198 protein-coding genes and 2 tRNA genes are annotated in these 230,686 nt (G+C 66.2%); 87 read left to right on the top strand and 113 right to left on the bottom strand.

Annotated elements, in window-relative coordinates:
- The 5 genes from DXK94_RS06330 to DXK94_RS06350 all read right to left on the bottom strand — a co-directional run.
- A partial coding sequence (locus DXK94_RS06330) for a hypothetical protein (RefSeq protein WP_258868457.1) occupies window positions 1–497 on the bottom strand: 497 nt, incomplete at its 3' end.
- A 114-nt stretch (window positions 498–611) separates the two neighbouring features.
- Window positions 612–1,736, bottom strand: coding sequence for an adenylate/guanylate cyclase domain-containing protein (locus DXK94_RS06335; protein ID WP_079595610.1), 1,125 nt, complete (start codon window positions 1,734–1,736; stop codon window positions 612–614).
- Entirely contained in the window at window positions 1,726–2,325 is a 600-nt protein-coding gene (locus DXK94_RS06340; protein ID WP_115524307.1) for a PH domain-containing protein, read from the bottom strand. Before DXK94_RS06340 ends, DXK94_RS06335 begins: the two co-directional genes overlap by 11 nt.
- The gene (locus DXK94_RS06345; RefSeq protein WP_115524308.1) at window positions 2,318–3,226 is read right to left on the bottom strand and encodes a biotin--[acetyl-CoA-carboxylase] ligase; all 909 of its coding nucleotides are present in this window, start codon (window positions 3,224–3,226) and stop codon (window positions 2,318–2,320) included. Before DXK94_RS06345 ends, DXK94_RS06340 begins: the two co-directional genes overlap by 8 nt.
- Before the next feature lie 81 nt (window positions 3,227–3,307).
- On the bottom strand, window positions 3,308–4,195 hold the full coding sequence (locus tag DXK94_RS06350; RefSeq protein ID WP_115524309.1) for an NAD(P)-dependent oxidoreductase: 888 nt from the start codon (window positions 4,193–4,195) through the stop codon (window positions 3,308–3,310).
- Window positions 4,196–4,421: 226 nt separating this feature from the next.
- Here DXK94_RS06350 and DXK94_RS06355 point away from each other — a divergent pair, with 226 nt between their 5' ends.
- The 4 genes from DXK94_RS06355 (at window position 4,422) to DXK94_RS06370 (ending at window position 9,712) form a co-directional block, all read left to right on the top strand.
- A complete protein-coding gene (locus tag DXK94_RS06355) occupies window positions 4,422–6,005 on the top strand; it encodes an acyl-CoA carboxylase subunit beta (protein WP_079595614.1) in 1,584 nt (527 codons plus the stop codon).
- Complete coding sequence (locus tag DXK94_RS06360) at window positions 6,002–6,250, top strand: acyl-CoA carboxylase subunit epsilon (protein WP_115524310.1); 249 nt, start codon at window positions 6,002–6,004, stop codon at window positions 6,248–6,250. Before DXK94_RS06355 ends, DXK94_RS06360 begins: the two co-directional genes overlap by 4 nt.
- Before the next feature lie 69 nt (window positions 6,251–6,319).
- The gene (locus DXK94_RS06365) at window positions 6,320–8,005 is read left to right on the top strand and encodes a DUF885 domain-containing protein (protein ID WP_115524311.1); all 1,686 of its coding nucleotides are present in this window, start codon (window positions 6,320–6,322) and stop codon (window positions 8,003–8,005) included.
- A gap of 270 nt (window positions 8,006–8,275) precedes the next feature.
- Window positions 8,276–9,712 (top strand): dicarboxylate/amino acid:cation symporter, encoded by a 1,437-nt coding sequence (locus DXK94_RS06370; RefSeq protein WP_115524312.1) that lies wholly within the window; start codon window positions 8,276–8,278, stop codon window positions 9,710–9,712.
- A gap of 87 nt (window positions 9,713–9,799) precedes the next feature.
- Here the strand turns inward: DXK94_RS06370 and DXK94_RS06375 are convergent, their stop codons facing one another.
- Window positions 9,800–10,357 (bottom strand): hypothetical protein, encoded by a 558-nt coding sequence (locus DXK94_RS06375; RefSeq protein WP_115524313.1) that lies wholly within the window; start codon window positions 10,355–10,357, stop codon window positions 9,800–9,802.
- Window positions 10,358–10,521: 164 nt separating this feature from the next.
- Between DXK94_RS06375 and DXK94_RS06380 the strand changes: the two genes are divergently transcribed.
- The 6 genes from DXK94_RS06380 to DXK94_RS06405 all read left to right on the top strand — a co-directional run bounded on the left by DXK94_RS06380 (window position 10,522) and on the right by DXK94_RS06405 (window position 17,666).
- On the top strand, window positions 10,522–11,238 hold the full coding sequence (locus tag DXK94_RS06380) for a TetR/AcrR family transcriptional regulator (RefSeq protein ID WP_115524314.1): 717 nt from the start codon (window positions 10,522–10,524) through the stop codon (window positions 11,236–11,238).
- A 17-nt stretch (window positions 11,239–11,255) separates the two neighbouring features.
- Window positions 11,256–13,778 (top strand): MMPL family transporter, encoded by a 2,523-nt coding sequence (locus DXK94_RS06385; RefSeq protein WP_115524315.1) that lies wholly within the window; start codon window positions 11,256–11,258, stop codon window positions 13,776–13,778.
- Window positions 13,779–13,806: 28 nt separating this feature from the next.
- On the top strand, window positions 13,807–14,454 hold the full coding sequence (locus tag DXK94_RS06390) for a nucleoside triphosphate pyrophosphatase (RefSeq protein ID WP_115524316.1): 648 nt from the start codon (window positions 13,807–13,809) through the stop codon (window positions 14,452–14,454).
- 130 nt (window positions 14,455–14,584) lie between these two features.
- The gene (locus DXK94_RS06395) at window positions 14,585–16,396 is read left to right on the top strand and encodes a biotin carboxylase N-terminal domain-containing protein (RefSeq protein WP_115524317.1); all 1,812 of its coding nucleotides are present in this window, start codon (window positions 14,585–14,587) and stop codon (window positions 16,394–16,396) included.
- An 18-nt stretch (window positions 16,397–16,414) separates the two neighbouring features.
- The gene (locus tag DXK94_RS06400; protein WP_079595623.1) at window positions 16,415–16,852 is read left to right on the top strand and encodes a nuclear transport factor 2 family protein; all 438 of its coding nucleotides are present in this window, start codon (window positions 16,415–16,417) and stop codon (window positions 16,850–16,852) included.
- Between the two features lie 82 nt (window positions 16,853–16,934).
- Window positions 16,935–17,666, top strand: a complete 732-nt coding sequence (locus DXK94_RS06405) for a glutamine amidotransferase (protein ID WP_115524318.1) — start codon at window positions 16,935–16,937, stop codon at window positions 17,664–17,666.
- 136 nt (window positions 17,667–17,802) lie between these two features.
- Here DXK94_RS06405 and DXK94_RS06410 read toward each other — a convergent pair whose 3' ends face one another.
- Entirely contained in the window at window positions 17,803–19,215 is a 1,413-nt protein-coding gene (locus DXK94_RS06410) for an MFS transporter (RefSeq protein ID WP_079595625.1), read from the bottom strand.
- A gap of 276 nt (window positions 19,216–19,491) precedes the next feature.
- On the opposite strand from DXK94_RS06410, the gene DXK94_RS06415 reads away from it, so the two are divergent.
- The 3 genes from DXK94_RS06415 to DXK94_RS06425 are packed head-to-tail and all read left to right on the top strand — an operon-like array spanning window position 19,492 to window position 24,756.
- On the top strand, window positions 19,492–20,967 hold the full coding sequence (locus tag DXK94_RS06415; RefSeq protein ID WP_079595626.1) for an MFS transporter: 1,476 nt from the start codon (window positions 19,492–19,494) through the stop codon (window positions 20,965–20,967).
- A 1-nt stretch (window position 20,968) separates the two neighbouring features.
- Window positions 20,969–23,197: a molybdopterin oxidoreductase family protein gene (locus DXK94_RS06420; protein WP_115524319.1), complete on the top strand. Its 2,229-nt coding sequence runs from the start codon at window positions 20,969–20,971 to the stop codon at window positions 23,195–23,197.
- Window positions 23,194–24,756: an FAD-dependent oxidoreductase gene (locus DXK94_RS06425; protein ID WP_115524320.1), complete on the top strand. Its 1,563-nt coding sequence runs from the start codon at window positions 23,194–23,196 to the stop codon at window positions 24,754–24,756. The genes DXK94_RS06420 and DXK94_RS06425 overlap by 4 nt, the downstream gene beginning before the upstream one ends.
- A 61-nt stretch (window positions 24,757–24,817) precedes the next feature.
- On the opposite strand, the gene DXK94_RS06430 is transcribed toward DXK94_RS06425, so the two are convergent.
- The 8 genes from DXK94_RS06430 to DXK94_RS06465 form a co-directional block, all read right to left on the bottom strand.
- The gene (locus DXK94_RS06430) at window positions 24,818–24,997 is read right to left on the bottom strand and encodes a PspC domain-containing protein (RefSeq protein WP_115524321.1); all 180 of its coding nucleotides are present in this window, start codon (window positions 24,995–24,997) and stop codon (window positions 24,818–24,820) included.
- Window positions 24,998–25,012: 15 nt separating this feature from the next.
- Window positions 25,013–25,270, bottom strand: a complete 258-nt coding sequence (locus DXK94_RS06435; protein ID WP_115524322.1) for a hypothetical protein — start codon at window positions 25,268–25,270, stop codon at window positions 25,013–25,015.
- A 116-nt stretch (window positions 25,271–25,386) separates the two neighbouring features.
- On the bottom strand, window positions 25,387–25,761 hold the full coding sequence (locus tag DXK94_RS06440; protein ID WP_258868458.1) for a hypothetical protein: 375 nt from the start codon (window positions 25,759–25,761) through the stop codon (window positions 25,387–25,389).
- A gap of 6 nt (window positions 25,762–25,767) precedes the next feature.
- Window positions 25,768–27,372, bottom strand: coding sequence for a radical SAM protein (locus tag DXK94_RS06445; protein ID WP_115524324.1), 1,605 nt, complete (start codon window positions 27,370–27,372; stop codon window positions 25,768–25,770).
- 1 nt (window position 27,373) lies between these two features.
- Window positions 27,374–27,505, bottom strand: a complete 132-nt coding sequence (locus tag DXK94_RS21605) for a hypothetical protein (protein ID WP_258868459.1) — start codon at window positions 27,503–27,505, stop codon at window positions 27,374–27,376.
- A gap of 348 nt (window positions 27,506–27,853) precedes the next feature.
- Complete coding sequence (locus tag DXK94_RS06455; RefSeq protein WP_115524326.1) at window positions 27,854–28,189, bottom strand: hypothetical protein; 336 nt, start codon at window positions 28,187–28,189, stop codon at window positions 27,854–27,856.
- A complete protein-coding gene (locus DXK94_RS06460) occupies window positions 28,186–28,944 on the bottom strand; it encodes a prolipoprotein diacylglyceryl transferase (RefSeq protein ID WP_115524327.1) in 759 nt (252 codons plus the stop codon). The genes DXK94_RS06455 and DXK94_RS06460 overlap by 4 nt, the downstream gene beginning before the upstream one ends.
- A gap of 38 nt (window positions 28,945–28,982) precedes the next feature.
- Window positions 28,983–30,398 carry an NAD(P)H-quinone dehydrogenase gene (locus DXK94_RS06465; protein ID WP_115524328.1) on the bottom strand — a complete coding sequence of 472 codons (1,416 nt, stop codon included), beginning with the start codon at window positions 30,396–30,398 and terminating at the stop codon, window positions 28,983–28,985.
- A gap of 103 nt (window positions 30,399–30,501) precedes the next feature.
- On the opposite strand from DXK94_RS06465, the gene DXK94_RS06470 reads away from it, so the two are divergent.
- Complete coding sequence (locus tag DXK94_RS06470) at window positions 30,502–31,320, top strand: purine-nucleoside phosphorylase (protein ID WP_115524329.1); 819 nt, start codon at window positions 30,502–30,504, stop codon at window positions 31,318–31,320.
- A gap of 100 nt (window positions 31,321–31,420) precedes the next feature.
- Entirely contained in the window at window positions 31,421–33,175 is a 1,755-nt protein-coding gene (locus DXK94_RS06475; protein WP_181884752.1) for a phospho-sugar mutase, read from the top strand.
- A 60-nt stretch (window positions 33,176–33,235) separates the two neighbouring features.
- Here DXK94_RS06475 and nirD read toward each other — a convergent pair whose 3' ends face one another.
- Complete coding sequence (gene nirD / locus DXK94_RS06480) at window positions 33,236–33,607, bottom strand: nitrite reductase small subunit NirD (RefSeq protein ID WP_115524331.1); 372 nt, start codon at window positions 33,605–33,607, stop codon at window positions 33,236–33,238.
- A 270-nt stretch (window positions 33,608–33,877) separates the two neighbouring features.
- Between nirD and nirB the strand changes: the two genes are divergently transcribed.
- The 6 genes from nirB (at window position 33,878) to DXK94_RS06510 (ending at window position 40,927) form a co-directional block, all read left to right on the top strand.
- Entirely contained in the window at window positions 33,878–36,508 is a 2,631-nt protein-coding gene (nirB, locus tag DXK94_RS06485) for a nitrite reductase large subunit NirB (RefSeq protein WP_115524332.1), read from the top strand.
- A 2-nt stretch (window positions 36,509–36,510) separates the two neighbouring features.
- Window positions 36,511–37,545, top strand: coding sequence for a uroporphyrinogen-III C-methyltransferase (gene cobA / locus DXK94_RS06490; protein WP_115524333.1), 1,035 nt, complete (start codon window positions 36,511–36,513; stop codon window positions 37,543–37,545).
- A gap of 14 nt (window positions 37,546–37,559) precedes the next feature.
- Window positions 37,560–38,708: a uroporphyrinogen-III synthase gene (locus DXK94_RS06495; RefSeq protein WP_079595637.1), complete on the top strand. Its 1,149-nt coding sequence runs from the start codon at window positions 37,560–37,562 to the stop codon at window positions 38,706–38,708.
- A gap of 213 nt (window positions 38,709–38,921) precedes the next feature.
- Window positions 38,922–39,782 (top strand): FAD-dependent oxidoreductase, encoded by an 861-nt coding sequence (locus DXK94_RS06500; RefSeq protein ID WP_115524334.1) that lies wholly within the window; start codon window positions 38,922–38,924, stop codon window positions 39,780–39,782.
- 111 nt (window positions 39,783–39,893) lie between these two features.
- Window positions 39,894–40,610 carry a deoxyribose-phosphate aldolase gene (deoC, locus tag DXK94_RS06505; RefSeq protein WP_115524335.1) on the top strand — a complete coding sequence of 239 codons (717 nt, stop codon included), beginning with the start codon at window positions 39,894–39,896 and terminating at the stop codon, window positions 40,608–40,610.
- A 53-nt stretch (window positions 40,611–40,663) separates the two neighbouring features.
- Complete coding sequence (locus DXK94_RS06510) at window positions 40,664–40,927, top strand: hypothetical protein (protein WP_079595640.1); 264 nt, start codon at window positions 40,664–40,666, stop codon at window positions 40,925–40,927.
- Window positions 40,928–41,041: 114 nt separating this feature from the next.
- Here the strand turns inward: DXK94_RS06510 and DXK94_RS06515 are convergent, their stop codons facing one another.
- Both DXK94_RS06515 and mfd read right to left on the bottom strand, forming a co-directional pair.
- Window positions 41,042–41,857, bottom strand: coding sequence for a metal-dependent hydrolase (locus tag DXK94_RS06515; protein ID WP_181884753.1), 816 nt, complete (start codon window positions 41,855–41,857; stop codon window positions 41,042–41,044).
- 3 nt (window positions 41,858–41,860) lie between these two features.
- Window positions 41,861–45,538, bottom strand: coding sequence for a transcription-repair coupling factor (mfd, locus tag DXK94_RS06520; RefSeq protein WP_115524337.1), 3,678 nt, complete (start codon window positions 45,536–45,538; stop codon window positions 41,861–41,863).
- A gap of 227 nt (window positions 45,539–45,765) precedes the next feature.
- Between mfd and DXK94_RS06525 the strand changes: the two genes are divergently transcribed.
- Genes DXK94_RS06525 through DXK94_RS06535 form a run of 3 tightly spaced genes read left to right on the top strand, consistent with a single transcriptional unit; the run spans window position 45,766 to window position 48,042 of the window.
- Entirely contained in the window at window positions 45,766–47,274 is a 1,509-nt protein-coding gene (locus tag DXK94_RS06525) for an SDR family oxidoreductase (RefSeq protein ID WP_079595643.1), read from the top strand.
- 44 nt (window positions 47,275–47,318) lie between these two features.
- Entirely contained in the window at window positions 47,319–47,816 is a 498-nt protein-coding gene (locus DXK94_RS06530) for a DUF2505 domain-containing protein (RefSeq protein ID WP_079595644.1), read from the top strand.
- Between the two features lie 4 nt (window positions 47,817–47,820).
- Complete coding sequence (locus tag DXK94_RS06535; protein WP_079595645.1) at window positions 47,821–48,042, top strand: SCO4848 family membrane protein; 222 nt, start codon at window positions 47,821–47,823, stop codon at window positions 48,040–48,042.
- 73 nt (window positions 48,043–48,115) lie between these two features.
- Here the strand turns inward: DXK94_RS06535 and sufU are convergent, their stop codons facing one another.
- The 9 genes from sufU to DXK94_RS06580 all read right to left on the bottom strand — a co-directional run bounded on the left by sufU (window position 48,116) and on the right by DXK94_RS06580 (window position 60,100).
- A complete protein-coding gene (gene sufU / locus DXK94_RS06540; protein WP_115524338.1) occupies window positions 48,116–48,565 on the bottom strand; it encodes a Fe-S cluster assembly sulfur transfer protein SufU in 450 nt (149 codons plus the stop codon).
- Between the two features lie 21 nt (window positions 48,566–48,586).
- On the bottom strand, window positions 48,587–49,915 hold the full coding sequence (locus DXK94_RS06545; RefSeq protein WP_115524339.1) for a SufS family cysteine desulfurase: 1,329 nt from the start codon (window positions 49,913–49,915) through the stop codon (window positions 48,587–48,589).
- Between the two features lie 495 nt (window positions 49,916–50,410).
- Complete coding sequence (locus DXK94_RS06550) at window positions 50,411–53,071, bottom strand: LuxR C-terminal-related transcriptional regulator (protein ID WP_395928543.1); 2,661 nt, start codon at window positions 53,069–53,071, stop codon at window positions 50,411–50,413.
- Window positions 53,058–55,790: a LuxR C-terminal-related transcriptional regulator gene (locus tag DXK94_RS06555; RefSeq protein WP_115524341.1), complete on the bottom strand. Its 2,733-nt coding sequence runs from the start codon at window positions 55,788–55,790 to the stop codon at window positions 53,058–53,060. The genes DXK94_RS06550 and DXK94_RS06555 overlap by 14 nt, the downstream gene beginning before the upstream one ends.
- A gap of 122 nt (window positions 55,791–55,912) precedes the next feature.
- Window positions 55,913–56,503, bottom strand: a complete 591-nt coding sequence (gene pth, locus DXK94_RS06560) for an aminoacyl-tRNA hydrolase (RefSeq protein WP_115524342.1) — start codon at window positions 56,501–56,503, stop codon at window positions 55,913–55,915.
- Window positions 56,504–56,615: 112 nt separating this feature from the next.
- A complete protein-coding gene (locus tag DXK94_RS06565; RefSeq protein WP_115524343.1) occupies window positions 56,616–57,224 on the bottom strand; it encodes a 50S ribosomal protein L25/general stress protein Ctc in 609 nt (202 codons plus the stop codon).
- Window positions 57,225–57,468: 244 nt separating this feature from the next.
- A complete protein-coding gene (locus DXK94_RS06570) occupies window positions 57,469–58,449 on the bottom strand; it encodes a ribose-phosphate diphosphokinase (protein ID WP_079595652.1) in 981 nt (326 codons plus the stop codon).
- 2 nt (window positions 58,450–58,451) lie between these two features.
- Window positions 58,452–59,927: a bifunctional UDP-N-acetylglucosamine diphosphorylase/glucosamine-1-phosphate N-acetyltransferase GlmU gene (glmU, locus tag DXK94_RS06575; RefSeq protein WP_115524344.1), complete on the bottom strand. Its 1,476-nt coding sequence runs from the start codon at window positions 59,925–59,927 to the stop codon at window positions 58,452–58,454.
- 101 nt (window positions 59,928–60,028) lie between these two features.
- Window positions 60,029–60,100 (bottom strand) — tRNA-Gln (locus DXK94_RS06580).
- 134 nt (window positions 60,101–60,234) lie between these two features.
- Here DXK94_RS06580 and DXK94_RS06585 point away from each other — a divergent pair.
- Window positions 60,235–60,861, top strand: a complete 627-nt coding sequence (locus DXK94_RS06585; RefSeq protein ID WP_115524345.1) for a TetR/AcrR family transcriptional regulator — start codon at window positions 60,235–60,237, stop codon at window positions 60,859–60,861.
- Between the two features lie 562 nt (window positions 60,862–61,423).
- Here the strand turns inward: DXK94_RS06585 and DXK94_RS06590 are convergent.
- From DXK94_RS06590 to DXK94_RS06610, 5 genes are all read right to left on the bottom strand, one after another.
- Window positions 61,424–63,250, bottom strand: coding sequence for an ABC-F family ATP-binding cassette domain-containing protein (locus DXK94_RS06590; RefSeq protein ID WP_115524346.1), 1,827 nt, complete (start codon window positions 63,248–63,250; stop codon window positions 61,424–61,426).
- Window positions 63,251–63,296: 46 nt separating this feature from the next.
- Window positions 63,297–64,259, bottom strand: a complete 963-nt coding sequence (locus DXK94_RS06595) for a 4-(cytidine 5'-diphospho)-2-C-methyl-D-erythritol kinase (protein ID WP_115524347.1) — start codon at window positions 64,257–64,259, stop codon at window positions 63,297–63,299.
- Window positions 64,256–65,128, bottom strand: coding sequence for a 16S rRNA (adenine(1518)-N(6)/adenine(1519)-N(6))-dimethyltransferase RsmA (gene rsmA, locus DXK94_RS06600; RefSeq protein WP_115524348.1), 873 nt, complete (start codon window positions 65,126–65,128; stop codon window positions 64,256–64,258). Before rsmA ends, DXK94_RS06595 begins: the two co-directional genes overlap by 4 nt.
- A gap of 135 nt (window positions 65,129–65,263) precedes the next feature.
- The gene (locus DXK94_RS06605; protein ID WP_115524349.1) at window positions 65,264–66,433 is read right to left on the bottom strand and encodes a resuscitation-promoting factor; all 1,170 of its coding nucleotides are present in this window, start codon (window positions 66,431–66,433) and stop codon (window positions 65,264–65,266) included.
- Window positions 66,434–66,713: 280 nt separating this feature from the next.
- Complete coding sequence (locus DXK94_RS06610; RefSeq protein WP_079595659.1) at window positions 66,714–67,619, bottom strand: TatD family hydrolase; 906 nt, start codon at window positions 67,617–67,619, stop codon at window positions 66,714–66,716.
- A 165-nt stretch (window positions 67,620–67,784) separates the two neighbouring features.
- On the opposite strand from DXK94_RS06610, the gene DXK94_RS06615 reads away from it, so the two are divergent.
- Genes DXK94_RS06615 through DXK94_RS06625 form a run of 3 tightly spaced genes read left to right on the top strand, consistent with a single transcriptional unit; the run spans window position 67,785 to window position 72,858 of the window.
- Complete coding sequence (locus DXK94_RS06615; protein ID WP_115524350.1) at window positions 67,785–68,909, top strand: MoxR family ATPase; 1,125 nt, start codon at window positions 67,785–67,787, stop codon at window positions 68,907–68,909.
- 8 nt (window positions 68,910–68,917) lie between these two features.
- On the top strand, window positions 68,918–70,381 hold the full coding sequence (locus tag DXK94_RS06620; protein WP_115524351.1) for a DUF58 domain-containing protein: 1,464 nt from the start codon (window positions 68,918–68,920) through the stop codon (window positions 70,379–70,381).
- The gene (locus tag DXK94_RS06625; protein WP_115524352.1) at window positions 70,378–72,858 is read left to right on the top strand and encodes a DUF3488 and transglutaminase-like domain-containing protein; all 2,481 of its coding nucleotides are present in this window, start codon (window positions 70,378–70,380) and stop codon (window positions 72,856–72,858) included. Before DXK94_RS06620 ends, DXK94_RS06625 begins: the two co-directional genes overlap by 4 nt.
- A gap of 35 nt (window positions 72,859–72,893) precedes the next feature.
- Here the strand turns inward: DXK94_RS06625 and DXK94_RS06630 are convergent, their stop codons facing one another.
- Both DXK94_RS06630 and rsmI read right to left on the bottom strand, forming a co-directional pair.
- Window positions 72,894–74,393, bottom strand: a complete 1,500-nt coding sequence (locus tag DXK94_RS06630; protein ID WP_079595663.1) for an NAD-dependent succinate-semialdehyde dehydrogenase — start codon at window positions 74,391–74,393, stop codon at window positions 72,894–72,896.
- A gap of 182 nt (window positions 74,394–74,575) precedes the next feature.
- Window positions 74,576–75,451, bottom strand: coding sequence for a 16S rRNA (cytidine(1402)-2'-O)-methyltransferase (rsmI, locus tag DXK94_RS06635; protein WP_079595664.1), 876 nt, complete (start codon window positions 75,449–75,451; stop codon window positions 74,576–74,578).
- 45 nt (window positions 75,452–75,496) lie between these two features.
- Here rsmI and DXK94_RS06640 point away from each other — a divergent pair, with 45 nt between their 5' ends.
- Window positions 75,497–77,239 (top strand): dolichyl-phosphate-mannose--protein mannosyltransferase, encoded by a 1,743-nt coding sequence (locus tag DXK94_RS06640; RefSeq protein ID WP_115524353.1) that lies wholly within the window; start codon window positions 75,497–75,499, stop codon window positions 77,237–77,239.
- A gap of 67 nt (window positions 77,240–77,306) precedes the next feature.
- Window positions 77,307–79,136: a long-chain fatty acid--CoA ligase gene (locus DXK94_RS06645; RefSeq protein ID WP_115524354.1), complete on the top strand. Its 1,830-nt coding sequence runs from the start codon at window positions 77,307–77,309 to the stop codon at window positions 79,134–79,136.
- On the opposite strand, the gene DXK94_RS06650 is transcribed toward DXK94_RS06645, so the two are convergent.
- Window positions 79,127–80,302: a TIGR01906 family membrane protein gene (locus DXK94_RS06650; protein WP_115524355.1), complete on the bottom strand. Its 1,176-nt coding sequence runs from the start codon at window positions 80,300–80,302 to the stop codon at window positions 79,127–79,129. The two genes, DXK94_RS06645 and DXK94_RS06650, sit on opposite strands and share 10 nt — an antisense overlap.
- 129 nt (window positions 80,303–80,431) lie before the next feature.
- Window positions 80,432–81,424 (bottom strand): stage II sporulation protein M, encoded by a 993-nt coding sequence (locus tag DXK94_RS06655; RefSeq protein WP_181039483.1) that lies wholly within the window; start codon window positions 81,422–81,424, stop codon window positions 80,432–80,434.
- A 70-nt stretch (window positions 81,425–81,494) separates the two neighbouring features.
- Here DXK94_RS06655 and DXK94_RS06660 point away from each other — a divergent pair, with 70 nt between their 5' ends.
- The gene (locus DXK94_RS06660) at window positions 81,495–82,295 is read left to right on the top strand and encodes an RDD family protein (protein WP_079595669.1); all 801 of its coding nucleotides are present in this window, start codon (window positions 81,495–81,497) and stop codon (window positions 82,293–82,295) included.
- 2 nt (window positions 82,296–82,297) lie between these two features.
- Here the strand turns inward: DXK94_RS06660 and DXK94_RS06665 are convergent, their stop codons facing one another.
- The 4 genes from DXK94_RS06665 to DXK94_RS06680 form a co-directional block, all read right to left on the bottom strand.
- Window positions 82,298–83,533 carry an Ig-like domain-containing protein gene (locus DXK94_RS06665; protein ID WP_079595670.1) on the bottom strand — a complete coding sequence of 412 codons (1,236 nt, stop codon included), beginning with the start codon at window positions 83,531–83,533 and terminating at the stop codon, window positions 82,298–82,300.
- 63 nt (window positions 83,534–83,596) lie between these two features.
- Window positions 83,597–85,075 carry an adenosylhomocysteinase gene (gene ahcY / locus DXK94_RS06670; RefSeq protein WP_115524356.1) on the bottom strand — a complete coding sequence of 493 codons (1,479 nt, stop codon included), beginning with the start codon at window positions 85,073–85,075 and terminating at the stop codon, window positions 83,597–83,599.
- A gap of 99 nt (window positions 85,076–85,174) precedes the next feature.
- Window positions 85,175–85,411: a Trm112 family protein gene (locus DXK94_RS06675; RefSeq protein WP_115524357.1), complete on the bottom strand. Its 237-nt coding sequence runs from the start codon at window positions 85,409–85,411 to the stop codon at window positions 85,175–85,177.
- A 79-nt stretch (window positions 85,412–85,490) separates the two neighbouring features.
- A complete protein-coding gene (locus DXK94_RS06680) occupies window positions 85,491–85,880 on the bottom strand; it encodes a DUF3499 domain-containing protein (protein ID WP_079595673.1) in 390 nt (129 codons plus the stop codon).
- 119 nt (window positions 85,881–85,999) lie between these two features.
- On the opposite strand from DXK94_RS06680, the gene DXK94_RS06685 reads away from it, so the two are divergent.
- On the top strand, window positions 86,000–86,512 hold the full coding sequence (locus tag DXK94_RS06685; protein WP_115524358.1) for a metallopeptidase family protein: 513 nt from the start codon (window positions 86,000–86,002) through the stop codon (window positions 86,510–86,512).
- A 48-nt stretch (window positions 86,513–86,560) separates the two neighbouring features.
- Here DXK94_RS06685 and DXK94_RS06690 read toward each other — a convergent pair whose 3' ends face one another.
- The 3 genes from DXK94_RS06690 to DXK94_RS06700 are packed head-to-tail and all read right to left on the bottom strand — an operon-like array spanning window position 86,561 to window position 92,128.
- Complete coding sequence (locus tag DXK94_RS06690; RefSeq protein ID WP_115524359.1) at window positions 86,561–88,222, bottom strand: DUF5719 family protein; 1,662 nt, start codon at window positions 88,220–88,222, stop codon at window positions 86,561–86,563.
- Window positions 88,215–91,565: a glycosyltransferase gene (locus DXK94_RS06695; RefSeq protein WP_115524360.1), complete on the bottom strand. Its 3,351-nt coding sequence runs from the start codon at window positions 91,563–91,565 to the stop codon at window positions 88,215–88,217. Before DXK94_RS06695 ends, DXK94_RS06690 begins: the two co-directional genes overlap by 8 nt.
- Before the next feature lie 29 nt (window positions 91,566–91,594).
- Window positions 91,595–92,128: a WhiB family transcriptional regulator gene (locus DXK94_RS06700; RefSeq protein WP_079595677.1), complete on the bottom strand. Its 534-nt coding sequence runs from the start codon at window positions 92,126–92,128 to the stop codon at window positions 91,595–91,597.
- Window positions 92,129–92,518: 390 nt separating this feature from the next.
- Between DXK94_RS06700 and DXK94_RS06705 the strand changes: the two genes are divergently transcribed.
- Window positions 92,519–93,217 (top strand): TIGR03089 family protein, encoded by a 699-nt coding sequence (locus DXK94_RS06705; RefSeq protein WP_115524361.1) that lies wholly within the window; start codon window positions 92,519–92,521, stop codon window positions 93,215–93,217.
- 55 nt (window positions 93,218–93,272) lie between these two features.
- Here the strand turns inward: DXK94_RS06705 and DXK94_RS06710 are convergent, their stop codons facing one another.
- The gene (locus DXK94_RS06710) at window positions 93,273–93,833 is read right to left on the bottom strand and encodes a GtrA family protein (RefSeq protein ID WP_115524362.1); all 561 of its coding nucleotides are present in this window, start codon (window positions 93,831–93,833) and stop codon (window positions 93,273–93,275) included.
- Between the two features lie 174 nt (window positions 93,834–94,007).
- On the opposite strand from DXK94_RS06710, the gene DXK94_RS06715 reads away from it, so the two are divergent.
- From DXK94_RS06715 to manA, 4 genes are read left to right on the top strand one after another with little or no spacing between them, the layout of a single operon-like run.
- Entirely contained in the window at window positions 94,008–95,204 is a 1,197-nt protein-coding gene (locus tag DXK94_RS06715; protein ID WP_079595680.1) for a 5-(carboxyamino)imidazole ribonucleotide synthase, read from the top strand.
- Window positions 95,201–95,785, top strand: coding sequence for a 5-(carboxyamino)imidazole ribonucleotide mutase (gene purE / locus DXK94_RS06720; protein WP_079595681.1), 585 nt, complete (start codon window positions 95,201–95,203; stop codon window positions 95,783–95,785). Before DXK94_RS06715 ends, purE begins: the two co-directional genes overlap by 4 nt.
- Before the next feature lie 10 nt (window positions 95,786–95,795).
- Window positions 95,796–97,442: an LCP family protein gene (locus DXK94_RS06725; protein ID WP_115524363.1), complete on the top strand. Its 1,647-nt coding sequence runs from the start codon at window positions 95,796–95,798 to the stop codon at window positions 97,440–97,442.
- 32 nt (window positions 97,443–97,474) lie between these two features.
- Window positions 97,475–98,722: a mannose-6-phosphate isomerase, class I gene (gene manA, locus DXK94_RS06730; protein ID WP_115524364.1), complete on the top strand. Its 1,248-nt coding sequence runs from the start codon at window positions 97,475–97,477 to the stop codon at window positions 98,720–98,722.
- Here the strand turns inward: manA and DXK94_RS06735 are convergent.
- Window positions 98,719–99,762 (bottom strand): peptidoglycan bridge formation glycyltransferase FemA/FemB family protein, encoded by a 1,044-nt coding sequence (locus tag DXK94_RS06735; RefSeq protein ID WP_115524365.1) that lies wholly within the window; start codon window positions 99,760–99,762, stop codon window positions 98,719–98,721. The genes manA and DXK94_RS06735 overlap by 4 nt on opposite strands.
- 87 nt (window positions 99,763–99,849) lie before the next feature.
- Window positions 99,850–100,872, bottom strand: a complete 1,023-nt coding sequence (gene glpX, locus DXK94_RS06740) for a class II fructose-bisphosphatase (protein ID WP_176156781.1) — start codon at window positions 100,870–100,872, stop codon at window positions 99,850–99,852.
- Window positions 100,873–101,098: 226 nt separating this feature from the next.
- Here glpX and DXK94_RS06745 point away from each other — a divergent pair, with 226 nt between their 5' ends.
- The 5 genes from DXK94_RS06745 to DXK94_RS06765 all read left to right on the top strand — a co-directional run bounded on the left by DXK94_RS06745 (window position 101,099) and on the right by DXK94_RS06765 (window position 106,401).
- Window positions 101,099–101,779, top strand: coding sequence for a DUF4245 domain-containing protein (locus DXK94_RS06745; protein ID WP_115524366.1), 681 nt, complete (start codon window positions 101,099–101,101; stop codon window positions 101,777–101,779).
- A gap of 10 nt (window positions 101,780–101,789) precedes the next feature.
- Entirely contained in the window at window positions 101,790–102,404 is a 615-nt protein-coding gene (locus DXK94_RS06750; RefSeq protein ID WP_115524367.1) for a carbonic anhydrase, read from the top strand.
- An 86-nt stretch (window positions 102,405–102,490) separates the two neighbouring features.
- Window positions 102,491–103,918, top strand: coding sequence for a class II fumarate hydratase (locus DXK94_RS06755; RefSeq protein ID WP_079595687.1), 1,428 nt, complete (start codon window positions 102,491–102,493; stop codon window positions 103,916–103,918).
- Window positions 103,919–104,077: 159 nt separating this feature from the next.
- Window positions 104,078–104,749 carry a TetR/AcrR family transcriptional regulator gene (locus DXK94_RS06760; protein ID WP_115524484.1) on the top strand — a complete coding sequence of 224 codons (672 nt, stop codon included), beginning with the start codon at window positions 104,078–104,080 and terminating at the stop codon, window positions 104,747–104,749.
- Window positions 104,746–106,401 carry an MDR family MFS transporter gene (locus DXK94_RS06765; RefSeq protein WP_115524368.1) on the top strand — a complete coding sequence of 552 codons (1,656 nt, stop codon included), beginning with the start codon at window positions 104,746–104,748 and terminating at the stop codon, window positions 106,399–106,401. Before DXK94_RS06760 ends, DXK94_RS06765 begins: the two co-directional genes overlap by 4 nt.
- 105 nt (window positions 106,402–106,506) lie before the next feature.
- Here DXK94_RS06765 and DXK94_RS06770 read toward each other — a convergent pair whose 3' ends face one another.
- Window positions 106,507–106,977: an NUDIX domain-containing protein gene (locus tag DXK94_RS06770; protein WP_115524369.1), complete on the bottom strand. Its 471-nt coding sequence runs from the start codon at window positions 106,975–106,977 to the stop codon at window positions 106,507–106,509.
- 26 nt (window positions 106,978–107,003) lie between these two features.
- A complete protein-coding gene (locus DXK94_RS06775) occupies window positions 107,004–107,540 on the bottom strand; it encodes an A24 family peptidase (protein WP_115524370.1) in 537 nt (178 codons plus the stop codon).
- A 59-nt stretch (window positions 107,541–107,599) separates the two neighbouring features.
- On the opposite strand from DXK94_RS06775, the gene DXK94_RS06780 reads away from it, so the two are divergent.
- Together DXK94_RS06780 and DXK94_RS06785 are read left to right on the top strand one after the other, a co-directional pair.
- The gene (locus tag DXK94_RS06780) at window positions 107,600–108,394 is read left to right on the top strand and encodes a hypothetical protein (RefSeq protein ID WP_181884755.1); all 795 of its coding nucleotides are present in this window, start codon (window positions 107,600–107,602) and stop codon (window positions 108,392–108,394) included.
- A gap of 32 nt (window positions 108,395–108,426) precedes the next feature.
- A complete protein-coding gene (locus DXK94_RS06785) occupies window positions 108,427–109,074 on the top strand; it encodes a GNAT family N-acetyltransferase (protein ID WP_115524371.1) in 648 nt (215 codons plus the stop codon).
- A 499-nt stretch (window positions 109,075–109,573) separates the two neighbouring features.
- Here DXK94_RS06785 and DXK94_RS06795 read toward each other — a convergent pair whose 3' ends face one another.
- Window positions 109,574–110,992, bottom strand: coding sequence for a PhoH family protein (locus tag DXK94_RS06795; RefSeq protein ID WP_115524372.1), 1,419 nt, complete (start codon window positions 110,990–110,992; stop codon window positions 109,574–109,576).
- A 239-nt stretch (window positions 110,993–111,231) separates the two neighbouring features.
- Window positions 111,232–111,993, bottom strand: a complete 762-nt coding sequence (locus DXK94_RS06800; RefSeq protein ID WP_079595694.1) for an isoprenyl transferase — start codon at window positions 111,991–111,993, stop codon at window positions 111,232–111,234.
- A 151-nt stretch (window positions 111,994–112,144) separates the two neighbouring features.
- Here DXK94_RS06800 and DXK94_RS06805 point away from each other — a divergent pair, with 151 nt between their 5' ends.
- Complete coding sequence (locus DXK94_RS06805) at window positions 112,145–112,888, top strand: hemolysin III family protein (protein WP_395928456.1); 744 nt, start codon at window positions 112,145–112,147, stop codon at window positions 112,886–112,888.
- A gap of 35 nt (window positions 112,889–112,923) precedes the next feature.
- On the opposite strand, the gene DXK94_RS06810 is transcribed toward DXK94_RS06805, so the two are convergent.
- Window positions 112,924–113,262 carry a hypothetical protein gene (locus DXK94_RS06810; protein ID WP_079595695.1) on the bottom strand — a complete coding sequence of 113 codons (339 nt, stop codon included), beginning with the start codon at window positions 113,260–113,262 and terminating at the stop codon, window positions 112,924–112,926.
- Window positions 113,263–113,361: 99 nt separating this feature from the next.
- Window positions 113,362–114,267, bottom strand: coding sequence for a mycothiol conjugate amidase Mca (mca, locus tag DXK94_RS06815; RefSeq protein WP_115524373.1), 906 nt, complete (start codon window positions 114,265–114,267; stop codon window positions 113,362–113,364).
- 120 nt (window positions 114,268–114,387) lie between these two features.
- On the opposite strand from mca, the gene DXK94_RS06820 reads away from it, so the two are divergent.
- Entirely contained in the window at window positions 114,388–114,846 is a 459-nt protein-coding gene (locus DXK94_RS06820; RefSeq protein WP_115524374.1) for a DUF4307 domain-containing protein, read from the top strand.
- A gap of 151 nt (window positions 114,847–114,997) precedes the next feature.
- Window positions 114,998–115,492 carry a transcription elongation factor GreA gene (gene greA, locus DXK94_RS06825; RefSeq protein ID WP_079595698.1) on the top strand — a complete coding sequence of 165 codons (495 nt, stop codon included), beginning with the start codon at window positions 114,998–115,000 and terminating at the stop codon, window positions 115,490–115,492.
- An 81-nt stretch (window positions 115,493–115,573) separates the two neighbouring features.
- Here greA and DXK94_RS06830 read toward each other — a convergent pair whose 3' ends face one another.
- Genes DXK94_RS06830 through DXK94_RS06845 form a run of 4 tightly spaced genes read right to left on the bottom strand, consistent with a single transcriptional unit; the run spans window position 115,574 to window position 119,751 of the window.
- The gene (locus DXK94_RS06830) at window positions 115,574–116,176 is read right to left on the bottom strand and encodes a rhomboid family intramembrane serine protease (RefSeq protein ID WP_079595699.1); all 603 of its coding nucleotides are present in this window, start codon (window positions 116,174–116,176) and stop codon (window positions 115,574–115,576) included.
- Window positions 116,177–116,184: 8 nt separating this feature from the next.
- Entirely contained in the window at window positions 116,185–117,423 is a 1,239-nt protein-coding gene (ilvA, locus tag DXK94_RS06835; protein WP_079595700.1) for a threonine ammonia-lyase, read from the bottom strand.
- Between the two features lie 3 nt (window positions 117,424–117,426).
- Complete coding sequence (locus DXK94_RS06840; protein ID WP_115524375.1) at window positions 117,427–118,752, bottom strand: AI-2E family transporter; 1,326 nt, start codon at window positions 118,750–118,752, stop codon at window positions 117,427–117,429.
- A gap of 39 nt (window positions 118,753–118,791) precedes the next feature.
- Window positions 118,792–119,751 carry an aldose 1-epimerase family protein gene (locus DXK94_RS06845; protein ID WP_115524487.1) on the bottom strand — a complete coding sequence of 320 codons (960 nt, stop codon included), beginning with the start codon at window positions 119,749–119,751 and terminating at the stop codon, window positions 118,792–118,794.
- A gap of 100 nt (window positions 119,752–119,851) precedes the next feature.
- On the opposite strand from DXK94_RS06845, the gene galT reads away from it, so the two are divergent.
- On the top strand, window positions 119,852–121,009 hold the full coding sequence (galT, locus tag DXK94_RS06850; protein ID WP_115524376.1) for a galactose-1-phosphate uridylyltransferase: 1,158 nt from the start codon (window positions 119,852–119,854) through the stop codon (window positions 121,007–121,009).
- Entirely contained in the window at window positions 121,006–122,187 is a 1,182-nt protein-coding gene (gene galK, locus DXK94_RS06855; protein WP_115524377.1) for a galactokinase, read from the top strand. The genes galT and galK overlap by 4 nt, the downstream gene beginning before the upstream one ends.
- 98 nt (window positions 122,188–122,285) lie before the next feature.
- On the opposite strand, the gene DXK94_RS06860 is transcribed toward galK, so the two are convergent.
- On the bottom strand, window positions 122,286–123,215 hold the full coding sequence (locus tag DXK94_RS06860) for a Bax inhibitor-1/YccA family protein (protein WP_115524378.1): 930 nt from the start codon (window positions 123,213–123,215) through the stop codon (window positions 122,286–122,288).
- A gap of 481 nt (window positions 123,216–123,696) precedes the next feature.
- On the opposite strand from DXK94_RS06860, the gene DXK94_RS06865 reads away from it, so the two are divergent.
- The 4 genes from DXK94_RS06865 to DXK94_RS06880 are packed head-to-tail and all read left to right on the top strand — an operon-like array spanning window position 123,697 to window position 127,843.
- The gene (locus DXK94_RS06865) at window positions 123,697–124,992 is read left to right on the top strand and encodes a branched-chain amino acid ABC transporter permease (RefSeq protein WP_258868468.1); all 1,296 of its coding nucleotides are present in this window, start codon (window positions 123,697–123,699) and stop codon (window positions 124,990–124,992) included.
- A gap of 9 nt (window positions 124,993–125,001) precedes the next feature.
- Window positions 125,002–125,970, top strand: coding sequence for a branched-chain amino acid ABC transporter permease (locus DXK94_RS06870; RefSeq protein ID WP_079595706.1), 969 nt, complete (start codon window positions 125,002–125,004; stop codon window positions 125,968–125,970).
- Window positions 125,967–127,070 carry an ABC transporter ATP-binding protein gene (locus DXK94_RS06875; protein WP_115524380.1) on the top strand — a complete coding sequence of 368 codons (1,104 nt, stop codon included), beginning with the start codon at window positions 125,967–125,969 and terminating at the stop codon, window positions 127,068–127,070. Before DXK94_RS06870 ends, DXK94_RS06875 begins: the two co-directional genes overlap by 4 nt.
- On the top strand, window positions 127,067–127,843 hold the full coding sequence (locus DXK94_RS06880) for an ABC transporter ATP-binding protein (protein ID WP_115524381.1): 777 nt from the start codon (window positions 127,067–127,069) through the stop codon (window positions 127,841–127,843). The genes DXK94_RS06875 and DXK94_RS06880 overlap by 4 nt, the downstream gene beginning before the upstream one ends.
- A 72-nt stretch (window positions 127,844–127,915) precedes the next feature.
- Here the strand turns inward: DXK94_RS06880 and DXK94_RS06885 are convergent, their stop codons facing one another.
- The 24 genes from DXK94_RS06885 to DXK94_RS07000 form a co-directional block, all read right to left on the bottom strand.
- Entirely contained in the window at window positions 127,916–129,268 is a 1,353-nt protein-coding gene (locus DXK94_RS06885) for an ABC transporter substrate-binding protein (RefSeq protein ID WP_115524382.1), read from the bottom strand.
- Window positions 129,269–129,485: 217 nt separating this feature from the next.
- Window positions 129,486–129,559: transfer RNA gene (locus DXK94_RS06890), tRNA-Leu, on the bottom strand.
- Window positions 129,560–129,579: 20 nt separating this feature from the next.
- A complete protein-coding gene (locus tag DXK94_RS06895) occupies window positions 129,580–130,524 on the bottom strand; it encodes an N-acetyltransferase (protein ID WP_115524383.1) in 945 nt (314 codons plus the stop codon).
- 106 nt (window positions 130,525–130,630) lie between these two features.
- Entirely contained in the window at window positions 130,631–132,103 is a 1,473-nt protein-coding gene (locus DXK94_RS06900; RefSeq protein ID WP_115524384.1) for an NAD(P)/FAD-dependent oxidoreductase, read from the bottom strand.
- Window positions 132,104–132,156: 53 nt separating this feature from the next.
- Window positions 132,157–133,527 (bottom strand): S8 family serine peptidase, encoded by a 1,371-nt coding sequence (locus tag DXK94_RS06905; protein ID WP_395928470.1) that lies wholly within the window; start codon window positions 133,525–133,527, stop codon window positions 132,157–132,159.
- A gap of 27 nt (window positions 133,528–133,554) precedes the next feature.
- On the bottom strand, window positions 133,555–134,517 hold the full coding sequence (locus DXK94_RS06910; RefSeq protein WP_115524386.1) for a Ppx/GppA phosphatase family protein: 963 nt from the start codon (window positions 134,515–134,517) through the stop codon (window positions 133,555–133,557).
- Entirely contained in the window at window positions 134,514–135,185 is a 672-nt protein-coding gene (locus DXK94_RS06915; protein WP_115524387.1) for a DUF501 domain-containing protein, read from the bottom strand. Before DXK94_RS06915 ends, DXK94_RS06910 begins: the two co-directional genes overlap by 4 nt.
- A gap of 28 nt (window positions 135,186–135,213) precedes the next feature.
- A complete protein-coding gene (locus DXK94_RS06920) occupies window positions 135,214–135,891 on the bottom strand; it encodes a septum formation initiator family protein (protein WP_115524388.1) in 678 nt (225 codons plus the stop codon).
- A 71-nt stretch (window positions 135,892–135,962) separates the two neighbouring features.
- Window positions 135,963–137,243, bottom strand: coding sequence for a phosphopyruvate hydratase (eno, locus tag DXK94_RS06925; RefSeq protein ID WP_079595716.1), 1,281 nt, complete (start codon window positions 137,241–137,243; stop codon window positions 135,963–135,965).
- Window positions 137,244–137,382: 139 nt separating this feature from the next.
- On the bottom strand, window positions 137,383–137,949 hold the full coding sequence (locus DXK94_RS06930) for a MazG nucleotide pyrophosphohydrolase domain-containing protein (protein ID WP_115524488.1): 567 nt from the start codon (window positions 137,947–137,949) through the stop codon (window positions 137,383–137,385).
- A gap of 100 nt (window positions 137,950–138,049) precedes the next feature.
- Complete coding sequence (locus DXK94_RS06935) at window positions 138,050–139,180, bottom strand: adenosine deaminase (protein WP_115524389.1); 1,131 nt, start codon at window positions 139,178–139,180, stop codon at window positions 138,050–138,052.
- Window positions 139,181–139,222: 42 nt separating this feature from the next.
- The gene (locus DXK94_RS06940) at window positions 139,223–139,942 is read right to left on the bottom strand and encodes a DedA family protein (protein ID WP_115524390.1); all 720 of its coding nucleotides are present in this window, start codon (window positions 139,940–139,942) and stop codon (window positions 139,223–139,225) included.
- Window positions 139,943–140,154: 212 nt separating this feature from the next.
- Window positions 140,155–140,784, bottom strand: coding sequence for a DedA family protein (locus DXK94_RS06945; RefSeq protein ID WP_115524391.1), 630 nt, complete (start codon window positions 140,782–140,784; stop codon window positions 140,155–140,157).
- 6 nt (window positions 140,785–140,790) lie between these two features.
- Complete coding sequence (locus tag DXK94_RS06950) at window positions 140,791–142,107, bottom strand: thymidine phosphorylase (RefSeq protein ID WP_115524392.1); 1,317 nt, start codon at window positions 142,105–142,107, stop codon at window positions 140,791–140,793.
- Complete coding sequence (locus tag DXK94_RS06955) at window positions 142,104–142,511, bottom strand: cytidine deaminase (RefSeq protein WP_176156756.1); 408 nt, start codon at window positions 142,509–142,511, stop codon at window positions 142,104–142,106. Before DXK94_RS06955 ends, DXK94_RS06950 begins: the two co-directional genes overlap by 4 nt.
- A 5-nt stretch (window positions 142,512–142,516) precedes the next feature.
- Window positions 142,517–143,836, bottom strand: coding sequence for an ABC transporter permease (locus DXK94_RS06960; RefSeq protein ID WP_115524393.1), 1,320 nt, complete (start codon window positions 143,834–143,836; stop codon window positions 142,517–142,519).
- Entirely contained in the window at window positions 143,833–145,215 is a 1,383-nt protein-coding gene (locus DXK94_RS06965; RefSeq protein WP_115524394.1) for an ABC transporter permease, read from the bottom strand. Before DXK94_RS06965 ends, DXK94_RS06960 begins: the two co-directional genes overlap by 4 nt.
- Window positions 145,208–146,794, bottom strand: a complete 1,587-nt coding sequence (locus DXK94_RS06970; protein ID WP_115524395.1) for an ABC transporter ATP-binding protein — start codon at window positions 146,792–146,794, stop codon at window positions 145,208–145,210. The genes DXK94_RS06965 and DXK94_RS06970 overlap by 8 nt, the downstream gene beginning before the upstream one ends.
- A 178-nt stretch (window positions 146,795–146,972) precedes the next feature.
- Window positions 146,973–148,079 carry a BMP family protein gene (locus DXK94_RS06975; RefSeq protein WP_079595725.1) on the bottom strand — a complete coding sequence of 369 codons (1,107 nt, stop codon included), beginning with the start codon at window positions 148,077–148,079 and terminating at the stop codon, window positions 146,973–146,975.
- Between the two features lie 256 nt (window positions 148,080–148,335).
- Window positions 148,336–149,355: an NADP-dependent oxidoreductase gene (locus DXK94_RS06980; protein WP_115524396.1), complete on the bottom strand. Its 1,020-nt coding sequence runs from the start codon at window positions 149,353–149,355 to the stop codon at window positions 148,336–148,338.
- Window positions 149,352–149,783, bottom strand: a complete 432-nt coding sequence (locus tag DXK94_RS06985) for an organic hydroperoxide resistance protein (RefSeq protein WP_115524397.1) — start codon at window positions 149,781–149,783, stop codon at window positions 149,352–149,354. The genes DXK94_RS06980 and DXK94_RS06985 overlap by 4 nt, the downstream gene beginning before the upstream one ends.
- A gap of 43 nt (window positions 149,784–149,826) precedes the next feature.
- The gene (locus tag DXK94_RS06990) at window positions 149,827–150,261 is read right to left on the bottom strand and encodes a MarR family winged helix-turn-helix transcriptional regulator (RefSeq protein ID WP_115524398.1); all 435 of its coding nucleotides are present in this window, start codon (window positions 150,259–150,261) and stop codon (window positions 149,827–149,829) included.
- Window positions 150,262–150,337: 76 nt separating this feature from the next.
- The gene (locus DXK94_RS06995) at window positions 150,338–151,537 is read right to left on the bottom strand and encodes an amidohydrolase (RefSeq protein WP_115524399.1); all 1,200 of its coding nucleotides are present in this window, start codon (window positions 151,535–151,537) and stop codon (window positions 150,338–150,340) included.
- 104 nt (window positions 151,538–151,641) lie between these two features.
- Entirely contained in the window at window positions 151,642–152,775 is a 1,134-nt protein-coding gene (locus DXK94_RS07000; protein WP_079595730.1) for a mannose-1-phosphate guanylyltransferase, read from the bottom strand.
- A 267-nt stretch (window positions 152,776–153,042) separates the two neighbouring features.
- Here DXK94_RS07000 and sdhC point away from each other — a divergent pair, with 267 nt between their 5' ends.
- The 5 genes from sdhC to DXK94_RS07025 all read left to right on the top strand — a co-directional run bounded on the left by sdhC (window position 153,043) and on the right by DXK94_RS07025 (window position 157,504).
- Complete coding sequence (gene sdhC, locus DXK94_RS07005; RefSeq protein WP_079595731.1) at window positions 153,043–153,423, top strand: succinate dehydrogenase, cytochrome b556 subunit; 381 nt, start codon at window positions 153,043–153,045, stop codon at window positions 153,421–153,423.
- A gap of 3 nt (window positions 153,424–153,426) precedes the next feature.
- Entirely contained in the window at window positions 153,427–153,888 is a 462-nt protein-coding gene (locus tag DXK94_RS07010) for a succinate dehydrogenase hydrophobic membrane anchor subunit (protein ID WP_079595732.1), read from the top strand.
- 108 nt (window positions 153,889–153,996) lie between these two features.
- The gene (gene sdhA, locus DXK94_RS07015; protein WP_079595733.1) at window positions 153,997–155,796 is read left to right on the top strand and encodes a succinate dehydrogenase flavoprotein subunit; all 1,800 of its coding nucleotides are present in this window, start codon (window positions 153,997–153,999) and stop codon (window positions 155,794–155,796) included.
- A gap of 1 nt (window position 155,797) precedes the next feature.
- Window positions 155,798–156,580 carry a succinate dehydrogenase iron-sulfur subunit gene (locus tag DXK94_RS07020; protein ID WP_079595734.1) on the top strand — a complete coding sequence of 261 codons (783 nt, stop codon included), beginning with the start codon at window positions 155,798–155,800 and terminating at the stop codon, window positions 156,578–156,580.
- Between the two features lie 153 nt (window positions 156,581–156,733).
- The gene (locus DXK94_RS07025) at window positions 156,734–157,504 is read left to right on the top strand and encodes a S9 family peptidase (protein ID WP_079595735.1); all 771 of its coding nucleotides are present in this window, start codon (window positions 156,734–156,736) and stop codon (window positions 157,502–157,504) included.
- On the opposite strand, the gene DXK94_RS07030 is transcribed toward DXK94_RS07025, so the two are convergent.
- The 10 genes from DXK94_RS07030 to glyA form a co-directional block, all read right to left on the bottom strand.
- Window positions 157,461–158,567, bottom strand: coding sequence for a YihY/virulence factor BrkB family protein (locus DXK94_RS07030; protein ID WP_079595736.1), 1,107 nt, complete (start codon window positions 158,565–158,567; stop codon window positions 157,461–157,463). The genes DXK94_RS07025 and DXK94_RS07030 overlap by 44 nt on opposite strands.
- Window positions 158,568–158,625: 58 nt before the next feature.
- Window positions 158,626–159,201, bottom strand: coding sequence for a 2'-5' RNA ligase family protein (locus DXK94_RS07035; RefSeq protein WP_079595737.1), 576 nt, complete (start codon window positions 159,199–159,201; stop codon window positions 158,626–158,628).
- A gap of 4 nt (window positions 159,202–159,205) precedes the next feature.
- Window positions 159,206–160,249: a tryptophan--tRNA ligase gene (gene trpS / locus DXK94_RS07040; RefSeq protein ID WP_079595738.1), complete on the bottom strand. Its 1,044-nt coding sequence runs from the start codon at window positions 160,247–160,249 to the stop codon at window positions 159,206–159,208.
- A 22-nt stretch (window positions 160,250–160,271) separates the two neighbouring features.
- Window positions 160,272–161,105: an exodeoxyribonuclease III gene (locus tag DXK94_RS07045; protein ID WP_115524489.1), complete on the bottom strand. Its 834-nt coding sequence runs from the start codon at window positions 161,103–161,105 to the stop codon at window positions 160,272–160,274.
- Window positions 161,106–161,115: 10 nt separating this feature from the next.
- Window positions 161,116–161,676 (bottom strand): hypothetical protein, encoded by a 561-nt coding sequence (locus DXK94_RS07050; RefSeq protein WP_079595739.1) that lies wholly within the window; start codon window positions 161,674–161,676, stop codon window positions 161,116–161,118.
- A gap of 129 nt (window positions 161,677–161,805) precedes the next feature.
- Window positions 161,806–162,636, bottom strand: coding sequence for an ABC transporter permease (locus DXK94_RS07055; RefSeq protein WP_115524400.1), 831 nt, complete (start codon window positions 162,634–162,636; stop codon window positions 161,806–161,808).
- A complete protein-coding gene (locus tag DXK94_RS07060; protein WP_115524401.1) occupies window positions 162,633–163,487 on the bottom strand; it encodes an ABC transporter permease in 855 nt (284 codons plus the stop codon). Before DXK94_RS07060 ends, DXK94_RS07055 begins: the two co-directional genes overlap by 4 nt.
- Window positions 163,480–164,457, bottom strand: coding sequence for an ABC transporter ATP-binding protein (locus tag DXK94_RS07065; protein WP_079595742.1), 978 nt, complete (start codon window positions 164,455–164,457; stop codon window positions 163,480–163,482). The genes DXK94_RS07060 and DXK94_RS07065 overlap by 8 nt, the downstream gene beginning before the upstream one ends.
- Window positions 164,458–164,580: 123 nt before the next feature.
- Window positions 164,581–165,486, bottom strand: coding sequence for a bifunctional methylenetetrahydrofolate dehydrogenase/methenyltetrahydrofolate cyclohydrolase (locus DXK94_RS07070; RefSeq protein ID WP_115524402.1), 906 nt, complete (start codon window positions 165,484–165,486; stop codon window positions 164,581–164,583).
- A 3-nt stretch (window positions 165,487–165,489) separates the two neighbouring features.
- Window positions 165,490–166,788 (bottom strand): serine hydroxymethyltransferase, encoded by a 1,299-nt coding sequence (gene glyA, locus DXK94_RS07075; protein WP_115524403.1) that lies wholly within the window; start codon window positions 166,786–166,788, stop codon window positions 165,490–165,492.
- A 276-nt stretch (window positions 166,789–167,064) separates the two neighbouring features.
- On the opposite strand from glyA, the gene purU reads away from it, so the two are divergent.
- From purU to DXK94_RS07090, 3 genes are all read left to right on the top strand, one after another.
- Window positions 167,065–167,925 (top strand): formyltetrahydrofolate deformylase, encoded by an 861-nt coding sequence (purU, locus tag DXK94_RS07080; RefSeq protein WP_115524404.1) that lies wholly within the window; start codon window positions 167,065–167,067, stop codon window positions 167,923–167,925.
- Window positions 167,926–167,958: 33 nt separating this feature from the next.
- Window positions 167,959–168,627 carry a class I SAM-dependent methyltransferase gene (locus DXK94_RS07085; RefSeq protein WP_115524405.1) on the top strand — a complete coding sequence of 223 codons (669 nt, stop codon included), beginning with the start codon at window positions 167,959–167,961 and terminating at the stop codon, window positions 168,625–168,627.
- Between the two features lie 85 nt (window positions 168,628–168,712).
- Complete coding sequence (locus tag DXK94_RS07090; protein ID WP_115524406.1) at window positions 168,713–169,231, top strand: gamma carbonic anhydrase family protein; 519 nt, start codon at window positions 168,713–168,715, stop codon at window positions 169,229–169,231.
- Here DXK94_RS07090 and DXK94_RS07095 read toward each other — a convergent pair.
- Window positions 169,228–170,964: an NAD(P)/FAD-dependent oxidoreductase gene (locus DXK94_RS07095; protein WP_181884756.1), complete on the bottom strand. Its 1,737-nt coding sequence runs from the start codon at window positions 170,962–170,964 to the stop codon at window positions 169,228–169,230. The two genes, DXK94_RS07090 and DXK94_RS07095, sit on opposite strands and share 4 nt — an antisense overlap.
- 51 nt (window positions 170,965–171,015) lie before the next feature.
- On the bottom strand, window positions 171,016–172,548 hold the full coding sequence (locus DXK94_RS07100; protein ID WP_115524407.1) for an amino acid permease: 1,533 nt from the start codon (window positions 172,546–172,548) through the stop codon (window positions 171,016–171,018).
- Window positions 172,549–172,657: 109 nt separating this feature from the next.
- Between DXK94_RS07100 and DXK94_RS07105 the strand changes: the two genes are divergently transcribed.
- The gene (locus DXK94_RS07105) at window positions 172,658–174,349 is read left to right on the top strand and encodes a PucR family transcriptional regulator (protein WP_115524408.1); all 1,692 of its coding nucleotides are present in this window, start codon (window positions 172,658–172,660) and stop codon (window positions 174,347–174,349) included.
- Here DXK94_RS07105 and DXK94_RS07110 read toward each other — a convergent pair.
- Window positions 174,328–175,122, bottom strand: a complete 795-nt coding sequence (locus DXK94_RS07110; protein ID WP_115524409.1) for a nitrilase-related carbon-nitrogen hydrolase — start codon at window positions 175,120–175,122, stop codon at window positions 174,328–174,330. The genes DXK94_RS07105 and DXK94_RS07110 overlap by 22 nt on opposite strands.
- Before the next feature lie 203 nt (window positions 175,123–175,325).
- Between DXK94_RS07110 and DXK94_RS07115 the strand changes: the two genes are divergently transcribed.
- The 11 genes from DXK94_RS07115 (at window position 175,326) to DXK94_RS07165 (ending at window position 188,932) form a co-directional block, all read left to right on the top strand.
- The gene (locus DXK94_RS07115) at window positions 175,326–176,516 is read left to right on the top strand and encodes an ROK family transcriptional regulator (RefSeq protein ID WP_115524410.1); all 1,191 of its coding nucleotides are present in this window, start codon (window positions 175,326–175,328) and stop codon (window positions 176,514–176,516) included.
- A gap of 131 nt (window positions 176,517–176,647) precedes the next feature.
- The gene (mmsA, locus tag DXK94_RS07120; RefSeq protein ID WP_115524411.1) at window positions 176,648–178,210 is read left to right on the top strand and encodes a multiple monosaccharide ABC transporter ATP-binding protein; all 1,563 of its coding nucleotides are present in this window, start codon (window positions 176,648–176,650) and stop codon (window positions 178,208–178,210) included.
- Between the two features lie 45 nt (window positions 178,211–178,255).
- Entirely contained in the window at window positions 178,256–179,545 is a 1,290-nt protein-coding gene (mmsB, locus tag DXK94_RS07125; RefSeq protein ID WP_115524412.1) for a multiple monosaccharide ABC transporter permease, read from the top strand.
- A 50-nt stretch (window positions 179,546–179,595) separates the two neighbouring features.
- A complete protein-coding gene (locus DXK94_RS07130) occupies window positions 179,596–180,693 on the top strand; it encodes a sugar-binding protein (protein ID WP_115524413.1) in 1,098 nt (365 codons plus the stop codon).
- A gap of 172 nt (window positions 180,694–180,865) precedes the next feature.
- Window positions 180,866–182,320, top strand: a complete 1,455-nt coding sequence (locus DXK94_RS07135) for an ABC transporter permease (protein ID WP_115524414.1) — start codon at window positions 180,866–180,868, stop codon at window positions 182,318–182,320.
- 2 nt (window positions 182,321–182,322) lie between these two features.
- Window positions 182,323–183,030, top strand: coding sequence for an ABC transporter ATP-binding protein (locus DXK94_RS07140; RefSeq protein WP_079595757.1), 708 nt, complete (start codon window positions 182,323–182,325; stop codon window positions 183,028–183,030).
- Window positions 183,031–183,070: 40 nt separating this feature from the next.
- Window positions 183,071–184,147, top strand: a complete 1,077-nt coding sequence (locus tag DXK94_RS07145; protein WP_115524415.1) for a Gfo/Idh/MocA family protein — start codon at window positions 183,071–183,073, stop codon at window positions 184,145–184,147.
- A gap of 342 nt (window positions 184,148–184,489) precedes the next feature.
- Window positions 184,490–185,311, top strand: a complete 822-nt coding sequence (locus DXK94_RS07150) for a hypothetical protein (protein ID WP_258868469.1) — start codon at window positions 184,490–184,492, stop codon at window positions 185,309–185,311.
- An 88-nt stretch (window positions 185,312–185,399) separates the two neighbouring features.
- Window positions 185,400–186,902, top strand: a complete 1,503-nt coding sequence (locus tag DXK94_RS07155; protein WP_115524417.1) for a hypothetical protein — start codon at window positions 185,400–185,402, stop codon at window positions 186,900–186,902.
- Window positions 186,903–187,190: 288 nt separating this feature from the next.
- On the top strand, window positions 187,191–188,414 hold the full coding sequence (locus tag DXK94_RS07160) for a serine/threonine-protein kinase (protein ID WP_115524418.1): 1,224 nt from the start codon (window positions 187,191–187,193) through the stop codon (window positions 188,412–188,414).
- Window positions 188,411–188,932: a hypothetical protein gene (locus DXK94_RS07165; RefSeq protein ID WP_115524419.1), complete on the top strand. Its 522-nt coding sequence runs from the start codon at window positions 188,411–188,413 to the stop codon at window positions 188,930–188,932. The genes DXK94_RS07160 and DXK94_RS07165 overlap by 4 nt, the downstream gene beginning before the upstream one ends.
- Before the next feature lie 49 nt (window positions 188,933–188,981).
- On the opposite strand, the gene DXK94_RS07170 is transcribed toward DXK94_RS07165, so the two are convergent.
- Complete coding sequence (locus DXK94_RS07170) at window positions 188,982–189,881, bottom strand: LysR family transcriptional regulator (protein WP_115524420.1); 900 nt, start codon at window positions 189,879–189,881, stop codon at window positions 188,982–188,984.
- Between the two features lie 83 nt (window positions 189,882–189,964).
- Between DXK94_RS07170 and DXK94_RS07175 the strand changes: the two genes are divergently transcribed.
- A complete protein-coding gene (locus DXK94_RS07175) occupies window positions 189,965–190,888 on the top strand; it encodes a DMT family transporter (protein WP_258868470.1) in 924 nt (307 codons plus the stop codon).
- Window positions 190,889–191,033: 145 nt separating this feature from the next.
- Here the strand turns inward: DXK94_RS07175 and DXK94_RS07180 are convergent, their stop codons facing one another.
- Window positions 191,034–193,253, bottom strand: a complete 2,220-nt coding sequence (locus tag DXK94_RS07180; RefSeq protein ID WP_115524421.1) for an NADP-dependent isocitrate dehydrogenase — start codon at window positions 193,251–193,253, stop codon at window positions 191,034–191,036.
- 332 nt (window positions 193,254–193,585) lie between these two features.
- Between DXK94_RS07180 and DXK94_RS07185 the strand changes: the two genes are divergently transcribed.
- Window positions 193,586–194,536 carry a serine protease gene (locus DXK94_RS07185; RefSeq protein ID WP_115524422.1) on the top strand — a complete coding sequence of 317 codons (951 nt, stop codon included), beginning with the start codon at window positions 193,586–193,588 and terminating at the stop codon, window positions 194,534–194,536.
- A 306-nt stretch (window positions 194,537–194,842) separates the two neighbouring features.
- Here the strand turns inward: DXK94_RS07185 and purH are convergent, their stop codons facing one another.
- On the bottom strand, window positions 194,843–196,528 hold the full coding sequence (gene purH, locus DXK94_RS07190; protein WP_079595767.1) for a bifunctional phosphoribosylaminoimidazolecarboxamide formyltransferase/IMP cyclohydrolase: 1,686 nt from the start codon (window positions 196,526–196,528) through the stop codon (window positions 194,843–194,845).
- A 142-nt stretch (window positions 196,529–196,670) separates the two neighbouring features.
- Here purH and DXK94_RS07195 point away from each other — a divergent pair, with 142 nt between their 5' ends.
- Window positions 196,671–198,023: an MFS transporter gene (locus tag DXK94_RS07195; RefSeq protein ID WP_115524423.1), complete on the top strand. Its 1,353-nt coding sequence runs from the start codon at window positions 196,671–196,673 to the stop codon at window positions 198,021–198,023.
- Between the two features lie 64 nt (window positions 198,024–198,087).
- Here the strand turns inward: DXK94_RS07195 and DXK94_RS07200 are convergent, their stop codons facing one another.
- Together DXK94_RS07200 and purN are read right to left on the bottom strand one after the other, a co-directional pair.
- Window positions 198,088–199,026: a hypothetical protein gene (locus DXK94_RS07200; RefSeq protein WP_115524424.1), complete on the bottom strand. Its 939-nt coding sequence runs from the start codon at window positions 199,024–199,026 to the stop codon at window positions 198,088–198,090.
- Between the two features lie 132 nt (window positions 199,027–199,158).
- Window positions 199,159–199,731 (bottom strand): phosphoribosylglycinamide formyltransferase, encoded by a 573-nt coding sequence (gene purN, locus DXK94_RS07205; protein ID WP_115524425.1) that lies wholly within the window; start codon window positions 199,729–199,731, stop codon window positions 199,159–199,161.
- 39 nt (window positions 199,732–199,770) lie between these two features.
- Between purN and DXK94_RS07210 the strand changes: the two genes are divergently transcribed.
- Window positions 199,771–200,202, top strand: coding sequence for a hypothetical protein (locus tag DXK94_RS07210; RefSeq protein ID WP_115524426.1), 432 nt, complete (start codon window positions 199,771–199,773; stop codon window positions 200,200–200,202).
- Window positions 200,203–200,228: 26 nt separating this feature from the next.
- On the opposite strand, the gene DXK94_RS07215 is transcribed toward DXK94_RS07210, so the two are convergent.
- The 7 genes from DXK94_RS07215 to DXK94_RS07245 all read right to left on the bottom strand — a co-directional run bounded on the left by DXK94_RS07215 (window position 200,229) and on the right by DXK94_RS07245 (window position 209,388).
- Window positions 200,229–201,545, bottom strand: coding sequence for a DUF6350 family protein (locus DXK94_RS07215; protein WP_115524427.1), 1,317 nt, complete (start codon window positions 201,543–201,545; stop codon window positions 200,229–200,231).
- Between the two features lie 455 nt (window positions 201,546–202,000).
- Window positions 202,001–202,876: a PRC and DUF2382 domain-containing protein gene (locus tag DXK94_RS07220; RefSeq protein ID WP_115524428.1), complete on the bottom strand. Its 876-nt coding sequence runs from the start codon at window positions 202,874–202,876 to the stop codon at window positions 202,001–202,003.
- A gap of 157 nt (window positions 202,877–203,033) precedes the next feature.
- The gene (locus DXK94_RS07225) at window positions 203,034–204,497 is read right to left on the bottom strand and encodes an L-fucose/L-arabinose isomerase family protein (RefSeq protein ID WP_115524429.1); all 1,464 of its coding nucleotides are present in this window, start codon (window positions 204,495–204,497) and stop codon (window positions 203,034–203,036) included.
- A gap of 102 nt (window positions 204,498–204,599) precedes the next feature.
- Complete coding sequence (gene rhaS / locus DXK94_RS07230) at window positions 204,600–205,658, bottom strand: rhamnose ABC transporter substrate-binding protein (RefSeq protein WP_079595774.1); 1,059 nt, start codon at window positions 205,656–205,658, stop codon at window positions 204,600–204,602.
- Entirely contained in the window at window positions 205,648–206,805 is a 1,158-nt protein-coding gene (locus tag DXK94_RS07235; protein WP_258868471.1) for an ABC transporter permease, read from the bottom strand. The genes rhaS and DXK94_RS07235 overlap by 11 nt, the downstream gene beginning before the upstream one ends.
- The gene (locus DXK94_RS07240) at window positions 206,798–207,841 is read right to left on the bottom strand and encodes an ABC transporter permease (protein ID WP_115524430.1); all 1,044 of its coding nucleotides are present in this window, start codon (window positions 207,839–207,841) and stop codon (window positions 206,798–206,800) included. The genes DXK94_RS07235 and DXK94_RS07240 overlap by 8 nt, the downstream gene beginning before the upstream one ends.
- On the bottom strand, window positions 207,838–209,388 hold the full coding sequence (locus DXK94_RS07245) for a sugar ABC transporter ATP-binding protein (RefSeq protein WP_115524431.1): 1,551 nt from the start codon (window positions 209,386–209,388) through the stop codon (window positions 207,838–207,840). Before DXK94_RS07245 ends, DXK94_RS07240 begins: the two co-directional genes overlap by 4 nt.
- 278 nt (window positions 209,389–209,666) lie before the next feature.
- On the opposite strand from DXK94_RS07245, the gene DXK94_RS07250 reads away from it, so the two are divergent.
- Both DXK94_RS07250 and DXK94_RS07255 read left to right on the top strand, forming a co-directional pair.
- Window positions 209,667–210,824 (top strand): glycosyltransferase family 1 protein, encoded by a 1,158-nt coding sequence (locus DXK94_RS07250; RefSeq protein WP_181884757.1) that lies wholly within the window; start codon window positions 209,667–209,669, stop codon window positions 210,822–210,824.
- Window positions 210,821–212,200, top strand: a complete 1,380-nt coding sequence (locus DXK94_RS07255) for a UDP-glucose/GDP-mannose dehydrogenase family protein (protein WP_115524432.1) — start codon at window positions 210,821–210,823, stop codon at window positions 212,198–212,200. Before DXK94_RS07250 ends, DXK94_RS07255 begins: the two co-directional genes overlap by 4 nt.
- Before the next feature lie 10 nt (window positions 212,201–212,210).
- On the opposite strand, the gene DXK94_RS07260 is transcribed toward DXK94_RS07255, so the two are convergent.
- The gene (locus tag DXK94_RS07260; protein ID WP_115524433.1) at window positions 212,211–213,077 is read right to left on the bottom strand and encodes an HAD family hydrolase; all 867 of its coding nucleotides are present in this window, start codon (window positions 213,075–213,077) and stop codon (window positions 212,211–212,213) included.
- Window positions 213,078–213,286: 209 nt separating this feature from the next.
- Between DXK94_RS07260 and DXK94_RS07265 the strand changes: the two genes are divergently transcribed.
- The 4 genes from DXK94_RS07265 to DXK94_RS07280 all read left to right on the top strand — a co-directional run bounded on the left by DXK94_RS07265 (window position 213,287) and on the right by DXK94_RS07280 (window position 220,004).
- Window positions 213,287–213,556, top strand: coding sequence for a GlsB/YeaQ/YmgE family stress response membrane protein (locus DXK94_RS07265; RefSeq protein WP_079595779.1), 270 nt, complete (start codon window positions 213,287–213,289; stop codon window positions 213,554–213,556).
- Window positions 213,557–213,730: 174 nt separating this feature from the next.
- Window positions 213,731–215,932: an EAL domain-containing protein gene (locus DXK94_RS07270; protein ID WP_115524434.1), complete on the top strand. Its 2,202-nt coding sequence runs from the start codon at window positions 213,731–213,733 to the stop codon at window positions 215,930–215,932.
- Window positions 215,933–216,072: 140 nt separating this feature from the next.
- Window positions 216,073–219,099 (top strand): response regulator, encoded by a 3,027-nt coding sequence (locus DXK94_RS07275; protein WP_258868472.1) that lies wholly within the window; start codon window positions 216,073–216,075, stop codon window positions 219,097–219,099.
- On the top strand, window positions 219,096–220,004 hold the full coding sequence (locus DXK94_RS07280) for a diguanylate cyclase (protein WP_115524435.1): 909 nt from the start codon (window positions 219,096–219,098) through the stop codon (window positions 220,002–220,004). The genes DXK94_RS07275 and DXK94_RS07280 overlap by 4 nt, the downstream gene beginning before the upstream one ends.
- 31 nt (window positions 220,005–220,035) lie before the next feature.
- Here DXK94_RS07280 and DXK94_RS07285 read toward each other — a convergent pair whose 3' ends face one another.
- A complete protein-coding gene (locus tag DXK94_RS07285; RefSeq protein ID WP_115524436.1) occupies window positions 220,036–220,521 on the bottom strand; it encodes a hypothetical protein in 486 nt (161 codons plus the stop codon).
- A gap of 226 nt (window positions 220,522–220,747) precedes the next feature.
- Between DXK94_RS07285 and DXK94_RS07290 the strand changes: the two genes are divergently transcribed.
- Window positions 220,748–221,299, top strand: coding sequence for a dihydrofolate reductase family protein (locus DXK94_RS07290; protein ID WP_115524437.1), 552 nt, complete (start codon window positions 220,748–220,750; stop codon window positions 221,297–221,299).
- Between the two features lie 24 nt (window positions 221,300–221,323).
- On the opposite strand, the gene DXK94_RS07295 is transcribed toward DXK94_RS07290, so the two are convergent.
- Together DXK94_RS07295 and mmuM are read right to left on the bottom strand one after the other, a co-directional pair.
- A complete protein-coding gene (locus tag DXK94_RS07295; protein WP_115524438.1) occupies window positions 221,324–221,818 on the bottom strand; it encodes a hypothetical protein in 495 nt (164 codons plus the stop codon).
- 117 nt (window positions 221,819–221,935) lie between these two features.
- Window positions 221,936–222,901 carry a homocysteine S-methyltransferase gene (gene mmuM / locus DXK94_RS07300; RefSeq protein ID WP_181884763.1) on the bottom strand — a complete coding sequence of 322 codons (966 nt, stop codon included), beginning with the start codon at window positions 222,899–222,901 and terminating at the stop codon, window positions 221,936–221,938.
- A gap of 55 nt (window positions 222,902–222,956) precedes the next feature.
- Here mmuM and DXK94_RS07305 point away from each other — a divergent pair, with 55 nt between their 5' ends.
- The 3 genes from DXK94_RS07305 (at window position 222,957) to DXK94_RS07315 (ending at window position 225,172) form a co-directional block, all read left to right on the top strand.
- Window positions 222,957–223,451, top strand: a complete 495-nt coding sequence (locus DXK94_RS07305; RefSeq protein ID WP_115524439.1) for a hypothetical protein — start codon at window positions 222,957–222,959, stop codon at window positions 223,449–223,451.
- Entirely contained in the window at window positions 223,448–224,203 is a 756-nt protein-coding gene (locus tag DXK94_RS07310) for a cyclase family protein (protein WP_115524440.1), read from the top strand. Before DXK94_RS07305 ends, DXK94_RS07310 begins: the two co-directional genes overlap by 4 nt.
- 201 nt (window positions 224,204–224,404) lie before the next feature.
- Window positions 224,405–225,172, top strand: coding sequence for an IclR family transcriptional regulator (locus DXK94_RS07315; protein WP_115524441.1), 768 nt, complete (start codon window positions 224,405–224,407; stop codon window positions 225,170–225,172).
- On the opposite strand, the gene DXK94_RS07320 is transcribed toward DXK94_RS07315, so the two are convergent.
- From DXK94_RS07320 to DXK94_RS07330, 3 genes are all read right to left on the bottom strand, one after another.
- On the bottom strand, window positions 225,169–225,933 hold the full coding sequence (locus DXK94_RS07320) for an IclR family transcriptional regulator (RefSeq protein ID WP_115524495.1): 765 nt from the start codon (window positions 225,931–225,933) through the stop codon (window positions 225,169–225,171). The genes DXK94_RS07315 and DXK94_RS07320 overlap by 4 nt on opposite strands.
- A gap of 169 nt (window positions 225,934–226,102) precedes the next feature.
- Window positions 226,103–227,551 carry an amino acid permease gene (locus tag DXK94_RS07325; RefSeq protein WP_115524496.1) on the bottom strand — a complete coding sequence of 483 codons (1,449 nt, stop codon included), beginning with the start codon at window positions 227,549–227,551 and terminating at the stop codon, window positions 226,103–226,105.
- A gap of 198 nt (window positions 227,552–227,749) precedes the next feature.
- On the bottom strand, window positions 227,750–230,518 hold the full coding sequence (locus DXK94_RS07330) for a BTAD domain-containing putative transcriptional regulator (RefSeq protein ID WP_181884758.1): 2,769 nt from the start codon (window positions 230,516–230,518) through the stop codon (window positions 227,750–227,752).
- Between the last annotated feature and the right edge of the window lie 168 nt (window positions 230,519–230,686).

Here is a 230,686-nt window from a genome sequence, read left to right on the forward strand (position 1 = left end):
GCCTCCTCATCAAAACCATTCACCGTGGACGGCGACACCGCCCACACCTTGCCCGAAGCCGCATCCGTCACCGAGATCACCTCGGAGCCGAAACTCACATCAGCAGCCCCCGGCAACTGCTTATCCCCACCCAGGCGCATGTTCGCCGGCGACACCTGATTCAACGTCGAACCAGACTCATCATCCACAAACACCTCCCCCGCGTCCTGCAAAATGTCGAACGTCGTGGACGCCGGCGTCACCGCACCATCGAGCACCCGCGACGGGTAGTTCAACCGCCCCACCGCATTCTTGGACTTCGAGACCACCCACACACCGCCGTCGTTCAACTCCACCTCAGTGGTCTTAAACCCCGGATAGACGATGGCGCCAACCACCAGGACAATGAGCGCGAGGCCGAAAATTGCTGAGGTAAGGAGCCGGGACCGCAGGAACGAGGTGCGGAACGGTGCGGCTGGCGCGGCGTTTTGCGCGCGACTTTGTCCGCGAAGTTTCATGGAAAAGCTTCCCCCAAGTATTTTCCGGCGCCGGCTTCCGGCCGTGCGGCGGGCGGGCACACCTAATATAGCCCGTAAAACCAACAAATGGATAAACTGCGCGGAAACACGGTCCTAATCCAGGACGAGCCCCTTGCCCAGGCCGCGCGCGAGCCTGACCGGCCGGATTTCGCCGAAGCCGCGGACGTTTTCCGGAGGCTGGGGCACCAGAACGAACCGCTCGTCCTGCTCAAGGGCGGAGGCAGTCATGGAATCCACCAGCACCGTCCCGGGATCAGCAAGGGTGGTAAGCCGGGCCGCGAGGTTCACGGTGGGGCCGTAGATGTCCCCCAGCCGGGACAGGATCCTGCCCCACACCATTGCCACCCGGGCTTCCGGCAGGATTTCATCCTCCGTGAATGCCTGGGCCAGGGCGAGGGAGATTTCGGCACCGGCAGCCGGAGTTTCGGCAATGTAAAGGACTTCGTCACCGACCGTCTTGACCAGGCGCCCGCCGCCGACGGAAATGATTTCGGCGCACTTGTTTTCGAAGCGCTGGACCAGGCGCGCCAGCGTCTTTTCGTTCATGCGGCGGGACAGGCTGGTGTAGGACACCAGGTCGGCGAAGCCCACGGCGCGCGCCAGCGGCAGCGGCGCGTCATCCTCATCGCCCTCACGGCCCTCTTCGCTGGCCTGCAGGCCCGCTTCGGCACGGACGGCGAGCCGCTGGACTCCGGCGTTGAGTTGCCGCCGCCAGGAGTAGACAAGAACCTCTTCGAGGGCATCAACCAGGGCGGGCAGTTCGTTGACCAGGCGCTTGCGCGCCACGGCGTCCGTGACGCCCTGCTCGTGGACCATGTCCTCCACGAGGGCCTCGATCTGCCAGACCACCATGCGGTCCGTCATCTGGCCGATGGAGCGCGTGACGGAGATCGCTGCTTCCTCCGTGAGCTTGCCGGACCGGACCAGGTCCACCACGGTGGAAAGGGCCGCCTGGTCGCGTTCGGTAAAGGCGACATCCTCATCGCCAAAGTTGGGGAAGCCCAGGGCACGCCACAGCTTGCGTGCGGACAGGAGCGACAGCCCGGCGCCGGCGGCCACCTCACGACGGCGGAGCTTGCGTTCCCCGCCGAGCAGCCGGCTTTCCAGCGCCTTCATCGCCAGCCGCTCCGCGGACATGGTGCCGGTGGCAGGGTGGGGGTCCGCCGCGGGTGCGGGCGCGATGGATTCGACGCGTTCCTGCTGGTCCTCATCGTTCATCCCGTCCACCTTCTCTCATTTCCCACGGCAAAGCTTTGGCGGGGTAGTGCGTTGTGCCGCCCGGCTGGACATCACGTTCCTCCGGCAATTCCTCGATGGCATCGAGGATGAAATCCCGGAATGTGGCAACCTCGGGCACGTCCTGGAATGTCACCACGCCCTGGTGCCCGGTTTCCAAGGATATATTCCCGGAGCGCAGGAGGCGTTGCAGTACCGACTCGTGGACGGTCAGGTTGCGCACCGACGCCAGGTTGACCTGCTGGTCCCGCCGTTTCAACCTGCCGTATCTGGCCACCATCCTTCGGCTGGTGAGGGTGTACCGCGTGCCGTGCCAGCGCAGCAGCTTGGGCAGGCAGAAGCCGAGCCAGACCCAGGCAGCCGCGGCAATGCAGGCAGCCACCAGCCACGGCGTCCATTGTGCTGTGAGGAAAGGTACATGGCGGCGCGCCTCTCCCCGAAGGATCCAGGCCGAAGCGTACGCCGCCAGCGCGGGCGACACGATGAAGGCGAGCGCGGCTCCTGCCAGCTTCCTCGGCTGCGGGCGTGTGGTGACAATCACCTGTTCGCCCGGAACGAGGTCTTTACGCATAACCGCCTTGGCCGGGGTCGTCGGGGGACGTCCAGGGGCGCAGGTGCACGACGTCCCCGGCGGTCACCACGTGCTCCCGGGAGTCCCTGTCCATCACCAGCAGCGACCCGTACTCGTCAAGCCTGGAGGCGTGGCCGATGATTTCGTGGTCGCCGGGAAGCTGGGCCCGGACCTGCTTGCCGAGTGTCACCATGACCGCTTCCACCCGTTTGTGCAGGGAGGGTCCACCGGCCATTCCCGCCGCCGGATCGCCGTCGGCGTTGCAGAAGCTGCGGTAGAGCACAGCGAAGCGTGAAAGGTAGCTTTTCAGCAGCAGGGTGCGGTCTGCGGTGCGCGCACCCTCCAGCACCACGGAGGTGGCGGTGGGGACCGGCAGTTCGCCTTCGCGCAGCGTGACGTTCAGGCCGGTGCCCAGGATGACCGGGGGCACGGTGCCGTCCACCATGGGGCCAAGCTGCGCCAGGATGCCGGCGATCTTCCTGCCGCGCACCAGGACGTCATTGGGCCATTTGAGTTCGGCCGGAAGGCCGGCGGTCTCCAGGAGGGTTTCGCGCAGCGCCAGGGCAGCAATCAGTGAAAGCCAGGAGTAGCTCTGGGTGGGCAGCGGCCTGCCTTCGGCATTCACGGGCCGCAGGACCACCGAGACGGAAACCGAGCTCAGCGGCGGCGCTTCCCAGTGCCTGTCCAGGCGGCCGCGCGCGGCCGTCTGGTACTCGGCGGTAAGGACCGACAGGTCCGGCCAGGCCTGCGGCTCCACCGTGACGGCGCGGAGGAGGTCCGCGTTGGTGGATCCGGTGGAATCCACCACCTCGAGCCGGGAAATGCCTGCCGAGGCCAGGAAACGCTGGTCGTCCAGGTCCCCTCGGTCCAGAGGGGTGCCGGGGGTGCGTGCGTCATCCATGCCTAAATCCTAGCGAGCTAATCCTTCCCCGGCGGAGTTGACCTGCCCCCGATTGCCCCGCGCGGCGTGCCGCCCGCCGCCCTACAGGAAGATGTCCGGAACCAGCCCGTCCTCGGGCGCGCCCAGGCTGTAAGGACGGAAATCCGTCACTCCTGCTGCCGCCAGGACCTGCTCATCCGTGTAGAAATTCCCGGTCGCTGCCCCGCCGGGCACAAGGTTGCTGCCGGTGAGGATGGCGTGGGCGGCATCGGCCATGATCTGCGGCCCGCGGGCCGCCTGGACCATTACCTCGCCATGGGGCATATTGCGGATGGCCGCCGTGTCGATCAGGGTGCACGGCCACAGCGAGTTGACGCTGATCCCGTCCGCCTTCAGTTCCTCGGCGAGTCCAAGGGTGGTCAGGCTCATGCCGTACTTGGCCATGGTGTAGGCAAGGTGCTTGCCTGCCCAGTATGGGTCGAGGTTCAAGGGCGGTGAGAGGGTGAGGATGTGCCCCCGCCCGGAGGCGCGGAGCGCGGGCAGCGCAAGCTTGGACAGCAGGAAGGTGCCGCGCACGTTGATGTCCTGCATGAGGTCGTACTTTTTCATGTCCACGTCGTCGGTCCGGGACAGGTCAATGGCGGACGCATTGTTGATCACGGCGTCGATGCCGCCAAACTGTTCCACCGCGGCTGCCACAGCGCGGGCCACGTCCTCGTCCCGGCGCACGTCACCCACCAGGGGCAGGGCCTGGCCGCCGGCATCCACAAGCTCCCGGGCAGCCGTATGGACAGTGCCGGCGAGCTTGGGGTGCGGCTCCCCCGTCTTGGCCATCAGGACGATGTTTGCGCCGTCCCGGGCGGCGCGCCGGGCAATGGCCAGTCCGATGCCGCGGCTTCCACCGGAGATAAGGATGGTCTTCCCGTGCAGCGAACCTGCGGCCCGGTACGGGCTCAAGGGGGCGTGCAAAGCGTCATTGCTTGAAGTCATGCAATCACTGTAACCCAAGTAAGTTACTGATGAGTAACATAGCGGGTGCGGGTGGCGGCACGGCAGAAAATTGTAGGTTCCCTACAGCTGCGGGCGCCCAAACCGTCACTAGACTTGCCAACAGGGTTCGTCCTTTGTGTGGAAGCTACTTAAGCTCCGGCATGACTCAGCCCGCCAGCAACCAGAGCGCCACAGAACCAATCTGCAACAGAGCCGGAGACACTTGATGAGCCACGATCTGACCACGACCGCGGGAAAGATTGCCGATTTCCGTGACCGCCAGGCCCGTGCCGAGCAGCCCTCCGGCCCCGAAGCGATCGAAAAGCAGCACGCGCGCGGCAAGAACACCGCACGGGAACGCATTGGCCTCCTGCTGGATGAAGACTCGTTTGTGGAATTCGACGCCCTCGCGGTACACCGCTCCACCGCGTTCGGCATGGACAAAAAGAAGCCCCTCGGTGACGGCCTGGTATCCGGCTACGGAACGGTGGACGGCCGGCTGGTGGCTGTCTACAGCCAGGACTTTTCGGTCTACGGCGGCTCCCTCAGCCAGGTCAACGGGGAAAAGATCGTCAAGGTCCAGGAATTCGCACTGCGCAACGGCTGCCCGGTGGTGGGAATCCTGGACGGCGGCGGCGCCCGCATCCAGGAAGGCGTCGCATCGCTGGCAATGTTCGCGGACATCTTCCGCAACAACGTCCACGCTTCCGGCGTGGTCCCCCAGATTTCCCTGATCATGGGGCCTTCCGCGGGCGGCGCGGCCTACTCCCCCGCACTCACGGACTACGTGGTGATGGTGGACAAGACCTCGCACATGTTCATTACCGGCCCCGACGTGATCAAGACCGTCACAGGCGAGGACGTGGACATGGAGACCCTGGGCGGAGCGCGCCAGCACAACGCCACCACCGGCACATCCACCTACCTTGCACAGGACGAAGCGGACGCCATCGAATTCGTGCGCGAGCTGCTGGACTTCCTGCCCTCCAACAATCTCTCCGAAGCCCCCGTGCAGGAGCACCAGCAGGAGCTGGAGATCGACGACGACGACCTCGCCCTGGACACGCTGGTCCCCGACTCCGCCAACCAGCCCTACGACATGCGCAGCGTTGTTGAGCAGATCGTGGATGACGGGCACTTCCTGGAGATGCAGGCGCTGTACGCGCCCAACGTCATGATCGGCTACGGCCGGGTTGAAGGCCACACGGTGGGCATCGTGGCAAACCAGCCGCTGCAGTTCGCCGGCACGCTGGACATCGCGGCCTCGGAGAAGGCTGCCCGTTTCGTCCGCCACTGCGACGCCTTCAACATCCCCATCATCACCCTCGTGGACGTCCCGGGCTTCCTGCCCGGCAAGGACCAGGAGTTCCAGGGCATCATCCGCCGCGGAGCGAAACTCCTCTACGCCTATGCCGAGGCCACCGTTCCCAAGCTGACGGTGATCACCCGCAAGGCCTACGGCGGCGCCTACATCGTGATGGGTTCCAAGAAGCTTGGTGCCGACCTGAACCTGGCCTGGCCAACGGCCCAGATCGGCGTCATGGGCGCCCAGGGTGCCGTCAACATTCTGTATCGCCGCGACCTCGCGGCCGTGGCGGAAGCGGGGGGTGACGTCGAGGCCCGGCGCGCCGAGGTTATCCGCCAGTACGAAGAGGAACTCCTCAACCCCTACCAGGCGGCCGAGCTCGGCTACGTTGACGCCGTCATCGCACCCTCGGACACGAGGATCCAGATCATCAAGGGGCTGCGCGCACTCCGCGACAAGCGGGCCAGCCTCCCCACCAAGAAGCACGGAAACATCCCGCTGTGAACAGGGAGAACCCGGTGGTTGAGCCTGTCGAAACCCCTGAACCGCCTGCCGCTCCGCTGCTCTCTGTTGTCAAAGGACAGCCGAGCGCCGAGGAACTGGCGGCCCTGACCGCCGTCGTACTGTCCCTGGGCGGCTCCGAACCTGCCCCGGCCAGCACCCCGACGGTCCGCCACTGGGTGCGCCGGCAGCAGCTGCGGCTCGCTCCCACACCCGGCCCCGGCGCCTGGAAGCGCAGCCGGGGCTGATCCCCACCGCCTCCGAGACGTAGCCCGCGCCTCCTTTCGGAACCTGCAGAGCGCGGCTAGTCTCGGGAGGTGACTACCGACACCGCTCCTGCCGCCCGCCCGAAGACCCGCATTGACGCCGTCGCTGACAAGTACACCGATACCCTCATCCGGCTGAACCCGTCATTCGCCACCACCCTGGGCGTGCCGGGACACGAAACCGAGTACCAGGATTTCTCGCCGGCAGGCATCGCAGAGTTCGCCGAGGCCGCCCGGAAGGCACTCACCGACCTTGAGGGCCTGGCGCCCGAGGACGACGTGGACGCCGTCACCCTGGACGCGATGCAGGAACGGCTGGGCCTGCAACTGCTGATCCATGCCTCCGGCTGGGAATATGCCGACCTGAACAACATCGCCTCCCCCGCCCAGGACATCCGGGCGATCTTCGACCTCATGCCCACGGCCACCGAACAGGACTGGGCACACATCGCAGGCAGGGCGCACAACGTCCCCGGTGCCGTGGCCGGCTACATCGAGTCCCTCCGGCAGGCCCGTGACTCCGGCCGGGTGGCAGCCGCGCGCCAGGTCAACATCGTCATCGAGCAGGCCACGAAGTATGCAGCCGGAGACGGCTTTTTCGCGAAGCTGGCCGCCGGAGCCGCCACCCCGGAGGGGCCGTTGTCCCGAGGCGTCCGGCAAAAACTCGACGCCGGAACTGTCGCCGCCCGCCGCGCCTACACCGACCTTGCTGAGTTCCTCCGGACAGAACTCCTCCCCGCCGCCCCCGAAAAGGACGCCGTCGGACGCGCCCGCTACGCCCTCGCCTCCCGTGCCTTCCTCGGTGCCACGGTGGACCTGGAGGAGACCTACGCCTGGGGCGTGGAAGAGCTGGAACGCCTCATCGCCGAACAGGAGAAGGTGGCCTCCACCATCAAAGCCGGCGCCAGCATCGCCGAGGCAAAGGACATCCTCAACAACGATCCGGCCCGGCAGCTGAAGGGGACCGGGGCGCTGCGGGAATGGATGCAGGAACTTTCCGACAAAGCTGTGTCCGAACTCGCCGGCGTGCATTTCGACATCCCGGACGTCATGAAGAAGCTGGAATGCCTGATCGCCCCCACCGACGAGGGCGGCATCTACTACACGGGACCGTCGGATGACTTCAGCCGGCCGGGCCGCATGTGGTGGTCCGTTCCCGCAGGCGAGGATACGTTCACCACCTGGGCTGAAACCACCACCGTCTACCACGAGGGCGTCCCGGGCCACCACCTCCAGGTAGCCACGGCCACCTACCGGCGGGAACTGCTCAACAAGTGGCGGCGGAACGTGTGCTGGACCTCCGGCCATGGCGAAGGCTGGGCACTCTACGCCGAGAAACTGATGCAGGAACTGGGCTACCTGAACGACCCCGGAGACCATATGGGCATGCTGGACATGCAGCGGATGCGGGCAGCACGCGTGGTGTTCGATATCGGCGTCCACCTGGAACTCACGGTTCCGGCACGCTGGGGTTCCGGAACCTGGACCCCGGACAAGGGCTACGGGTTCCTGAAAGAAAACCTCCCTATCAGCGAAGGACAGCTCAACTTCGAGTTCACCCGCTACCTTGGCTGGCCCGGCCAGGCACCCTCCTACAAAGTAGGGCAGCGCCTGTGGGAACAGATCCGTGCCGAACTCGAAGCCCGGCCCGGCTTCGACCTCAAGGAGTTCCACACCAAGGCACTGAACATCGGCTCTGTTGGACTCGATACCCTGAGGCGCGCCCTGCTCTCCTGAACAGTCCGTGGTCGCCTCGGCCCGTCGAGGCTGCCTTCCTCTGCTTGCTGCTCCTTCGTCGCTTTGACGCAAGCTGCCGGAAGGCACCCACGCCGGGCCTTTTGCCTTGCCGGCAGGAGAGATATGCCACATCCTTGGCAGGAATAAGTAACAAAGCGGGCCGAAACCCTTGATTTTGCGCGGATCTTCTGCGGGTATCAGAATTTGGGGCGCGTAATATTTCTCAATGTTCGTTCGTCGTGATATGTGGGACGGCCCTAACGTATTCGGGTGAGCACTCAGACAAGCACCCCCTCCCCCGCAGGAAAGACCGGCTTCCAGCTGCCCAAATGGGCCGGCTCGTTCGGCTTCCAGATCATCGCCGCCCTCATCGTCGGCCTCGGACTCGGCCTGCTGGCCAAGTACACCGGCAGTACCAAGGCCAGCCCTAACGGCCTCGGCGCAACGCTGCAGACCATCGGCTCCAGCTACGTGTCCCTGCTGCAGACCGCCGTCGTTCCCCTGATCTTCACGGCCGTCGTCAGCTCCATCTCCAACCTCCGCCAGGTATCCAACGCCGCGAAGCTGGCGTGGAACACCCTGCTCTGGTTCGCCATCACCTCGCTGATCGCCGTGCTGATCGGCATCGGCCTGGGCGTCCTCCTGCAGCCCGGCGCCAACACCGGCATCACCGGCGAAGGCGAAGCGCCCAGCAAAGTGGGCGACTGGTGGGCCTTCCTGATCGGACTGTTCCCCAAGAACTTCCTGGGGCTGGGTGCGAGCTCCACAGTGGCTGAGTCCGGTGCCGTCACCACGTCGGTCAGCTTCAATGTCCTGCAGATCCTGGTGATCGCCATTGCCGTTGGCGTCGCCGCCCTTAAGGTCGGCAAGGCCGCGGAGCCGTTCCTGACCCTCAACGCCTCTGCCCTGGCCGTCATCCAGAAGGTGCTCTGGTGGATCATCCGCATCGCTCCGCTGGGCACTGTTGGCCTCATCGGCAACGCGGTTGCCGTCTACGGCTGGGACACCATCGGCTCGTTGGGCAAGTTCACCTTCGCCATCTACGTTGGACTCGCCCTGGTGATCTTCGCGGTCTACCCCATCCTGGTCCGGACCCACGGCCTCTCCGTCAAGCAGTACTTCTCCGGCGTCTGGCCCGCAGTCCAGCTGGCCTTCGTCTCCCGTTCCTCCATTGGCACGCTGCCGCTCACGCAGCGCGTCACCGAACGCAGCCTGGGCGTCCCCCGCGCCTACGCCTCCTTCGCCGTGCCGCTGGGCGCCACCACCAAGATGGACGGCTGCGCAGCCATCTACCCGGCCATCTCCGCCATCTTCGTGGCCCAGTTCTTCGGCATCCAGCTCGACTTCAGCCAGTACCTGCTGATCGCCCTGGTTTCCGTCCTTGGCTCCGCGGCCACTGCGGGAACCACCGGCGCGGTGGTGATGCTCACGCTGACGCTCTCCACGCTGGGACTGCCGCTGGCCGGCGTCGGACTCCTGCTGGCCATCGACCCGATCCTGGACATGGGCCGCACCGCGGTCAATGTCGCAGGCCAGGCACTGGTCCCCACAATTGTGGCCAAGCGCCAGGGCATCCTGGACGAGTCGCTGTACAACGCACCCCGCAACGGCACCCCGTTCGTGGACGACAGCGACGCTGCCGGCGCACCGTCGGACGGCACGTCCACTGACACCGCACCCCGCGAACTGCAGGATGTAAAGGCCTAGCCGCCAGTCTTGGCTGCAGAAAGTCCCCGGGAACCTGACGGTTCCCGGGGACTTTTTTGTGCCTGCGGCTTTACCGGCCCGGAAGAATCAGCGTTCGGCTCCGCCGATCACACCGTTCTCCACCGCCTTGGTGACGGCATCAGCTTCGGCCCGGGTCAGCTTCCCGTCCGCGACGGCCTGGTCCAGGCGCGTCTTCAAAGCGGCAGCCTTCTCTGCCTGCTTTTCACTGCGAAGCTCCTCCAGCGCAGCGGTGACCTTGGATTCCTCAATACCCAGCGCATCGGCCAGAGACTTCGCCAGTGCGGCGTCCCTGGTGGCTGCGTCCGGCTTTTCGCCGTCAGCCGGCGCCGTGGTGGGCTTGTTGGCCTCCCGGAACGCCTGCAGCGCCTCGGTAACCTTTGCTTCCTCCACCCCAAGCTTCGCCGCGAGCGCGGACGCCTGGGCCGCACCCCGCTCGCCGCCGCGGCCACCGTGCTTTCCCATCCCGCCGGGCGTGGTGGTGCCGTCCGTCGAGGCGCTGGAACTGGCACTCGGGGCGGGAGTGGGGGTAGTGGTTGCGGAGGCCATGCCGGCGACTCCGATTCCGGCGCCAAGGGCCAGCGCGGTGGCTGACAGGCCGAGGGTCATTTTCTTTGAGCGTGACATTGTCTTGTCTCCTGGATCCGCCGTCGGTGACGGCTGCTGTTGGTGCGCCTCCTTCGAGGCATTCCAAGCTTCCGGGAGCAGGTTCTGGACAGGCTGTCGGGAACCTTTCATTCTCCTGTGAATCAAACTTGCCCAGAGTGCAAACTTGCACGTAGTGTAAAAGCGTGACGACGTCCCCTCCATCAGCCGAAGCTGCCGCGGTCCCTTCCCGCCGGGAGCTGAACAAAGCCGCCACGCGCCAGGCCATTACCGACGCCGCTTTGGGGCTGCTGCGCGCAAAGGGCCCCGGGAACTTCACTGCTGAGGACATCGCCGAGGCCGCAGGGATATCGCGCAGGACCTTCTTCAACTACTTCAGCAGCACCGATGCCGCACTGGCCTCCATCGTCCACGGCTTCCTCGACATTGCCATCCAGCAGCTGCGGCTCCGGCCGGCGGATGAACCCATGCTTGAGTCGGCGCAGGCGGCCCTGATGGCCCTCGCCGACCCCAAGGCCGTGGCGCCGCTGGCGGAACTGTTCACCCTGACCCAGCAGAGTCCGCTCATGTCACACACCGAACTTGAAGCGTGGGACCACTGCAGGGCGCAGGTCTTTGCCGTGGCCCGCGAGCGCGTTGCCGGCAACCGCGGCGAACAGGATGACCTGTATATCCATGCCCTGGCCGGGTCGGTCATCTCCTGCGGCAAGGCCGCAATGGAGGTCTGGTTCAGCCGCCGCGGACCAGACCTCTCACCGGCATCCCTCGCGGACCTGCGGCAGCTGCTCATCGACGCCATGGCGCTGCTGGGTGCCGGCTTCAATGGCCCGCAGCTCAAATCCACGCCACGCTCCCCGGTATCCACTGGATCCGCCACCCCAACAGACTCCCGTTCCTCCTGACCAGATCGGCTCCCCACATGGCACTGCTCCTTTACCGCCTTGGCAAGTTCTCCTACCGCCGGCGCTGGCTGGTCATCTCGCTCTGGCTCGCGGCGCTTGTGGCCGTGGGCGGCTCCGCCGCGGCCTTCCACGGCACTTTGTCCAATAACTTCCAGATCCCAGGCACGGAGACGCAGCGGATCGCGGACAAGCTGAAGGAGGAGCTGCCCTCGGCATCCGGCGGCACCGCAACGATCGTCTTCGAGGCGCCCGAAGGCGGCTTCACCGAGGAGAGCCGCACCGCCGTCACCGATGCGCTCAAGAAGCTTGAGACCCTGCCGGACGTCCGGGGCACGGTGGATCCGTTTGCCACCCAAGCCCAGGTGGACCAGGCAGCGCAGGCCATCACCGACGGCGGACAGCAGCTCGCCGCCGGCGAGGCCCAGCTGGCCGCCTCCCGGGCAGAGCTGGAGGCCGGCGCGGCGCAGCTCGCCGCCGCCGAGCAGCAGCTGGTTGCGGCCGGCGCCCCTGCTGCACTCATCGAGGCACAGTTGGGGCAGCAAAAAGCCGGGCTGGCGGAAGGCCAGGCAAGGCTCGACGCCGGCGCCCGGGAACTGGAGGCCAACAAAGCCAGGCTTGAGCTGGGCAAGCGCCAGGCGGAGGCGTCGTCGGCCATCCGGTTCGTTTCCGAAGACGGCCGCGCGGCAGTCGCGCAGGTGCAGTTCAACACCTCCATCAACGGGCTCAGCCCGGAGGTCCGGCACCAGGTCCAGGACATCGCCCACGAAACGTCCGCCGCGGGCGTCACGGCGCTGGCCAGCAAGGAAATCACCGAGGACATTTCCGAGCTCTTCGGTGCCGCCGAGATCATCGGCATCGCTGTGGCGGCCCTGGTCCTGATCATTATGCTGGGCACCCTGATCGCCGCCGGGCTCCCGCTGCTGATGGCGGTGGTCGGCGTGGGTGTGGGCGTCGGAATCACGTTCGCCCTGTCCGGCGTTTTCGACATGAGCTCCATTTCCCCCATGCTGGCCCTGATGCTCGGCCTCGCCGTGGGAATCGACTACTCCCTGTTCATCGTGAACCGGCACCGGACTCAGCTCCTTGCAGGAATGGATCCGGAGGAGTCGGTAGCGCGTGCCACCGGCACCTCAGGCAATGCCGTGGTCTTCGCCGGCCTCACCGTCATCATCGCCCTGGCGGCACTGGTGGTCCCCGGCCTTCCCTTCCTTGCCGTCATGGGCCTCGCAGCAGCCGGAACCGTGGCGGTAGCGGTCCTGGTGGCCATCACGCTGACCCCGGCCATGCTGTCCCTGATCGGCAGGCGCATCATCTCCCGGCGGGTCTGGGCGAAAGCCGAAGCGCATAACGCCGAGCCCGGCCACGAGGCAGCAGACGAGGCCACGGACCGCGAGCGCAGCACGCACGGCTGGGGCGGCCTGGTCACGCGGCACCCCGTGATGGCGCTGATCGCGGGCATTGTGCTGCTGGGCACCCTGGCCCTGCCGGCCACCCAACTGCAGCTCGCATTGCCCGACGGCGGATCGGAACCCGTGGAGTCCGAGGCCTACCAGGCCTATGACCTGACAGCCCGCAGCTTTGGTGAAGGCGTTACCGGGCCCATCGTTGCCGTAGGCGAATTTCCCGCCAACCTGGACGAGGCACAGGCGCAGAGCCTGCAGTACGACGTCGCGGACAAGCTGCGCGCGGTGGACAACGTGGTGGCTGCCGTCCCGGTCGCGCTCAGTGAGGACCGCCGGACCGCCGTTTTCCAGGTCATCCCCAAGGAAGGCCCGGCCAGCGCCAGCACCGTCCAGGTGGTCTCGGAACTGCGCGGGCTCAATGATGAGATCCAGTCTGAATACGGTGTTGCCATGGGCCTGACGGGGCAGACGGCCGGCAACGTGGACGTCTCCACGAAACTTGGTGACGCCCTGCCGCCGTACCTGGCGATCGTCGTCGGCCTTTCCCTGATCCTGCTGCTGCTCGTGTTCCGCTCCATCGTGGTGCCGCTGCTCGCCACGGGCGGGTTCCTGCTCTCCCTCGCCGCCGCGTTCGGTGCCGTGGTGGCCGTGTACCAGTGGGGCTGGCTGGGGAACGTCTTTGACGTCGCGAACCCCGGCGCTGTGCTGAGCTTCCTGCCCATCATCCTGATCGGCGTGCTGTTCGGCCTGGCCATGGACTACCAGGTGTTCATCGCCTCCGGCATGCGTGAGGCCTACATGCACGGCTCGTCCGCCAAGGAGGCGGTCCGAGTGGGCTTCCGCCACGCCGCCGCCGTGGTGACGGCCGCCGCGATCATCATGGTGAGCGTGTTCGCCGGCTTCATCTTCAGCCACCTGACCATGGTCCGGCCGCTGGGCTTCGCGATGGCGTTCGGCGTGCTGCTCGACGCCTTCGTGGTGCGCATGACCATCGTCCCGGCCGTGATGTACCTGCTGGGCGAAAAGTCCTGGTGGCTGCCGCGCTGGCTGGACCGGATCCTGCCGGACGTGGATGTGGAGGGCGCCAAGCTCAACCGCGCCGAGTCCGCTCCCGCGTCCGGGGCACTGGTCCACTAGGCCGGCGCCCGTCAATTAGGCTGGAACCGTGCTCCGCCTGATTCTCGCTTCCCAGTCCCCCGCCCGCACCAAGCTCCTGGCCGAGGCCGGCATCCGGCATTCGGTCCTGGTGTCGGACGTGGACGAGGACGCCGTGCAGGCACGCTACGGCGTCACCGATCCGCACGACACCACGCTGCTGCTGGCCCGGGCGAAGGCTGAGGCGGTGGCCGCGCTGCCGGAGGCCGAGGGGGCGCTGGTGCTGGGCTGCGACTCCGTCTTCGAGTTCGACGGCGAGGCGCACGGCAAGCCGTACACGGCCGCCGTCGCCCGCGAGCGCATGCTCCGGATGAGCGGCAACGCCGGGGTCCTGCACACGGGGCACTGGCTGGTGGACTGCCGGGACACGGATCCCGACGACGACGGCGGGGAGCCGGGCTCCGGTGCCACGCTGGGAACGGTCGCCTCCGCCGAAGTCTCCTTCCTGGAGATGGAACCGGCGGAGATCGACGCCTACATTGCCACCGGCGAACCGCTGCACTGCGCCGGATCCTTCACCATCGACGGCCTGGGCGGGGCCTTCATCCGGAAGGTCGACGGCGACCCGCACGCCGTCGTCGGACTTTCCGTCTCCACCCTCCGCGGCCTCCTCGCCTCCGCGAACGTGCGCATCACGGACCTGTGGGCCGCGCAGTAAAACGTCCCCTTTTCGGCTCGTCTTGTAGCTTCCCTACAAAGCATTGGCGCTTTACACGCGGATTCCGCAAGTAATATCGGCGGAACCCTCAAAACCGCGCTAGGCTCCCTGAAGGAAAGAAGGAGACGCCTTGTCAGCAAATTTTGAGCAGTCCGCAGGTCCCACGCAGTCGACCCTCACAAAGGTGCTGATCGCCAACCGCGGAGAAATCGCCGTCCGCATCATCCGGGCGGCACGCGATGAAGGCATCGCCTCCGTGGCTGTCTACGCCGACCCGGACCGCGACGCCCTGCACGTCCGCCTTGCTGACGAGGCTTACGCCCTGGGCGGCAACACCGCCGCCGAGTCGTACCTGGTGATGGACAAGATCATCGACGCCGCCCGCCAGTCAGGTGCGGACGCCATCCACCCCGGCTACGGCTTCCTGGCAGAAAATGCCCAGTTCGCCGCCCGGGTGATCGAGGCCGGCATCACGTGGATCGGACCGTCCCCCGAAGCCATCTCGGCCCTGGGCGACAAGGTCCAGGCGCGCCACATCGCCGAAAAAGTGGGCGCTCCCCTAGTTCCCGGCACCGCCGACCCCGTCGAGACGGCCGACGAAATCCTGGCCTTCGTGGACCGGCACGGACTGCCCGTCGCCATCAAGGCAGCCTTCGGCGGCGGCGGCCGCGGCATCAAGGTGGCCCGCACCCGGGAGGAAATCCCTGAACTTTACGAATCGGCCGTCCGTGAAGCCACTGCCGCCTTCGGCCGCGGCGAATGCTTCATCGAGCGCTTCCTGGACGCACCGCGCCACGTGGAAACGCAGTGCCTGGCCGATGCCTACGGCAACGTGGTGGTGGTCTCAACGCGTGACTGCTCGCTGCAGCGCCGCAACCAGAAATTGGTGGAGGAAGCCCCAGCCCCGTTCCTCACCGAGGACCAGAACCGCCGGCTCTACGAATCCTCCAAGGCCATCCTGAAGGAAGCCGGCTACCTGGGCGCCGGCACCTGCGAATTCCTGGTGGGCCAGGACGGCACCATCTCCTTCCTCGAAGTGAACACCCGCCTCCAGGTGGAGCACTGCGTCTCCGAGGAAGTCACCGGCATCGACCTGGTCCGCGAGCAGTTCCGGCTGGCGCGCGGCGAGGAACTCGGCTACGGCGACCCCGAGGTGCGCGGCCACTCCTTCGAATTCCGCATCACCGGCGAGGACCCGGGCCGGAACTTCATGCCCGCACCGGGCACCATCCGCGTCCTCAAGAACCCCACCGGCCCCGGCATCCGCATCGATTCCGGCATCGAGCAGGGTGACGTGATCAGCGGCAACTTCGACTCCATGCTGTCCAAGCTCATCGTGACCGGCGCCAGCCGGAAACAGGCGTTGGAGCGGTCCCGCCGGGCATTGGATGAGATGGTGGTCGAAGGGATTCCCACCGTCATCCCGTTCGACCTTGCCGTCGTGTCCGATCCGGCGTTTGCCCCCGCCGAGGGTCCCTTCAAGGTCCACACCCGCTGGATCGAAACCGAATTCGTGAACAACCTGGCCCCCTGGGCCCCCGACGCCGGCACCGGCGCGGAGGATGCCGCCGAGGACCGCCAGCGCGTGGTGGTCGAAGTTGGCGGCAAACGCCTCGAAGTGGTGCTGCCCGCTTCGCTGGGATCGGTTGGAAGCGGTGCTCCCGCTGCCGCCAAGCCCGGCAAATCCAAGAAGCGTATCCGCTCGGGCGGCACGGCAGCCGCCACCGGCAACGCCCTCACATCCCCCATGCAGGGCACCATCGTGAAGGTGGCAGTGGCTGAGGGAGACACCGTGGCCGAGGGAGACCTGGTAGTGGTCCTGGAAGCCATGAAGATGGAACAGCCGCTGACGGCCCACCGTTCCGGCACCATCACCGGCCTCACGGCAACTGCCGGTGAAACCGTGTCCGCCGGTGCCGTCATCGCCACCATCGAAGACTAGACAGGCCCGGAGGCTCCCATGCTCGCACCCAGCTTTCAGGAAGAAGTGGACCGCTACCACCTGGCGGTCCCCGAAATCACCCGCGGCAACCCCGCGCCCATCAAGGAACTGTATTCACAGCTCGACGACGTCACCCTCGCGAACCCGTTCGGCGGCATCGCACGGGGCTGGGCTCAGGTGGAGGCCCGGCTGGACCAGGCAGCCCGCCAGTTCCAGGACGGTGAAATGCTCGGGTTCGACACCATCACCTCCTACACCGCACGGGACACCGCCTACCTCGTGGAAACCGAACACTTCCGCGCCCGCCTGGACGGTGGGGCCGTGGAGGAGTTCGCACTTCGCGTGACCAGCATCTTCCGGCGCGAGGAAGGCTACTGGAAGCTGGTGCACCGGCACGCGGATCCGGCTGCCCGGCCCCAGTCCCGCCGGTCGCTGACCCAGCCCGCCGCTTCCTGACCCGGCCCGCGGCAGCTGCCGGGCTGCCCTGGCAGGCCGCCCGGCTGCTGACAGGATCCGGCGGGCGGGGCACACTTAGCAGATGTTGCCTTTCCTGCTCCTGGCCTCGCGGGCCGAGGATGCCGCCGCCGAAGACGAGTACGCCGCCTACCTCCGATACGGCGGGCTGGAGCCGCGGGAACTGCACAGGGTCCGGCTGGAGGCGGGCCCGCTGCCTGACATTGAGCTGTCCGATTACTCCGGTGTGATTGTCGGCGGCAGCCCCTTCACGTCCAGCGACCCTCCGGAGCAGAAGAGCCGGGTGCAACACCGGGTGGAACGCGAACTGTCGGGCCTCCTGGACCGGCTGGTGGCACAGGACTTTCCGTTCCTGGGAGCCTGCTACGGGGTGGGCACCCTTGGTACCCACCAGGGCGCAGTCATCGACCGGACGTACGGCGAACCGTTGGGCGGCGTGGAGATCGAGCTGACGGAGGCAGGCCTCGCGGACCCGGTGCTGAAAGGGATGCCCCGCACCTTCACCGCCTTCACCGGGCACAAGGAGGCCTGCACCACCCTGCCGCCGCAGGCAGTGCTGCTGGCCCGGTCCGCGGCCTGCCCGGTCCAGATGTTCCGGATCCGGAACAACCTGTATGCCACCCAGTTCCATCCTGAGCTGGACGTTGACGGGCTGGTGACCCGCATCGACATCTACCGGCACGCCGGCTACTTCCCTCCGGAGTCGGCGGAGGAGCTGATGGACAATGCCCGGCAGTTCACCGTCACCGAGCCCATGAACGTGCTGCGGAATTTCGTGGCGCGCTACGCGGTCTAGCTGCGCCGCCCCGCCGTCGTACCTTCCTGCCCGCTTACTGCCTCCCGGACAGGAAAGTGCCCGGCACGATCCCCGCGGATACGGGGATCGTGCCGGGCACCTCAGCCACCAAGTGGGCTGGAACGCGCGGAATGCGTCAGGCCACGTTGTTCTCGTAGTCCAGGTCGCGGGTTTCCTTGCTGACGAACAGGGCAATGAGGGTCAGCACGGCCATGGCGGTGAGGTAGATGCCCACCAGGACGGGGCTGCCGTCAGCCATTTCCCACAGCGCCACGGCGATGAACGGGGCAACCGCAGCACCCAGGATGCTGGAGAAGTTGTAGCTGACAGCGGACCCGGTGTACCGGACGTTGGTGGGGAACAACTCGGGCAGCAGCGCACCCATGGGCCCGAAGGTGAGTCCCATCAGGGAGAAGCCGATGACCAGCAGGGCCATGGTCCCCACGAAGCCGCCGCTGAACAGCGGGACGAACAGCAGGCCGAAGATGAAGATGCCGCCGGTAACAGCGAGCAGCATCTTGCGCCGGCCGTACTTTTCGGCCAGCGGTCCGGAGACCAGCGTGAAGATACCGAAGAACACGACGCCGGCGATCAGCATCCAGAGGAAGTCGTTGCGGGTGTAGCCCAGGCCGGGAACGAAGGCAGCCGCGGCGGCCTCCGTCATCGGCTTTCCGGCCTTCTCGGCGGCGGCCCTGGCGGCCTCGAGGCTGGCCGGCCGGGTGCCGTAGGTCAGGGTGAACGTGGTCATCAGGTAGAAGAGCACGTACGTGGCGAGCATGATGAACGTGCCCAGGATCAGCTGGCGCCAGCTCGTCTTGAAGACGCGGCCCAGCGGCAGCTTGGCCACCTCGTTGGACTCGAGGACCTTGGTGAAGGCGGGCGTCTCGATGAGCTTGAGGCGGACGTAGAGGCCGATGATCACCATGACGGCACTGAGCAGGAAGGGCACGCGCCAGCCCCAGGCCTGGAAGTCAGCCGGCGACAGGGCGTAGCTGAAGACAAGGAAGATGACGTTCGCGATGATGAAACCGATCGGCGCCCCCAGCTGCGGGAAGGTTCCGTAGATGGCCCGCTTGTTGGCGGGCGCGTTCTCGGTGGCCAGCAGGGCGGCCCCGCTCCATTCGCCACCCAGTGCCAGGCCTTGGGCAAACCGCATGACCACCAGCAGGGCCGGAGCCCAGAATTCCCAGCCCGGCACCAGCGCGGTGGGCAGGCAGCCGATCAGGAAGGTGGCGATACCCATTGTCAGCAGCGAGGCCACCAGGGTGCCTTTGCGGCCGAACTTGTCGCCGAAGTGCCCGAAAACGATGGAGCCGAGCGGGCGGGCGATGAAGGCAACGCCGAACACTGCGAAGGAGCTCAGCAGCTGGGTTGTCTCGTTCTGGTTGGGGAAGAACAGCTGCGGGAACACGAGCACCGCGGCAGTGGCATAGACGTAGAAGTCGTAAAACTCGACCGTGGTGCCGATCAGGCTGGCAACGATCACGCGGCCGCGCGAGTTCACCGGCTGGGGCGAACCGGGCACCGTGGACGTATCGGTGGATGACATAGGTAAACGCTTTCGCTAGAACCGGCCGGAGGCTGGCATTGCCCCCGGCTCGAAATAGTTAGAGTTCAATATTAGTTCCCGCGGTCCAGTCAATGGACGAAAGGTCCAGCATGCGGACCTGTGCCGTGTGTCTCATTTTTGCCACCCTACTCCTGCCTAACGGCTGCCAAAAGGCGCCGATAGGCAAATGTCACAGCCCGTTAACACACGGCGTCGGTCCGTGAAACGCGCCCTACCTACCGTGGAGGAACAACATCCCCCCGAAGGAGGTAACCCGTGACTGTTGACCGCACCGCTGATGCCGGCACCGGCAATTCCCTGGACCTTGACGATGCACAGGCCCCGGAAACCGTTGCCGCATCCGCCAGCGCACAGCCCGGCTCTACCCGCACCACAGACGCCCCCGTCCTTGAATTCCGCCCCGGCCGCTGGATCGCCAACTGGGATGCCGAGAACAAGGAACAGTGGGAATCCGCCGGCCGCACCATCGCCCGCCGCAACCTGAACTGGTCCATCTTCGCCGAATTCCTCGGCTTCGTCGTCTGGCAGCTCTGGTCCATCGTGGTGGTCCAGCTCCCCGCGGCCGGGTTCACCTTCACCACGTCGGAAATCTTCTGGCTCATCTCGATGCCCAGCCTGGTAGGCGCGACGCTCCGCATCCCTTACACCTTCATGGTCCCCCGCTTCGGCGGCCGCAACTGGACCATCGTCTCCGCCCTGCTGCTCCTGATCCCCTCCGTCGGCCTGGCACTCTGCGTCTCCAACCCGGAAACGCCGTTCGGCGTCATGCTCCTCGTGGCAGCCCTGGCGGGCTTCGGCGGCGGCAACTTCGCGAGCTCCATGGCCAACATCACGTTCTTCTACCCCGCCCGCGAAAAGGGCTGGGCCCTGGGCCTGAACGCCGCCGGCGGAAACATGGGGGCCGCCGTCGCGCAGCTCGCCGTGCCCATTGCCATCACCCTGCTGGCCGCCGGAACCGTCAACCTGCCCCTGGCCGGCTGGATGTGGGTTCCGCTGATCCTGATCGCGGCGTTCGGCGCCTACAAGTTCATGGACAACCTCACCAGCGCCAAGGGCGACATCGCCGGTTCGGTGGCCGCCATCAAGGAACCGCACCTGTGGATCATGGCGCTGCTCTACATCGGCACGTTCGGCTCCTTCATCGGCTTCGCCGGTGTGTTCCCCAAGCTCATCAAGGACTACTTCCCCGAGTTCTCCTCCATCGGCGTCGGAACCGTGGCCCTCTCACTCGCCTTCCTCGGCCCCCTGGTCGGCTCGCTGGCCCGCCCCTACGGCGGACGCATGGCAGACCGCATGGGCGGCGCGCGGATGACGGTGGCAGCCTTCGCCTCCATGGCCGTGATCACGCTGACCATGATCTGGACCCTGCCGCTGAAGAACTTCTGGCTCTTCCTGGTCCTGTTCCTGATGCTGTTCACCGCCAGCGGCTTCGGAAACGGAGCAACCTACCGCATGATCCCGGTCATCTTCGCCACCTCCAGCCGCGCCGCCCGCAAGGGTGCAAGCTCGGTGGCAACCCAGCGCCTGGCGTCCTCGGCCCTCGGCCTGATCTCCGCGATCGGCGCTTACGGCGGATTCGTCATCCCGCAGGTCCTGAACGCCTCCAACACGGCCAGCGGCTCCTACACACCGGCCTTCTACGGTTTCGTTGGGGCATACGTCCTGATGCTGGCTGTCTGCTGGTTCTGCTACATCCGCAACGCCAACCGAAATGCGATGGGACACGTCTAACATGACCAAAAGCGCCGACACGCACTGCCCTTACTGCGCCCTGCAGTGCGCCATGACGCTCACGTCTCCAGCGGAACTGGCCCCGGCTACCCAGCCGGGGCCAGTCCCCGTGACTGCACTGCCTGCCCCGGCGTCCCCCGCCGCGGCTCCCGCTGCCCCTGCCGCCCTCCTCGAGGTCCAGGGACGCGACTTCCCCACCAACCGCGGCGGGCTGTGCCGCAAGGGCTGGACCTCCGCAACTCTGCTCAACCACCCGGGCAGGATCACCGAGCCCCTGCTGAAAGGCCCGGACGGCGTCCACCGCCCCATCAGCTGGGAGCACGCTTTGGACCGCGCCGTGTCCGCCGTGAAGGATGCCCGCGCACGCTACGGCGCGGACGCCGTCGGCGTTTTTGGCGGCGGCGGACTCACCAACGAGAAGGCCTACATGCTCGGCAAATTTGCCCGGCTGGCCCTCGGCACGTCCCGCATCGACTACAACGGCCGTTTCTGCATGTCCTCAGCCGCCGCCGCCGGGATGCGGGCCTTCGGCGTGGACCGCGGCCTCCCCTTCCCGCTGGAGGCCCTGGACACCGCCTCCACCATCATGATGCTCGGTTCCAATGTGGCCGAGACCATGCCGCCCTTCGTGCAGCACCTCAAGGGAACGCGCGACGCCGGCGGGCTGATCGTGGTGGATCCGCGCCGTTCCGCCACCGCGGCCTTTACGGCCGACGGCGGCGGCCTCCACCTCCAGCCCCTGCCGGGCACCGATCTCACCCTGCTGCTGGGCATCTCCCATGTGGTCATCCACGAGAACCTGGTGGACACTGCCTTTATCGAGGAGCGCACCTCGGGCTACAGCGCCGTAGTCCGCAGCGTCAACTCCTTCTGGCCCGAACGCGTCCAGTCCCTCACCGGCGTCCCGGCCGAACTCATCCGGGAAACCGCCCGCCGGCTGGCCGCCGGAGCCCGCCAGGGCGGCAGCTACATCCTCACCGGCCGGGGCGTGGAACAGCACATCGACGGCACCGACACCGCCACCGCCGCCATCAACCTCAGCCTCCTGCTGGGCCTGCCGGGCTCTCCCCGCAGCGGCTACGGCACGCTCACCGGCCAGGGCAACGGCCAGGGCGGCCGCGAGCACGGCCAGAAGGCGGACCAGCTGCCCGGCTACCGCAAGATCACCGATCCCGCCGCCCGCGCCCATGTGGCTGGAGTGTGGGGCGTTCCCGAGGAACTCATCCCCGGGCCCGGGCTGCCGGCCGTACAGCTCCTGAAGTCCCTGGGAAAGCCCGACGGCGTCCGCTGCCTTTTTGTCCACGCCTCCAACATCGCGGTGGCCTCCCCCGACGCCAACGCCGTCATCGACGGCCTGCGCAGCCTGGACTTCCTGATGGTCTGCGACTTCTTTATGTCCGAGACCGCCGCCGAGGCCGACCTTATCCTTCCCGTCCTCCAGTGGGCCGAGGAGGAGGGCACGCTGACCAACCTCGAAGGCCGCGTCCTGCGCCGCCGCCGCGCCCTGACACCGCCGGCCGGAGCCCGCAGCGAACTGTGGATCATGGCACGCCTGGCGGAGGCCCTCAACGCCCCCTCCAGCTACAGTGAAGACCCGGAAACCGTCTTCGAGGAACTCCGGCTGGCCTCCGCCGGCGGGCTCGCCGACTACTCCGGAATCGACTACGCCATGCTCGACCGGGGAGAGGCCGCCTACTGGCCCTACCCCGCGGGCAGCACCGGAACGCCGAGGCTGTTCCAGGACCGCTTTGCGCACCCCGACGGCAAAGCCGTGATGACCCCGGTGACGCCGCGCCGCCGTCGTACCCCCGCTGCCAATCCGGACCCGGCCGCGAAAACCATGACCCTCATCACCGGCCGCCTCCTGGAGCACTACCAGTCCGGCGCCCAGACGCGCCGGGTGACCGAACTCCTGGCGTCACAGCCGGAAGCGCAGATGCAGATCCATCCGGCGGCAGCGGAAGCGATGGGCATCACCGCCGGCTCCCTGGTGTCCTTGGCCAACGAGCGCGGCGAGGTGGTGTGCCGGGCCGAGCTGAGCACGGCCATCCGCCCCGAGACGGTCTTCCTGCCCTTCCACTTCCCCGAACTCGAAAGCGCCAACCGCCTGACGGAGGCCGCCACGGACCCCGTTTCCGGGATGCCCGAGTTCAAGTTCAACAAGGTTTGGGTCCGGCCGGTGGCCGTTCCCCTTTCCAGCAACGTGCTTCAAACGACGGAGGCCTCATGAGCGAGCAAATTGTCATTGTGGGATTCGGCCCGGTGGCGGCCCGGCTGGTGGACGAGCTGCTGCCGGCCGTGCGCGCCGGACACGCCCGCCTGACGGTGGTCGGAGAAGAAGCCGAAGCCGCGTACAACCGCGTCCTCGTGGCCGATCTCGGGGTGGGACGCACCACCGCCGGCGCGCTGGCACTGTCCGACGCAGACGCACTGGCCGCCGACGGTGTTGACGTCCGCCTGGGTGTCCGCGTCCGCCGTGTGGACCGCGCCCGGCAGCAGGTCCTCCTGTCCGACGGTTCCACCGCCCATTACGACCGGCTGGTGTTCGCCACCGGTTCCCGTCCGGTGATCCCCAACCTCACGGGCATCAACCCCGACCCCGCCTCCCCTGTCCTTCCGGCGGGTGTGACGGCGCTGCGGGACCTCCGCGACGCGGATGTGCTGCGGCAGGCCGTGGACGGCGGCAAGCGCGTGGTGGTCCTGGGCGGCGGCGTCCTGGGCCTGGAGACGGCCCTCGCCGCGGCCGAGGAAGGTGCCACCGTCACCGTTGTGCACAACGGCCCGCACCCGCTGGGACGCAACATAGACCGCGGCGGCGGGGCCGTCCTGGCCGCAGGGCTGCGGCGCTGCGGCGTCCGGATGGCCGGCAACGCGCGGTCCACCGGGGTTGAGCATAACGCCCCCGACGGCGGCTTCTCGGCTCTGCTGCTTGACGACGGTTCGGCGATTGACGGGGACCTCCTGGTCATCTCGTGCGGGGTTCGTCCCCGCACCGAACTCGCCGAAGGCTGCGGACTGTCCACATCCGCCGGGATCCTGGTGGACCACCGGCTCCGGGCGCATCACGAGCCGCACATATTTGCCATCGGCGACTGCGCGGAGGTGCGCTGCCCGGATCCGGAGTGTGCAGCCTGCCGCAACGCGAAGGGCCCCTCCGGCCTGGTGGGGCCGGGCTGGCGCCAGGCTGAATGGCTGGGTGAATACCTGGGCCTCCTCGCTGCAGGCGCCGTGGAGGACGCTGACCTGCTGCCGGAACTGCCTGCTGAGCAGCCCGGCGTGATCGTCCTCAAGGCGCGCGGCATGAACATGGCAGTGGCCGGGGACAACAGCGCCGAGCCGTGGGACGAGGAAGTCCTGACGGCGGGTGCCGTGAACGGGCGGCCACGCCTGCAGATCGCCCAGTGGGCGGATCCGGAGCACGGCCGCTACGTGAAGATGACCACCCGCGGCGGCGTGCTGGAAGGCCTGGTGTCGGTGGGAATGCCGCGCACGGCGGCCGAGCTGGTGGGGCTCTTCGAGCGTTCCGCCGAACTGCCAGCGGACCGGTCACTGCTCCTGCGCCTCGATGGGCCGGACGGGCTGCCCGGAGCCGGGGCTGCCGACCCGCAGAGCACCGTTTGCCGGTGCGCAGGCGTCAGCGGGGCGGCGATCCAGGGAGCGGTCGAGGACGGCTGCTCCACCGTTGCCGAGGTGTCCAAGGCAACCCGTGCCGGCACCGGCTGCGGCGGCTGCCACGAAGACATCAAGGGGCTCATCGAAAAACACTTTCAGGCGGTCTCGGCCGCCTAACCAGGCCCCCGGTGGTTGAGCCTGTCGAAACCGGTCGTTGAGCCTGTCGAAACCGCGGCTCTTACACCGGAGCCTTTGGAATGATGATCCACAGCGCGATGTAGACCAGCTCGCCGATCCCCACCAGGCCGAAGATCACGAAGCCCAGCCTGACCAGAAATTTCGGGAGGCCGAACCGGGCAGAAAGGGCCGCGCAGACCCCGCCGATCATCTTTCCGCGGCGGGGCCGTTCAAGTGCCATTGACACGTGCCCGCCCTACCCTTCAGCCCGTGCTTCATCGGCGGCGAGCTCGCCGCCGGCCACAGCCTCGGCGTACTTCGTGAGGTCCGGCCCGGGTTGGAAGTCCACGAACTGGTCCTTCAACTTCTCGAACAGGAACTTGTACACCTCGTCCTTGTCCTTGCCGGACAGGGATGATGCTGCTTCCCGGACCGCTTCCTGCAACGCCCGGTCGGCGTCCAGCAGAATCTTGTCGCGTGCCTGTTCGTTCCACTTGACGTCATTCAGTTCCACGAGCTGCTCCTTGCGTCGATGGCTGGTGCCGGGACGGGTCCGGAAATCCGCTGATGAATACCGGCCGTTCCTTCGAGGAGTCTATGCAGATGGCACCGGGAGGGTCCAGAGTTCACTCAAAGGCTGAACACTCCCTTCGCCAGCCCGTATATCCCATAGAATCCGAGCGCGAGCAGGATCCCCAGATAGGCCAGCACAAGCCTCGTGTCACGCAGGAAGCACTTCGATTTCTTGAGTCCTTGCCGGCGGGCCTTCCAGTAGCCGATGACTCCGACAGCTGCGAAGGCGCTCAGGGCCACCGGGCCCGCCAGCCAACCCAGTAAGGCGATAGTGGCGAAGATGCACAGGCGCAGAGGATCGAACGGTGCCGCTGCCTGGCCCTCCGGACCGGACCCGCCACCGGGCTGGTTCCCGGCATGCGCGGGAACCACGAGTTCCGACGGCGGTGATCCGGCTGCAATGCGCCTGGCATCCGATGCGGAGCTCATCATTCCTCCTTAAACCTGGCGGACGGGGAGAAGTTCGCGGCCCGTTGCTGTGCTCATGCGCTGCCGTGACAAAGCCGGCCACGCCTGGACGGCACAGAAGGGAGCGCACTGGTGATCGCCGGCGTCGCTCTTTGTGCCAACGTGGACACAGCACTGCGTGAGCCGTTCCTCGATCATGGTGGAGATGTCCATGAAGGGCTTGACCATGATGCGCGTAATCCGTTCGCCCAGGAGCCGGCGCAACCGCTGTTGCTGCCCGGGAAGCTTGCCGGCAGCCAGGGTGGTGAGGGTGCCGATTCCGAGGTCGCACTGGGTGCAGATGTTCTTCCAGAGCTCCATGGTCCGTGGATGTGACAGAGAGGACTGTTCACTGAGCAGGTCCAGCAGGGAGGACTTCATGAGGTTGCGCAGCTCGAGCGGGATGGCACTGTCGGCGATGCGGTTGGCAATGCTGTCAGGATTGAGTTCCAGCCAGGCGAGGAGCTGGTCGTGCCCAATGAGCGCTGTCAGCGAACGCCAGACGCCTGCATCGTCCTTCAGCATGTAGCCCACGGACGCGCAATGCGGATGCGAGCACGGCAGGGCTGTCAGGTCGTGCCATGAGACCACGCCTCCGGTTTGCTCCGCGAGCCGTTCCAGCACCCCTGTGTGCGTGAGCCTGTCCGTGGGGTCGATGCCGTGGCCGCGCCCTGAACCGAACACTGGTTGAAGCGCAACGCCACCCACGAACGGGGTTTCCAATGCCCTCATGACGACGGCGCCGACCTCGCCGTCGTTGACGCCGAGTGCCGCCGTCATGGTCAGGGTGGTGAAGATACCTGCCCCGGACAGGCGTGCGATGGCCATGTCCTTGAAGCGGGTCAGGTCTCCCCCGCGGTGGTGGATGGATGCTTCTTTGGACGGGCCGTCGTATTGGAGGTACACCTCCACGCGGTCCCGGTGCCTGGCCAGCAGTGCGAGGAGGTCATCATCGGTGGCCATAAGCATGCCGTTGCTGTTCACCATGATCCGGACGATGGGCCGGGCAACGAGCTCATCCAGAAGTTCGGCCAGATGGGGATAAAGCGTCGGCTCACCGCCGGAGAGCATCAGCACGTCCAGCCGTCCGTTTTCGCGGGCAAGCCGGGTGTCAATGTTAGCCAGCACTTCGCCGAGCGGCGCGACTCCCTGCAGCTGGGGGCCGGAGGCGGTGAAGCAAGTGGGGCAGCGCAGGTTGCAGTGCTCGATGATGTCCTGCAAGAGAATGCATGTGTGCTGCGTCTGCATGGCGGGCAGCCCGTAGGCGTAGGCCTCCGGCACCTGGCGGTAATTGCCGGCCTGGTCCGGGATGTGTTGCTTGGTAGGCGCCTGCCACTTCTCCAGGTAGCGCAGGATTTCCGGAGACTCGTCGTACAACGTGCGGACCAGCCCGTGGTCCGGGCAGCCGCGTTCGAGCCAGACCCGGTCATCGCGGATCAGCAGCGCGCCGGAAAGGCGCCGGACCTGCGCGAGCGGGGGGTTTGTCTCGTGGCATTGGGGACAGAAGGCTGTCACGTACCGGTGAATGCGGTCCCCGCGCAGCGGCTGGCCGGGCCCGGGCAACGCCCGCCGGGAAGAGAACGGTGACGGATTCATTTCAGGCTCTCATCTGCGCGAGGTATCCGACGCAGATCCCGCCGCCGAACAGGGTGAAGAAACCCAGGCCAATCAGCAGCCCCGCACCCCACTGGGACGTACGCGGCATGGCCGCCAGCACAATCGCTACCATCAGATAGACCGCGATTGGTATGAACGTCGAGGGCCCAGTGAGTAAGCTCGTGTCCCTTGCATCCGGCGCGATACGACTTGTTCCCCCGAAGTAGAGGGCATAAAGGGCAGGAGTCCCCAACACAATTCCCAGCAGCATAGAGCCTCGTCTTGCTTCAGGGGGCTCCTCCTTTTCTTGCTGTGGTGGAGGCGGGTTCCTGGGAACGTCGGGGTTGTCCTCGCTCATGCTGCTCGTTCCTCCAACTTCGGGCGGAGAGGTTTCCCGGGTACCCGCAGCATCCGCCGGAGCAGCAGGGGGAGAATCAGGCCGGGCAGTGCCTGCCGGGAAGAGAACGGTGAGGGATTCATCTCAGAAGTCACCCCTCATCTGCGCGGCAAGGCTTCCGACGCAGACTCCGCCGCCGAGCAGGGTGAAGATTCCCAGGCCAATGAGCAGACCCGCACCCCACCGGGACGTGCGTGGCCGGACCGCCAGGACCACGGCAATCGCCAGGTAGACGCCGACGGGAATGAAGGCGGACGGCCCGGTCAGGAAACGCATGTTTTGAGGTCCACCGAAAGCAATCGGTATCCCGACATAGGTGGCATAAAGGGCAGTAGTTCCGAACAGGATTCCGTACCCCATGGGTCCGAGCGCTGGTTCAGGGGGTTCTTCGTCGTCTTGGCGCCAATTGTCCTTGCTCATGCCGCTGTTCCTTCCAGTTTCGGAAGGAGGGGTTTCCCGAAGACCCGCAGCATCCGCCAGAGCAACAGGGGAAGAATTACGAGGAGGAACCATTGGGGACGGCTCATCCCCAGCCAGAACACCTCGTTGCCCCGGACAAATTCGACGCCGAACCGGAACAAGGCGTAGGACGTCACGTAGCAGATGAAGAGGTCGCCGGGGCGGGGCAGGCGGTCGCGATACCGCCACATGAGCGCGAATCCGGCCGCATGAAACACGATTTCGTAGGCAAAGGACGGGTGGAGGCCCACCCCCGGGATCCCGCCCAGCATTGCAGCCTGCCCGGGCGTGAGCGCTATCCCCCACGCTCCCCCGGTGGGGGTGCCAGGTAGTTCCGTGAGGAGACAGCCGACGCGCCCGATGACCAGCGCCAGGGCGACCGCGGGCGCAAGCAAATCGCCGGTGGGCTCGCGGTAACCTGTCAGGCGCTTGCCCAGGTGGACGCCGAGCCACGCGCCCACAAGACCCGCGAGAATGCTGCGGTCGCCGTTGCCCCACCAGTCCGCCAAGGAGACCTGCCGGGAAAAGTCCCAGGTGAAGATCCGTGAGCCGATGGCCCCGAAGGCGAGAGCGAAACCGGCAATGGGCCACAACCGTGGGTCGGACAGGCCACGCCGGCGCTTCTCATAGGCGTAGAACAGAAGGGCTGCGAGGATTCCCAGCCCCAACAGGCTGGCGTGCACCAGCCCGTCTCCCGCGAAGGGAAGCCCGATCATGAGCAGAGTGTAGCAGTGCCCCTGCAGGCCCCCCGCAGCTACAGGTGCACGTGCAGGCGCCGCGCCGCTTCGGAGATGGACCCGGTCAGCGACGGGTACACGGTGAACGTGCTGGCGACGTCATCCACATGCAGCTTCTGCTTGACCGCGATGGAGATGGGGAAGATCAGCTCCGACGCGTTGGGGCCCACCACAACGCCGCCGATAACGGTGCCGGAGCCCTTGCGGGCAAAGATTTTCACGAAGCCGTCCCGGGCGTTGCGCATCTTTGCCCGGGCGTTGCTGCGCATGGAAAGCTTCACGACGTCACCCTGGTACTTGCCGGAATCGATGTCAGCTTCCGAGACGCCCACGTTGGCGATCTCCGGGGAGGTGAAAATGTTCGAAGCCACCTGGTGCAGTTTGAGGGGTGTTACCACGTCGCCCATGAAGTGCGCGACGGCGATCCTGCCCTGCATGGCGGCCACGGAGGCCAGCGGCAGGACGCCGGTGCAGTCGCCCGCGGCGTAGATGTTCGGCGCCGACGTGCGGGAGACGCCGTCCACCTTGATGTGGCCGCTCTCGCTGAGCGCCACTCCGGCTTCCTCCAGGCCAATGCCGGCGGTGTTGGGAATGGATCCGAGGCAGAGCAGGCAGTGGCTGCCGGTCACCTTGGTGCCGTCGCCCAGGGTGACCACTACGCCGTCGTCGGTCCGTTCCACGGCCTCCGCACGCGAGCGGGACAGGACCCGGACGCCGCGGCGTTCGAACACCTCCTCCAGCACGACCGCCGCGTCGACGTCCGAACCGGGAAGCACCCGGTCACGGCTGGAAATCAGCGTCACCTTCGAGCCGAGGCCGTTGTACGCGGAAGCAAATTCGGCGCCGGTCACACCGGAGCCCACCACAATCAGGTCCTCGGGCAGCTCATCCAGGTTGTAGATCTGCGTCCAGTTGAGGATGCGTTCGCCGTCCGGCCGTGCGGTGGGCAGCTCACGCGGGTGCGCGCCAACGGCCAGCAGAATGGTGTCCGCCTCCACGATCTCCGTGCCGTCCACCGTGAGGACTTCGATGGTGTGGTTGTCCAGCAGGCGGCCCGACCCGGCAAGGATGCGCACGCCCTGGCTCTCCAGGCCATCGTGAATGTCCTTGGACTGGCTGCGGGCAAGGTTGAGCAGGCGGTCGTTGATGTGTTTCAGGTCCGCCCGCATCACCGGTACAAAGTCGCCGCCGTCGACGTCGAACTTCACGCCCAGCTCCCCCGCCTCGGCGACGCGGGTCATCAGGTCTGCGGTGGCGATCAGGGTCTTGGACGGCACCACGTCGGTGAGCACGGCGGATCCGCCCAGCCCGGCGCGTTCGATGATGGTGACCTGCGCCCCCAGCGAGGCGGCCACCATGGCGGCTTCGTACCCGCCCGGACCACCTCCCAGGATTGCGATCCGGGGCGAACTGAAATCTGGATGCGTAGTCACAATGAATCATTCTCGCCTATCCCCGCCGCAGTACCAAGAATTTCCGGCGCCGGCGGAACGGCGTGTACTGGGCGCACCAGGGGCGGCAGGATAACTTGTACCAGTGAGTACAACAGACTTCCTGAACACGGATCCCTTCGCCGCCGCACGCGCCGCGGCAGACTACATTGCCGAAGAAACAGGAGTGGACAGCCACGACGTCGCCCTGGTGCTTGGTTCCGGCTGGGGCGCAGCGGCAGACCTCATCGGCGAAACCACGGCCACCCTCTCCGCCGAGGAGGTGCCCGGCTTCCACGCCCCCGCAGTGGAAGGGCACGTGGGCACTATCCGCTCCGTGCTGACCCGCGACGGCAAGCGTGCCCTGGTCCTGGGCGCCCGTACCCACTACTACGAAGGCAAGGGAGTGCGCGCCGTGGTGCACGGCACCCGGGCCGCGGCAGCGGCGGGGTGCAGCACCCTGGTCCTCACCAACGGCTGCGGCGGACTCAACGAGGACTGGGCCCCGGGCACGCCGGTACTCATCAAAGATCACATAAACCTCACCGCGGCCTCGCCCCTGGAAGGCGCCACGTTCGTTGACCTGACAGATCTTTACTCTTCCCGGATCCGCGGGCTCGCCCGTGAAGTCGATCCCAGCCTTGATGAGGGGGTGTATGCCCAGTTCACGGGTCCGCATTACGAGACGCCCGCGGAGGTGCAGTACGCCAAGCGCATCGGCGCCGACCTTGTGGGCATGTCCACGGCGCTGGAGGCCATCGCCGGGCGGCACGCCGGGATGGAGGTGTTCGGCATCTCGCTGGTCACCAACCTCGCGGCCGGCATCAGCCCCCAGCCGCTAAGCCACCAGGAAGTCATCGAATCAGGGCAGGCTGCCGGCCCCAGAATCTCAAAACTGCTCGCCGACATCATCGCCAAACTCTGAAAATGCGGAGTCACTTCAGGCCCATTCCGGCGCCTGCTTCGGGCCGCCTCTGACCCCGGGTGGCATGAAGTCAGGGAGCAATGACGATAGGTTTATGCCCATGACGTCTTCCGGTGCCGATTTACGCCTGCTCGATGAAGCCCGCGAATGGGCTTCCCAAGATCCGGATCCCGCAACGGCGGCTTCCCTCCTTGAGCTCGTCAGGTCGGTCGAAGACGGGGACGCTGCGGCACGGCAGGAACTGGAAGACAGCTTCCAGGGCACCCTCCAGTTCGGCACCGCGGGACTGCGCGCTCCCTTGGGCCCCGGGCCCAACCGGATGAACCGCGTGGTGGTGCGGCGCGCTGCCGCCGGATTGGCGGCCTTCCTTGTTGACGCAGTCGGCAAAGCCTCGCCCGGAACGCGGCCACGCGCCGTGGTCGGCTATGACGCCCGGTACAACTCGGACGTTTTCGCGGTGGAAACTGCCGCGATCTTCACCGCCGCCGGGATCGAGACCTTCCTCATGCCGGCAGCGCTGCCCACGCCCCTGCTGGCGTACGCCGTCCGGGCATTGCAGTGCGACGGCGGCGTGATGGTTACTGCCAGCCATAACCCCCCGCAGGACAATGGTTACAAGGTCTACCTTGGCCGCCACGCCGTGGCCGCCAGTGGTAACGGCGCCCAAATTGTCACGCCGTACGATGCCGATATTGCGGCACGAATCAACGCCGTGGGCTCCCTGGACTCGATTGTGCTGGCGCCAGAGGGCTGGACCGTCCTGGACGGGTCCATTGCCTCTGACTACCAGCGCGCCACGGCGGAGCTTGCCCGGCGGGACCATTTTCCGGCGCGGGACCTCCGTATTGTCCTGACCCCCATGCATGGCGTCGGCGGCGAAACCGCACTGGCCGTATTGAACGCGGCAGGTTTCCGGGACGTCACCCTGGTGGCCGAACAGGCCGAGCCTGATCCGGATTTTCCCACCGTCAGTTTCCCCAACCCCGAAGAGCCCGGCGCCCTGGACCTTGCCCTGGAAACGGCAGCGCGGCTGGACGCCGACATCGTGATCGCCAATGACCCCGACGCCGACCGCGCGGCCGTTGCCGCCAAGGACCCGGACACGGGCGCATGGCGGATGCTCCGCGGCGACGAAGTGGGAGCCCTGCTGGGAGCGCACGTGGCGGCCAGGTTCGCCGCCGGCGCCACGGATGCGGGCGAGGCGGAGGGGTCGAAGGGCGTCTTCGCGAATTCGATCGTATCCTCGCGCCTGCTGGCCCGCATTGCGGCAGCTGCCGGCTTCGCCCACGAAGAGACACTCACCGGCTTCAAGTGGATCTCGCGGGTGCCGGGACTGGTCTACGGCTATGAAGAGGCGCTGGGCTACTGCGTGGCGCCGGACCAGGTGAAGGACAAGGACGGCATCTCTGCCGCCGTGCTGATCGCCGAACTTGCCGCCGCCGCGAAAGCCGACGGGAAGACCGTCTTTGACACCCTGGACGAGCTGTACCTGCAGCACGGCCTGCATGCCAGCGACCAGCTCAGCATCCGGGTTGCCAACCTGGGGCTCCTGGACGCCATGATGAACCGGCTGCGGGTTTCCCCGCCGGAATCCTTCGGGTCATCCACGGTGGAGGTTTTCACCGACCTGGCGGAGGGCACGGACCAGCTGCCGCCTACCGACGGGCTTCTGTACGTCACCCGCGACCTCACCAGGGTGATCATCCGGCCCAGCGGCACCGAGCCGAAGCTCAAGTGCTACCTGGAGGTCATTCACCAGGTGGGTGCCGCAGCGGAACTGCCGGCAGCCCGGCAGGCGGTGCGTGCTGCGCTGGACGAGGTGCTGCGCGATGTCAGCGAGGCTCTGGGGCTTTAAAACCCGAAAGGGCGCCCCACCGGGCGCCCTTTTCCTGCTTTGAGGTGTCGAAGCTGCCGGTTACAGCTCCACCTCGATGAATCCGTCGGCAATGCGGGTGCTGAAGGTTGCGATGGTCAGGCCGGGGGTGCTGAAGCATTCTCCGGTTTCCAGGTCGTAAACCTCTTTGTGCAGGGGCGATGCGATGGTGGGCCGGGTCCCCTTCGAGCCGAGGATTCCGCGGGCCATGACGTGCGCGCCGGTGGCCGGATCCTCATGGGCCACCGCGAAAACTTCACTGTGCCCGGTGCGGAAGAGCGCCAGCTGGCGTCCGGCGACGAGGGCGGCTTCACCCCAGGCGGGTTCCAGGTCCTCAACCCGGCACACGCGGTGCCATCCGGCGGTGGTCTCAGTTCCGGCTTCGAGTGCCCCAAGTTCCAGTGTTGCCGTCATGTCCGGCTCCTCTCCCTGTGCTGGTTGTCCCTGCGTTCAGCCACCTTTGCGGCCACGTTCCACGCTAGGGCGCGGGTGTTTCGTCGGCATGCAGTGAATGTGTCCGTCTCGTAAAAGACACCTAACCCGGCCGGAAATGCGTTCGTGATGCAGAAGTTAAGTTCGCGAAACAATTGGGAAACTGAAGCGAAACTGCGTCTCCCTAGTCTGGATGGACACTCGTCACCAGAAGGCTGCAGGAAACGCTGCGGCCCATGCGAAAGGCCCACAGTGACCGAACAGACTTCACGCACCGAGACTCCGCGCCGCATCGTCGTCGCCGGCGGCGGCCCTGCGGCCCACCGTTTTGCGGACGCAATGCATGCCCGCGGCCTCGACGGCTGGCATGTCACGGTCCTCACTGAGGAAACGCACCTCCCCTACGACCGTGTGGCGCTGTCCAAGGCCCTCACCGAAAAGGACGTTGACCTCACGCTGGGCAACGCGTCGATGTGGGACCACCCTTCCCTGGAGCTGAAGACCGGCGAGCGCGTGGTCAAGATCAATGCCGAAGCCAAGACGGTGGAAACCGCTGGCGGCACGGTGGTCGAATACGACGAACTGGTGGTGGCCACCGGCTCCAACGCGGCGCGCCTGCCGATTCCCGGCAACGAGCTCACGCACGTGTACCGCACGCTCGAAGACGTCTGGGCCATCAACGAGGCCATTACCCAGCTCACGGAAAAGTTGGGCCGCAAGGTCAACGCAGTCACCATCGGTGGCGGCCTCCTGGGGCTCGAGTCCGCAGCCGGCACTGAGCAGCTGGGCGCCAACCCGATCGTCATCGACGGTTCGCAGTGGCTGATGGCCACCCAGCTCGACGAAGGCGCAGGCCAGGCAATGGGCCGGCTCATCAAGGCAAAGGGCTTCGAAGTCCACGGCGGCGTCTTCCCGTCGGAAGTATTGTCCGACGACGACGGACAGGTCACCGGCGTCCTGATGGCCGACGGCCGCGTTATCGACGCCGACCTCGTGATCGTCGCCATCGGCGTCCGGCCGCGCGATGAACTCTTCCGCGCCGCAGAAGGCGAGGAGCAGATCTTCTCGCTGGGCCAGCGCGGCGGTGTGGTCATCAACGATTACTGCGCCACCGAAGTACCCGGCATCTGGGCCATCGGTGAAGTGGCCAACTTCGGCGGCATGTGCCTGGGCCTGGTTGCCCCGGCCAACACCATGGCCGAGATCGTGGCCGACCGCCTGCACGGCGGCGACGCCACCTTCCCCGGCTTCGACACCGCCACCAAGCTCAAGCTCTCCGGCGTGGACGTCGCCAGCTTCGGTGACGCGTTCGCGAAGACCGAGCACGCCCTCGAAATCGTCTACGCCGACCCCGCCCGCGGCGTGTACCAGAAGATCGTCACCACCGACGACGCCAAGACCCTGCTGGGCGGCATTTTCGTAGGCGACGCTTCACCGTACATGAGCCTGCGTCCGCTGCTGGGCCGCGAACTTCCCGCCGAGCCGGGCGCGTTCCTCAGTGCGGCCGGCGGCGGGGACGCCCCGGAAACCGAACTGCCGGACGACGCAACGCTCTGCTCCTGCAACAACGTCACCGCCGGAAGCATCCGAGACGCCATCAACGGCTGCGGCGCCTGCGACGGCAACGCCCCCGTCCAGGAGCTGGGCGAGCTGAAGGGCTGCACCCGCGCCGGTACCCAGTGCGGTTCCTGCGTCCCCATGCTCAAGAAGCTGCTCGAGACCGAACTGACCAAGTCCGGCGTCGAGGTCTCCAAGGCCCTGTGCGAGCACATCGAACTTTCCCGCCAGGAACTGTTCGACGCCATCCGTGTCCTGGAACTGAGCTCCTTCGAAGAAATCATGGCCAAGTACGGCACCGGCGCGGGCTGCGACATCTGCAAACCGACCATCGCCAACATCCTGGCCAGCCAGAACAGCGCCTACGTTTTGGATGCCGGCCGCGGCACCCTGCAGGACACCAACGACCGCGCGCTGGCCAACATGCAGAAGGACGGCACCTACTCGGTGGTCCCCCGCATCGCCGGCGGCGAGATCACCCCCAAGAAGCTCGGTGTCATCGCCGCGGTGGCCGAGAAGTACAACCTGTACACGAAGATCACCGGCGGCCAGCGCATCGACATGTTCGGCGCCCGGCTGGAACAGCTGCCGGAAATCTGGAAGGAGCTGGTGGACGCCGGCTTCGAGTCCGGCCAGGCGTACGGCAAGAGCCTGCGTACGGTGAAGTCCTGCGTCGGCTCCACCTGGTGCCGGTTCGGGGTCCAGGATTCGGTGGCCATGGCCATCCAGCTGGAGCTCCGCTACCGCGGCCTTCGCAGCCCGCACAAGCTCAAGATGGGCGTATCCGGCTGCGCCCGGGAATGCGCCGAAGCCCGCGGCAAGGACGTGGGCGTGATCGCCACCGCCGACGGCTGGAACCTGTACGTCGGCGGCAACGGCGGTGCCACCCCGGCCCACGCCCAGCTGCTGGCCAAGGACCTCGACGACGAGACGCTCATCAAGTACATCGACCGCTACTTCATGTACTACATCCGCACGGCAGACCGGCTGCAGCGCACGGCCCGCTGGCAGGAAGAGCTCGACGGCGGCATCAAGCACGTCGAGGACGTGGTGGTCAAGGACACCCTGGGCATCGCCGCTGACCTTGAAGCAGCCATGGCGAAGCATGTGGACACCTACATCGACGAGTGGGCCGACACCCTCAAGGACCCCGAGCGCCTGCGCCGGTTCCGTTCCTTCGTCAACGCTCCGGACCAGAAGGACGACTCCATCACCTTCGTCCCGGACGAGCGCGGCCAGATGCGCCCCGCCACGCCCGAGGAAAAGGGCAAGGTCCTCATCGGCGCCTCCATCCCCGTGCGGTCCAGCAACGAGAACGAGGTATAGCCATGCAGCTCAGCATCGATCTCACCGGCCGCGAGGTCCTGGTGACCGGCTCAGACCACGCCGCGCGCCAGGCAGTACGCCGCTACGAAGCCGCGGGCGCCGTCGTCTACCGCCTGAGCACCCCGCAGGGCGCCGGGCATGACGGGCCACTGCCTGAGCGTCCCTTCCTGGTCGCAGCGGTCGACGACGGCCAGCCCGGCTGGGACGCCCTGCTGGAGCGGTGCCGCGAAACCGGCATCCCGGTAGCAGCCGAACCGGCGGCCGGCGCCGCGGGCCACGTCACCCTGGTGGGTGGCGGACCCGGCACCACGGAACTGCTGACGGTCGCCGCCGTCAAGGCACTGCGTGACGCCGACGTCGTCTTCTACGACCGCCTGGCCCCGTACCAGGAGCTGCCGTCCCTCACCTCCGCAGAACTGGTTGATGTGGGCAAGAAGCCCGGCCACCACAAGGTGAGCCAGGCCGACATCGAAAAGCTCATGGTGGAAAGCGCCCTGGCCGGCAACAACGTGGTCCGCCTCAAGGGCGGGGACCCCTACGTCTTTGGCCGCGGCGGCGAGGAAGTGGCCGCGTGCGTGGCCGCCGGCGTCAAGGTCCACGTCGTTTCCGGCGTCACCAGTGCCATTTCCGTCCCCGCGGCGGCGGGCATCCCCGTCACGCACCGCGAGGTCAGCCACATGTTCACGGTGGTTTCCGGGCACGCTCCGCTGACGGAGCAGGAACACCGGCACCTGGCCGGCCTGGGCGGAACAATTGTTGTCCTGATGGGCATCGGCACCCTCCACCAGCTGGCAGCCGGCCTGCGCAAGGCCGGGATGCGCCCGGACATGCCCATGGCCGTGGTGGAACGCGGCTACCGGCCCGGACAGCGCACCACCATCGCGAACCTCGGCACCATTGCCTCCGCCGCTGCCGGCTGCAGCAACCCCGCCGTGCTGGTCATTGGCGAGGTGGTTCGCGTGGCAGAAGCCAACCGCGGGCATGCTGAGGCCGCCGCCGACCTGGACAGGCTGGCGGCCTCGCTGCTGGGTTCATGAAAGGATTGACCCCCATGACTGCACTTGCACCGGCCGAAGCGTCCCAGCTCGAAGAAGCTCCGGACGCCGCTGAATCCCCGCTCGAGGGTTTCCGCATCGGCGTGACCTCCCACCGGCGCTCCCGCGACCTGATCGAGGCCCTGGAACGCCGCGGCGCCGAAGTGCTGCACGCCCCGGCGCTGAAAATCGCCCCCGTGCAGGAGGACATGCGCCTCATCGAGGACACCCGGGCCATCATTGCGGCCAAGCCGGACCTCTGCATCGCCACCACCGCCTACGGGATGCGCCGCTGGTGCGAGGCCGCTGACTCCTTCGGCATCGGCGACGAACTGCTGGACACGCTGGGCGCGTGCCGGATGTTTGTCCGGGGACCCAAAGCCCGCGGTGCCGTCCGCGCCGCCGGCCTTGCCGACGTCGGAATCAGCAGCGACGAAACCACCGCCACGCTGGTGGACATGCTGCTTGCCGAGGGCGTCCGCGGCAAAACCGTCGCCGTGCAGCTGCACGGCTATACGGACGTACGCCAACTGGAGCGCCTGCGCATGTCCGGCGCCACCGTCCTGACCGTCACGCCCTACCGCTGGGTCAAGCCCGACGGCGAGGACAAGCTCCCCCGGCTCATCGACGCCGCCTGCACCGGCAACCTGGACGTCCTGACCTTCACCAGCGCCCCCGCCGTCGACGCGATGTGGAGCACGGCCCACGAGATGGGCGTGTACAAGCAGCTGATCGAAAGCCTTAAAACCAACGTCACCACGGCTGTGGTTGGCCCGGTCACGGCGCAGCCCCTGCTTGACGCCGGCGTGACACCGCTGATTCCCGAACGTTTCCGCATGGGCGCACTCATCCGGCTGGTATGCGAGCACCTGGCCCTGAACCATGTCCGGCGGCTGGAAACCCGGTCCGGCAACATCGAGCTCCGCGGACGGAGCCTGCGCATCGACGGCCAGCCCGTTGAACTGGCGCCTGCTCCCCTGCTGCTCCTCCGGGCGCTGCTCGGTGCCGGCGGCGCTGTCCTCTCCCGTGAATCGCTGTCCGACCTGCTGGAACTGCGCGGCTCCGTCCACGCGCTGGACATGACCGTGAGCCGGCTGCGGTCCTCGCTGCCGGACGGGCGCTTGGTGGAAACCGTGGTGAAGCGGGGCTACCGGATCCGCGTCTAGCGCCTGTTTCATGCGCGGTGCGGAGCCGTTTGTGTCCGTTTCGGGCGGGATGAGAGGTGCGTCACGGGTTCTGTTACCGGCCGGTAAAAACTGGCGAACGCACCCCTCCCGGACCGGCAATGACGGGGAAACACAACGGTAAAAGCACACGCCTACGCTGGGTTGCATCACGAAGTTCCGGCCATTCCCGGCCGCCAGCGAAAGGGCCAGCACATGTCCGCTCCGGCACCCTCCACGTCCACCTCAGCAGCTACCCGCATCGTCATCGCCGGGGCAGGTCCCGCAGCCCAGGCCCTGGTAAGGCAGCTGGACCTGGCCCGGTTCCCCGGCACCATCACCGTGTTGAGCAACCGGGATGACACCCCGGATGAACTGCTGGACCTGGCGCTGCTCCCCCAGGTGTCGGTACGGTTCGGCCAGCCGGCCAGCCACATCGATGCCGTGAACCGGACCGTCGCCACGGCGGACGGCATGGAGTTCGCCTACGACCACCTGGTCATCGCCACCGGATCCGCGCCCGTGGCCAACCCGGTGGAGGGCGCGGGCCAGTGCCTGAACTACTCCACCATTGACGACGCCGCGCGTGTCGCCGAGGCCGTTGGCCAGGTGACCCGGGAACTGGGCAGGCGCCCGCTGGGAATCCTGGTGGGCAACGGCGCGGCCGCCGGCCAGGCCGAGGCGGTCCTTCGCGCCAGGGGCGTCCGTCCCATCCGCACCACAGCCCGCCCCGCCGCCGTCGTTCCCGGAAAGTCTGTCTCCGGGCTGGCAGCCTCGGCCGTTATTTTCGAGGACGGAAGCAGCATGAGCGGTGACCTGGTGGTCCTGGCCGAGGAGCGGGTGTCTCGGGACGACCTGGCCGCCACCGCTGGGCTGCGGACGGCCGCCACGGGCGGGATCGTCATCAGCCAGGACTTCCGGACGTCCATCCCCGGAATCTGGGCGATCGGGGATGCGGCAGCGTTCGACGGCGTCCGGCTGGGCCTGCTGGTGGCCGCGGCTTCCGCCGCGGGTGCGTGCGCATCACAGCTCCTGACGGCCTCCGCGGCCGGGCCTGTCCTGCAGGCAGCCGCCTGACTTCCGGCGCCGGTTCCGGGCGCCCTGGGTGGGGGCCCGGCTGTGACAAGATGGTTCCCGAAACGAGTCAAGGACGCGCCGGGGCCCACAAGGCCCCTGGAGAGGACCATCATGAGCAACGAAGCCATCCCTTCCGTTCAACCAGCCGCCGCTGTTGCCGGGACCATCGCTTCCTACATCGACCACACCCTGCTGAAGCCCGAGGCCTCGGAGTCCGACGTCCTGAAGGTCTGCGCAGAAGCCGCCGAGTACAGCTTCAAGTCCGTGTGCGTCAACCCCATCTGGGTCAAAGCGGTCAAGACCGCCCTCAAAGGCTCCGGTGTCCTCACCTGCTCGGTGGTGGGCTTCCCGCTGGGTGCGACGCCCACGGATGTCAAGACGTTTGAGGCGCGCGGCGCCGTCCTGGACGGCGCTGACGAGGTGGACATGGTCATCAACATCGCCGCCGCACGGGCCGGTGACAAGGGCGCATTGACGGAGGACATCAGCTCGGTGGCCGAGGCAGTCCATGCCAGCGGAGCCATCCTGAAAGTCATCATCGAAACTGCCCTGCTGACGGACGACCAGAAGGTCCTGGCGTGCCAGGCGGCCGTGGCGGCCGGCGCCGATTTCGTGAAGACCTCAACCGGCTTCAACGGCGGAGGCGCCACGGTGGAAGACATCGCCCTCATGCGCAGGACGGTGGGGCCGGATCTGGGGGTCAAGGCCTCCGGCGGCGTGCGTTCCCTCGCTGACGCGCAGGCTATGATTGCTGCAGGTGCAACACGTATTGGCGCCAGCTCCGGCATTGCCATCGTCAAGGGTGAACAGGGTTCATCCGCCTACTGACGGCCAGCCGGGGGCAGCCACAGATTGAGCCCCGCGGGGCCGAGGAGGAACGAATGTCCAGCAAGATTACGGCGTCCAACCAGGGCTCACCATCGAACCAGGGCACTGTCCGCACTCCCCAGAATGAGAACAAGCTCTCCGGCAGCATCGTTCTCTTCGTCATCATCATGGCCCTGTTCCTTGGCGCCGTGTACTCCCTGTCCTTCCTGACGCTTGGCAACCCGTGGCCGATGGCCGTCTGCCTGGGGCTCTTCGCCCTGGCCTTCTGGATCCCGCAGACCATCCTGGGCCGCTCGGACTCCGCCGGCGAGCACTGATTCCAGGTAAGTAGCACCACGTGTCGTTATGAGCGGTCAAAACGACACATACTGCTACCTGGTTGGGACATAAGCCAACGAAACCCCCGGGACGAGTCCCGGGGGTTTCTGCGTTCATAGCCAGAGTTTCATCCAGGCACCGGCTGCCGCCGCCACCCTGGTCCACTGGTTCTGCGCGATGGACCAGCCGGCAACGGTGAGCCCCACCATGGCGTAAGCGCTTACCGGGATCAGCACCAGCCATTCACGTTTGGACCCGGCCCTGCCCAGCAATGGCAGGGACAGTGCGCCGTTGGGCCGCCACACGTTCCGCAGCAGCGGGACCTTGCGCAGCAGCTTTGGCGGCCGGATGACAAGCGGCCACAGCAGCGGCACTCCCCCGGTGGTGATCAGGTCGCCCACGATGTGCACCACCACGCCGATGAGCATGGACATGGGCAGCCACGTCCACTGCTCCGGTGCGTACACGGTGACCAAACCGGCCATGGCCAGCGCGAAGATCCAGTTGGTGACGAACCCGCTCTTGGGGAAGAGCTTCAGGGCCTTGGCCGCAATGTTGATCAGGAACATGCAGAGCAGCCCGGCGCCCACGGACAGCAGGCCCCAGGGGGTCTCCATCTGGAACTGGGACGCCAGGGCGGCAAGGAGCACAAAAATCCCTGCGCCGAGGATTGAATGAGTGCCCTGCCGGTGCCCGCCGCTGGCGTTTTCGATACCCACGGCAATCACGTTGGACAGCGGCGGCAGGGAGTTGGCCACCGTACTGTGCCGATGGTCCCAGTCGCACACCAGTCCTGTCCCCGCCGTCGCCATGCCGCCGATCAGGATGCCGGTGGCATCCAGCGGGTACCAGCCCAGGGTGTAGGGGCCGGTGGACGCAACAGCTACCCACGCCGCGGCTCCCGACGCGGCGTGGTGTCCTCCCATCATCCGTCAGGCCACTGTCAGCGGCTGGTCGGAGAAGATGTTGCGGATCACTCCGTTGGCCCATTCCAGGATTTCCGCGTCCTGCAGGTCCCGGCCACCGATCCGCGCCGTTTTTGGCTTGGGAATCAATACAGCGTCGAGTGCCGGCTTGGACTGCGAGCCCGGATACATCCGGGTCAGCCGCATAATCTTCGATTCCGGCAGCTGCGCCGGCGAGAATTTGATGAAGTTGCCCTGCAGGGCGACGTCCGACAAGCCGGCTTCCCGGGCGCCCACCCGGAACCGGGCCACCGCCACCAGGTTCTGCGCGGGCAGCGGCGGCTCGCCGTAGCGGTCCACCAGCTCGGCCAGGACCTCGTCAATGGCCTCGTTGGTGAGGGCGGAGGCCAGTTTCCGGTAGGCCTCAAGGCGCAGCCGCTCCCCCGGCACATAGTCGTGTGGGAGGTGCGCATTGACCGGCAGCTCGATCTTCATCTCGGCGGCCTTCTCCTCGGCCTCGCCGCGGAAGTCCGCCACAGCCTCGCCCACCAGCCGGATGTAGAGGTCGAAACCCACTCCCTGGATGTGCCCGGACTGTTCGCCGCCCAGCAGGTTGCCTGCCCCGCGGATTTCCAGGTCCTTCATGGCCAGCTGCATGCCCGCGCCCAACTCGTTGTGGGCCGCTACGGCCTTGAGCCGTTCCAGCGCCACCTCGCCGAGCGGCTTCTCGGAGGGGTACAGGAAATAGGCATAAGCGCGTTCGCGGCCGCGGCCCACCCGCCCGCGGAGCTGGTGGAGCTGGGATAGGCCGTACTTGTCCGCGCCGTCCACAATCAGGGTGTTGGCGTTGGAGATGTCCAGGCCCGTCTCGATGATGGTGGTGCACACCAGGACGTCGAAGCGCCGCTCCCAGAAGTCCACGATGATCTGTTCCAGGCGGCTCTCGGACATCTTGCCGTGGGCCACTTCCACCCGGGCTTCCGGAACCAGCTCACGGATTTTCGCCGCGGTCCGTTCAATGGTGGACACCCGGTTGTGGACCAGGAACACCTGCCCCTCGCGCATGAGCTCGCGGCGGATGGCGGCCGAGGTCTGCTTGTCCGTGTACGGGCCAACGTAGGTCAGCACGGGATGGCGTTCCTCCGGCGGTGTAGCCAGCGTGGAGGTCTCCCGGATGCCGGTGAGGGACATCTCCAGGGTGCGGGGAATCGGCGTGGCGCTCATCGCCAGCACGTCCACGTTGGTGCGCATCTTCTTGAGCGCTTCCTTGTGTTCGACGCCAAAACGCTGTTCCTCGTCCACGATCACCAGGCCCAGGTCCTTGAACTCGAAGTCCTTGGACAGCAGCCGGTGGGTACCGATCACCACGTCCACGGAACCGTTCTTGACGCCTTCCGCCGTCTCCTTGGCCTCCTTGGCGGCCTGGAAGCGGGACAGCGGCTTCACCCGCAGGGGGAAGCCGGAGAAGCGCTCCGTGAAGGTCTCGTAGTGCTGCTGGGCCAGCAGGGTGGTGGGCACCAGCACGGCCACCTGTTTGCCGTCCTGCACGGCCTTGAAGGCAGCGCGCACCGCGATCTCGGTCTTGCCGTAGCCCACGTCGCCGGACACCAGGCGGTCCATCGGGATTTCCCGCTCCATGTCCGCCTTGACCTCGTTGATGGTGGTCAGCTGGTCTGGCGTTTCCACGTACGGGAAGGCTTCCTCCAGTTCACGCTGCCACGGCGTGTCTGGGCCGAAGGCGTGCCCGCGCGAGGCCATCCGGGCGGAGTACAGCCGGATGAGCTCACCGGCGATTTCCTTGACGGCTTTCCGGGCTTTGGACTTGGTGCTGGCCCAGTCCGCTCCGCCCATCTTGCTCAGGACAGGGGTGTCGCCGCCCACGTAGCGGGTCACCTGGTCCAGCTGGTCGGTGGGAACGAACAGCCGGTCTCCCGGTGCGCCGCGCTTTGACGGCGCGTACTCCAGGACAAGGTACTCGCGGACGCCGTCGCCTCCACCGGCCACCTTGCGCTGGATGAGCTCCACGAACCGGCCGATGCCGTGCTGCTCGTGGACCACGTGGTCCCCCGCCACCAGCTGGAGCGGGTCCACGGCGTTGCGCCGCTTGGACGGCATGCGGCGCATGTCCTTGGTGGATCCGGCGGACGTGCGGCCCAGGAGGTCGGCTTCGGTGAGCAGGCCCAGCTTCAGGCCGTCCAGGACAAAACCGCGTCCGACGGCGGCAGTGGTCACTTCGATGATTCCCGCCTGGGGTTCGTGGTCCAGGCTGTCCACGCGGGCGCAGGGGATGTCAGCGTCGTGGAAGAGCTCGGCCAGGCGCTGGGCGGGGCCGGGGCCCTCGGTGGCCACCACGATCCGCCACTGGTCGCGCACGTGGGATCCGATGAAGTCCATCATTTCCGCCACGTCGCCCTGGTAGCCGCGCGGCTCGCGGGCGTGCAGGTTCAGGACGTCAATTTCGGGGAGGAGCTCCTCGTCCTGGGCGAGCGAGGTGATGGACCACCAGGAAACGCCGTGCTCCAGTGAGGTTGTGCGGGTCTCTGCCAGGGACCGGAAGCTGGCCGAGTGGAGGGCCGCGGTTGCCTGGGAGCTCAGGTCCAGGGGCGCCGTCCCGCCGTCGGATGCCGTGGACCAGGCTGCCTCCAGGAACTCCTCATTGGTCGCGACAAGGTCGTGGGCCCGGGTCCTGACCTTTTCTGGTTCGATGACCACGGCAATGGATTCCGCGGGCAGCTGGTCCACGAACGGGACCATGGAGTCGACCAGCACCGGGGCGAGGGACTCCATGCCTTCCACGGCGATGCCGCCGGCGATCTTTTCCAGCATGTCGGCCGCGGCCGGAAGCTGGGCCTTGAGCGTAGCGGCCCGGGACATCACGGACGGCGTGATGAGGATTTCGCGGCAGGGCGGGGCATGCAGTTCGGTGGGGTGGTGGATGCCGGGGGCGGACAGCGAGCGCTGGTCTGCCACGGCGAACCAGCGCATCTGGTCCACCTCGTCGCCGAAGAACTCCACCCTGATGGGGTGGTCCTCGGTGGGCGGGAAGACGTCGATGATGCCGCCACGGACAGCGAACTCGCCCCGGTGCGTCACCATGTCCACGCGCGCGTACGCAGCATCGGCGAGGCGGCGCACCACGTCCGTGAAGGAGACGTCCTGTCCCACCTTCAGCGTGACCGGCACCAGGTCGCCCAGCCCGGCCACGACGGGCTGGACCACTGCCCTGACGGGAGCCACAACCACCCGGAGCCGCCCCGCCGTCGAACTTTCAGGGTGCGCCAGGCGGCGCAGGACGGACAACCGGCGTCCCACGGTGTCCGAGCGCGGCGAGAGGCGCTCGTGCGGGAGGGTCTCCCAGCTGGGGAACTCCGCCACCGCGTCAGCCGGCAGGTAGGCGCGGAGTGCGGCGGCCAGGTCCTCGGCTTCGCGGCCCGTGGCGGTGACGGCCAGCACCACGCCGGGCTCTGCGTCACCGGGCTGTTCTGCCGTGGCGGCCGTCAGCCCGTCCGCCATTTCGGCGAGCAGTACGGCCCGCAGCCCGGCAGGTGCACTGATCTGGTAGTCCTGGCCCCGGATGGAAAATCCCCGGGCGGCCTCGGCCCGGACGCGGGCGAAGGTCTGGTCCGTGGCGAGTACGCGGCGCAGGCCGTCCAGTGACGGGCCTGGGGTGGATTGGCCAGCGGTGGACGGGCCGGGAAGGCTCATGGCAGAAGCTCCTGTGGTGTTCATGGATCGCAGGCAACGCGAAAACCCGAAATTCGCTGCGAATCCCGGGTACCCCCAGCCTACCGCGCACCGGCGACATGGCTGTGGCCGGATCCGGAAAGCCTCCACCGGATGTGGCGGCTAGGCTGGCCACACCGGCCAGGCAACCGGAGCCCCGTCCACAGTGGCTTCGGCTCCGAACTGCTGGGGACGAAAAGGAGACAGGCATGACCGAAAGCAAAAAACTGCAGGTGTCACCAAAAACCGTCCTGGTCACCGGCGCCACCGGCTACATCGGCGGCCGGCTGGTGCCCAAGCTCCTGGAGGCAGGCCACAGCGTCAAGGTGCTGGTGCGTTCCCCTGACAAGATCGCCGGGGTGCCGTGGCGGGACGACGTGGAGGTTGTGGAAAGCAGCCTGGACGACGGCGACGCGCTGCGGGCGGCGCTGGCCGGCGTCGACGTCTTTTATTACCTGGTGCACTCCATGGCCGCCGGGGCCGGGTTCGAGGCCAAGGAGCAGGCTATGGCCCGGACCGCCGCCCAGGCAGCCGCGGACGCCGGCGTTGACCGGATCGTCTACCTGGGGGGTCTGCACCCCAAGGGCGTGGAGCTCTCCACCCACATGCGTTCCCGGGAGGCCGTGGGCCAGGTGTTCCTGGACAGCCCGGTGGACGCCGTCGTCTTCCAGGCAGGCGTGGTGATCGGCTCCGGCTCGGCGTCCTTCGAAATGATCCGCCACCTTTCCGAAACGCTGCCCCTGATGCCCGCACCCAGCTGGGTGCGGAACCGGATCGAGGCCATCGCCGTGCGCGACGTCCTGTACTACCTGGTGGCCGCGGCGTCGCTGGACGGGCCGATCAACCGGACGTTCGACGTCGGCTGCCGGCAGGTGCTCACCTACGCGGGGATGATGAAGGAGTACGCCGCGGAAGCTGGCCTGCCCTACCGGGTGGTGCTGGCGCTGCCCGTCCCGGCGCCGAAGCTGGCAGGCATGTGGGTGGCACTGACCACGCCCATCCCGCTCTCCATGGCGGTACCGCTGGTCCAATCCCTGCAACATGACGCCGTGTCCAACGAACATGACATCGACCAGTACGTGCCACAGCCCGACGGCGGCCTGACCCCCTACCGGACCGCCGTCGCCCTGGCGCTGGGCAAGGAACGGGACGGCCAGGTGGTCACCACCTGGGCCAACGCCGGCGTGGCATCGGACCCGTTGCCGAGCGACCCTGACTGGGCCGGACACAAGGTGTACATCGACGAACGGACCTTCCACGGCGACGTTGACCCGGCCCATGTGTGGACGATTATCGAAGGCATCGGCGGCCGGAACGGCTGGTACTCGCTGCCCCTTGCCTGGCAGGTGCGCGGGTGGCTGGACAAACTGACCGGAGGCGCCGGACTGCTCCGCGGACGCCGGCATCCCCACACACTGGCCACCGGCGAAGTGGTGGACTGGTGGCGGGTGGAACGGATCGACCGCGGCCGGCTGCTGCGGCTGCGTGCCGAGATGCGGGCGCCCGGGCGGGCCTGGCTGGAGCTGTCCGTGGAACCCGACGGAACCGGCAGCCGCTACCGGCAACGGGCCATCTTCTTCCCCAAGGGCTTGAGTGGCCGGCTGTACTGGCTGGCCGTGCTGCCGTTCCACAGCCTCATCTTCCCGGCCATGGCACGGAACATCACCGGGGCCGCGCAAAAGCTCGTCGATGCGGAGCGCCCGGCCGGGACACCGTAGGATGTTTTGAGTTAAATCCGTTCCCCAATGTCCCAGGAGGACCCATGGCCCTGAGCGCTACCACCACCCTTCCGCACTCCGTCGACAGCGTTGCAGCTGTCCTGGTGAACGAGGATTTCCAGCGCCACGTCAGCCAGCTGGTGGGCGGCAACCTGGAATCCTTCACCGTTGACGGCGACGTCGCCGGTGCGTTCAGCGCCACGTCGGTGCGGACCCTTCCCACCACCCGCCTTCCCGAATTCGCCCGCAAGTTCGTGGGCGAGCACCTGAAGGTGACCCAGGTGGAAAGCTGGGCCGCTCCCGCCGCAGACGGCTCCCGGCAGAGCAACATCTCCCTCAAGATCGCGGGCGCACCCGTGGACGTCACCGCTGTGCAGCGGCTGGTGGCTGAGGCCAGCGGAACCCGCGTTGAGCTCGAAGGCGAGGTCAAGTCCTCCGTGCCGTTCCTGGGCGGCAAGATCGCAGACGCTGCCGAGCCCATGGTTGCCAAGGCCCTGAACCTGCAGGCCAAGCAGGCGCAGGCCTGGCTGGAAAGCCACTAGTTCCGTGGAGCTGCCCGTTTTCGCTGCCCTGGTCCTGATCGTGGCCGGCGTCTGGTCCCTGGTGGTCTGGCCGCAGTTCCTGCGCCGGGTCATGAAGGACCCGCGTGCTCGCGATGCCGCCGGCAAGGCCACGAAGTTCCTGACGGTCCACGTGGTGCTGGTCAGCATCTCGATGGTGCTGGGAGCCGCCACGGCCGTCATCGGCATCATGGGGCTGTTCGGGTAAGTCGCGTTAAACCGGAAGACCCTCCTCCCGAAGTTCACGGGTAGGAGGGTCTTTTTGTATCCGCGCCGGCGTATCAGGCAGCCTGGTTCAGTGCATCCTCCGCGGCAACCCAGGAAATCATGGCGCACTTCACGCGTGCGGCGTACCGGGCAACGCCTTCAAACGCCGCGGCGTCCCCCAGCAGGTCCGGATCGGCGTGGATCTTGCCGCGGGACCGCAGGACTTCGCGGAAGCTGTCAATGACCTCATGCAGTTCCGCCACGGTCATGCCCTCCGCAAGCTCCGTGAGCACCGAGGCCGATGCCATGGAGATGGAGCAGCCCGCCCCGTCCCAGGAAACCTGGGCCACCTTTCCGTCCTCCACCGCAAGGCGAAGGGTCACCTCATCCCCGCACACGGGGTTGAGCTGGTGGGATTGCCCTGTGGACGCGCCCACGGGAGCCGCGGTTCCGGCGAGGCCACTGCCGTGGCGGGCTTTGGAGTGGTCGAGAATGATCTGCTGGTACAGCTGGTCCAAACTCATGGGTTACCTTCGATCTTCCGGCTAGGCGCGGAAATAGGCCCGTACGCCGGCCACGGCATCCAGGAACTGGTCCACGTCATCGGTGGTGTTGTAGAGGTAGGCGCTGGCGCGGGTGGTGGCGGTCAGCCCCAGCCGGCGGTGCAGCGGCTGCGCGCAGTGGTGGCCAACACGCACGGCGATCCCTTTGGAGTCCAGGAACTGCCCCACGTCGTGGGCATGGACGCCCTCGACGTCGAACGCGGCGAGCCCAATCCGTTCCCCGCCGGCGGCCGGACCCAGCACGCGGATGCCGGGGATCGATTCGAGACCGGTCACCATCCGTCCCCCGAGTTCGCTTTCCCACCGGTGGATCCGGTCCAGCCCGGTTTCCGTCAGGTAGTTTGCTGCCGCGGCCAGGGCTACGGCCTGTGAGATGCGCTGGGTCCCGGCCTCGAAGCGCTGCGGGGCAGGCAGGTACTCGGCACGCTCCATGGTGACGGTGGTGATCATGGAACCGCCCGTCAGGAAGGGCGGCAGGATATCCAGCAGTTCCTGCTTGCCGTAGAGCACGCCGATCCCGGTGGGGGCGAGCATCTTGTGCCCGGAGAAGACGGCGAAGTCAACATCGAGTTTTTTGACGTCCAGCACCATGTGCGGTGCCGACTGGCAGGCATCCAGAACCACCAAAGCACCCACGGCGCGGCCCAGGGCCACGAGTTCCCGGACCGGGTTGATGGTGCCCAGGACATTGGACGCGTGCGTGAAGGCAAGAACCTTGGTCCGGCTTCCGATGATGTCCCCGGTCTGGTCCATCCGGAGGCTTCCGGCGTCATCGATGGGAATGTAACGGAGGGTGGCACCGGTGCGGAACGCCAGCTCCTGCCAGGGAATGAGGTTGGCGTGGTGTTCCATCTCGGTCACCACAATCTCGTCGCCGGGCTTCAGGGCGAGGTCCGCCAGCCCGGCGTCACCCCGGCCCTGGGCAGCCCACAGTCCCGCTGTGGACAGGGTGTAGGAGATGAGGTTCAGGCCTTCGGTGGCGTTGGACGTCCAGATGGTCTCCGAGTAGTCGGCGCCGATGAAGTCGGCCACTGTCTGCCGGGCGTCCTCGAATGCTTCGGTGGCCTCCACGGCAAGGTGGTGGGCGCCGCGGTGCACGGCCGCATTCCGCTGCTCATAGAATTCCTGCTCGGCTTCAATGACGCTGAGGGGGTTTTGTGAGGTTGCCCCGGAGTCCAGATAAACCAGTGGCCGTCCGTTGACGAGCTGGTCCAGGACCGGGAAATCATTACGGATGCGGAGAACTTCGGCGTTATCCAGTGTGGCCGGGCGGGCTTGCTCCAGTGAGGCTGGCGTTGATACGAGGGCCAAAACAATCTCCTTGGGATGCCAACGGATGACATTCAATTGTCCCACAGCACGACTGTGGCGGCCGCCCGGAGGGGCAGCCGCCACAGTCGCTCCGGGCTTCAGCCCGCGGAGTGGAGGGCCGGCGACGGCTGGGGGGAGAGTCTCGGTCTCAGAAGACTCTGACGCCGCCGGCCCCGTCTTGGCCCGGTCCCTGGGGACCGGAAGTTTGAAAGAGGCCTCGATGTGCTGCTGGCAACCTCTGCGGCGTCCTGCCTGCCGCTTGCTTTGCCTCCTTAAGTAAATCCTGCGGCACCCTCCTGTACACGAGTAGGGTGTACTCGATTTCCGCGCCGGGGTACTACCTAGGAGCCCTGGGACGCTGCAGGCACCGGTCCATTCCCGGTCGGGAGCGGACGCGGGCATGGCACAGCGGAGCAGCCTGAAGGCGACAAAGCCGCAGGTGAAGGGCCGGCTGATGCAGCGTGCCGGATGCCGGGCGTTGCGGGATGTCCCGGCCTACTTGGGCAGAGCGGACTCCAGTTCGTCCCTGCTGCGTACACCCAGCTTCACGTAAGTCCTGTACAGGTGCCCCTCCACCGTACGGACGGAGACCATCAGCTTTTGCGCTATCTCGCGGTCGGTGAGGCCCTGCACCGCGAGTTCCACGATGTCCTGTTCACGCCGGGTGAGGTGGACGGCGGGAGCCGCGGCGATGAAGCGGCCTTCCCTGAACCGTTCGCCCAGTTCATGGTCGCACCGCTCGCGCTGCGCAACAGCCTGCCTGGAGCGGCGGCGTTCCCCGGCGTGCTCCAGTACTGAGCTGGCGCGGGCGTAAGCCTCGCGGGCAAGGTTGACGAAGCCTGACGCTTCCAGCGATGCCGCCGTTTCCATCAGGGCATCCCCGTCGGCCGCTTCCCAGCTGGTGGCAAGCGTCAGCATGGCCGCTGCCCAGCGTCCCTGCACATCGCGCGCGGCGTCCTGCACCATGGGAATCACCGACGGGTCCCCCAGATCCCAGCACACGGCCAGGAGTTCGAGCAGGTGGCCGGCCCTTCCCGATGCTTCGGCAGCTGTCATCATCGTGTGCAGCGAGGCGATGCCCTTGCCGTCACGGGACAAGTACTCGGCGGCCGCGGCGGCGTACGCTCCAGCAAGGAGGTCATGCGCGGGCCCGCCTGCGACGGCGTCCTTGTAGTCCTGCTCCAGGCGCCTTGCCTGCGCGGAGTCTCCCAGCCGTGCCGCAACATAGAAGCCCAGCGAAGAACCAAAGCGGAACAGCTGGAGGGGGTCGTTGAGCCTCAGCGCTTCCACCGCCGGGAGCAGCAGCTGGTAGGCGCGCTCCATCCGGCCCTGCTTCAGCAGCGAATAGCCACGGAGCACCTGCAGGCTGCCGTCAAAGGTTGCGGCACCGGTGGCATGGCCGGCGGCATAGCTGTCGAGTTCCCGCTCCGCTGATTCCCACTCCCCCATGGCCAGGTAGCTGATGACGAGCCTGCCCAGCACGAACTCGGGAAAGAAAAACAGGCTGTCTTCCAGCGGCGGCAGCTCGGAAGCTGCCAGCAGCGCAGCATCCAGTCCTTCTGCGGGCCGTCCGGCAGCCGTAAGGGCATGGGCCAGCAACGCCTCGCCCACAGCGCCGATGGGCTCAACGTCCGCTTCCGGGGAGCTTCGGTTCCTGATGGTTTCCACCTCGGCCGCGAGCGCCCGGTAGTCCACCTCGGCGCCTGACTGCAGGAGGTGGAGGATCTCCTCCTGCCAGGTCCGCGGCCCATCGGCTGACCGGCCGGTGTGCTCCCGGACGTCCTCGGCCACGGCTGCCAGCTGGTGCCCGGCCGCCTGATGCGCCGAGACCCGGAGCAGGAGGACTGCCGGGCCCTGGGGATCGTCCGCAAGCTGAAGCCAGCAGCCGTCAAGCAACGCGGCAGCGTCCGCATAGGCGCCGTTGTTGTACAGTGCACGGGCGTGGACCGCCCGGGCCATGGGTGCCATCGCGGGGTCCTGAACCCTGGCGGCGATGGAGGCGGCGCTGTCGTTGCGGAACCGCGCCAACGCCTCGCAGGCGGCCTCCAGCAGGTCGGCGTCGGGTACCCGCAGCCCGCATTCCAACGCCCATTCCACGGAACGCAGCCGGCCTTCGCCGCGCAGCACGATGCCGTCCTGGTGTGCGCGGGTTCTTTCCTGCAGCTGAAGGCTGCGGGACACCGAAATCGTGTTCCGTATCGCATTGGCGAACAAGGCGTTCCACATGGAGAGCTCAGCCGGCACCCCGGACGTTTCAACCACCATCTGCTGGTCCAGCAGGGACCGGACCACAGGGGCACCACAGATGTCCTCGATGACCTTCCGCCCAACCGGTCCGGCCAGCGCAATCAGCTTCAGTGCTTCCTGTTCTTCGGGCCGCCGCCGGAGGTGGTCCTTTGCAACCACTGCCGTCAACCTGGCGCCGTCAGCCGGCAGGGAGCCCAGCAGGATCCAGATCCCGTTGCGCTTGGAAAGGATCCCGGCTTCGGCGGCATCATGCAGCAGCGCGTCCAGGATGCGGGGGTTGCCGCCCGATGCACTCCAGAGCGAGTCAACGGTGGCTGCGGGAACTGTTCCGTCCAGGACGTGGGCGAGGACTTCCTCGATCTGTTCCCGGTTCAGGGGCCGCAGGTCCACGCGCTCGGCCAGGCCGTCGTACCACAGCTGGTCCAGGGGCTGCGGCAATCCAGGCCGCGGACGCGCGGCCGCCACGACGGTCGCCCAGCCAGCGGAAATCAGGTCAGCCACAACACCGGCGGAAGCGTCGTCCAGATGGTGGGCGTCATCCACCACCAGCAGGACCTGGCTGCCGGCGCCCGTCTTGAGCTTCTCGAAATATGTCCACATGGAACGCAGGACCGCTACGGGTGAGACTGATTCCTCGGCTGTCAGATCAGCGGTGTACGGGGTCAGGACCCCGAACGGCACGGCGGTGAGGGCGGAACTGGCATGGATCTGCAGGATGTGCATGTCGCCGGCAAGCCGCTCCGCGATGGCCTCCGTCAGGGATGATTTGCCGATGCCGGGACCGGCCATGACGAAAACCGCCTGGCTGGTGCGGTTCCGGACAATGTTGCAGATCCGGTCCAGCGGCTCGCGGCGGCCGGTGAGGAGCCGGTGCGCCGGTGCCGGCTTGTGTCCATTAGACGAGTCCAGTCAGATCACCCCTGGAAGTTACGCCCAGCTTGGTGAAGACCTGGTACAGGTGGCCTTCAACAGTCCGGACTGACACGCCCATTTCCAGGGCGATGTCACGGTTTGACGCACCACGCCCCGCAAGCCGGGCAATCTGGCGCTCCCTGCTGGTCAGCAGCGGGCTGCCGCTGCTGGGCACGATGGGCAGGTTGGCGACAGTGGCGGCCAGGATGTCAAGGCGGGCCTGCGCGGTCCGGGCGGAGATGGAGTCCCCGTCCTGGCGTGCGAAGTCCACGGCCAGGGCCATGCACCTGGCCTCCACCGCGTCCAGTTCCAGCGTGGCCGCGAGCTCGCCGCCGGCAAGGAGCGTCTTCGCGTCCCTGGTCCGGCTGCCCACGGCAATGAGCCGGGAAACCTCCGCCAGTGGTCCCTGGCGGTGGGACGCAATGTCCTCCAGAAGCCGGAAGTCGTTGTCGCTCCCGTTCACCGTGGCCGCAAGCAGTTCGACGCCGGCGAGCGTGTAACGCCCCGCCTCCATGTTCTGGCGGGCAGACTGCTTCAGGCGGGTGACGGCGTCGGAGTCGCCCAGCCAGCGCCCCGCCACGAGGGCGCAGAAACTGATGAGGCTTTCGGTGGCGAAACCTGATGTGCCGGGAACCCGCTGCAGTTTGCTGAGGTATTTGCGGGCCTGGCCGGCGTTGCCGGTTTGCGCGTGCGCCAGGGCTGTTGCCGCGTAGGCGAAGCGGAGTGCAGCCTGCACAGGTTGAAGTTCCAGCTGGGCGGCAGCGGACATCAGCGGATCGAGCGCGGCAGCGCCCCGGCCGGCATAGACGTAGGCGATCCCGGCAGCCAGTTCCGTGGCGGCACTGCCGTAGGGAAGGCGGTACTGTTCCTCGTCGCTTTGTGGTCCCAGCAGGTCGATGCACCGCCGCCACTGCCCGGCCATCAGCAGCACCAGGTAGGCCTCCCTGGTGTACCGCTCACGCAGGCCCACCACGTGGGAGGCGTCGCTGATCTGGCCGCCGAGCTGCCGCATGAGGCCCAGGGCATCCATTTCCCGGCCGGTCAGGGCTAGTGCAGTCATCAGGAGGATGGCCGAATGCATCCGGTAGTCCGCGTCAGGGTTCAAGGCAGGGTCCGCGGCTGCCTCAAGGTCCGGAATCAAGGCCGCGTAGTCACCCACGAAGGCGCGGTATTCGAAGTCGCTCAAAGAGACAAGGTTGGCTGCCACGGCTGCGGGCTCCGGCCATGACGCGTTGTTCCCGGCCGGTGCCAGCCTGTTCCGGGCTTCCTGGAGAAGTTCGGGTACCTTGCCGGCCCGCTCCGGCAGCCGCATCATGACCCGTGCTTTGGCGGCTACAACGTGCGCGTATTCCTCGACGTCCAGGGCCTCGAGTTCCGGCCGGGAGATGCCGTCCAGTGCTGCGAGTGCCTGGACGGGCATGTCCAGCTGCAGGTACGCGGCAGCCTTCTGGCGCTGCGCGGGCAGCCATTCGCGGTCCGTCCTGTGCAGCATCTCGGCGTAGGTCAGGGCGAACCGCGGATCGAACAGCTGGACCGCCGCTTCGGCAGCCGCGAGGGCCAGGGCGGGGCTCAGCGGGGCCTCACACTCATGGGTCCAGGCCGCAAACGCCATCAGTTCTTCGAGCGTCATGCGGGCCGGATCAGGTTCCTCACCTGCCAGCAGCACGCTGCGCAGTTCACGGCGCCGGGCAATGCTCAGCCAGGTGCGCACGACGTCGCCGATGTACTTTTCTCGCAGGGACACCCACCGGTGGTCCGAGTCGTCGACCTCCAGCAGCCCGCCGTCTTCCATGTCCGCCACGACGTCTGCCCCGTAAACGGCGGTAAGGCGGGACAGCTCGACCCGGCGGGCGCAGGACAGCATTTCAATGACTTCCCGGGTTTCCGGGGTTTCCCGCGACCAGCGGGACCGGACGATGTCATCGAGGCTGGCGGCGCCGTCGAGCACCACCTTGTCACGCAGGGTCCAGACGGAGTCGGACAGCACCAGGTTTCCGGACAGTTGCTGTTCGGTGACCAGTGCTTTGAGCAGCAGCGGATTGCCGCCCACCATCCGGTGGTAGGTGTTGACCAGGGAGGCAGACACCCGGTGGCCCAGCAGGGACAGCAGGACCTGTCGGGTCTGGAGCTCGTTGAGGTTGTTGAGGCGTACTTCTGTCAGGCGCCGGTCCGTGAGCAGCCAGTGGAAGTCGGCCGGAAGGTCGCTGATGTTCGGTGCGACGGCAATGATTTTGGCGGTGCCGGTCAGGAGTACGTTCAACAGCACTCCGGCGCTCATGTCGTCGATGCTGCCTGAGGTGTCAAGGGTGATCACGCATGGCCTGCCTGCGGCGTCGCTGCGGATCAGCGACGTGATGCCGCGCAGGATGGCCGTGGGCGACCCCATGTAGGCCTGCGGAAGCCTGGCCAGCAGGAAGGAGAGGCAGCCGTAGGGCGTGGTGGATCCGGTAGGCCCGCTGCGGAGCTGCAGGGACCACACCTCCGGCCCCAGGTCGGCCACGGCGGCACGGGCGAGGGAAGATTTGCCTACCCCGCGGCCCCCGGTGATGACGACGCCCAATGAGTTTTCAGTGGTCAGCGCAGTGCGGACGGTTTCCAGGTTGGCACTGCGGGCGGGCGCGGACCATTGCTGCCCCGGTGCACCGGAGCCTGGTGTGCGCAGCCCAACGTCCTGAGGTGTTGACCCACGTCCCCAGCTGAGTGGCTCGATTGACATGAACTTTTCCCCTACATCCCGCGATAGCGGGATGTAGCCCCATTGCTCCCCCGCATACGAAGAAGAGTACCCTGTGGCACGGACCAGGAGACAGGTCAAAACGACTTTAAGTTTGTATATTGCTATCGATCGGATTTGGCCGGATGGAATTTTTGCTGGGCTGACGTGAGCCCGTCGCGCAGCAGCAACTCGACGGCGTCGGCCGCTTCGTCCAGCAAAAACGGCAGTTCCTTAAGCTCCGCGCTGCCAAAGTCACGCAGGACGTAGTCCGCGGTGTCCATCCTGCCGGGTGGACGGCCGACCCCCACGCGGACGCGGAGGTAGTCCTTGGTGGCGAGTGCTTTGGAGATGTCCCGCAGCCCGTTGTGGCCGCCTTCCCCGCCGCCGATCTTGAGTTTCACCGTGTTGAAGGGGATGTCGATCTCATCGTGCACGGCAACCACGTGATCCGGCGTGATGCCGTAGAAGTTGGCCAGCGCCGAGACGGGACCGCCGGAAACATTCATGTAGGTCATGGGCTTTGCCAGCACCACGCGGGGGCCCCCGATACCGAGCCGCCCCTCCACAACCTGGGCACGTGCCTTGTGGGTCTTGAACCCGGCGCCGATCCTGCCCGCCAGTTCGTCGAGCACCATCTGGCCAACATTGTGCCTGTTGCCTTGGTACTGGGCGCCGGGGTTGCCGAGGCCGACGATCAGCCAGGTATCAGTCATGGGTCAATCCTAAGGTGGCGTTGTGAGGGATGTTTCCGCGGCCGGAGGGCGGCAGACGCAACAGTGGCCGGACCCCTGCGGGATCCGGCCACTGTCAGGAAGTAGCGGCTGATTACTCTGCTGCGGCTTCCCCGGCTGCTGCGGGAGCCTCGGCGCCTTCAGCGGCTTCGGTCTCTTCTTCCGTGGCGGTGGCCTCGGAGATGTTGACCACGAGCGCCTCGGCGTCGGTCAGCAGTGCGGAACCCTTCGGCAGAACCAGGTCGGAAGCGTGGATGTGCTCACCGGCGGCACGACCTTCGATGCTGACCTCGACGGTCTCGGGCAGGTGGGTTGCCTCGGCCTCGAGGGACACGACGGTCAATTCCAGGTTGTGGACGGTGCCGGGGGCGGTTTCGCCGGTGACGTCGACCGGAACGTCGACGGTGACCTTCTCGCCCTGGCGGACGGTCAGGAGGTCGATGTGCTCGATGATCTGCTTGATCGGGTCGCGCTGTACGTCCTTGACCAGGGCCAGGTGGCCTTCGCCGTTGATGTCCAGGGACAGCAGGGCGTTGGCGGTGCGGACAGCCAGGGTGGTGGCCTTGGCCGGGAGGGTCACGTGGATGGGCTCTGCGCCGTGGCCGTAGATAACGGCGGGGATCAGGTTGGCCATCCGTGCGCGGCGGGCGTAGCCCTTGCCGAATTCGGTGCGCAGTTCTGCTGCGAGCTTCTGCTCAGACATGGAAATCTCCTTGAAAACTAAACGGTGTTCAGCAAGGGCGGAGGTCTGTTGCGACCTTCAACGCCGGGCGGCCGAAGGCGGCCCTTTCAAGAAGGCAGCCCTTCACATGAAGGGCAGATCAGACCCAGTCGATAACGGAGACCTGCAAGCCGGTTGCCCGGCTGCTCTCCCTCGCCAAGGTATCGCTGTAAAGCTTACCAGCGCCGGGCCCGTTTACTGAAAACGGACCCGGCACCGGCACTGCCTAGGCGTTGCCGTCAAACAGGCTGGTGACGGAACCGTCGTCGAACACTTCACGGACGGCGCGCGCAATCAGCGGGGCGATGGACAGGACGGTCAGCTGCGGGAACCGCTGGGACGCGGTGAGCGGAAGGGTGTTGGTGACCACCACTTCGCGGGCACCCGAGTCGGCGAGCCGCTGGGCTGCGGGGTCGGAGAAGACGGCGTGGGTGGCGGCGATGATGACATCCTTGGCGCCCGCGTTCTTCAGTACCTGGACGGCGCCGGAGATGGTTCCCCCGGTGTCGATCATGTCGTCGATCAGGACACAGGTGCGTCCCTCGATCTGGCCCACCACGGTCTTGGAGACCGCCTGGTTGGGGACAGTCAGGTCGCGGCTCTTGTGCACGAAGGCCAAGGGGGCGCCGCCCAGGCGCTCAGCCCACTGCTCGGCCACGCGGACGCGGCCGGTGTCCGGGGACACAACCGTAATGTTCTCTGCGTCCACCCGGGTGCGGATGTAGTCCGCGAGCAGCGGGATGGCCATGAGGTGGTCCACGGGCCCGTCGAAGAAGCCCTGGATCTGGGAGGTGTGCAGGTCCACGCTCATGATGCGGTCGGCGCCGGCGGTCTTGTAGAGGTCGGCCACCAGGCGGGCGGAAATGGGCTCGCGGCCGCGGCCCTTCTTGTCCTGGCGTGCATAGGGGTAGAACGGGGAGACCACGGTAATCCTCTTGGCGGAGGCCCGCTTCAGCGAATCGATCATGATCAGCTGTTCCATGAGGTGGTTGTTCAGCGGGGCCGGGTGCGCCTGGATGACGAAGGCGTCGGTGCCGCGGACGCTCTCGCCGGCGCGGACGTAGATTTCACCGTTGGCGAAGTCGTAGGCGTCCACCGGCAGCAGGTCAGTACCGAGCTCCTTGGCGATCTCCCGGGCCAGCTCCGGATGGGCCCGCCCGGTGGCGAGCACCAGCTTCTTCTCGCCGTGCGCCGTAATTTCGCTCATTATTACTTGCCCTCTTCTGTAGATGCCGGGGTACTTGAGGAATCTGTGGTGGCTGCCTGGGCCAGTTCGGCGGAGCGCGTTCCCGGCCTGTTGGCGGGGACCCACCCTTCGGTGTTGCGCTGCGCTGCGATGCTCAGCGCCAGGGCGCCCGCAGGCACGTCCTTGCGGATCACCGCGCCGGCGCCGCTGTAGGCGCCGTCCCCCACGGTGACCGGGGCAACAAAGACGGTGTTGGAACCGGTCCGAACGCCGGAACCGATGACGGTGCGGTGCTTGTTCTGGCCGTCGTAATTGGCTGTGATGTTGCCGCAGCCGATGTTCGTGTCCTCGCCGATTTCGGCGTCGCCGGCGTAGCCGAGGTGGGACAGTTTGGAGCCGCGGCCGATGGTCACGTTCTTGGTTTCGTAGAACGCGCCGATCTTGCCGCTTTCGCCCAGGACGGTGCCGGGCCGCAGGTACGTGAAGGGTCCGACGGAGGCGCCGGCGCCGATCACCGACCCGGAACCGTGCGTGCGGACCACCTTCGCGCCTTCGCCTACGGTGACGTCCGTCAGCGTGGTGTCGGGGCCGACGACGGCGTCCCTCGCCACGCGGGTGGCCCCGTGAAGCTGGGTGTTGGGCAGGAGACGGACGTCCTCGTCAAGCGTCACGGAGGAATCGATCCAGGTGGTGGCCGGGTCCACGACGGTGACGCCGGCGCGCATCCAGGCTTCCACGGTGCGGCGGTTCAGCTCCGCTCCGAGGGCCGCCAGCTGGACGCGGTCATTGGCGCCCTCCACCTGCCAGCGGTCAGCGGTGACGACGGCGGCAACGCGCCCGCCTGCCTCCCTCGCCAGTCCCAGCACGTCCGTGAGGTACTTCTCGCCCTGCGCGTTGTCCGTGGTGACCTTGCCCAGGGCGTTGCGCAGTACGCCGGCATCGAATGCGTAAATGCCGGAGTTGACCTCGCGGATCAGCCGTTCGGCTTCCGTGGCGTCCTTGTGCTCGCGGATGCCGGTTATTGTGCCGTCGTCGCCGCGCAGGATGCGGCCGTAGCCGGAGGCGTCGTCCAGGACAGCCGTCAGGACCGTGACGGCGTTGGCTTCCTGCTCGTGGGTGGCAACGAGCTCGGCCAGCAATTGGCCGGAGAGCAGGGGCACGTCGCCGTAGGTCACCACGACGGTGCCCGTCAAGAGCTGTTCCGCATCCAGGGCCTGCAGCGCGGCTTCAACCGCGCGGCCCGTGCCGGGGATATCGTCCTGGTCCACAATGACGGCAGCAGGATCGAGGTCAGCGACGTGGCGGGCCACCAGGTCCCGTTCGTGGCGGACGACAATGGCGAGCTGCCGGGGGTTGATGCTGCGGGCTGCCAGGAGCGCGTGCCCCACCATCGACCGGCCACCGATTTCATGGAGGATCTTGGGGGTACGTGACTTCATCCGGGTGCCGGCGCCTGCCGCCAGGACGATTACGGCGGACGGGGCCTTCTCGGGGATCACGTACGGGCTCTCCTTGCTTGGGTTACGCTGGCGCTTGAGGTGTCCGGCCAGTCTGCCGGCGCGGCACCGAGTGTCATCCTACTGAACTCCTCGCACAGCAGTTCCGCCCATAGGATTCGAACCTATACTCCACGGCTCCAAAGGCCGGGGTGCTGCCGTTACACCAGAGCGGACCATGCCCAAGGCGCAAGGCCCGGGCACAATCCCCTATTTTGCCACGGGTTCGGGGCGCCGCGCGACACGAGGCCGCCGGGTCCTCCCGGACGCCCCGGAATCCCGTCGCAGACGGGTAAGGCATCATGGAAATGTGAGCAACAACCCGCCGCGGACGCGGATGACCGGACTTCAGCGCCGGAGCCAGTTGATCGACGTCGGGCGCGGCCTCTTCGCCGTCCGCGGACTGGACGGCACCACCATCGAGGAAATCGCCGCCTGCGCGGGAGTCTCCAAGCCGGTCATTTACGAACATTTCGGTTCCAAGGAAGGGCTGTACACCCAGGTTGTGGACTTTGAGTTCCATATCCTGCTGGACGCCATCAATGCGGCCCTCACCGAGGAGGCGAAGCCGCGCGTCCTGGTGGAACGCGCCGCGCTGGCACTGCTGACCTACATCGAAGACCGCACCGAAGGTTTCCGGATCCTGATGCGGGACGCCCCGCCGTCCCAACCCGAAGGCGCTTTTTCCACCCTGCTCTCCCACGTCACCGCCCGCGTGGAACACATCCTCTCCGACGAGTTCTCCCGCCGCGGGTTCAGCGGCGAGGACGGAGCCATGTACGCGCAGATGCTCGTGGGCATGGTGGCCATGACTGGCCAGTGGTGGCAGGACAGCCGCCAGCCCGACAAACACACCGTCGCCGCCCATCTGGTCAACCTCGCCTGGAACGGCCTGACGGGCCTCAAGAAAGACCCTGAGCTGAAGTCCGAGGGCTGAGCCTCCCCGTGGTCACCTTTACGGGCCGTTGGTTACCTTCGCGGCGCACGGGCCATTCGCCGTCGGCCGTTGTCGAGTCCGCGGCGCAGTGGCCCTTCGCCGTCGCTTAGACACGACGCATAGGGGCACCTGCGGTCGCTGAGCGACCTCCGGCGCCCGATGCGCCGCGATGCGCGACTACACGAAGGCCCCCTGCCCCGCTCATGCCTATCTCTCCTTCGAGAGTCCCCGGCACGCCGCGTACAGACCTCTAGGGTTCGACGGTCCCCCACCCGCCTGCCAAAGGTTCCGACTGGATGCCTGCTGCTCCCCGGCGGTGGGTGCGGTGCCGTCGCTGGAGGCCGTCCTGCCGGGAGGTCCCCGCACGGCCCCTTCCGTTCCTTCGTTCGAGAGGTGGGAACGCTGGGAGGCGGCGGCCCTTTCCGGAGGCGGTCCTTCGGAAAGTCGCGCATCGCGGGACATCGGAGCGCGGAGGTCGCTCAGCGACCGCAGCGCTCCCTATGTCCTGTGTCTAAGCGACGTCGAAGGGCCGGTTCTGGAACCCAGCCAAGGAAGCACGGGCTTACTCCCCGAGGGCCTCTACAGCTTCGAGCCATTCTAGTTCGAGGGCGTCGCGTTCGCCGGCCAGGTCTTTGAGTTGCCGGTTTTGCTCGGCCAGGGCGTCGAAGTCGGAGGCCTCGGTGCTTTTCAGCATCTGGTCGTGAAGCTTTTTCTCTGCCTGGTCCAGTTTGCCCAGCTGGCGTTCGATCCGGTTCTTGGCTTTGCGGGCGTCGCGCTTTTCGGCTTCGGAAGGGCCGGACTGGGCTGCTGCAGGTGTCGAACCGCCGCTGGTGACGGGGTTTCCGCCGCCCGTGACGGTGGATCCCGCAAGTGCAGCCTCGCGGAGTTCCAGGTACTGGTCCACGCCGCCGGGCAGGCCGCGGAGCTTGCCGTCGCCAAGCAGGGCCATCTGGTGGTCGGTGACGCGCTCCAGGAGGTAGCGGTCGTGGCTGACCACCACGAGCGTCCCCGGCCAGCCGTCCAGGACGTCTTCCACAGCGGCAAGGGTGTCGGTGTCCAGATCGTTGGTGGGCTCGTCGAGCATCAGCACGTTCGGCTCCCCCACGAGCAATCGCAGGAGCTGCAGGCGCCGGCGCTCACCGCCCGAGAGGTCCTTCACCGGTGTCCACTGCTTCTGGTTGGTGAACCCGAGCTGCTCCACCAACTGCCCGGCGGTGAATTCCCGGCCGCCGACGTTAAAGGAACGTTTCTCCCGCTCGATGACTTCGATGACGCGAAGGTCGGAGACGTCGTCGAGCTCCTTGACCTCCTGCGTGAGCACGGCGGTGACCACGGTCTTGCCGCGCTTCAGCTTGCCGGCGTCGGGGGTGATCTGGCCGTTGAGGAGCTTCAGGAGGGTGGTCTTGCCGGCGCCGTTGACGCCCACCAGCCCGAGCCGTTCTCCCGGCGCGAGGCGGAGGGTGATGTTGTCGAAAAGCTTCCGGCCGTCGTCGGCGCCCTGGAAATTGAGGGAGACGTGCTCCAGGTCCAGGACGTCCTTGCCCAGGCGGGCCGTGGCCATCTTGTTCAGCGCCATGGAATCCCGGGGTGCCGGGACGTCCTCGATAAGGGCGTTGGCTGCTTCGATCCGGAACTTCGGCTTTGATGTCCGTGCCGGCGCGCCGCGGCGCAACCAGGCGAGCTCCTTCTTGACCAGCTGCTGGCGCTTGCTCTCCACCACGGAGGCCATCCGGTCCCGCTCTGCGCGGGCCAGCACATAGGCCGCGTAACCGCCTTCGAAGGGGTCAACGATGCCGTCATGGACTTCCCAGGTTTTAGTGCAGACTTCATCCAGGAACCAGCGGTCGTGGGTGACCACCAGGAACGCGCCCTGGTTGGCCCGCCAGCGTGTCTTCAGGTGCCGGGCCAGCCAGGCCACGCCCTCGACGTCGAGGTGGTTGGTGGGCTCGTCCAGCATGATGACGTCGTGGTCCTCGATCAGCAGCTTGGCGAGTGCCACGCGCCGCTTCTGCCCGCCGGAGAGGGCATGGACGTTGGCGTGCCAGTCCACGTCGGAAACCAGGCCGCCCATAATTTCGCGGATCCGGGGGTTCCGGGCCCACTCGTAGTCCGCCTGGTCCCCCACGATGGCGGCACCCACCGTGAGGTCGCCGTCGAGCACGTCGCTCTGGTCCAGGTAGCCGACGTTGACGTCGCCGCGTTTGGTGACCCTGCCCGCGTCGGGGGTGGAGCGCAGCGCGAGCAGCCGCATGAGGGTGGATTTGCCGTCGCCGTTGCGGCCCACCATGCCGATCCTGTCACCCTCCTCGAGTCCCAGGGTGACGCCGTCCAGGACGGTGCGGGTTGCGTAGGAAACCGTGAGGTTCTCGCCGCCAAGAAGGTGTGCCAAAGGGTACTGCTTTCTGCTGCTCGGGTGGGACGTGGGTTGAACGTTGTCAGATCAGGGTGTCGGAGATGATGCGTGCCCCTGGAACGGGGCCGTGCACGGCGATGGCCGACAAGCCGTAGCGCCGCAGATCTTCTGCCAGGCCGTCCGCGGCCAGGGAGTCATCCGCGAGCAGGGCAACCGTGGGACCGGAACCGGACACGATGCCCGCGATGGCTCCGTGGGATTCGCCAATGCCAAGCGTATCGCGGAGTGACGGCGCCAGTTCTATGGAGGCGCGTTGGAGATCGTTCACCAGGACGCGGCTCAGGGCTTCGGCATCGCCGCTCCGCAGTGCGGTCAGGATCTGGGGGTCGACGCCGGTGGGCTCGGTGGCATTGACGCCTTCAGCGTCGCGCAGCCGGTCCAGGGTCCGGTACACCTCCGGGGTGGACAGGCCATAATCCGCCGTCACCAGGACCCAGTGGGTCTGCGCCTTCGCCAGTGCCGGGGACAGCTTGTCGCCCAGCCCCAGCCCAACTGCGGTGCCGCCCAGCAGGGAAAAGGGGACGTCCGCGCCGAGTTCTGAGGCCAGGTGGGCCAGTTCCTCCCGCGACAGGCCGCTGTTCCACAGCGCGTCGCAGGCCAGGAGGGTGGCTGCCGCGTCCGCCGACCCGCCGCCCATGCCGCCGGCCACGGGCACGCGCTTGGTGATTTCCAGGTGCACCCCGGTGGAGTGTTCAGAGACGTCCGCCATGATGGCGGCCGCTTTGTAGGCCAGGTTGTTGCCGTCCAGGGGGATGTCCACGGCGTCCAGGTCAAGCGTGCTGTCCGCACTGAGGCTGACTGTGATTCCGGGCGTTTCGGTACTGGTGGCCGCCACTTCCTCATAGAGGGAAACGGCGAGGTAAACGCTGGCTACCGAGTGATAGCCGTCAGGACGGAGCGGGCCGACATCAAGGGACACGTTGACCTTGCCCGGAGCTTTCACCCGGACCGTCCTCGCAGTGAACCGCCCTGCCACGGGTTTCACGCCCCGGCCTCCTTGGCTTCGGCGATCCTGGCGAACGCGGCGATGTCGATGACCTCGCCCCGGGCAGTGGGGTCGACGCCGGCTGCCACCAGGCAGCGTTCGGCCTCCGGCGCTCCCCCGGCCCAGCCGGCAAGGGCGGCGCGCAGGGTCTTGCGCCGCTGCGCGAAAGCGGCGTCCACCACGGCGAAGACCTGCTCGCGGCTGGCTGTAGTGGCCGGCGGTTCGCGGCGGGTGAAGGCAACCAGGCCGGAGTGGATCTTGGGTGCCGGCCAGAAAACGTTCATGCCGATCACGCCGGCCTTGCGCATCTGGCTGTACCACGCGGCCTTAACCGACGGGACGCCATACGTTTTCGATCCGGGGCCGGCAGCCAGCCGGTCCGCCACCTCGTCCTGCACCATGACCAGGCCGTGCTGCAGGCTGGGGAAATGCTGCAGCAGGTGCAGCACCACGGGCACGGCCACGTTATAGGGCAGGTTGGCCACCAACGCAGTGGGCTGGACCGGGAGTTCGGTGACCTTCATGGCGTCGGCATGGACCAGGTGGAAGGAACCCGCAGCGGCAGGCCGCCATTCCTTCACCGTCTCCGGAAGCTTCGCAGCCAGTACCGGATCGATTTCGACGGCGACCACGGAGGCTGCCGCGTCCAGGAGCCCCAAGGTCAGGGAGCCGAGGCCTGGCCCGACTTCGAGTACTGTTTCCTCCGGCCCCACGCCCGCGGCAGCCACGATCCTGCGGATCGTGTTGCCATCGATCACGAAATTCTGGCCCAGGGTCTTGGTTGGCCTGATGCCGATTTCCTCCGCCAGCCGTCGTATGTCGGAGGCACCAAACAAGGGTGCGGGCGCGGCGGGGTTGGGTTCAGTCACCTAGGTATCCTATCCCGCGCGCCGGTTCCGTCCGGTCCGGTCTATGCCCGCGGCCGGCCTGGTTAACGGCAGCGGCCGGGCCCGGAAAGTCCGGGCCCGGCCACTGTGCGCGGGCGGGCTGGTGCCCGCTCCTGGTCAGCTGGTGGCTGCCCAGCCGCAGCCCCACGGCTGCAGGCCGCGCTGTGCGTAAACGCGGTTGGCGATGTCGATTTGCTGGGCTTTCGTCGCAAGGCTGGCGTTCGGCGCATAGGCTCCGCCGCCGGATCCGATCCAGGTCTGGATATCGAACTGCAGGCCGCCGTAGTAGCCGTTGCCGGTGTTGATGCTCCAGTTTCCGCCGGATTCGCACTGGGCAATCTTGTCCCACATGGCTTCGTTCATGATGGCGGGGGCCGCTGCGCCGGTGTTGGTGCCGGCCGCGGGGGCCGGAGCTGCCTGGGCTACCGGCTTCGGCTTGGTGCCGACCGTGATCTTCTCAGCAACAGGCTGGACGGATACCGTCTCCGAAACCAGGGTGCGCGACGCTTCACGGCCATCCACCAGAACCAGCTTGTAGGTCTTTTCGATCTTTCCGGCGGCACCTGCCTGGGTGACTTCCTGTTCGCCCTTCAGAAGCTCGGCGCTCTCCGTGGTGACCTTTTCGAAAGGAACCTCGTCGGTGGTCACGGCGGTCTGGGCGTTATCCACGCGGGAGACCTTGATCACCATGTTGTTGACCACGTGGGCGTTGGCGGGCTGGGAAGTGCGGTCGTTGGCGCCGAGGGTCAGGCCGGCGTCTTCCAGTACCTTGCCAACCGTGGCTGCGGTGGTGGTGGCGGTATCCACCTTGCCGTCGGCGACGATGCTGACGGTCTTGGGAGTGGAGATCGAGACGAAGGATCCCGCGACGGCGAGCTGCGCATCCTTGGGAACCGAAACGGACGATGCGCTGGCAACGCCAAGCTCGGTCACCAGGCCTGCCACGTCCTGGGCGTTGGTGTTGACGGTCTTCTCTGCCCCGTCGAGGCTCACCTTGACCTCTTTGGCCTGGTTGACGTTGATGACGGTGCCGTTCTGGACGGAGGCGTCGATGGCCGGGGAGACCCGGTCGGTGGGCTTGAGCTCAAGGTTGGCACTCTTGACCACCTGGCCCACGGTACCGCCGAAGGTCTGCACGGATGTGACTTTGCCGTCGACGTTGAGCGTGACGGTTTTGTTATTGCCGACGAAGGCTACGAGCCCCACCACCAGCGCGCAGAGCACCAGCAACTGGGCGCCAACTTTGATAAAGCTGAACTTGCCGTCCGTTGTGAAGAACTTGACCACGATTGCCCATAACTTTAGGTCCATCCGGGCACGGGGATCGCGCAATAAAATGCCCGGCACCGCCTTGCATGAGGCAGTCCGGGCACCGTTGCGCCGCCACACTTCGCGCAACGGTCAGGCCGGAACAAGGTCCGGCACATCGTGCTGCAGAAAGAAGTGAATTACCCGCTGGCCTTCCCCGACCCCGGCTAATAGTTCTTCACTGTAACCGTAGCGTTATAAAGGGACCAACAATTTTGCATACCAGGTATTCCTTGGGGTGAGCAACAAAGCTGTTTCGTTACACCCAGGATCCGTACGCCCGCACGGTATTTTCGCTGATACCGGCGCACAGCGAGGCCAGGTCGGTATTTGTCAATTCAGCCATGGCACGCACCGTGTAGGGCACCATGTAGCTCGCGTTCGGCCGGCCCCGGTGCGGGTGGGGTGTGAGGAAGGGAGCATCGGTTTCCACCAGGACCAACGCAGGATCGGCGACGGCCAGCGCGGCACGCAGGTTTGTGGCGTTCCGGAAGGTGAGTGTTCCCGCGAAGGACATCCACCAGCCCTCCTGGTTGCAGACTGCGGCCAGCTCCTCATCACCCGAGAAGCAGTGGAACACGACCCGCTCCGGTGCGCCTTCCTCCCGCAGGACCTGCACCACGTCACTGTGCGCGTCACGGTCGTGGATCTGCAGTGTGAGGCCCAGGCGCTTGGCAATGTCGATATGGCGGCGGAAGGAGTATTTCTGGTGGACCAGGCCTTCGCCTTCGGTACGGAAGAAGTCCAGGCCGGTCTCCCCGATGGCCCTGATGCGCGGGTGGGCTGCCAGCTGCTCGATTTCAGCGAGCGCCTCTTCCAGCCCGCCGCGGGCCGCGTAGCGGGGGGCATCGTTGGGGTGCAGGGCAACAGCCCCGAGGAGCCGTTCGTCCTGGTCCACCGCCTGCACGGTGAAACGGGAGGACTCGAGGTCGCAGCCCACCTGCACCGCACCCTGGACACCCACCGCGGCGGCTGCATCCAGGGCGGCCTTAATGCCCACGGGCGCCTTCCCGTCGGGAAAATCGAGGTGGGTGTGGTTGTCCATGACCGGCACCGGCAGGGGTTCCGGGGCGGGCGGGAACTCGCGCTTCCTGCCGTTCTCAGGATCGGGTGCGTCCCCGGCAACGGGGCTGCGGTAAGCGTCGGGGATCAGCGTGTTGCACATCCCTCCAGCCTAACTGCGGAGGTTGGCCCCATTTTTGCCGGAACTCTCTGTCAGCTGCGGCAGTTGTGTTAGTAGTCTGGTACGGACAGATGCGAACGCCCACCGACGGGCGAAGGCAGGCTTACTTGTCCCGTCCAGGCGAGACCCCGGGCTGAAAGGTTGCCGATGGAATCCCACCGACGTACTGCCAACGATGTGAGCGCTGCTACCGGCAACCTGGCCGGCGTCCCGGACCCCGTCAGCCGCCTGAACGGGCACCGTCCGGCGGCGATGGACGGTGAGTCTTTCCACGCGGCAAGCCAGCGCATCCTGACAACGGTGAACACGGTAATCGATGGGAAATCGGATGCTGCAATGCTGGCACTGACTGTCCTGCTGGCGCAGGGCCACCTGCTGCTCGAGGACGTACCCGGCGTCGGGAAGACCCTCCTGGCCAAGACGCTGGCCCGGACCATCGACTGCACCGTCAACCGCATCCAGTTCACCCCTGACCTGCTGCCCTCCGACGTCACCGGGGTGTCCATCTACAACCAGGCGTCAAGGCTGTTCGAGTTCCGGCCCGGCGCGGTTTTCGCGAACATCGTCATCGGCGACGAAATCAACCGCGCGTCCGCCAAAACCCAGTCCGCCCTCCTCGAGTGCATGGAGGAGCACCAGGTCACCGTGGACGGCAACTCCTACCGGCTCGACGAGCCGTTCATGGTGGTTGCCACCCAGAATCCCATTGAGATGGAAGGAACCTATCCTCTGCCGGAGGCGCAGCGGGACCGGTTCATGGCACGGATCTCCATGGGCTACCCGGACAAGGACGCCGAGATCGAGATGCTCGAAACACATCAGGCCACCTCTCCGCTGGCCAAGGTCGCCGCTGTGGTAACCACGGCCGACGTGGCCGCCATGATCGCCAGCGTCCAGCAGGTCTATGTTTCGCAGGCGGTCAAGGAGTACACGGTTTCGGTGGGCAGGGCCACCCGGGAAAGCCCCCTCCTCCGGCTGGGCGCGAGCCCCCGTTCCATGCTGCAGCTGTTGCGTGCAGCGAAGGCCACTGCCGCCCTTGACGGCCGGGACTTCGTTTTGCCCGATGACGTGCTCCAGGTGGCAGAGGCCGTCCTGGCGCACCGCATCATCCTGGACCGGAAGGCGGCCGGAGCGGGCGAGACTCCGCACACCGTCCTGCGGGGCATCCTGTCGCGCCTGCCCGTTCCGCACACGCCGGCCGAGCCCGCCCGGCAGCCCAGGACCACCGGCAGGAGCCCTGCCCCGGTGGCCGGCGTGGGCAGGAACCACTAGGCGGACCCATGGCGCTGCTCGACAGACTGCCACGGCACCTCTTCACCCAGCGCGGCTGGGGAATGCTGGGGGCCGGCGCTGCTGCCCTCGCGGCCGCCCACGTCATGGGGCGGCGGGATCTCCTGACGCTCAGTGTCCTGTTGCTGGTCCTCCCCGTGGTTTCGCTGGCCGGCATCCGCCTGGTGAAGCCCCGCTTCCGCGTGTACCGCGAGTTCAATCCGTCCCCGGTGGAGACGTCTTCCCCCACCACCGTGCGGCTGGCGGTGGCCCGGACGGGAACCGCAAGCGGCCGGGCCACCATGGAGGAACGGCTGCCGCCCCGCTTCGGCGAGTCTCCCGTGTTCCGGTTCCCCTCCCGCTCAGCCACCGGCGGAACAAGCCGCTACGAATACCACCTGCGATCCGCCCAGCGCGGCCAGTTCAGGATCGGTCCTGTCACGGCCGAGTTCACGGACCCGTTCGGGCTCTCACTGCACCGCCAGGCCATTGACGACGGCGACACGCTCACGGTGACGCCTGCCGCCGTCGTCCTTCCCCTGACAGGGCTCGCCGGAGCCCGGGGAAACGACGGCGTTACCGCCACCAGAATCCGCGCAAACCCCAGCGACGACGACGTGATGACCCGTGAATACCGCCACGGCGACCCCATGCGCCGCGTCCACTGGGCAGCCACCGCCCGCCACGGTGCCCTGATGGTCCGCCAGGAGGAATCCGTCACGACGCCCGAGGCAACGATCGTCCTGGACCACCGCTTCATGGCCTTCTCCGGCGGGTCGCCGCCCACTTTGGCGGGACTGACCGCGCAGGACGGCCATTCCATGGTCACCAGCGAAACCTTTGAATGGTCTGTAGTAGCGGCCATGTCCATCAGCGCCCACCTTGCAGAACGCAACTACGGCCTGCGCCTGCTGGACACGCGCGGGGAACCGGCCTTCCTTCATTCGCCCTCGTCACCGGATCCCGAGGCCGAGGAGTACAGCGGGGCCTCCGGGCTCCAGTCCATTGCCGAGAGCCTCGCGGCCATCCAGCTCACCGGGCCACATCATCAGCGGCGCGATGCCAGGCTTCGGGAAATCGTGGGGCGCGAAGCACCTGGTCCAGAGCTTTTTGGCTCCCGGCACACCAGCAGCCAGGACGCCGGGCCCCCTTCCTTTGACGACCAACTGATGGACAAGCTGTCCGCGCACCGCATGCGCGGCCCCCTGATTGCCGTGCTCGGGAGGATTTCTCCGGAGGAGGCGCTGGCCCTGGCCCCTGCCGCCGGCTACGGAACCAACGCCTTTGCCATCGTTGTTGTGGAGAAGCCCGCCGAGTACTCCGTTGTCCTCGAGGCCCTCCGGCAGGGTGGCTGGCGGGCGGTGGCCGTTCCGCCGTCGGTCCCGGTGACCGCCGCCTGGGGCCAGTTTGACCAGGACGTTGAATTGCCGGCGCCAACAGCGGAAGTCCGGCGCGGAGCGGGAGTGGCGCGATGACCATGGCCCCGGCCCGGACCCCCGGCACCGGCAAACAGCCTGCTTCCCCGGCGGGAACATCCGCGGGGCGGCCAAGGGTTGGCGCCTTTCCGTGGGCCATGGCCGCCTCCATTGCCGTCGCAGTCTGCGGTGCCGCCCTGTCCCTGAACGGGGTGCTGAGGGGCTGGGCCTGGTACTGGCCGGTGCTCACCACAGTGCTGGTGGTAAGTTTCACCCTCGCCGCGCTGCGCGCCGTCCGGGCCCAACCACTGCTGGTGACCGCAGGCGGCTTCCTGTCCCTGGGCGCCATCCTCACCCTGACGTTCTTCCGCGGATCCAGCCTCCTGGGGCTGATCCCCACCGGCGCCACCTTCACCGAACTGCAGCGGCTGGTCCGCCGTGCCAGCGAAACCGTGCTGGCCGAAACCGCACCCGTGGCACCCAACGTGGGGATCGTGATGGTGATCTGCGCGGTGTTGGGTTTGGCGGTCATCCTGGTGGACGCGCTGGCAGTACCCCTCGGCATGCCGGCAGCCACCGGCGTGGGCCTGCTGGCCATCCTGGTGGTGCCGGCCATGATCAAGCCGCAGAGCGTGGGCTTCTTTGGTTTTACCGTCGCTGTCGCCGGGTACCTGATGATCCTTGCCTGCAGCCAGTGGTTCGCACCGGATGCCCGCACCCAGGCGGACTCGGCGCGGAACCCGGGGCAGGTCCGGCGGGCGGTGTTGACGGGGTCCGCTGCGCTTGCTGCCACCCTGCTGGTTCCGCTGGCCATCCCGGGATTCGACCAGGGCACCTTCCCGCAGGGTTCCCGGCTTAACCCTTGGGGCACCTCCACGGGCCTGAACCCGATGATTACCCTCGGGAACAGCCTGCGGACGCCGGACGGAAGCGGGCGGATCACGTACGCCACCAATGCCTCCGTCCCGCTGTACCTGCGGTCTGTCACCGTGGACCACTTCGACGGCGAATCCTGGGGCCCGGACGACCGGAACGCATCGCGGCTTCCCCTGGGCGGACGGATCGATCCCGGCTATGCAGTCCTGGCCGACGAACAGCTGCAGCAGGTGACCGCGATCGATACCGGGACCTTCACCAGCCCCTACCTGCCTGTGCCCTACGCCCCCGAAACGGTGCGCGGGCTGGACGGACGCTGGACCTGGGATCCCGCCACCTTGAGCATCAAGGGGACAGACGTCAGCTCCCGGCGGCAGGAGTACGTTGTAACGTCCTCAGTGCCCAAACTGTCGGCAGGGCTGCTGGCCCAATCATCCAGCGGGGTGCGGGACATCCCCGACGATTTCACCAGGGTCCCCGGCAACGTTCCGGAGATTGTCAGGACCACGGCCGGCACGGTGGCCGGGTCCGCCAGCTCACCTTACGAAAAAGCGATGGCCATCCAGCGGTACCTCCGGTCGGCGGAGTTCACCTACTCGCTGCAGTCACCGGTGCAAAACGGCTACGACGGGAACGGGCTCTCCGTCCTGGCCGACTTCCTGGACCAAAAGAGCGGCTACTGCATCCACTACGCGTCGGCAATGGCGGTCATGGCACGGCTGGAAGGGATCCCCAGCCGCATCGCCGTGGGTTATGCCCCGGGACGGCTGACAGGTGCCACGGTGACGGTGGCAGGCCAGGGTACGCTGCCCGAGTTCGAGGTGGACGCCCGCGATGCCCATGCGTGGCCGGAGCTGTACTTCCAGGGCCTGGGCTGGGTACCTTTCGAGCCCACACCCTCCCGCGGCGTCGTCCCCGAATATGCCACGGAGTCGTCCGCCCCGACTGCCCCCGGGTCGCTTGACAACAATGACGACCTGATTCCCGACGCCACTCCGGCCCCCGCCCCGGTCCCCAGCGCCACGCCGCTTCCGGCCCCGGGGACAGGCGGCGGCAGCGACGATGGCCTGCAGCTCCTGCCATGGCTGTTCGGGGCCGGCGGAGTCCTGGGCGTTGCACTCCTGGCCGCCTCGCCGCATCTGGTCCGGACCGCCATCCGTGCCCGGCGCCTCCGCCCGAGGGATCCCGGGGACGCCGTCCCCCTGGCCTGGACTGAAATGCTGGACCTGGGCACCGACTACGGCGTAGCCCCGGGCTCCAGCGAGACCCCGCGGGCCTATTCCACGCGGCTGCGTGGGCATCTGGGGGAACCCGGCGGGATGGACGAGGCGGCCCACCGCGCCGCGGTTGCACTCACCGCAGGCTTCGAGCGGAACAGGTTCGGCCCGCCCCCGCCGTCAGCCGGCGGACAGGATGCGGACGACGGCGGACGGACCGGGACAGGCGCAAAAGGCGGCGCCGCGTCGGGGCAGCTGGCTGCCTTGGAGCTTGCGTTGCGCGCCAATGCCACCTTGCCGCAGAGGCTTCGGGCCGCGTGGCTTCCACCGTCCGTGATGGGACGGCTGGGGCGGATCATTGGCGCCCCCTTCAGGGCCGCCGGCCGGGCGTTGGCTGTAACGGCAAAAGCCGCCGCACGCTCCTGGCCCGTGCGTTCACGGTAGGGCGGGCGGCGGCTCCAGTTGGTGCCGTCCGGGGATTACCCGGCGTAGGGATCGGCGATGCCGATGTACTGGGTGTACAGGTATTCCTCGATGCCTTCGAGGCCGCCTTCGCGTCCCAGGCCGGACTGCTTGACGCCGCCAAAGGGTGCGGCGGCGTTGGAGATGACGCCGGCGTTCAGGCCGAGCATGCCGGTTTCGAGCTTTTCGCCCATCCGGATGCCGCGGTTGAGGTCCTTCGTGAAGACGTAGGCCACCAGCCCGTATTCTGTGTTGTTGGCCAGGCGCACGGCGTCGTCCTCGCTGCTGAAGGTGATGATCGGTGCCACCGGCCCGAAGATCTCCTCGGACAGGATGCGGGTGCCTTCGGTAACGCCCGAGAGGATGGTGGGCTGGTAGAAGTAGCCCGGGCCCTCCACCGGTCCGCCGCCCAGGACGGCCTTCGCGCCGGAGGCAACGGCGTCGGAGACCAGCTCATGGACCTTGTCCCGGCTCTTGGCGTCGATCAGCGGGCCCACCTTGGACTCCGGCTCGGTGCCCCGGGCGGTGGTCATCTCCTTCATCTTCGCGGCGAACTTCTCCGCGAACTCGGCTGCCACGGATTCGTGGACGATGAAGCGGTTGGCCGCGGTGCAGGCCTCGCCCATGTTCCGCAGCTTCGCGAGCATGGCGCCGGCGACGGCGGCATCCAGGTCGGCGTCCTCGAAGACGACGAAGGGGGCGTTGCCGCCCAGTTCCATGGAAGTGCGCAGCACGGTCTCGGACGCGTCAGCCAGCAGGCGGCGGCCCACCTCGGTGGAACCGGTGAAGGACAGCTTCCGGAGCCGGGCATCCTTGATCAGCGGGCCCGTTGTGGCGCCGGCGGTGGAGGTGGGGATGACGTTCAGGACACCGGCGGGCAGGCCGGCTTCCTGCATCACGGCGGCGAACAGCTGGGAGGTCAGCGGGGTGAGGTTCGCGGACTTCAGGACCATGGTGCAGCCGGCCGCGACGGCCGGGGCGATCTTGCGGGTGGCCATGGCCAGCGGGAAGTTCCACGGGGTGATCAGCAGGCAGGGGCCAACGGGCTTCTTGGTGACCAGCAGCCGGGACTTGCCGTCCGGGGACACCGAGTAGCGGCCAAAAGCACGGACGGCTTCCTCGGAGAACCAGCGCAGGAACTCGGCACCATAGGTCACCTCACCCCGGGCTTCGGCCAGCGGCTTGCCCATTTCCATGGTCATCAGGAGCGCGAAGTCCTCGGCGCGTTCGGTCACCAGGTCAAAAGCCCGGCGCAGGATTTCGCCGCGTTCACGCGGCGGGACCTTCGCCCATGACTCCTGCGCGGCAGCGGCGGCGTCCAGCGCCGCGGCGCCATCCTCGGCGCCGGCGTCGGCAATGCTGAGCAGGACGTTCCCGGTGGCGGGATCCTCGACGTCGAAGGTCTTGCCGGAGGCGGCGGCGCGCCACTCACCATTAATCAGCAGTCCGGTGGGGACAGAGGCCAGAAGCCGGCTTTCGCGGTCCGCGGTAACGGCTGGCTGTGCAGTGACAGTCACGATGACTCCCTCGTCAGTAGGGTTGTTGCAGCCCTGCGGCGGCGGCCGGAGTGACCGGGCTCATCAGGCTGATTAACTGTCAGACTACTGCGGGCCACCGCCCCGGTCTACGCCGCGGCGCACTGCCCCAACGCCGTTCTCCTGTGCATCTGCACAGCAGCAACCCGGCCCGTCGGCTACCGTCAGCGGGCCGCCAACACGGCCGAATAGAGCTCCCTTTTGCTCACCCGGACGTCGTCCGCAACAGCAGCCACCGCTTCCTTGAGCCGGATGCCCTGGGCCACCAGTTCGTTGACCGCGGCCACGTGGTCCTCGGGCGTGCCGGCAGCCTGTTCGGGCGCCCCGCCAAGCACAACGGCGATCTCGCCCCGGACCTCCGTATCCTCAGCCCACTGCAAAAGCTCGCCGAGGGACCCGCGGATGACTTCTTCGTAGGTCTTTGTCAGTTCCCGGCACACGGCGATGGGCCGCTCAGGCCCGAACCGTTCCCGCAGTGCCCGCAGCATGGCTTCGAGGCGGTGCGGCGCCTCGAAGAACACCATGGTCCGGCGTTCCCCGGCGAGGTCTGCCAGCCGGGAGGCGCGTTCCCCGGATTTCCGTGGGAGGAACCCTTCGAAGCAGAACCGGTCGGTGGGCAGGCCGGACAATGCCAGGGCAGTCAGCACAGCCGAAGGGCCCGGCACGGCGGTAACGGTCAACCCCGCCGCAACGGCACCTTCCACCAGCCGGAAGCCCGGATCGGACACGGAGGGCATGCCGGCGTCCGTGACCATCACAAGGGTGCTGCCGGTCCGCACCTGGTCCAAAAGCTCCGCCGTCTTCGTCGCCTCGTTGTGCTCGTGGTAACTGATGACCCGGCCGGCCACTGTGACCCCCAGGCTCTGGACCAGCCGGTGCAGGCGGCGGGTGTCCTCTGCCGCGACGATGTCCGCCGTTCCCAGCAGCTCCACGAGCCGGGCGGAAGCGTCACCCGTGTTTCCGATCGGAGTGGCGGCCAGGACAATGCGTCCTGGCGCTGCCGGGCCGGATTCTGGAGGGGTGCTGGGGTTAGGGTCCACGCCACCAGCCTACTGCTGAGGGGGACTGCGGCCGCAAAAGGTAGCATGGGGCTCGTGACGCAGACCTCGACGCGGCCGCCCGGAGCCGGACACGCCGCTCCCGCCGCATCCGGTACGGCAGCTACGGAGGCTGCGGCGGAAGGCCGGGGCGCAGGATCAGGCGGCCGCGGATCCCGTACCTGGATCAGGCCCCCGGAAGAGGCGTTCACCCGTGAAGCGCTGCAGGAGCGGCTCCTGGGAGGGGTCCGGTCCTGGCGGGACTATCCGCCGTCGCTGCGCCTCTGGTTCCTGCTCGTCCCGGTCCTGACGGCAGTGGCCGGAGGCATCCTCCGGTTTGTCCGGCTGGAGACTCCGCAAAAGCTGGTCTTCGATGAAACGTACTACGTCAAGGACGCATACTCCTTCCTCATCAGCGGCTACGAACGCAACTGGCCTGACAAGGCGAACGATTCCTTCAATGCAGGTGACCCCACGGTCCTGCTCAGCTCCCCCGAGTACGTGGTCCATCCGCCGGTGGGCAAATGGATGATCGCCGCCGGGATGTGGATTTTCGGTGCGGACAACGCCTTCGGCTGGCGCTTCGCGGCAGCCCTGACCGGAACCCTCTCCATCCTCCTCGTGTCCCTGATCGCCCTGAAGCTGTTCCGGTCGCTGCCGCTGGCCGGTGCCGCGGGCCTGCTCCTGGCCGTGGACGGTCACCACCTGGTGATGTCACGCACCTCCCTGCTGGACATCTTCCTGATGTTCTGGATCCTCGCCGCCTTCGGCGCACTGCTGCTGGACCGCGATGACGGCCGGCGCCGGCTCGCTGCCCGGCTGGCACAGGCCGCGACCCGGAACGGCGGACTGCCGCCGGCTGCCCTGCTGCTGTCCGGGCCCTGGCTGGGTGTCCGCTGGTGGCGGGTGGCCGCGGGCCTCTGCCTGGGCCTGGCCGTTGGCACCAAATGGTCCGGACTGTTTTTCCTCGCCGGGTTTGGCCTCCTGACGGTCTTCTGGGACCTCAGCGCCCGGCGGGTGGCGGGAATCCGCGGCTGGATCAGCGGCGGCGTCATCAAAGACGGAATCCCCGCTTTCCTCAGCATGGTCCCCGTTGCCGGCCTGGTGTACGCGGCGGCGTGGACAGGCTGGTTCCGCTCGGAAGATGCCTACTTCCGCAACTGGGCTGCGGGCAATCCCTCCCCTGAATGGGGCTGGCTGCCGGACTCCATCAGGTCCCTGGCCCACTACCACCGCGAAGCGTACACCTTCCACCAGGGCCTGGGATCCGACCACCCGTACGAGGCAAGCGCCTGGAGCTGGCTGGTCCTTGGCCGGCCGACGTCGTTCTTTTACGAATCCCCTGAGCAAGGCACGCCGGGGTGCGACGTGGCCAAGTGCACCTCGGCCATCCTGTCCGTGGGCAACCCCCTGATCTGGTGGGGTGCCGCCATCTCGCTGGTGGTCCTGCTGTTCTGGTGGGCCGGGCGGCGGGACTGGCGGGCCGGCGCAGTCCTCCTGGGCGTGGGCGCCGGATACCTTCCGTGGTTCCTTTACCCGGAGCGGACCATGTTCTACTTCTACGCCGTGTCATTTGAGCCCTTCCTCATCCTGGCGCTGGTGTATTGCCTGGGCCTCGTTCTGGGCCGGGCTGCGGATCCGCCGTGGCGCCGGCGCTCCGGGCTGTACCTGGTGGTGCTGTTCGTGGCGGCCGCCGTCCTGCTCTCAGCCTTCTTCTACCCGATCTGGGCAGCAGAGATCATCCCCTACGTGGACTGGAAAGTCAGGATGTGGATGCCGTCCTGGATCTAGGGCAGGATTGCATCAGAGCCCCGATCGAAGCCGCTGCCGCGGCCTGGCAGCGGAACGGAGACCATCTGTGAGGGAAGCAAGCATCGAACTGCTGGTTGAGCTGGATGCTGACAGCAACGTCACGGACCTGCTGTTGGAACAGCACGCCGCCAACCCGGCCCATGCCCTCTACCGTCGCAAGGGCCCCAACGGCTGGGTGGATGTCCCCACCGGAAAATTCCTGCAGGACGTCAGTGCGCTGGCCAAGGGACTCATTGCAGGTGGACTGGAACCCGGTGACACCGTGGCCGTTATGTCCGCCACCTCCTATGAATGGACCTTGGTGGATTTCGCCATCTGGTTCGCCGGCGGGGTGACGGTCCCCATCTACGAGACGTCCTCCGCACGCCAGGTGGAGTGGATCATCCGCGACGCCGGGGTGCGGCGGGTGTTTGCGCAGGACCAGGCGACGGTGGACCTGGTTTCCGGCGTTGTTGCCGGCTCGCCCCCGCTCCGCGACCGCCTGGTGAACGTGGTCAGGATGGACGACGACGGCGCGGCACCGAACCTTGCCAGCCTCGCCGCCGCGGGGGCCGGAGTCAGCGACGCCGAGCTGGAGCGGCACCGGGGCCGGGCAGGGCTGGACGACGTCGCGTCCCTCGTCTATACCTCGGGCACCACAGGCAACCCCAAGGGCTGCGAGATCACGCACGGGAATTTTGCGCTGGTGGCCAGGAACATCGTCGCGTTCCTTCCGGAACTGCTACTGAAGGACCAGGCGCGCACGCTGATGTTCCTGCCGCTGGCCCACGTCCTGGCGCGGGCCGTCCAGGTGGTCTGCCTCGCGGCGGGGGCCACCCTGGGGCACACCCCGGGGGCGGCGCAGCTCCTGGATGACCTGGGGACATTCCGGCCCACGTTCCTCCTGGTGGTCCCGCGGATCTTCGAAAAAGTCCGGGCCACCGCCGCCCACAAGGCAGCAGTGGCCGGGAAGGGCCGCCTGTTCAAGGCTGCCTCGGCTGCGGCCATCGCCTACTCGCGGGACCTGGACAGCCAAAGCCGCGGCGACGGCCCCGGCCCCGGCCTGCTGCTGAAAGTCCGGCACGGGCTGTTTGACCGGTTGCTCTATCCCCGGCTCCGCCAGGCGCTGGGCGGCCAGGTAGGGTACACCGTGTCCGGCGCCAGCCCGCTGGCGCTTGAGGACGCGCACTTCTTCCGCGGGGCAGGCATTCCCGTGCTGGAGGGGTATGGCCTGACCGAAACAACGGCTCCGTGCACGGTCAACACTCCAGCACGCACGCGGGTGGGAACGGTGGGCATCCCCATTCCCGGCACCACCATCCGGGTGGCCGAAGACGGGGAGATCCTGGTCAAGGGCATCGGCGTCTTCAAGGGTTACCACAACAACCCCGCGGCGAACGCCGAAGCCTTCGTGGACGGCTTCTTCCGCACCGGTGACCTCGGCAAACTGGACCGGGATGGCTACCTCACCGTTACCGGCCGGAAGAAGGACCTGCTGGTGACCGCAGGCGGCAAGAACGTGGCACCCGGGCCACTCGAGGAAACCATCCGCTCCCACCCGCTCGTGGGCCATGCGGTGGTGGTGGGCGACGGCAAACCGTTCGTGTCAGCCCTGGTGACCCTGGACCCGGAGGGCCTGGACAACTGGCGCTCCGAGCGCGGCCTGCCGCCGCTCCCCCGCCGCGAAGCCGTCGCGGATCCCGAGGTGGTCAAGGCGGTGCAGGAAGCGGTGGATCAGGCCAACCTGCTCGTGTCCAAGGCCGAATCCATCCGTTCCTTCTCGCTCCTCGATACAGAATTCACCGTGGAGTCCGGACACCTGACGCCGTCGCTCAAACTCAAGCGGGCCGCCGTCGTGCAGGACTTCCAGGCGGACGTCGCCCGGCTTTACGCCTGACCCTCCGCCGCCGGCTCCTCGCGCAGCAGCCCGCGGCGGCGGCGTGTGGGCCAGGTGAGGACCAGCGTCACCAGCGCCGTCAGGAGCACCAGGCCTGCGATCACCAGGCCGGCGTCAATCCAGAACTGGCCGGGGAACAGGCGGATCAGGGTGTCGTCGAGGCTGAAGGTCCAGGACCCGTCGGCGAAGAATATGCGGTGGAAATCGGTGAAGAACTGCTGCCAGCCCAGGACAGCCAACGTGCCGAGGCCCAGGATGAGGACCAGGGTGACGATGGAACCCGCGAACAGGCCCCTGCGGACACCGCCCCTGCTCCGCTTCCGCAGGTACAGGACGGCGATGAGGCCCAGGAGGAGCAGCAGCGCACCGGCACCAAAGGTCGACAGGATCACCGCCTTGACGTCGGCCATGTGGCTGACTTCGCCGTCCTTGAACAGTTTGTCGCCGCTGCGGTGCACCAGGTCCCCCAGGTACCGCGGACCTGCCCAGTTTGTCAGGTAGTCCACCGCGTAGGAGCCATAGGTCATGCGGTCGTCCGTGCTGAAGCCGTAGCCGTCGCCGGGGAAGCCGGGGCGGTTGTATTCCACCCACAGGAACAAGGGACTGGTCACTGCGCGCACGGCAAGGACCAGGAGGACCACCGGGAAGAAAATGGCAAGGAGGACCTGCATCACCCGCGGGGCAACCGGCTTGGCGTTGGCGGCGCTCTCCCGCTCTGCGTTGCGGCGCGCCACCTCCTCCTCCGGCGGACGTACGTGCAGCGCGGACGTGGGAAGGGGTTCCTTGAAGACGGGCGAACTGCCGTGGCCGGTCGACCCGTCGGAGTCCGACGGGTCGACCGTCTCCGATGCGGCGGCGGCCTCCGTTGGTGCTGCCCCGCCGGACGGTTCGGCGGCAGCCTCAGCGGCTTTCCGGCCTGCCCTGCTGTCCGCCTGGGGAGTAATGGTCGAGTCGGGTTCAGGGGTGTCGGCCTGCGATGACACCCGGGAAGACCCCACGGACGGGCCTTCGGCGGTGGAAGTGCCTTCGGCTTCCGTCCCGGCGTCGCCCTTTCCAGCGGGCGTCAGCCAGGAAAAAGCGGGCTCCTCGGAGTCCCCGGACGTATCCAGGAAAGGGTCCGGCTGCGGCGCGGCGCTCTTGGCGCGGGCCGGTGTTTCGTCTTTCACAGCAGCGTCACTTCCGTTGGGTTTTCCGTGCCGCGCGAGGGTCCGCCGGCGCGGCGCTCTATCTGTTGACGAGCCTACAGTCCGGGCCTTGGCGTGGGCGAGGAACCACCCCGGCGGTATTACAACGATTCAGGCAGCGATTTCCGTGTAGCCGGCATCCCCGGGACGAAGGTCACCACGTTCCCCTGAGAGGTAGGCGCGCCTGCCCCAGACCAGGACGTAAACCCAGTAAGAGGCCAGCACTCCGGCGCCGATGCTGATCTTCGCCCACACCGGCAACGGGCTGGGCGTGATAAACCCCTCCACCAGTCCGGACACGAAAAGCACCAGCACCAGGCCGAGTGCCACCGTTATCAGCGACCTGCCCTCCTCCGCCACCGCCCGGCTCCTGGTCCGCGGGCCCGGTGACACCATGGCCCAAAAGACCCGCAGCCCTGCAGCGCAGGCCACAAACACTGCGGTCAGTTCCATCAGGCCGTGCGGCAGGATGTAGCTGAAGAACACGTCGGACTTGCCCGCGGCAGCGAAGACCCCGGCTGCAATGCCCACCCCCTGGGCATTGCTGAACAGGATCATCGGGACCCAGACCCCCGTAATGCCGAGGGCTACGGCCTGCGCGCTGATCCAGGCGTTGTTCGTCCAGACCGCGCCCGCGAAGGACGCCGCCGGGTTCTCCGAGTAATAGTCGATGAAGTCTTCCTCGACATACTGTTGGGCGGCGGCCTCGGAGGCTACTGCCCGCAGCGCCTCGGGCGACGTGCCGATCCAGAGGGCATAGGCGGCACCGATGAGGATGAACGCGGCCCCGCAGGCCAATGTCAGCCAGGTAAGCCGGTAGAACGCGGCCGGAAGTGCCACCACGAAGAACCGTGCGAGGTCCGCCATCGGGTTGGACCGTGCGCCGGTGAAGCGGGTCCTGGCCTGGGCCAGCGTGGCCGACAGTGAGGCGGAAAGGCCGCTTTCGGGGGCGACGGAGCGGATGAGGGACAGGTGCGAGGACGTCGACTGGTACAGCGCCAGCAGTTCATCGGCCTCACGTCCGCTGAGCCTGCCCTTTGTGGCAAGGTGGTGCAGCCGTGACCATTTGTCCGCGTTCACGGCGGAGAAGGCGTCCATATCCACGGGCCCAGCCTAGTGCCACCACTAGACTTTGACCGTCTGCACCACGAGCCGCGAGGAATGGGTACGCACTGTGAGTTCGATAGTCACCGGCGAGGCAGTAGTCCTGGAACTGCGGCCCGCATCGTTCGCGGCCCGTGCGTTGGGCCTGGTCCTTGATGTCCTCTTCAACGTCGTGCTGCTCGTGGGAATCCTGATTGGCCTGGCCGCGGCCGGTGCGGACCTTGATGAGGCAGCCATGCGCGCCCTGGTCCTTTCCAGCGTGGTCTTTTGCCTGGTGATCGTTCCGGTGGCGGTGGAGACACTGAGCCGGGGCCTGTCACTGGGCAAGCTGGCGACCGGCCTGCGCGTGGTGCGGGACGACGGGGGCGCAATCCGCTTCCGCCATGCCGTGATCCGCGGGCTCACGGGGTTCCTCGAGATTTACCTGACCTTCGGCGGGCTGGCGCTGTGCGTAGCCCTGTTCAATGACAGGTCCCGCCGCCTCGGCGACCTGCTGGCCGGAACCTATGCCATCCGCCGCCGGGTTCCCGTGGAGCAGGCCGTGCCGGTCTTTGTACCGCCGAAGCTGCGTGCCTGGGCGGCCGCGGCGGATATCGGAAGGATCCCCGATGCGACGGCGCGCAGGGCCTCCCAGTTCATCCGCCAGGCGGCCAGGATGGCCCCGCTGTCACGTGCCGGAATGGCCGCATCAATCGCCACCGAACTGTCAGCCCACGTGGCTCCCGCCCCGCCCGCCGGAACCAGCCCGGATGACTACCTTGCCGCCGTCGTCGCTGAACGCCGGAACCGGGAACTCACCAGGCTGACGCAGCAGCGGCGGCGCAACACCGAGGTGGGCGAGCGGCTCCAGCGGCTGCCTTTCAGCAGTTGACGTCAGTTGTCGTACTCGCTCCAGGGAATGTTCCAGTCACCGAACCCATCGTCGTGCGCGGCGTAGTCGCCTTCCGTGTTCACGATCTGCACCACGTCGCCGGTACCCATGTTCTCGAAGACCCAGGCGGCGCCGTCGGGGGCAAAACCGATGCAGCCGTGCGAGACGTTGGTGTTGCCGATGAAGGGGTAGGCGGACTCGAGGGCCTGGTGGATATAGGCTCCGCTCAGCGTCAGCCTGATGGTGTACTCCACGTCCACGTCGCCGTAGTAGGCCGGATCGTCGGGCTTCAACCCGATGCTGGAGGCCCGGAAGTGGTCGTAGCGCTTCTTCTCCATCAGCACGCCGTAACCGCGGGCGGACGGGAAGCGCTTGTCCCCCATGCTGACCGGCAGCGTCTTGACCGGCTGGTCGTTGATGCTGAGGGTGAAGGTATGGGCAGCGGCGTCGGCGACAGCCACCTTCTTATCCCCGATAGCCACGTTGACCTTCTTGTTGAAGTTGGCAATCTGCCCGTTGCCCAGGTCCACGCCGAAGAGCTGCATGTCCATCGCAATGGTGGAGTTGGCGGCCCAGAAGCCCTCCGCCCGGTACCGGACCATGGTGTCGCTGTGCCAGTGGAAGGCTCCCACCTGGCCTGCGCTGCTGGTGATCTTGATGGCCTTCTCGACGGCGTCGCGGTTCAGCACGGGTTCACTGAAGATGATCTGCAGCGGCTGCCCCACCCCCACCTTCATCCCGTCAAGGGGGTAGATGGCCGCGTCAGCCTCATGCGAGCTTGAGACGGTGCTGAAGGACTGCGTTGTGCTCGTTTCGCGCCCCGCGCCGTCCTTGACCACCCAGGTGTAGCTGTAATCGGTATTGAATTCCAGCGGCCCGGACGCGGACCAGCCGGTGCCCTGCGGGTCGATGCGGCCTTCCACCGTTTCACCGGAGGTACTGGTGAGGGTCACGCGCTCGATGGTCCCGTTGCTGACCTTGAGCGAAACGGGGGCGGCAGGATTGACCTGTTTGGCACCGTTCGCGGGTGCCGCATCGAGCTTCACCGGGGCGATCACGGGCGAGGCGATGCCCGGAGACGACCGGACGGCGGAGCCGGCTTCGGATTCCAGGGCGCCGCCCGCGAGTCCCGGCGCGACGGCGGCGAAAACACCGCCGGCTGCTGCGAGGAGGCACACCACGGTGACGATGAGAATTTTCTTCAAGGTCCGCGGGCGGCGGGGGGCTTCGGGCTCCATATTCCGATCCTAAATGCTGGAAGTAACAACCCGGGTGCGCTTGGCACCCGGGCACTTTACTTCTTAGTAACGATAGTGTTCGGGCTTGTAGGGGCCGGCGACGTCGATGTCCAGGTACTCGGCCTGGTCCTTCGTCAGCTCCGTCAGCTCCACGCCCAGGGCGTCGAGGTGCAGGCGGGCCACCTTTTCGTCCAGGACCTTGGGCAGGACGTACACCTGGTTTTCGTATTCGCGTTCGCCTTCGGGCTGGTCCTTCTTGGTCCACAGCTCAATCTGGGCGATGGTCTGGTTGGCGAAGGAGTTGCTCATCACGAAGGACGGGTGTCCCGTGGCGTTGCCCAGGTTCAGCAGGCGGCCCTCGGACAGGACGATGATGGAACGCTCGGACGCAGTTCCTGCGTCGAACACCCACTCGTGGACCTGCGGCTTGATCTCCACCTTCTTGATGCCGGGGATCCTGGCCAGGCCTGCCATGTCGATCTCGTTGTCGAAGTGGCCGATGTTGCCGACGATGGCCTTGTTCTTCATGCCGGCCATGTGCTCGGCCATGATGACATCCTTGTTGCCCGTGGTGGTGATGAAGATGTCCCCCTGGGCCAGGACCGATTCGAGCTTTGCCACCTGGTAGCCGTCCATGGCAGCCTGCAGGGCGCAGATGGGGTCGATCTCGGTCACGATCACGCGCGATCCCTGGCCCCGCAGTGCTTCCGCGGCGCCCTTTCCGACGTCACCGTAGCCGCAGACGACGGCGACCTTGCCGCCCATGAGCACGTCCGTGGCACGGTTGATGCCGTCCGGCAGGGAGTGCCGGATCCCGTACTTGTTGTCGAACTTGCTCTTGGTCACGGAGTCGTTGACGTTGATGGCGGGGAACAGCAGCTTGCCCTGCTCTGCCAGCTGGTAGAGGCGGTGGACGCCCGTGGTGGTTTCTTCGCTGACGCCCTTGATGGTGGAGGCGGTGCGCGTCCACTTCTGCGGGTCGGCTGCGATGGAGCGCCGGATCACGTCAAGGAAGATGCCGTACTCTTCGGAATCGGCGGGGCCGGCGGAAGGGACGTTGCCCACGGCCTCGAATTCGGCGCCCTTGTGCACCAGCATGGTGGCGTCGCCGCCGTCGTCCAGGATCATGTTGGGTCCCAGTTCGGGGTTGGACTCCGCACCCGGCCAGGTCAGGATCTGTTCTGCGGTCCACCAGTATTCCTCGAGGGTTTCGCCCTTCCAAGCGAACACCGGGACGCCCTGCGGGTCCTCAGCGGTGCCTTTGCCCACCACAACGGCCGCGGCGGCCTCGTCCTGGGTGGAGAAGATGTTGCAGGAGGCCCAACGGACCTCTGCGCCAAGCGCGGTCAGGGTTTCGATGAGCACGGCGGTCTGCACGGTCATGTGCAGCGATCCTGCAATCCTGGCGCCTTTGAGCGGCTGGCTGGGGCCGAACTCCTCGCGCAGCGACATGAGGCCGGGCATCTCGTGCTCGGCCAGGCGGATCTGGTGCCGGCCTGCTTCCGCCAGGGAAATATCGGCAACCTTGTAATCGAACGTCATGGGTGGTCCTTTGCTGTGTCCGGTACTGCTTCGTCCGTGAAGGACGGCGTATTCATCGGCGCTCGGGGCGCCAGGGTCTGGTCTGCGGGTAAGCGGGGGCTATATGGCCCGGGCAGTTTCGGGGGCAGAGTCGTGCTGGTCGGAGCCGGCGGATGTTGCTGCGGCCAGCAGTTCCGGGGGCAGGAGAAGGGGGATGCCGTCCTCTATCGCGTAGCGGGGCTTCACGCCTGTTTCCCCGGCGGTGGTAGCTACCAGTTCCTCGCCGTCCTGGACCAGGGGTGAACCCGTCACGGGACAACGCAGGACGGACAGCAGTTCGGGACTGATCTTTGGCATTTGGTTCATGCTCCCTGGCGGGCGCGCTCGCGCCGGTAGCGGATTGGTGTGCAGGTTCCAGCGTACCGTTAGATCCGTTTCAGGACGGCTCGCGCAGGACGCGCAGGTGCCCCCTGCGGGTACCTTCGGTGCCCGGAGGAGCTTCGAGCGCCGAATGGGGACCGCGCTGGGCCGGCAGCTGCGGCGCCTGGGCGGGCAGGGCCGCGGCGTCCCTGACTGCGTTGGCGAGTGCGAGCAGGTCATCAGGGCCGGGCTGCTGCGGCGTGGACGGCATGGCCAGTCGCAGGACTTCCCAGCCCCTGGGGACCGTCAACGAATCGGCGTGCTGTTCACAAAGGTCGTAACAATGCGGCTCGGCGTAAGTAGCCAAGGGGCCGAGAACAGCCGTGGAGTCCGCGTAGACGTACGTCAGGGTAGCTACCGCCGACTGGCGGCAGGCAGATCTTGAACACTGACGGATAGCTCCCACGACATCACAGACTACTCTCTGTACTCGGCAAAACCGTGCATTGGCGCCGCGGGCGTGACGCGCCTTCGCTGCAGGGGGAATCTATCGCGTAAATCATTTCCCGGGTTTACAGTCGATGTATGCAGTCATCGAACCATGAATCAGGCTTTACGGTCCGGTTGGCTGACCCGGACGCCGCACAGCAGACGGGCGGGGACTCCACGGGCAGGAGCTTCATGCAGCGCCGCCGGAACCGCCACGGCCGCGGGCTGCGCGGCGAGGTTATGCTTCCCACCCACCCGGGCTACCGGACACGGTCTGACCGGTTCGATGACATGGTCCTGGATTCGGCCCAGCGGCTGCACGATATCTGGGGCAAGACACTGGACGGCGTCCGGTTTGGCGTGGACGAGATTCCGCCGGCCCTCGAGCAGCTGGCCGCTGACTCCGCACCCATTCCCATGGGCTCCTATACGCCGGCTTCCGGTGAAGACGGGCCCATGATCACGGTGTACCGGCGCGTCGTGGAGCAGGCCTGCCCCGGCATCGAGGAACTTCAGGACCTGGTCCACGACGTGGTGGTGGAGCACACCGCGGAGATGCTGGGCGTTGCCCCTGAAACCCTTGACCCGGTGTACCGGCGCCGCTACTGACGCACCCAGCCCCAACCGCCCGGAGGGTCTCCGGGCGGCACCGCGGTTTCAGTAGCTGATGGTGACCGGTACCGTTTCCTGCCCCGCCGCAGCGGGCTGGAAGGCAAGGGATGAGACGTCGTTCCGGCCGTCCTGTTCCACAAGGACAGCGCCGTAGGCGGCATCCCCGGATGCAGAGACGACGTAGCCAACCACGTCGGCGTCCTCGGCCTTGTCCGGAACGGCGATGGACGCAGTGGTTCCGCCCGCGATGTCGGCCGTGGACGGTGCCCGGACCTTCCCGTCGGCGGTGATTGCCGCGTAGGTGATGGTGGCCCTGGCGTCCAGGGCACCAAAGACCAGCTGACGGGTCCCGCCCTGTGGAACAGGAACCACGTGCTGGCTGCCAAGCCGCACCCCGGAGGACGCCCAGGCGACATCGGACGGCTGCCCCTCCTGGGTCCCCCGGCTGATGCGTGTGGCGGCAACAAAGGAGACATCGGATGCCGCAGAAACGGTGTAGTGCCCGGCCGGAACGCCCGCAAGCGAAACTTCCGTGATGGAACCGGCCTTGGCGGTGATCACACCGCCGGACGGCAGGGATTTCTGACCGTCGCGGCCATACACTTTGACCTCCACCACTGCATCCGACGGACCCGGAACAGTGATCTGCAGGGCAGGAGCGGCATCCTCGTACCCGGATCTTCCGGTCACGGCAGCAACTCCGGCCGGATCCTGGATGTCCACGCCGGTCATGACCTGGCGGACCGCGGGGGCCGCCCCGGGTGCGATGAAGTCCACTCCGCCGGGTGTCAGGCCGCGCAGGACGCTTTGCTGGATAGCCGCCGCAACCGGTCCCCCCGCGCTGCGGACATGGACGCTCAGCTGCGGCTCCCCCGGAGCCAGGCCGGCGAGTACCACCGAGCGTGTGGTGCCGGGTGCCACGAGCAGGCCGCGGCTGCCGGGCGCCTGGATCTGACCGTTGCGGCCGAACAGCTCAAGGCTGACCGTGGCCGGGGTGGTGGAAGCGTTCGTCAGGACCAGCACCGATGTACGGCCCACAGTGGTACTGGCGCCGGCCAGCCACTGGTCGTTGGACGGCCGCTGGCAGTTGGCGGCCGCTGTTCCCTGAAGGTCGCCGTCCGTTGCCGTGAATTTCATCGCTGCCGCAGCCGACGCCTGCTGGTTTGCCAGGGCATCGGCGCTAACGACTGTTGCCTGGTCCACTTGGCGGTTAGCCAGGACGCCCGCGATGAGTTCCTGGCGCGCACCCTCGGCGGGAACTTCGCCGGAATCCTTGGCGATCTCGACGGCGGTGGTCCCGTCCAGCAGGGACAGCCGGCTGGACGGGAGCACGCCTGCGGCGCCGAGGATGGCCGCGGTCACCGTACTGGCGGCCGTGGCGGATTCCGGGCTGAATTGTGGATCAGTGCCTGCCTGGGTGCCTTCCAGCAGCCGGGCGGGGCCCGGACATACGCCCAGGCTTTCTCCTGCGGGGACGGCGGCAACGGCCGCCGGCAGGTTGCGGCTCGATTCCGGCGCAGGAAGCAAGGATCCCGCGGCCACCACGGCCCCGGCACCCGTCAGGACGAGTGCAGCGGTGGCGAAACCCGCCAGGGTCCCCTTCCGGCGCTTGCCTTCGGGCCCTTGGTTGCCGGCCCCGCCGGGCGCTTCTCCTGCATCCGTTGCCGGGGCGTCCGGCGCCTGGCCGGACATGGTGTGCTCATGCATTCTGCTGTTCCTTACGCAGGGAGCCCTCATCCCGGGAGAGGCCGGTCCGCGGCCTTCGTGCCGGCATGGGGATGGCCAGCATGACAGTCAGGCCAATCACCGTGGCCTGGGCTATTCCTGCCCATGCTGCCCAGGGGTTTTCGTAGCGGATTGTCAGGTGGCCGCCGGAAGCGGGAAGCGTGAACGCCTGGGACCATCCGGAGGTGGTTGATGTCAGTTTCCGGCCGTCGAGCCAGGCACTCCAACCGGGATCGGCGCGTTCGGCAAGAACTGCCAGCCGCCCCTCGGGCCCCTCGGGCACCTGGGCATCGACGTCGTTGTAGGCCGACGGCACCAGCGAGACCGTTGATCCGTCCCCGTCCACGATCCGGACCCGGTGGGCGATATCCGCGGGCTGCAGGACGGGCTGGTTCAGCGGGGTGATCCGCCAGAGCCATCCCACGTCGGTTTGTCCCACGGCTACGAGGCCCGGCACCGCGTCCATCCTGCTGGCGGTGAGCTGCGCCGCTGTATCTGCGGAGCGGAGCACAACGAAGCCGACTGCCAGCTGTTCCAGGTCGCTGCGCGGGTCGACGCCCTGGCCGGCCACGAGGGTTGCCACAACGCGGCGGACGGCCGCTGTGACGTCGTCGTCGTCCCGGACCGTCTCAGCGCCCGGAGCGCCAATGATGTTCCGTGCGGAAGCGACTGCCGAGAGGCTGTCCAGGGTGGTGCCCGCGCCCCTCATCAGGGAGGCGTCAAAGGAGCCGTTGTCCCGCGTGCTGATCATGAGGGTGCGCGTCTGCTCGGGGCCTGTTCCGCGGTCGATGGCTGTGGCCGGCAACGTCCGCGGGCTGGCGGCCTCCACCAGCCGGGTGGCGCCGAATCCGGGGGCTGCCGGACCTGCAGTGTCGGCAGCTCCAACGGCGCCGGCGGCGGAAACAGCTGCGGGACGGAGCAGGTTGCGGGCAGACCATGCGGCCATTCCTGCCAGTGGGCCGACGAGCAGCAGCACCATCCCGAAGGCCATGGCGGAACGTGCCGCGGTGCGCTGCTTCGCGGTGCCTGCAACAGCCTTGTCCGCCACATTGAGGAGGTGCTCAGCTCCCAGCAGGCCCGCCCCCAGGAAGGCGAAAGCGGCGGCGGAAACAGCGGGACCGGTGAAGGGCGTCACGAGCGTGTCGGCGTTCATTGCCGTTGCCACGTGGGAGGCCAGCCAGCCGCCGGCCAAGGCGATCGCTCCGGCCACCCACAGTGACCTGGCCGTCCTGGCGCGGCGGCCCGTGGTGAAAAGTCCCGCCACGGCCAGGACCAGGACTGGCGCACCCACGAGGAGTGCCAGCAGCAGGGCCCAGGGGAAGGCGGCGTCCTGGAAGTAGGGCAGGCCGTCCAGTCCCCCGTCGGGGCCGAAGGCCATCGGCTGGCCCAGGAGCTGCTGCCAGAGCGGGGCGGCGGTGAAGCCGAGGGGCAGGCCCGGATCCGCGAGCAGTGCCCTCGGTTTGTCGAGCACGGTCAGGCCGAATGGAATGAAGAGCGCGGCGCTTGGCAGCAGGGCCCACCACACGGTGCGGCCGCGGCGGCCCAGCAGGAGCCCGCAGAGCACGATCACGGCGGTTGCAGGAATCAGGAGGGAGGGCGCAGATGCAGCGACAACCGCCAGAGCCAGTCCTGCTGCTGCCGCCGCCGTCCATGACGGCGTGCCGTTGATCCCGGGCCGGACAGGAGGCCGGTCCCCGCGGCGCCCGTCCGCGGCAGGCAGAGTGAACCGTCCGTGTCCCACCGCCGAGCCGGTGGCGCGCAGCAGGGCAAGGACCAGCAGGGGGATCATGAGATGGGCAATCAGGGCGCCGGCGCGGCCTTGGTTCAGGGCCACCTGAAGAGCGGGGGAAGCGGCCCAGAAGATAGCGGCAGCGAGGCGCAGGCGGCGTCGGACTGTCAGTCCGCCCGCAGCAAACCAGGCGGTAAGAGCGGACAACGGGGTGCTGAGCAGGAGGAGCCAGGCCATGGCTGCATTGGCATCCCCGCCGCCGAGGACGCCGAGGATCCACAGGACGTAGCCGAAGGGGTCGCCCCTTCCCGGGAGTCCGGCGCCCAGGCTGATCCACCAGCTGGAGGCGTGGTGCCAGATGTCACCGAGACCCGCAGAAACCGGTATGAGTGCCCCGCCGGCAACGGCGTCGGCGCGGAACAGCCCGGCGAGTCCGAGAAGTGAAGCGACGGATGCGATGATGACCGCCGCGAGGGCCCCATTGCCTACCCACCCGCGTTTGCTGGTGGCCAGGGCAGCGAAATCGTCGGAGGAGTCGCCGCTGGGCTGGTGCGCCAGCGGGTCATGTTCGAGGTCGTCAGCCGGGCTGTTGTCCGAACCGATGGCCTCCATGAGCGACCGCCTGTGGCTCCACACCTCCCGCCGGGGTGTCTGCAGCTTGCGGATGACAGAGCGGCGGATCCGCCGCGACTGCCGGGCTGCCCGGCGGGCCCGCGCCACTGCCCTGGGCCTGCCCAGTGCGGCAACGGTGGCAGCCAGCTGGGAAATTCCGTGCCCCGGGTCCTTGACTGCAATGCTAAGGACCAGCTTGAAGAGACTGCCCAGCAGCGCGCCGGCAGCATGGACCGGCACCATCCAGAGCGGCGAGTGCTTGAGCCGCAGGTGAACCTGCGCTTTTCGGGCCGCTGCGGGATTGCCCAATGCATGGGGCCGGTGGGCCACGTGGAACATGCGGGCGGCAGGGACAACCACAACCCGGTGGCCCGCGAGGCGGTTGCGCCAGCAGAAGTCGACGTCGTCTCCGCTGCCCGGAAGTGCGGGATCGAAGCCGCCCAGCTGCTCCCAGACGTCACGGCGAACCAGCATTCCGGCCGAATTCACGGCGAACGTATCGCTGCGGCCGTCGTACTGCCCCTGGTCGAGCTCATCGGCGTCGATAAGGGTGAGCCGCTCGGCCCAGCGGCTGGTGGAGAGGCCGACATCGATCAGCTTCCGTTCCTCGTGCCAGTCCAGCTGCTTGCAGCCGGCGACGGTCACGGAGGGCGCGCGCTCCACGGCGGCGAGCAGTTCAGCAAGGGCTTCCGGTGCAGGGGCGGCATCGTCATGCAGCAGCCAGATCCACTCCGGCATGGCGTCCGCCCCGCCGGCCACCCGGGGCGCGAGTCCTGCGAGGCCCGCGGAAACCGCGGCCCCCATCCCGCCTTTCCCGCGTTCATGGCTCAGGACGCTATGTGCACCAAAGGCCCGCTCAAGGAGGGCCAGCGAGTGATCGCGGGATCCGGTATCGACGCCGATGGCACGGTCCACGGACCGGGTCTGGTCCGCCAAAGCCGAGAGGGTCCTGGGGAGATAGGCACTGCCGTTGTGGGCAACCACAACGGCAGTGACATAAACATCCTGGTGAATTAGATTGCTCGCTTCCTCAGCCGCCGGCGCTCACGCTCGGACAGGCCTCCCCAAATGCCGAACCGTTCGTCATTGGCCAGCGCGTATTCAAGGCATTGCGACCGCACGTTGCAGGCACCGCACACCTTTTTGGCATCGCGGGTGGAGCCGCCCTTCTCCGGGAAGAAGGCCTCGGGGTCCGTCTGGGCGCACAAAGCGTCAGTTTGCCAGCCGAGTTCGCCTTCGTCGTCGAAGTCCTGTTGGAAGGGCAGTCCGATCCACACAGGCTGGGCCGTGCCGGGCGCAGCCAGCTCCATGGGCGGGTCGAGGTCGTCTTCAAGGTCCCCGCCGCCGTCCAGGAGGGCCTCATGCGCGGCAAGGAATGCCGTGGCCTGGTCCTCCAGGATGCCGCTGGCATTCCGGTTGTACCGCTCCGCAGCTTCAGGATCAGCAGGATCCACGTACCAATCGCTCGGCACCCCCCGTGCACGGTATTTTGCCGTTGCCTGGCCGGCCACGACGGCATCTTCCTGGATACGCTCTGCTTGCCCCACGGCGACCCTCCTGATGTTGCAGCCTCTGCCTGGATACGTGGGCACTCGGTTGTGTGCCGGTATTTGCGCAGTCGCTTTAGATACCTAATTACACGTGTGTAACTAGGGCGAGTCAAGCCGCGGCCGGGATAATAATCACTGAAGTTCCCCAACGCCGCGTACGCCACGCCCGGGAATTTTCCTCCGCAGGCCGCCAAGCGGCGGGCACCATAGGCCTGGGCGGCAAATTTGCCCGAAAAACCCGCGCCACTGGCGGGAAGTTACCCGGATTCAGCATAAATAGCAAGCACGCTTAGCATCGCATGTGATAAACATCACTTTCGGCGCGGTGCTTCATAGCCTGCGGAGAAACCGGATGACCCGCCGCCGGGCCGGTGGCAGGATGGTGCCATGACTACTCCTGCGCTCGATCTGATGGCCAGCCTTCGTTCAGGGAACTCAACGTCGCCACGCCTTACCTGGTACGGCCCGGACGCGGAACGGGTGGAGCTCTCCGGACGGGTCCTGGACAACTGGGTGGCCAAGACCAGCAATCTGCTGCAGGACGAACTGGACGCAACCCCCGGAATGCGGCTTCGCCTCGAGCTGCCTGCACATTGGAAGGCAATGGTGTGGGCACTTGCCAGCTGGCAACTCGGCCTTGAAACCGTGCTGGAGGAAGGCCCTGCTGACTTCCTGGTCACGGCAGATCCGGAATCAGTGGACGGCAGGTACGACGCCGTCATCGCCGTCGCGCTTCCCGCTCTCGCCATGCGCTGGCCGGGGGAGCTTCCTGCGGGTTGCATCGACTACGCTGCGGAAGTGCGCTCCCACGGTGACGTCTTCATGGCGCATGCAGACGCGGACCCGGCTGTGTCCGCACTCGTGGACCGGGAGGGCCGCGGGCACCTCCACCGTGATCTACTCGACGGTTTCGCCGTTGGCCACGATGAGGGCGTGCGGCTCCATATACCTGCCGGCACCGGTCTTGAGGCAGCACTGGCGAACGCCCTCGGAGCGTGGAAGCAGGGCGGCTCCGTGGTCCTCACGCATCCTGACGTGGAGCTGACGGACAAGCTGCTGGCCGCCGAGCGTATCCACGGCAACTAGTTTTCCCGTCCTGGCTGGCTTTACGCCACCGTCCTGCCTAAGCCGGAGAGGCCGGCTATGGCTGGGCGGGACCCTCGGAGGAGGCTTCGCGTTCCGCCGCCGCCACGTGCTCCTTGGGCTGGTGGTGGAGCTCGATAAGTTCATGGTCGTGCGAGAACTCGGGTTCCTGGTCCAGTTCTTCGTTAAAGACCCAGAAGCGGTAGGCAAAGAACCGGAAAATGGTTCCCAGGACGAGTCCCACAACACTTCCCGCAATGAAGAGTGACGGCTTGTCGTTGAGGTCCAGCACGTACTTCGCAAACCAGACGCAGCCGGAGGCAATCAGAAGCCCCACCAGGTTCATCACGGCGAAGAGCACGGCTTCGCGCACCACGTTGGCCTGCTTGCGGTGCCTGAACGTCCAGTAGCGGTTAGCTACCCAGGAGAAGATACTGGCCACGATGGTGGCAACGGCCTTGGCCCAGACCTCGCTGCCGTGCATCGGCCCCGTGAAGAGCCAGATGAAAACCGCGGAGTCGATGACGAACGCCACACCGCCGACAGCTCCGAATTTGGCCACTTCACGCCAAAAAAGCGAGGCCAGTCCCCGAATACGATCTGCAAGTGTGCTAAACATGACCCTCCATGGCCGTATGATCTGTGGGCCACGTGGCCAAAGGCCTATTTTAGCCCCCAAAACTCTGCCCCAGCCTCCCTTGGACCGTCCCGGGATACCCCCTTCACCTTAATTTGCCTCCTCCGGAGCGGCCGAAAGCCGGGATACCGGACGGTCTTCGGTAGGCTGGCCCATGTGACTTTTCCAGTAATAGGTGTGGTTGGCGGCGGCCAGCTTGCGCGAATGATGGCCCCAGCCGCAACAGCACTCGGTTTCGAACTCCGTGTCCTTGTTGAAGGGGACGACGTTTCGGCGGTTTCGGCCGTGTCCACGTCGCCCGTTGGCGACTATAAGGATCTGCAGACGCTGCTTGACTTCTCAGAAGGCCTGGACGTGATGACCTTTGATCACGAGCACGTGCCCACTGAACACCTGCGGGCCCTGCAGGCGGCCGGCGTCAACGTCCAGCCCGGTCCGGACGCGCTGGTGAATGCGCAGGACAAGCTTGTGATGCGCGCCGCCGTAGACCGGCTCGAACTTCCCAACCCCGCCTGGGCGTCCGTGGACGACGTTGCCGCCCTGGTCAGTTTCGGTGACAAAACGGGCTGGCCAGTGATACTGAAGATGCCGCGCGGCGGTTACGACGGCAAGGGCGTACGGGTCGTAGGGTCCGCCGAAGAGGCCGCCGGGACGGAAGAGTGGTTTGCGGCCATGAGTCCGCTCCTGGCCGAGGCAAAGGTTGACTTCACGCGGGAGCTGTCCGCACTCGTGGCAAGGACACCCGACGGGGAGGCCCGGGCCTGGCCCGTGGTGCATACGATCCAGGTGGACGGTGTGTGTGACGAAGTGATCGCTCCGGCCCTGGACATCCCCGTTGAGGTTGCGGCGGCAGCAGAAGATGCCGCCCTCCGGATAGCCGGCGAACTGGGAGTCACCGGCGTCCTGGCCGTGGAACTTTTCGAGACTCCCGGCGTGGGGGCAGGGTTTCTCATCAATGAACTCGCCATGCGCCCGCACAACACCGGGCACTGGACCCAGGACGGAGCCGTGACGAGCCAGTTCGAGCAGCACCTTCGCGCTGTCCTGAACCTGCCCCTCGGTGCCACTGATGCCCTGGCCCCCGTGACCGTCATGAAGAACTTCCTCGGCGGAGAAAACCAGGACCTGTACTCAGCATTTCCGCTGGCACTCGCGAGTGAGCCCGCGGCCAAAGTCCACTGCTACGGCAAATCCGTCCGTCCGGGCCGGAAAATTGGCCACGTGAACCTGGTGGGCACGTCCACGGCGGACGTTGATTCGGTCCGGCGCCGTGCCACGAGGGTGGCAAGCATCATCCGCGACGGGCGGGCAGCGGCGGAAGAGACGCCACAAACTTTCGAGGAGAACGCATGAGCGCCCCAGCAACGCCTGCCGCGGGTCCAGCGGCGAACCCCCTGGTGGGCCTGGTCATGGGCTCCGACTCCGACTGGCCGGTCATGGAAGCCGCAGCGGACGCCCTGGCCGAATTCGGGATTCCGTTTGAAGCAGACGTGGTCTCCGCGCACAGGATGCCCACCGAGATGATCCGCTACGGGCAAACGGCCCACGAACGCGGACTCCGCGTGATCATCGCCGGGGCCGGCGGCGCCGCGCACCTGCCGGGCATGCTGGCGAGCGTCACTCCCCTGCCGGTGATCGGCGTGCCTGTGCCGCTGAAGACACTGGACGGCATGGACTCCCTGCTGTCGATCGTCCAGATGCCGGCCGGCGTCCCCGTTGCGACGGTTTCCATCGCCGGCGCGCGCAACGCCGGACTTCTGGCTGTCCGCATGCTGGCCGCGGGAACCGATGAGCTAGCAGCTTCGCTACGCACCGACCTTCTCGACTTTGCCGCCGACCTCAACGCTGTAGCCTCCCGCAAGGGGGCAAACCTCCGGCAGAAAGTCAGCGAGGTCTTCGCCGACGGCAACAGCTCCTTCCGGGGCAGCCGTTAGGACCGCCGGCATGTCCAGCAGCAAAGTTCCGCAGTCCGCCTCGGACACGGCCCTGACGGACCCGGTACGTTACCCGGTCAGCGCTTCCCCTCCCGTCCGCACAAAACGTGCCTTCGTGCTGGTCCTGTTGACCCTCCTCGTCCCCGGCAGCGCGCAACTCGTGGCGGGCGACCGCAGGCTGGGCCGGGCAGCACTGCGCGTGACGCTCTGCGTCTGGGCACTCCTGGTGCTGGCCTTGCTTCTGCTCATCGTCAACCGGACCGCGCTGGTCAGCATCATCACCAACCCCTTCGCATCGCTGGCCATCGTCATCGTGCTGGTGGCTCTCGCGGCCGGCTGGGCTGTCCTGTTCATCAACACCCTGCGGCTCATCCGCCCGGTGCTGCTGGCGCCGCCGGCGCGGCCCGCCGTCGGCATTGCCTTGGTGGTGGCACTGGTGCTGGGCAGCGGGTCGCTCGGCTACGCGGCATACCTGCTCAACGTCAGCCGCAACGCCATCGGCAGTATCTTCTCCTCGGGACCGGCGATCGATCCGGTGGACGGACGCTACAACTTCCTGATGATGGGAGGCGACGCCGGTGACGACCGCACCGGCCGGCGGCCGGACAGCCTCTCCGTGCTGAGCGTCGACGCCGAAACCGGCCAGACGGCCATCATCTCGGTACCCCGCAACCTGCAGAACGCGCAGTTCAGTGAGGGCTCCCCCATGCGGGCCATCTACCCGGACGGCTACGACTGCGGCGACGAGTGCCTGATCAACGCCATCAACACAGAGGTAACCAACGAGTACGCAGACCTTTACCCCGGAGTGGCCGATCCAGGCGCCCAGGCGACTTTGGAGGCCGTGTCCGGAACGCTGGGGCTCACCGTCCAGGCTTACGTCCTGGTGGACATGGAGGGCTTCTCCACGCTCATCGACGCCATGGGAGGCATCAGGATCAAGGCGGGCGGCTGGGTTCCCATGAGCGGTTATTTCGACGAATTCAGCAGGACCTACGGCGTGCCGCTGGGATGGATCCCCGCCGGTGAGCAAACACTCAACGGCAACCAGGCACTCTGGTACGGCCGGTCCCGCGAGTACGTTGACGACTACGCCCGCATCCAGCGCCAGCAATGCGTGCAGCAGGCCATGCTGAAGCAGCTGGACCCTGCCACGCTCCTGTCGAAGTTCGAGGACATCGTCAACGCGGGGACCCAAGTGGTGGAATCCAACATTTCCTCAACGCAGTTGGGCAGCTTCGTGGACCTCGCCATCAAGGCAAGAGGCCAGGACGTCAAGCGGCTGACCATCGGCCCGCCGGACTTCGACGCATCCTTCTCCACGGTCCCGGACTTTGACCAGATCCACGCGCGCGTGGACGAACTTCTGGCTTCTGCATCATCCGCGCAGTCGCTGGAAAGTCCTGACGATGTGATTGCTGTGCCCGCCGCCGGCGGCGGACCGGTGCAGGCTGCAGGAGCCTACGCTCCTACTGCCTCCCTGCTGGCCGGCAGAAGCCTGCCGCAGCAGCCCACGCCGTCGGACTTCATCCCAGTCACCACAACACCTGACGGCGAGCCGATCACCGAAGAACTGCTGAACCAGCTCAAGCGCGAGGGTAACGAGCAGGCCATCGCCGGGCTCGTGGCCACCAACGGCCAGTGCGCCGCGCTCTAGCCCCGCTACATACGAAAGAAACGGAACCGGTTTTGTACGAGATTGAAAACGTCCTCCGGGATTACGCCTGGGGTTCGACAACGGCGATCGCATCGCTCCTGGGACGCCCGGAATCCGGTGGGCCCGAAGCCGAACTGTGGATCGGGGCGCACACTGATTCGCCATCCGTGGCGCATGTCCCGGAAGACGGCACCGCCACTCCCCTCGATGCCTTGATCGCCGGCGATCCGGAGCATTTCCTCGGCACCGAATCAGTAGCCCGCTTTGGGCCGCGGCTGCCGTTCCTGGCGAAAATCCTGGCCGCAGCCCAGCCGCTGTCCCTCCAGGTGCATCCCAGCCTGGAGCAGGCACGTGCCGGGTTTGCCCGGGAGAACGCGGAAGGTGTGGCGGCGGATGCACCACACCGGAACTACCGCGATGATAACCACAAGCCGGAAATGATCTTCGCGCTGACCCCGTTCGAAGCCCTCTGCGGGTTCCGCCCGCCGGCGGAAACCCGGGAGCTCCTGCTGCACGTCGCCTCAGCTTGTGAATCAGTGGAAGCGCAGCCGCCTGCCGTTATCACGGCCCTGCTGGATGACCTCGGCGACGGCGACGAAGGTGCCGGCCTGCGGACGGCGTTTGAACGCCTCATCACGGGCGGAGAAGCCGTGGCGGAAGCCACCACCCAGGTGGTGGCGTCGCTCCTGTCCCGGGGATCGCTGGCACCCTACGAAGCAGAGCTGGGAACGGCCATCAGCCTCAATGAGAAGTACCCGGGCGATCCCGGCGTCCTCATCTCCCTGCTCCTGAACCGGATATCCCTGCAGCCGGGAGAGTCCGTCTACCTGCCCGCGGGAAACGTCCACGCATACCTGCACGGGCTGGGCGTTGAGGTCATGGCGTCCTCGGACAACGTCCTCCGCGGCGGGCTGACGCCGAAATTCGTGGATGTCCCCGAGCTCTTGCGCACCATCGACTTCCACCCCGTGGCCGTGCCGATGCTCAATGCCGAAAAGACCGTACTGGACCAGGAGCTCTACCGGCCGCCGTTCGAGGAATTCCAGCTGCAGCGGATCGAGCTCGGGCCGAATGATGGCCCCGTCCCGCTGGCGCAGTCCGGGGCCGCCGTGGTCATCGTCGTGGCGGGCGACGTCTACCTGGACTCACCCAAGGGCGACCTGCAGCTTTCACGGGGCGGCAGCGCATTCCTCGCCGCCGCCGAGGCCCCCGTCAACGTCCACCCTGTGGCCGGGAGTACGCAGCCGGCACTGGCGTTTGCGGTGACTACCGGCCTTTAGCCGCGCCGAAGCACCAGACGCGCGCGCCCGGCCGCAGTTTTGACGAGCCGGCGCGCCGCCTGGAGGCCCTTCCGTGCCAGCGGCATGGCCTTTGAGTACGCCGGGTAGAACGGGGACAGCGGCTTTTCCCACGTCCCCAGGAGCATGTTTTCGTGCTTGGCGAACTGCTTCTTGAAGTCCGAAATGCCGTCGTTGAGCAGGCCGTTGAAGTCGTACCGGGAGCACCCGTCTTCCCGCATGGACTGCAGCGCCGCCCATTTGACCCCGTAGTTCACGCGCTGCTTCTGCCCCTCGGCGGAGACGCCGCCGTAGAGCTCGAAGGCGGTGGAGCCGCTGCGGGCCAGCCAGACGAACGCCAGCATCTGCTCGCCGTCGAATGCTCCGATGATGGGTGAACCGTCTCCCATGTTCCGGAAAATGTCCCGGTAGTACTGGTCCTCGTGGATACCGAAACCGGCGCGTTCCGCCGTTTCGTGGTAGATGGCGAGCACCTGCTCCAGCTCGGATTCGTTCTTGACCTTCCGGAACTCCACGTCGCTGCGCATTGCCTTGCGGATATTGGCGCGGGTGGACTTGGACATCTCCGCCATCAGTTCGTCATCGGACCTGCGCAGGTCCAGGATGAGCGTCCGCGGGATCAGGACCGTGTTGGTGGACTCCCGGAAACCGGCTTCGGACACGGCGGCCGCGTAGGGCGAGTCCTTGTCCCAGTCCGGTTCAATGCTCAGGGCAACGCCGCGGTGGCGGGCGGCGGCATGGTCCGCAAGGCTGCTGAGGACGGCGGGAGCGTCCTCTACCGAACACATCGGCCCCCTGGGGATGTAGACCAAGGCCCGGAACGGGACAGGAAGCCGCCGGATCAGCAGCTGGGCACAGCCGATCGTGTTGTCGCCGTCGTTCAGGAGCACGCGGTCCACGGACCAGCCGTGCATCGCCTTGGTCTCGCCCCAGCCCCAGAGCTGTTGCGGGTGCCCCTGGAACCGGTCGACGTATTCGTCCCAAAGGGCGCGGTCAGTACAGGGCACAACAGCTGGAATCATGGCTTAAACCCTATACCAAGGCTTAACGCCGAAGCCCCGGAACGCGCTGGGCGTTCCGGGGCTCCGGGTGGAATGCGTGGCCGCGGATCAGCTCTTGCGGGCGTAGCCTTCCCACTTGCTGGCCTGGTGCTCGCCGTCCACGAAGCGGATGGTCCCGGATTTGGAACGCATCACGATGGACTGGGTCAGGACCTTGTCCTTGGAGTAGCGGACGCCCTTCAGGAGGTCACCGTCGGTGATGCCGGTGGCAGCGAAGTAGCAGTTGTCGCTGGAGACGAGGTCGTTGGTGGACAGGACGCGTTCCAGATCGTGGCCGGCATCGATTGCCTTCTGCTTTTCTTCGTCGCTGGTGGGCCACAGCCGGCCCTGGATCACGCCGCCAAGGGACTTGATGGCACAGGCCGCGACGATTCCTTCGGGGGTTCCGCCGATGCCCATCAGGGCGTCGACGCCGGTTCCGGAGCGGGCGGCAGCGATGGCACCGGCAACGTCTCCGTCCATGATGAACTTGGTGCGGGCGCCGGCCTCACGGATTTCCTCGACCAGCGGGCGGTGGCGGTCGCGGTCCAGGATCATGACGTTGAGCTGGTTGACCTTCACGCCCTTTGCCTTGGCGATCAGGTGGAGGTTCTGCTTCACCGGCAGGCGGAGGTCCACCATGTCGGCGGCTTCCGGGCCGGTGACGAGCTTCTCCATGTAGAACACCGCGGAGGGGTCGAACATGGAACCGCGTTCTGCCACGGCCAGGACCGCCAGCGCGTTGTTGATGCCCAGCGCGGTGAGCCGCGTTCCGTCGATGGGATCGACGGCCACATCGCATTCGGGGCCGGTGCCGTCACCGACGCGTTCGCCATTGAACAGCATGGGGGCTTCGTCTTTTTCGCCTTCACCGATGACCACAACGCCGTTGAAGTGGACCGTCTGCAGGAAGGAGCGCATGGCGTCCACGGCAGCGCCGTCCGCCGTGTTCTTGTCGCCGAACCCCACCCAGTGGCCGCCGGCGATTGCCGCAGCTTCGGTAACCCGGACAAGCTCGAGGGCAAGGTTGCGGTCCGGCTCATCGTTGCCCACAGCCAGGGACGGTGAGATCGTGGAGTACTTCTGGGTCATGGACGCTGGTGACACGTGAACCTCTTCTTCGAGTGGCGATCATTGAACCCGCCCAGCCGGAACAGCCGGTCGGTGATTCCTCTACTTCCGATCATAGTCGCGCTTATAGCTCCCGGGACGGCGGATGACGCGGGTGCGCAATGTGCAGGAACGGAGCGGCCGGGCACCCGAGGGCGCCGAATAGAACTTGCGTCCCCGGATGGGCGACTATAGAGGGGTGAATGACATGCAGGAAAAGACCAGTCCCAGCCCCGAGCCGGCCGGATCCGCAGGCAGCCAGGGCGCAGGTGGAACGGGCGCGGATGCCCCGGTTAAGCCTGTCATTCCGGCCGCAGCGGCCAAACGTGCCAACGCTTCGGTGATCGGCATGATCATCGCCCTCGTGGTGAGCATCGCCGCGTTCCTGCCGATCATCCTGATGAACCCGCTGCCCAAAAGCGACGGCTACCGTCCGGACATCGACGTCGCGGCGGTCTCCAGGAATGCCGCGGATGTGGCGGGATTCACACCGGCGGCCCCAGACACGGGCGGCGCTTTCAGGCCGAACTACGCACGGTGGGAAGCGGGAACCGGCAGCGGGGTGCCCACGTGGGAGGTCGGCTTCCTGACACCCAAGGATTCGTTCATCGCCCTGGTGCAGACCACCAAGGCCAACCCCACCTGGCTGCTGCAGCAGACCCGCAACGCGCCGGTCACCGGCTCGCGCAACGCAGGCGGCCAGGAGTGGGAGCTCCGGGACACCGGCAAAGGCGAGAAATCCCTGGTCCTCGACTACCGCGGAACTACCGTCATCCTGTCCGGCGCCGCCGAACTGGACGAGTTCGCCACCCTCGCTGACGCCGTCGTGAAGTCCATCGACAGCAATCCTGCCGTCACAGTTTCACCTGCGGTCACCACTGCCCCCTAAGGTAAGCAGGGTGACTACCTACCTGACTCCTGCACTCGCCTGGCGCCGCCTGCGCGAAGGAAACGAACGCTTTGTCAACGGTGAAACTTCCCACCCCAACCAGGACGCCTCCCGCCGGTCCTCATTGGTGGAGAACCAGCATCCCTTCGCCGTGATTTTCGGCTGCTCGGATTCGCGCCTGGCCGCCGAGATCATCTTCGACGTCGGACTGGGTGACGTATTTGTGGTGCGGACCGCAGGCCAGGTGATTGACGACGCCGTCCTTGGCTCGCTTGAGTACAGCGTCGGCGTGCTCGGGGTCCCCCTGATCGTTGTCCTGGGCCACGATAGCTGCGGCGCCGTCTCCGCCACCAAGTCCGCCGTGGAGACCGGACAGATGCCCACCGGGTTCATCAGGGACCTTGTGGAGCGGATCACCCCGTCCGTCCTCACCTCGCTGCGCAACAACGAAACCGGGGTCAACGACATGGTGGTGGAACACGTGAAGCAGACCTCGCAGCGTCTGGTGGACAGCTCACGTGTGATTTCCGACGCAATCCAGGAAGGGCGGACTGCCGTCATCGGCCTGTCCTACAGCCTTGCGGAGGGCCGCGCGAACCTTGTTTCGGGAATCGGCGAGCTCTAAAAGGCGTCCAAAAGCCGCGCTGCCGGGACCCGTAGCATGCTCTTCACGGTTTTCGGTGGCGCGGCTGATCGCCCTAAGCTAACCCCATGACTTCCACTGAAGAATTCCGCATTGAACACGACACGATGGGCGAAGTCCGCGTCCCCGTGAACGCACTGTACCGTGCACAGACGCAGCGTGCAGTTGAAAACTTCCCCATCTCCGGCAAGACCCTGGAACGCGCCCACATCGAGGCCCTCGCCCGGGTCAAGAAGGCAGCCGCCCAGGCCAACGCTGAACTTGGAGTGCTCGACGGCGAGCTTGCCAAGGCGATCGCGGAGGCTGCCGATGAGGTAGCCACCGGCAAGTACGACGGCGACTTCCCCATCGACGTCTTCCAGACCGGTTCCGGCACGTCCTCGAACATGAACACCAACGAGGTTATCGCCGAACTGGCAACCCGGTCCCTCAAGGCTGCCGGAAGCGACAAGGTTGTCCACCCGAACGACCACGTCAACGCCTCCCAGTCGTCCAACGACGTGTTCCCGACGTCCGTGCACGTGGCCGCAACCTCGGCACTGATCAACGATCTCATCCCGGCCCTCGGCTACCTGGCCGAATCCCTGGAGCGCAAGGCCGTTGAGTTCAAGGACGTCGTCAAGTCCGGCCGCACCCACCTGATGGACGCCACCCCGGTCACGCTGGGCCAGGAATTCGGCGGCTACGCAGCACAGGTGCGTTACGGCATCGAGCGGATCAACGCCTCGCTCCCCCGCGTTGCCGAAGTTCCGCTCGGCGGCACCGCTGTTGGAACCGGCATCAACACCCCGGCAGGCTTCCCGGAGCGTGTGATCGAGCTCCTGGCCACGGACACCGGCCTGCCGCTCACCGAGGCCCGCGACCACTTCGAGGCACAGGCCAACCGCGACGGCCTCATCGAAGCGTCCAGCCAGCTGCGCAACATCGCCATCTCCTTCATGAAGATCAACAATGACCTGCGCTGGATGGGCTCCGGCCCCAACACCGGCCTCGGCGAAATCGCCATCCCGGACCTGCAGCCCGGATCCTCGATCATGCCCGGCAAGGTCAACCCCGTCATCTGCGAGGCGTCCATCATGGTCGCCGCCCAGGTCATCGGCAACGACACCGCCATCGCCTGGTCCGGCACCAACGGCGCCTTCGAATTGAACGTCGGCATCCCGGTCATGGCCTCCAACCTGCTTGAATCCATCCGCCTGCTGGCCAACACCAGCCGCGTCATGGCCGACAAGATGATCGACGGCATCACGGCCAACGTGGAGCGTGCCCGCTTCCTGGCAGAGGCTTCGCCGTCCATCGTCACCCCGCTGAACAAGTACATCGGCTACGAGAACGCCGCCAAGATCGCCAAGACGGCCGTGGCCGAAGGCCTCACCGTCCGCCAGGCCACCGAGAAGCTCGGCTTCGTCGGTGACGGCGAAGGCAAGGTCTCCGAAGCCGACCTCGACAAGGCCCTGGATGTCACCACCATGACGTCCCCGGCCCACAAGGCCTGACACCCGCAGCAAGTACGACGGCGGCCGCCCACCTTCCCAGCGAAGGTGGGCGGCCGCCGTCGTTTATGGCAGCTTGGCGCACCTTCGGCCTCACGGCCGTCCCGCCGTCGTAGGCGCGCAACTTTGCACTATTTCTCCCCGAGTGCAAAAATGTACTCCATGGAAGAAAGTGCAGTTATTGAGGGCGGGCTCCGCGAACGGAAGCGCGCCGCCACACGTGCAGCCATCACTGCCGCCGCACGGGCACTGACCGCAGAACATGGCTTTAACGGCTACACGGTGGAGGAAGTATGCGAGCGCGCCGACATCTCCCGCCGCACCTTCTTCAACTACTTCCCCACCAAGGAAGACGCGATCATTGGCCACGCGGACGATGACATCCCCGCGGACGTCATCGAGGAATTCATCGAGCGCGGCGCCTCGTCTCCGCCCGGTGAAATCTCCCCCACCCTGTTCCAGGACCTGGTGCGGCTCTCCCTGCGGCTTTCCGAGGGCATGGCCGGCTCCGAGGAGGACACCCGGCAGCTGATCGGCGTGATCAAGAAAGAGCCCCAGCTGATCCTGAGGATCATCGGCATCACCGAGCAGCGCGAGGCGCAGTTCGCCCGCGACGTCGCCCGCCGGGAAGGCGTGGCCGCGGACCATCCCGTGGTGCAGATGGCCGTGGTGTTGCTTGGCACCATCGCCCGCAAGAGCAGCATGGCCTACTTCTCCGACGGCAACACCCGCCCCTACCCGGACCTGCTGATGGAAAACATCACGGCCGCCAGCACGCTCTTCTCCCAGCCCCTCGGACACCCTGAAACCCCCGCCGCAGAAGGACAACCATGAGTATCGCCACCAAGCCGCCACCGGGCCCCCTGCTGCTGACGCAGAAACGCATCTGGATCATCTTCTCGGCGCTGATCGCCGGGATGCTGCTGTCCAGCCTCGACCAGACCATTGTCTCCACCGCCATGCCCACCATCGTGGGGAAGCTCGGCGGGGTGGAACACCAGGCCTGGATTACCACCGCCTACCTGCTGGCCACCACCATCGTGATGCCCATCTATGGCAAGTTCGGCGACGTCCTGGGCCGCCGCAACCTCTTCCTGATAGCCATCGCGTTATTCACGCTCGCCTCGGTTGGCTGCGCCCTCGCCACCGATTTCTGGGGCTTTGTGATCTTCCGCGCCATCCAGGGCCTGGGCGGCGGCGGACTGATGATCCTCTCGCAGGCGATCATTGCCGACATTGTGCCCGCCAAGGACCGCGGCAAGTACATGGGCCCGCTCGGCGCCATCTTCGGCCTCTCCGCGGTGGCCGGTCCCCTGCTGGGCGGCTTCTTTGTGGACCACATGACCTGGGAATGGGCCTTCTACATCAACATCCCCATCGGCATCGCCGCTTTCGCCATCGCCTGGTTCACCCTGACGCTTCCCAACAAGAAGGCCGAAAAGCGGATCGACATCCTGGGCGTTGTTTTGCTCTCCGCCGCCACCACGTGCCTCATCTTCTTCACCGACTTCGGCGGCAAGAAGGACGAAGGCTGGGATTCCCCGTTGACCTGGGCCTTTGGTGCCGGGCTGCTGGTCTCGGCTGTCGCCTTTGTTATGGTCGAGCGCCGTGCCGAGGACCCTATCATTCCGCTGAGCCTCTTCCGGAACCGCATCTTCGTCAACGCCACGGCCATCGGCTTCACCCTGGGCCTGGGCATGTTTTCGGCGCTGGCCTTCGTGCCCACCTTCCTCCAGATGTCCTCCGGTACGTCGGCAGCGGAATCGGGCCTGCTGATGTTGCCGATGATGGCGGGCCTGATGGGCACCTCCATCTACTCGGGCATTCGGATCTCCAAGACCGGCAAGTACAGGATGTACCCCATCCTGGGTGCAGCCCTCACCATGGCGGCCATGCTGTGGATGACCACCCTTGCCGCTGCCACCCCCATCTGGGTCATCTGCGTCCAGCTGTTCTTCTTCGGGGCAGGGCTCGGCCTGATCATGCAGGTGACAGTCCTGGTGGTGCAGAACTCCGTCCCGGCCGGCCAGATCGGCACCGCCACCAGCACCAACAACTACTTCCGCGAGGTAGGAGCCGCCATGGGCGTGGCCGTGTTCGGCGCGATTTTCACCAACAGGCTGTCCGAGTCCCTTACCAGTGCTTTCACCGGCGCCGGCGCATCTGCTGAACAGGCGGCACAGTCCACCAGCACCCTGGACCCGCACGCGCTGACCCAGCTCCCGGAGCAGCTGCGTGATGCCGTGGTCAACGCCTACGCAGACTCCCTTGCCCCGGTGTTCTGGTACCTGCTGCCCTTTATCGCCGTGGCCCTGCTGCTGGCCATCACGCTCAAGCAGATCCCGCTCTCGGACACCGCCGGGATGGTGGCGCGCGGTGAGGCGGTCGGCGGTGAGGAAGCCGAGCTTCTTGCCGCCGGGCTTGCCGGCCAGGCCGGAAACAGCGTGAGGGACGACGACGGCGGGCTGGTCTCCCAAGGCCGCTGACCGCCGTCGTACTCCCCTCAGCCGTGGCCGGGCCGGGTGCCACTGCACGGGAAACAGGGACGCCGCAATCCTGGGGATTGCGGCGTCCCTGTTTTTAGTAGCACGTCAGGGTTCGAAGTGCACCGCCTCGGCAGGTGCCAGGGCGTGCCGGATGCTGGTCAGGTGCCCCGGCATAAGATCGGGGAGTTCATCCATGGCGAACCAGCCCACCGCCAGGGATTCGTCGTCGTTGACCCTTGCAGTCCCGCTGATGTACCGGCAGAGAAAAACCACGTCGAGGAACTCGCAGACGTCACCGTTCGGGTAGGTGAAAGGGCCCACGGCCCCCACGGACACCACACGCTCGGCTTCGGCCACCACGGCGGTTTCCTCAAAGATTTCCCGCACCAGGCCGCGGGCTGGCTGCTCCCCCGGATCCAGTATTCCGCTGATCAGCGTCCACTGCCGGTTGTCTGCCCGCTGGGCGAGCAGGATGCGGCCCGCAGCGTCCACCACCACTCCCCTGACCGCAGGCACCCACAGCGGGGCATTACCGATCTTCTTCCGCAAACTCAGGATGTAGTCAGGCGCAGGCATACGGCCAGCCTACCCAGTGCTGCTTCTCAGGCGGGCAGCAGCATGGCGGCGGCCGCCCCGGCCAGCATGAACGGGCCAAACGGGATGGAGGACTTCAGCGTTCCCCGCCGCGCCGCAAGCAGGGCAATGGACCACAGGCCACCCAGCAGGAACGCCAGGAAAGTACCGGCAAAAAGGTGCCCCCAGCCCAGGTAGCCCAGGTACATCCCCAGTACCCCGGCCAGCTTGACGTCACCAAACCCCATGCCCGGCGGATAAACAACCCGAAGGACGAAATAGAAGAGCCACAGCAACCCGGCTCCGGCCACCACCCGCACCGGAACGGCGAGAAGGGCGGGAAGCGGACCCTCCGGCTCGGCAGCACCCGCCACAGCAGCCGCCGCCAGCAGCAGCACACCGGCCACGGCATAGGACGGGAACACGATCCGGTTGGGCAGGAGATGGTGACGGACATCGATCACGGTCAGCCGGACAGCCATCACGGCAAAGTACAGGCACGCCGCTAGCACCAGCCAAAAGGCCACGGGATTGTGCTGCCACAGTTCGCCGAGTCGTCCGATCACCCTCCGGATGCTACTGGAATTCCCCTGGCCGCCCTACCGCCCCCGCGTAAACTGTGGATATGGCGACATGGGATAGCCGGCACCGCCCGGATCCGAACGGCGGCGCATCCCCCGCAGATCCGATCACCACGTTCCGCAACCTGTGCCGGTCCTCGCCATGGAAGTGGCAGTCCCTGCGCTTTGAGTACTGGGACGAACCCTTCGCCGAGGCACCTTCGCCCGGCGCACCCCTGGTCAGGGCGTGGCTGCGCCGGCCGGGAGCACTCCGTCTGGAAAGCCCTGAAGGACTGGTCCTCCACAGCACCACCGGCATCAACGACTCACGGGATGGCTTCTACGTCAGTTCCACCCGGAAATCCTGGCTGCTGCCGCCGCATCTGGTCACCCCCGTCTACGATGACGCGGGCCTGGTCAAGCGCCGGCCCGAGGCAGCCTACGGGGAGCCAGGATTCGGGAACGGCCGCTTCTCCGCAGCACTGGATCCGGTGGAACTCGCCGGCAACGCACCGGTTCCCCTGGAGTTCCCGGGCAGCAACGCAGTCCAGGTACAGGAACTGCACACCGTCGACCACGAGGGCAGGCCGGCGTTCGAGGCACTTGTGACGCCCACGGCGGCCTACCATCCCGGTGACCCCGCAGCGCCCCTCTGCCTTCCGGGGCCGTCCCGCATCCGGGTGGACCTGGGCACCGGGGTCTGCGTGGCCAGCCAGTCCTTGGAACCCGCGAGCGAAGAATACGGCCACTGGCTCCGGATCATCGCCGTTGACGAGTATATGCTCGATGACCTGTTCCTGGCCGAATCGATGAACCTTACGGACGTGCGGCGGCACATCAGCTGGGATGTCCCGGCCTGACCCCGATCCCCGCCATCCGCTAGGCTTCGCTGATGACTACGCTGAGCTCCGTCTGGCCACTCTTCGACCTCAGGCTGGCCACCCCACGGCTCGAACTCCGCCCGATCACAGACGACGAGATCCCCAGCGCCGTGGCCGCGGCCCGCAGCGGCATCCACCAAGCCGGCAGGAACCCGTTCAGCACCCCGTGGGCCGAGCTTCCCGCAGAGGAGCTCGGCCCCAACATGGCCCGCTGGTACTGGAAGTGCCGCGCGGAATGTACCCCCGAAAGCTGGACCCTGCTCCTGGGCATCTGGCGCGGCGGGGAATTCCTGGGCTGCCAGGACGTGGGCGCGAAGGACTTCGCCACCCTTCGCACGGTTTCCACCGGCTCCTGGCTCAAGCAGTCCGCCCAGGGGCAGGGACTGGGCAAGGAGATGCGCGCCGCCGTCGCACTGTACGCCTTCGACTGGCTCGGCGCCGACGCCGCCGAATCAGAGGCAGCAGCCTGGAACGAAGCCTCCCTGGGTGTCTCCCGCTCCCTCGGCTACGAGCTCAACGGAACCACCCGCAAGGCCTGGGGCACCAAGGCCGAAACAGTCCAGCACGTCCGCCTCACCCCCGAGACCTTCAAACGCCCCGACTGGACCCTCCGCGTAGAGGGCCACGAAGCAGCAGCAGCGTTCCTGAAGGTCACCTGATCTCGTTGCCGTGGCCGGGTCCGTCCGCTGCGTTGTGGCCGGGTTCGTCCGCCCCCAGCGCTTCGCCGTCGGGTTGAGTTGCGGCGCCGTGGCTGGGTTCGCCAGGCCACGGTCCTTCTCCGTCGCTTAGACACGACGCATAGGGCCACCTGCGGTCGCTGGGCGACCTCCGGCAGCCGATGCGCCGCGATGCGCTCCTACGAGAAGGCCCGTGACCAGGCTTGTGCCTCTCGACGCCGATGGCGCGCCTTGGCACGCGGCCGGTCCGAGTCCTTCGTGTAGGAGCGCATCGCCGACCAGAGCGGCGCGCAGGTCGCCCAGCGACCGAAGCGGCGCGGCGGGAGGTGTCTAAGCGACGGCGAAGGACTCGGGGCGGACGAACCCGACCACGGCAACGCACGCAAGGGCCGTGGCCCGGCGGATCCAAGCACCTCAACGCACTCAAGGCGCAGAAGGGCCGTGGCCCGCGAACGGAACCACGGCCCTTCCTCCAGGAGACTTAGCCTTCGAGCAGTTCTGTCACCAGGGCTGCTATTGGCGAGCGTTCGGAGCGGGTCAGGGTGACGTGGCCGAAGAGCGGGTGTCCTTTCAGGGTTTCGACGACGGCGGCGATTCCGTCGTGGCGTCCGACGCGGAGGTTGTCGCGCTGGGCGACGTCGTGGGTCAGGACGATCTTGGAGTTCTGGCCGATGCGGCTCATGACGGTGAGGAGGACGTTCTTTTCGAGGGACTGGGCCTCGTCCACGATGACGAAGGCGTCATGGAGGGAGCGGCCGCGGATGTGGGTGAGGGGCATGACCTCGAGCATGCCGCGGTCCATGACCTCCTCCACCACTTCCTGGCTGACGAGCGCGCCGAGGGTGTCGAAAACGGCCTGGGCCCAGGGATTCATCTTTTCGGACTCGGAGCCGGGCAGGTAGCCCAGTTCCTGCCCGCCCACCGCGTACAGGGGACGGAAGACGATCACCTTGCGGTGCTCGCGGCGTTCCAGTACGGCTTCCAGGCCGGCGCAGAGTGCCAGGGCTGACTTGCCGGTGCCGGCCCTGCCACCGATCGATACGATTCCGACGGCGGGATCCATCAGCATGTCGATGGCCAGGCGCTGTTCGGCGGACCGGCCATGGAGGCCGAAGACGTCCCGGTCGCCCTTCACCAGGCGGACTTGCTTGTCGGGGCCTACCCGGCCCAGGGCGGAGCCCCGGTTGGAGAGCAGGACGAGTCCGGTGTTGACCGGCAACTCGGCTGCTGCGGGGATGAAGACGGGCTCATGGCCATACAGGGTGGAGATCTCCTGTTCGTTGGCTTCAACCTCGGCAACGCCTGTCCAGCCTGAATCCTTGACCAGCTCGTTGCGGTACTCGTCGGCGGTGAGCCCCATGGCAGAGGCCTTGACCCGCATCGGCAGGTCCTTGGACACTACCGTAACGTCCCGGCCCTCGTTGGAGAGGTTCTTGGCTACGGCGAGGATGCGGCTGTCGTTGTCGCCGCTGCGGAAGCCCAGGGGCAGCACCTCTGCGGAAATGTGGTTCAGCTCCACCATGAGGGTGCCGCCGTCGTCTCCGATGGGGATGGGCTGGTTGAGGCCGCCATGTTTGACCCGGAGGTCGTCGAGGAGCCGGAGTGCCTTGCGTGCGAAGTAGCCGAGTTCGGGATCATGCCGCTTGGCCTCAAGCTCGGTGATTACCACCACCGGGACGATGACTTCGTGTTCGGCGAAGCGAAGCAGTGCGCGGGGGTCGGACAGCAGGACCGAGGTGTCGATCACGAAGGTGTGGATGTCGGCTTCCTTTCCGGAGACGGCAAAACCGGCCGCAGCATCCGTTGCTGCGCCGGTTTGTGTGGTGGCTCGCATGGCGCGAGAGGTAGCTTTCCCTCCCTGGTCAAAGACGACCTCGGGCAGTTGTTCAGAAGTAGCCACATCGACTCCAGCCCCGGGCGCCAGCCCGGATTTGTTATTGGTGAGGCGGCTCGGCCACGAGGCCGGGTCCGGCCTCCCATACAACCGGTGCGATGTTTCGCTCCATGTACTGGCCTCCCCGATCAGCCGGCGGTTTTGCCTGCTGATGGATATAACGTAATTCCACCCCAAGTAATTTCCGCAACCATTACGCGGCGATTCCTGTTGCGCTTGCGTGAACTCGCAGTGAATGGGGGATGTCAGGAGCCGAAGCGCCGCTGCCTGCCCGCGTAGTCGCGGAGGGCACGCAGGAAGTCCACCTTGCGGAAGGCGGGCCAGAGCGCCTCGCAGAAGTAGAACTCGCTGTAGGCGCTTTGCCACATGAGGAAACCCGAGAGCCGTTGCTCGCCGGAAGTCCGTATCACCAGGTCAGGGTCCGGCTGCCCGCGGGTGTAGAGGAAGCGGGAAATGTCGTCCACGCTCAGCTCGTCGGCAAGCTGCGGGATGTCCTTGCCTTTGGCCATGGCGTCGCGCAGGAGTTCGCGCACGGCGTCCACGATTTCCCGGCGCCCGCCATAGCCCACTGCAACGTTGACGTGGATCTTTTCGCGGACCGGCGTGCGCGCAGTCAGCTTGTTGAGGCGCTCGGCGAGGTATTCGGGAAGCAGTTCGGGCGCCCCCATCGCGTGGACGGAGATGTTGGAGTCCTCGTCCAGACGGTCCAGGGTGTTGGCGATGATGCCCATCAGGAGGTCCAGCTCTTCGCTGGAGCGGTTCATGTTGTCCGTGGACAGCATGTAGAGCGTGACCACCTTGACGCCGAGCTCCTGGCACCAGCCCAGGAACTCATGGATCTTGTCCGCGCCGGCCTGGTGGCCCTGGCTGGTGGGGGCGTTGAACTGCTTGGCCCACCGCCTGTTGCCGTCCACCATGACCCCGATGTGGCGCGGGATCCGGTCCCGGGATAGGTCTTTGAGGAGCCTGCGCTCGTAAAAGCCGTAGAGGAACCCGGGCAACTCCACGCGTCCACTCACCTGACTTCCTTGCTGTACGTACTTGCCACATCCTAGGCTACCGCCAGCCTGGGCAGTGGCAGTTCCACCGGGAACCGGCGGCCGAAGGATGAGACACTACCCGCCAGTAACTTACCGGGGCGTAAGTTATTCTGGAGCGATGAAGAGCGACTCTCCGGATACCCCGCACGTGCCGGAGCCGAAGGGACATCCGGCGGAAGCAAACCCTGAAACCGGTGCGGTGGACGACGCTGCAGTCAGGCTCGCTGAGCTGCTGATGATCAAGCCAAAGTGGCGCGGCTGGATCCATACCGTCACAGCACCGCTGGCCCTCATCGCCGGGATTGTCCTGGTGGCGCTGGCTCCGACGCCGGACCGCAAGGTCACATCAGCCATCTACGCCGCCACCGGCGTGCTGCTCTTCGGGATCAGCGCGATCTACCACCGTGGCAACTGGTCCCCCGGCGTAAAAATGGTCCTCAAAAGGCTGGACCACACCAACATCATGCTGGTGATCGCGGGCAGCTATACCCCGCTGGCCTGGACCCTCCTGGACCGTCCGCAGGCGGTCCTGCTGCTGTGGGTCATCTGGTCCGGAGCCATCCTTGGCGTGCTGTTCCGGCTCCTGTGGACGGACGCGCCGCGTTGGCTGTACGTTCCCATCTACATTGCGCTGGGCTGCGGCGCCTTGTTTTACCTTCCGCAGTTCTTCCAGGCCAGCGTTCCGTCAGCCGCGCTGATCTGCGTCGGCGGCGCCCTCTACATTGCCGGCGCAATCTTCTACGCCCTGAAGAAACCGAACATCAGCTACCACCACTTCGGCTTCCACGAGCTCTTCCACGCTTTCACCGTTTTTGCCTTCGCGGCCCACTTCACGGCCATCACCCTGGCAGTGCTGGGCTGAGCTGCGGCAGGCGGAAAGCGGAGAGTCCGGGCGCCTTACTCCCGCGGCCGGGACTGGCCGGGGGCAATGCCGTTCCCGTCGCCGTCGGACCGGCCGGGTTCGGGGGCATTGAGCCCGTCCTGGGCGTCGGACGCCTGCACGTCGGCGGCGGCAGCGGCCGCGAGGCGGTCCTCCTCCACCTGGGCACGGTACCGCACCCTGCGGATCCGCCGCACCATGTCGACGATCAGCAGTGCGGTGGCCACCACGAAGAAGGCGGTCATGATGAAGCCCAGGAGGCCCGGCGTCACCTGATCCTCCGAGATGCCTTCCCGCAGGGTGGGAGTGGGCAGCGGTGTGGGGGTTGTGGCCAGGCTGAGGAGCAGACGATGCACGTTTAATACCTTCTGTGGAACGGGTTGCAGCAGGCGGCGGACAGCACGGCCACAGGGCCTGAACCTATCTTCTACGCGGCATAGAAATTGCCTGCGGTTCTATCTTAGCCCCGCGAACAGATCCTTTTCCGGGAGCTCCGAGGGTACCCGGGAGCGGATCAGCGAGTAGTCCTCCCACGGCCAGGCGCGCCGCTGCATTTCAGCCGAGACGGCAAAGAAGAACCCCAGCGGATCCACCTGCGTCCGGTGGGCCCGGAGGGCGTCGTCGCGCACTTCGAAGAAATCCCCGCAGTCCACCTGCGTGGTGGTGGGGTGCGGAGCCGGCGGCGGGGTGTGCCCCTCGGCGTCGGACTCCAGCCACGCGGCCAGGCGCTCGGCGTAAGGGGACTGCAGGCCGGCCTCTTCCAGCGCGAAGTGCAGCGCACGGAAACGCTCGGGGCTGAAGGCCCGGTCATAGTAGAGCTTGCTGGGCTCCCACGGCTCCCCCGCCTCCGGGTAGCGGGCGGGGTCACCGGCGGAATCGAAGGCTTCAACGGCAACCCGGTGCGCCATGATGTGGTCCGGGTGGGGGTACCCGCCGTTCTCGTCGTAGCTGAGGATGACGTGGGGCTTGAAGGACCGCACCAGCCTCACCAGCGGTGCTGCAGCATGGTGCAGGGGCAGGGTGGCGAAGGAACCCGCAGGCAGCGGAGGCAGCGGGTCGCCCTCAGGGAGCCCGGAATCAACAAAACCCAGCCAGCGTTGCCTGATGCCCAATATGGCGGCGGCCCGGTCCATTTCCAGCCGCCTGGCCCCTGCCATGTCCCGCTTCGGGTGCGGTTCGCCCTCCACCGCAGGGTTTTGGATGTCCCCGCGGGAACCGTCCGTGCACGTGGCAACCATGACATCCACGCCAGAAGCGGCATACATGGCCATGGTCGCAGCGCCCTTGCTGGATTCATCATCCGGGTGGGCGTGGACTGCGAGCAGCCGTAGCGGTGCCGGGGAGTTGCTGGACGCTGTCATGGAAGGACGGCTCCTAATTCATCTTTTGCCAAGTGCTGCTGGATGGACGGGGAACGGGGGTGGACTGCTGCCGGTCGCCGCTGCAACCGGCCCCGGCGGAAAGGGCACTAAACTGGTCTGGTGACTTCCCCGGACCAGCCGGCTCCAACCGCGCCCGCAGACACTAGCCTAGCCAATCGCTATGGTGCTAAAAAGCGCGGCTTGACGCCCGCCGCCAAGCGCACCATTGCGGGTGTGGCCCTGGCCGGAGGAATCGGCTTCATGGCGTGGGTTTCCACGTCCAACTCGCTGACGGACGTCACGTTCAAGGACGTGGGATACACCACTCCCGATGCCACCCTTGCTGAGGTGGACTTCCAGGTGACCCGCGAGCCGGGGACCGCCGTCAAGTGCGCCATCAAGGCGCTCGATTCAAAGTACGCGGTGGTCGGCTGGAAAGTGGTGGATATCCCCTCGGACGCAGCTGAAGGAACGGCCGACGGCGGCAGGACAGTTTCGCAGCGGGTGGCCGTGCGCACCGAGTCGCTTTCTGTGTCCGGCGTGGTGGACAGCTGCTGGATAGCTGACGGAACAGCGTAAGACATGTGATGTGCGCCGCTCCATTGTTGGGATAAGTCCGCGGGATTGACTACAATGGAGCAATACCTTTACCCCGCTGAGCTGGTTGCTGTTCCACAAGTGGCCACCGTGGCGGGGTCTTTTGCATGTAGGACCATTAGAGGAGAAGTCCGTGTCTACCACCAACAGCGCAGCTGCAGCCTGGCTCACCCAGGAAGCTTTTGACCGCCTGAAGGCAGAGCTGGACCACCTTTCCGGCGCTGGCCGGGCGGAGATCGTCCAGAAGATTGAAGCAGCCCGGCAGGAGGGTGACCTTAAGGAGAACGGCGGCTACCACGCGGCCAAGGAGGAACAGGGCAAGATCGAAGCCCGCATCCGCCAGCTCACGGCGCTGCTCCGCGACGCCCATGTGGGCGAGGCTCCTGCAGACGACGGAATCGTTGAGCCAGGCATGATCGTCGTCGCGAGGATCGCAGGCGACGAAGAGACCTTCCTCCTGGGCTCGCGTGAAATCGCCGGCGACTCGGACCTGGACGTCTTCAGCGAAAAGTCACCGCTGGGTGCGGCCATCCTCGGCCACAAGGAAGGCGACACGCTGAGCTACGTTGCTCCGAACGGCAAGGACATCAAGGTGGAGATCCTGTCCGCCAAGCCGTACGCAGGCTAGTTTCCCGCGCACCAAAAGCGCCGGCCGTCCCCTGGGGACGGCCGGCGCTCTTCGTTTATGGGGTCATTCGGGGATGCCCCTTTACGGCGTCCTGCCGGTCCGCGGGCGCAGGAGCAGGGCCGCCACCACTCCCCCGGCCGCACCGCCCAGGTGGGCCTGCCAGGAGACGAAGCCGGCCACGATGGGCAGGACTCCCAGAAGGATGCTTCCGTAACCCATGAAGAGGACCACGGCCAACAGGATTTGGCGCCAGCTCCGGTTGAAGAAGCCGCGGACAAGCAGGAATGAAAACAGCCCGAAGACGAGGCCTGACGACCCCACGGTGATGCCGCCGTCGCCGATCAGCCACACGGTAAGGCCGGATCCCAGCCAGCTGAATGCCAGCGCCGTCAGGAACACCCGGAGGCCCGAGAGGAACACCAGGAAGCCAAAGATGATCAGCGGCAGGCTGTTGGACAGCAGATGGTTCAGGTTCGCGTGCAGGAGCGGAAACGTGAAGATGTCCAGCAGCCCGTCGGCGCTGCGCGGCCGAAGGCCGAACGTGCTGTTGAGCGAACGCAGCATCACCATGTTGAACAGCTCGATAACAAACAGCAGGACCACGAAGGCGCCCAATACCAGGAGGCCGCCTTTGGCCCTTGCGGCCACGGTCTGCCGCTGCCCGAAACCCATCAGTCCGGCCATGGCGCGTCCTAATGCACCACGATTGGCTGGAAGCCTTCGGCACGGAGCGCGCTGAGGACCTGCTCACCGTGCTGGTGGCCCTTGGTTTCGAGGTTCACCGTGATGGAGACGTCCCCCATGCTGATGGAGCCGCCTACCCGGGTATGGTCAAGGCCCGTCACGTTGGCATCGTTCTCCGCAATGATCCTGGCGATGGTGGCCAGTGAACCCGGGCGGTCGTCCAGCATCATGCGGACGGTCATATAACGCCCCGCGGCGGAAAGGCCGCGCTGGATGACCTTGAGCATCAGCATCGGGTCGATGTTGCCGCCGGAGAGAACCACTGCGGTGGTTCCGGGATTTTCGATTTTGCCGTCCATGAGTGCTGCCACTCCTACGGCCCCGGCGGGTTCCACCACCATCTTGGCCCGTTCCAGCAGGAAGATCAGCGCACGGGCCAATGAGTCTTCGCTGACGGTGACCACGTCATCCACCAGTTCGCGGATGATGCTGAACGGCAGCTGGCCGGGACGCCCCACGGCAATGCCGTCCGCCATGGTGGACACCTTCTTCAGGGGTACCAGCGCGTCAGCCGCCAGCGACGGCGGGTAGGCTGCGGCGTTTTCCGCCTGGACGCCAATGATGCGGATTTCCCGGCCCAGCTCCTTTGCCCGCGCCTTGATGGCGACGGCGACACCGGCCAGCAGCCCGCCGCCGCCGACGCCCATCAGGACCGTGTCCACGTTGGGCACCTGTTCCAGGATCTCAAGCCCCAGGGTGCCCTGGCCGGCAACAACATCCACATTGTCAAAGGGGTGGACGAACACCGTGCCGGTCTCGTTGCTGTAGCGCTGGGCTTCCGCGAGCGCTTCGTCGACATTGTGGCCGTGCAGGATCACTTCGGCGCCGTGGCTGCGGGTGGCAGCAAGCTTCGGCAGCGCGACGCCCAGCGGCATGTAGATCCGGGCTTTGATGCCCAGGCTCTTGGCGGCCACGGCCACGCCTTGGGCATGGTTGCCGGCCGATGCCGCCACCACTCCCCGCTTCTTCTCCTCCGGGGAAAGCCGCGCCATGCGCACGTAGGCGCCCCGGACCTTGAACGATCCTGCCCGTTGGAGGTTTTCGCACTTGAAGTACACGTCGCCGCCCACCATGGCCCCCAGGGCCCTGGACGATTCCACAGGCGTGCGCGCAATAATCCCGTCAAGCAGCTTCTGCGCCTCCAGGACATCGTCCAGTGTGACGGGAAGGGTTTCAAGGATGTTCACGGACTATTCTCCTCTGGATTCGTCCCCGGTGCCCCGCTCCGCTGAGGTGCGGGCATCAGGATGTTCTGCTGTCGTGCCGGTAACGGCGTCCCTGCCGCGTTGGATCGGCTCCGGCGGCTCGACGTGCTTAATCGTGTTGTCCGCCGGCGCGCCAGCCACCAGCGGCGTTGCCGGCACTTGTTCATGTTCCCACGTTCTGGCGGCAATGTAGCGAATGGCGGAATTTGCGACGGCGAGGATGGGCACCGAGAACAGGGCGCCGGGGATTCCGGCCAGGTAGGAACCCGCGGCCACGGAGAGGATGACGGCCACCGGGTGCAGCGCCACGGCCTTGCCCATGACGAGGGGCTGCAGGATGTGGCTCTCCAGTTGCTGGACCAGCAGCACGATGGCCAGCATGATCAGGGCGTTCACCGGGCCGTTGGCCACCAGGGCCAGCAGCACGGCGATGGCGCCGGTGACCAGGGCACCAACAATCGGAATGAACGAGCCTATGAACACGAGCACGCTCAGCGGAAGCGCCAGCGGAACGCCGATGATGGCCGCTCCCACACCGATGCCCACGGCATCCACGAACGCAACGAACATCTGGATGCGGGCGTAGCTCACCATGGATGACCAGCCCTTGCGCCCGGCCCCAAACGTTGCGGCCCTGGCCTTTTTGGGAAGCAGCCGCACCAGGAACGCCCAGATCCTGTCGCCTTCCAGCAGGAAGAAGATCAGGACGAAGAGCGCAAGGATGAGTCCCGCGGCAAAATGCCCTGCAGTGCTGCCGAAGGAAAGGGCCCCGCTGAGGATGCTGCTGCTGTTGTCCTGCAGCGCGGTACTTGCTTCCTGCAGGTACTGGTCAATCTGGTCTGCGGTCAGGTGGAGGGGCCCCTCTGACAGCCAGTCCTGGATCTGCCTTATTCCGGTCAGCGCCTCGGACCAGAGTTCCCCGAAACCGACGATGAGCTGCCTGCCCACCAGCGCCAGCGCTCCCGCAATCAGGCCCAGGAAGCCCAGCACGGTGATGGCTACGGCCAGGCCTGCCGGCACCCGGTCGCGCTTGAGCCACCCCACCACCGGGTTCAAGAGGCCGGCCAACAGAGCGGCCACCATAACGGGGATGATGAGGAAGCTGATCCCCCTCAGCAGCCAAACCAGGGCCCCACCCACCAGGAGGATGAGTCCAAGCCGCCATGCCCACGATGCGGCTATCCGGATTCCATAGGGAATGTCCTGGTCCAGTTCACGGTCCGTACGAACCCTCAACGGCGGCACGTCAGCAGGCTGTTGCTGCAATGGGGATGGGCTGGTGGGCGGTACGGGATCCCCGGTTGGCGTCATAGCCTAATACTTCCCCAGCCGTCCCCTAATGGGAAACTGCTATCCGGCCCCACCAGGGCTGTAGTCAATTCCCCACTCAATGGTGAAGGATTCGCCCGGCGCCAGCCAGCGGAGGCCGTCGCCGGAGTTGAAGGCGTTGGCAGGTCCGGTCATGGGTTCGACGGCGACTGCGCGGCTGCGGCCGGGGTACAGGGTGCTCACATAGACGTGGACATATTCGCATGCTTCGTCCTGCCAGAGGCTCACGCTCTGCCCGTCAGCCGAGGCAAGGGTGTGCCGGGCTTTGCCTGCTTCACGCTGCAGGTCGGTGAGGGCAACATCAACACTGAGGTCGGCGATATGCTTGCCCGCCCGGAAGTCCGTGTCCCCCTCTACGGGAGCGCTGCTGCGGGGAATGAGCCGGTCGTCCACCAGCAGTTGGGTATCGGCGGCAACGGTCAGCACCAGCTCCTCGATGGGCGTGTCACCCAGGCGGAGGTACGGGTGGGCGCCCAGGACAAAGGGGGCGGATGCCTTGGCGTGGTTGGTCAGGGTCTGGCGCACCACCAGCCCCAGGTCATCGTTTATCAGGTACTGGACGCGGTGCCGCGCCAGAAAGGGGTAGCCGTGCTGCGGAAAGATGGTTGCTTCCAGGGAGACGGAGTGCTGTGACTCGTCTACCAGAGCGTAGGCGGCATTGCGGAGCAGGCCGTGGCTTGCGTTGTTCCGGGACACTTCGGTGATGTCCAGCTGCTGCTTCTTGCCATCAAGGAACCACGTTCCGTCCTCCACCCGGTTGGCCCAGGGCGCCAGCGTAATTCCCGTTGCGCCGGGCGGGATCTGGTCATCGCCGTAAGTCTCCGTCAGGAGCACATTTCCCCTGGTGAACGAGCGGAGGCCGGCGGCAAGTTCGGTGACGACAGCCAACGCGTCGCCGCGCCGGAGCTCGTACTGCCGGCCCGTCGCGTAGGCCTGGGTGTTGGAACCGGCAAGGGAATCCTGGGAGGAAGTCGATGTCATGGGCATTACCGTACCGCGGCCACGCCGGGTCGCTCCAGCCCGACATGTTGTCTTTTGTTGTTAACTATTCTTTTTTGAGCGAATGTGCGACACTTCTTCTATGACAGGGACCACCAGCACCAGACTTTCGGACGGCCGGGAGCTGATTTATTTCGATGACGCCGGCACCAGCACCCCGCGGGCAGCCGAGTTCACCACCGACCACCGTGGCCTGCCTCCGCGCGGTGAGCCGGGAGAAGTCCGCTTCGACGCTTTGACTGAAGAATGGGTGGCCGTCGCGGCCCACCGGCAGTCCCGGACCCACCTTCCTCCCGCAGACCAGTGCCCCATCTGCCCCACCACCAGCAGCAACCCCTCGGAAATTCCGGCCGCCGATTACGATGTGGTGGTCTTCGAGAACCGCTTCCCGTCCCTCGGCCCGGCCGTCGGCCCCGTCCCGGACCAGGCCACGTGGGGAACGAAGGGTCCGGCCTACGGCCGCTGCGAGGTGGTGTCCTTTACGCCCGAGCACACAGGTTCCTTCAGCGGGCTCAGCGAGGTCCGCTCCCGCACGGTGATCGAGGCCTGGGCACAGCGGACCGCCGCCCTGAGCGCATTGCCGGGGATCAAACAGGTATTCCCGTTTGAAAACCGTGGCGCGGATATCGGTGTCACTCTGCACCATCCCCACGGCCAGATCTACGCCTACCCCTATGTCACTCCCCGGGCGGGCGTCCTCGGCGCAGCTGCACGCAAGTTCTACGATGCGCAGGACGGCCGGGAGACCCTGACCGGCTCACTGCTGAGGGCGGAGCGCGAGGATGGCAGCAGGATGGTCATGGAAGGCGAGAACTTCAGTGCCTACGTCCCGTTCGCGGCCCGCTGGCCGCTGGAAATCCATCTGGTTCCGCACCGCCACGTTCCGGACCTGGCGGCCCTGAGCGGAGAAGAGAAGGATGAGCTGGCGCACGTCTACCTCGACCTGCTCAAACGCCTGGATGCCCTGTATCCCACTCCCACGCCGTACATTTCCGCCTGGCACCAGGCTCCCCTGGAGCCGGCGCTGCGCGCTGCGGGCTATCTGCACCTGCAGCTCACGTCACCCCGGCGTGCTGCCGATAAGCTGAAGTACCTTGCCGGTTCGGAGGCAGCGATGGGCGCGTTCATCAATGACACCACCCCGGAAAGCGTGGCCGAACGCCTGCGCGCCGTGTCCGTTCCGCCGTCCGCAGCCTTCCCGGCCGTCCTGGCCGCCGCGCCCGAAGGAGCCCCCGCGTGAGCACCGCACCTGATCCCCTCGCCGCCGCAGCCGGCACCCAGGACCTCGCCGCCCGGTTCACGCACGAGTTCGGAAGCGCTCCTGCCGGCATCTGGCAGGCACCGGGGCGCGTCAACCTGATCGGGGAGCATACGGACTACAACGACGGCTTTGTCCTGCCTTTTGCCATCGACCGCACTGCCCGGGTGGCCGTTGGAGTGCGCTCCGATTCCACGGCCCGGCTGCTGTCCACCTACGGCGACCAGGGCATTGTCACCACCACGCTTGATTCCCTCGAGCCCGGCTCCGCCAAGGGCTGGACAAAGTACCCACTCGGCGTCATCTGGGCGCTCCGCAGGCGCGGTATCGATGTGCCGGGCATCAACCTCCTGCTGGACTCGAACGTCCCCCTCGGGGCAGGGCTCTCCTCGTCCCACGCCATCGAATGCGCCGTCATCACCGCCCTGAACGAACTGACCGGGGCGGGACTGGAGGCGCAGGAGATGGTCCTGGCCACCCAGCAGGCCGAAAATGACTTCGTGGGAGCCCCCACCGGAATCATGGACCAGTCAGCGTCACTGCGCGGTTCACAGGGCCACGCGGTGTTCCTGGACTGCCGGGACCAGACCGCCCGGCTGGTTCCCTTCGAGACGGAGCCCGCCGGCCTGGTATTGCTCGTCATCGACACAAAGGTTTCACACTCGCACTCTGACGGCGGCTATGCCTCGCGGCGTGTGTCATGCGAGCTCGGCGCCCAGGTCCTGGGTGTCAAGGCACTGCGTGATGTACAGGTGGGAGACCTGGAGGAAGCCAGCGGACTCCTGGACGAAGTGACGTTCCGGCGGGTCCGGCATGTTGTCACCGAAAACGACCGGGTCCTCCAAACCGTGGAACTTCTCGCGGAGCAGGGCCCGTCAGCCATCGGACACCTGCTGGATGCGAGCCACGCTTCCATGCGCGACGACTTTGAAATCTCCTGCCCCGAGCTGGACCTCGCCGTGGACACGTCGCGGGCCAGTGGCGCACTTGGCGCCCGGATGACCGGCGGCGGTTTCGGTGGAGCGGCGATCGCGCTCACCCCTGCCGGCTCCGAGCAAAAGGTGCGCGACGCCGTCGTACAGGCCTTTGCCCGGGCGGGCTTCACGGCACCGGACATTTTCACGGTTTCGCCTGCCGCGGGTGCCACGCGCATCGCGTAGGGCGCCAAGACACTGGCGCAGGAACTAATGAAGGCCCCACCGTGAGGTGGGGCCTTCATTGTTAAGGAACAGACGACGACGGCGGCGCCGCCTGGGTGCTAGTCGTCCCCGCGCAGGATGGCCAGCAGGCGGATGATCTCCACGTACAGCCAGACCAGCGTGACGGTCAGGCCGAAAGCGGCCGTCCAGGAGAAGCGCTGCGGAGCACCGCTGCGGACGCCGGCCTCAATGCTGGTGAAGTCCATGACCAGCGAGAAGGCCGCGAGACCGATGGCCAGGATGCCGATGGCGATGCCGATGATGCCACTTCGCAGCCCGAACGGCTCAGTGGTCAGACCCGTCATCATCATGACGAGGTTCACCACGGAGAACAGCGCGTAGCCAACAATGGCGATCATAAAGAACTTCATGGCCTTTGGCGTGGCGCGTACCTTGCCGCTCTTGAAGAGGAGGAGCGTCACGGTGAAGACGGACAGCGTGCCGAGGACGGCCTGAAGCCCCACTCCCGGGTACATGGTGTCCAGGACCCGGGTGAGGCCGCCGAGGAAGAGGCCTTCCAGGCCTGCATAAGCAAGGATCAGTGCCGGTGAAGGCTGCTTCTTGAACGTGTTGACGAGGGCCAGAACGAAGCCGCCCAAGGCGCCGACGATCATGAGGAGTGACGCGAGGCCCATGCTGACGAACATTGTCACCGCGGCGCCGACGAGCAGCACGCCGAGGCAGGCTGCGGTCTTGACGATGACGTCGTCGAAGGTCATCCGGCCGGTGTCCGCCGGGCCTGCAGCAGGCTGGTTGTACATCTGCTGCAGCTGTTCGTCGGTCATGTTCTGCGGCTGGGCGTTCCAGCCCTGCTGGCCGTATGCAGGCTGGCCGTAGGGAACCTGGCCATAGGGCTGCTGGCCGTAAGGCTGTCCATAAGGGGCCTGGCCGTAGGGAGCGTTGCCGTAGGGAGCCTGCGGGACAGGCGGTGCCTGGGTGGCTCCACGGAAGCTCTTTCCGTTGAAGATCGGGTTGCCGCCAAGTGCCATTGCGGGATTCCTCCATTGTGGGTGTGATGTGAACCTTAAGGTTTACGCTACCAATTTCCACGTCGATGCACCCTTGAAAGTTCCCGAATTCATCCCGGTGCAATGCAACCGTGACCCTGTTCTCGGCAGGAGCAGCTGCCCGTGTGGATCAAACGGGCTCGGAGGCTGCCCGGAAAACACCGTGACTCAACAAAGGTTTCTTGGGGAGTTCCGCCCGCTGCTGCCGTAAAGGGCTGCACAGTTGTTATCCGATCGCTACCATCAACGCCCTGACCAAGGCATTTGCGGGTTCTTGCGCGCTGTAGCATAAGCCAAGCAGGGTGACGGAACTCACACGCGTGACGGCGCCGGGCCAGATGGCGCCTCCCAACCTTGCATCCGTTCGCAGCGGCTGCAACGGCGCAGCCGGGACCGCCCCCAAGTGGAGGTTATCAATTTGAGAAGTACACCCCAAGGCCTGCCGGCAAGAGGACGCCGAGGGTTGCTGAGACTGTTGGGAGCCATCAGTGCTTCCATCCTGGCAATCCTCCTGGTGGCCGCCCCGGCGTCCCAGGCCACTTCCCCGTCACCGACACCATCCCCGTCGAACCAGACCTTCCAGAACAACATCAGTGGATTCCTCCGCGATGACACCCGCGCTCCCCTGGCGGACGTGACCATCACCGCAACAAAGGGCGACTTCACGGGCACTGCCAAGTCAGCGGCGAATGGCTCCTGGAACATCGGCGTACCCGAACAGGGCACGTACACCGTTGAGCTGGACGAATCCACCCTGCCTGAAGGCATCACGCTGGCCGAAGGCCAGGAAAACCCGCGCGATGTCACCTTCAGCCAGACCTCCAACCTGTCGGTGATCTTTGCGTTTGGCAAAGGCATCGTGGTCCAGCAGCAGGACTTTGGACAGAACCTCCTCAACCGCCTTGTGGCGGGGTTGAGCTTCGGGCTCCTCCTCGCCCTGGCTTCAGTTGGGCTGTCGCTGATTTTCGGCACCACGGGCCTGACCAACTTCGCCCACGGCGAGATGGTGACGCTGGGTGCCGTTCTGGTGTTCGCGTTCAATGCCATCGGCCTTCCGTTCTGGCTGGCACTGATCCTGTCCCTGCTGGGCGGCGGCCTGTTCGGGTACGCCCAGGACAGGGGCTTGTGGCGACCGCTGCGTCGGCGCGGTACAGGCCTCGTGCCCATGATGATCGTCAGTATCGGCCTCGCCCTGGCCGTCCGCTACGTGATCCAGTTCTACTTCGGCGGCGCCACCCAACAGCTGCCGTTTGCCCAGAGCCCCGAAATCCAGCTGGGCCCGGTATCCATCTCGCCCAACAACCTCTGGTCGCTTGGCATCAGCGCAGTGGTGATCGCACTCATCGGCATTGTGCTGCTCAAGACCAGGCTCGGCAAGGCCACCCGTGCCGTGGCGGACAACCCCGCACTCGCCGCGGCCTCGGGCATCGATGTGGACGGCGTGATCCGGCTGGTATGGATCACCGGCGGCATGCTCGCATCCCTTGGCGGCATCCTGTGGGCCTACTACCGGCCCGGCGTCACCTTCGATATGGGCTCCGCCATCCTCCTCCTGATCTTCGCCGGGGTCACCCTCGGCGGACTCGGAACCGTCTTTGGCGCACTGATCGGGTCCATCATCGTGGGCATCTTCGTGGAGCTGACAACCGTGTTCGGCCTCGCCGCCGACCTTAAGTACGTGGGAGCGCTGTTCATCATGATCGTTGTCCTCTTGTTCCGGCCACAGGGAATCCTGGGCCGACGCGAGCGCGTGGGTTAGGAGACAGCCATGGATTTTGGATTCATTCTTGCCAGCGCTGCCAGTGAAATTTTCAGCCCGACAACGGCCGCCTATGCACTGGCTGCCCTGGGCCTCGCCGTGCACTTCGGCTATTCCGGCCTGCTGAACTTTGGCCAGGCCGGCTTTATGGCGGTGGGGGCCTACGGGTTTGCCATCTCCACCCTGACCTTCGGCGTGCCGTTCTTCGTTGGGCTGCTGATTGCCATCATCGCCTCGGCAATCTTTGCCCTGCTGCTCGGTATCCCCACGCTGAGGCTCCGGGCAGACTACCTGGCCATCGTTACCATCGCGGCCGCGGAAATTGTCCGGTACATCGTCACCACCAACCAGCTCACATCCGTGACCGGTTCCGCCAACGGGCTGGCGGCGTTCGAAGGCGGCTTCTACGCCATGAACCCCTTCCCCGAGGGCTCCTACTTCGGCATGAACAACCGCGACTTCTTCATCCGCGTAGTGGGCTGGGCACTGGTTGCCCTGTGCTGCACCCTCGTGTGGCTGTTGATGCGCAGCCCCTGGGGCCGTGTCCTGAAGGGCATCCGCGAGGATGAGAACGCTGTACGGTCCCTGGGCAAGAACGTCTACGCCTACAAGATGCAGGCACTGATCATCGGCGGTGTGCTCGGAGCCCTCGCAGGCATGATCTTCACCCTCCCCCGCGGAGCAGTGCAGCCGGCGAACTACGGCACCGAGCTGACGTTCTTCCTCTATACGTGCCTCCTCCTGGGCGGCCTGGGCACCGTCCTTGGCCCCGTCATCGGCGCCATGATCTTCTGGGTTGTCCTGTCACTGACCCAGGGCATCCTGTATGGCCTGATCGAGTCGGGCGCCGTCACGTGGCTGAACACCGTCCAGGCGGGACAGCTGCGCTACATCCTGGTTGGCGTCGCCCTGATGCTGCTGATGATTTTCAGGCCCCAGGGCGTCTTCGGAAACAAGAAGGAGCTGGCGTTCGCATGAGCATGCACAGCGAAGAACGAACAACTGCCGGCGGGGGCGAGCCGGATTACATGACAGACAACCGGCCCATCGCGGCCGGCGAAACCGGTCCCGGGTGCAAGAAGCGGGATCCCATTGTCGTCGCGGAGAACGTGACGCGAAGCTTCGGCGGCATCAACGCCGTGGACGTCGAATACCTAGAAATTCCCCGGCACAAAATCACGGCACTGATTGGTCCCAACGGTGCAGGCAAAACCACCCTCTTCAACCTGCTCACCGGATTTGATACGCCCAACAGCGGCAAGTGGCAGTTCGAGGGCCAAAGCATCGCCGGCGTATCGCCCTACAAGGTGGCACGCATGGGCATGGTGCGCACCTTCCAGCTCACCAAGGTCATGGGCAAGTTGACGGTCATGGAAAACATGCGGCTCGGCGCCTCCAACCAGCCCGGTGAACGCCTTTCCAAGGCCCTTTTCAAGGGCATGTGGGGCGGCCGCGAGAAAGAGATCACCGCCCAGGCCAACGTCCTGCTGGAGAAGTTCAAGCTTGACGCCAAAAAGGATGACTACGCGGCCTCCCTCTCCGGCGGCCAGCGCAAGCTCCTGGAGATGGCGCGGTCCCTCATGGTCCGGCCCAAGCTGGTGATGCTGGACGAGCCCATGGCAGGCGTGAACCCGGCGCTGACGCAGTCGCTGCTGGACCACATCAAGAACCTGAAGGCTGAGGGCATGACTGTCCTGTTCGTTGAGCACGACATGCACATGGTCCGGCACATCGCGGATTGGGTTGTGGTCATGGCGGAAGGAAAAGTCGTCGCCGAAGGTCCCCCGGGCGAGGTGATGAAGAACCCTGCCGTCATCGACGCCTACCTGGGCGCCCACCATGACGTCGACCTGGGCGACTCCGAGGGCATCAAGGAGCTGGCTGCCGAACTGGTGGCTGACGAAGAGTCAGTTGTCGGAACCGAAAACGCCGGAATCATCTCCCTGGACGTTGTGGCCGACGAGGCCGAAAACCAGCGGAGGCGTGGCATCCCGGAGGGCGAAGGGTCCGGCGGCCGGCACGGAAGTACGGACAGGGACATCAGCGGGCAAGACCGCACAGAGAGGGACAGCCAATGAGCAGCAGCACCAGCGCGGCACCCGCCGCCCAGCCCGTCGCCGATGGCGGGGCCGTGGTCAAGGTGACAGACCTCGTGGCGGGTTACCTGCCAGGCGTCAACATCCTCAACGGCTGCAGCATCGAGGCCCGCAAGGGCGAACTGATCGGCATCATCGGACCGAACGGCGCGGGCAAGTCCACACTCCTGAAGGCCATGTTCGGCCTGGTGAAGGTCCATTCGGGCACGGTCGTCGTCCGCGGGCAGGACATCACGGGGCTGAAGGCAAACAAACTGGTCTCCCGTGGAGTGGGCTTCGTCCCGCAGACCAACAACGTGTTTTCCACGCTGACCATCGAGGAAAACCTCCAGATGGGCATGTTCCAGAGGCCCAAGGACTTCGCCGAGCGGTTCGACTTTGTCACCGGCCTGTTCCCTGAGCTTGGAAAGCGCCGTGCCCAGCGGGCCGGGTCGCTCTCCGGCGGCGAGCGGCAGATGGTGGCCATGGGACGGGCCCTGATGATGGATCCGGCCGTGCTGCTGCTGGACGAACCTTCCGCAGGCCTCTCCCCCGTCAAACAGGACGAGACGTTCCTGCGCGTGCACGAGATCAACCGTGCCGGCGTCTCCGTGATCATGGTGGAACAGAACGCCCGCCGCTGCCTGCAGATCTGCGACCGCGGCTACGTCCTGGACCAGGGCCGGGATGCCTACACCGGCACCGGCCGTGAACTGATGAAGGACCCCAAGGTCATCCAGCTCTACCTGGGCACCCTGGCCGACACCGTCGAGTAGCGCCGCACATCACAACACAAGGGAGCCCCCGTCAGTTTTGGACGGGGGCTCCCTTTGGTTCAGGAAGGATTCCTAGAGCTTGCCGAACTCTTCCTTCACTGCGGTGTACTTGTTGTCGTCCTGGTACTCGTAGATGCCGATGTAGGCTTCCGTCGGGTCGCCGGCGTCCGAGAAGGTGACGGGACCGGACTGGCCGTCGTAGTCGGCGTCCTTGCCCTCACGGATCAGCGTGACGCAGGCTGCGAAGGAGGTGCACTTCTCGCCACCCTCGGAGACTTCCTTGAGTTTGGCGGCGATATCCACGCCCTTGGTGCTTCCGGCGGATTCCGCTGCCAGTGCGATGAGGTTGACGGCGTCGTAGGACTCGCCTGCGTAGCTGTAGTCCTTCAGTGCCGGATCAATGGCCAGCAGCTTCTTCTTGAATTCCTCCTGGGCAAACGTGCCCGGGATGGTGCCCCGCGCGCCCTTCAGGGTGCCCGGCTGGAAGTCCTTGCTGTAATCGGACGTGTTGCCGTCCACGAGGAACATCTGGGTGGGCAGGACACCCTTGCCCGTCATCAGCGGAACGATGCTCTTGGCCTGGTCGAACGTGATCAGGGCGATGGCATCAGGCTTCGCGGCGATGATCTTGTCCACCTGGCTGCTGAACTGGGTGTCGCCCTCATTGAAGAGCTCCTCCGCCACAACCTGGCCGCCGGCAGCCTCGAAGGCGGACTTGACGTTGGACGCCAGGCCCGTACCGTAGGCATCGTTCAGGACGATCATGCCAACGGTCTGCGCACCACATGTAGCCATGTAGTTGCCCAGCACCTTGCCCTGGAGGACGTCGGAGGGAGCCGTACGCCAGTACAGGCCCTTGTCGTCCCAGGTGGTGAAGTCCGGCGAGGTGTTGGCCGGCGAGAAGTGAACGACGCCGGCGCCGGTGATCTGGTTGATGACCGTCTTGGAGACGCCGGAGGAGGCGGCACCGATGATGGCGCTGACGCCCTGGCCCAGCAACGCGGACGTGGACTGGGTGGCGATGTCGGTCTTGGTGTCACCGGAGTCGCGGTGGACCACTTCGATCGGCTTGCCCAGCACGCCGCCGGCCTTGTTGACCTCGTCAACGCCAAGGTTGACGCCGGCAATTTCGGGCGGGCCGAGGAAGGCCAGGGATCCGGTGGTGGGCAGCAGTGAACCCAGCCGCAGCGGGGTTTCGGTGGTGCCGGTGGAGGCCGGGACGGAGCCTGATTCCGCAGTCTGGCTGGCGGCTGCGCCTCCGCCGCCTTCAGGTGCCGGGCAGGCGATTCCGCCCGCTGATCCGGTGGCGGTTTCGGACGCCGTTGGTGTGGACGAACCGCCGCAAGCCGTCACCATGAAGGCGACGCCGATGCCAAGCGCTGTCAGCTTGGCAACACGGGTTCCCGCCTGGGGGAATAAAGTCATTTACAAGCTCCTCGATCTAAAGGTGCGAACGGCCTTTGACGCGAAAAATCAGGTGTTCCTGATTTAGCTTCAAGCTAATGCATATCCCCGGCGAAGATAAGTGACTGAGGTCACATCCTTATAACAGTCGTTGCATATGTGGAATTAAACGGGGGAAGCCGCCCGCAGCGCGGACGGCTTCCCGCCAGGCAGCACTTTGGCCACCGGCATTCCGAAGTACCCCAGGTGGGACTCGAACCCACAACACGCGGATTTTAAGTCCGCTGCCTCTGCCAATTGGGCTACTGGGGCAACGGGTCAATGGTATCCCGTCAGAGGAGCATGAACGGTTCGGCATACCGGAACGTCCCGTGGACGCCGCCGGGCCAGAGGGCGAGCGGCAGGAGCTGGAAGTGATCGCTCCACGCCGCTTCCGGTGGCTGCACACCGAAGGAGGCTGCGGGAACAAACCCGAACCGGGAGTAGTAGTCAGGACTGCCCAGCAGGGCGATTCCGCTCTCCCCCGCAGCATTCGCCCTGGCGATGGTCTCCTTCATCAATGCTGAACCTATCCCCTGCCGCTGCAGCCTGGGAGTTACGCCGATGGGGCCGAGGCCCAGGAGTTCGTGCTCCCCCACCAAGCCGCGGGTGCTGATCACGTGGCCAACGATTTCCCCGTCCAGGACTGCCACCACGCTGAACCCGGGGAGGTACTCCTTGGCATCGAAGAGTGCATGAAGCACTTTCACTTCCACCGGCTCGCCCTCTGTCGGCAGTCCCGTGGCCGGCGATATGGCGAAGGCTTCAGCGGTCAGGGCCAGGATGGCGTCGCGGTCCTCCGGAGTTTCGTTCCGCAGCAGCAGTTCGGGCCGGGGAACATCACTGTATTGCGCCGAGAGCTCGGCCAGCACTTCAAGGGCCCGGGGTGCGTCAGCCACCGGCACCAGGAGGTGGTCATGGTGGAAACCGGCCAGGACATTGCAACTGATCCTTGCGTCGGTCAGGGCTTTGCTGACGGCGGCGGTCAAACCCACCGCTTCAAGGGCCGAGTGGATCTCCAGCGTGATCCACGCGCCCACGAAGTCGTAGGCCAGTCCCTGCCTGTCCGCCTCGGCCCGGGGCAGCACCACAGTGAGGCCTTCCGCTTCGCGTACTGCCGCCTCAACGCCGCCTGCCAGCGGCCGTCCGTGCGGCCAGAGGACGTAGACGTACTCCCCGCCTCGCTGTACGGGCCGCATTCCGGCCAGCAGGGTCTGCAGGTTCCTATCGCCAGTCATGAGGCCAGTCTAAGAGGCAGGCCAGGCGGCATCGGGACATCTTCCCGTGCACAAGCAAAACGGCGGCCGCCCCCGCAAGGGGACAGCCGCCGTCGGGCGCTGAGAACTACTTGGCCGGGGCCGTGACCGTTTCCTTCGATTCAACGGCGGTGGATCCGCCGCCGGTCGCCGGGACGGCGGGGGCTGCAGGCGCAGCAGCTGCGGGCTTGGGAGCCGGCGTGGCGGCAGCGACGAAGGCGCCGCGCGGGTTGTCCAGGTCCATCAGCTGGGTGGTGTCGCGTCCGGCGAAGAAGCTGATGATCCAGTTGAAGATCACGCGGAACTTGCGCTCGAACGTGGGCATGGCCATGCCGTGGTAGCCGCGGTGGGCCAGCCAGGCGAGTCCGCCCTTGAGGCCGATGCTGCCCACCAGGTTGATGTTGGCAACGCCCTTCCATTCACCGAAGCCGGCCACAGCACCGAGGTTCTTGTGCTTGTAGTCCTTCAGCTGCTTCTCCCACCGCGAAGCCCACAGGTTCTTGGCGAGGCGCTTGGCCTGGCGGAGTGCGTGCTGGGCGTTGGGGACGCAGGTGCCGTCGGGCAGGCCCTTGCCGGTGAGGTCCGGAACAGCGGCGATGTCGCCGGCTGCCCAGGCGTTGTCCACGATGCCTTCATCGCCGGCAACGCGCAGGTCCGGGAGGACGCGGACACGGCCGCGGGGCTCCAGCGGGAAGTCGGTGGAGCGGACCATGGGGTTGGCCTGCACGCCGGCGGTCCACACGAGGGTGTCGGCTTCGAACTCCTGGGCGGGGGTCTTGTCCGGAAGGTTGATGAGCTTGAGGGTGCCTTCGGCGCTGTCCAGCGAGGTGTTCAGCAGGACCTCGATGCCGCGGCTGCGCAGGTGCTCCACAACCCATTCGGCCTGCTTGGCGGTAACCTCGGGCATGATTCGGCCCATGGCTTCGACCAGGACGAAGCGGACTTCCTCCTGCTTGATCCGGGGGTTGTTGCGGACCGCGGCGCGGGCCAGGTCCTCCATCTCGGTGATGCACTCGATGCCGGCGAAGCCGCCGCCCACCACCACGAAGGTGAGTGCCTTGGCGCGGGCAGCGGGGTCGGTCATGGTGGAGGCAACCTCGATGCGCTCCAGGACCTTGTTGCGCAGGGCAACGGCTTCCTCGATGGTCTTCAGGCCAATGCCCTTGTCCGCCAGGCCCTTGATGGGGAAGGTGCGGGTGATGGCGCCTGCGGCCAGGACGACGTCGAAGTAGGGAACCTCGAAGTTCTCGCCGCCGTCTGCCGGAGCCACAACCGCGGTGCGGTTGGCGTGGTCGATCGAGGTGACGCGGCCCTGGATCAGTTCGGTCTGCTTGAGGTGCTGGCGGTGGGACACAACCGCGTGGCGGGCCTCGATGTTGCCGCCTGCTACCTCGGGGAGGAAGGGCTGGTACGTCATGTAGGGCAGTGGATCCACGAGGGTGACGATGCCACCGGCATTCGCGATCTTCTTCTGCAGTTTGAGTGCTACGTACAGGCCGACGTACCCGCCGCCGACGACGAGTACCCTGGGACGGTCCTGGAGCTCTGGGGTGGTTGCCATAGTTTAAGGATAGCGCAGTTTGTGAAAATCTTCACTAACTGCGGGAAGGACCCCTAATGTTGCGTTTTCCCGCCCGAATCCACCTTTTCGATGACGCCTGTTTCCTGCTCCTCCGCCGCCAGCGCCGGGTCGCTGGCCGCCCGCCGCAACTGGACAACCGCTGCCGCAATGATCGCCACGAACAGGAGGGCGAATCCGATCACGACGGCGGCGCCGATGGCACTGTCCCGCTGCGAGGGCGCCTCCGCGGCAGGCACGGTGGCTTCCGGAAGCGTCGGCACCGCGCTGGGCACAGCAGCCGTGGGCAGCGGGGCGGGAGTGGCCAGGTTGCCCCGCCGGTGGACACGGATCCATTCGGCGATGGAGCCCAGCGGGTTGCTCTTGGCTTCGGGGACCTCGTCCTTGAGCGCGGCCTCGGCATTCAGGACGCCGAATCCGTACAGGGGGTCCTTGCCCGGCGCTCCGGCGTCCCTGGCCGTGGAAACGATGCGGTTGATGACCTGTTCGGCGGACATGGCAGGCCACTTGGAGCGGATCAGAGCTGCGACTCCGGCCACGATGGGGGCGGATCCTGAGGTCCCCGCCCACTCGGCATAGCTGCCGCCCGGCAGGCCGCCCAGGAGGTTCTCGGCCGGCGCGGCGACGCCGATGCTGATGCCCTGGGACGACGCATCAACACTTGCGGCCCCCTTGCGGTCCAGCCCTGCGACGGTGAGCACCCCCGGGATAGTGGCCGGCGCACCCACCTGGGTGTTCCCGCCGATCCGGTTGCCGGCCGCGGCAACGATCACCACATCCTTTTGTTCTGCATACAGGAAGGCTGCATCCCAGCTTTGCGGCCACTGCGGTGTGGTGCTGCCGAGCGAGATGTTGATGACCTTGGCACCGTTGTCCACCGCCCAGCGGACGGCTTCCGGAATCTGGTCCTGGTCACTTTTCCCGGAAGGATTCGGGGAACCCAGCCAGGTGGATACCGAGAGGATCTGTGCCTCCGGGGCAACGCCCATGATTCCGTCCGGAGCCACCGGAGCCACCGGCGCCGGCCCGGGGGCGGCGGTGGGCGTGGCGTTTGCAGGCTGGTGGCCGCGGCCGGCGAGCATGGTGGCCACCAGGGTGCCGTGTTCGGGCTTGATGCCGACGCTTTTCTGGCCGTCGGGCTGGCCCGAACCGGAAGCGTCATAACCGCCTGCCACCGCTCCCTTGAGGTCCGGGTGCTGGGCGTCGACGCCGCTGTCGATGATGGCTACTTTCACGCCGGCGCCCTTGGACACCTCCCACGCCTTGTTGATGCCGGATTCCGCCAGCCAGTACTGTTTGTCCCGCCATTCGTCGGCGTGCGCTGCGGGCGGAGTGAAGAGTCCGGTACAAAGGCAGCAGGCAGCGAGGACCAGGGCAAGCGCCGCCGATCCTGTTTTCTGCAGCATGGGTTTCGTGGAAGGCTGCATCTAAAATCAGCCGATGCTCAGGGCGATGCCGTCGAGGATGTCGTGCTCGCTGGCCGTTGCCGTGGTGATTCGCCCGCCGCTGAGCCCGCCCATCCGTTCCAGGATCCTGCGCCAGACCAGGCCGCCCGCCCCAATGACGTCCACCCGTCCCGGGTGCATGTACGGCAGCGCGGCCCGCTCCGAGCGGACCATTTCCAGAAGGTCTGTGGAGGCGGCCCGCACGGTGTCGATGGGCAGCTCGGTGCCGTGAATCGCGTCCGGCGAGTATTCCGGCAGCTTCATAGCGTGCGCTGTGATGGTGGTGATGGAGCCGGCAACGCCCACGACGGCGGTGGCGCGTTCCAGCGGAACGTCCTGTCCGGCGCGGGCGATGGCAGCGTCCACGTCGGCTTCCGCCGCTGCTATCTGTTCGGCGGTTGGCGGATCGTTGCGCAGGTGCCGTTCCGTCAGGCGGACACATCCGATGTCCACGGATTTGGCCGCGGTGACTCCTCCTGCGGTGCCCAGGACGAACTCGGTGCTTCCGCCGCCGAGGTCCACCACCAGGACTTCGTGGCCGTCCAGGATGGGCAGGACGCTGCTGGCGCCGGCAAAGGACAGCGCGGCTTCCTCGTCCCCGGAAATCACTTCCGGCTCTACTCCGAGCAGGTCGCGGATGCCGTCCACGAAGACGTCCCGATTCCGGGCGTCCCTGCTGGCAGACGTTGCCACGAAGCGGACAGCTTCGGCGCGGTGTTCGCGGATCAGCTGCGCGTAGTCGGCTGTCGCCGCGAACGTTCGTTCGAGTGCTTCGGGGGCGAGCTCGCCGGTGGCGTCAACGCCCTCGCCAAGGCGCACCACCCGCATCTCGCGTACTACATCGGTGAGGGTGCTGGTGCCCTCGCTGCGGTCGATATCCGCGATGAGGAGGCGGATGGAGTTGGTGCCGCAGTCGATGGCGGCCACCCGAGTGGTTCCGGCGCGGGTCATTGTTGTGCCTCGGCAGGGTTGGCGGACTTGCGGACAGGTGCGGGGCGGCCCACGATGTCCGGCAGGCCCTGCGGTCCGTGGCGGCTGAGGTCCCGTGAGGGTGCCTCACCGGTGGTGTCCCAGGCGCCGTCGCAATAGCATTTGTCCGCGGTCCACCATTCCCGGATCTGGAGCAGCGCCTCATCGCCCAGCGGATTGACCCCCGGGCCGGCCGCCAATGAATGGCCTACCAGGACGTGGAGGCATTTGACGCGCGTGGGCATGCCGCCGGCGGAGATTCCGTCGATTTCGGGGACAGCGCCGATGCCCGAGCGCTGGCCGATAGCGTCGCGCGCGGCCAGGTAGGCGTCGTGGGCGGAGCGGTAGGCGGCAGCGAGTTCAGCGTCAGCAGTCAACTGCCCGTTCATGTCGTTCATGACACCGGCCGCCTCGAGCCGGGACACTGCGGAGGTGATGATCGGATGTGTGAGGTAGAACGTGGTGGGGAACGGGGTGCCGTTACTCAGGCGCGGAGCGGTGGCCGCCACGAGCGGGTTGCCGCAGACGCAGCGCGCAGGAATCTCCACCACGTCACGCACCGGCCGTCCCAGCTGCCGGCTCAGTACTTCAAGGTCATGCGGTGATGGTTGGCGGGATTCCTCCCGGGCGGCTGCCGTGTTGTGTTCCACTGTCGCGGGCCGTCCTTCCTTTAGCGGTTCAGTCTGTGGCCGCGCGCGTAATGGACTCCCACAGGGAATCCACCCACGGCAGATCGGCGGGGTCTTGTGCTGCTGCGCCGGACTGGCCACTGGTTTCCCCGGCGGGCACATCGCTGCCAAAAACCCAGTAGCCGGTTTCGCCCGGCATAACCATGTTAATGCGGTCGCGGGCCTGCTGTTTCACGTAGTTCGGGTCCTGCCAGCGGGAAACCTGCTGGCGCAGCACGTCACCTTCAGCTTCACGGGCAGCGATGTCGGCGTTCAGGGCGTCGATCTCAGCCTTCTTGTCGAAGAAGATCTTGACGGTGGGCGCCAGCATGACGGTGATGGCAATCATCACCACGGCCAGTGCCAGCATCCGGCCCGAGAATGCCTTCGCCGGAACGGGGTGCTGGTCCTCCCCGGCGGCAGGTTCCGCGGCGCCGGTGGCCGCGCTGCTCCCCTTGCTCCCGGCCGGAGGTCCGGCTTTGGGGCGGGATCCGGCAGTGACTGAACCGGCCTTCCCCGTCGAGGCGCTGCCGGTCGCGGCGCCGCCCGCCCTGCCGGCATGAACCTCCTGCCCCGCCTTGTCCTTGCCGGAGCGGAAGTCCGCCTGGATGATTTCGGCGCCGTCGGAGGTTTCCCTGGCTTGGCGGGTGGGGGCGACCTTGGGGACTTTGGGACGGCGGGTAGCCATGACACTCCTGAAACAGCAACGGTGGCTATGGTCTTTCAACCATAGCCACCGTTTGTTGGCTTACGCGGCTACTAGCCCTTGAAACGCGGGAACGCGCTGCGGCCTGCGTAGCGTGCGGCGTCGTCGAGTTCCTCTTCGATGCGCAGAAGCTGGTTGTACTTTGCAACACGCTCGGAGCGTGCCGGTGCGCCGGTCTTGATCTGGCCGGCGTTGGTGGCCACCGAGATGTCGGCGATGGTGGTGTCCTCGGTCTCGCCGGAGCGGTGCGAGGTGATGGTGGTGTAACCGGCGCGCTGGGCCAGGCTGACGGCGTCCAGGGTCTCCGTGAGGGAGCCGATCTGGTTGACCTTGACCAGCAGCGAGTTGGCGGTCTTGGTGTCGATGCCGCGCTGCAGGATGGAGGGGTTGGTGACGAACAGGTCGTCACCAACCAGCTGGACCTTGTCACCGATGGAGTCGGTGAGGGTCTTCCAGCCGTCCCAGTCGTTTTCGTCCAGCGGGTCCTCGATGGAGACCAGCGGGTAGTCGGCAACGAGTTCGGTGTAGTAGGCGCTCATCTCGGCGGAGGTCAGCGACTTGCCTTCGAACTGGTAGGCACCGTCGGTGAAGAACTCGGAGGAGGCAACGTCCAGGGCCAGCGCGATGTCCTTGCCCGGGGTGTAGCCGGCGTTCTTGATGGCTTCCTGGATCAAGTCCAGTGCTGCACGGTTGGACGGCAGGTTCGGTGCGAAGCCGCCTTCGTCGCCCAGGCCGGTGGCCAGGCCCTTTTCCTTCAGGACGGACTTGAGGGCGTGGTAAACCTCAACACCCCAGCGCAGGCCCTCGGAGAAGGTCTCGGCACCCAGCGGGACAACCATGAATTCCTGGATGTCGACGTCGGAGTCGGCGTGCGAGCCGCCATTGAGGATGTTCATCAGCGGGACCGGCAGGACGTGGGCGTTGGGACCGCCCAGGTACTTGTAGAGGGGCAGGTCGGCGGAAGCTGCGGCAGCATTGGCAACGGCCAGGGAAACGCCCAGGATGGCGTTGGCGCCCAGCTTGCCCTTGTTGGGGGTGCCGTCCAGGTCCAGCATGGCCTGGTCGATGCTGCGCTGGTCGGTGGCGTCGAAGCCGGTCAGGGCCGGAGCGATCTGGTCGATGATCGCGTCAACGGCCTTCTGGACGCCCTTGCCGAGGTAACGGCCCTTGTCGCCGTCACGCAGTTCAACGGCCTCGTGCTCGCCGGTGGAAGCGCCGGAGGGAACTGCTGCGCGGCCGATCTGGCCGTCGGAGAGCAGAACTTCAACTTCTACGGTCGGGTTGCCACGGGAATCGAGGATCTCGCGGGCGTGGATGGCATCGATAAGCGCCATGAATTTGCTCCTTATGGGCGATTAACGGGGGGATCTTGCAGAAAGACTCGACGTACTCGTCAGAGACCAGCGTAGTCGAGAGTGGTGCGGGTTACGGAAACCTATCCAGCCACTGCGTCATGATGATGCGGTGTTGGGCTTACGGTGCCCCCTGCTGGTAGCGGCGCACGGCGCCACGCAGGGCGCGCTCTGCGTCGAATCCGGCAGCGTGGGCTGAACGCACGACGGCGAGGAGCTGCTCCCCGAGCTCGTCCTCCGTTTCCGGAATGGGAGCCGGAGGAGGCAACGGCGCGCCCGCGCGGGCCGCGCGGTCCACAGACTTTTGTGCCCGTGCCAGTGCCGGGAGCGCCTGGGGAATCCCCTCGAAGGGATTGGAGCGTGCCGGATGCTCCGCCCGCTTGACCGCGTCCCACTTACGGACAATCTGGTCAACCGTCGCGGGAAAGCTGTCCTGCAGCGAGCCGTCCGGCCGGAAGACATGCGGGTTCCGGCGGACCATTTTGGCACCCAGGCCGCGCGCGACGTCGTCGAACGTAAACGCCCCGCGCTCCTCGGCGAGCCGGGCGTGGAGCACCACCTGGAGCAGGACATCGCCCAGCTCGCCCTGGAGTTCGGCGTCGGGATTTCCGGTCTCGATGGTTTCGGCTACTTCGTAGGCCTCCTCGAGGAGGTATTCCACCAGCGAGGCGTGGGTCAGCGCCCCCATCCAGGGACAATGTTCGCGCAGGGCCGCGATCTTCCCCAGCAGCTCCCCGAGCGGCGAACTGCCCGGCGGCTCCCCGATGGAGGAGCCGCCGGCGGCATTGTCAGCCAAGGTTGGCGTAGGCGTCGTTGATGTACTCCACCAGCGCCTCCTTCTCCTCCAGGGGCAGGAAGGAAGCCTCGGCGGCGTTCAGGGTGAGCTCGAGCAGGTCGTCAAGGTCGTAGTCGAACGTTTCCACCAGGAGGTCGAACTCGTCCGTGAGGGTGACGCCGCTCATCAGCCGGTTGTCGGTGTTGATGGTGACGTTGAAGCCCAGCTGGTAGAGCATGTCCAGGGGGTGGCTGTCGATGCCGTCGCCGAAGGCGGCGATGGCACCGGTCTGCAGGTTCGAGGAGGGGCAGATCTCCAGTGCGATGCCGCGGTCGCGGATCCAGCTGGAGAGATCCCCCAGGGTGACCAGGCCGACGGTGTCCTCGGCGTCGTCGTCGAATTCCACCATGATGTCCTCGGCGATCCGGACGCCGTGTCCCAGCCGCAGCGCGCGGCCGTCCACCAGTGCGGACTGGATGCTTTCCAGCCCGGCGGCCTCGCCGGCGTGCACGGTGGCGGGGAAGTTCTGCTGTGCCAGGTACGTAAAGGCGTCCTTGAAGCGGGACGGCAGGAAGCCGTCCTCTGCTCCGGCGATGTCGAAGCCCACGGCACCTTTGTTGCGGTGGCGGACGGCGAGCTCGGCGATCTCCTGGCCGCGGTCTGCGTGGCGCATGGCCGTGATGAGCTGGCCCACCTGGATTTCGCGGCCGCTCTCGCCTACTGCTTCGACGCCGGCTTCGAGGCCTTCCTGGACGGCTTCCACGGCTTCGTCCAGTGTGAGCCCCTTCTGCAGGTGCTGTTCGGGTGCCCACCTTACTTCGCCGTACACCACGCCGTCATCGGCAAGGTCCTCGACGAATTCCTTGGCCACCCGGACCAGGCCTTCGCGCGTCTGCATGACGGCAACGGTGTGGTCGAACGTCTCCAGGTAGCGGACCAGGGAACCTGAGTCGGCAGACTCGCGGAACCACTGGCCCAGGGCTACGGGATCGGTCGAGGGGAGGGTGTGGCCAACGGCCTCAGCCAGTTCGATGATGGTGGCTGGACGGAGGCCCCCGTCCAGGTGGTCGTGAAGTGAAACCTTGGGCAGGCTCTTCAGGTCAAAATCGAGGGCAGGGGCAGCGTCAACAATAGGCTCAGTCACGTTCCCACCTTAGGGTGGGCCGGGACTCAAAGCCAGCCGCTGTCAGGCTGCCGGTCCGCCGTCTGCGGACGGGGCGAGAATGGTTGACCCGCCCTTGCCGTCACGCGCGCCGGACGGGCCGCCGTCGAGCCATTCGTCCACTTCGTCGGCGTCGTTGCGCGCAAGATGCTTGTGCCACCAGCGGAGCAGGTGGTCGATGAGGATGCCCAGGACGATGGCGAACACTACGGCGATGCCGGCACTGAGCAGCGGGTTGTGGTGCAGCCAGGGGAAGGAGCTGGCCAGCAGGCCGATGCCGATGGAGTAGCCCACCCACGTGACACAGGCAAAGGCGTCCAGCAGGAAAAAGCGGCGGTGGCCAAAGCCCGTGCTTCCGGCAACATAGTTGACAGCCACCCGGCCCCAGGGGATGTAGCGGGCGGTGAAGATCAGCACGGCCCCGCGCTTGTCCAGTTCATAGCGGGCCCAGCCGAAGGCCTTCTTGACCTTGGGACGGCGCATCCATTTCCATCGGTCAAGCCCGATCCGGCGTCCCAGCATAAAGGCCATGTTGTCGCCGGCGATGGCGCCGATCAGGGCAGTTGTTCCGAGGATCCACAGGTTGGGTTCCCCGCTGTGCCTGGAGAAGGCCGCGAGGGCCACGATGAGGGTTTCGCTGGGGACCACCATCGCGAAGCCGTCCACGAAGAAAAACACCAGCAGGATGGGGTAAATCCACCACTGGCCCGCTGCATGGAGCACGGCCTCATTAATAAACTCCACGCGGTCTTGCTCCTAGACAAAGATGACGCAGCCAAAGCGACGCTGCCATAGCGGAAATCGTTCCTAAGTGTCCCACGGCCGGGGCGTCGTTCGCTACGCCCCGGCCCCGGGAACACCCAACTCACGGTATCGGGGAAGACGCCGCGGCATCATCGTCCCTGCGGGTGATCTTCAGGGCTTCAGGGCCTCCGCCAGGGGGCTGACATGCCGCGTCAGGCTTCGGGTTCCCGCATCCGTTCCACGACGGGGGTTTTCCGCCGGACCCGGCTAATCACCACGTCCACCACGATGCCCAATGCCACGGCGCAGACGATGGCGATGGCCGCTCCCAGAAGGTGGTTTTCCTCGAACCACTGCCCGAAAAACAGCCCGATCCCTACGGAGTACGCCCCCCAAAGAACGGCCGAGAGGGCAGTCAAACCCAGGAAGCGCGCGTGGTGGTAGCGCGTGGCCCCCGCCGTCAGGTTGACGGCCACGCGGCCGATCGGGACAAACCGGGCCACCAGGATCAGCGAGGCTGGACGTTTCCGCAATTCTGCGCCGGCCCACCGGAAGGCGCTCTGCATCCGGGGACCGCGCATCCAGGACCACCTGGTGGTTCCCACCCGGCGACCGATCAGATAGGCGATGTTGTCTCCGGAGAAGGCGCCCAGGGCGGCCACCAGCATCAGGACCCAGGGGTTGGGGACGTCGGCCGTGGCAGCCACGGCCGCCAGTCCCACCACCACGGACTCGCTCGGAATCGGCGGGAAAAAGCCGTCAATGACGCAGCATGCCAGAACCAGGAAAAGCACCCAGGGTTGTCCGGCTGCGGCAAGGATGAAGTCATTGATGGCCTGCATGGGTTCTTATGCTATTCGGTCGATGATCAGTCGCTGGGCCGGACGGGATCCTTCGGGGGCGATGACCACTGCGTGCTCGAGCGCTTCCCGGGCGCGCGCGAACCGTTCCGGGGTATCGGTGAGCAGAGTCATCAGGGGCTCGCCGGCGCGGACCACGGCGCCGGGTTTGGCGTGCATCCGGACGCCGGCCCCGGCCTGCACTGCGTCTTCCTTGCGGGCCCGGCCTGCTCCCAGCCGCCATGCGGCCACGCCGACGGCGAGCGCGTCGAGCTCCACGAGCACGCCGTCCGCCGGGGCGTAGACCACGTCCGATTCCCGGGCGGCGGGCAGCTGTGCACGCGGGTCGCCGCCCTGGGCCTCAATCATCCGGTTCCACACGTCCATCGCCCGTCCGTCCTTCAACGCGGCCGCGGGGTCGGCGTCGTGGACTCCGGCACAGGCGAGCATCTCCTCCGCCAGCCGGACGGTCAGCTCCACAACATCGGAGGGCCCGCCGCCGGCCAGCACCTCGACGGATTCCTCAACTTCGATGGCGTTGCCGGCGGTGAGGCCCAGCGGGGTGTCCATGTTGGTGAGCAGGGCAACGGTATTCACGCCCGCGTCCTTGCCCAGGGCCACCATGGTTTCAGCGAGTTCCCTTGCCGAGGCTTCGTCCTTCATGAACGCGCCGCTGCCCACCTTGACGTCCAAAACCAGGGAGCCGGTGCCCTCGGCGATTTTCTTGCTCATGATGGATGAGGCAATCAGCGGAATGGCTTCGACGGTTCCGGTGACGTCCCGCAGGGCGTACAGCTTCTTGTCCGCAGGCGCAAGGCCGGCGCCGGCTGCGCAGATCACCGCGCCCACGTCCTGGAGCTGGGCCAGCATCTCCTCGTTGCTCAGGGCGGCACGCCAGCCGGGGATGGATTCGAGCTTGTCAAGGGTGCCGCCCGTGTGGCCCAGCCCCCGGCCGGAGAGCTGCGGGACGGCGACGCCGAACACCGCCACCAGCGGGGCCAGGGGCAACGTGATCTTGTCCCCCACGCCGCCGGTGGAGTGCTTGTCAGAGGTGTACTTCAGGCCGCCGTCCGGCCGGCGCAGGCTGGAAAAGTCCATCGTCTCGCCGGAGGCGATCATCGCCGCTGTCCAGCGTGCGATTTCGGTGCGGTTCATGCCGTTGAGCAGGATGGCCATGTTGAGTGCAGCCATCTGTTCGTCGGCGATGGCGCCCCGGGTGTACGCGTCGATGGTCCAGTCGATCTGTTCCGGGGTTAGCGTCCCCTTGTCGCGCTTGACGCGGATGATGTCCACCGCGTCGAACGCTTCGGCTTTCTTGTCTGTCACCGGGTTTCCTCCAGGTGTTCGGGACCGAAGGCGTCAGGCAGCACCTGGTCCATGGTTTTGATGCCTTGGGTGGTCATAAGTTCCATGCCCGGGGCGCGGAATTCGTACAGCAGCTGGCGGCAGCGGCCGCAGGGCATCAGGATGTTTCCGCTGCCGTCCACGCAATAGAAGGCCCGCAGCAGCCCGCCGCCGGTCATGTGCAGGTTGCCCACCAGGGCGCATTCCGCACAGAGGGTCAAGCCGTAACTTGCGTTCTCCACGTTGCAGCCACTGACAATCCGGCCGTCGCCGGTGAGGGCCGCAGCCCCCACCGGAAACTTCGAGTACGGAGCGTAGGCATTCTGCATGGCGGCGACGGCGGCTGCCTCCAGGGCTTGCCAGTCCACAGTGGTTGCGGGTTCCACGGCCGTCAACCCTTGACGTACGGTATGCCGCTGGCGGCGGGTCCCCGGGACCTGCCGACCAGTCCCGCCACAGCGAGGACGGTCACCAGGTAGGGCAGCATGGCCATGAACTGGCTGGGGACGGGCGTCCCGATGATGGTGACGATGCTCTGCAGGTTGTCCGCGAAGCCGAACAGCAGGGCGGCGAAGAAGGCCCCGATCGGGTTCCAACGGCCAAAGATCAGGGCGGCGAGTGCGATGAAGCCGCGGCCGCCGGAGATCTCCTTGGTGAAGCTGTCGATCGCCACCAGGGTGAAGAAGGAGCCGCCGATTCCGGCCACGGCACCGCCCAGGGTGACGTTCCAGAAGCGGGTGGCGTTCACGTTGATGCCCATGGTGTCCGCAGCCTGCGGGTGCTCCCCCACTGCCCGTACCCGGAGGCCCCACCTGGTCTTGAACAGCCCCACCCAGACCACCAGGACTGCGATGTACATGAGGTAGCCCACCAGGGACTGGCGGAACAGGATGGGCCCGATCACCGGAATGCTGGACAGGACAGGAATCTCGATGACATCCAGCCCTGGCGGTGAATTGAACTGGGCTTTGTTGGCCTGCATGACGGTGCTGAACAGGAAGCCGGTGACGCCGGAAACGAGCACGTTCAGGACCACGCCGACGATGATCTGGTTGACCAGGTACTTGATGCTGAACAACGCCAGCACCATGGACACAACAGCCCCCGCCACGGCAGCGGCCAGGAGCCCGATGAAGGGGTTCTGGGTCATGCTGGCCACGATTGCGGCCGTGAAGGCGCCTCCCAGAAGCTGCCCTTCAATGGCGATGTTGACCACGCCCACACGTTCGCACAGGACGCCGGACAGTGACCCGAACACGAGGGGGACGGCCAGGGTGACGGAGCCGGCGATGAGGCCGGCCAGGGAGATGGTGGGTGTCCGGGCGCCGCCTACCACCCAGATCAGGAACGCGGCCACGAACAGGACGATGAACGTGATGGTCAGCCAGCCGGGTGCGGGCCGGCCCTTCGTTTTGAGGTACACGGCGTACCCTGCCAGCCCCAGCAGCAGGATGGACAGCACAAGGCCGCCGGCGAAGGCGTTCACCGCCAGGGCGGGCAGCTGGAAAAAGTCCTCGCTGGTGGAGATACCGAAGCTGGCGGTCTGATTGGGGGCCAGCAGCCCAAAAAAGACCAGGGCAATCAGCCCGAAGGCGGTGAGCAGCACCGGCGTCTTCCAGCCCACCGGCTTTGCGGACATGGTGGCTGTGCCGTTGTCCGTTCCGGCCGGCTGTGGGGTCCCCGGCCGGGGGGACGAAACTGTTGTGCTCATGCTGCACCTCCGGTAGTGGCTGCCTGCCGGGACTTGGCGGCGCGGGCGGGCTTTTTGCGCCGCGGATTCAGGCCGAACACGGCACGGACCAGTGGCGGCGCGGCGATGAAGAGGACGATGAGGGACTGGACCACCAGGACGATGTCGATGGGAGTGCCGGTCTGGATCTGCATCTGGACGGCTCCGGCGCGGAAGGCGCCGAACAGCAGGCCGGCGGCGAACGTGCCCCACGGCGTCGAACGTCCCAGCAGCGCAACGGTGATGGCGTCAAAGCCGTAGGTGGCTGCGACGCCGTCCGTGAGGACCTTCTCGGTGCCGGCCACCTGGGCGACACCGGACATTCCGGCCAGCCCGCCGGCAATGGCCATCACCAGGATGGTGGAGCGGGAGACGTTGATTCCGGCAGTCTGGGCGGCCTTGGGATTGGCGCCGACGGCCCGGAATTCGAAGCCGACGGTGGAGCGGTTCAGGAGCCACCACACCAGCACAGTGGCTCCGATGGCGAGGATGAAGCCCAGGTGGAGCCGGTACTGGCTGCCGAAAATCTGCGGGTAGACGGCGGTGGGATCGAGGATCGGCGAAATGGGGTTCGACTCCCCCGGCCGCTGGAACGCCGGCGTATTCAGGAGGTACCGCAGGAAGTACAGCGCGATGTAGTTGAACATGATGGTGAGGATCACCTCATGGGCGCCGGTGCGGGCTTTGAGCACGCCAACCAGTCCGCCCCACAGGGCGCCGCCGATGATGCCGGCCACCAGGACCAGCAGCAGGTGCAGGCCCAGGGGCAGGTTCAGGGCGAAGCCCACCCACGCGGCCAGGATGCCGGCCACGATGATCTGGCCCTGCGCGCCGATGTTGAAGAGGCCCGCGCGGAATGCCAGCGCCACGCCCAAACCGGCCGTGATGAGCGGGGTGGCGATGGTGAGGGTCTCCATGAACGGCGCGAACTGAGCCGCCACGCTGTTGCCCCGGGGGTTGAACACCGAGCCTTGGAACAGGGCGATGTAGGAGCGGGTGGCCGCAGTCCAGACCGCCGAAAGGAAGTCCGTGGGCCGGGCGAAGAAGTATGTTGCAGTGGTGGCCACCTGCTTGTCCGTGCTGGCAATCAGCAGGCCGCCGATAATGAGGGCCAGCAGCACGGCGAGGACCGAGACCATGCCGCTCCCGGTAAAGATCCTGCGGAGCAGCGTGTCCGGGCCACCGGGAAGCTGCCCGCTTTGGGCGGTGGCCGGGACGGCGGAGGGTTCCATGGCGCCGCCCGCCGTATCAACGGAGACGACGGCGGCAGTTTCCTCCTCAGCAGGGCTGGGATGGTGTGGATCCTTGTGGTCCGGCCTGCCGTGCTCCCCGGCCGCGTGCTTGGGGTGGTTTTCAGACATGGTCGTCTCCCTCGGCGTCAGGGGTGGAGGCTGTGGTGGTGGCCGTGGCAGGGCCGGCCTGGGACGTGTGTGCGTGTTCCTCCGGCGGTATGCCGGCCATCATCAGGCCCAGGGTGTCGCGGCTGGTGCCGGCGGGCACAACGCCCACCAGCCTGCCCTTGTAGAGCACAGCGATGCGGTCGGCGAGTTCCATCACCTCGTCCAGTTCCGTGGAGATGATCATGACCGGCGTGCCCTGGTCCCGCTCCGTGACGATGCGGCGGTGCAGGAACTCGATGGATCCCACGTCCACGCCCCGGGTTGGCTGGGAGGCGATGAACAGCCGCAGCGGGCGGGAGAGTTCCCGGGCCATCACGACTTTTTGCTGGTTGCCGCCTGACAGGGTTCCGGCGGCCGCGGCGGCGGAGGGGGTACGGACGTCAAATTCACCGATGCGTGCCTTGGCGTTCTCGAGGACCTTTGCCGGACTCATGCTGATTCCCCTGGCAAACGGCGGCTTGTCGTAAAGGTCCAGGACCAGGTTCTCCGCCACGGAGAACGTGCCCACCAGTCCGTCGACCTTGCGGTCCTCGGGAACAAATCCGACGCCGGCCTGCAGGACCTCCTTGACGGAGCGGCCCAGGAGTTCCTTGCCATCGAGTTGTACGGAGCCGGACACACGCTCCTGGAGTCCCAGGATGGCTTCGGTCAGTTCGGTCTGGCCGTTGCCCTGGACGCCGGCGATCGCAAGGATCTCCCCGCGCGCGATGTCGAAGCTGAGTCCGTCCACCACGTGCTGGCCGTTGGGGGCGATGACGGTCAGGTCCCGGACTTCGAAGGTCTTTTCCTGCGGTTTGGCCGGGGCCTTGTCCAGGGTCAGGTTTACGGCGCGGCCCACCATCATGGAGGCAAGTTCGGTGGTGGGGGCCGAGGGCTCGGCGGATCCCACCACCTTTCCGCGCCTGATCACGGTGATGGTATCGGAGACCTCCTTGACCTCCCGCAGCTTGTGGGAGATGAAGACGATCGAGGTGCCGCCGGACTTGAGTTGGCGCATGATGTCCAGGAGTTCGTCGGTTTCCTGCGGGGTCAGCACGGCTGTGGGTTCGTCCAGGATCAGGACCCTGGCATTACGGACGAGTGCCTTGATGATTTCCACGCGCTGCTGGACACCCACCGGCAGGTCCTCCACCAGGGCGTCGGGGTCGACGTCGAACCCGTATTGGTCCGAAATTTCCTTGATCCGGCGGCGCGTCTCGTCAAGGTTGAGGAAGCCTGCCGCCTTGGTGGGTTCGGCCCCCAGCGCCACATTTTCGGCGACCGTGAAAACGGGAACCAGCATGAAGTGCTGGTGCACCATGCCGATGCCGGCGGCCATGGCATCGCCAGGACCGCGGAAGGACACCGGCTTGTCATCGATGAGGATGTCGCCTTCGGTGGGCTCATACAGCCCGTACAGCACATTCATGAGGGTGGATTTACCGGCCCCGTTTTCGCCGAGCAGACAGTGGATTTGTCCGGGTTCAACCACCACATCGATGTGGTCGTTGGCGAGCAGGGTACCGAAGCGTTTAGTGATCCCTCTGAGTTCAAGTTTCAAAACTCTGACCAATCTCGAAGCGTCCAGTGATCCACCGGACGGGATATGTGGCTGCAGCACCAGCCTAGTGGCTGCAGCAGGAGGATGAGCGGGCGCCGGCCCGGAAAAGGGAGCCAGCAAAAAAGCGCCACCGCCCGGCCGGTCAATGACCAGCCGGGCGGTGGCGCTGCACGCGGAATCAGGCCTTCGGGCTTGCCTTGGACTCAACCTTCAGCTTGCCGTCCACGATGTCCTTCTCGATCTGCTCCAGCTCGGACTTCAGCTCGGCGGGGACCTGGGAATCGAGGTCGTGGAAGGGAGCCAGCTTCACGCCCTCGTTGGCCAGCGTGCCAACATACGGGGTGTTGCTGAAGTTGCCTTCCTTGTCATCCTTAACAACGGCCTCAACGGCGTCGCCCATCGTCTTCATGACGGAGGACAGCATGATGTCCTTGTAGTCAGGTGCCGTGAGGTAGCCGTCCGAATCAACCCAGATGAGCTTAACGTCCTTGCCGGCGGCCTTGGCTTCCTTCAGGGCAGCACCGGCGCCCTTGCCTACGGGGCCGGCGACCGGCATCACGATATCGGCGCCCTGGTCCAGGAAGTTCTGGGTGAGCTGCTTGCCCACGTCCTGCTTTTCGAAGTCCCCGGTGAAGCTGCCGTCCTGGGCGTCCTTGTTCCAGCCAAGGAGCTTGACGTCCTTGCCCTTCTGCTCGTTGTAGTACTTCACGCCGTCGGCGTAGCCGTCCATGAAGATGGTCACTGTGGGGATCTTGACGCCGCCGAAGGTGGCCACCGTGCCGGTCTTGGTGGTTCCAGCGGCAAGGTAGCCGGCGAGGAACGCTGCCTGCGCGGTGTCGTAGATGATCGGCTTGACGTTGGCGATGGCCGGATCGTACTGGTAGTCGACAATGGCGAAGTGGCTGTCCGGGTTGGCTGCGGCCTGCTCCTTGGTGGAGTCTCCCAGCAGGAAGCCGATGGTCAGCGTGAGGTCGCAGCCGGCGGTGACCATGGCCCGCAGGTTCGGTTCAAAGTCGTTGTTGGTCTTGGACTCCACCTGGTTGACCTTGATGCCCAGGTCAGCCTCAGCCTTCTTCAGCCCCTCGTAGGAGGACTGGTTGAAGGACTGGTCATCGAAGCCGCCGGAGTCGGAGACGATGCAGCCGGTGTAATCGGTGGCGCCGGCCGTGGAGTTGGTTCCCGCTTCAGGCGGGGCGCCGCAACCGGCCAGCACGAGTGCTGTGGCACCCACGGTAGCCAGGCCTGCAACTGAACCGCGCTTGAGGTGTGAACGCAGTGATGTCATCAAGATTCCTCCAGGGTGAAGAGAGTGGCGCTACGGCTCGAATTCAATGAGTGTCCGTTTCTGCACTGAAATTCTGTTTTCACTGAGGGCTCGCAGCACTGCGCCGGAGCGCACTGATGGCTCCTACTTTAGTGGCCTGCGCCACGTCCCAATAGCACGGCAGAACCGGTTCCCGGAGATTGTTTACAAGTTGTTACCAACCAGTAGGGGTGCCGCTCTGCTGCAGCACCCCTCCTGGTTGCGCGGCGGGCGGGAGCTAGAGCCGGACCAGCATTTTGCCCGTGTTCGCGCCATCGAGCAGGTCCATGAAGGCCTGCGGGGCGTTCTCGAGCCCGTCGACGATGGTTTCGTCGTAGCGCACAGTGCCGTCGGCCAGCCAGCCCGCCATCTTTTCGGCGAACTCGCGGGCATGCTGCCGCTGGCCACCCACCAGGAAACCCTGCAGCGTGAGCTGCTTGCCGATGGCCTGCATGAGGTTGCGCGGCGCGGGGGTTGGTTCCGTGGAGTTGTACTGCGCGATGGCACCGCACATCGCCACCCGCCCGCCAACATTGAGCACGGCCAGTGCAGCCTCCAGGTGCTCGCCGCCTACATTGTCGAAGTAGACGTCGATGCCGGCACTGCCGGCGGCTTTTTCCAGCTGCTCACGGACCGGACCGTCGTGGTAATCGAAGGCCGCGTCGAAGCCGAGTTCCAGCAGGCGGGCCACCTTGGCGGGTGAGCCTGCCGAGCCGATCACCCGCGAGGCGCCCATCGCTTTCGCGATCTGGCCCACCAGCGAGCCAACCGCACCTGCCGCGCCGGAAACGAAGACGGCGTCGCCAGGGGCAAAACTGGCCACCTTGAGCAGCCCGGCATAGGCTGTCAGGCCTGTCATGCCCAGGGCGCCAAGGAATGCCGAGGCCGGTGCCAGGTCGGTGCGGGCCGGGGTGGCGGCGGCAGCGTCCAGCACCGCGTATTCGCGCCAGCCGAGCGAATGCACGACGACGTCCCCCTCCTGATGTGCGTCGGAACGGGACGCGATCACCTCACCCACCGCGCCGCCGTCGAGCGCTTCGCCCAAGGCAAAGGGCGCAGAGTAGGACTTGACGTCGTTCATGCGTCCGCGCATATAGGGGTCAACCGAGATAAAAAGGTTCTTCACCATGATCTGGCCATCTGTGAGTTCAGGCAGCGGCGACTCGGCGAGCCGGAAATTCTCCGGCCCCGGGCGGCCTACTGGACGGGACGCCAGCTGGATTTCACGGGTGGTGGCAGGAAGCGTGGCAACGCTCATGCTGCATACTCCAGGACCTTGATGTCCACGCTGATGTTTCCACGTGTGGCGTTCGAATAGGGGCAGATCTGGTGCGCTTTGGCCACGAGAGCCTCGGCGGTGGCCAGGTCAAGGGCCGGCAGCGCGATCTCCAGTTCAGCGGCAAGGCCGAAGCCTGTCCCGCCGTCCAGCTTGCCGAGGTGGACCTTGGCAGCTACGGCCGAATCGGTGAGGTCGGCCTGTTCCCTGCCGGCCACCAGGCGCAGTGCCGAGTGGAAGCAGGCAGCATATCCTGCAGCAAAGAGCTGCTCCGGGTTGGTGCCCTGGCCGCTGCCGCCGAGTTCAACAGGGCTGGCAAGGTTGACTTCCAGCTTGCCGTCGCTGGAGCGGGCGTTTCCGTCGCGACCTTCGCCGGAGGCAAGGGCTTCGGCAGTGTAAAGAGGCTTCACAGTGGTATCCGTTCTGTTGGGGATCAGTAAGACGTTGGTGGCGTCACACCGCGTTGTGCAGGGCGGCCGTCAATTTGCCAAGGGTTTCGCGGAGCTGCTCGAGTTCCCGGGGAGAGAGTCCCGCGGACTTCGCGAGACGCTGGGGAATGGCGGCAGCCTTCGCGCTGAGGCTTCTTCCCGCCGATGTCAGGTGGACGGCCACGCGGCGCTCATCCTCGCCTGACCGGCGCCGTTCCACCAGGCCCAGGGCTTCAAGCCGCTTCAGCAAGGGCGACAGGGTGCCGGAGTCCAGGCCCAATTCCTCGCCCAGTTCCTTCACACCGCGCGGCTCGCTCTCCCACAGCACCAGCATCACAAGGTACTGCGGGTACGTCAGGCCCATGTCGTCCAGGACAGGACGGTAGACGGCGGTGGCGGCGCGGGAGGCCGAATACAACGCGAAGCATACTTGCCGGTCCAGACGGGGAATTTCGGTCACAGCACAAACAGTAACGGACAACTCAGTTGTGCACAACTTACTCGTCCTGCGGCGGAGAACCGGTGCAGAACGCTGCTTAGAGGTCGCGGATGGTGCGCAGGGCCGCCGCGGTCAGCACCCGGATGCCGAGGCCAAGGGCACGCTCGTCCAGGATGTAGTCGCCGCGGTGGAGGTCATATTCCTCGCCACCCGGAGTTTTGGTGCCCAGGCGCATCATGGCACCGGGAAGCTCTGCCAGGAACCACGCGAAGTCTTCACCGCCCATGGACTGCGGCGTGAGCACCACGGCACTTTCGCCGATCTCGGCACGTGCGGACGCCTCAATAATGGCCGTTTCATGTTCAGAGTTGACCACCGGAGGCACTCCCCTGGTGTGCTCAAGCTTGACGTCCACGCCGTACGGTGCCGCCACCTGGTGGACCACTTCATCAAGGAGTTCACCGGCGGCGTGCCAGGCCTCGCGGTCCAGGCAGCGCATGGTCCCGGCCATGTAGCCGGTGCCCGGGATGGCGTTGGGCGCCGACCCGGCGGAAATCTGGCCCCACACCACGGACACGCCGCTGCGGACATCCACCCGGCGGGACAGGACCGCGGGCACGTTCACCGCGATCTGCGCCAGGGCAAACACCAGATCCTCGGTCAGGTGTGGCCGCGAGGTGTGGCCGCCCCGGCCGGAAAGCTCGATACGGATGGTGTCCGAGGCCGAGGTGATGGCTCCAATGCGCGTGCCGATCTTGCCCACCTCGATGCGGGGATCGCAGTGCAGCGCCAGGATCCGGGGCACGCCTTCCAGGACGCCCTGCTCGATGCAGGAGTGGGCGCCGCCGGGCATGGTTTCTTCGGCCGGCTGGAAGATCAGGCGGACGGTGGCGCCCAGGGGCGTCTCCTGGTGCATCCTGTGCAGCACCAGGGCGATGCCGAGCATGGTGGTGGTGTGCACATCGTGGCCGCAGGCGTGGGTTACGCCGTGGTTCTTCGAGGCGAACGGCAGGCCGGTTTCCTCGATGATGGGCAGGGCGTCGATGTCCCCGCGCAAGGCAGTGGCGATGGGGCCTTCCCCGACATCCACCGTGAGTCCGGTTCCCTCCAGGCGGCGCGGGCTCAGCCCGGCTTCCTCGAGCCGCTCGGCCAGCTTGTCAGTGGTGCGGAATTCCTTGAAGGACAGCTCCGGATGCGCATGCAGGTCCCGGCGGAATTCGATCAGTTCCGGCAGGAGCGGCTCGAGCCACGGAGCCACCAGGGCGGTGGGCTCGGCTTCAGTAGTGTAATTGCGCACTGTTTCACTCTAGCGAGGGTGGCAGGAATACCAGCCATCACGGTCGCCGCGTTACATCCCGGGTGCCCGGACGGGCCCCGGGATGCCGACGGCGTGGCGTCAGGTTAAAGGACGTCCGTGTCGCCGCTGGCCTTGAGGGCATCAACGGCTGCTTTGACCCGCTGCGAGTTGGCCATGGTGGTGACCAGCAGGGCGTCCGGGGTGTCCACGATAACAACGTCCTGGATCCCGATCAGGGCGATGACGCGCTTGGTGTCAGTGACTACCACGCCGCTGGAGTTCTCGGTGAAGACGCGGGCGCCTTCACCCAGGACCGTGACGTCATCCACTTCCTTGGCTGAGTTGAGCCGGCCCACGGAGGCGAAGTCGCCAACGTCATCCCACCGGAAGGAGCCGGGCACGACGGCGACGTCCCCGGCTTCGGCGGCGGGTTCGGCCACGGCGTAGTCGATGGCGATCTTGGGCAGCGTGGGCCACACGCGGCTTGTCACTTCGTCACGGGCCGGGGTGTCCCAGGCGCGGGCGATTTCCTGCAGGCCCTGGAACAGCTCGGGCTGGTTGGCTTCCAGGTGCTTAAGCAGCAACGCCACGGGCGCCACGAACATGCCGGCGTTCCAGACGTAGTTGCCGCTGTCCACATACTGCTGGGCCACTACTTCATCCGGCTTTTCAACAAACTCCACCACGTCCTGCGCGCTGGGCGCGCCCTCGATGTGCAGCCCCTGGCCTGAACGGATGTAGCCGAAACCCGTGGACGGGTGCGTGGGCTTGATGCCGATGGTCACGATCTTGCCAGCGGCTGCGGTGTGGATCGCTTCGCGGACGGCCTCCTGGAAGAGGTGGTCCGGGCTGATGACCTGGTCCGCGGCGAAGGAACCCATGATGGTGTCCGGATCACGCTCGTGCAGGATGGCGGCGGCGAGCCCGATGGCTGCCGCTGAGTCCTTGGGTTCGGACTCGAGGACGAGGTCCGAATCCTTAACCTCGGGAAGCTGGCGGCAAACGGCATCACGGTGGGCCTTGCCGGTCACCACCAGCATCCGGCTTCCCGCAAGCGGGTGCAGCCGGTCGTAGGTGGCGCGCAGCAATGTGCTGCCCGAACCCGTGAGGTCGTGAAGGAACTTGGGAGCTGCGGCTCGCGACAGGGGCCAGAGGCGGGTCCCCACTCCGCCGGCCGGGATCACCGCGATGAAGCGGTCAAGGGGTGATGCCGGGCTTGTCACTTTGTCTGTACTCATCACCGCCTACTTTAGCCGACCGGCCGCAACGGACCCCTCCGGACTCCGCCGCCACGACACAGTTCAGTCCAAGTGCGGCAAGCCCGTGTGGCGTTCGTCTCAAAAAATTCGAAAAACCGCGCCACTGCTGGGCACCAAGGAGCTCCTAAATTGAATAAGCTGTGAGCGGAGCCTAGATTTAGGCCTGAGCTACGAGTGCTCTCGCAGCAGGCGTTCCCCCCGCGTGGATCTCATGCCAGCGCCGCTGTGTTGCAGGGAGGTTTATCAGTGCCGACAAAACCAGCTGGCACCTTGTACCGCGGCCGTGAAGGCATGTGGTCTTGGGTAGGACACCGTATTACCGGTGTAGTGATCTTTTTCTTCTTGTTGGTCCATGTCTTGGACACCTCCTTGGTGCGTGTGTCACCCGAGGCCTACACCGCCGTTATCGGCGCGTACAAGAATCCCCTGATGGCACTGGGTGAGACGGGCCTCGTTGCCGCCATCGTCTTCCACGCCTTCAACGGCCTGCGGATCATCGCGGTCGACTTCTGGAAGAACGGCGCCAAGTACCAGCGTCAGATGCTGTGGGCAGTCCTGGGTCTCTGGGTCGTCACCATGGTCGCATTCTCCATCCGCCACCTGTCCCTCGCCCTCGGAGGTCACTAAGCAATGAGTGCAACAATCGAGAGCCCCCGCAGCGGGCGGATCGCCCCCCAGTACCGCCGCAACGGCGGCACCCGGGGCAACTTCGAGATGATCGCCTGGCTGTTCATGCGCCTCTCCGGCGTGGTGCTGGTGGTCCTCATCTTCGGGCACCTTTTCGTGAACCTCCTGGTAGGCGAAGGCATCCACGCCATCGACTTCGGCTTCGTTGCCGGCAAGTGGGCGGATCCGTTCTGGCAGTTCTGGGACCTGACCATGCTGTGGCTTGCCATGCTGCACGGCACCAACGGCGTCCGCACCATCATCAATGACTACGCCGAAAAGACCTCCACCCGCCGCTGGCTGAAGACGGTCCTCTACTCGGCTACCGTCGTCATCATCGTCCTGGGCACCCTGGTGATCTTCACCTTCAACCCGTGCCCCGTCGTCGACGGCGTTCCCCTGCCTGGCGGCTTCTGCCCTGCCTAGCACCAGCACCACCCCGGGCCCGCGGGCATTACCGCGGGCCCTGTTTTGCGGGGAAGGCGAAGCCACCCCGTTGTTTTATAGCGAATTTTGAGAGAAAGAGCATCTGGTATGCAGGTCCATAAGTACGACGTCGTCATCGTCGGTGCCGGTGGCGCTGGCATGCGCGCCGCGATCGAATCCGGTCAGCGCGCGCGCACAGCAGTACTGACCAAGCTCTACCCCACCCGCTCGCACACCGGTGCGGCGCAGGGTGGCATGTGTGCGGCCCTTGCCAACGTCGAGGAAGACAACTGGGAGTGGCACACGTTCGACACCGTCAAGGGCGGCGACTACCTGGTTGACCAGGACGCCGCGGAGGTCATGGCCAAGGAAGCCATCGACGCTGTGCTTGACCTGGAAAAGATGGGCCTGCCGTTCAACCGCACGCCCGAGGGCCGGATTGACCAGCGCCGCTTCGGTGGCCACACCCGCGACCACGGCAAGGCACCGGTCCGCCGCGCATGCTACGCCGCCGACCGCACCGGCCACATGATCCTCCAGACCCTGTACCAGAACTGCGTCAAGCACAACGTCGAGTTCTACAACGAGTACTACGTCCTGGACCTACTGACGGTCGAAGAGGACGCAGTCCGCGCGGACGGCACGCCGTACAAGCAGAAGCGCGTTGCCGGCGTCGTATCCTACGACCTCGCCTCCGGTGAACTGCACGTCTTCCAGGCCAAGTCCGTGGTCTTCGCTTCCGGCGGCGCCGGTAAGGTCTTCAAGACCACCTCCAACGCCCACACCCTCACGGGCGACGGCATGGGCATCGCCTTCCGCCGTGGCATCCCGCTGGAAGACATGGAGTTCTTCCAGTTCCACCCGACCGGCCTCGCCGGCCTGGGCATCCTCCTGTCCGAGGCCGCCCGCGGTGAAGGCGCCATCCTCCGTAACTCGGAGGGTGAACGCTTCATGGAGCGTTACGCCCCCACCATCAAGGACCTGGCGCCGCGTGACATCGTGGCCCGCTCCATGGCCAACGAGGTACGTGAAGGCCGCGGCTGCGGCCCGAACAAGGACTACGTGCTCCTGGACCTCACCCACCTGGAGCCGGCCCACATCGATGCCAAGCTGCCGGACATCACCGAGTTCGCCCGTACCTACCTGGGCGTGGAACCGTACACCGAGCCGGTTCCCGTGTTCCCCACCGCCCACTACGCCATGGGCGGCATCCCCACGAACATCACCACCGAGGTCCTGCAGGACAACGACACAGTGGTCCCGGGCCTTTACGCTGCCGGTGAAGTGGCCTGTGTTTCCGTGCACGGTTCCAACCGGCTGGGCACCAACTCCCTGCTGGATATCAACGTCTTCGGTAAGCGCGCCGGCATCGCCGCGGCCGAGTACGCCAAGACGGCCGACTTCGTGGAACTGCCGGAGAACCCGCTGGCCTACACCACAGAACTGCTGGACATTGCCCGCAACGGCACCGGCGACGAAAAGGTGGCCCAGATCCGCAAGGAACTGCAGGACACCATGGATGCCAACATGCAGGTGTTCCGCACAGCGGAAACGCTGAACCAGGTGCTGCGCGATATCGCCTCCTTCGAGGAGCGCTACAAGCGCATCAACGTCCAGGACAAGGGCAAGCGCTTCAACCTGGACCTGCTCGAGGCCGTTGAGCTTGGCTTCCTGCTGGAACTGGCCAAGGTGATGACCGTGGCCGCACTGCACCGTGAGGAATCCCGCGGCGGACACTTCCGCGAGGACTTCCCGGAGCGTGACGACGAGAAATTTATGAAGCACTCCATGGCGTACAAGGACGACCACGCCCCGGCTGACGGATCGGCAGAAGCAATTGCCGGCATCCGCCTGGCCACCAAGCCGGTCGTCTTTACCCGCTACGAGCCGATGGTGAGGAAGTACTAAGATGACCGCTGAAATCGCTGAGCCAGCCTCAAAGATTGAACTGCCTGCCGGCGTCGGCGGTGGCGGCGAAATCCCCACGTTCGATGTGCACATGCGCGTCCGCCGGTACAACCCGGAGGTCTCCGAGGAGGCCACGTGGGATGACTTCCACCTCACCATGTACGGCACGGACCGCGTCCTGGATGCCCTGCACAAGGTCAAGTGGGAGATGGACGGCAGCCTGTCCTTCCGCCGCTCCTGCGCCCACGGTGTGTGCGGCTCCGACGCCATGCGCATCAACGGCCGCAACCGCCTCGCCTGCAAGACCCTGCTGAAGGACCTGGACACGTCCAAGCCCATCCTGGTTGAACCCATCAAGGGCCTGCCGGTGGAGAAGGACCTCATCGTGGACATGGAACCGTTCTTCCAGTCCTACCGCGAGGTCATGCCGTTCCTGATCAACAAGGGCCACGAGCCCACCCGGGAACGCCTGCAGTCCGCCGAGGACCGCGAGCGTTTCGACGACACCACCAAGTGCATCCTGTGCGCCGCGTGCACGTCGTCCTGCCCCGTCTTCTGGACTGACGGCCAGTACTTCGGCCCGGCAGCCATCGTGAACGCGCACCGCTTCATCTTCGATTCCCGTGATGATGCCGGAGACATGCGCCTGGAGATCCTCAACGACAAGGAAGGCGTGTGGCGCTGCCGCACCACCTTCAACTGCTCCGAGGCGTGCCCCCGCGGCATCCAGGTGACCCAGGCCATTGCCGAGGTCAAGCAGGCCATCCTGTCCCGCAAGATCTGACCAAGGATCAAACAGACGACGGCGCCGTCCCCCACTTCAGGGGGTACGGCGCCGTCGTTGTTTCTCCCCACCCGCCCCTGACCTCGCAAGCTCGGCCAGGGAACCCGGCGGGCGTGGGCCCACAGCCATTCGTACCAAACGAAAGGGGACGCCGTGTCCCGCTCCGAAAAAGTCTCCTTTGCCGGGTCCACCGGCGAAATGCTCTCCGGCATCATCGATGTGCCGGATGGACCGGTGAAGGGTTGGGGCGTCTTTTCGCACGGCTTCACCTTGGGGAAGGACGCCCCTTCCGCATCCCGGATGTGCAAGGCGCTGGCGGACAGCGGCGTGGGAATGCTGCGCTTCGACAACCTGGGGCTGGGCGGATCCGCCGGCGAATGGTCCGCGGGCTCCTTCAGCCACAAGGTTGCGGACACGGTGAAGGCGGCAGAGTTCATGCGCAGCGAGGGAAAGCAGATTTCCCTTCTGGTGGGGCACTCCTTCGGCGGTGCGGCCGTCCTGGCGGCGGCGCGGGAGATCCCGGAGCTCGACGCCGTCGCCACCGTTGGCGCCCCTTTCTCGCCCAAGCACGTGGCGCACGTTTTTGACGCTGCGCTGGACAAGATCCTCAGCGAAGGCAGCGCCGAGGTGGATCTTGGCGGGAAGCGCGTGGAGATCCGGCGGCATTTCGTGGAGGACCTCGAAAACGCCGACCTCACGGACTGCATCAAGCAGCTGCACAAGCCGCTGATGGTGCTCCACTCCCCCACGGACAACACTGTGGGCATCGAGAACGCCAGCACCATCTTCCAGACGGCACGGCACCCGCGGAACTTTGTGTCCCTCGAAGGGAGCGACCACCTGCTGACAGGCAAGGGCCAGGCGGCCCGGGCCGCCCGGATTATCGCTGCCTGGGCCGACCAATACCTCGACGCCGGGCAGTAGCGCCCCCGTCCTGCTGGACCGGCACCTTTCCGGGCTGGACCGGCACCTTTCCCGGCTGGACCGGCACCTTTCCCGGCTGGACTGGTACCTTTCCCGGCTGGACCTGGCGCGCACCCCACGTGCCCTTCTCATGGCCCGTGGGGGCGCTGCGCAGGTCGGCCTCCCGCACTGCCGCCCAGCCGGCCGACACCAGGTAGACCTGGCTGACCAGGTTGAACCAGATCAGCAGGCCGATGATGATGGCGAACGGCGCCAGGATGGGATTCCTGCCGGCTCCGGCCAGCAGTTCCGTGCTGAAGATCTGGAGCACGCCCGTGCCAAGGGCCGCCAGGATGGTGCCTTCCAGCAGCGCGCGGCGTGACAGCTTCAGGCTCGCGGCGAACCTGTACATGATGAAGGCGGTCGCCCAGCCCAGCACCAGGGGAACAGTGATTTTGACGGACGTGGCCAGGGGACCCGCCAGCGCGTCGTCGAGTCGGAGGAAATCCGAAACCCACCCTGCGGCGGTTCCGAACACCAGGGAAGCGCCGGCGCTGATGACCAGCGCCACGCCCAGGAGCAGCAGGGTTCCGGCATCCCGCAGTTTCAGGAGGATGGGATTGACCAGCAGTGGCGGCAGCCCCAGGACGCCGCGAAGCCCTTCCCTGATTCCGGAAATCCATCGCAGCGAGGTGACCACAGTGACCAGGGAGCCGATCACCGCTGTCCAGCCCAGTCCGTCAGGATTCAGCAGGTCCTGCGGATCCACGAGCCCGGCCCCTCCGTTCAGTTTCAGGAGCCCGGGCGCACTCGACGCCACACTGCTGATGATGGTGTCCAGGAGGGCCGGCTGCCCCCGCAGCACAAGGCCTGCGATGGAAAAGCCCGTGGTGAGGAGGCCTGTGATGGAGAAAAACATGTTGAAGCCAATGCCTGCGCTCATCAGCGGGCCGCGCTGAAGGCTGTAGTGCCGGAAGGCGCGCATCGGCCGGAGAGCGTTGAGCCGGGCAAGTATCCATTGGACCATCGCCATCAGCGCCGGAAACGGCCCCCCGCCTGCCCTGCGTGCCTTGCCCCACTCCATCCGCTTCCGGATGACGGCGAGCTGCAGCTGGGCGCGTTCAGTGGGAAGTGGCTGCTGCTCAGCCTGCTTCGGCTGCTGTGTCCGCGGCGGCGTCCGCGAATCGGGTGCCGGCGGCGTTGTCAGTTTCGGTCCCAAAGTCCAGCTCTTCCCGTAGCTGCCAGATGCCGTCGGCATCGTGCTCGTAAAGTCCCATGCTAACCACGGGGAAGGTGGCCTTGTAGTTCTTCAGGACCGTTTCGGCCTCATCAAGGCTTTCGGGGGCAACGTCGTGGGCAATGGTGACGTGGGGATGGTAGGCAAAAGGCAATTCCCGCTCCAGCGGGCCCTGCTGGAGCTTTTCGTGCAGGTCGACGCACTGCTCAAAGCCGTCCTCCACGTTGATGAAAACCACCGGGGAAACGGGGCGGAAGGTACCGGTGCCGGCAATGGTGACCATGAACGGGCTCTGCCGGCGGGCCACCTCGCGGACGTGCTCGCAGGTGGCTTCCCAGTCATGCGTGGGGGTGGTGGTCACCAGCGTGATGTGTGCCGGCACCACGTCCGCCAGCGGGTCGCCGAAGGACGCCCGCCAGCGCTGGAGCTCCTCCGCTATGTCAGGGGGGAACCCCAGGATGACGCCTACGCTGGATGACATGGCGCTAGCGGACTCCTGCGAGGCTGAGTGACGGGAGGAAGCCCATGCGCTCATACACCTGGCCAAGGGTAACCGCCGCAATCTCACGGGCGCGCTCGGCGCCGTGGGCCAGCAGCCGGTCCAGCTCCGCGGGGTCCTCCATCAGCTCGTTGGTCCGGTTCCGAAGCGGGGTGACGAAGTCCACCACCACCTCGGCGAGGTCCACCTTAAGGTGGCCGTACATCTTGCCCTGGTACTCGGCCTCGAGGTCAGCGACTGACTTTCCGGTCAGGGATGAGTAAATAGTGAGCAGGTTTGAGACGCCCGGTTTTTCTTCGGGGTGGAACCTGATCTCCGTGCCGGCGTCAGTGACTGCGGACTTGATGCGCTTGGCGGCGATCTTGGGATCCTCCAGCAGCTGGATGGCGCCGTTGGGCGATTCGCCGGTCTTGGACATCTTGGCGCTCGGGTTCTGGAGATCGTAGATCTTGGCGCGTTCCTTGACGATGGTCGCCTCCGGAACGGTGAACGTGGCACCGAACCTGGTGTTGAAGCGCTGGGCCAGGTTGCGGGTGAGCTCCAGGTGCTGGCGCTGGTCCTCCCCCACAGGCACCAGGTCTGTCTGGTACAGCAGGATGTCGGCGGCCATGAGCGTTGGGTAGGCGAACAGTCCCAGCGTGGCGGCGTCCGCGCCGGACTTCTGGGTTTTGTCCTTGAACTGGGTCATCCGCGAAGCCTCGCCGAAGCCGGTGATGCAGTTCAGGGCCCAGGCAAGCTGCGCGTGCTCGGGTACATGGGACTGGACAAAGAAGATGCTTTTGTCCGGGTCGATGCCGGCGGCGATGTACTGGGCCGCGACGATGCGGGTGCGCTTGGCCAGTTCCGCGGGGTCGAAGTCCACGGTGATCGCGTGCAGGTCCGGGATGAAGAACACGGCGTCGTACTCAGCCTGCATGTCCACCCAGTTGCGAACGGCACCGATGTAGTTGCCCAGGTGCAGCGAATCGGCGGTGGGCTTGGCTCCGGAAAGGATGCGCTTCTTTGCGGCCGGGGATGTCTGGCTAGTCATGGGGAGGAAACTTTCGGGGGGCTTAGAGCTGGTAGTCCACTACCAGCGGGGCATGGTCGGAGAAGCGGGTATCCCACGAGGCTGCGCGGTCAACAACGGCGGAGATAGCGGAAGCTGCCAAAGCCGGGGTGGCCAGCTGGTAGTCAATGCGCCAGCCGGTGTCATTGTCGAAGGCCTTGCCGCGCTGGGACCACCACGTGTAGGGCCCGTCCATCTCGCCCGCCAGGCTGCGATGGACGTCCTGCCAGCCGATCTCCTCGCCGAAGAACCGGTCAAAGTAGGCGCGCTCTTCGGGCAGGAACCCTGCCTTTTTGACGTTGCCCTTCCAGTTCCGGATGTCCAGTGGAGTGTGGGCGACATTAAGGTCACCCACCACCAGTGCGTGGTCGCTGTGTTTGGTCAGTTCAGGCAGCCGGGTGCTCATGACGTCCAGGAAACGGAATTTATCGTCCTGCTTTGGCGTGCCCACCTCACCGGAGTGGACGTAGGCGCTTGCGACGGTCAGCTGGACAGGATGCCCGGCAGCGTCAGCGAACCGGAAATCCGCTTCCACCCAGCGGCCTGCCGTGGCGAAGTAGTCATCACCGATGCCGTTGCGGGTGGCCAGTGGCTCTTCCCGCGATGCGATGGCCACACCGGCGCGGCCTTTGGCTTCGGCCTCCGCATGCAGGATGTGCCAGCCGTCGCCCAGCAGCTGCCGGACAATGGCATCAGGGGCGCGGACTTCCTGGAGGCAGAGGATATCCACCTCGCGCGGATCCAGCCATGCCGCCATACCGTTCTTGTAGGCAGCCCGAAGGCCATTAACGTTGACGGTTGCGATGCGAAGGTGGTCCTTCTTCAATGCCGAGCTCACCCGCTCCACTCTAGTCGATGATGGTTCCGGTGACCGGCTCCCCGCTGCCGCCTGAGGACTTGATCATGTCCCTCGCATTGGTGGCGGTAATCTCGATGGTTTCAAGGGCACGGTTGATGGTGTCCTGGTTCGCGGCAGCTCCCTTGGCGCGCTCCTCCTCCACCACGCGGATCTGCACCTGGACAATCTTGAAGGAGTGGTCCAGCTTGAGGTCGCGGACTTCGTCCGCCTGGCTCCGCTCGGAAACCACCCGCGTGCCGCCGTGGTCAGCGGAGGACGACGGTCCGCGGCCGGCAGCCGTGGTGAAGGCGTTCTGGGCTTCGCTCAGCTTGGCGCCGGCTTTCTTGGCCGCCTTCTGGATGCTGAAGACCACAAAGCAGGCAAGCAGCAGCCAGAAGAGGGCGATGACGGCCACAACCCAACCCACCACGTCATTCTGGTTGGCGGCGAAGATGACGGCGACAACAAACGCCGTCACGAGGACCATCAGTCCCGGACCGCTGATGCGGAACATGGAGAAACCGCCCCTGGCGGGTTTGGAGGATGACTTGGAGCTGCCCAGAGATTGCATGAAGCCATTGTCTCAAACCCCGGTGTATGCTCCCGCCGCTTCCACCGGCGGCGAACACCCAACCAGGTAGCGCCAAGTGTCACTCTGGGGCCTCAAAACGGCAGTTACTGCTACCTGGTTGGGTCGGCGCTATTTCAGGAACAGCTGCCGCAGCCGCATGGTGGTCAGCAGCATGCCTGCGGCGGTCATCACCAGGTAGTAGCCGATGTGCAGGGGCGTTGCCGCAGTGAAGGTTCCCACGCTGATCTGGCGCAGCAGTTCCACCCCGTGCCACAGCGGCAGGGCCTGGATGAGCCACTGGATGTACTGCGGATAGACACTCAGCGGGTAGAACGTGGCACTGAACAGGAACATCGGAAGCATCATGAAGGTGATCCAGTCCATCTGCTGGAACGTCTTCATGAAGCTGGTGATCGCCATTCCAATACTCGCGAAGCCGAAGGCGATCAGCACCGAGCCGGGGATCATCAACAGCGCCCAGGGCGTGGTGATGAGTCCCATCATCCCCATGACGGCCGTAAAGCCCGCGGCGTAAAGCATCCCGCGCAGGAGTGCCAGGAAAATCTCGCCCAGCGCGATGTCCAGCGGTCCCAGGGACGTGTACAGCATGCCCTGGTACAGCTTGCCGAAATGCATCTTGAAAAAGACGTTCCAGGTTGAGTCGTACACCGCCCCGTTCATCGCCGAGACGGCCAGGAGGGCAGGCGCGATGTAGGCGGCGTAGCTGATGGGCGTGCCGCCGGGCCCTTCCACGGCACCCACAATGGCCCCCATGCCCACACCCATGGACACCAGGAACAGGACAGGCTCGAAGAAGCCGGACAGCATCACCAGCCAGTGGCCGCCCAACGTAGCCTTCAGGCCGCGTGAGATCACTGCCCTCGCGTTGCGCGAGTACAGCGGTCCGAAGGTCCTGTTCCGTGCATCCTCGGTGGCGCCCTGCCGGGTGGTCCAGCTCATTGCCCCATCCTTTTGGTGAAGCGGCGCCGGGTCAGGTTCCAGCCCAGGACGGCGAGCCCGGCCAGGACGGCGACGTGGACGAGGGTGAGGAGCAGCGGCTCCTGGTATCCGTAGCTGACCACCCTGCCCAGTTCGGTGCCGTGCCAGATGGGCGAGATCCAGCCGATCCACCGGACGCCCGGCGGAAGCGTGTCCAGCGGGAAGAAGGTCCCGGAGAACAGGAACAGCGGCATGACGACGAGCCGCATTACCAGGGCGAACTGCCCCTTGTCCTCGGTGATTGAGGCGGAGTAGGCCATGAGCGGCAGGCCAAACGACAGCCCCGCCAGAGTGGCCACCAGGATGCCGGCCCACGCCCAGCTTCCTGAGGACGCACCAAAAAGGGCCACAGCTACGAAGTAGATGGCTGACTGCACCAGCAGCCGCAGCGTCACGGCCATGATGTGCCCGGCCGCGATCTGCTCCGGTGTCAGCGGCGTGGCATGCGGACCGTAGTAGGTCCGTCGCCATTTGAAGCCGGCCATCACCGGAAACGTGAATTCGTTGGCGGCGGTCATCACGGCGGCGGACACCAGCAGCGCCGGCGCAATGAAGGCCAGGTAACTGACGCCGCCGAAAACCGCTGCCCCCTGGCTGTCCACCAGCGAAGCCAGGCCGATCCCCATGGCGAAGAGGTATGCCACGGGCTGGCCCACGCTGTACATCAGGATGGACCAGCTGTAGTTCTTCATCACCCGGAGCACCTGCTCTGCGTGGTAGAACGCTCCCCAGCGCCGGGCCTTTGCGGCTGCCACCTGCGGGCTGTGCGCCCGCAATGCGCCGGCCGGCCGCGGCGCCCGCTGCTCAGTCAACGAGGCTCCGGCCTGTCAGCCGCAGGAAGACGTCCTCCAGCGAGGACCTCCGGACCAGCGATGTCAGTGGCCGCAGGCCGCGGGACGCCACCTGCTCAAGTGCGCCCTCGCCGTCGTGCGCGTAGATCAGCACCCGGTCCGGCAGGACCTCCAGCCGCTCGCCTATGCCCCCCAGTTCGGTTGCGATGGTGGTGTTCCGTTCGGAACCGAACCGGAGTTCCACCACCTCGCGGGTGGAGTGCTCGCGGATCAGCTGCGCCGGCGAACCCTCAGCCATGATGCGGCCCTTGTCCACCACGATCAGCCGGTCGCACAGCTGCTCGGCCTCGTCCATGTAGTGCGTAGTAAGGATCAGCGTGACGCCCTGTTCCTTGAGCCGGAACAGCCGGTCCCACAGGATGTGCCGTGCCTGCGGGTCAAGTCCCGTGGTGGGCTCGTCCAGCAGCAGGATGCGCGGTTCGTTGATCAGCGACCTGGCGATGGTCAGCCGCCGCTTCATGCCGCCGGAGAGGGCGTCGACCTTGGACTTTGCCTTGTCCGTCAGCTGCGCGAATTCCAGCAGCTCATCGGCTTTGGGCTTCAGGTAGCTCATCGGCAGGCCGAAGTAGCGCCCGTACACCAGGAGGTTGTCCCGGACGCGCAGCTCCTCGTCCAGGTTGTCCTGCTGCGGCACCACGCCCAGGTGGGCACGCACCTCAGGACCGTGCTGGTCCGGGTCGAGCCCCATGATGCTCAGGCTGCCGGACGTGCGCCGGGTGACACCGCCGATCATCTTCATCGTGGTGGACTTCCCCGCGCCGTTGGGCCCCAGCAGGCCGAAGGACTCCCCCGCCGGAACCGTGAAAGAGATGCCGTCCACGGCTGCCACCCCGCCATACGTCTTGGTCAGGTTCCCTGCCGTAATGACGGTGCCGGACGGCGGCGGGCTGCCTGGCCGGGTGCCGGCGGGCAGGATGGCTTCGTTGTGCACCCTCCGCAGACTAATGGAGGTGCCGGGCTTGTGGAAGGGCTCCTTCCGTTCCGCGCTTAAAGTCCGACGGCGGCCCGCCCCTTGCGTGCGCAAGGTGCGTGCCGCCGTCGGGCGTGAGAGAGACTAGCCGGTGATGCCGGCCTGGCGTTCGGCCGCTTCGACCACGTTGGTCATCAGCAGCGCCACGGTCATGGGGCCGACGCCCCCGGGGTTCGGCGAAACCCAGCCGGCTACCTCGGCAGCGGCCGGTTCGATGTCGCCATGGACCCTGCTCTTGCCCGTCTCCGGGTCGGTTTCCCGGGTGACTCCGACGTCCAGCAGGGCCGCGCCGGGCTTCACGTCCGTAGCCTTCACGATGTGCTTGGCACCGGCCGCGCCCACAATAACGTCCGCCTGCCGGAGCAGCTCGGAGAGGTTTTTCGTGCCGGTGTGCGTCAGGGTCACGGTGGCGTTCACGGCCCGCCGCGTGAGCAGCAGCCCGATGGAGCGGCCGATGGTAACCCCACGGCCTACCACCACAACATGCTTGCCTGAAAGGCTGTAGCCGTTGCGCTCCAGGAGCTCGATGACGCCGCGGGGCGTGCACGGCAGCGGCGAGGTGATCTCCCCGTTGACGTTGAGCACCAGGCGGCCGAGGTTGGTCGGGTGCAGGCCGTCGGCATCCTTGGCGGGGTCAATCCGCTCGAGGATGGCGTCGGTATCCAGGTGCTTGGGCAGCGGCAGCTGCACGATGTACCCGTGGCAGGCGGGGTCCGCATTGAGTTCGTCAATGAGGTCCTCGACCTGGGCTTGGGTGGCATCTGCAGGCAGCTCGCGCTGGATCGAGTTCATCCCGATCTCCACGGACTGCTTGTGCTTCATGGACACATACAGCTGGGAGGCGGGGTCCGCCCCCACGAGCACGGTGGCGATCCCGGGCGTGACGCCGCGGGCCTTCAGGGCTGCGACACGGTCTTTCAGCTCGGACTTGATGGCGGCAGCGGCTGCCCTGCCGTCAAGGATCTTTGCGGTCTGCGTGGTTTCAGTCACTTATTACCACTGCTCGTGCTGCGGGTACAGCGGGAAGTCGGCGGCCAGCTTGTCCACGCGTGCCTGCAGGGACTCGACGTCGGCGCTGCTGCCTGCCTTGAGGGCGGTGGCAATGATCTCGGCGACCTCGGTGAACTCGGCGGCGCCGAATCCGCGGGTGGCCAGGGCCGGGGTGCCGATGCGCAGGCCGGAGGTGACCATCGGCGGGCGGGGGTCGAAAGGCACGGCGTTGCGGTTGACCGTGATGCCCACGGAGTGCAGGAGGTCCTCGGCCTGCTGGCCGTCCAGCTGGGAGTTGCGCAGGTCAACAAGGACCAGGTGCACGTCGGTGCCGCCGGTGAGAACGGACACTCCGGCTTCGGCAACGTCTGCCTGGTTCAGGCGGTCGGCGATGATCTTTGCGCCTTCCAGGACGCGCTCCTGTCGCTCCTTGAATTCCTGGGTGCCGGCGATCTTGAAGGCCACGGCCTTGGCGGCGATGACGTGCATGAGCGGGCCGCCCTGCTGGCCCGGGAACACGTTGGAGTTCAGCTTCTTGGCCCACTCCTGCTTGGCCAGGATCACACCGGAACGGGGACCGGCGAGGGTCTTGTGCACGGTGGAGGTGACAACGTCGGAGTGCGGGACCGGGCTGGGGTGCAGGCCTGCGGCCACCAGGCCGGCGAAGTGTGCCATGTCGGTCCAGAGGAGGGCGCCCACTTCATCGGCGATGGCGCGGAAGGCTGCGAAGTCAAGGTGGCGCGGGTAGGCGGACCAGCCGGCGATGATGACCTGGGGCTTCTCCGCGATGGCCTGCTCGCGAAGCTTGTCCATGTCCACGCGGAAAGTGTCTTCTTCCACCTGGTAGGCAGCCACGTTGTAGAGCTTGCCGGAGAAGTTCAGTTTCATGCCGTGGGTCAGGTGGCCGCCGTGGGCCAGGGACAGGCCCAGGATCTTGTCGCCGGGGGTGATCATGGCGGAGAGGGCTGCGGCGTTGGCCTGCGCGCCGGAGTGCGGCTGGACGTTGGCGTACTCGGCGCCGAAGAGTGCCTTGACCCGGTCGATGGCCAGCTGCTCTGCGACGTCGACGTACTCGCAGCCGCCGTAGTAGCGGCGGCCCGGGTAGCCCTCCGCGTACTTGTTGGTGAGGACGGAGCCCTGGGCTTCCATCACGGCGCGGGGCGCGAAGTTTTCGGAGGCAATCATTTCCAGGGTGCCGCGCTGGCGGCCGAGCTCCTGGTTGAGGACTGCGGCGATTTCGGGGTCGAGCTCGGCCAGCGGCTGGTTGCTGACGGCTGTGGTTGAGGTGGCTGTAGTAGTCACGGAAAACTCCTGGCTAGGGATGTGGGCACTGCTTAGGTCAGGCTACCGGCTGGCGCACTCTCGTACCGCGTCGGTGACAGGGCGTGAAAGCGCAGGGCATGGCGCTGCAGCACTGACGCAGTGCAGCCCCACTTCCGGCAAGACATGACCCTCGGCCCAGGCGTACGATCCGTGGTCTTCGTGATTGCCGCTCCCTGGTGGTTAGCCACCCAACGCCAGTTGCGACGCTTCCAGCGTATCAAAACCGGCGCCCGGTGCGCGGGTAGGCTTGTACGCGTGAACGAAGAGCTGCTGAACCAAGCGTACGTAGTAACCCTGTCCTGCCCGGACCGTCCCGGAATTGTCCACGCGGTGGCCGGTGCCCTGCTGGTGGCAGGCTGCAACATTACGGACTCGCAGCAGTACGGCAGCCCCGCCACGGGCAACTTCTTCATGCGGGTGGAAGTGACCACGCCTGCCTCCGCCTCCGGGCTTCGCGGGGCCCTGGAGCCCGTGGCCGAGGCCTTCGGCATGCAGTGGAGCCTCAACGCCGTAGGCCAGAAAGTACGGACCCTGGTGATGGCCAGCACCTCCGCCCACTGCCTGAACGACCTGCTCTTCCAGCAGCGCTCCGGCACCTTGCCCGTTGAGATTCCTGCCATCGTGTCCAACCACCAGGACCTGGCCGGGCTGGCCGAGTTCTACGGCATCCCGTTCCATTACATCCCCGTGACCAAAGACACCAAGGTCCAGGCTGAGGATAAGCTGCGCGCCATCATTGCCGAACACGACATTGAGCTGACGGTCCTGGCCCGGTACATGCAGATCCTGTCCGACGAGCTCTGCACCGAGCTGACCGGCAAGGCCATCAACATCCACCACTCATTCCTGCCGTCCTTCAAGGGCGCCAAGCCGTACCACCAGGCGCACGCCCGCGGCGTGAAGCTGATCGGCGCCACGGCCCACTACGTGACGGCGGCGCTGGACGAGGGCCCCATCATCGAGCAGGAAGTCATCCGCGTTGACCACGCCCGGACTCCGGAGCAGTTCGTCCAGATGGGCCGCGATGTGGAGGGCCGCACGCTGGTCCAGGCCGTGCAGTGGCACGCAGAGCACCGGGTACTGCTGGACGGCAACCGGACAGTGGTCTTCAACTAGCACTCCAGCAACCGGGGGCCGGGGGCGGACATCATGCAGGGCATTCCGGAGCACGCCGACCACGAGGCCGACCTTGCCGTGTTCTATGACCGGGCGGCAGCTGCTGGCAGTACCCGGGCCATGACCCCGCACCGTGTCCAGTGCCGCGACCGGTTCATCCGACTGCTGAAGGATGAACACCGGCACTCGCTGTTCGAGCTCGGGTGCGGCACCGGCGTTGAAGGCCTGGAGTTCGTGCGTGCCGGCCTGCATTACACCGGGGTTGACCTGTCAAGTGAGAGCGTCCGTCTGGCACGCGGCAGGGGCCTCGACGTAAGCGTGGCCACCGGCCGGAGCCTGCCCTTCCCGGCCAACTCGTTTTCCGCGGTGTGGACCATGAGCACGCTCCTGCACGTTCCCAACAGCCGGATCCACGACGTCGTCAGCGAGTTGGTGCGGGTCAGCGCACCGGGCGCGCCGATCGCCGTCGGACTGTGGTCCGGGAACGATGAGGAAGTCCTGAACCCGGAGGACGACGAGGAGCCGCGCCGGTTTTTCAGCCGGCGCAGTGATGAGACCGTCCGGCGGATCTTCGGCGAACACGGCGAGGTGGAGCACTTCCAGACCTGGCCGGAGGGTACCGGTGACGAGTCAGGCCCGGGCCGGGGCGCCTGGAAGCAGCATTACCAGTTCCTGGTCTTGCGAACCCCTGAACCCAAGTAGGTAGCGCGAAGTGTCGTTTTGAACCCTCAAAACGACAGATGGCGCTACTTGGTTGGACCGGAAGGGGATGCCCTAGGCTGGGCCCATGGCTCCCCTGTACCCCTTCGCCGGCAACTCGCCCGCCGTCCACGATTCAGCTTTCGTCGCGCCCACTGCCTCGATCATCGGCAACGCCACCTTGGGCCCCGAATCGAGCGCCTTTTACGGCGTCTCCGTCCGGGCCGACACCGCGGCCATCACCGTGGGTGCGGGCAGCAACCTGCAGGACAACGTGGTGCTGCACGCCGATCCCGGCTTCCCCTGCACGGTGGGCGAACGGGTCAGCGTGGGGCACGCCGCCGTCGTGCATGGCTGCACGGTGGAGGACGACTGCCTCATCGGCATGGGCGCAACCGTCCTCAACGGCGCAGTGATCGGCACCGGCTCGCTCGTGGCGGCCGGCGCCGTCGTCCTGGAGGGCACGGTTGTGCCGCCCCGCTCACTGGTGGCCGGCGTTCCCGGCAAGGTGCGCCGCGAACTGACCGACGAGGAGTACGACGGCGTACGCGCCAACGCTTCCCGGTACGTTGAGCTGGCCGCAGCGCACCGGGAGCTGCACTCCTAGTCCAACGAGATGGGCCCGATCGCGTCCAGCAGGTCGCCCGGTCCCGGGTTGCCCGGTGCGGAAGAGCCGCCCAGGTGGTTTACGACGCCCCACACTGCGTTTAGGCCAGTGGTCACTGCCCCTTCGGCCCAGCCGGCGGTGAAGGACACGTCGTCGCCGGCCAGGAAGATGCCGCGCTGGGATTCGGGCAGGGCATCCTGCTTGAAGTGCGTGAAGAGCCGCTGCTGGTAGCGGTAGTGTCCCGGCAGGTTGGCCTTGAAGGCGCCCATGAAGTTGGGATCCGCTTCCCAGGACACGGTGATGGGCTGGCCCACGATGTGGCTGGCGATGTCCACGCCGGGGTAGATCTGCTCGAGCGAGTGCAGCATCAGTTCCACGCGCTCATCGGCGTCCAGCGCGAGCCACTTCAGGGCGTCGTCGTTCCATGTGTAGGACAGCAGGATGACGGCGGGCTGGTCCGGCCCGTTGTCCAGCAGGTACGTCGCCCGGTTGAGGCGGTCCGTCAGGGTCATGGACAGGACCTCGTTGCCGGTCTCCGGATCGATGTCCTTCCAGAACGGCCGGTCCACCATCACGAAGGTCTTGGAGGACTGCATGTAGTGCGAGCGCTCGATGGCGGTCCACAGCTCGGCCGGGAACAGGGCCTCCTCGGTGTGGATCCGGGTGGACAGCAGCCAGGACTGGCACGTGGTCACCACGGCGGGGTAGCTGGCTTCGCGGCCCCAGCGTTCACGGACCCGCAGGTTCCCGTCCGGCTCCCGGCTGATTTTCCCGACGGCGCCACGGGGTGACCCGGAGTGCAGTGAGGACAGGGACGTTCCCTCCGGCCAGTGGCGCATGTCCGACGGCGAATGCTGCCAGAGTGCCTCGGGCAGCCTTTGCGCTCCCCCGCTGATGAGGCGGTGCTGGTCGTCTGCGTCCGTATAGACCACGCGCAGGATCTCCAGGATGGAATTGGGGAAGTCGGTGTCCCATCCGCCGGTGCCGAAGCCAACCTGTCCGAACGCTTCGCGGTGCGCAAACCCCGCCTTCTTAAAAGACTCGCTGGCGGCGATGAACCCGTAGAAGGTCTGCTCGTCCATCAGCGGCAGCAGTTCGTTCCAGAGTTCCTTGATCCGGGCCGTGTCCCGGGCACGGATGGCATCCTGCATCTCCGCGAACTTGGCACCGTCATTGACGGCCGCCTTCCAGGCGTCCGCAACCTCCCGGAAGAACGGCGGAAGATCGCTCGGCTTTTCCGCATAGTGCTTCTGCCCGGCCAGTTCGATCACGGTACTGGAGGTGGCGTCGGCGAGCGGGTTGGGGAATTCCTGGGTGTCCAGGCCCAGCAGGTCCACGTAGTGGTAGAAGGCCCTGCCGGAGACCGGGAAGCGCATGCCGCCCAGGTCCGCCACCACACCCGGCGCGGCGGGGAACGCGGCCGTGCGGAGGCGCCCGCCGATCCGGTCGGCTTCGTACACCACCGGCCGCAGTCCCAGCTTCATCAGTTCATACGCCGTGACCAGGCCGGACAGTCCCGCACCAATAACGGCAACCTCGGTTCCGAGCAGCTCGGCCGGCAGCGAGCCCAGCCCGTCCGGGTGTGCCAGGTAGTGGTCGTAGCTGAAGGGAAAGTCCGGGTTGAGCATGGTGATGGGTGCCGTCTGCTCTCCGGGACGCCGGCCAGGCGCGCCCGGCGCCAGGGTGGAGGTACTGGACGGATCGGAGGCCGGAAGTTCGGTGGCGATGGTCATGGAGGTGTCTGCCTTTGTTGGTTCGGGGCGTCGATGGGTTGCTGTGGAGGGTCAGGACTTGGAGGCTTGGGGCGTGGCGGGTTGGGTCGTGGCGGACCGGGCGGACAACTCAAGGTATTCCTCGTTGCCCAGCGCCGCCACCCTGGAGTTCCGGCGTCCGTAGCCGAAGTAGGCGGCCAGGCCCACCAGCATCCAGATAGCGAAGGTCATCCAGGTGTCGGCTCCGAGGTTTGCCATGAGGTAGCCGCACATCAGGGCGCCGAGAATCGGCGTGAGCGGGAAGAACGGCACCCGGAAGGTCCGCTCCAGTTCCGGACGCGTCCGGCGGAGGTAGATGACCGCAACATTCACCAAGGCGAACGCGAACAGGGTGCCGATGCTGGTGGCATCCGCCAGTGCGCCCAGCGGGACCAGTCCGGCGGTGAGCGCGACGGCGGTTCCCACCAGGAGCGTACCGGCCACCGGGGTGCCGGTCCGGCGGGAGACGCGGCCGAAGATCGCGGGGATGAGGCCGTCGCGGGCCATGGACAACAGGATGCGGGTCTGGCCGTAGAGGACCGTCAGGACGATGCTGGCGATGGCGAGGACGGCGCCGACCGCGAAGACCAGGGCAATCCAGGGCTGTCCGGTTGTCTCTTCCAGGATCTTCACCAGGGCCGCTTCGGTTCCGTCGAACCAGCCCCAGGGGCGGGCGCCGATCGCGGCCACGGCCACCAGGACGTAGATGGTGGTGACGATCAGCATGGAGAGCATGATGGCGCGCGGCAGGTCCCGCTTGGGGTTGCGTGCTTCTTCGCCCGCGGTGGAGGCGGCGTCGAAGCCGATGTAGGAGAAGAAGACGCGTGAAGCTGCGGCCGAGACGCCGGCGGCTCCCATGGGCAGCAGCGGTTCGAAGTTTCCGGCGTTGAAGGCGCTGAAGGCGACGGCACAGAAGAAGAGCAGGATTCCTACCTTGACCACCACGATGGAGGTGTTGATCCAGGCGCTCTCCTTGGCGCCCCGGACCAGGAGGACGGTGGCAAGCACCACGATCACCATGGCGGGGATGTTGACCATTCCGCCGTCGCCCGGCGGCTGGGAGAAGGCGTCCGGCAGCACCGAGCCGAACACGGACAGGGCTTCGTTCACGTACTGTCCGGCGCCGACAGCAACGGCCGCAACGGACACTGCATATTCCAGCACCAGGCACCAGCCGCAGATCCATGCCATCCCCTCGCCCATGGTGGCGTAGGTGTAGGAGTAGCTTGAGCCCGACACCGGAACCAGTCCCGCCATCTCGGCGTAGGAGACCGCTGACAGCAGGGCAGCGAGGCCGGCGATGGCGAAGGAGATCCAGATGGCAGGTCCCGCCAGCGGGACGGATTCGCCCAGGATCACCAGGATGCCGGTGCCCAGCGTCGCACCCACGGAGATCATGGTCAGCTGCAGGACGCCAAAGCTCCGGACCAGGCGGGGCCCGCCCTGGCTGGACTCAGCCTCGCTGACCATTTGGGCGATCGGTTTGCGGCGCAGCAACTGAGCGCCGAGGGTGGGACGGCCGGCCGGGCGGGCCGGAGCCTGGCCGGAGAGTGTAGGCACAGTCATCGTTGACGTCCGTTCGTGTCGGTGAGTGGTTGAACTGGTTTCCCCTCCCCCAGCGTAGGGGTGTGAGCCGTATCTCAGAGGTGTGCAAAGTGACCTATAGTCATTGGTCATGAGACGCAATGCACCAGCCATCAGTGCCCCCGCCGATGATTCGGCCCCTCAGCTGGATGCAGTGACACTGGGACAGTTCCTGGCCGCGCTGCCTCCGGCGGTGGCCGTTGTGCACGATGCCGGCAACGGCCACACTCCGCTGCGCTGGGTGGAGCCGAGCGAGCTGGAAGATCCCACGCCGTACCTGCTGGACGGGGAGTTTGTGCTGACGGCCGGCCTGCCTTTCCGCGGCGGCAGCAATGGAAGGAACGACGGCGGCGGCACCGCAGGCAGCGAGCACGGCAGGAGCCGCGCCAGCGGGGCCGACGCCTACGTCCGCCGGCTTGTCGCTGCCGGGGTTGCAGCACTGGGGTTCGGCCTGGAACCCTACTACGATGCTGTGCCCGGCGATCTTGTGGCCGCGTGCCGGGAGCATGGCCTCACCCTGGTCGAAGTGCCCGCCAGCGTCCCGTTCGCGGCCCTCGGACTCGAGTTCTCCAAGCTGCTGGAATCCGGCAACGCCCAGGTGTTCAGGCAGCTGGCAGAAACCAACCGGCACCTGATGCGGGCCGTCCTTTCGGCCCGGCCCGAGCATGAGCTGCTGGCGGCCCTGAACCAGCGGGTTCCGGTGTGGGCTGTCCTGGCCGGCGCCGACGGAAGGGCGCGCGCCCGGGCGGGTGCCGCCGTCGAACTTTCCGCACTCCAGCCCCTGCTTAAGAGGCTCCTGGCGGGAAGCGGCCCGCGCGTTGAAACAGAGGCATTCGATATACCCGGCTCGGCGCTGGTGTTCGGCCATCCCCTGCGGAGCAGCAGGGACGCAACGCTCGGCGGCCTGGTGCTGGGCGCGGACAAGCCGCTCACCCCCGCCCAGAACAACGTGGTCTCCTCTGTGGTTGGCCTGTTGGAACTCCTGGTCCGGCAGCGGACCAGCGGTTCGCTGGCGCCGAGCCAGCTGGCCACCGCCTTGCTGCTGCACCCCGAAAGCCTGGCCGGGGGCAACAACAGGGAGCTGAACGCCATGAGGGATCTGTTGGCGCAAAGTGTTTCCGGAACCCGGACCGGGCCGGTCCGGGTGGTGCAGGGCATCCGGACTGATCCTGCAGCTGCCGCCGACGGGCCGGTCCGGGAGCTGCTCCAGTGGCGGCGGCTGTTCGACACGAAGATGGTGGAGCTGACGGGGTACGGGTTCGCTGCGGTAACGCGGCTGAAGGTGGATGAGCAGCTGCTGGCGGAGGTGGAGCAGCTGGGCTGGCGGCTCGTGGTCGGGCAGCCCGCGGAACTCCCGGGTCTTGCCGCGGCCTACCGCAGTGCCACGGCGCTGCGCCCCAGGGTCTCGGCTACCGGCAAGTCTGTGCGGGAAGAGGAACTGACGTGGTCCGTCACTGGCTTACTGGGCGGCGATGCCGGCGCCATGCTGGCCGCCCGGCTCCTGGCACCGGTTCTGGACCAGGAGCCCGACCGTCGGGACTCCCAGCTCCAGGTCCTTCGGTCCTGGCTGGCCGCCAACGGTAACTGGGACGCCACGGCAAAGGACCTGGGCCTGCACCGGAACAGCGTCCGCCGCCAGATCAATGCCCTGGCGGAGCTCCTGGACATGGACCTGGGGCAGGCGTCAGCCCGGGCCGAGTTGTGGATTGCCCTGCAGTTTGTCGACGCCGCAGCGCCTGCGGATGAGGTGGCGGGCGGCGGTCAGGCGTCCCAGGACCGGTAGAGGTCCGGGCGGCGCTCGGCCAGGTACGGCACGGTGGTCCGCTCACGCCGGGCGGCATCCGGGTCCACCTCGGCGAAGAGCAGCTCAGGCGCTTCCCCGGCTGCGGCCAGCAGCTTCCCGTCCGGACCGGCGATCACGCTGCCGCCCAGGAAACGGCAGTCATCCTCAATCCCTGAGTGGTTGGCGTAGGCGATGGTGACCTGGCTTTCGAGCGCCCTGGCCCGCAGCAGCACCTGGGGAACGTCGTCGAATCCGTGGGCCAGGGCTGTGGGGACCAGCAGCAGTTCAGCGCCGCCCGCAGCCGCGGCACGCACGGCTTCGGGAAACTCCACGTCATAACAAATCACCATCGACGTCGGTATCCCATGGAAGTGCACGACGGCGGGGCGTTCCGTTGCCGGGGTAAAGGCCGCCCTTTCATCCGGGCCAAACAGGTGAACCTTGCCGTAGCTGAGCAGGCTGCTGCCATCGGTATCCACAAGAGTGGCGCTGATCTGCCAGTCCCCCTCAGGGGTGATGCGGGGAAGGCTGTACACCAGCGCGATGCTGTTTCGGCGGGCGATGTCCGCGAGCCGTTCGTGGAGCACCGGCAGGAGTGCCGGATCCAGCCCGGCCCGGACGCGGCGCGGAGCGTATCCCACCGGGAAGAGCTCCGGGGTTACCAGGACTTCAGCGCCGGCCGCTGACGCGGAGCGGGCAGCGGCGTCAATGACGGAACAATTGGCTTCGGGATCAAGGACCGCGGCGTTCGCCTGCAGGAGTGCCAGCAGCACTGCTACCACCTTCCGTCGTTGGGGCGGCCCCTCGCCGGGGCCTTACAACCAGCGTAGCCAGCGGCCGCGACGCTTTTCGGGGCCATTTGCACCTCACTTGCCGGATAGCTGGCCACATTGTCCCGGCGCCCATCACCGGCCATGGCATGCCTTATGCGTTAACTTCTTGACTCCAAGGTGAGCGATAGGGCAATCTTCTTAGCATGTCCGCAACCCCGCGCTCAACGAGGAGCAAGCCGAAAAATCCCGGTTCACAGTCCGCCTTGCGGCAGCTGAACCAGCAACGGATTATCGAGACCCTCATGGGCGGACCCTCCACCCAGGCCGAGCTGGCCAGGCAGACGGGACTCTCCACCGCCACCGTCTCCAACATCGTCAAAATCATGCTGGATTCCGGACTGGCCTCCACCGAACCGATCACCAGCTCGGGCCGGAGGGCACTCAACGTCAGGCTCAACAGCAACGGGGCGGTGGCTGTGGGAATCGACTTCGGCCGGCGCCACCTCCGGGTGGTGCTGGCTTCCCTGAGCTACCACGTCATTGCGGAGGAATCCGTCATGCTCCCCCTCGGCCACCAGGCAGAAGAGGGCATTCAGGCGTCGGTGGTCCTGCTGGACAAACTGCTGCGCGAAAGTGGCATTGACCGGTCGGCCGTGGTGGGTGCCGGCGTCGGAATTCCCGGGCCGATCGACAGGCGGACGGGGACGGTTGCGCAGGGTGCCATCCTTCCTGAGTGGGTGGGGATCAACATCCTCCAGTACCTTGAGGAAACCTTGAGAATCCCCGTGTTTATTGACAACGACGCCAACCTGGGCGCGTGGTCCGAGGTGACCTGGGGGCAGCACACCGGGGTCAGCAACCTGCTGTTCCTGAAGATCGGATCAGGCATCGGTGCGGGCTTGATCCTCAACGGCGCCCCCTACTACGGGAACGTCGGCATCACCGGTGAAATCGGCCATGCAACCATCCATGAACAGGGCCTCGTGTGCCGATGCGGCAACCGCGGCTGCCTGGAAACCATCGCCTCCACCACCACCATGATCGAACTCCTCAGCCGCGGCGAGGACCGGCCACTCACGCCTGCGGACATCGTCAGGAAAGCCCTCAGCCGGGACCCTGCCACGCTCCGCGTCGTGGACGACGCAGGCCTCTCTGTCGGCCGCGCCCTGGGCAACGTGGCCAACCTCATCAACCCTGAAGTGATCGTGGTGGGAGGACCGCTGGCCGGGCTCGGCGACCTCCTGCTGGAGCCCATCCGCCGCGGCCTGGTCCGGCATGCCGTCCCCGTCATCGGGGAGACCACAACACTCACCATGTCCTCCCTGGGAGACCGTGCGGAGGCCTTGGGCGCCGCGGCCCTGGTCTTCCAGCACGCCGGGATCCGGAAGACCTAGACCGTTTCGTTATCCAGCAATTGCGTTAAAGACTTGACGACAACGGCTGTGATCCAGTTTACTTTTGGATCAGACGGCCCTGCGCTTTGCCGGCCGGACAAAGAAGTCATTGCATTGGAGGGTTAGGGCATATGGCGTCCCAGACCACGCAAACGGAACCGATCATCCTGGAGATGCGGTCCATCACCAAGGAATTCCCCGGCGTCAAAGCGTTGGACAACGTGAGCCTGCGGGTAAAGGCTGGCGAGATCCACGCGATCTGCGGCGAGAACGGTGCCGGCAAGTCCACCCTGATGAAGGTTCTTTCCGGCGTGTACCCGTACGGAAGCTACGACGGCGACATCGTCTACCAGAACCAGGTGCAGCAGTTCCGGGATATCAGGGCCAGCGAACACGCCGGCATCGTGATCATCCACCAGGAACTGGCGTTGATCCCGGAACTCTCCATCATGGAGAACATCTTCCTGGGTAACGAACCCACCAAGCGGGGTGTCATCAACTGGGCCGAAGCCCGCCTGCGGTCCCTTGACCTGCTGGCCCGCGTGGGCCTCCGTGAGGACCCGGACACCCCCATCAAGGAAATCGGCGTCGGCAAGCAGCAGCTGGTCGAAATCGCCAAGGCCTTGAACAAGTCCGTGAAAATCCTCATCCTGGACGAGCCCACCGCCGCGCTGAACGAATCCGATTCCCAGCACCTGCTGGACCTGATGCTCGGCCTGAAGGCCAAGGGCATTACGTCCATCATCATTTCGCACAAGCTCAACGAGATCGAGCAGATCGCAGACTCCATCACCATCATCCGGGACGGCAAGTCCATCGAGACGCTGAACGTGAAGGCTGACGGGGTGGATGAGGACCGGATCATCAAGGGCATGGTGGGCCGCACACTGGAATCACGCTTCCCGGACCACACGCCCAAGATCGGAGAAGTGTTCTTCGAGGTCAAGGACTGGACCGTGGCCCACCCCAACGTCCAGGACCGCCTAGTCTGCAAAAACTCCAGCTTCTTCGTCCGCCGTGGTGAAATCGTTGGCTTTGCAGGGCTCATGGGTGCCGGCCGCACCGAACTGGCCCGGTCAGTCTTCGGCCGTTCCTACGGCCGTTTCATCAACGGCCATATCTACAAGGACGGCAAGGAGATCACGCTCAAGTCGGTCCGCCAGGCCATCGACGCCGGCCTTGGTTACGTTACGGAGGACCGCAAGTCCCTGGGACTGAACCTTCTGGATGACATCAAGACCACCACCGTGGCGGCCAACCTGCGCAAAATCAGCCGCAACTCCGTGGTGGACCCGAACCAGGAATTCACGGTGGCGGAGCAGTACCGCAAGTCGCTCCGGACCAAGACCCCCTCGGTTGAGGAAGGCGTGGCCAAGCTCTCCGGCGGCAACCAGCAGAAGGTGGTCCTCGCCAAATGGATGTTCACGGATCCCGACCTGCTGATCCTGGACGAGCCGACCCGCGGCATCGACGTCGGGGCCAAGTACGAGATCTACGGCATCATCCAGCAGCTCGCCAACCAGGGCAAGGGAGTGATCGTCATCTCCTCGGAGCTCCCCGAACTCCTGGGCCTCTCGGACCGCATCTACACGATCTTCGAAGGCGCCGTTACCGGTGTCCTGACCAAAGAAGAGGCCAGCCAGGAAAGCCTGATGAAACTGATGACCTCTGCCCGCAAAGCCGAAGCCGCCTGACCCTCTGGATCACTCCAGAACCTTCCGGACACAAGGACTGACACCATGAACGCCCTCAAAAAGCTGTTTGGCGGCAACACCCGCCAATTCGGCATGATCTTCGCCCTGGTTGCACTGATCATCTTCTTCCAGATCGCCACCGACGGCCGCACCCTCACCCCCGGCAACGTCATCAACCTCTTCAACGGCAACTCCTACATCCTGATCCTGGCCATCGGCATGGTCCTGGTGATTATCGCCGGGCACATCGACCTCTCCGTGGGTTCCGTGGCCGCGTTCGTGGGGGTAACCGTTGCCCTGGCCATCCGCGACTGGGGCATCCCCTGGTACGCGGGCGTCCTGCTGGGGCTGTTGCTTGGTGCGCTGATCGGAGCCTGGCAAGGCTGGTGGACGGCGTACGTGGGAATCCCGGCCTTCATCGTGACGCTGGCCGGCATGCTCCTGTTCCGCGGCTTCAACCAGTTCGTGGGCAAGTCCAACACCATCCCGGTCCCCAACGACTTCCAGTACCTGGGCGCCGGTTACCTCCCTGAGGTGGGACCCGACACCGGATTCAACAACCTCACGCTCCTGCTGGGCATCGCCGCCACCGCATTTGTCGTGGTCGGCGAACTCCGCTCCCGGGCACGTGCCAAGGCTCTCGGTGCCGAAGTCCCCGAAATGTGGGTGACTGCCCTCAAGCTGGTCCTGATCGGCGGCGCCATCCTCTACGCCACATACCTGTTCGCCACCGGCCGCCCGGGCACCTCCTTCCCCATCCCCGGCCTGATCCTCGCGGTCCTGGTCCTGGTCTATGGCTTCATCTCCTCCCGCACCATCCTCGGCCGCCACGTCTACGCGGTCGGCGGCAACCGCCACGCGGCCGAACTCTCCGGCGTCCAGTCCAAAAAGGTCAACTTCCTGGTCATGATGAACATGTCCATCCTGGCCGGCCTCGCGGGCATGATCTTCGTCGGCCGCTCCACCGCATCAGGCCCGTTCGACGGCGTCGGCTGGGAACTGGACGCCATCGCCGCAGTCTTCATCGGCGGCGCCGCCGTCACCGGCGGCGTGGGCACCGTAGTGGGGTCCATCATCGGTGGCCTGGTGATGGCTGTGCTGAACAACGGCCTGCAGCTCCTCGGCATCGGCGCCGACCTCACCCAGATCATCAAGGGCCTCGTGCTCCTGATCGCCGTCGCCTTCGACGTCTACAACAAGAGCCAAGGCAAAAAGTCGCTCATCGGCATGCTGATGAAGAACATCGGCGGCGGCCGTGCCGGCGGCGGACCCAGCAACCCGCTTCAGCCCGACGAGACCACCTCCACCAAGGAAGCCATCGCCAGGGAAGCCTGAGCCGTGCAGCCTGAACAGCGTTACACCACCACAGAGAAAGAGAACCAACAATGAGAATGTCTGGTAAAGCAGGAAAGGCAGCAGCGGTAGCTGCCATCGCAGCACTGGCGCTGACGGGCTGCGGCCGCTCCGAGCCCACCACGGGTGGCGGGACCGAAGGCGCCGGAGGGTTCGAACAGGACGCCGCCATCGCCGTCGCACTTCCCCAGAAGACCAGTGAAAACTGGGTCCTGGCCGAAAAGCTGTTCAATGACGGCCTCAGCGATGCCGGGTTCAAGCCTGACGTCCAGTTCGCCAATGCCGGCGTTTCCGAGCAGCAGAACCAGATCAGCGCCATGATCACCAAGAACCCCAAGGTCCTCATCGTGGGCGCTGTCGACGGCACCCAGCTCGGCACGCAGCTGAAGCAGGCCAAGGATGCCGGCGCCACCATCATCGCGTACGACCGCCTGCTGCTGAACACCGAGAACGTGGACTACTACGTGGCCTACGACAACTTCAAGGTGGGCGAACTCCAGGGCCAGGCGCTGCTGGAAGGCCTGAAGGCCAAGAAGCCGAACGGCCCTTACAACATCGAACTGTTCGCCGGTTCCCCCGACGATGCCAATGCAAAGGTCTTCTTTGATGGCGCCATGAGCGTCCTGAAGCCGAAGATCGACGATGGCACCCTCAAGGTCCTCTCCGGCCAGACCAGCTTCGAGCAGGCTGTCACCCAGGCCTGGAAGGGCGAGAACGCCCAGCGCCGCGCCGACACCCTGCTCAGCGGCAACTACACCACAGAATCCCTGGACGGCGTCCTGTCACCCAACGATCTCCTGGCCCGCTCGATCCTGACGTCCGTCAAGGCCGCCGGCAAGCCGACCCCTGTTATCACCGGTCAGGACTCCGAAGTAGAGTCGGTCAAGTCGATCCTGGCTGGCGAGCAGTACTCCACCATCAACAAGGACACCCGCAAGCTCGTTGAGCACGCCATCACCATGGCGAAAGACCTCCAGGCCGGCAAGGAGCTGGAAATCAACGACAAGGATTCCTACAACAACGGCGTCAAGACAGTCCCGGCTTACCTGCTGGAGCCGGTCATCGTTACCTCCGCGAACGTGAAGACTGCCTACACCGACGATCCGGTACTCGGCCCGATCACCAAGTAGCACCCGTTCAACAGCAAGCCCCGGTCCCCTTTTGGGGGCCGGGGCTTTCTCTTGCCTCCCATCAGGTCTTCACAGCCCAAACACAGCTTGGACCGGTTCCCTGCACAGGGTGAAGCACAACTGTGGACCTGAAGCCGGCCTCCCGGGCCGGCACCGGAATCATAGGAGTAACGTGAGCGTCCTTGCCCGCAGTGTAGGCAATGCCTTCAGAAACAAGGTCCGCACCGCCGCCGTCGTCGCAGTGCTGGCGGTTGCCATCGGACTTGCCCTGGCCATGCTGGTGGCGAACCAGGCGGTTGGAGCCAAGGTCCAGGAACTCAACGCCTCGGTGGGCACCGTTCTGACCGTCAACCCGGCCGGCGGCCAGGGCTTCGAAGGCGGCGGCGAGCCGCTGACCAGTGACCAGGCAGCAACCGCCGCCGCCGTTCCCAACGTCAGTGCCGTCGTCGGGACCTCATCCCTTAGGCTGAGAAACGCCGCGGAAGCTGCGGCGCAAAGTGCTTCAGGCGCCCAAGCCGGCCCAGGCGGCGGACAGGGCGGTCCGGGAGGCCAGGCGGCGGCCACGTTGACCACCAGCCTCACGGCCGCGGTGGACGCCGGTACGCTGGGCGGCCGCAACCAGGCAGCCAACGGCACAACGGGTACCACCGGCACCACCCAGCCGGTCCGTTTGCTGCCCATTACTGCCACGGGCATCGGCGCTGAAGTGGACACGACAGGCAAGGCATTGACCATCACCCAGGGCACGGGCCTGGGTGATTACACGGCCGAATCCACGAATGCCCTGCTGGGCACCACGCTGGCCGACAAGAACAGCCTCACGGTGGGATCGACCTTCACCATCAACGACCAGACCTACACCGTGGCCGGGCTGTTCGATGCCGGCACCACGTTCAGCAACAACGCCGTTTATCTCACGCTCCCGTCAGCCCAGACCCTCGCCGGACTCCCCGGCGAACTGTCCAGCATGATCGTCACCGTGGATTCGCTCGAAAACGTCGAAGCCGCCAAGACTGCCCTGCAGTCTGCCCTCGGCACCGACAAGGCCGACGTTACGCAGGGCCAGAACCTCGAGACCGCCGTCAGCCCATTGGGCAGCGTGAAGAACATCTCCTCCATCGCCTTCGTGGCTGCCTTGGGAACCGCCGGCCTGATCATCCTGCTCATCATGGTGATGCTGGTCCGCGAGCGCCGCAGGGAAATCGGCGTGCTCAAAGCGATTGGCGCACCCAACCGCACCATCGGCCTGCAGTTCGTCCTCGAAGCCCTCGTCCTGGCGGCACTGGGCAGCACGGCGGGCGCCGTCATCGCGGCCTTCGCCAGCAGCGGCATCGCATCGGCGCTGATCAGCACCAACAGCACCACCACGACGGCGGCTGTTACCGCCGGCCGCGGCATGCCCGGCGGCGCCGGCGGGCTCGCAGGGGGCGGGGCAGGTTTCCCTGGCGGCCAAAGGGGACCCTTCGGCGGCGCCTCCCAGCTGCTAACCTCCGTCACGGCCAGCGCCTCCCCCGAAGTCATCGCTGCCGGTATCGCAGCCGTGTTCGGCGTCGCCATTGTTGGCGCACTCGTCCCGGCGCTGCTGACCGCGCGCATCCGTCCCATCGAAGTCCTGCGAGGAGAATAAGCATGATTGAAGTCAAGAACCTTGTCCGCACCTTCAACTCGGGTGACCGCACCATCAAGCCGGTCAATGATGTCAGCTTCAATTTGGAGCAGGGCACCCTCGCCTCCATCGTGGGCAAAAGCGGCAGCGGAAAGAGCACGCTGTTGTCCCTACTGGGCGCGCTGGACAAGCCCACCTCCGGAGACGTCGTCGTCAACGGCGTCAGCCTTGCGGGCATGCCCGACGGGAAGCTGACCGAATACCGGCGCCGGGACATCGGATTCGTGTTCCAGCAGTTCAACCTGATCCCCAACCTGTCCGCCCTGGACAACGTGATGCTGCCGATGGAGTTCGCCGGGATGCGGAAGCCGGCCAGGCTGCACCGTGCAAAGGAGCTGCTGGAACAGGTCCAGCTGGTTGCCGAAAAGCACGACCGGCGCATCAACAGGCTCTCCGGCGGTGAACAGCAGCGCGTGGCGATCGCCCGTGCCCTTGCCAACGCACCCAAGCTGATCCTGGCCGATGAACCCACCGGCAACCTGGACGAGCAGACCGGCGACCACATCATCGAGCTGCTCAGCTCCCTCTGCCGCGACCACAACACCACCATTCTGGTGGTCACCCACGACAGGGCTCTGGCCAACAAGACGGACCGCCGCTTCAGGCTGCAGCAGGGCAAGCTGACCGAGGAGCCGGTACGCGACCGTACTGCCATGGCCGCCACGGCCTAATCGCCAACGCCCGCCCACCGACGGTGAGAGGATGGGCATCATGAGTGCGCCCATTGCCAAACCGTGGCTGTCCAGCCAGTCCGACACGGATCCACGTTCCGCTACCGGCAAGACATTGCGGTGGGGTGTCATCGCCACCGGCGGCATCGCGCGTTCCGTCGCCCAGGACCTGGCATTGCTGGCGGACGCAGAGCTGTACGCCGTCAGTTCCCGAGCGCAGGATACCGCTGACGCTTTTGCCGTTGCCTACGACTTTTCCAAGGCGTACGGGGACGACGGCGGCCTGCGCGGCTACCAGCGGCTGCTCGCCGATGAGGCGGTGGACATTGTCTATGTGGCGACTCCCCATGCGCAGCACCATGAGATAGTCCTCGCCGCACTGAACGCCGGCAAGCACGTTCTCTGCGAGAAGGCCTTCACCATCAACGCGCGCGAGGCCGGCGAACTCATCGACGTCGCGCGCAACCGGAAGCTCTTCCTGATGGAGGCGGTCTGGAGCCGTTTCCTGCCCAGCATGCAGCGGGCGTTCGACATTGCCGCTTCCGGCGAACTCGGCGACATCCATTGGGTGAGCGCCGACCTCGGCTTCCCTGCACCGTACTCCCCCACCTCCAGGCTCTGGGCCAGGCAGGACGGCGGCGGAGCGCTGCTCGATATCGCCGTCTACCCGCTGCTGTGGGCGCTCGGAACCCTTGGCTTCCCACAGACCGTCAGCGCCACCGGGTTCCTGAACGACGACGGCGTCGACGCCCAGAACGCCATGACCCTGGGTTACAACCACGGAGCCCAGGTCCAGCTCACCTCGTCGCTGCTGTCCCACGGCCCGCGCATCGCCACTGTTGCAGGAAGCCTCGGCTTCCTGCAGAGCGTGGGATCCATCAACAACCCGCGCGAACTTACCGTCGCGAAGGGGTGGGACGAACGCCGGACGGAAACATTCGACGTGGTGGGCAAGGGGTACACGTACGAACTTCGCGAGGTTACGCGGTGCATTCAGCAGGGCCTGACCGAGAGTCCTGTCATGCCCCTGGAAGATTCGCTGAACACCATGCGTCTCTTTGACGGCGTCCGTGCCCAGCTCGGGGTGACTTACCCTAACGACCGCCACGGAAGATAGTTGAGCGGGGCGTTTTCCGTGGCACCGGGGTCAATAACATGACATCCAGAACCGGTAATGGTGGTGGATGGCTTCTGCCATTACCGTTTTTGTCGAATTGTTTTAGTTCGCTCTAGACTTCCTGCAACATCCGGTCTTACGCTGTAGACGTCGTCGAATAGACCAGTACTGGGGGTGGTACGCATGGGTGAAGCTCGCTCCCCGTGGCGTGTCCTCAGGCCAGTACTCCTTGCCGGGGCGGCCGCAGTCAGCTGGCTGACACTTTCGTCCACGGCTGCCTCTGCTGACGCCCTTTCGGATACAACGTCCCTTTTGGGCGGTGTGACCAGTTCAGTCTCTTCCGTGGCGGATAAGGTGACCACCCCGGTGCCCGCGTTGCCCGCTCCGGCTCCTGCTTCGGCAGTCTCCGCGCCGCTTCCCGCACCCGCGCCGAAGGCCGGGCTGCTTCAACCTGTGGTGGCCCCCGTCGCGAAGCTCGCCGACAATCTCGTGTCCTCCGTTCCGGTAGTGAGCCATATCGTTCCGGCCGGAACGGTTTCTGCTGTTTCTGCTCCCATCGCTGAAGTTGCTGATGGAGCCACCACAGCAGTGGTTGAAGTGGTGGTTCCCCCGGTTGCAGAGGCCGTTCCGGTCCTGGAGCCGGTTCTGGACCCAGTTGCCGATCTTGTGACAGGCACGTCACCCCTGCCCGTTCGGGTTCCTGATCTCCCCGGGACGGCCATTGGCGAAGAGCCGTCCAAGGTTGCAGCTGATACCCCTGTACTTGGTGCGGTCACGGCAACCGTCAGTGAATCAGTGGAAGAACCAGCTCCTGCAGGGAGCGCGTCCACGGACGCATCCGCTGTTCCCAGTGCTCCGGCCACAGCTGTTGGCGTGGCTTCCCTCGCCGGCACTTCCGTACTGCCATGGACTGGGCTGACCGGAGCTGGCCAGGCTGCAGAGCAGCCGGGCACTGCCGACCATGCGCCCGTGCCTGCACAGAACCCGGCTGTTCCCGGTTCCGGTTCGAGCAGCGGCGCGTCCTCTTCGACGTCCTCAGGTTCAGCGGCGTGGCTGACCCCCTTTAGCTTTGACCTTCCCTTCAACGGCCTTGTCCTGGCCGGCGAAGCAACTGAGCATGCCCCCTCACCGGTGTCGTACGACCCCGGTTCCTCTCCTGACTAGTTGAGTCCCGTCTGCCCTTCTGTTGGCAGAACGTGGCCCTATGGGCAGCTGACAAGCGCCCGACTTCAACTTTTTAGGAGACATCATCATGAGTTCCAACCTTCACAGGGGGCTGCTTGGCACCCTCTTTGCCGGCGGGCTTTTGGCCTTCGGCTGCACCGCGGCGAATGCCGCGGATACCACCAGCGGATCGGATCTTTCCGCATCTGCCCTGATCTCGGCAGCGGCGTCCGCGGATACGACGTCGTTGGGCCTGCTGGGTGACCCAACGCCGTCCGATTCCACGGGCGTCGCCGCCGTAGCCACCGTCGACCTTGGCCTCGGCAACGCTGCGACCACCACGCCGGAAGCACCCGCAACCGACCTCACCGTCGCAGCAGACGCCGTCCTGGACCTCGGCACCAACCAAGCCACCAGCCCCGACCTCGCTGCAGCAGCCGCCGTCGACCTCGGACTCGGCAACACCGGCACCCCCACAACGGAAGCACCCGCAACCGACCTCACCATCGCAGCAGACGCCGTCCTGGACCTCGGCACCAACCAAGCCACCAGCCCCGACCTCGCTGCAGCAGCCACCGTCGACCTCGGACTCGGCAACACCGGCACCCCCACAACGGAAGCACCCGCAACCGACCTCACCATCGCAGCAGACGCCGTCGCGGACCTCGGCACCAACCAAGCCACCAGCCCCGACCTCGCTGCAGCAGCCACCGTCGACCTCGGACTCGGCAACACCGGCACCCCCACAACGGAAGCACCCGCAACCGACCTCACCGTCGCAGCAGACGCCGTCGTGGACCTCGGCTCTGTTACAGGAGCCGAAGGAGCTACCGATGGACTTGGGGCTGCTGTAGACGCCGCGGTTGACCTCAATCTCGGTGGCACCACCACGGACGGACTCGACACCGCCGTAGATGCAGCAGTTGATCTCAACCTGGGCGGCACCACCACTGACGGCAACACCAACGGACTCGACACCGCCGTAGACGCAGCCCTCGACCTCAACCTCGGCGGCACCACCACCAACGGCACCACCAACGGACTCGACACCGCCGTAGACGCAGCCCTCGACCTCAACCTCGGCGGCACCACCACCAACGGCACCGATGGCAGCACCGGCGGCAACGGCAGTCTCGATCTCGGTGTGGACCTGGGCGCAGACCTTGGCCTCGGCCTGATCGGCGGCGACAACGGCACCGGGACGGAAACCCCGGGAACCGACAACCCCGGCACTGAAACCCCGGGTACCGATCCGGTCGACGGCAACACCGGAGGCGTGGGCACCGTTGATCCCGGCACCAGCAACCCGGGCACCGGTACCGGAAACGGGACCGACACCAGCGGCACCGACACCGGAAACGGCACCAGCACCCCGGGTACCGGCACCGCGGGTACCGGCAGCATCTCGGTAGCACCTGCCGGGTCCACCGCAGCTGGTGGCGCCATTGCTGCCGACGCTGCCCCCCGCAGCACTCCGGCCCAGGGCGCCACTGCGCTGGCCAACACGGGTGTTGACACGTCGCTCGTCCCGCTCGCCCTGCTGATCCTGGTGGCCGGACTCCTGATGCTGCGCAAGCGCAAGGTGTCCTAGCCACATCTGAAAGGCATCTGCCCGCGCCTGCACCATGCGCCTGAAGCGGCTGCACCCTGCAGGCTGAGGGGAAGGAGGTCCGCCCGAAGAAACGCGATATTACACGCAAAACATGTCCTCAGCACACATGTCCTTGTGACCGGTGGTCCGGTGGCGAAATGATTCAAACTCGCCGCCGGGCCGCTGGCGTGCCATCCCCCCATCCAGCCGCCGCCAATCGCGAGTAGTGCCACCCCGCCGGTATAATTTGAGTACGACAGTGCCGCAGCGCACCGGGAGGAACGGGTCATGGTGGCGGAATCGCCGAGCTCCATCACGAATGAAGTTGTTGGCGGACGTTACCGGCTGGGTGAGGTCATTGGGCGTGGCGGCATGTCCTCGGTCTACTGCGCCAGGGACGAAAACCTGGGCCGCGATGTAGCCCTCAAACTCTTCGCACCGCAGGCCCCTGATGCGGAGGAATTGAAGCGCCAGGAAGCAGAAATCCAGCTTCTGGCCACGCTGAACCATCCGGGCCTGGTCACCCTTTTCGACGCAGGCATCGACACACGCATCCCGGACGAGCCACGGCCGTTTCTCACCATGGAACTGGTGGAGGGGCAGGACCTTCGGGCCCGGATCCGGCACAGCACTGTTCCCCTTGAGGAGCTCGCTGTCATCGGCGCCGGCATCGCCGATGCACTGGCCTATGTCCACGGACTGGGCATCATCCACCGTGACATCAAGCCTGCCAACATCCTGCTTGTCCAGATCCGGCCCGGAGAGCCGCTGCGCCCAAAGCTGACAGACTTCGGCATAGCCCGCATCGTGGATGCGACCCGGCTCACGGCCACGGGAACCATGGTGGGCACCGCTGCCTACCTCAGCCCCGAGCAGGCGATGGGCCAGCCCCTCTCCCCCGCAACCGACATCTACTCACTGGGGCTGGTGCTCCTGGAGTGCATCAAGGGCGTTGTGGAATACCCGGGAGGCGCAGTGGAGTCCGCGGTGGCCCGGCTGCACCGCGCGCCCGAGATCCCGGATGAGGTCCCCGCTGAATGGGCCGATCTGCTCCGCTCCATGACTGCCCTCGAACCCATGGAGCGTCCTGCCGCCGCAGACATAGAGACCGCGCTGCGGCAGGCCCTGGTGTCGCCCGCGTCGACTCCCGGGGAACTGGCGCCTGAGACCACCCGCGTGCTTCCCGCTATGCCGTTCCACCCTCCCTCCATCACGGCGGAGGAATCGGTGGACGAGCTGCGCGAGGCAGCGGCATCCTCAAGTGACCCCGCCCCGGCAGAGAACGTGCAGGGGGCTGCGCCGACTCCAGCTGCCGCACAGGCGCACCCGCAAACCCGGACCAAACGGTTCTGGCTTGCTGTGGTCCTCGGCCTCGTCGCGGTTGCGGCGGCGGTGGCAGCGGTGATGATGACAATATCCGCGCAGTCTCCAGCCGACGTCGTGCCTTACCCAACGGTGACCGGGGTCCTGGGCGAACATCTGGAGGAACTCCAGAAGAGTGTGGAGCCGTGAGGCTGAAGCAAGGAGGCGTCGGCCGTTTGGTCCTCGGATGGTCGGCCACCTTGCTGGCAGCAGGACTGCTGAGCGGCTGCGGCACCAATGACTCAGGCCTCCAGCGTGACGCCGCCAGGCAGCTCCAGGCCCGCGTCCTCGAGGTGACCCAGGCGTCCTCGCAAAATGATCCCGGCGGCGCGTTAAAAGCCCTTGAGGGACTTGAGGCGGAGCTTCAGGCTGCCCAGGCGAAGGGCCAGATTTCCGAAGACCGGCGCCGCAACATCACCACCATTGCCACGGCCGTGCGTGCGGACTTGGACGATGCGGTTGCCGCCGGGCAGGCAGCGGCTGACAAGGCCGCGGCTGACAAAGCAGTGGCTGACAAAGCAGTGGCCGATCAGGCTGCGGCGGCCGCCGCAGCCGCCGCAGCTCCTGTTGAAACACCGGTCCCGTCACCCGAACCGGAACCTGAGCCAGCACCGGAGCCGGACAGGGATGACGACAAAAAGGGCGGCAAGGGCAAGGGCAGCGACTAAGCCCGCGGAAACAGAACGGACGACGGCGGCCCGCCTTCCGCGGCACGCTTCACCCGGGCAGGTTCCCCGCCTTCCGTTCAATGTGGTTGAGGACAGCGGCAAGGGCCGGCCATCTGTTGTTGCCCCGCCGGGTCCGGGCATAGGCGCGAACCATCACGACGGGTTCGGCCAACCGTACGAGGGTGACGCCGCTGCGCGGCTTCCAGTCCGCCGGCAGGAGGCCAATTCCCATTCCCGCGAGGATCAGGTCCTCAACGAGGTCCAGGCTGTCCGCCTGATGCCGCATCCGGGGTTCAAAACCGGCCATCGATGAGATGAGCCGCAGGACCTGCTCATCCGCCTGGTTGCGTGAGTTGCCGATCCAGTCCCAGTCCCGAAAGCCGAGGAAAATGTCAGTGGCACTGCCACCTTGCAGTGGCGCACCTTCAGGAACACCGAGGCTCCACGGCGTGCTCCACAAAGAGAGCGAGTCAAAGGCCTTGCCGCTGCCGTCCGGCGCCAGGTTGTAGTCGTACGTCAGGGCGAGGTCCACGGCGTCGGAGCCAAGCAGGGCAAGGGCTTCGGCAGGCTCGTGTTCCCGAACTTCGATTTTCACCTCCGGATGGCTCACCGCAAGCTCCCGCACAATGGGCATGAGGACCAACCGGATTGCGGTGGCGAAACCCGCCACCCGGACCGTGCCCGCGGGCTCTGCTTCAGGATCCAGCTCCGCGGTGGCGGCGTCCACGGCGGCGAGGATGGTCACCGCATGATCAGCCAAGCGTCGGCCCGCCGGTGTCAGGCGGACTCCGCGTCCAACCGGTTCCAGGAGGGGCGTGCCGGTCTCCCGGGCAAGGGCCGCGATCTGCTGCGACACGGTGGACGTGGTGGTCTGGAGGGCATCTGCGACGTTCCGCATCGAGCCTTGGCGGGCGAGTTCCAGCAGGACTTCCAGGCGGCGGGTTTCCATCCGTCCATTGTCCATAATTCGTGAACAATTTGTGTACGAATATCACGTGGACGAGGACAGTGCCGGGACGGTCTACTGAACGCATGGAATTTTCTCAACACCACGGCAACCGCGTACGGAGCGGGACAGCAATGGCGGGGGCTGCCATGTGCTGCGTCCAGCTTGGCCTTGCCGCGTCAGTGGGTCTCACTGACAAACTTGGCCCCGAAGGAGTCTCTTGGCTGCGCCTTGCCTGGGCCGCCGTCATTCTGGTCGCCTTCACCCGTCCCTGGCGGTCGCGGATCAGCCGGACCGGCCTGGCGACATGCATCCTCCTGGGCCTCGCCACCGCGGCCATGACCCTGATGTTCATGGCCGCTGCCATGCGTATTCCGCTGGGCACGGCAGCAGCCTTGGAGTTCCTGGGCCCCTTGTCGGTCGCCGTCATCCGGGGGCGTCGCGCAGGACGGTGGTGGGCCCTGGTGGCAGCAGCCGGAGTGGCAGCCCTGACCGAGCCATGGCACGGTGGCATCGATCCTGTCGGGGTTCTCCTGGCATTGGGTGCTGCGGCCTGCTGGGCCGCCTACATCCTCCTGACGCAGCGTGCCGGTGACGAGGTGAACGGCCTGCAGGCGCTGGCAGTGTCCATACCCGTTGCCGCGGCTGCCACAACGGTGGTGGCGGGACCGGCGGTCTTCGCACACCTCGACTGGCAGCTGCTGCTCGCCGGAGCAGGCCTGGCCCTGCTGATGCCGGTGATCCCCTTCAGCCTCGAGCTGCTGGCGCTGCGCCGCCTGAAGGCCTCGGCCTTCGGGACGCTAATGAGCCTGGAACCGGCCATCGCAGTGGTGATCGGGGTCGCCGTCCTGGGCCAGGTTCCCGGCCTCAGCGCCGTGCTTGGCATCGTGTTGGTTGTGGCGGCAGGCATTGGGGTCACGCTTCAGGCCGGCCGGGAGCAGGAGGCGGCTCCCGCAGGGCAGCACGACGGCGGCCCGCTGGCGGCGGAGGCGCCTGCCGTCCGTTCCTGACAACAGGACGGATGCGCCAACAAGACGGACCTGCCAACAGACGTTCCTACAACAAGACATTCCCCAAAAACTTAAAAGAGGCGGTGCGCCGGATAAACCGGGGCACCGCCTCTTTTAATGCTCAACTGCCGCAGCAGCGGATCACCTAGCTGAGGGTCGCGATGACCTTGTTCAGCGTGGCGGACGGGCGCATCACGGCCGAAGCCTTGGCGTCGTCCGGGTGGTAGTAGCCTCCGATGTCCACCGGGGAGCCCTGGACCTCAGCCAGCTCGCCCACGATGGTTTCCTCCTTGGAGGAAAGCTCGTCGGCGACGGAGCTGAACGCGGCGGCCAGGTCGGCGTCGTCCGTCTGCTTGGCCAGTTCCTCTGCCCAGTAGCGGGCCAGGAAGTAGTGGCTGCCGCGGTTGTCCAGCTCGCCGGCACGGCGGCTCGGGGACTTGTTTTCCAGCAGGAAGGTGCCGGTGGCGCGGTCCAGCGTGTCAGCCAGGACCTGGGCGCGGGCGTTGCCTGCGGTGGTGGCCAGGTGCTCGAAGCTGACGGCCAGTGCCAGGAACTCGCCCAGGCTGTCCCAGCGCAGGTGGTTTTCCTTGAGGAGCTGCTGGACGTGCTTCGGGGCGGAACCGCCGGCGCCGGTTTCGAAGAGTCCGCCGCCGTTCATCAGCGGAACAACGGAAAGCATCTTGGCGCTGGTGCCGAGTTCCAGGATGGGGAACAGGTCCGTAAGGTAGTCGCGGAGGACGTTGCCGGACACGGAGATGGTGTCCTCGCCCTTGCGGATCCGCTCGAGGGTGAACGCGATGGCCTTGACCGGGGACATGATCTGAATGTCCAGGCCTTCGGTGTCGTGCTCCTTGAGGTACTCGTTGACCTTGGCGATGAGGTTGGCGTCGTGGGCGCGCTCCTCGTCCAGCCAGAACACGGCGGGGGTCTGGGAGGCGCGGGCGCGGGTGACGGCCAGCTTGACCCAGTCGCGGATGGGGAGGTCCTTGGTCTGGCAGGCGCGCCAGATGTCGCCGACGGATACCTGGTGTTCGATCAGCACGTTGCCTTCGCCGTCCACGATCTGCACCGTGCCGGCTTCCTGGATCTCGAAGGTCTTGTCGTGGCTGCCGTATTCTTCGGCGGCCTGGGCCATCAGGCCGACGTTCGGGACGGTGCCCATGGTGGTGGGGTCGTAGGCGCCGTTGGCGCGGCAGTCATCGACGACCACCTGGTAGATGCCGGCGTAGGAGCTGTCCGGCAGGACCGCCAGGGTGTCTGCTTCCTTGCCGTCCGGGCCCCACATGTGGCCGGAGGAGCGGATCATTGCGGGCATGGAGGCGTCCACGATGACGTCGGAGGGGACGTTCAGGGTGGTGATGCCCTTGTCCGAGTCCACCATGGCCAGGGCGGGGCCTTCTTCGAGGCCCTTCTTGATGAGGTTCTGCACGCCGTCGCGGACGTCCTCGGGAAGGTCCTCCAAGCTGCTGAGGATGGCGGCCAGGCCGTTGTTGGGGCTGATGCCGGCGGCTGCGAGCTGCTTGCCGTAGGTCTCGAAGAGCTCGGAGAAGTAGGCCTTGACCACGTGGCCGAAGATGATGGGGTCCGAAACCTTCATCATGGTGGCCTTGAGGTGTGCGGAGAACAGCACGCCCTCTTCCTTGGCACGGGCCACCTGTGCCTGCAGGAACTCGTCCAGGGCGGCGGCGCGCATGACGGTGCCGTCGATGACCTCGCCGGCCAGGACGGGGAACGCCTTCTTCAGGACCTTCACGGAGCCGTCCTCGCGGACCAGCTGGATGGCGATGGTGCCCTCGGACTCAATGACCACGGACTTCTCGTTGGAGCGGAAGTCGTCCTTGCCCATGGTGGCCACGTTGGTCTTGGAGTCCGCGGTCCAGGCACCCATGGAGTGCGGGTTCTGGCGTGCGTAGTTCTTGACGGACAGCGGTGCGCGGCGGTCCGAGTTGCCCTCGCGCAGGACCGGGTTGACGGCGGAGCCCTTGATCTTGTCGTAGCGGGAGCGGATGGCCGTTTCCTCGTCCGAGGAGGGGTTGTCCGGGTAGTCCGGCAGCGCGTAGCCCTGGCCCTGCAGCTCTGCAATGGCGGCCTTCAGCTGGGGGATGGAGGCGCTGATGTTGGGCAGCTTGATGATGTTGGCCTCCGGCGTCTTCGCCAGTTCACCCAGTTCAGCAAGGGCGTCACCGATCTGCTGCTCCGGAGTGAGGTAGTCACCGAACACGGCGATGATGCGGCCGGCGAGCGAGATGTCGCGGGTCTCCACCTCCACACCTGCTGTCGAAGCGAACGCCTCGATGATGGGCAGGAACGAATAGGTAGCCAGCATCGGCGCTTCGTCGGTGTGGGTGTAGATAATCTTGGACATGCGCGGGCGTCTCCCTGAAGGTCGGCTTGGTTATGAAATCCGGTCTATTTCACCATCTACAACTTACCCGAGGACGCCGCGTTGAACCCTACCGGCGCCCTTGGATTACCCTGCCGGTGAGCAGGATTACAGCGCTGGAGAACGGACGACGGCGGCACGCACCCGGCTGCGCCGCCGCCGTCGCGCGTTCCTGGTCAAGAGCCGAGGGACACTCGCAGGAGGCCCTACATGATACGTCACTACTATTTACATACTTGTCAAATGACGATAAATTCGCTACGGCATATTCCGGCCCACCCCGGGGCCGACACCCCGTTCAAGACAGGACAACAATGACACGCACCAGGTCCTTGGCCACCGGCCTTTTGAGCCTTTCAACAGCGGCCGCTCTGGTACTTGGCTCAGCCGGCGGAGCCACCGCCGCACCGGCCGCCTCGGAAGACAAGAAGGATCCGTCGGTCGCCAGCATCGCCGTAGAAGGCCTCGGCGCAGCCGACTATTGGACCGCCGACAAAATGAAGAGTGCCATTCCCGGTGACGTCCTGGCCGGCAAGGCTCTGGAACGCGGCAACCGCTCCAACGCCGCAACGGTGGAGAAGGGCAAACCCGCCGCCACTAAGGGCAGCGGCAAGGGTGAACCACAGACAGTGAGCCACGTAGGCAAGATCTTCTTCACCATGGGAACCTCCGATTACGTCTGCTCCGGCAATGCCGTCCAGTCCATCAACCGGAGTACAGTCGCGACCGCTGGCCACTGCGCCGTTGGCGGGCCGGGCCAGGAGGCCGAGAACTTCGCCTTTGTCCCTGCCTACGACAACGGCGCGACTCCTTATGGCACGTGGACGGCCCGTAACCTCTACACACCCATTGAGTGGAGCACCAGCGGCAACATCTCCTTCGACACGGCATTTGCGGTGATGAACACGGACGAAACCGGCAGATTCCTCACCGACGTAGTAGGCGGTTCCGAGGTTGCGTTCAACCAGCCCCGGGGCCTTTTCTACACGTCCTACGGCTACCCCGCTGATAAGCAGTTCAACGGCCTGACGCTCCAGAGCTGCGAAGGCACAGCCACCCCAGACACCACCAATAAGTTCAATACACAGGGCATTCCCTGCAACATGAACGGGGGCGCATCCGGCGGACCTTGGTTTATCGGCGCAGGACCTGACGGCGTCCAGAACAGCATCAACAGCTACGGCTACAGCGGTTCCAAGGTCATGTACGGCCCGTATTGGGGCCTCGAAATCGAGGCGACCTACAACCTTGCGCAATTCTCCTAGCGCCGACCAACCGGATCCGGAGCCGGTCAGCCGTATCGATGTTCCCCAGACTCACGAGGAGATCCTCGAGTACTGGACGGAGCAGCGGATGGCGGAAGCTAAGCCCCGGGAGATCCGTCTGCCGCCGGAGGGTGAACCCTAGGCACGCATCCGGCCAGGGCTAACCCTCCATACGACGACGGCGGCTGTCCCCTTCGCCGGGACAGGCGCCGTCGTCGTATGTTCCAATCGACTGCTCCGTACCGGCCCTTTCCGGAAGCGAAAACGACCGTTACGGAGCAATCGGTGGGGCCAGATCGGTGGGGATTAGTGGAAGAAGTGGCGGGAGCCGGTGAAGTACATCGTCACGCCGGCGGCGTTCGCTGCCGCGATCACTTCCTCGTCCCGCACGGAACCGCCGGGCTGCACTACGGCGCGGACACCGGCGTCGATGAGGATCTGCAGGCCGTCAGCGAACGGGAAGAAGGCGTCGGAGGCAGCAACGGCGCCGCGGGCCCGCTGCGGCGCACCGCTCGCATCGGTGTTGGAGGCACCGCCTGCCCCTTCGACGTCGGACTCCACCTTCACGCCAAGCGTGTTGGCCCGCTCCACGGCAAGGCGGCAGGAATCCAGGCGGTTGACCTGGCCCATGCCGATGCCGACGGCGGCACCGTCAGCGGCGAGGAGGATGGCGTTGGACTTTGCTGCGCGGCAGGCTGTCCAGGCGAAGGCCAGGTCCGCGAGGGTCTTTTCGTCAGCGGGGTCACCTGCGGCGAGGATCCAGTTGGCGGGGTTGTCGCCGTCGGCGTCCACCTTGTCGCTGACCTGGACCAGCATGCCGCCGGAGACCTGGCGCATTTCGGCCGGGTAGCGGCCGTAGCCCTCGGGGAGCGCGAGCAGGCGGATGTTCTTCTTCTTCGAGAGGATCTCCACGGCTTCCGGCTCGAAGCCGGGCGCGATGACCACCTCGGTGAAGATGTCCTTGACGGTGTTCGCCATCCCGGCGGTCACGGTGCGGTTGGCTGCGATGACACCGCCGAAGGCAGAGACAGGATCGCACGCGTGCGCCTTGGCGTGTGCGTCGGCGATGGGGTCGGCGGCGTCCGCGGACCCTACCGCTACGCCGCACGGGTTGGCGTGCTTGATGATGGCCACTGCGGGTTCATCGAAATCGTAGGCGGCCCGGAGTGCGGCGTCGGCGTCCACGAAGTTGTTGTAGCTCATGGCCTTGCCGTGCAGCTGGTCAGCCTGGGCGATGCCCACCGGTGCAGCCTTGTCCACGTACAGTGCGGCCTGCTGGTGCGGGTTCTCGCCGTAGCGCAGGACCTCCGAGCGCTCGAGCGAAACGCCGGCGTAGGCAGGCCAGTCGATGACGCCGTCGCCGTCCTCATCAAGGAACTGGCTGGCAGTCCAGGTGGCCACGGCATTGTCGTAGGACGCCGTGTGCGCGAAGGCTTTTGCCGCCAGGCGGCGGCGGGTCTTCAGGTCGAAGCCGCCTGCTGCGGCCGCTTCCACTACCTGGGCGTAGAAGGAGGGGTCCACCACAATGGCGACGGCGGCGTGGTTCTTCGCGGCGGACCGCACCATGGCGGGGCCTCCGATGTCGATCTGCTCCACCACGTCGTCCTGCGCCGCGCCGGACTTGACCGTCTCAACGAACGGGTAGAGGTTCACCACCACCAGGTCGAAGGGTTCAATCTCCATGCTGGTGAGCGTTTCCATGTGCGCCGCCACGCGGCGGTCGGCCAGGATGCCGCCGTGGACCCGCGGGTGCAGGGTCTTGACACGGCCGTCCAGCATTTCGGGCGAACCGGTGACCTCCTCGACCTCCTGGACGGGGATGCCGGCGGCGGCGATCTTCTTGGCCGTGGAGCCGGTGGACACCAGCTTGACCCCAGCTGAGTGCAGGCCCTGGGCGAGCTCCTCCAGACCGGTCTTGTCGTAAACCGAGATCAGCGCCCGGCGGATGGGAACACGGTCAATGGATACGCGCTCATGCTGCGTGAAGCTCACAAATGTCTCCGTCTTATCTCGCGGAACAGTGCCGCGGTTGGTGGGGATAGGGCCAGTTTATCGCGAAGCGCAGGTTGCCCCGCGTGTCAGCCGGAGTGTGAACGCCGGTGGGCGGGGCTAGAGTTTTTCACAGGAGGCTGCGATGAATACTTACACCACTGTGCCGAGCGGCGAACAGGTGGTCCAGGAACTGCCATGGCGATGGAAAGTCCAGGGCCGGATCTTTCTGATCGGCGGCCTGGGCTTTATGTTCGATGCCTGGGATGTGACGCTGAACGGCATCCTCATCCCGCTGCTCTCCACCCACTGGGCGTTGACTCCGGGCGAGGTGGCGTGGGTGGGCACGTCCAACCTCATCGGGATGGCCCTCGGCGCCTTCGTCTGGGGAACCATCGCGGACACCATCGGACGCAAAAAGGCGTTCACCGCCACGCTGCTGATTTTTTCCCTCTTCACCGTCTTCGGGGCCTTCTCCCCCGACTTCATGTGGTTCTGCGTGTTCCGGTTCATGGCCGGTTTCGGCCTGGGCGGGTGCATTCCGGTGGACTATGCGCTGGTGGGTGAATTCACGCCCCGGAAGCAACGCGGCAAGGTCCTCACAGCGATGGACGGCTGGTGGCCCATTGGCGCGGCGCTGGCAGGTTTCGTCTCCGCCGGCCTGGTTGCCCTGTACGGCGACTGGCGGCTGACCATGCTGGTGATGGTGCTGCCCGCACTACTGGTGTTCTGGGTCCGGCGGAGCGTGCCGGAGTCTCCACTGTTCCTGATCCGCAAGGGCCGGCGCGAGGAAGCGGCCAAGGTGATTGACGGCCTGGTGGCGGCCACCGGAGCGGAAGCCCGCGCTTACAGCCTGCCGGACGCCCAGGACGTGCCCCGCCTTTCGGCCGGCAGCGCCTGGACCCAGTTGCGTTCCGTGTGGCAGTTCAACTGGAAGATCACGGCCGCGGCCTGGGCCCTGTTCTTCAGCATCCTGCTGGTCTACTACCTGTCACTGACGTGGATGCCGCGCATCCTGATCGGCGCCGGGTTCGCCGAGTACAAGGCATTCGTCACCACCGCGTCCATGGCCGCCGTCGGACTGCTCGGCGTGATCGTGGCCGCCCTCCTGGTGGAACGGGTGGGCCGTAAGTGGATCCTGGCCATCACCGGTCCCCTGTCCGCGCTGACCCTGGTGATCGTCGCCTTCGTGGTGGACATCCCCACGGCCGCGGTGTTCTGGCTGCTGGTGTTCGGCTTCGTGGTCCAGGTGGCCATCCCGGTGCTCTACGCCTATGTGTCCGAGCTCTACCCCACCGAGCTGCGGGGCACCGGCTTCGGCTGGGCGTCCACCTTCTCGCGGCTGGGTGCAGGATTCGGCCCGCTCATCTTCGCGAACTACTTCTGGCCGGAACTCGGCCTGGCCACGTCCTTCGCCCTTGCCGGCGGACTGGTCCTGCTGGCGGTCCTGTGGATGGCGTTCTTCTCCCCCGAAACCAAACAGCGCCGCCTCGAGTAGCCGCGCCCCTTCCCAACTAGGTAGCGCCAACTGTCGTTTTGGAGCCCCATTACGACACTTCGCGCTACCTAGTTGGGTACCAGCCCCGGGAAAGTAGGGCCTGCCGCACCTTGCCCACGGCCGTCCGCGCATCGTTTTCCATATGCAGCTTTGAGAGGCGGACCAGCAACCAGCCTGCGCGGCAGTAGTCCTCCTCACGGGTTATGTCCCGCACGATTCGGCCAGGGTCCGAGTGCACCTCACCGTCGTACTCCACAGCCACCTTCTGTTGCGGGTAGCTCATGTCAGGTTGGCGTACGACGCCGGGCCTCAAGGCGGTAGGTACGTTCAGTTCCGGTTCGGGCAGTCCGCTGTCCCTTATGGCAAGCCGCAGACGCGTTTCGGGCGCAGAGTCCGAGCCGACTTTTGCCTGCTCCAGAGCGAGCCGGGCTTTCCTGATGCCCGGCGTGCCTTTGTGCCGGTCCAGCATGTCCTCCAGAACCTCAAGGGTTGCGAAGGGGTCCGAGCGGCCCTCCAAGTCCGGCCGCGGGATACGCAGGAGGTGGTCAGCCACAACTGTCAGCTCATTGATGCTCATCAACCGGGAGCAGTCGAGCCATGTCCTGGCCCGGGTTGTGATCAGCAGCCCATGCAATGTAGTGATTTCATCCGCAAAGAACTGGCCTCGATGCCCCTTCACGCCGGGCCGGCGCATGATCGCCACGGAGTCAGGGCGGGAGACGTGGAGCAGCGGGACGTCTGTTCCCGGCATGTATCCAGGAAACTGCCACAACAGGAATGCGGAGGCGTGGGAGGCGGCAGCAAGATCCGTCACCAGGGTGTACGGGCGGATCTGTGGCCCAAGGTCGGAGGTATCGGTCGCCTCGGGCACCCGGACTCCGCGACTGGGCCGCTGCAGCCCTTGGTGACGGAGCCTCCGCTGGCTGATGCCGGCGTCGGCCGCTTCCTGCAGAGTGAATGGAAGCGAAGCCAAGGGTTCGGGAAGAGGGGCTGGAACCTTCATGAACCCATCGTTACAGCCGAGAGCCAACGCGACGGCGGTTATCCACAGGTAGGCCCCGGTCTGCTCAACTAGGTAGCGCTAACTGACGTTTTGAGGGGTCAAAACGGCAGTTAGCGCTACCTAGTTGGGAGGCTAGGAGGCAGGGCTGGCGGCGAGGTTTGCCAGGGTGGATACCAGCAGCCGGCGTTCCACCACCTTGATGCGCTCGTGGAGGGTTTCCTCGGTGTCGCCGTCCTCGATGGTGACGGCTTCCTGGGCGATGATGGGACCGGTGTCCACACCGGCGTCGGCCCAGTGCACAGTGCAGCCTGTGACCTTCACCCCATACGCCATGGCATCCCGCACGCCGTGGGCTCCCGGGAAGGCGGGGAGCAACGCCGGGTGGGTGTTGAGGTACCGGCCATGGAAGGTGTCGATAAAGTCTGCGCTGACGATCCGCATAAAGCCCGAGGAGACCACAACGTCCGGGGCGTAGGAGGCCACCCGCGCGGTAAGCGCGGCATCCCATTCGTCCCGGGTGGGGAACGAGTTGAAGTTGACCACGAACGTCTCCAGCCCGGCTTCGGAGGAACGCTCGACGCCGTACGTCCCCTCGCGGTCCGCGCCCACGGCAGCGATCTCGACGTCGAGCTCCCCTGCCTTGACCGCGTCGATGACTGCCTGGAGGTTGGACCCGGTTCCGGAAACGAGGACTACGATGCGCATTGGTCTAGCTTATGGGCACGCTCGCGTAGGCTGGAAAACATGAACAGCACCCCGGAACCGGCGCAGCAGCAGCGGACCAAACCTCCGCTCAGCGAAGCAGCGAAAGCCTCGCTCGCCCGGACCCACACCCTGTTCCGGATATTCGTCGTTTCGGTGCTTGGCGCGTTCTTCGTCTACCAGCTCGACGTCAACTACCTCTGGCTGACAACCATCCTCACCGTCGCCGGCCTGGTCTTGGGCGTACTCCTGCTGGTCCGCTCGGCACGCTTGAAGGAGTCCAGGCTGGTCCTCATCGGCACCATCTCGGGCCTGGTGGTCTCCGCGATCCTGGTGCTGCTGATTGTGGTGACGGCGGTGTTCTTCGACGAAGTGCGCACCTACCAGGAATGCGTTGGCCGGGCCCTCACGGACCAGGCCCAGTCCGCATGCCGGGTGCAGCTGGAACGTTCACTGCCCACCCAGCTCCCGTAGGACAGCAGGGGAAACGCCGCAGCAATTTAGCGGACCAGGTCCGCCGCGTCCTCGACGTTGACAGCCCGCTCGCGCTCCAGCCATGGGCCGGCCGCGTAACCGATAACGACGCCGGCACCCACCTCCGCCGCCACCCAGACTCCCGTCCAGAAGGGGTCAGGACCAATGGCCGTCAGGCGTCCAATGCCGGCTGAGCCCCCGGCCAGCCAAGCGAGCGCTACGGTCAGCAGTCCCGCGGCCAGTCCAGTCAGCGCCCCCAGCACCAGGGTGGATGCCGTGGCCGTGAACCAGCGTGCCCGGATCTTGATGGACAGCCATTCGTCGAAGTGGTTCTCGCCTTCGCGCAGGAACCACCAGCCGGCCAAAACACCGGCCAGCACGGGGACCACCAGGGCAACGAAAGCGTAGTCCAGCGGCCCGCTGGGGATCGCCGCCAGCACGGGAATGGAGGGCAGCGGCCCGACGGCGGTACCCAGCGGACCCACCTGGGAACCGACGCCCACGGCAAAGCCCGAGCCCGATATCCAGGCGAGGGCGAAAACCACCAGGTTGGGCAGGTAGCCGAGCTGTGCAACGGTGAGGGCGGCACCTCCGACAGTGCCGGGGTCGAGCGCTTCATAGACGGCAACCACAAGGTTCCAGTGGATGAACAGGTCCACCGCCAGCAACGCCGAGGCAAGCGCAAGGGCAGACACGATGGCCACAAAACCTGCCTTCGCCGCCGACGCAAGGTAGGAGCCCGCCCAGCGTGAGTGCTGACTGGTCCGCGAAATCCAGTCCACGGCGTCGACGCCGATGAGCCGGCTCCAGGACCCGGCCTCGCGGCGGGCACCGACCACCATTCCCAGGGCGTAGGGAACCAGGGGAACCAGCAGGGCGTATCCCAGATTGATCGCGACGTCGGCGGTGCGGCAGATGAAACCGGTGGCCGCGCCAAAGGCTGCATACACCACCCACGATCCCAGCAGGGCTTGCCAGAGCTGGTCAGTATACGAGGCGCGCGCCAGACGCCGTCCGGCGCGCCAGGCCAGGAGGAACGGTATAAGTGTCAGGCCCAGCGGTATGAGCGTCAGGAATTTGCCGTCCGCCTGGGCGGCTGTGCCGGATCCTGCGGCGGTGAGCTCAAGCGGTACCCCGTGAACCAGCAGCCAGGACTGGCCGGCCAGCCGCGCGAGGACGTCGAACTGCGCGTTCTGGAAGCCCGCGGTGGCCCAGACGGCAATGATCGGAACCATCACCACCAGGGCGGAAATGAACGCTGCCTGGGCCGTTTCGAGGGCACCCTGCAGCCATAGGGGCATGGGAAGGCCACGGTCTCCGGTCTGATCAGCGCGCAGTTTCATCGTGTTCCATGGTGTCACGCCCGGACCTGCCTGCCCGGAAGCGACAGGCTCCGCGCCCGTCTCGAAACTCACTTAAGGCCAACTGTCGCGGAGCTTTTTTGAAAGGTCCGCCGTAAAATTGGACTTACTGTAAGCGCCGGCACCTGCAATGGGTGCATCGGGATTGTGGCTGGCCCCTCAGCGGAGAGCAGGGCCGGCAAGGGGCCCGGAATCCGTAAGCCGGGAAACAGGAGCCGCGAATGAGAGATGAACAATAAGTTCTGAAGATATTCGTCCTACTGGCTGGTGCAGTCGCCGCTTCGGCACGGCTGCACCAGCGTTTTTAATGTATGCACGCACAGCAACGCCGGGAGCCTCCAAGTAGCTCCCGGCGTTGTCTGCTCTGGGCGGCGGCTGGCCACCGGTCCGTCTGCGGCTTCCGCTGTCAGCGCATCAGGACACCATTTAGTACTGGGTCAGATCCGGCGGTCATCGTCGATGCCGCGCCGCCGGTCGTCGTCGACACCGTCCGCCTCAATGCGTTCCTTGCGGACTTCCTCGTTGACCGTGACGTCGTCCTGGACCACGTCCTTGTCGAGGCGGACCCGCTCCACCGGAACGGCTTCCTTCTCCACCACGGGGCGTTCCTCGTGGAGGGTCACCTCGTGCTCCTCTTCGCTGATGTCCGGTCCGGACATCGCTGCGCCGCGGTTGGCGTCGGTAATGGGTTCGCGCTCCAGGCGGACCTCTTCGCGCTGCACGGGCACCGTCTTGGTGACGTTCTCCGTGGTGACGTACTTGCGCAGCCGGACCCGGCCGGTGGCCTCGCGTTCGGTGCCGACGTGCAGCCGTTCCTCGGAACGGGTCATCGCGTCGTCAGTGTTGGGCCCGGACGTGTCGTGGCCGACGGTGCCGCGGGAGGTCGTGTCACGATCGAGGTCACGATCGCGGTCAATACCCGTGGTGGGAGTGCCGGCGTTGAGGTCGGCGTCGCCCTGCAGATCCACATCTTCCCGGGCATCCGAGTAGGTACGGGCTCCGCGGTCGTAGTAGGTGTAGAGGCGGTCCTCTTCCTCAGGGGTGAGGTGGCCGTCCACGTCTACCCGCGGCGCGTCCTTGACGTGTTCCTTGGTGTACGGAACCACCAGGTCGTCGCCCTGGCTGTGCGCGCCTTCCACGGGAACGAAGGACTGGGAGGTGCCGAAAAGTCCCGTCTTGACGGTGACCCATGTGGGCTCGCCGGTGTCGTCGTCGGCGTAGAGCTGACCGATGGAGCCGATCTTCTCGCCATCTGAGCCGACGACGTTGCCGTTCCTGTTGAGCAGGTCTTCAATGTTTTCCCTGTTGAGCATGACGTCTCCTTGGATGTGTCGGTGCACTGGGTCGGCAGCAATGGAGTTGACCGGCGCCGGGGAGTCCCCGGCACACGGCCTCTGCCCCGGCTGCTTGAGGCTTTATGTTCGCTGCCCCTACACCCTAAGCATGCTTAGCATCAAAAGGAAAGCCTACTTAGTAAATTTTCTCCGATTGCAGGGAAACATGCCTGTGCTCAATGCCGAGAAGCGAGGCAGCGGCGCCGAAATCAGCGGCCCGGTGGCCCAGGCAGAGGGCCCAGTGATGGCCTATACCGGTCTGGCTCCACCGGTCAACCCAGAGTCCCGGGTCGCCGCCGAAATGTACCCGGGAGGTGGTGTTTCCGATTTCCAGGAGCGGTCCCGGGACTACTTCGCCTTCCGAGGTGACGAAGACGTAGGTGCCGTCCGGGTCCTGGCCGAGGCCAAAGGTGGTGACAGGGCCCTGCCGGACGTCGAATTCGACCGAAACGCCCCAGCCGCGCTTGCCGTGGTAGGTGCCCAGCCCGCGCAGGAGAGGCTCCCTGGCGGAGACGGCCAGGTGTGCCGGGCCGTCGTGCCCCATCTCCACCACCCCGTCAAAGAAGTTGAGCGCCTGGATCTCGGTGAACGAACCGCCGGCTCCGATGGCTTGCGCTGCCAGCATGGCGATCGAAGTCCGCAGCTCGTACTCCCCCGCCATCGGGATTCCGCGGGCCGTGAGAATGGAGGAACCCAGGATCATGCCCGCACCCAGCCGCTCGTGCTGCTCCCCGGCCAGCCCACGGTGGTAGTAGGCCACGGAGTCCAGGTCAAAGTCCTCCACCAGCTGGTCCAGCCCAACAGAAACCCTGGCACCCCAAGCGAAATCGTCGTCGTTGACGGACTCATCGAGCACAAACAGGCTCCGGGCCAAGTCAAGGCGCTCCGAGACTTCCGCGTCGGTCACCGCGTTCACGCGTTCGCGCAGGTCATCAAATTCGAGGACTTCCACGTGTGAACCGAAGGTGGTGGACACGCTCGTCAGGTCTGTGGAGACGTCCAGCATGCCCGGGTAGAGGTGCCCCATCAGTCCGTGCCGGGCATTCCGGAGCCGCGCACGGACCCCGGCGGCGTGCACCCACTGGTTGATCCGGTCCCAGGCTGCTTCCTGTTTCAGGTACCCCGAGACGGAGCGGAATTCAATCCCGGCGCGGCGGAACACGTTGGCGACCTCGGGCACCGGGCACTGTCCGCAATAGGCAAGCCATTGTCCGGTGCCGAAATTCGCGTGGTCCATTGCCTCCGTGGGCTGGAGATCGATGACCAGCACCGGGGTGCCTGCGCGCTGGGCGATAGGGAGGACCATGGAGGAGGTGAGGTAGGTGGCCAGGAAGATGACAATCAGGTCGCAGTCGGCCACCCTCAGCTTTTCCCCTGCCCTGGCGGCTTCGGGCGCGTCGGAGATGAAGCCGGCGTCGACCACGTCGGCGTCCAGTTCCCGCAGCCGGCCGGTGACGTACCGGGCCGATTCCTGCAGTTGCGGCAGGAGCCCGGGGAACTGCGGCCAGTAGGCTCCCAGTCCCCCGGAGACCAGCCCGATCCGGGTGGGCCGGCGCCGGTGGGGCTTCAATAACTCTGCTGAGCGGTTCGTAGCTGCCAATGTGCACGGCCTTCCGGCTCGGAATTTTCAGCGGAAATACAGTCGATGCAACCGCAGGGGCCCATTCCAGGCCGGCCGGCCCGGAATGGACCCCGCGCGGCGCTAGAAGTCGTACTGGTCGATGTTGTCCTTGTTGAAAACGGTCGGCGGGCCCACGATGACCAGTCCGCCTTCTTCAACCGTGCGGTCTCCCAGTTCGCCTGCCGTGAAGGTGTCCCCTGCGGCTCCGGTGATCTTTCCTTCCACCAGGGCCTTGCCGGCAAACGCTGCCACGTAGCCGAGCTGGGCCGGATCCCACAGCGCGAATTCCGTCACGGTTCCGTCCTTGACGAACGGCCGCATTTCATTGGGCAGGCCCAAGCCCGTCAGTGCCACCTTGCCCTTGTAGGCGGACGTGGAGAGGTAGCGGGCCGTGGCGGCAATGCCCACGGTGGTGGGCGAGATGATGCCCTTCAGGTTCGGGTGGGCCTGCAGCAGGCCCTGGGCTTCCTGGAAGGACTTGGTGTCGTCGTCATCGCCGTAGACCTTGGCCACCAGCTTGATGTCCTTGTAGGCCGGGTTGGTGTTGAGGTCCTCCTCCATGAACTTGATCCACTCGTTCTGGTTGGTGGCATTGGCGGTGGCGGACAGGATGGCGATTTCGCCGGATCCGCCGATCTGCTCCGCGATCAGCTTGGTCTGGATGAGTGCCACCTCCTTGGCCACGACCTGGCTGATGAAAACGTCGCGGCAGTCGGGGTTCGCGTCGGAGTCGAACGCCACAATCTTGGCACCCGCGGACCGTGCCTCGCCGAGGGCGGTGCACACGGCGTCGGGATCGTTGGCGGCGATGACGATGACGTTCGTCCCCGCCTGGGTTTCGGCGTTGATGAAGGACACCTGGCTGGAGGCAGACGCTTCAAGCGGGCCCACCACCTGCGAGGATGCAAATCCTGCTTCCTCCGATCCCTTCTTGCCGCCGCCGAGGACAACGTCCGTATACGGGTTGTTCAACTGCTTGGGGATGAACGTGATCTTCTGCTCCTCGACGGGGGCGGAGGTCTCCCCCTGGGTCCCCCCACCGCCGGCGCACCCTGTCAGGGCAAGCGCTGCCGCAGCGGTCAGGGTGACCAGCGGGACCATGCGCCCGCCGAGTCCGGTGTTTTTGCGGTTAAACATCATTGTTTTCCTTCTCCTTGGTGCGGTCGGTTTTTTGGACGCGGTGAGGGGCTGTGCCGCCTCCGCCGGTGTCCCGGGAAAAGCTGCGGCGGACGCGACGGGTATGCCGCCATTCCTTGATGCCCGACCCAATGCTGGGAGCCACCACGGAAGCGATGAGCAGCAGTCCGGTCACCGTGATCAGGACGACGTCGGACACGCGTCCCAGGCGCAGGGCGTAGTTGAGGGTGCCGATCAGCAGGACGCCGGCGATGACGCCGGGAATGGTCCCCTTGCCGCCGAAGATGGACACGCCGCCCAGGAGGACGGCGGCGATCACGGCGAGTTCCAGGCCGGAGGCGTTGTCGCTGCGGGCGCTCGTGTACCGCAGCGTCCAATAGATTCCGGCCAGGGATGCAACCACGCCCGATGCCACGTACAGCCAGAACTTGCTGCGTGCCACCTTGATGCCCACGAACGTGGCGGCTTCCTTGCTGTAACCCATCGCGTAGAGACCTCGTCCGAAGGGCGTGAAGTGCAGCAGGATGCCGAAAAACAGCATGACAAGGACGACGCCGATCATCACCGTCGGGATGCCCGTCCCGCCCAGCTTGGAGGTGAAGAAGGCGGTCAGTTCCTTTGGGAAGTTGGCCACGGCGTTGTCGCCGATCACCACCAGGGCGAGTCCACGGAACAGCGCCAGGGTTCCGATGGTGACTGCCAGTGACGGCAGGCCCAGGACGGCGATCAGGAATCCGTTGAACATTCCTGCTGCCGTTCCTGCAAGCAAACAGATGGCGAGCACCAGCCAGATGTCCATCCCGCCCGCCCACAGGACACCCATCAGGGCGCTGGTCAGCCCGGCGGTACTGGCCACCGAAAGGTCGATCTCGCCCGTGATGATGATCAGCGTCATGGGCATCGCGATGAGCAGCACCGGTATGACATCCAGGAGCAGGAAGCCGGTGGTGACCGGGGAGGCGAACCGTGGGATGGCGATGGCTGCGTAGATCAGGAACGCCAGGAGGGCGTAGATGGTGATGGCGTCGCGGCTGGCCAGGATCCGGGCTGCCCCTGTCCTGCCCTTCGGCTCGTCCGCAAGCGGCCTGGTGCTGTCCGCGACCGCCGCGGCCGGCGCCGGCTTGCTCCTGGGGGTGGTGGTTTCAGACATTGCGTGCCTCGCTTATCCGCAGTTTCTTCGCTGTCCGAAGGCTGGCCAGGCGGTCGATGATGATGGCGGTGAGGATGAGGATGCCCACAATCGCCTGCTGCCAGAACTTGTCCACCCGCAAGGCGGTGAGGGAGCTGGTGATGGTGGTCAGAAGCAGTGCACCCAGGGCGGCTCCGGCAACGGTTCCGCTGCCGCCGAAGATGGCGACGCCGCCCACCACCGCCGCCGCAACGACGTCCAGTTCCATGCCGGTTCCGGTGGTTGCCCCCACCGAGTTGAAGCGGCTGGCGTAGAGCACTCCGGCCAGGCCTGCGAGCGCGCCGTTGGCCAGGAACGCCAGGAACACCCGCTTGGATACCTTGATGCCGAAGACCGTGGCAGCGTCGGGGTCCGAGCCGATGGCGTACAGGTCCCTGCCGGGGCGCGTCCCGGCCATGTAGACCGCCACGGCTACCACCACCGCGATGGCCAGCAGGGTGATGATGGGGAATCCGAGCACGGTGTCCACGGACAGGGCACCGAAGGCTTCCGGCCGGTCTCCGGCGAAGTACTGTTTGCCCCCGGCCCAGGCGTTATTAAGGCCCCGGAACACGTAGAGCGTGCCCAGGGTGATGACCAGCGCCGGTACCTTGGCCACGGTCACCAGCAGACCGTTGATGGATCCGAGCAACGCACCGAAGGCCATCCCGACGACGAGGACGGCGAAGATGGGCAGGTCCGGCATCGCCGCAAAAATGGACCCCGTGCCGAACGCGACGAGCCCCAGCATGGAGCCCACCGAGAGGTCGATGTTCCGCGTGATGATGAGCAGGGTTTGTCCGGCCGCGAGGATCATGATGATGGTCGCGTTCAACAGGAGGTCCTTGACCCCCTGCGGCGACAGGAACAGCGGGTTGTTCAGGTACGTGACCAGCACCAGCAGGGCCAGCGCAATCAGGACGGGAAGCTCACGCAGCCGCAGCACGGAGCCAAGCGCGCCTCCGCCGGCGCGCACCGCCGTCGTGCCTGGTTCCCGGTGGTCGATGGTGGAGCTCATTCCGTCACTCCCGTGGATGATGTTGCGGCGTGCATAACGGATTCGGGATCGGCGGCAGCACGGTCCAGGTGGGCTGTGATGCGGCCCTCGCGCATGACGAGGACCCGGTCCGCCATGCCCAGGACCTCGGGCAGTTCGGACGAGATCATCAGGATAGCGATCCCCCGCACTGCCAGGTCTGAGATGAGCCGGTGGACTTCGCTCTTGGTGCCGACGTCGATGCCACGCGTGGGTTCGTCGATGATCAGCAGCCGGGGGTCCGTGGCCAGCCATTTGGCGAGCACCACCTTTTGCTGGTTCCCGCCGGAGAGGGTGGAGACGGCGTGCTCCTGGGAACCGGCCTTGACCTGCAGGCGCTTGCTCCACTCTTGGGCAGCTCGGCGCTCTTTGGCACCATTGATGAGTCCCGCCGTGAGGAATTTTTCCCGGAGCGTCAGGGTGACGTTGCGGGCCACCGACAGGTTCATCACCAGCCCCTGCTTGCGGCGGTCCTCCGGGACAAACGCGAGGCCGGCCGCGATGGCGGCCTGCGGATCGCGCGCCTTCAAGGGTTTTCCCTCCACTTCGATCCTCCCCGAATCGTAGGGGTCGATCCCGAACACGGCGCGGGCAACTTCGGTGCGGCCTGCCCCCACCAGCCCGGCCAGGGCGACAATTTCGCCGGCGCGGACCTCGAAGCTGATGTCGCGGAAAACCCCGGCGCTGCTGAGTCCCTCGACCTTAAGCACCGTGTGGCCGATCTCCGCCTCCGCCTTGGGAAACAGCGTGGCGATGTCCCGGCCCACCATCTCGCGGACAATCCGTTCAACCGTGACGTCGGTGGTGCGGTGGGTGGCGATGTACCGCCCGTCCCGCATGACGGTGATCCGGTCGCAGAGGTCAAACACCTCGTCGAAGCGGTGCGAGATGAACAGGATTCCGGTCCCCTTGTCCCGCAGGGCGCGGGCCACGGCGAAGAGCCTGTCCACTTCCACCCCACTGAGCGCGGCGGTGGGCTCGTCCATCACCAGGACCTTCGCATCGAGGGAAATGGCTTTTGCGATTTCAATGATCTGCTGGTCCGCAATGGAGAGTCCCTCTGCCACCCGGGACGGATCGATGGGGACCCCCAGCCGCCTGAACAGTTCCGCGGCCTGGCGCCTCATCTCGCTGCGGCTGATGAGCCGCGACCGCCCTTTCGGCTGCCGGCCGATGAAGATGTTTTCCGCGACCGTCAGGTCCGGGAACAGCGTGGGCTCCTGGTAGATGACCGAAATTCCGGCTGCCTTGCTCTCGGCCACGTTCCGGAAATGGACAGGCTCCCCGCTGAGCCGGAAGTCCCCGGAGTCCGGGTGGTGGAGGCCGGCGAGGATCTTCACCAGCGTGGATTTGCCGGCACCGTTTTCGCCCACAAGGGCGTGGATTTCCCCGGCCCGGATTTCAATGGTGCCGTCCGCCAGCGCGACCACCGGGCCGAATGTCTTGGCGGCGTGGGTCAGCGAAAGCACTGTCTCCTGCGGCCGTTCCCCAGATCCGGGAACCGCATGTGCATTCGGAGTTTGCTGCATAGAGTAACCGCGCCTTCGAGGTTTACGAGCTTGGAATGAATCGTTTCAGAACTCCTACGTGGTTTGAATCATAAGACCGCCCACCAGCGCCGTCAATAGAATCGGGGCCTGCTCAGGCATTCGTAACCGATCTGTGCTGGGGCGGCATCTGGGGCAGTTCCGTCCGGGCCCCTTGCCCGCGTGGCACGCCACCCGACGCCCTTCCTGTTCACCCAACCTTTCCCTCGAGGTAACGCCTTCTCCCCCGCCGTGTCAGGCCCGGCGCCCAGCGTGGAGGGGTGAGGATCGCAATTGTTGCTGAATCATTCCTGCCACTGATGAACGGGGTGACACATTCCATCCTGCGGGTGCTTGACCACCTGCAGGAACGGGGCGACGACGTCCTGGTCATTGCACCGTCCACGCAGGACGGGGAGGCGCCGGACCAGGTCAAGGGCGCACACATCCACCGGCTTCCCGCCGTCCCGCTGGCGGGATACACGAACGTTCGCGTGGCGATGGGCGGTGTGTACCGGGTCAAGCGAATCCTTGCCGACTACGCACCGGACGTGGTCCATCTGGCATCGCCGTTCGTCCTCGGCTGGCGGGCGGCCCAGGCGGCCCACCAGCTGGGTATCCCCACGGTGGCCATCTACCAGACAGAGGTCCCCAGCTATGCCGCCCGGTACGGGGTCCCGTTCCTGGAGAACTGGGCCTGGAACCGGGTGGAAAACATCCATCTGCTTGCCTCCCGCACCCTGGTGCCCTCGACGTTCGCGCTGAACCAGTTGCGCGGACGCGGCATTCCCCGGGTGCAGATGTGGCGCCGCGGCGTGGACACCGCCCGGTTCTCACCGGAAAAGCGCGACGACGGGTGGCGGGCTGCGGTGGCGCCCGGCGGTCAGCGGATCATCGGCTATGTAGGCAGGCTTGCAGTGGAAAAGCAGGTTGAGGACCTGGCGGCCCTGGCCGGAGTGCCGGACGCCAGGCTGGTGATCGTGGGAGACGGGCCCCAGCGTGCAGCGTTGGAAGATGCGCTGCCGGACGCCGTTTTCACCGGTTTCCTGGGCGGTGACGAGCTGGCACGCACCGTTGCCTCCTTCGACCTTTTCGTCCACCCGGGCGAGTTCGAAACGTTCTGCCAGACCATCCAGGAAGCCATGGCATCGGGCGTGCCCGTGGTGGCCACCGGCCGCGGCGGACCCCTGGACCTCGTCGAAAACTCTCGGACGGGCTGGCTCTACGAACCCGGCGACTTGGCAGGCATGCGCGCCCGGGTGCTGGACCTCATGGGCGATGACGCCAAGCGACGGGCCTTCGCGGCCGCTGCCTATGGGTCTGTTCAGAACAGGACCTGGCCGGCGCTGTGCGCCGAGTTGGTGGGGCACTATACGGACGTGATGGCGGACAGGCCGGCAGCACAGGGATCGGGTTCACGGGCAGGGGCAATCCAATGAAAATTTCCGTCATCGGCTGCGGCTACCTGGGCGCCGTCCACGCCGCCACCCTGGCATCCATGGGCCACAGCGTGGTGGGCATCGACGTCGATCCGGCCAAGGTCAGCCAGTTGGGCGGCGGTGTGGCCCCGTTCCACGAACCCGGCCTGGACGAACTCCTCCAGGACGGACGGGCCAGCGGAAGGCTGCGGTTTTCCACCGACGTTGCGGACGCCAAGGGCGCGCAGGTCCACTTCCTCTGCGTGGGCACCCCGCAGGACAAAACGTCCGACGCCGCCGACCTCACCTTCCTGGTCTCCGCCATGGAAGCCCTGCTGCCGCACCTGGCCGCTGGCGCCGTCGTCGTCGGCAAATCCACTGTGCCCGTCGGCACCGTGGCGATGCTCCGCGGTGTGCTGTCCACGCGCCCGGACGTGCGGCTGGGATGGAACCCGGAGTTCCTCCGGCAGGGTACAGCCGTGAAGGACTCACTGGTTCCCGACCGCCTGGTTTATGGCGTGGAGGGCGGCCGCGCTGCTGCCTTCGGCCCGTCGTCGGGAGCGCCGCTTGGGGTCACGGCCGCGCTGGACGCCGTGTACGAGCCCCTGCTCCGGGCAGGGATCCCGCGGCTTGTCTGCAATTTTGCCACCGCGGAGCTCATCAAGTCGGCGGCGAATGCGTACCTGGCCACCAAGGTCAGCTTCATCAATGCCGTGGCCGAGTTGTGTGACGCTTCCGGTGCGGACGTTGCGGAACTCAGCGAGGCGATGGGCCTGGACCCGCGGATCGGGAGCCGGTACCTGCACGCCGGGCTGGGCTTCGGCGGCGGCTGCCTGCCCAAGGACATCCGCAGTTTCCGGAGCCAGGCCGCAGACCACGGCGTCACAGCGGTGGAGGACTGGATGCGGCTGGTGGATTCGGTGAACCTGGGACAGCGCACCCGGACGGTTGGACTGGCCACAGAGCTCTGCGGCGGCAGCCTCGCCGGCCGCTCCGTCACGGTCCTGGGCGCCTCGTTCAAGCCGGACACGGACGATATCCGTGACTCGCCCGCTCTCGATGTGGCAGACCGGCTGGCTGCCGCCGGCGCGCATGTGACGGTGACGGATCCGAAAGCCGTGAACCATGCCTGGCGGCGCTACCCGCGGCTGCGCTTCGAAGCCTCCACCGAGCGCGCCCTCGAGGGGGCCGAACTGGTGCTGCTGCTCACCGAGTGGGACGACTATCGCCGCCTCTCCCCCGCAACGGCCGCGTCGCTGGTCCGACGGCGGGTGGTGCTGGATGCGCGCAACGCGCTGGACGCCGCTGCCTGGCAGGCGGAAGGCTGGCTGGTGCGCGGCCTGGGCACATCGCCTGCAGCACCGATGGTCCAATCGGCGGAGGCTGCCGCCCGCTGACCCTGGCGCGTCAGCCCAGGAGTCCCAGTTCGGCAAAGGCCAGTGCCACACCATTGCCGGCCGGGCCGGGGGTGAACCTGTCAGCGACGGCCAGCACGTCCGGGTGTCCGCCTTCAACGGCAATCCCGATTCCCGCGTACTCCAGCATTTCAATGTCATTGGCGCTGTCGCCGATGGCCACGATGTCCGCCCGGTCCAGCCCGAGACGGGCTTCCACCACCTGGATTCCCAGCGCCTTGTGGGTGCCGGCCATGTAGATCTCGCCGGCGCGGTCACCCAGCGCCGAGAGGGAACTGGGGATCAGGCCCACCTCCGGGCCGAAAGTGCCCAGGAGTTCTACCAGCGGCAGCGGCGAGTCAAAGCAGGAAATTTTGGCGAACGAGGCGGAACGCAGGTCGTCGCTGTACTGCATGGGCCCCAGGATGTCCTCGAGGGGATCGACGTCGGTACTCAGGACTCCGTCGTGCCGTGGCCGGCCGGCGAAGACGGGACCAAGCACCTGCCTCAGCCGCTGGTCAACGCCGGTGCGGCCATGCAGCGCCTCCGGTGCTTCCAGTATGTAGGCGGCGTTATGGGCATCCAGCGTTTCCACGAGGCGCGCAGCCAGGTTCGGCGCAAAGCGGGTGTCCTTCAGGATCTCGCCGTTGAGCTCCACGCGGGCACCGGCCCCGGTGATGACGCCGTCGAATCCCGTTTCGAGGATGTGGCCGGGAACCATGGACAGCGGCCGCCCGGTGCAGACAAAAACCAGGTGGCCGAGCGCGCGTGCTGTCCGGACGGCCTCGACGTGCGCTGCAGGTGCCAGCCCGTGGTCCGCGTACGTGCCGTCAATGTCGAGGAAGATGGCACGTGGCCGGACGGTTTGCTGGCTGGACATGCCGGGCTCCTTGGTCTGCTGCGGGGACACCCAATCCTATCGAAGGCGCACATTTGTGCGGGTTCGCCCGATAAATGACCGGCATTCCTTGAGACGAAGTGACAGTCATCCTGTAATAAACAAAGCCTTGCAGAGAAGTAAGCACGCTGATTGAATTAGGTCACCGGAAATGGGGGCCCGGCACAACTTACTGATTAAGGAGTGACAACATGGGCATTCTCGGATTTCTCATTTTGGGCCTGATCGCCGGAGCCATCGCGAAGGCAATCCTGCCGGGTCGTCAGGGCGGAGGCTGGGTGGTAACCATGGTCCTTGGCGTTGTCGGCGCCATTCTGGGCGGCTGGATCGGTTCGCTGATCTTTGGCGGCGGACTGGCGGAATTCTTCGATATCCGTACGTGGCTGCTGGCCATTCTCGGCTCCATCGTCGTACTGCTGGTCTACGGCGCAATCACCAACCGCAGCCACCGCAGGGTGTAACAGCACCTCATATTTCATCAGCCTCAAACGCCGTCCTCCCACCCGGAGGGCGGCGTTTCTGCGTACCGCTGGCAACGGCCGGGCACCTTCCCGGGCAATTCCTTGGAAACCGATTCCTCCCCGCACCGCTAAATTTCCGCGTTCGCGTTTATGATGTCCGAGGGGGGTGGTGTTATGGCTGATTCCAGCCACGGCAATAAGGTGGCGGTCCGAACATTCGGGGCGGTCCTGGACGCCAACCCCGACGCCCTCCTGGCCGTGACAGCGGACGGAACCATCACGGTGGCCAACGCCGCGGCAGCGAGGCTCTTCGGGTTACCGCGGGAAGAACTGGCAGGCCGCAACTACCGGACGCTCCTGGCTGCTGGCTTTGAGGATGAAGTGGACCAACTCTTCCGGCAGCTCATGGCCAGCCCCGGCGAATTTCCGCCGCCCCGGGAGATTAACGGGCTAAACAGCGACGGCACCGAATTTTCTGCTGAAGTGGCAGGCTCGCTCCTCCCGACGGAGGGGCCGCAGGAAGCAATGCATGGCTCAGTCCCGCCGCGATCGACGGGAGGACAGACACGGCAGTACGACGGCGTTCCGGCCGGCACGCGGATGCTCCTGTCCGTCCGGGGTACTTCACACCGCCAGGCCGCGGACGCCGACCTGCGGGAGGCCATGTCCCTGCTGACGGCCACGCTGGAGTCCACGGCGGACGGCATCCTGGTGATGAGCACAGAGGGACACGTTGCCGGTTTCAACGACCAGTTCCTCACCATGTGGAATATCCCGCCGGAATTACTGGAGGGCGACAGCGAAGAACCCGTAATGCGGCTCATCATTTCCCAGGTGGCGGATCCCGTGGAGTTCATAGCCCGGCTCACCGAAGTGGAGGACGATCCTGCGGCAGAGAGCCATGACGTCCTGGAATTCAAGGACGGCCGCACCTTCGAACGCTACTCGCGGCCGCAGCGGGTGGGAGACAACATCGTGGGCCGGGTCTGGAGCTTCCGGGACGTGACTCCGCGCCGGAAAGCCCAGGAGCAGGCCCACCAGGCAATGCTTGACCTGGCTGCCCAGGCAGAGAAGCTCCGTGCCATGGCGTTCCAGGATCCGCTGACCGGCCTGGCCAACAGGGCCGTGTTTAATGACGGGCTGGCCGAGGCCCTGCAGGAGCCGCGGCTGAAGGCGGTGGACGTGCTGCTGCTGGACCTGGACGACTTCAAGGAAGTCAATGACATCCTTGGCCACCAAGCGGGCGACGACATGCTGATCGAAGTGGCCCGCCGGCTGCGCGGCTGCGTCCCCACGGCAGATGTTGTGGCCAGGCTGGGCGGTGACGAATTTGTGGTCCTGCTGACGGCATGCCCCGACGCCGACGAAATCGCCGCCTGCATTGTCCGCTGCCTCCATGTACCCGTGACCATCAGCGGCACCGTGCTGCGGCCCAGCCTCAGCCTGGGGCTCGCGTCGCTAGGCCAGGACAGCGTGGGCCCGTCCGAACTCCTGCGCCAGGCGGACATCGCCATGTATGCGGCAAAGGCGGCGGGCAAGAACCGCTTCCTCCGGTTCCACCCCGACATGATGACAGCTTTGGTGAAAAGGACCGATATGGAAAGCGGGCTGCAGCAGGCTGTGGCGAATGGCGAGATCACCGTGGACTATCAGCCCATCGTTTCGCACCGCATGGGCCAGGTGGTCATGTTCGAGGCGCTGGCGCGGTGGGACCGCGGCGGTGAGCGGGTGCCGCCGTCGGTCTTCATCCCGCTCGCTGAGCGGACCGGCCTGATCAGCGAAATCGGGTCGGAAGTCATGGCGGCCGGCATGGTCCAGCTGGCAGGCTGGCTGAGCGAGGATCCGTCGCGGTCCCTCGCCGTGAACGTCTCCGGTGTGCAGCTGCAGGAGCGGGACTTCGCAGACACTGTCCTGCGCTTGGCGGAAGCGGCCGGCGTGGCACCCTTCCAGCTGGTCCTGGAAGTCACCGAGAGCGTATTTTTCGACGCCGACTGCAGCCTGATCAAGCAGCTCAGCACCCTGCGGGAGGCCGGCGCCCGGGTGGCCCTGGATGACTTCGGCACCGGCTATTCCTCGCTGGGCCGGCTGCAGGACCTCCCCGTGGATACCGTAAAGATCGACAAAACCTTCGTCTCCATGGTGCGGACCGGCACCGAGCGGCTGCCCATCCTCAGCTCCATGATCAACATGGCCCAGAGCCTGGGCCTTGCCGTCATCGCCGAAGGCATCGAAACGGCCGCCCAGGCGGACTACCTCACGGCGCTGGATTGCGATTCCCTGCAGGGATACCTTTTCTCCCTTCCCGAGCCGGGCGAAAGGCTGGACCACGCCCTGCACCATGCCGAGGAAGCCCTGAACGCCCTCAAGGCGCGGTAGCGGGGCAAACGTGCGCCTGCCGGCCACCCCGCCGAGGGGTGTGAGGGATATCATTGGGGTGCGTCTCCGCCCAGGTCTCGGGCGGGCTCCGGTCTCAGGTTTTTGGGGTTCCGGGCGCAGCTGGAGGGAAGGGGACCTTCGTGTCTCGCACCGGTCTTTTGGAGCACCGGCCTGCCATCGGTAACGGGAGGGTCCGGCTGGGGTTGCCGGCTTTGCTGACTGCCGTGGCGCTGGCCTCGCTTGCCCTGTTTTTCGCAGCCAACAGCGGCACGCCCCCGGCATTGGTGACGGGGGATGCCCTCATCCTCGCGGCTTCCCTGCTGGCCGGGACGAGTTGTGCCCGTGCTGCCGCGCGTGGCGGAGTCAACGCCAGGGCCTGGATGTTCATGTCCGTGGCCGCCTTCGTGTGGGCCTCGGGCATGGCTCTTTATACCTACTATGGCCTCGCCTACAGCCACGTCTATCCCTTCCCGTCGCTCGCGGACGCCGGGTTCATCGCGTACTCGGTGCCCGCCGTCGCCGCGCTCTTTTCCTTCAAGGGGCGCGCCGGAAGCCCGGTGGCGCTGTACCGGGCGGTGATGGACGCAGCGGTCATCGCCGGCTCGGTGCTGGTGGTCAGCTGGTACACCGCACTGGGGCCCGCGTCCAGTTCGGTGGGTGACCCGCTGGCGCGCCTCACCGGGATGGCCTACCCGGTGGTGGACGCGATCATCACGTCCCTGGTCCTGGTCCTTGCCATGCGGCGCCAGCCGGGTGAGCGTCTTCCGTGGCTGTGTTTCGGCGGCGGCCTGCTGGTCCTCGCCGTCACGGACAGCATCTACGTGAGGATGACGTTCGACGGCGTCACGGGCGCCACGGGTTCGCCGCTCGCCCTCGGTTGGATCATCGCCTTCCTCCTCATCGCGCTGGCGCCCCTGGCACCGTCCGTGGAGAGCGCCGGGCCGGACCGGCAGAGTTACACGCTGGCGCTGGAACTGCTGCCCTACGCGCCGCTGCTGGTTGCCGTGATCATGTTCGCCGGGCCGCATCTTTACGAGCTGGAACCGTTCCTGCTGGTGGTGGGGGCCGCGGTGCTGGTGTGCGTGCTGGTCCGGCAGGTACTGATCGTCTTCGAGAACATCCGGCTCACCAGCGGCCTCGAGGAGGAAGTGGCGGTCCGTACCCGGGAGTTGGAGGCCGCCCGTGAAGCGGCCCTGGAAGCAAGCCGGCTCAAGTCCGAATTCCTGGCCACCATGAGCCACGAGATCCGCACCCCCATGAACGGCGTGGTGGGCCTGACGGCCCTGCTGCTGGAAACACCGCTGGATGACACCCAGAAGCAGTACGCCCAGGGCGTCAAGGGTGCCGGCGAGGCGCTGCTGGCACTCATCAACGACATCCTGGACTTCTCCAAGCTGGAGGCCGGCAAGGTGGACCTGGATATCCGCCCCTTCGATCCGCGCGTCCTGGTGGAGGAAGTGGCGGGACTGCTTGCGGAACCGGCGCTGGCAAAGAACCTGGAGCTGATCGCCTACTGCGAGCCGGAGGTCCCGGCGCGGCTGGAGGGCGACTCCGGCCGGATCCGCCAGATCCTGCTGAACCTTGCCTCCAACGCGGTGAAGTTCACCGCATCCGGCGAGGTTGCCATCCGGGTGACAACGGAGAACCCCGGTGCGGGTCCCGGAAGCACCGCCGCGGTGTACTTCGAGGTGCGGGATACGGGCATCGGCATCGACCCCGCCCACCACCCGAAACTTTTTCAGTCCTTCTCCCAGGCGGATGCCTCCACCACGCGCCGCTACGGCGGGACCGGCCTGGGCTTGGCTATCTCGCGCCGGCTAACGGAAGCGATGGACGGCGAGGTGGGCCTGCAGAGCGTGCCGGGAGAGGGCAGCACGTTCTGGTTCCGGCTGCCGCTGCCGGTGGCTCCGCCGTCCACGGACCCCGTGCCCGCCGCGGGTTTCCTCAACGGCCTGCGGGTGCTGGTGGTGGACGATAACGCCACCAACCGGCTGGTGCTCGAATCGCAGCTGCGGGGCTGGCGGATGCAGCCCGCAGCCGTGCCGGATGCCGGTTCGGCGCTGGCAAGGGCGCGGGAGGCGAATGCGGCCGGAGAACCGTTCCACCTGGCCGTGCTGGACTTCTGCATGCCGGACACCGACGGTCTGGAGCTGGCCCGGCAGATGAAGGCCGACGGCGGGCTGGCGGGGATCGAGCTCATCATGCTGACCTCCACCATGCAGGTGGACTCGGCGGAGATAGCGGGTGCAGGGGTGCGCGAGTGGCTGATGAAGCCGGTCCGCAGTTCCGAGTTCTACAACCGCCTGGTCCGCCTGATGTCCACCCGGGACCCTGCGCTCCCGGCAGGCGGGGCCAGCCACCTTGCCCGGGCCGCCGACCCGATGGACGGACCCGCCCGTGGACGCATCCTGGTGGTGGAGGACAACGAAGTGAACCAGCTGGTGGCCAAGGCAACGGTCAGCAAGTTCGGGTATGCGGTGGACGTGGTGGCCAACGGCGCCGAAGCCGTTGCCGCCACCGATGCCTGCCGTTATGCCGCCGTCCTGATGGACTGCCACATGCCCGTGATGGACGGCTTTGAGGCCACCCGGGTGATCCGGGGCCGGGAGTTGGGTTACCGGCTGCCGATCATCGCCATGACCGCCGGCGCACTGGACGGGGACAGGGAGCGCTGCCTGGCAGCAGGCATGGACGATTACCTGGCCAAACCGGTGGATGCCGCGGCCTTGCAGGCGGCACTGACGCGTTGGGTTCCGGAACAGGTCCCCCAGCCACTGGCCGTAACGGGCGGGCGCCCGGCAACCGCGGGGAGCAGCCGCCCGGCGCTGGACCAGGACCGGCTCGCCGTGCTGCGGGAGCTTGGCACCGGTGATGGGCTGCTGCGTGCGGCGGCGGAGGCTTTCCGCAAGGACGCCCCGGGACGCATCGCGGCGATCCGCACAGCGATTGACGGCGGCGGCGGGCCGGCACTGGTGCAGGCCGCCCACGCCCTGAAAGGATCCGCAGCCAACATCGGCGCCAGCGCCGTCGCCGCTACCTGTGCGGAGCTGGAAGGCGTGGGCCGCAGCGGAACAAGCGGCGGCGCCGCGGATCTTCTCGCCCGCTTGGAGCCGGAACTGCTGCAAGTGGACACCGAACTGGAGACCATGCTGGAGGTGCCGAAGTGAAAGTGCTGGTGGCCGACGACGATCCGGGCTCGCTGCTGGTGGCCAGGGCCGCCGTCGAACGCTCCGGGCACCACTGCCTGGCGGCCGCGGACGGTGACGAGGCGTGGGCACTGTTCCGCGAACACCAGCCGGACGTGGTGGTCACCGACTGGATGATGCCCGGCATGGACGGGCTGGCGCTGTGCCGGTCCATCCGGGCGCGCGAGACGGACCTTTACACCTACATTGTGCTGCTGACCTCGCAGGGGTCCCGGGACGATGTGCTGGCGGGCCTGGAGGCCGGCGCGGACGACTACGTGACCAAGCCGCTTGACCCGTTCGTGCTGCGGGCCCGGCTCTTGGTGGCCCTGCGGATCACCACCCTGCACGCGGATCTGGCCCACTACCGGAAGGTACTCTCGCAGCAGGCGCGGACTGATCCCCTGACCGGGCTGCACAACCGGCTGAAACTCGCCGAAGACCTGGAGCAGCTGCACGCCCGCAGCGCCCGCTACGGCGAGGAGTACAGCCTTGCCATGTGCGATGTGGACAACTTCAAGGCCTATAACGACATTTACGGCCACCAGGCGGGGGACCTTGCACTGCGGGCCGTGGCCGCGGCGCTGGCACGCCACGCACGGAAGAGCGACGGCGTTTACCGGTACGGGGGCGAGGAATTCCTGCTGGTGCTGCCCAAACAAGGCCTTCCCGGGGCGAAGGCTTTGATGGAACGGACGCTGGCAGCCGTGCGGGAGCTGGGAATCCCGCATGTGGGCGACCCGTCCGGCCAGCTGCGGCTGAGCGCGGGAATCTCCACTTTCTCGGCACAGCACCCCGCCGACGCCGACACGCTGCTGGGTGAGGCGGACGCCGCCCTGTACGCGGCGAAGGCGGCCGGCCGGAACCGGGTTGAGGTGGCCGGGTAGCCGCAGGCCCGCAGGCCGGGTTGGCGGCGGGTCAGGCGGCCTTTTTGCCTTGCTTTTTCTGGATGGGCTTCTTCGGGGCCGGCTTCTGCTGTGCGGGCTGCTGCTGCGCGGGCTGCTCAGAAAGGGGCGGCTGCTGGGATCGCGTCCCGGCCGCCTCGGCAGGGACGTGCGCTTCCGCCCGCTGGCTGCCGACCAGGATGGCCTCCGTGCTGGCGGTTGAAGCTGCCGGACTCACGGTTTCGGCCGTGGCGTTTTCGGCCACAGCACTTTCGGCTGCGGCGCGGTTGCGGCGCCAGCGTCGGTAAAGGTCGACGGCGGCCATCAGGCCCGCGATCGGGGTGAGGACGGCGGCCATATACACGAACAACATCCAGGTGAGGGTGGTCAGCGGCGGCTGGTTGTTGTGCAGGAGGGAGAGCCCGCCCAGCATTCCCACGGCCCAAAAAAGGATCACCGCCGTCAGGACGGCGCCGGCGGGAAAATACTGGTTGCTCACGATCTTTTTCAGGGTTTCCATGCACTTCCTCCTGCCTGGCGCAAAATGGCCGAACACCGGCGGCTGCCGAAAGTGGCCGCATCAACACCAGTATGAAGCCGGTTATCACGAAAACTCTGCAAGACGCCACCGCGAGTGATGAAGCTAACTGAACGCGCCGCCGTCGTACATTTTTCGGCGCGTCTTCCGCCCGTCCGGACGCCCCGTTACGGTTGGTTTTGTCCACTCGATTTCTGGAGGTTTTTGAATGCGCAAAGTGACCGCAGGCCTGTTCCATTCCGTTGACGGCGTGGTGTCCGATCCCTACAAGTTCCAGTTCGACAGCTTCGACGACGAACTGGGCGAAGGCCTCACCAAGATGATGGAAACAGTGGACACCGTGGTGCTGGGGCACGTGAGCTACCAGGAGTGGGCAGGCTACTGGCCGAACGCGTCCGTGGACGAAGACTTCGCCGCCTTCATCAACCCGGTGGAAAAGTATGTGGCCTCCCGGACGCTCACCGAGCCGCTGGACTGGCAGAACTCGCGCCTGATGGACGCCCCGCTGGAGGAGTTCGTGGCGAAGCTGAAGGAGCGCGACGGCGGCGAGATCGCCGTGTGCGGCAGCATCTCCGTGACCCGCCAGCTGCTGTTCGCCGGGCTCCTGGACGAACTCACCCTGATGACCCATCCCGTGGTGGCCGGCACCGGGCGCCGCCTGTTCGAGGACGGCGACCCGACCACCCGGCTGGTGCTTCAGGACCAGCGGAGCACCAGCAAGGGCAACGTCATCAGCACCTACAGTCGGCTCGAGGGTTAGGACCGGAAAGCGTCCTGCAGACCGTCAGTGGCTGGTGGTACCGCGGCGTGATTCCAGGACCGGCCGGATCCAGCGGTCGGCGGCCAGTCCAGTCGCCAGCGAGTACACCGCCTTGTGCGTCACGTCCACCACCTGTTCCTTCCCGGGCCAGCTGGTGGGCGGGGCGCCGGCGCCGGTCGCATTTTCAAGCGTCTGGTCGAACGCGAGCCGGACAACCGTGTGCTTGGTGTTCGCCAGCGGCCCGCGGATGCCGGTCACCGCCCAGATCCCCCGCACGGAACCGAGCAATGCGCCGGTCCCCCAGTGCATCACGTGGTTCCAGACCAGGGGCTTCTGCGCATCGTCCGGGCGCTGCCCCAGGAGCGTGAGCAGCGTGCGTGCCGGGATGTAGGAGTTGGGCCGCTTGGTCAGGAACTGTTCAACTTTCTCGCCCGCTGTCATCACGGCCACACCGGCAAGGCCACACATGGCACCTCGAGCGGCAGCCGCCAGCAGCACTTGTCCACGGGATCCGGCCATGGTTCCTCCAGTTTGTTCCGGGAGCGGTGACAGAAGCACAGGTACCCCTGCCCTCCTTCGCCAAACAGCTAACCGGGATGTGGAGGCGCCGCCCGTGGCAGGAGCTCTTTGACCCGCCTACCGGGTCGGGGAAAGAAGGCGTTGGACGGCGGCGATATCGCCGGGCGTTGTCCGGCAGCAGCCGCCGATGATGCGGGCGCCAAGGGCCTGCCAGGTGGCGGTGCCTTCGGCAAGGGTCGCCGGATTCCCTTCTCCGGCCGCGCTCCCGGACGGTGTGGCGGGGCTCCAGGTCTTGGTACCGGCATCGTAGGTTTCGCCGGAGTTCGGGTAGGCGACCAGGGGTTTGTCCGTTGCCCCGCGCAGCGCTGTGAGCGCGGGGGTGACCAGGTGGAGCGGCACGCAGTTCACGCCGACCGCCGCAACCTGCGGTTGCTCGTCAAAGAGTTCAGCCACGGCCGCCAGGGGCGTTCCGTCGCTGATGTGTGCGCCATCCCGCAGCGAGAAGGAAAACCAGGATTCGACGTCGTATTCCTGCGTGAGTGCCAGCAGCGCCTTGGCCTCGGCATAGGAGGGGAGCGTTTCACAGGCGAGGAAGTCCGCACCGGCTTCTACGAGCGCCGCGATGCGGGGGCGGTGGAATTTTCTGAACTCGTCCGGCGTCAGGACGTAGTCGCCGCGGTACTCGGAGCCGTCCGCCAGGTACGCGCCGTAGGGGCCAACAGATCCGGCCACCAGCAAGGGCCCGGCATCAGGGTTGGCCGACAGGTGTTCGCGACGGGCCTCATTGGCCAGCCGTACGGACAACGCCACGAGCTCCAGTGACTCCTGCTCTCCCATCCCCCGCTGGGCAAACCCTTGGGGCGTGGCCTGGTAACTGGCGGTGGTGGCAATCCTGGCGCCCGCCGCGAAGTAGTCGCGGTGGACGTCCTTGATCAGGTGGGGCTGTTCCAGCAGGACCTTCGCTGACCACAGGGGATCGTCCAAATTGCAGCCGCGAGACTCGAGTTCGGTGGCCAGGGCGCCATCGGCGGGAAGGTGCTCCCCGGAGTGCAGCAAGGACGACAGCGGCGCGGTTGAAGGCATAGTAGTCATAATACGCATTTTCATATGCTTGTAATGATTATTTCTTTCTGTCACGATGGCAGGCAACCGTCAGCGCGGCGGGAGGAAAGAGGACAGGTTCTTGGACGTTCAACTGCATCCGGTACGCAAGCTGCGCGTGCACTGGCCCATCAGCGGCACCACCTTTGCGCAGCTGGCCAAGGGGAAAGCGAGTGCCTTCCGCGATGATCCGGGCATCGCCCATCTGCTCCAGGCCCTGACGCAGTTCCGGGAGCTGGGCGATTTCGGCAACTACAAGCACGTGTTTGAGTCGGGCCTTGGCTTCGAGGGCTTCACCACAGCGGAGGGCGCCAACCCCACCCTGGGGCGCGTCGGCGAGCAGACTTTGTCGCCCACCTTCGTTTTCACCACGTACTTCGACGCCTCCCTGGAGGACGCCGCCGTCGAGCGCTTTATGCGGCAGATCGTTGACATCCACCCCTGGGAAGTACCGGTGATCGAACTGACCGGACCCATCAGCGTCTCCAGCACGGCACTGGCACCGGCCACCGAAGGTAGTGCAGCATCATGACGGATTCCACCCTCACCACCTCGCTGTGGGAAGGCCTGCAGTCCATCCTCGAGGGCAGGCGGTTCGTGGACCTGACGCACGCTTTCCATCCCGGCCAGCCCCGTTTCGCTGCATTCCCTGATGAGGAGCGGGAAGCCCTCTTCGACATTGAGCGGGGCGACGGGTTCTCCGCCCACCGCTATTTGATTGTGGGCCAGTGGGGAACCCACGTGGACCCGCCGTCGCATTTCATCCGCGGCGGCAGGACGCTCGACGAGATCCCGGTGGAGGAGATGATCCTTCCGCTGGTGGTCCTTGACATCACCTCCAGGGTGGCGGGCAACCCTGATGCCACCCCTACCTTGGAGGACGTGCGGAACTGGGAAAGCCGAAACGGGGCCATCCCGGAGGGCAGCTTCGTGGCGTTGCGCACTGGCTGGAGCCACCGCTGGCCGGACGCCGACGCCATGGCGAACCGGGACAAGGACGGGTTGAGCCACACGCCCGGCTGGTCCCTTGAGGTGCTGTCCTTCCTGATCAACGAGCGGTCCGTCGCGGCGGTAGGCCACGAACAGACCGACACGGACCCGGGCCTCGCCACCTCCCGCCAGGACTTCAGCCTGGAAACTTACGTCCTGGAGCAGGACCGCTGGCAGATTGAACTGCTGGCCAACCTGGACGGGCTGCCGGAAGCGGGCGCGGCCGTCGTCGCCAGCTGGCCCAAGCCGCAGGGCGGCAGCGGCTTCCCGGCGCGGGTATTCGCCATCTGCTGAACCCGGCTGGCGGGCCGTCCCGTTTCCGCTCCACCGAAGCCGCATCACCGCGCCTATGCGCCGCTGGTCCACGTCACCGCTCTGAAGTCGCCGGAACAGCTCGAGGTCGCCGGAAAGTTCCGGCGATCTGGCGGCATTCCGGCGATTCCGGCGCTCCACGGAAAGCTGGGCGGGGAGGGCTGCTCCACTAGACTCGGCTCCATGTCAAAAACCTCCAGCATGGGCCGCGGGATCATGGCCGTCCTGGCCGTTGGTTCCCGCCATGAGGCCGGACATGCCGGCGGAACGGTGGCCGACATCGCCGCCGGCCTGGGCAAGGACCGCAGCCAGGTGTCGCGTTACTTGCGTGGCGCGGAGCAGGAGGGGTTCCTCACCCGCACCAACCAGCGCACCTACAGCCTGGACTGGTCCATCCTCACCGACGCACAACTGCTGACCGAGCGCCGTTTACAGTCCGACGGCGGCATGGCCCTGGACACGCTTGCGCGCCAAACCGATGAGGCGTGTTTCCTCGGGGTGCTCCACGCCGACAGCACCGTAACCATTGGCGAGAGCGTCCCGGCCAGCAGCAACCTGGTGGGCTCCTGGCTGGGCAGGCCCTACCCCGCCTACTGCAGCGACGCCGGGCAGGCGGTCCTGTGGGAGGCGTCGGAGGCAGAGGTGCGCACCGTCTTCGCGGATGTCGCCTTCGTGCGGCACGGCCCGAACACGCCGGGCGACGTGGACGACTTCCTTGCACGGCGCGAGGCAGCCCACGCGCGGGGTTACTCGATCGTGGATGAGGAGGCCGAACCGGGCCTCTACTCGCTGGCCGTCCCCATCCGCGACTTCAAGGGCGATGTGGTGGCGGCGCTCCAGATCGTGGGCATCAAAGACCGGCTGGAGCCGCGCCGGGAAGAATGCGTGGCCGCGCTGGTGACCCAAGGTGAGTGGCTTGAACGCAGGCTCGGGTACCAGCCGCAGGGTTAGTTGGCGTTCTGAAAAGTCCCAAGCCGTTCCGCAGCGCGATGAAGCACCGCCGCGGCAGCTTCGCCGGGCCCGATCCCGGCCCGGTGTCCCAGCACGCTGAGTGAGGCCAGGATGGCGCCGCCGGCGTCCCTGACCGGCACGGCGAGTTCCACTACCTCGTGCTCAAATTCCTCGGCGGCGGCAATGAACCCGCCGGCACGGTCCCGGACCATCAGGTCCCAGACTTCGCCGGTTGAGTGGGCAGCACCCGGCCCGCCGATGCCGATGTAGTTCACGTCGGCCAGCAGGGACTCGAGGGCGGGACGGTCAAAGTCCCACAGCAGCGCCCGCCCGGCGCCCGTGCACCAGGCCGGGGTCACCATCCCCGGCTTCACAAAGCTTCCGGAAACGGCGTCGTTGCTGGAACTGCGCACCAGTATGACGCGGTATCCGTCGCGGACGGAGAGCCGTGCGCGACACCCCAGTGAGGCCACCAACGCCTCAAGTTCGGTTTTAGCTTCCCGGACCCAGCCGGTGTTGAGCGAGGCAGCGAGATTGAAAAAACGCTGCCCGGTCCGGAACGGGCCGCGGTCCACGCGCTCCAGCAGCCCGAGATCGCACAGTTCCTGGGTCAGCCGGGAGACGCGGCTTTGTTCCATGTCCAGCTCAACGGCCAGCTGCGAAACGCCCAGCAGTTGCCGGCCCCGTTTCTCCCGGTCCACCACCAGCCGCACAATCCGGAGCCCCTGCGCCATCGACGACGCCTCAGCGGACGAATCCACGCTTATCTGCCCCTCCCGGCCGGTAACCTCGCCCCATTCTTCCACGCCACCCCTCCTCAAACGGCGAGGCGGAAAAGGCGTGGGAAAGTACGACGGCGACCGCCCGGTAAGGTGCGCAACGCACCTTCCCGGCAGCCGCCGTCGTCCGCTTCCGCTGCTTCACGGGCAATTACTTGGCGGGCAGCGCCTTGCGGCCGTGCCGGAAGTGGAACCAGATGTAGCAGGCGGCCACAAAGGGGATCCCGAAGTAGAGTGCCGCTGCCTGGGTGGGGTCGAGGGCGATGCCAATCAGGGAGACGACGCAGAGCGAGAACGCCAGGATGGGCACCAGCGGGAACAGCGGGGCCTTGTAGGCCAGGGCGGAAACGTCGCCGCCCTTGCGGACGAAGGCGCGGCGGTGGAAGAAATGCGATGCGGTGATGGACATCCACACGCCCACCACGGCGAAGCCGGCCACGGAAACCAGGACCAGGTACACCGTTTCCGGGGCAACCACGCTGCTGATCAGGGAGGCGAGGCCGCCCACCATGCTCACCGAGAGCGCGATCAGCGGGATGCCGCGGCGGGTCAGCTTTTTGAACGCCCGCGGCGCGTGGCCTTCATCGGCGAGCGAGTAGAGCATGCGGGCGCAGGAGAAGAGGCCGCTGTTGCCGGCGGAGAGGAGGGCGGTGATGATGACGAAGTTCATGATGTCGGCGGCGAACGGGAGGCCGATGGCGGAGAAGACCGTCACGAACGGGCTCTCGTCCAGGCCCACCTCGCTGTACGGGATGGTGGCGGCGATGACCGCGATGGCGCCGACGAAGAAGATGAGCAGCCGGATCACGGTGGTGCGCATGGCCTTGGGGATGCTGGTGGCCGGGTCCTTGGTCTCGCCTGCCGCGACGCCGATGAGTTCGGAGCCGGAGAAGGCGTAGAAGACGGCGAGGACGGTGACCAGGACGCCTGTGAAGCCGTTGGGGAACAGGCCGGCCTCGGTGGCGAAGTTTTCGAACAGGAACGGGTGGCTTTCGCCGCCGCTGAGCGGGCGGAAGCCGAACAGCGCCGCGCCGCCCAGGACGATGAGCCCGATGATCGCGGCGACCTTCACGATGGCGAACCAGAACTCGGACTCGCCGAAGAACTTGGAGGACACGGCGTTGAAGCCGAAGAGCAATGCAGCAAAAATGAGGCACCAGACCCAGACCTCCACGTCCGGGAACCAGCGCTGCATGAGCAGGCCGGAGGCGGTGAATTCGGAACCGATGGCCACCGCCCAGCAGAGCCAGTACAGCCAGGCGGTGGCGAAGCCGGTGGCGGGGCCGATGGAGCGCGCGGCGTAGATGTGGAACGCGCCGGACACCGGGTAGGCGATGGCGAGTTCACCCAGGCAGGCCATCACCAGGTACACCACGAAGGCGCCCACCAGGTAGGCGATCACGGCGCCGAGCGGGCCGGCCTGGGAGATGGTGTAGCCGGAGCTGAGGAACAACCCGGAGCCGATGACGCCGCCCATGGCAATCATGACCAGGTGGCGCGGCCCCATGGACCGGCGGAGCCCTGATTCTGCCTGTTGTTGCGTTGCCGGTTGTGATCCGGCGGACTGCTCATCCAGCGTGAGCGGTGCTGAGGGTTCCACGGGCTTCTCCAAGGTGGGGGTCGGTGCGATGGGGCGAGCGCATTCCTTTGGTTCCGCCCCCGGGAAACGAAGAAGTGCACGTCGACAGTGCTGAAAGTAGCACGCCTGCCGAATTTGCGGTCACTAAACACATAAAGGCATGCTTATGTTGCACGCTGTTACTTCCGGTGACCACGTCCCGCGGCACGTCCCTGATGGTTACCAGGGAGCAGGGTCCGCTGGGTCGTCCGCCGCAGACTGAGTGTGGCTGGCTGGGATGGGCTCGGTTGACTCCGCTGGGGCAGTGTTAATTCCTCCCCGCCCGCGCCCACCCTGAACCAGTTCGTTCGCGGCCTGCGTCACGGTGAGTGCTCTTCCACCAGCCCAGGCAAGACCAAACCGGATGGGGCCTGCTTCGGCACGGGCCCTGGCGGTGATCGCCTCAACCCGTTTCGCTTCCTCCCCGTCCAGGGGCCTTCCATGTTCCAGGCGGTAGGCGTTCGCGGCGGCGAGTAGGCGGATGGCGGGATCCAAACGATTCTGCGCCGCATATACGCCAGCGAGCGATTCAAGGACTGCAACAAGGTTGCTCTGTGCACTGAGTTCAAGCGACGCATCAACGGCTTCATGCAGCAGCCGTTCCGCGGCATCGTAGTCACAACTCTGTTCAGCGCATTCGGCGAGATTGGTCAGCACCACGCCGAGCAGCGAGCGGTCGCCGATCGGCCTGCCGACCTCAACACAGCGCCGGGAGAGGTCCAACGCCTGCTGGTGGTCTCCCTCGAAGAATGCCAATCGGGACAAGAGAACCAGGACCGAGATACGGGTGCGAAGGCTGGCATCCGGAGCTGCCAGCACGTCCGCGGAGAGTTGTCTGGCTTTGCTTGTCTTACCGCTGTAGGCGGCCTGGACGGCGAGGCACATCATTGTCCAGGCGGCGGCAGGACTGTTTGAAGTTTCCCGGAAAGCTTGAAGCGCCAGACCGTGGAGGTTCGCCGCCTGGTCATACCGGCCCAGGGCCCAGCACAAGGTGGCTGCTCCGCTCAGTGCCGGCCCCCGGAGTTCCGGTGGAGCATCCGGCGCTGCTTCCACCAGCGCCACAGCAATCCCCTGCTGCTCTGCAACATCTCCCGTAATTTCCCAGTAATGCCAGAGCTGACCTACCAGGCGCAGCGCCAGTTCCGTCGAACCATCCGGTCCTGCGGCCCAGAGCAGTGCCGCACGCAGGTCCGGAGCATCAGAGTGCAGCGTCCGGAACGCCTCAACCTGGTCCCGGCCCCACAGCTGCGGGCCCAGGGCCTCGGCCAGGGAAAGGTAATGCTCGGCATGTCGGCGACGCACGTCCGCTGCATCATTGAGGAGCAAGAGCCGGTTTCGGGCAAACTCCCGGATTGAATGCAGCACGGATACCCGTTGGCGTCCCGCGTAGTCGCTGTAACGCCGTACCAGGCTGTGGGCCGCGAGCGCAGACAGCACGTCGTCCACCGAAAGGGGCTTGGCCGAGGTCTGCCCGCAGACCGCGCCGATTGCTGTCACCGTGGGGTCACCGGCAAAAACGCCGATTCGATCGAATAGCAGCCGTTCAGCGTCCGGGAGCAGCTGGTAACTCCACTCCATCGTGGCCGTCAGGGTCCGCTGCCGGTCAGGAAGGTCGCGGAACGCGGCGGGCATCGCGGCCAGGCTGACTTCCAGTTCGGCCAGGAGGGCACGCTCGTCGAGGCGCCGCAGTTGTGCCGCGGCCAGTTCGATGGCGAGCGGCAGGCCGTCCAGCCGGTGACACAGCCGGGTCACCACGACTGTGTTGCCATCGTTGACGTCGAAATGGGGACGGACCGACCGTCCACGGTTCACGAGCAGCTTCACAGCGGGCACTTCCCGCAGCTGGCGCGGCGGCAGCGGCGGTTCGAGCGAGGGCAGTTCAAGCGGCGCCAGCTCAAACTCATACTCGGGGCGCAGCCCGAGCCGCCGGCGGCTGGTGGTGAGGATCCGGAGCTCAGGGGCTGCGGTGAGCATGTCCAGCACCACCGGCCAGGCATCCTCTAGGTGCTCAAAGTTATCCAGGACCAGAAGCAGGCGGCGCCGATGCAGGAACCGCGATGCGATCTTCAGCGGATCGTCGCCAGCGCCCGCCTCCAGCCCGAGAGTCGATGCGATAGCACCAGGCACTTGCTGAACCTGCGTGAGCGGTGCGAGATTAACCCAGCCCACGCCGTCGGCCATGCGCTCGCGCAGCCGGGCAGCAGCGGCCAACGCCAAGCGGGTTTTTCCCGTCCCGCCGGCACCGGTAACGGTGACGAGCCGGCAGTCCTCCGACCGGTACAGGGAACACACCTCCCCCAGCTCATTCTCCCGGCCCACGAGCGGCGTAAGTGCAGCGGGAAGGTTGTCCAGTCGCTGCCTGCTCCGGCGCTGTCCTTGCACCGCCGGAGTATTCAGGGACGGATCCTGTCGAAGCACCAGTGTTTCGAGCTCCCGAAGCCGGACACCTAGATCAATACCAAGTTCAGTGGTGAAGGTTTCCCGGGCCTCGCGGCAGGCGGCGAGTGCATCTGCTTGCCGGTCCGAACGGTACAAGGCCAGTACGAGCGATGCCCACAGGCGTTCCCGGAAGGGATGCTGCGGCACTAACCGCTGCAGCTCCCCTATCAGGGCGGCGTGCCTGCCCAAGGCGAGTTCGATGTCGAAGAGGTCCTGGTATGCGTCCAGCCTGGATTCCTCCAGCCCGTCCAGGTCCGCTGCCATCAGCTCGATATCGGCAAGGTCCGGGAAGGCGGGCCCGTTGAACAATTCCACTGCCTGACGCAGATGCCTGGCTCCTCCCGCCAAGTTGCCGGCCTGCACCGCCCGCGCGCCGGCAGCCACCTGCCGACGGAACTGGAGCAGGTCGAGTTCATCATCAACAACGGCAAGGAGATAGCCGCCCGGCCTGCTAGCCAGCCGCTGAGAGGCGGAGCCTTTAGGCCGGGCGGGTTCGAGCAGGCTCCTCAAATTGGCTATATACACCTGCAACTGCGGGAGTGGATGCGCGGGAGGGCGCCCGTCCCACAGAACCTCGGCCAGAAAGTCGGCGCCCACAACCGTGTTTGCCCGAAGGGCCAGGCACTCGAGGACGGTCCGCAATTTCCCACTGCTGACCGAAACTGACGCGCCGTCGGC

Origin of the sequence: Arthrobacter sp. RT-1 (assembly GCF_003367205.1) — a bacterium.
GTDB lineage: Bacteria > Actinomycetota > Actinomycetes > Actinomycetales > Micrococcaceae > Arthrobacter.

Excerpts from the sequence above, each read along its gene's own strand:
- DXK94_RS06335 (WP_079595610.1), bottom strand. The coding sequence starts at position 1,736 with ATGAACGATGAGGACCAGCAGGAACGCGTCGAATCCATCGCGCCCGCA.
- DXK94_RS06340 (WP_115524307.1), bottom strand. The coding sequence starts at position 2,325 with ATGCGTAAAGACCTCGTTCCGGGCGAACAGGTGATTGTCACCACACGC.
- DXK94_RS06345 (WP_115524308.1), bottom strand. The coding sequence starts at position 3,226 with ATGGATGACGCACGCACCCCCGGCACCCCTCTGGACCGAGGGGACCTG.
- DXK94_RS06350 (WP_115524309.1), bottom strand. The coding sequence starts at position 4,195 with ATGACTTCAAGCAATGACGCTTTGCACGCCCCCTTGAGCCCGTACCGG.
- DXK94_RS06355 (WP_079595614.1), top strand. The coding sequence starts at position 4,422 with ATGAGCCACGATCTGACCACGACCGCGGGAAAGATTGCCGATTTCCGT.
- DXK94_RS06375 (WP_115524313.1), bottom strand. The coding sequence starts at position 10,357 with ATGTCACGCTCAAAGAAAATGACCCTCGGCCTGTCAGCCACCGCGCTG.
- DXK94_RS06385 (WP_115524315.1), top strand. The coding sequence starts at position 11,256 with ATGGCACTGCTCCTTTACCGCCTTGGCAAGTTCTCCTACCGCCGGCGC.
- DXK94_RS06400 (WP_079595623.1), top strand. The coding sequence starts at position 16,415 with ATGCTCGCACCCAGCTTTCAGGAAGAAGTGGACCGCTACCACCTGGCG.
- DXK94_RS06405 (WP_115524318.1), top strand. The coding sequence starts at position 16,935 with ATGTTGCCTTTCCTGCTCCTGGCCTCGCGGGCCGAGGATGCCGCCGCC.
- DXK94_RS06410 (WP_079595625.1), bottom strand. The coding sequence starts at position 19,215 with ATGTCATCCACCGATACGTCCACGGTGCCCGGTTCGCCCCAGCCGGTG.
- DXK94_RS06420 (WP_115524319.1), top strand. The coding sequence starts at position 20,969 with ATGACCAAAAGCGCCGACACGCACTGCCCTTACTGCGCCCTGCAGTGC.
- DXK94_RS06425 (WP_115524320.1), top strand. The coding sequence starts at position 23,194 with ATGAGCGAGCAAATTGTCATTGTGGGATTCGGCCCGGTGGCGGCCCGG.
- DXK94_RS06430 (WP_115524321.1), bottom strand. The coding sequence starts at position 24,997 with ATGGCACTTGAACGGCCCCGCCGCGGAAAGATGATCGGCGGGGTCTGC.
- DXK94_RS06440 (WP_258868458.1), bottom strand. The coding sequence starts at position 25,761 with ATGATGAGCTCCGCATCGGATGCCAGGCGCATTGCAGCCGGATCACCG.
- DXK94_RS06445 (WP_115524324.1), bottom strand. The coding sequence starts at position 27,372 with ATGAATCCGTCACCGTTCTCTTCCCGGCGGGCGTTGCCCGGGCCCGGC.
- DXK94_RS21605 (WP_258868459.1), bottom strand. The coding sequence starts at position 27,505 with ATGGTAGCGATTGTGCTGGCGGCCATGCCGCGTACGTCCCAGTGGGGT.
- DXK94_RS06455 (WP_115524326.1), bottom strand. The coding sequence starts at position 28,189 with ATGAGCAAGGACAATTGGCGCCAAGACGACGAAGAACCCCCTGAACCA.
- DXK94_RS06460 (WP_115524327.1), bottom strand. The coding sequence starts at position 28,944 with ATGATCGGGCTTCCCTTCGCGGGAGACGGGCTGGTGCACGCCAGCCTG.
- DXK94_RS06475 (WP_181884752.1), top strand. The coding sequence starts at position 31,421 with ATGACGTCTTCCGGTGCCGATTTACGCCTGCTCGATGAAGCCCGCGAA.
- nirD (WP_115524331.1), bottom strand. The coding sequence starts at position 33,607 with ATGACGGCAACACTGGAACTTGGGGCACTCGAAGCCGGAACTGAGACC.
- cobA (WP_115524333.1), top strand. The coding sequence starts at position 36,511 with ATGCAGCTCAGCATCGATCTCACCGGCCGCGAGGTCCTGGTGACCGGC.
- DXK94_RS06495 (WP_079595637.1), top strand. The coding sequence starts at position 37,560 with ATGACTGCACTTGCACCGGCCGAAGCGTCCCAGCTCGAAGAAGCTCCG.
- DXK94_RS06500 (WP_115524334.1), top strand. The coding sequence starts at position 38,922 with ATGTCCGCTCCGGCACCCTCCACGTCCACCTCAGCAGCTACCCGCATC.
- deoC (WP_115524335.1), top strand. The coding sequence starts at position 39,894 with ATGAGCAACGAAGCCATCCCTTCCGTTCAACCAGCCGCCGCTGTTGCC.
- DXK94_RS06510 (WP_079595640.1), top strand. The coding sequence starts at position 40,664 with ATGTCCAGCAAGATTACGGCGTCCAACCAGGGCTCACCATCGAACCAG.
- DXK94_RS06515 (WP_181884753.1), bottom strand. The coding sequence starts at position 41,857 with ATGATGGGAGGACACCACGCCGCGTCGGGAGCCGCGGCGTGGGTAGCT.
- mfd (WP_115524337.1), bottom strand. The coding sequence starts at position 45,538 with ATGAGCCTTCCCGGCCCGTCCACCGCTGGCCAATCCACCCCAGGCCCG.
- DXK94_RS06525 (WP_079595643.1), top strand. The coding sequence starts at position 45,766 with ATGACCGAAAGCAAAAAACTGCAGGTGTCACCAAAAACCGTCCTGGTC.
- DXK94_RS06530 (WP_079595644.1), top strand. The coding sequence starts at position 47,319 with ATGGCCCTGAGCGCTACCACCACCCTTCCGCACTCCGTCGACAGCGTT.
- sufU (WP_115524338.1), bottom strand. The coding sequence starts at position 48,565 with ATGAGTTTGGACCAGCTGTACCAGCAGATCATTCTCGACCACTCCAAA.
- DXK94_RS06555 (WP_115524341.1), bottom strand. The coding sequence starts at position 55,790 with ATGTCAATCGAGCCACTCAGCTGGGGACGTGGGTCAACACCTCAGGAC.
- pth (WP_115524342.1), bottom strand. The coding sequence starts at position 56,503 with ATGACTGATACCTGGCTGATCGTCGGCCTCGGCAACCCCGGCGCCCAG.
- DXK94_RS06565 (WP_115524343.1), bottom strand. The coding sequence starts at position 57,224 with ATGTCTGAGCAGAAGCTCGCAGCAGAACTGCGCACCGAATTCGGCAAG.
- DXK94_RS06570 (WP_079595652.1), bottom strand. The coding sequence starts at position 58,449 with ATGAGCGAAATTACGGCGCACGGCGAGAAGAAGCTGGTGCTCGCCACC.
- DXK94_RS06610 (WP_079595659.1), bottom strand. The coding sequence starts at position 67,619 with ATGTGCAACACGCTGATCCCCGACGCTTACCGCAGCCCCGTTGCCGGG.
- DXK94_RS06615 (WP_115524350.1), top strand. The coding sequence starts at position 67,785 with ATGGAATCCCACCGACGTACTGCCAACGATGTGAGCGCTGCTACCGGC.
- DXK94_RS06620 (WP_115524351.1), top strand. The coding sequence starts at position 68,918 with ATGGCGCTGCTCGACAGACTGCCACGGCACCTCTTCACCCAGCGCGGC.
- DXK94_RS06625 (WP_115524352.1), top strand. The coding sequence starts at position 70,378 with ATGACCATGGCCCCGGCCCGGACCCCCGGCACCGGCAAACAGCCTGCT.
- DXK94_RS06640 (WP_115524353.1), top strand. The coding sequence starts at position 75,497 with ATGGGGCTCGTGACGCAGACCTCGACGCGGCCGCCCGGAGCCGGACAC.
- DXK94_RS06665 (WP_079595670.1), bottom strand. The coding sequence starts at position 83,533 with ATGGAGCCCGAAGCCCCCCGCCGCCCGCGGACCTTGAAGAAAATTCTC.
- ahcY (WP_115524356.1), bottom strand. The coding sequence starts at position 85,075 with ATGACGTTCGATTACAAGGTTGCCGATATTTCCCTGGCGGAAGCAGGC.
- DXK94_RS06675 (WP_115524357.1), bottom strand. The coding sequence starts at position 85,411 with ATGCCAAAGATCAGTCCCGAACTGCTGTCCGTCCTGCGTTGTCCCGTG.
- DXK94_RS06685 (WP_115524358.1), top strand. The coding sequence starts at position 86,000 with ATGCAGTCATCGAACCATGAATCAGGCTTTACGGTCCGGTTGGCTGAC.
- DXK94_RS06690 (WP_115524359.1), bottom strand. The coding sequence starts at position 88,222 with ATGCATGAGCACACCATGTCCGGCCAGGCGCCGGACGCCCCGGCAACG.
- DXK94_RS06705 (WP_115524361.1), top strand. The coding sequence starts at position 92,519 with ATGACTACTCCTGCGCTCGATCTGATGGCCAGCCTTCGTTCAGGGAAC.
- DXK94_RS06710 (WP_115524362.1), bottom strand. The coding sequence starts at position 93,833 with ATGTTTAGCACACTTGCAGATCGTATTCGGGGACTGGCCTCGCTTTTT.
- purE (WP_079595681.1), top strand. The coding sequence starts at position 95,201 with ATGAGCGCCCCAGCAACGCCTGCCGCGGGTCCAGCGGCGAACCCCCTG.
- DXK94_RS06725 (WP_115524363.1), top strand. The coding sequence starts at position 95,796 with ATGTCCAGCAGCAAAGTTCCGCAGTCCGCCTCGGACACGGCCCTGACG.
- DXK94_RS06735 (WP_115524365.1), bottom strand. The coding sequence starts at position 99,762 with ATGATTCCAGCTGTTGTGCCCTGTACTGACCGCGCCCTTTGGGACGAA.
- glpX (WP_176156781.1), bottom strand. The coding sequence starts at position 100,872 with ATGACCCAGAAGTACTCCACGATCTCACCGTCCCTGGCTGTGGGCAAC.
- DXK94_RS06745 (WP_115524366.1), top strand. The coding sequence starts at position 101,099 with ATGCAGGAAAAGACCAGTCCCAGCCCCGAGCCGGCCGGATCCGCAGGC.
- DXK94_RS06755 (WP_079595687.1), top strand. The coding sequence starts at position 102,491 with ATGACTTCCACTGAAGAATTCCGCATTGAACACGACACGATGGGCGAA.
- DXK94_RS06760 (WP_115524484.1), top strand. The coding sequence starts at position 104,078 with ATGGAAGAAAGTGCAGTTATTGAGGGCGGGCTCCGCGAACGGAAGCGC.
- DXK94_RS06765 (WP_115524368.1), top strand. The coding sequence starts at position 104,746 with ATGAGTATCGCCACCAAGCCGCCACCGGGCCCCCTGCTGCTGACGCAG.
- DXK94_RS06770 (WP_115524369.1), bottom strand. The coding sequence starts at position 106,977 with ATGCCTGCGCCTGACTACATCCTGAGTTTGCGGAAGAAGATCGGTAAT.
- DXK94_RS06780 (WP_181884755.1), top strand. The coding sequence starts at position 107,600 with ATGGCGACATGGGATAGCCGGCACCGCCCGGATCCGAACGGCGGCGCA.
- DXK94_RS06785 (WP_115524371.1), top strand. The coding sequence starts at position 108,427 with ATGACTACGCTGAGCTCCGTCTGGCCACTCTTCGACCTCAGGCTGGCC.
- DXK94_RS06805 (WP_395928456.1), top strand. The coding sequence starts at position 112,145 with ATGAAGAGCGACTCTCCGGATACCCCGCACGTGCCGGAGCCGAAGGGA.
- mca (WP_115524373.1), bottom strand. The coding sequence starts at position 114,267 with ATGACAGCGTCCAGCAACTCCCCGGCACCGCTACGGCTGCTCGCAGTC.
- DXK94_RS06830 (WP_079595699.1), bottom strand. The coding sequence starts at position 116,176 with ATGGCCGGACTGATGGGTTTCGGGCAGCGGCAGACCGTGGCCGCAAGG.
- DXK94_RS06840 (WP_115524375.1), bottom strand. The coding sequence starts at position 118,752 with ATGACGCCAACCGGGGATCCCGTACCGCCCACCAGCCCATCCCCATTG.
- DXK94_RS06845 (WP_115524487.1), bottom strand. The coding sequence starts at position 119,751 with ATGACATCGACTTCCTCCCAGGATTCCCTTGCCGGTTCCAACACCCAG.
- galT (WP_115524376.1), top strand. The coding sequence starts at position 119,852 with ATGACAGGGACCACCAGCACCAGACTTTCGGACGGCCGGGAGCTGATT.
- DXK94_RS06860 (WP_115524378.1), bottom strand. The coding sequence starts at position 123,215 with ATGGCACTTGGCGGCAACCCGATCTTCAACGGAAAGAGCTTCCGTGGA.
- DXK94_RS06870 (WP_079595706.1), top strand. The coding sequence starts at position 125,002 with ATGGATTTTGGATTCATTCTTGCCAGCGCTGCCAGTGAAATTTTCAGC.
- DXK94_RS06875 (WP_115524380.1), top strand. The coding sequence starts at position 125,967 with ATGAGCATGCACAGCGAAGAACGAACAACTGCCGGCGGGGGCGAGCCG.
- DXK94_RS06880 (WP_115524381.1), top strand. The coding sequence starts at position 127,067 with ATGAGCAGCAGCACCAGCGCGGCACCCGCCGCCCAGCCCGTCGCCGAT.
- DXK94_RS06885 (WP_115524382.1), bottom strand. The coding sequence starts at position 129,268 with ATGACTTTATTCCCCCAGGCGGGAACCCGTGTTGCCAAGCTGACAGCG.
- DXK94_RS06895 (WP_115524383.1), bottom strand. The coding sequence starts at position 130,524 with ATGACTGGCGATAGGAACCTGCAGACCCTGCTGGCCGGAATGCGGCCC.
- DXK94_RS06900 (WP_115524384.1), bottom strand. The coding sequence starts at position 132,103 with ATGGCAACCACCCCAGAGCTCCAGGACCGTCCCAGGGTACTCGTCGTC.
- DXK94_RS06905 (WP_395928470.1), bottom strand. The coding sequence starts at position 133,527 with ATGCTGCAGAAAACAGGATCGGCGGCGCTTGCCCTGGTCCTCGCTGCC.
- DXK94_RS06910 (WP_115524386.1), bottom strand. The coding sequence starts at position 134,517 with ATGACCCGCGCCGGAACCACTCGGGTGGCCGCCATCGACTGCGGCACC.
- DXK94_RS06920 (WP_115524388.1), bottom strand. The coding sequence starts at position 135,891 with ATGGCTACCCGCCGTCCCAAAGTCCCCAAGGTCGCCCCCACCCGCCAA.
- eno (WP_079595716.1), bottom strand. The coding sequence starts at position 137,243 with ATGGCGCTTATCGATGCCATCCACGCCCGCGAGATCCTCGATTCCCGT.
- DXK94_RS06930 (WP_115524488.1), bottom strand. The coding sequence starts at position 137,949 with ATGGGGGCGCTGACCCACGCCTCGCTGGTGGAATACCTCCTCGAGGAG.
- DXK94_RS06945 (WP_115524391.1), bottom strand. The coding sequence starts at position 140,784 with ATGCAGGCCATCAATGACTTCATCCTTGCCGCAGCCGGACAACCCTGG.
- DXK94_RS06960 (WP_115524393.1), bottom strand. The coding sequence starts at position 143,836 with ATGAGCACAACAGTTTCGTCCCCCCGGCCGGGGACCCCACAGCCGGCC.
- DXK94_RS06965 (WP_115524394.1), bottom strand. The coding sequence starts at position 145,215 with ATGTCTGAAAACCACCCCAAGCACGCGGCCGGGGAGCACGGCAGGCCG.
- DXK94_RS06975 (WP_079595725.1), bottom strand. The coding sequence starts at position 148,079 with ATGACATCACTGCGTTCACACCTCAAGCGCGGTTCAGTTGCAGGCCTG.
- DXK94_RS06980 (WP_115524396.1), bottom strand. The coding sequence starts at position 149,355 with ATGAGCGTTGCCACGCTTCCTGCCACCACCCGTGAAATCCAGCTGGCG.
- DXK94_RS07000 (WP_079595730.1), bottom strand. The coding sequence starts at position 152,775 with ATGAGTACAGACAAAGTGACAAGCCCGGCATCACCCCTTGACCGCTTC.
- DXK94_RS07010 (WP_079595732.1), top strand. The coding sequence starts at position 153,427 with ATGAGTGCAACAATCGAGAGCCCCCGCAGCGGGCGGATCGCCCCCCAG.
- sdhA (WP_079595733.1), top strand. The coding sequence starts at position 153,997 with ATGCAGGTCCATAAGTACGACGTCGTCATCGTCGGTGCCGGTGGCGCT.
- DXK94_RS07020 (WP_079595734.1), top strand. The coding sequence starts at position 155,798 with ATGACCGCTGAAATCGCTGAGCCAGCCTCAAAGATTGAACTGCCTGCC.
- DXK94_RS07030 (WP_079595736.1), bottom strand. The coding sequence starts at position 158,567 with ATGGAGTGGGGCAAGGCACGCAGGGCAGGCGGGGGGCCGTTTCCGGCG.
- DXK94_RS07035 (WP_079595737.1), bottom strand. The coding sequence starts at position 159,201 with ATGTCATCCAGCGTAGGCGTCATCCTGGGGTTCCCCCCTGACATAGCG.
- trpS (WP_079595738.1), bottom strand. The coding sequence starts at position 160,249 with ATGACTAGCCAGACATCCCCGGCCGCAAAGAAGCGCATCCTTTCCGGA.
- DXK94_RS07050 (WP_079595739.1), bottom strand. The coding sequence starts at position 161,676 with ATGCAATCTCTGGGCAGCTCCAAGTCATCCTCCAAACCCGCCAGGGGC.
- DXK94_RS07055 (WP_115524400.1), bottom strand. The coding sequence starts at position 162,636 with ATGAGCTGGACCACCCGGCAGGGCGCCACCGAGGATGCACGGAACAGG.
- DXK94_RS07085 (WP_115524405.1), top strand. The coding sequence starts at position 167,959 with ATGCAGGGCATTCCGGAGCACGCCGACCACGAGGCCGACCTTGCCGTG.
- DXK94_RS07090 (WP_115524406.1), top strand. The coding sequence starts at position 168,713 with ATGGCTCCCCTGTACCCCTTCGCCGGCAACTCGCCCGCCGTCCACGAT.
- DXK94_RS07095 (WP_181884756.1), bottom strand. The coding sequence starts at position 170,964 with ATGACCATCGCCACCGAACTTCCGGCCTCCGATCCGTCCAGTACCTCC.
- DXK94_RS07100 (WP_115524407.1), bottom strand. The coding sequence starts at position 172,548 with ATGACTGTGCCTACACTCTCCGGCCAGGCTCCGGCCCGCCCGGCCGGC.
- DXK94_RS07105 (WP_115524408.1), top strand. The coding sequence starts at position 172,658 with ATGAGACGCAATGCACCAGCCATCAGTGCCCCCGCCGATGATTCGGCC.
- DXK94_RS07115 (WP_115524410.1), top strand. The coding sequence starts at position 175,326 with ATGTCCGCAACCCCGCGCTCAACGAGGAGCAAGCCGAAAAATCCCGGT.
- mmsA (WP_115524411.1), top strand. The coding sequence starts at position 176,648 with ATGGCGTCCCAGACCACGCAAACGGAACCGATCATCCTGGAGATGCGG.
- mmsB (WP_115524412.1), top strand. The coding sequence starts at position 178,256 with ATGAACGCCCTCAAAAAGCTGTTTGGCGGCAACACCCGCCAATTCGGC.
- DXK94_RS07130 (WP_115524413.1), top strand. The coding sequence starts at position 179,596 with ATGAGAATGTCTGGTAAAGCAGGAAAGGCAGCAGCGGTAGCTGCCATC.
- DXK94_RS07140 (WP_079595757.1), top strand. The coding sequence starts at position 182,323 with ATGATTGAAGTCAAGAACCTTGTCCGCACCTTCAACTCGGGTGACCGC.
- DXK94_RS07145 (WP_115524415.1), top strand. The coding sequence starts at position 183,071 with ATGAGTGCGCCCATTGCCAAACCGTGGCTGTCCAGCCAGTCCGACACG.
- DXK94_RS07155 (WP_115524417.1), top strand. The coding sequence starts at position 185,400 with ATGAGTTCCAACCTTCACAGGGGGCTGCTTGGCACCCTCTTTGCCGGC.
- DXK94_RS07160 (WP_115524418.1), top strand. The coding sequence starts at position 187,191 with ATGGTGGCGGAATCGCCGAGCTCCATCACGAATGAAGTTGTTGGCGGA.
- DXK94_RS07170 (WP_115524420.1), bottom strand. The coding sequence starts at position 189,881 with ATGGAAACCCGCCGCCTGGAAGTCCTGCTGGAACTCGCCCGCCAAGGC.
- DXK94_RS07175 (WP_258868470.1), top strand. The coding sequence starts at position 189,965 with ATGGAATTTTCTCAACACCACGGCAACCGCGTACGGAGCGGGACAGCA.
- DXK94_RS07180 (WP_115524421.1), bottom strand. The coding sequence starts at position 193,253 with ATGTCCAAGATTATCTACACCCACACCGACGAAGCGCCGATGCTGGCT.
- DXK94_RS07185 (WP_115524422.1), top strand. The coding sequence starts at position 193,586 with ATGACACGCACCAGGTCCTTGGCCACCGGCCTTTTGAGCCTTTCAACA.
- DXK94_RS07195 (WP_115524423.1), top strand. The coding sequence starts at position 196,671 with ATGAATACTTACACCACTGTGCCGAGCGGCGAACAGGTGGTCCAGGAA.
- DXK94_RS07200 (WP_115524424.1), bottom strand. The coding sequence starts at position 199,026 with ATGAAGGTTCCAGCCCCTCTTCCCGAACCCTTGGCTTCGCTTCCATTC.
- purN (WP_115524425.1), bottom strand. The coding sequence starts at position 199,731 with ATGCGCATCGTAGTCCTCGTTTCCGGAACCGGGTCCAACCTCCAGGCA.
- DXK94_RS07210 (WP_115524426.1), top strand. The coding sequence starts at position 199,771 with ATGAACAGCACCCCGGAACCGGCGCAGCAGCAGCGGACCAAACCTCCG.
- DXK94_RS07215 (WP_115524427.1), bottom strand. The coding sequence starts at position 201,545 with ATGAAACTGCGCGCTGATCAGACCGGAGACCGTGGCCTTCCCATGCCC.
- DXK94_RS07220 (WP_115524428.1), bottom strand. The coding sequence starts at position 202,876 with ATGCTCAACAGGGAAAACATTGAAGACCTGCTCAACAGGAACGGCAAC.
- rhaS (WP_079595774.1), bottom strand. The coding sequence starts at position 205,658 with ATGATGTTTAACCGCAAAAACACCGGACTCGGCGGGCGCATGGTCCCG.
- DXK94_RS07235 (WP_258868471.1), bottom strand. The coding sequence starts at position 206,805 with ATGTCTGAAACCACCACCCCCAGGAGCAAGCCGGCGCCGGCCGCGGCG.
- DXK94_RS07240 (WP_115524430.1), bottom strand. The coding sequence starts at position 207,841 with ATGAGCTCCACCATCGACCACCGGGAACCAGGCACGACGGCGGTGCGC.
- DXK94_RS07245 (WP_115524431.1), bottom strand. The coding sequence starts at position 209,388 with ATGCAGCAAACTCCGAATGCACATGCGGTTCCCGGATCTGGGGAACGG.
- DXK94_RS07255 (WP_115524432.1), top strand. The coding sequence starts at position 210,821 with ATGAAAATTTCCGTCATCGGCTGCGGCTACCTGGGCGCCGTCCACGCC.
- DXK94_RS07260 (WP_115524433.1), bottom strand. The coding sequence starts at position 213,077 with ATGTCCAGCCAGCAAACCGTCCGGCCACGTGCCATCTTCCTCGACATT.
- DXK94_RS07265 (WP_079595779.1), top strand. The coding sequence starts at position 213,287 with ATGGGCATTCTCGGATTTCTCATTTTGGGCCTGATCGCCGGAGCCATC.
- DXK94_RS07270 (WP_115524434.1), top strand. The coding sequence starts at position 213,731 with ATGGCTGATTCCAGCCACGGCAATAAGGTGGCGGTCCGAACATTCGGG.
- DXK94_RS07285 (WP_115524436.1), bottom strand. The coding sequence starts at position 220,521 with ATGGAAACCCTGAAAAAGATCGTGAGCAACCAGTATTTTCCCGCCGGC.
- DXK94_RS07290 (WP_115524437.1), top strand. The coding sequence starts at position 220,748 with ATGCGCAAAGTGACCGCAGGCCTGTTCCATTCCGTTGACGGCGTGGTG.
- DXK94_RS07295 (WP_115524438.1), bottom strand. The coding sequence starts at position 221,818 with ATGGCCGGATCCCGTGGACAAGTGCTGCTGGCGGCTGCCGCTCGAGGT.
- mmuM (WP_181884763.1), bottom strand. The coding sequence starts at position 222,901 with ATGCCTTCAACCGCGCCGCTGTCGTCCTTGCTGCACTCCGGGGAGCAC.
- DXK94_RS07305 (WP_115524439.1), top strand. The coding sequence starts at position 222,957 with ATGGCAGGCAACCGTCAGCGCGGCGGGAGGAAAGAGGACAGGTTCTTG.
- DXK94_RS07310 (WP_115524440.1), top strand. The coding sequence starts at position 223,448 with ATGACGGATTCCACCCTCACCACCTCGCTGTGGGAAGGCCTGCAGTCC.
- DXK94_RS07315 (WP_115524441.1), top strand. The coding sequence starts at position 224,405 with ATGTCAAAAACCTCCAGCATGGGCCGCGGGATCATGGCCGTCCTGGCC.